Origin of the sequence: Streptomyces sp. NPDC091972 (genome assembly GCF_044756385.1) — a bacterium.
Classification (GTDB): domain Bacteria; phylum Actinomycetota; class Actinomycetes; order Streptomycetales; family Streptomycetaceae; genus Streptomyces.
In genome coordinates this window covers 340192-545454 of record NZ_JBIVSV010000006.1, presented here as the reverse complement: position 1 = coordinate 545454, position 205263 = coordinate 340192, and the positions used below count along the sequence as shown (strand labels likewise).

The window sequence follows — 205263 nt, the reverse complement described above, 5'->3', positions numbered from 1 at the left end:
GTGCGCTCGTCCTCGCGCAGGGCGGAGTCGGCGGCGAGACGCGCCGCTTCTCCCTGGAGGACCTCGATCTCCTTCCGAGTCAGTAGAGACTGCTCTGTGTGGTAGCCGAGCCGGTCAAATGCGTCCAATCGATCGGCTGACAGCGGGCCGTCCTCGGCCGTGCCCCAGGCCGTCGGATCCTCGCGTGCCATGGCGGGTGCGGGCGAGAGCAGACGAGTGGGGTAACGGTCGGTCAGAGTGGTGCTCATGATGCCGGTGCCTTTCGTCTAGAGGGGGTTCTGGTCGTGGCAGGCTGTGGTGCTGTCGCATCCGTTCGGCGCGGGCACGTCCAGGGGGGGATTGCCGTCGAAGAAGCCGTTGGGGCGTAGGGCGAATCCGGTACTCACCACGGGCATGGCGGGTCAGTCCTCGGGGCGCACGATGTGGTGCTCGCCGAACGTGTGCCACACCACCACGTCCGTGTCGGCCAGCGGCCGGTCCTGCTGTACGAAGGCGGGCAGTCCCTCGCCGCCGCGGCTTTGGTTGGGGTAGTCGCCGGCCGCGTAAAACTGTGTGGGGTCGTATGCGGTCACCCACAGGTGTCCGTAGCAGAAGCGTGCCCGCTCCCATGCCTGGCTGCCCTGGGGCTGCATCGGCAGAAGGCCCGAGTTGGGCACCAGTTTGTAGCCCACGGGCTCCCCCAGGCCGTTGCGCTGCCGGGGATTGACGATGCTCCAGAACCGGCCCGTGGCGGCGTGCGCGGTTCGTTGCTGTGCCTGCTGCTCGGATTCCAGTAGCCGGTGCTGAGTGCGCCAGGCGTTGGCGTGCGGATTGTGCACGGCGACAGGGAGCGCCACGGAGTCGACCTCGTGACCAGCGAGAAGCACCTCGCGCCGTCCACGATCCGCAGCTATCAGGGCAGCCTGCGCCTGTTCAGCGAGTTCTTGATCGACGGCCGATACGGCTGGTCGGTGGCCTGCGAGGACGCCTTCGGCACTCACCCCGTGGCCATCTGCCACGAGTGGAACACCATCGCCCACCTCAACGACTACGAGGGGCGCCCTGAGGCGAGGCCGTTCACCCGCGAGGAGATTCAACGCTTCCTCGACTACGCCGACGACCAGGTCGATCGAGCGGTAAGGGCCAAGCGCAGGGGAGCCCTCGCCGCCTACCGCGATGCCACCCTCTTCAAGGTCATCTATGGGTGGGGTCTGCGCCGGACGGAAACATCGAAGCTGGATGTGGTCGACTTCGGGCGGAACGCGAAGGCACCGCAGTTCGGCCGGTACGGCACCCTCAACGTCCGTTACGGCAAGGCGAAGAAGGGGCAGCCGCCGCGCCGTCGGAACGTGCTGTCGGTGATGGGCTGGGCGGTGGACGCCGTCGTCGATTACGTGGAGAACGTACGGCCGCGGTTCGGCTGCGAGGAACATCCCGCCTTGTGGGAGACCGAGCGGGGTGGCCGGGTCAAGCCGGCGGAGATCAACGCCCGGTTCGTCGCCTACCGCGACGCGCTGAGGCTCCCGAAGGCTCTGACTGTCCACTCCGCTCGCCACTCCTACGTCACCCACCTCACAGAGGACGGGGTTGACCGCCGGTTTCTCCAGCAGCAAGTCGGTCACGAGAATGACAGCTCCACCGCCATCTACACGCACGTCAGCGACGACTTCATGAACACCATGCTCCACAAGGCACTTGCTCCCCTACGTGACCCTCCCAGAAGGCCGCTGAAATGCGCTGGCAGGGAGAAAGAAGCCGCTGAGAAGCTGTCTTCATGATGGACAAAGCTGGCGGGGCTCAAGGTCAGACGGTTCACCCGGGAAAGTACGCGCACGTCGAGCGGGAGCGGCGGTTCTTGCTGGCTGAAGCGCCGGCGCTGTCAGCGGTGACGGTCACCCGGATGATCACCGACCGGTATCTGGTCGGGACGCGCCTGCGTCTGCGACGCGCAGAGCGGTCAGACGGCGGCTGCGAGCTCAAGCTCACCCAGAAGGTGCCGATCGCTCGGCCGGGTGCGGTTCAGGGACTGATCACGAATACGTACTTGTCGCCGGCCGAGTACGACCTCCTTGCTTCCCTGCCGGCCGCAGTGCTGTCCAAGACGCGTTTCAGCGTGCCCCCCTTTGGCGTTGACGTCTTCGACGGTCCTCTGCAGGGCCTGGTCCTGGCGGAGGCCGAGTTCACCACCGACGAGGAGGCCCAGTCCTTCGTGCCCCCTCCAAAGTGCGTGGCAGAGGTGACCGACGACGCCCGCTTCACCGGAGGCCGCCTTGTCGAGACCTCCCGCCCAGACCTGCTCCGATGGCTGGCTGAGTACGGGCTCCAGCCAGCGACTCCCTAGCAGCCGAAGCCTCTCGGGTCAGGCATTCGGACAGTTCCAATACCCGACGTCACCATTAGTGGGCCAGCAACGACGGCGGGAGGCAGTTGAGCGGGTCACGGCCATGCAGTTCGACCGGCGCGGCCGCCGGATGCGGCGCCAGGCCCAACTCGTCCTGGACTCCGAGCACGCACGCCGGGCAGTCGGCGAGGTCGCCGATCCCTACGGTTTGTGCGCCGAGCCGTCCAACGTCGCCGCCGGCGGCCACGACTGCCCCGTCCGTTTGCGCTGCGTGGGCTGCGGCCATTTCCGCACCGACGTCTCCCATCTACCCGACCTGGAGTCCTACCTCGCCGACTTGCTGCGCAGCCGCGAACGCCTGGCCGCCTTCAGCGCCGATGACTGGGCCAAGGGCGAGGCCATGCCGTCCGACGAGGAAATCACCCGCGTCCGTCGCCTCATCAGCCGCGTCCGAGCCGACCTAGTTGAGCTCACCGACGAGGACCGCGCTCAGATCCAGCAGGCCGTCCAGGTCGTCCGCCGCACCCGCCAGGTCGTCTCTCTCGGCCTGCCCAGAGTCCGCCTGCCCCTGCCCGACCTGCGTCCCGAAAGGCCCACCGCGTGACCAGCCCGATGATCGAGGGAAAACGAGCCGACTCCGCCCGCCGCCGCGAACGCGTCCTTCAGGCCCTGGATGCGGCCCTGCGCAGCGGTCAGGACATCACCGTGTCCCGGCTCGCCCGCACCGCCCGTGTCGACCGCACCTTCCTCTATCGCCGCCGCGACCTGCTCGAACGCGTCCACGCCGCGGCAATCACCCCTGCCGAGGCAGGCAGAACAGCGGCCGTGAGCAGAGCCTCGCTCCAGACCGACCTCGCCAACGCCCTGGAACGCAACACCCGGCTGACGGCACGCGTCCGGCAGCTGGAGAAGCGGCTGTCCGAGGAGCTGGGCAGGACTGTTTGGACCGAATCCGGCCTCGGTGCCTCAGCAGACCTCGACCAGCTTCAGCGCCGCATCACGGAACTGGAACAACAACTCACGGACGTGCAAGGACAGTTGGAGGAACGAACCGAGGAACTGGACGCGGCACGCGCCGCCAACCGTGAACTGACCCGGGCACTGAACCACACACCGGAGAGAAGCACGGACCTGATCCCTCAGCCCGAACCGGCGACCAGTGCCTCGCCGAGCGGGGTGCGCCGGTAGAGCACCGACCGTCCGGACCGGGCGCGGACGAGCAGGCCCGCGCCTCGCAGGATGGCGAGGTGGTCTCCTACCGCGCCAGGTGCCATGGCGAGGCTTCGGGCGAGGTGGCTGGTACTGGCCGGGGCGTCCAGCGCCACCAGCAGCCGGGCTCGAGCCCGGCCGACCAGAGCGGTCAGCGCGTCCGGTTGAGGGACAGTCTCCTGTTCGCCCCACAGGGCGGCGGTGCCACGGGCGGGGTAGACCAAGGTCCTGGGCCATGGGTCTTCCGTGTGGGCGGCGACATGCCCGACGACGGCCGAAGGGATCAGTAGGAGCCCGTCGCCGGCGAGGCGGACTGTTCCGCCTCGGAAGAAGCCGATCTCGATGCCACCGGCTTGCCAGGCGATGCCCGGGTGCAGGCTCTCGATGGTCGTGGCCCATCCGTGTTCGCCGATCACACCCACCCGGTGCACGACATCGCGCTCACAGATCGCGCGCAGTTGCGGCCAGTCCGTGGCGAGCAGCTCGTGCCACGCCCGGTCCATCGCCTCGGCGATCCTGGGGACGGCGTCCTCGGAGTCCAGCACTGCGCGTACGCGGGGATCGCGGGCGGACGGCCCGGTCGCGGTGTGCGTGAATTCGTGGCGGGCCGCTTCGAGCGGTGTGGCCCGGATCATTGCCAGGTCGTCTGCCCAGGTCTGGTTGAGGCCTCGTGGGGGCGGGGCAACGAAGTTCGGTCCGGATTGCGGGGCCTGCAGAGCGAGGACGGCGTCCAGTTCGGTGTCGCGGCGAAGCCGTTCAAAGGCTGGCATGAGCCGGGCGGCCCAAGCTCGCGGCAGCGGCTGGCCCTGGCCGATGAGCGAGCGAAGCAGTAAGCAGAGGTCCAGCGCGGGCGACAGCGCGAAGCGGCTGCGCAGCAGGTCCTCGACGGAGACTTCGAAGCGCAGCACCCTGTGATGTTATCGCCGGACGTCTGTTCCGATTCGTCCAGCGACGAATCATTGGTGAGTGGCGTGGGCGCACGGCGAGGCTGCGCGTCATGACCCCAACCGCCGAACCCGCACAGGTCAATCACCGTGCCACCTACCGGAAAGTGCTGGCCGAGCCACGATTCCGGCTGCTCTTCTCCGCCCGCGCCGTCTCGATCACTGCGGACGCGCTGCGGATCACCACGTTCTCGGTTCTGGTCTTCTCGGCCACCGGCTCCCCGCTACTGAGCGCAGTGGCCTTCGGCATCGGCTTCATCCCGCAGCTGTTCGGCTCTCTGCTGCTGGGCTCACTGGCCGACCGACTGCCGCCCCGCGCGCTCATCACCGGCGGCTACGCCCTGACGGGCGCCACCGCCCTGCTGCTCGCCCTGGTGCGGATGCCGGTCGCGGCAAGCCTCGGTGTCGTGGCGCTGGTCGCCCTCGCCACACCGGTGTTTCACGGCACGTCGAGTCGGCTGGTCGCGCAGTCGCTGGAGGGCGACGCCTATGTACTGGGCCGTTCACTGAACAACATCGCCGGCGCCGGCGCCCAATTGTTCGGCCTGGCGCTGGGAGGTACGGCCGTCGCGGCACTCGGCCCTCGCCGGGCGCTCGTGGTCAGCGCCGTCCTCTACCTCGGCTGCGCGCTTGCTATCCGCATCCGGCTACCCCGGCTGCAGCCGGGAGAGTTCGGCGGCACACCCGGCAGCGATGGGGGCGATAGCGGGGCCGTCCGTGCAAGCCTGCAGGGTGCAGGCCTGTTGCTGCGCGGACGCACAGTGCGACGACTGATGCTGGCCCAGTGGCTACCTGTCGCGTTCGTAGCGGGCGCGGAAGGCCTCATCGTCGCCTACGCGGGAGAACGCCACTTCGCGCCCGGCTGGTACGCGGTGCTGATGGGCTGTCTGCCGGTCGGCATGCTGGTCGGTGACCTGCTGGTGGGCCGACTGCTACGGCCACCCACCCGGGAGCGACTGGTAGTCCCGTTGATTGCGCTGGCGGGGCTGCCGCTGATCGGCTTTGCTGCCGAGCCCGGAGTGGGCGTCTCGTCCTGTCTGCTGCTGCTCAGCGGCCTCGGATACGCCTACGGTCTCGGACTGCAACGCCCGTTCCTGGACGCCCTGCCGCAGGATGGCCAGGGCCAGGCCTTCGGCTTGCTCGGCTCCGGCAGCATGACGCTGCAGGGCGTCGGGCCGGTTTGCTTGGGCTCGGTGGCCGCAGGCGTGGGAACAGGCGGCGCAATCGCCCTGGCAGGCGGCGCGGCGGTGCTGACCGCCGGCTGGATTCTCACCTGGCACCCGTCCACCTTCCCGGTTCCCGTCCCGAACTCCTCGACCGGATCAGCGAACGGCACCGAACACTATGCGTGTAGTTCTCCTGCGCAGTAACCGTCGCAGGCCAGGCCAGCCGCGGTCGGCATTGACGGGTTCGTCTCCCCGGACGCGTGATCTGTACTTGGTCCTCGTCGTCGGCGTCGTACTCGACGGCGTCCGGGTCCCAGAAGGGGCGCCGGGGCCGCTGGCGGTGATGTTGAACAGGTAGCGGCCCTAAGAAGTTAAAGTGCCGGTCCTTGAGCGGGGAGAGCGGGCCGACGTCCTCGTCCTTGATGTCTTGGCCCTCGGCGCGCGCAGTCGACGCCCAGGTTCGCTGACGGTTGTCCCTCTCGAATTCGACTGCCCAGCGACGGTACCCGGCGCACGACCCCACAGTGCTCCGGACTCCCAAAGAGCCTCGTCAACGAGAGGGCCGCCCAACAGCCCATTCAGGCGACAGCACCACACCTATCGCAGTGGCTAGACTCCGGATCAATGGCGCTGAGCTGCACCAACGTGAACCACTCACTATCGCCATAGGCCAGAACCCCAGAGAACGTGCAACTGCCCGACGCGACCGCGTTCGACGGCGAGCTGGTGGTGTGGGAGAACGGCCTCGCGTTCGAGCGCTCCAGGAGCGGCTGCATCTCCGCGGCGCTGGCGCGGCCCGGGCGGCGGAATTGTGGCCGGCGCACTTCGTCGCCTTCGACCTGCTGCGGCTGTCGGGCACTGGCCATTCGTGGACTGGTTGGTCATTCTCCGCCGGGTGGGGCAGCCGCCAGACGCTGAACGTCACGCTGGTGGAACCCGAGCTGGTGGTGGAAGTCAGCGTCGACGTCGACCGCGACGCCTCCGGTCGGTGGCGTCACCCCGCACGCTGGCACCGGGCCCGCCCCGACCTCTCCCCCGCCGACGCCTCCACCGTCACGCCGCCGTAGCCCGACCACCCGTGCAGCACGGTGAAACGGCGCTGACCTGCCATGGTCTGCGTCTTGGTCGGTGTGTCCTCCGCCGTGGTTGGGTCTCGACCGGTTTTCCTCCCCGGACGGGTGAAGCCCGCCCCATTGCCAGAACCTTCACCGGCACCGACACGTCATGCCGGGCATGAGACCGATCCATGACACGCACATCGAAGAGCCGCGGCTGGCCGTCGCCGAGGTCGCGGCCGCCGACGACACCACCGCCTTCGCCGTCCAGGAGCTGCTCGCCGCGCACTGCACGATCGCACCGGCCGACCACACCGTGTGTGAGCCCGGCGAACCTGGCGTCCGGCCGCGATCCGCGTCGCCGACCCGGCCAGCTTGCGATTGGCCAGGCCCAGCCGCACCGGGCTCGGGGCGCGGATGTGCGGGCGGCCGCTGGTGCTGCACGAGCAGTTCATGAACGGCTACATAGCCCCCGGTCGCCAGCACCACGTCCGGACGGAATGCCGCGATCGCCTTGCGTGCCTGCGCCACGCCCAACGGCACTCGAGCCATGTCCCGCACCTTGGCGGCCGACAGCATCTTCAACGGATTCGACGACCGGCGGATCTTGCCCGTGGCGACCGGGGTGAACGGAATCCCTTCGGCGGGAGCAACCCGGGCCTCCAGCCCGCTCTTTGCACCGATCCACAGCACCTCCAGCACCCGCCCGGACCCCGCGAGCCGGTCCCGAAGCGCCCGGATGGCGGTCAGCGCCGGGTAGGTGTGCCCACCGGTCCCACCACCGGTCCCAGTCAACCGGAAAGCAGACAGCGCACCGTCATGAGTCCTGTTCACCAACGGAGCTGTGTGGAGACGCGCTCGTACCGGTGCGGGACCCCCAGCGCACGTGCTGATGATCAATACGGCTGCCGTAGAGGTCACTGCGATCGCCGACGGGCCACACAGCGCCCGTCTTCGGCCGGTGGGCGGCCGCTGCGGGCGCGTACCTGTAGGGGCTCCGTGACAGCGATTTCAGGACCTTAGTCACCGCAATGAGTGACAGGTCGAACGTGATTGCCCGGAAGGGCCCGAAATCTGCGCCAGAGATCGGTGGCCGGCATGCCGGACTCCCGGCGGCCGGGAGTCGAACTAATATCTCGTCGTGGCAAACGACGACGTATGACTATCCCCGATGATCCCTGACCGCCCAGCGCGACCTCCTGGTGGTGCGCGCCGAACCCGCTGCTCTCCTCGAGGCGCTGCCGTACAGCGTGAAGCCGACTAACCAGCACGAAGCCGCCAGCGACCGGAAACTGCAGTTGCCGGGGGGCCGTAGCACGTTGAAACAGCCCTGGTATACGGTGGCACCATGAGCGAACGTATCGGTGTGCGGCGTAGCATAAAGAGCTTTATCTCGAATGTGTTTAATCGCCCTTTCCTTGGGCTTCTGTTTACTCTTGTGCTGATTGTCGCAATTTGGGTTGGCCTTCAACTGGTACTACCCGCCCTGACCTGAAATGCCTTACAGAAATACTTCCGGCCGCCCCAATGATGCAACGCCGGGGCGGCCGGAAACATTATTTAATCAGCAGTTTGATGAGGCTTTATACCAGGGATAGTGGTTCGAGGGTGCGAACTTCTTATGTCCCTTGGTCTTCGGGTTGACCGTCATAGTGCAGTAGGATCCCGTTTTGGGCTCACCGCCGGGCTCCTGGCCGCTGTAGTAGGTCCGTACACTGCGCTTCTGACTGCAGTGATTGTTGAAGTAGATCGTCTGGCTCAACGGCCCCCGGTACCCGATGGATATGTTGAACTTCGCGCCCGCTGGTGAACTGCACTTCCAGCTATAGCGCTTCCACACCCCGTCGTCATCGGACTTCGCGGCAGAAACTGCGACCTCGGCGCCGAAGTGCGCGAACATGTCGGCGTCGAATTCCTTGAACAAAGTGGGGTTGGTAATCTCCCCATCCACGCCGCTGAGTTCTGCGGACATCGCGGCAGGAACTCCGGAGTCGGCCTCCTCGAATGCCTCGATCAAGGGCGGCGCGGTGAGCTCTCCATCGACGGCACTCGGCGCGAGAGCTTCCTCATTAGCGTGCGCCGCGACGGGGCTCCCCGCCGTAAGCGCCACTGCGGTCAGCGACCCCAATGCAGCCGTCAATGCCCGCATCCGGATCCCCTGCCTAATTCGCATAGACACGCATATCCCCCTGTGACTCTGTGTAATTGTGTGGTCGTGGATCACGATATGGCTTTCGGCATCGGAGGGCGATACCCGTGTCCGAAATGGCACCAGATATCCGCTGGAATTTGAGTTAGATCTGAGGTTTCTGATGGCCTGTGGCGCGTGGCGGTAGGGCAGGCCCGCTGGACCATACGCTGCCCATTGAGGGCCTCCAGCAGAGCAACTCCAGAGTGAGGACAGCCTTGGTGATAGTCGTCACGCGGTTCGGACTCCACCGGGCGCAACGGAAAATTCGCCAGGATTTCAAGCGGGCAACCGCTCGTTCGACGGGGACGCGAGCAGTGGGCAAGGCCGGTTGACCGTCTGCTCGGTCGTAGGGAGTTCGCCTTGGAGTGGGCGGCGTTTGGGGGTGGTGCCCCACTCGCCTGCACCGATGCAGGCCATGTCGGCGAGGACAGGGACGCCCTGGCGCTCGCAGATCCTGATGTCTGCCCTTCTTGGCGTGAAGCTCGACGATGTCCCTGCCCCGCGTGCCCTCCGCCCTCGACACCGCTGCGGCCGGTCTGGCAGCGACGGGGGATGCCCCGCTGCGGCTGGCGCTCGCTTTCGTGCTGCCCGGCCTGCTGTCGGTCGTGGTCCAAGCCGTCAGAGAGACGCTCACCGGCATCTCCCGCTCCCGCACGCAGGCGATGCGCCGCCGTCACGAGGACCGGCTCCTTGGCACGCTCACCGATGCCGGGGCGGGCCTGGCACATCTCGAGCGGGTGCAGCAAAGGCTGCCCCCGGCTGCCGGGACGGCCGGCACCGAGTCGACTCCGCCCGCCGGTGTGGAAAACAATGACCCACCGTCCGGATCGCCCCCGTGAGGCCGCGAGACGTCGGCCCGCCCGGGGTGGGTGCCGGCGGGGACGCACCGAGGGGGCTGGCGCTACCGGCCGGCGCTGGCACACGTTGTCTGTGTAGCGGACGCGTTGCCCGCTGGCTGGCGCCGCCGCACCCGGCTGCCTGACCGACCTTTGTTGAGGGCCATGACCGACGGCCAGGGGCGGCGTGTAGGACGTGCGGCATCCTCACCCAGGCGCTGCTTGTACTGCGGCCTGCGGCTGCACCGACCGGGCGGTCGTGATGGCGTCATCCGGGTGAGCAAGCGCCACGACTGCGGTGTCCGCAGCCGCGGCGCCTCTAGCGTGCGGCCATGGAAGACACTCCGATGCCCGAACCGCTGCGCCGCGCGGTTCACCAGCTCGTCTCTGAAGTCGTCCTGAACTGCCAGGAGGTGCTGCGCTACACCGAGCCGGCTGTTGCGCACGACTGGCAGCGGATGACGCTGTACCGGGCCACGGATGCCTCGGACACGATGGACCTGGCGTCCCTGCTGATCGCCGCGTACTGCCAGCGCACCGGCATGTCCATGAACACCCTGGCGTCGTACATGCAGGTCCGACAGCAGCGCAGCCGGGCCACCGGCCCGCAGGATCGCGACCGCCACGAGGTCGCCGGGATGCTCGGCACGCCGCTTCCACCCGAGGACGATCACGAGGCGCGGCGGTGGTTCTCGTGGGGCGAGGGGTACGCCGAAGACGGATTGATGACCGAGGTGGATGAGCAGCGGTTGTTCACCGAGGCGTGCCTGCACGGCCTGCGTGCCAGGCTGTGTGACGACGTCGACTCCCTCGACAGTTGCTTCCCGCCGCACGTCGCGGCGCTTGCCCGGAAGGTCGCAGGGGTGCTTCAGGTGCCGCAGCCGGCACCCGCGTGACCGACCAATCCCACCGTCGTTGGACGGTACGCCGCTCGATATGGGCCCCGGGGCCGTTCCTCCGGGGCCCTCGGTGTATCCGGGGCGGTATGACCGACAGCGGCACGTGGCGGTCGACCTCTTCGTACCGCGCGAGGCTGACGGATCAGGCCTGAGGTGGGTGGAAGACCCAGCCCATGGCTTCCATGGTCTCCGTTTCCCACATCGCGAAGAGCAGGGGCAGGTCGATGGCGCGCCGGGCGGGATCGCGTTTCCAGCGGATCAGGTTGGCCGCGGCCGGGCGGCCGCTGTCGCAGTGCTCTCACAGCTCCAGCATCACCTCCGGTGCGGGCGCCCTCCAGTGCAGCACCACTTCGCGGCCGCACCGCGAACAGGCCACGGGTGCTTTGTCCTCGCGATGCTGGTCCACCAGAGGCCACATGCCCTGGAGCTGCTCATCGGTCACCGCGTCGAGGGCCCCGTCAACGTTGCGGGTGCGCCAGAAGGAACCGTCGGGACGGACGACGTAACGCCACTCGAACGACATGACAGCCCCCTCTTGGGACGAATGTGGTGCGATGCGCGGTGCCCGTACGGCCTTGACCCCGACGGTATCCCCAGCGCTCCATGGCAAGCGCCACTGCCCGCCTGACTAGCCTGGACAAGGCGCTGGCACACCGCCGTCGCCAGTAAGATTTCAGTCATGTCGCCACTTGGCGGCGGAGGCTGACGCTGTGAGGGCCAGTCTCCCACCGGATGCCTAACGCGGCGGGCCATGCCCCCTGTCCGGCCAGCTACTCGACGTTGGGCTTGACGCCGGGTTCATCAGCACCTGCACCAAGCCGCGTCAGCCTGGTGACAACTCCCCGGGTGCAGCCCAGGGCCAGAGCCAGGTGAGAGCGTACAGCGCCAGCGCAGGGCGCGGTGCGAGTCGCGTGTGCCAGCTGTGGCCTGACGCGTCCGAGGGTGGCGGTGTGCGCGATGTCGGCCGAGCACGGTAGAAACATTGCATGTGGTGGAAAAGAGCACGGTGGACTGCCGTGGCGGTCGTCAGTGTGGCGCTGCTGGCCGGAGTGTTGGCTGTTGTCTTCACTCCGCTCACGCGGCGTCTGACCCGCTGGGTAACGAACGGCGATTGGTCCCATCTGGACGCTGCTGCTCGGGCAGCGGCAGTCGGCCAGCTCCGTCTTGCCGTCGTGCAGGTGGTCGCTGCCGTCGGGGCTGCCATCGCCCTGACCTATACGGTCCGTACCTTCCGGCTCAGTCGCCGGGGCCAGGTCACCGACCGCTTCACCAAGGCGCTGGAGCGGCTGAGTTCGGGCGAGGCGTATGTGCGCATCGGAGGCGTCCTGGCGATGGAGCAGATCGTGCAGGACGCCCCGGATCAGGGCGATCACGCGGCGCGGGTGCTGAATGCGTTCGTACGCCGTCATGCACCAGCCGCCGAGTCGGTTGCGCTGGAGGCGGGGAAGTTGCCGAAGGAGCCGGAGGAGCAGGTCCAGGAGGCGCTGCGCGCGCTGACGGTGAAGCGACCCTGGCACCGTGGCCCACGCAGGCCGGTGGACCTGGCCGGCCTCCACTTGAAGGGGGCTCGGCTCCGGGACGCGCAGCTGGGCGGGGCCCTGCTGAAGGGGGCCACACTTACCGGAGTGGACCTGCGGGGCGCCGTCCTCAAGGACGCCGACCTGTCGGATGCCGATCTGACCCGGGCCGATCTGTCCACCGCACGAGGGCTGAGCGAGGCGCAGCTCCTTGCGGCCGGTAGCCTGCGCGGATGTCGTCTGCCGTCGGCGCTTGCCTCCCGGGCTGCGGTCGCCGGCCGCGTCGGCGCGGGCGAGTAGGACGCTGTGGAGTTCGGGTGCCGCGGCCGCGAGTGGCGGGTACGGGCCAGTTTGGGGTCAAGCTTCCAAAGCCCAGTCGGCGATGGGTTCCGGCAGGCGGTCCAGCACCTGCGTGCGGGTGGTCAGTTCCCGCAGGTTCTGCCAGAAGCGGCGTCTGATCAGCTGGGGGGTCGTGTCGTGGAGCTGGGCCAGCCGCTGTTCCAGCGGGTCGACGACTCCCGGGCGGGTCGCGCCGGTGGCGCGTCTGCTGGCGGGAAAGTCGGTCTCGGGCAGCAGGCGGTGCAAAGGCGTTGCGGAGAGGGTGTCGTCGGGCATAGCGGCGTTCACCGAGAAGTATGCGCCCAGGCTGATGGCCTGTTTCCGCTCGGCCGCGCTGCCCAGGAACCAGTGCAGGATGATGCCCGGGTGCGGACGGCTGGTGAGCAGGTCCAGCAGGGGGCCGGTACGTCCGCTGCTGTGCAGGGAGAGGATGACCGGCTCGTCGCGTGCGGCGTCGAGAATCTGGGTGAGCACCGCGCGTTGTGTCTGGAGGCTGCCGCGGCGGTCGAGTCCGACTTCCCCGATGAGGCAGGTCCGCTTCAGCGTGGTGGCGAACTGCCGTGGCTGGAAGGCCTTGAGGGCGGCGGGGACCGCGGGGTGGGCGCCGCTGCCCCAGACCAGCGTGGTGTCCTGGCGCCGCAGGGCGTGGGTGGTCTCGGCCGGTGTGCGGGTCATGGCGAATACGACGGCCCCCTTGAGCGCGCCGATCTGGGTGTCTGTCACGTCGGCGGCGATGTGGGCGTGGCAGTCCAGCGCGGGCAGTTCGTCAGGGAAGAGGGACACGGCTCAGTTCCTGGAGGCCGCGCTGGCACAGGTCCACGACGGCGTCGAAGTCGGTCTGGGGGGGCAGATCGCCGACGGCGAGGATATCGGTGTCGTCGATGCCGCTGAGGATGGCCTGTTGGACATCGCGAACGTCTTTGCGGCGGTTGCTGAGCAGACGCCGGTGGCTGGTGCCCTTCAGGCGGTGAACGAGGTAGACGGTGGAATCGTGGCACGGACCGGTGGTGAAGGATCCGCGGCGCACCAGACAGGCCACGCACAGACCGCAGTTGAGGTTGGCGTCGCCGCCTGGGTAGAAGCCTCCGTCGAGCTTGCCGCAGGACAGCGTGTCGGCGGCCGCGGCGAGCAGCGCGTCTCCGGCCTGCTCGTGGGCCCGTGCCAGCAATTCACCCTTGGTGCAGTTCAGGTAGGGGTTGGTGATCTGGACGGAGAGGCCTGCATCGGTTAGCAGGACGTTGAGGCGGCTGAAGGTTCCGGGGTGCGTGGACCGGGTGGACAGGGCGCCGCCGCGGGCTGCGGTGAGTGGCGGGTTGATACTGGTGAAGCCGTTCTCGGGCACCGTGACCTGTGGGCTTGAGGCGCTGGCCGCGGTCGCGGCTGCGAGGGCGGCGAACAGCAGGCTCCGGCTGCGCGAGGAGGGTTCCGGAGACGGGCCGACCTGGCAGATCTTGATGCTGAGGTGCCGCAGAGGGTGGGCGGCGCGGCTCTGCAGCCAGGTGCCGGCCTTGGTCTGTGCGCCGCGCACTGCGGTGCTGCCGTCGTAGTGGCTCAGGTGGATTCGTTCCCTGCCGTCCGCCAGGTGGTCGACGGCACCGCACAGGGAGTCGAGGCCACCACTGAGGAGCATGACGTCGTCGGCCGGTACCAGGGGGGTCAGCGTGCGGTCCGTGGGCGTGGCCGGCACGGCGTGCAGGTGCCACACGTCGCCGGTGAGCCAGTGCAGCAGCTCTTCGACGCGTTGCCCGCACGTGCTGTTCCAGGGTTCGGGGTTCACCGTGTGGACGGTGAGTTCGATCGTCCTGACGAACGTGAGGGGGCGGCGGACGGTGCGGTCGGCGAGGTAGGCGGAGGCGGCGATGCGGGCCAGGTCGGCGGCCGCGGTGGGGGCGGGCCCGATCAGGTCCAGGTCCCATCCCAGGGTGCCGGTCACCTTCGGTGGGGCGTCGTCGGCGCGGGTGCGGGCCCAGTGCAGGGGTGTGGCGGAGGGGTTGTGCTGCTGGGCATCGTGCGGCAGCACTTCGATGGCGGTGGTCATGAGCGTCGGGCGCGCAACATGCGCAGTGCCTCCCCGGTCACCTTGGCTGCTGTAGCGGAGAACTCCCCCACGGTCATGCGTCGCATGTCGGGGATGACGAGACGCTTGAGTCGGCGCTCCAACCAGGAACGGAGCCATCGCTGTTTGCGGATCGCCCCCTGAGCGCTCAAGTTCCCCTGCGCCTTTTGGGATCCCAGTTCGACCAGGGACAGCTCGTAGATCCATTCGATGACGAGTCCTCGCAGCCCCTCTTGCATGGCAGGCGGCTCGGCATCGAGGAGCACGGCCTTGACCCATCTGGTGGCGGCCTTCCGCAGGGCCGCTTCGTCCGGGTGGCCCGCGTCGCCGAGCACCGCCTGCAGGATACGGGCGATCTGCGCCCGTGGTCCCAGACGGCGCAGTTCCGCGAGATCAAGGCCGAGTTCCTGTAGGCGGGCTGCATCACCCCTGCGCAGCGCGTAGGCGCCGGCGATCGCGGCCGCCCCGCGGGCGGAGCCTTTGAGGACCTGCCGTCGTGAACCTGCGCCGGCTCTTCCGGTAGGTGTCTGTGTCCCCCCGCCGCCTCCTCCCCCGCCGCCGCCTCCGGGAGAGGCGAGTAGCGCGGAAAGTGGATACCCGGCGGCCGGTGGTCTCCCACGGTCCGCGTCGTCCTTCTGCAGGGCCGTGGACAGAGCGTCGAGCAGATGGTCGAGCAGATGCTGCTGGCCCTCCGCAGGGTCGGGTAGGTCTCCTGGACCGGTGTCGGATGGCGTGGAGGCGGGCAGAGCGTCGAAGGCCTCGTGGGCTTCTTGCCAGTCCGCTGTGCCGCTGCCTCCGTAGGAGCCCGAGGTGCCCATCAGGCCTCCCGTGCCATCTGTGCTGCTTCTTGCACCGCCGGCTCGATGTCGGTTGCCTCAGCCAGCCGGGGGATCAGCGCCCGCAGCTCGTCCACATCGCTGGCGTCCAGGTCGACCACGGCACCGGGCAGTAGGTATTTGCGCACCTCCCACAGGCCCTGCGCGATGTCGGCCCGCAGCTCGGGTGTGTGTATCGCTATATAAGCGAGGGATTCGACCAGCGGGTCGGTTTCCGTCTCCCGGCGTGCCCGCTGAATCAGCGCATGAACGACGGCCTGCTGGTCGGCTACGGGCGCGGCCACGATCTCTGCCTGGGCGCCGCTACGGTGCGTGTCTGAGGCACTGGCCAGGTCGCTCGTCCAGGAGAGCTGCTGCTGTGTCAGAGAGGCTGCGGCAGTGAGGCTCACGAGGGACGCGGCCAGGCTCAGGTACGGGCCGATCGGGGCGTCGACGAGGTCGGGGTCGGATGCGGCCCACTCCCTGCTCATCTCGCTGACCTCGTCGGGCTTGTCGTGCTGCTCGCTGCGTCCCCAGGCCTGCCAGCGTTCCAGGAGTTTGCTGCGCTGGGTCTCCTGGAGGCCGGCGAGGGTCTCGAAGTCCTTGCTGTGGCTGTCCTCCAGCAGCATGAGCTTGGCGATCACCGAGGCATCGATATCGATGCCGTGTCGTTCGGCAATCCGGGTACGCAGCGCGAACGCGTTCAGGAACCGCTTGATGCTGCGGGGACTGCCCGACCGGTGGGTTGACAGGCCGGTGGCGAGCCGGCTGGCCAACCCCACGGTGGCGGCATCGGGTTCCCACGGCAGGCCCTGCATGTCGGCCAGGACGGGTGACAGGCCCTGAGCGCGCCGCTGTTGGGCGTGCCCGATCAGCTGCGTGTAGTGGTCTGCCTCGGGGCAGCGCCGTTCGGACAGCAGGAGCGTGATGTAGGCGGCGGCCTCGTCCGTGCTGATGCGTGGCAGCGACAGCGGCAGTTGGACGATCTTTTCCAGGTAGCGGAGCGCGAACTGTTCGCCGCGGCCGGTGGCGTCGAGGCTGACGGCGATGGACTCCCGCACCATCTCCTGGTCGGCTGCCAGAACGAAGGCAACCTTCTCCACGGACAGGAACAGCTTGATGGCCTCCAGGGTGGCCATCACTGCATCCGGCAGACACCGGTCGAGGTCGTCCACCAACACAACGAGCCGCTGCAGCGGCGCCAGGCCCTTCAGCAGCTTGGCGAACTCACTGCGGAAACCTGCCAGGCTCCGGGCGTTCTCCTTCGACCGGGGTGTGAGCGCTTCGACGAGCTCAGCTGTCTGCGCCACCAGTCTGCCGCGGGCCATGCTGGAGGCGACCCGTGACCAACTGATGCGTTGAAGCAGGTCGTTGACGGAGTCACTGAGCTCTTCGTCCGGGTAGGCCGTAAGCAGGTCCTGTAGGACTTCGCCGATGACAGCGCCGCGCACATCGAACTGGTCGTCGAACTCCCAGGGATCGAGGCGAATGACACGGTATCCGGGCTGCTGGCCCAGCTCACGCTGCAGGAGACCCAGGACGGTGGATTTCCCTCCACCCCAGGGAGCGTTGATCCCGATGGTCACAGGGTCCAAAGACGGAGACTGCAAGGCCGCCACGACGGTCTCGACGATCGAGGTGAACCCCAGAAGGTCAACCTTCGTCGGGTTGTCGTCCCACAACTGCAGCTCGCTCATCATTGCCCCCGACAAGCTCGTCCCTCTTCGCCACCGTCCGGCCGTGCCGTCGAAGAGCGTCCACCCGGGAGCGGCCTCGGGTGATCGAGCACGTCCATAAGAGTTCAGCGCCCCACCACCGCACCGTTCTCGTCAGCACCATGCATATCACAGCACTGCCGCACCCCCAGGAAGCGACACACTGCCCGAAATGCCGCAGGCAGCAGCCCGTAACTCCCGTCGCACGCGGGCGATACGGTCGCACTCACCCGCCGTGAAGAGGACGAGCAGCTTTGGGTGCCGTGGTGTCCGGCTGGAACGCGCCTCAGAAACACGCAACCGGGTCGCAACAGCCATCACCAAACGGACACCGATACCTGAACGGCGCGCGCGCCTCTGGCCCCGAACGTCACGCACAACCTGCACAGCGGCTGCACCGGCAACAAGCCCTTCTGGTGCCCCAACGCCGTGCATGACTTCGCCACCATCACGAACGTCCCCCGTCCCCGGCCCTCCTACCACGCACCCGGCAGTCGGGAACCGGGACATTGACGTGGCATCCGCCCCCACGCCCCTCCGTCGCCGCACCCTCTGCAACGCTCTGACCTGCGCAAGTAGCGCGAAATTTATAAGGATTCCCGAGGTATTCATGACTTTCCAGCTTTATCACGGGATTACAAGACCCCAGCACCGCATACCTCTAGTCAAAGAAGCACGATTTGCAGCTCTCGCTGGTCAGACAGCACACCCCTGCACGCTGAGAAAGCGTGACTCAGAGACGGGTTTCCAGGCCACAAGCCTGTAGGAGGCGCACAGAAGCCGGGAACTCACACCGGCTGCCAGGGGCCGCGAGTTCGTCGGGCTTTTGGCGTCGTAGATGTAGCGGCGCACACCGCCTGCGCTGGTAGAACTGCTGACATCGGCATCAAGCCCGCGCTCGCCGGTGCTACTACCGACATCAAGCGGCCGTCCAGCCATGAAGATCATCATCTACGGCTGGAATATTCCATACGATTATGGCTTAAGGGCCTTAGCCGCCAGAAACTCCAGGAATTTTTGGTCCTCAGACACCAATTCCGCGGTTTCATGGTCGAGGAGGGTCACCCGATCCAGACAGACGCCATCCTCAACCATGAATCCCCAAAGATCCCCAGTGCCGACTGGAGAAAATGCGAGGAAATTATCATCCCACCAGCGCTCACTGTTAACAGACTGGAAATCCTCTACACTCCCCTGACGCTGACTCAGTGGGAATATGTCGAGGAATCCGAATTCCCCGCCACCCACGGTTGCCATGAAGCGTCTATAGGCGACAGGGAAGACTACTCGGAAGTTGGCCTCAATTTCGACGATTTCCTCTTCGGAGGCTCGCCACCCTTTAAAGTTCCCGAACCAGAACGGATGATCCGATCTGACCTGCTCAAGCAAGGTCGCAAACTCTGAGTAGTCCACTTTGCCTTCAATCCCTCTAGCAGCATCAGGGGCCTTCTAGATCCCCTGTTGGCCAGTTATCGAACCATGCCTCCGGACCGTAGGCGCTTCCCCAGCCTTGCTCCATCGAACGATACCACCAGTGCATCTGGGTATCTTGGCGCCGCATCAGGCTATCTACTCCCCATTGTGATGCGCCGGCCTCGAAAGGAGCACCTCGACCGTCATCAGTGGTGCTGAGCACGACCGGATCCTTGCCATGCTCTCGTCGATACCGCGCCGCTACACGATGCTGCATCACTCACCCCCCATACGTCTCCGACGCCTAACCTCCTCTCCCGTCAAGAATGCCCAACACGCTCCGCACGACATGATTCCATCAACTCTCGTAGTGTGAGGTCACGAAAGCCTCTGCAGTAGCTATGACATAATCACGTCATGATTGACCCAATGAGTATCGACCTGCCCAACACCCTCAGCACTTGGTACGGGCCACCGTCTCGACCGGCAACCCCCTTGCCAGACACATGCGCCTGGCTACCTGAACCCCTAAGGTCATGGTACGAGCTATCTTCCCAGTGGACGACACCGCTCATGACACTCAAGAGGATGCGTAAACCTGAAAATATTGCAGTCCAGGAAGGCAGGGCTATCTTCATGGCGGACGCCGGGGATGCAATTTGGTCTTTCGATGCCAATGACCCTTCCAAGGTGTACGAGGGACAACTCCATGAGCGCTGGACAGAATCGGCCGAAAATTTGTCAGAGTTCCTCATTCACAACGCCATGAATGAGGCCGCATTCAACGCTAAATTCGGGCGATCTTGTGAGCAAGTGGAGGAGTCGCACCTGGATCAGATCATTGCCCCGTTGACTGAAGTTTCCTTCGGCGGATGGCAGTGGCCTCGCCCCGGCCACCGAATCTTCATGGGTGTTGGGTTGATCGCTGATGTTGGACCAGCCATGGAAGATCATGCGCCTTGGGGAAACAGGCCGGGATTCGTAGAGATTCAGATTGGAAGCAACGACCCGGATCTCCTTTGCTATGTGGACAAGATGCGAGGTATTGACTGGTTCAAGTCTGGCCCCTTCTGAGCAGAAGCAGCCACACTCGGGATAAAAATTAAAGGAGCGGCCCCAGTATCAAACGCTGGGGCCGCCTCCTTTAGGTACTAGCCGGCGGAACCGGTGAAGAGTCGCGACTGAATATCACCGTCACCATCCCGGTAGGTAACTCTCAGATTTGCTCCATCCGGCAACATCTGAGAAAGTTTATCTGCACACGCCCCACAGATATAGTCTCCACTAATAAACAGATGGCCATCCATTATTCCAGTGCTGCGCATTTTCGCTGCCGCTTGAGCCTCAAGGTGATGGAAATTCGACGTGCTGGCTCCTGGGGGACGAGCATATCCCTCGGACAGATTAGCAGACCCAGACGAAAGTGCAATCGGGTCATCATGCCCCTCAAGATAGAGGGCACCGTTCATATTGCCAGGCTTAGCAAATTCCGCCCCGGCCGCATCTGCAGCAGCTAGCCCCTGGCTATTAGTTAGCACGCAGCGGTCTGAATTGTGTACCAGTATCGAGACGCCGCCCGCCACCACATAGTACGTATGGAGTTGTTGGACGGTGAGGTTCCACCGGTCTGCGGTACCAGGCGTGAGGCTCGTGGTGATGACGTGAACGTGTTTGTTACTGGCCGTGTTGAGGGAATCGCCGTTGCGGAGACTGCCAGCCGGGACCCAGGTGTGGGTGGCGTCGTCCCAGAAGGGGTGGTTGGCGGTGGTGTGGAGGGTGGCGGTTTGGCCGGTCTTGGTGCGGATAGTGAGATCGAGTAGGTCGTGGTCGTGGTTGATCCACACGTGCTGGACGGTGCGGGTGCCCTGGTTCTTTCCGGTCTTCGGGTTAGCGGCCTGGACTTTGTCGCCCACTTTGATCTTGCTGATGGGTTTTGTTTTGCCGTGAGCCATCAGGACCGCGGTGGAGGGTGCGAAACTGCACCCGATGCCTTCTTCTCCGAAGAGCCCCCCTTCCTCCCCGAAGAGCTCTCCACCAGCTAGCAGGTTTCCGGCTTCTTCACCGGTTTTCTTAGAAGCCTGATAGTCAAGCGAGTCAGTGTCTGCGCCAAGATCCTGCATCCAGCCGTCAACGGCACTGGCGTCTGGCCCACACCCGATCGAAAGAATTGAGCACCATGGATGCGTCGCATCGCTTACGTGCGTGAGTACGTCAAGCATGCCGGCGACTTGGCCGAGTGCGATCGACTCGCCGTTTCCTTTGGGTCGCGTGATGGTTCGGCTTCCGCTACCGGAGGTCGAGTCTGAAGTCTTGGTCGTCGTGCCCCAGTGGTTGTAGTGGATTGGGCCGCAGGTGGGGTGGCAGGTTCCTCTGCTGATGTTTTCAGGGTCGATGGGGGCGTTGCGGATGATGCCGCTTCTGCCGCCTACGACGTTGCCCTTGGGTACGCCGTAGCCGCAGATGTCGGCCTTGCACAGTCCGGTGGGGTCGCTTTGGGTGACGGGGTTGTCGCCGGCGTAGGTGTAGCCGCCGAGCTCTTGGGGGCTGGTGGCTTCGAAGACGGGGTCGAGGCTGATGAAGCGGCCGAGCGTGGGGTCGTACTCGCGGGCTCCGACATTGGTGAGGCCGGTGGTGGTGTCTGTGGTTTTGTTGAGGAAGGTGCGGTTGTCGGCCCAGGTGGTGGGGGTGCCGCGGGGGTTGCCATAGGGGTCGAATTGGCGCCAGGTGGGGGTTTGGGCGGTGTTGTCGAGGTAGAGGCTGTTGGTGCCGTGCTGGTCGGCGGCGAGTTCGAAGCCGTAGGCGGTGCCGGTGCCGGTACGGACGATGGTGGCGCCCCCGGGAGCGCTGTAGTAGCGCACGCCGGTGGCAGTGCCTGCGGCATCGTTGAGGGTGATCTGCTCGCTGCCGAGATACAGCGTGGTGGTAGTCGGGTCGATCTGGAGGAGCAGGTTACCGGCAGCGTCGTAGATGTAGCTGGTGGTGGTGCCGGTGGTGCTGTTGGAGACGCTGGTGAGCTGTTCGGCGTTGTTCCAGACGAGGGTTTGGTCACCGGTGCCGGTGTGACGGGTCTGGGTGTTGCCGGCGTCGTCGTATGTGTAGCTGGTCGAGCCGGTGGTACCGCCGGTGGTGGTCGTGCCGGTCAGGGTGTTGGGCTGGCTGCTGGAGTAGGCGCTGCTTGTGAGGGTGTCACTGGCCGTTGCGGAGAGGGCGTGCTGGGTCTGGGTGAGACGGTTGCCGATGGCGTCGTAGGCCCAGCTGGTCCAGTACGAGCCGCCGGTGATGCCGTCGCCGACGGTGCCGTGGCTGCTGCTGGTGGGGGTGGTGGCGCAGTTGTCGGTGGCGGTCCAGGCATCGGTGAGCCGGTCGAGGGTGTCGTAGGTGTAGCACTGGGTCTCGGCTGTAGTGCTGGAGCCGGAGCGGGTTTCGGTCTGGTGGGTGATGTTGCCGGCGAGGTCGTAGCTGTAGGCGGTCTCGTCCACGCTGGCCGGGGTGGTGGTGGAGCGGGTGACGAGCTGGTCGGTCAGGTTCCCGGTATGTGGGTCGTAGGTGTCGGTGGCGGTGGCGTAAGAGGTGGAGGAGCCGAGCTGGACCTGGGCGACCTGGTTGTAGGCGCTGTAGGTGACGCCTTGCAGGTAGCTGTAGGAGGTGGAGGCCAGACCGGTGAGTTCGTCCGCGTCGTTGTAGGCGTAGCCGACCGTCTCGGCAGGCAGGCCGCCGCCGAGGGTGTAACTGTCGGAGCGCAGCAGGCCCAGGACGCTGGTGTAGCCGTGGGTGATCTTCCATGTCTTGCCGAGGACGGTGCCCTGGGCGGCGGAGGGAATGATGGTTTCTTCGCCGAGGGATTCGCCGAAGACGTTGAAGTTCACCGCCTGTTGGATGTAGGCGTAGCCGCCGCTGTACGAGGTGGCGGTGGTGACGTGGCCGACCGGGTAGGTCATGCCGGAGATCGCCGTGTTGGCGTTGTCGTACACCCAGGCTGCGGTCTGGTTGCCGGGCGAGCTGGTGGAGCTGAAGGCGACCTGGTTGGCGGCGGCTGCAGCATACTGGCCGGTCTTGCGGTCGAGGGCGTCGTAGGTGTACGAGACGTAGTCGCCGCGGGCGTCCTTGGCCTGCAGCAGGTTTCCGTCCGGGTCGTAGCCCATGGTGGAGGTGCCGGCGGTGGGGTCGGTCTTGGAAGTCACCTCCCCGGCCAGGTCGTAGGCGCTGGTCCATACCTGGTTTTTGGCGTCGGTGGTGGTGGCTTGGTGGCCGTGGCCGTCGTAGCCGTAGGTGGTGGCGCTGGTGGTGCCGCCGGTGAGGTAGAAGATGCCGGTGGCGCTGTTCAGTGGTGTGGTCAGCGTGGGTGCGACGGTGTATTCGTCGAGTTCGGTGGTGCGACCGAGGGGATCGGTGTGGGTGCTCTTGGTGACGCCGCCGGTGGGCGGGATGACAGTAGTGGCGTCGCCGTTGTAGACCGTCGTAGCGGTGGAGACGATGGCGCCGTTTTTCTCGGAGGTGTCGTAGATCTGCCGGCCCAGTCCGTCGTATGTGTAGACGTCCTGGTCGGCGACCTGGTTGTCGGCCACCGATTTCAGCGACAGGGTCGGTGTGGTGGAGGAGTCCCAGTAGCCGCTGTTCTTCTTCGCCGCCCAGCCGCGTGAGTCGTAGAGGGTGTCGTCGATGAGACGGCCGCCCTGCGGAGTGTGGGTCTGGCTCTGGCGGGCGCGGCCCAGGGAGTCGACGATGCTGACCGAGGTGAGGTAGCCGTTGTTGTCGTTGAGGGTGTTGGTCACCACGCCCGAGATGGCGCTGTTGGTCAGGGTGTAGGCGTAGGTGATGTTCGCGAGCGAGGTGGTGGCGCGGGAGTCCTTCCACACCGAGGTTGCCCGGCCCAGTGCGTCGTACTGGACGGTGGTCACTACATGGTTGACGTCGGTGCTGGTCAGAGTGAGGCCACGCTCGGGATCCAGTGTCGAGCTGCTGGTGTGGGCGACTCCGCCGACGGTCGGCTGGGTGACGCTCTGTCCGGTGGTCAGATAGGCGGAGTTGACCGTGTAACTGGTCGTGGTGGTGTTGCCGTTGCCATTGGTGGTGCCGGACAAACGGTGGTACGTGCTGTCGTAGGTGTTCTTCGCGGTGGTGCGCCAGGTGAACGCGCCCGCACCGTAGTCGGTGGCGGTGCGGGTCATGGTGACCAGGCCCATGGTCGGGGCGCTGGACTGCGGGAAGGTCGTGGAGAAGGCAGGGTCGTCGTAGAAGGTTCGGGTGGCGGAGACGACCTGGTCTGGGCGGTTGACGTTGGTCGGGGCGGCGAGGGTGTTCAGCCCGTCGGGTACGGAGGTGACGGAGCCTTCGGTGAAGCCGGAGCAGGCGACCGAGTCCTCTTCCGTGGACGAGACGAGGCCGACCAGGTTGGCGCTGGTGTTAGCCGGGGCGTAGGTGGTGGCGGTGCACCGGTCGTATGCAGTGTCGGCTGGCACGGTGTGCTTGTAGATGTAGGTCGCCAGGCCGAAGTCGTCGTCGGAACGGGTGGCGTCGTAGGTGGTGTCGGCCTCGGTGTAGCGCCAGCTCGTGGTGCCACCGTCGGTCAGGCGCTGGCGGCTCCACACTTCGGCGGTGCCCATCGCGTTAGCGGTCAGGTCCGGGAGCCCGGAGCGGGTGCGGGTGGCGGTGGCCGCGGAGATCCAGTACGAGGTGATGGTGGAGTGGTCGACGCCGCCGCCGTTGCCCAGGTAGGACGTGGACTCCAGTACCTGGCCGGCGAGTTGGGCGGAGTCGGTGTGGTGGCCGCCCTGTGAGTCGGTTAGCGAAATGCTGCGGGTCGAGGTGGACGAGAGCCAGTCGCCGTCCATGCCCTGGTAGTAGGAGTCGACCTGCTTCGTTTGGGCGTCACCGGATCCGTTGCCGGTGGTGGTGGTCACCTGCTGGTAGCCGCGCCACTGCCCATAGGTGCGGTACTTCGGCTTGGTGTTCTCGTCGTCGTCGTAATGCCAGGCCGCGCCGCTGTAGGCGTAGTTGGATTCCTTCGTGGCCGAGCCGCCGTAGGTGTCGGTCTCCAGGACCTCTTGCACGGCGTACTTGTTGAACCAGTCCAGCATCGGGCTGATGTAGCCGCTGGGCGTCCAGTACTCCGGAAAGCACGACGCGGTGTTCGATGACGGTGTGGCGGAGGTCGAGCAGGCGGTCGGCAGGGTGTAGGAGACGCCGGTGACCCCGCCCATCTCGTTGGTGATCGCCGTGATGCGGTAGCGGAACAGGCCCGGGTAGGTGGCCGTGCTGACGCGGTTCTCCAGCGCCGAACCCGCGAACTTGATCGGCGGCATGGTGATGGAGGAGGTGGAGCCGCCGGCGGTGGTGTCCGAACCGGTGCTCTGGACGGAAGCCAGCCACAAGGTCGCGCTGGTCGCATCCCCCGTATTGGGCTCGGTCTGCGTCAAGGCGTAGGAGTCGACCGTCACATACCCGCTGGCCGTGACTGAGTACTGCTGGGTGGTGATCGAGCTCAGGCGGACGGTCGAGAAGAACGACGGCCCGTACGCGTTGCAGGCCGCCCCGCTGGCGCAGACCAGGTCGTAGGGGACGTCGGGGTAGTAGGCGGCATTGGTCGAGGTTTCCGCGCTGCCGCAGTTGGTGCTGGTGGAGGTGCAGCGCAGCGACGTGCCGTAGACGATCTTGTCGGGGACGGTGCCGTAGGGGCCGGTGGTGGTGGTGAAGCCGTAGTCTATGTGCGCGAGGTAGGAGTCGCGCACGTACTTGACCTGGGAAGATCCGTTGTAGGCGCCGTAGTAGTTGGTGTCTTGCTTGTAGTAGTACGCCATCGCCGCGCCTGTTGCGGTGGTGACGTAGTCCAGGTGCCACTTGTAGGCCATGGTGCAGTAGCTGCTGGTGGCCGTGGAGTTGTAGCAGGGGTCACCGGAGTGGGCGGCGTACACCCGCTCGGAGTCCACCGAGTTCGTCGTGGCGTTCCCGGAGATCCACCCTGGGAGCTGGTTGCGGCCGAAGTAGTACTTGGTGCCGTCCCGCTCCGTGATCACCCAGTACGACGTGTCGTACGTGCCGGATCCGTTCGATGAGCCGGTCACCTTGCTGACCGTCGCGCCGTCGTCGTCGGCCAGCTTGTAGGTGGAGGTGCTCTTGTCGTACACGATCGAGGTCGACGAGCCGTTCAGTGACATCGTCAGGACTGGGCCGTCGTAGCACTCGTCGGTGGTCGTCACCGAGCCGGCGCTGCCTTCCGGGGAGTCGGAGCAGGGCGCGAACTCCTGGGCGACGAAAGAGTCCTGCGTGGTCCACCCGTCGCCCACCCAGGACGACTGGGCCTGGGTGTTGGCCGTTTTCCCGTCGACGCTGCCGGAGTCGTAGGACAGTGACGCATCCGGCGCCAGCGACGTCGAGGCGGCCGGCGCTTCCACTTTGTAGGTGTAGGTGAAGTCACCGGACGATCCGGACTGGCCCCAGGAGCCGGCCGACGACAGCGTCGAGGCGTAGTTGCCGCCCGCCCCGCCCTCCTGGCCGGTCGAGTCGGTGGCCGCGATCACCGTGGCTGCGCCCGAGGTCGAGGCCATTTGTGCGGAGGCGGCCACGGATGTCGAGCCGCTGTAGACGGCCGAGACCGCCGCCCCGGCCTTGGGTCCGCGTGTTCCCGTCGAGGCGGGCTTCACCGTGGATGCCGCAGGAAGCGTGATCGCTGCTGATACGGCCGCGGTCTTGGCGTCGTTGTGGGACGTCAGGGGCGTCTGCTTGCGGCACTTGGCCAGTTGCGGTGTCGTCAGCGCGCAGGCAGGCAGTTGCACCAGGCGCAGCCGGGAGGCGTAGTTGCCGCCGATCGCCTGGCGGAACGCGCCGTAGTCCAGGCCGACCTTCACGTGGGCCAAGTCTGAGGATGCACCCCCGGCATCCTTCCCGGGGGTGAGCGACCATACCGGCCCGGACACGCCCAACCGGGCTGATACGGACCGAGGCTTGAGCGACACTCCCAGCTTGCTGGGGCCCGTGTAGTGGCCCCTTGTGGGGGTGAGGGCCTGGGCCCATACCGGGGTCCCCACCGCAGGGGATTTGGCACCCGAAGTCGCTGTAGGCGTAGGCGCCTTGAGCTGAAGGGTTGCTGTACGACCTGTCGGCCATGCGGTCTTGGTTGGTGTCGTGGTGTGCCGAGTGGCGTCCGAGATGCGCACGTGCTTGGGCGGGACGGATTTCAGGCCCGTCACCGAGTGGCCGAGGTCTGCCTTCGGTTGGGCGGTCGGCGTGTGTTGGGCCGCTGGCAGCGCGCTTGCTGTGGATCCGAAGGCGAGGCTGAGGCTCAGGGACCAGGCCAGGACTGCCGCTGGCCCGACGAGCAGCCGCCTGATGGTGCGGCGATGCCGTGCCACACCCGTTGTGCTGTTTCTGCGCGCGCCTCTATCTGACACGACCCACCCCTTGCCACGACGACATGCCGAAATGCCAGACGCTCGTATGGGGCTCACGCACCTATTGCCGTGCCGCGTGATCGCTCGTCCGCGGACACAGAATTACCTGAACGTGCCAACTACAAGAATAAGGAGCCGGTAAAAAAGAACTGTGAAGAGCCGATTAAGCGGCACAGAAACGACTGCACCGGACATTTCCATAACGTGACCTAGGTCACATCACCCGCACGACCAGGTACAACTACTCATACGGTGACGCCCGTTCCCACCACCCAGTGCCACGCCAGCCGATCCCGCAGACCCCAGGAAGCCACCCCACTAGAACGTCAAGGCAAGCTCAAAATTGTTTTGCGAATACATGGCCCATCGCTGGCAGTTCAATGATTGCCGCCGAAAAACCTCGCCGGATTTTTCATCAGTCTAAAGATTCGAGGAAAGAAAGTGCAAAATAATAGGCGGACCCGTTTGCCCCTGTCGTGGGCACGATGGCTGGTCGTAGGCACTGCCACTCTCGCGGTCAGCGGGGTGGGCAGCATTCCCGCTCTCGCCAACCCGGCAGGTTCAGCGATGCGCGCTGTCGCGCCGCATGCATCAGCCAAGTCATCTACCTGGCTGACCGAAGACCAGGCGCTGGCCAAGGCGCGAGCTACAGGCAAGCCGGTCCAGGCGACGGCCGCCACGACGGACTCCTCCACGCTGACCGCCAACCCGAACGGCACGCTGACGCTTAGACAGACCGTGGCTCCGGTACGCCGGTTGGTGCACGGCAAGTGGAAGAGTCTGGATCCCACCCTGGTGCGACACGCGGACGGTACGGTCTCCCCCAGAGTCACCACAGGCGTGCTGGCCCTCTCCGGCGGCGGCACGGGTGCACCGCTGGCGAGCATGCGGGCCGGCAGTGGCTCCCTGGCTGTCTCGCTCCCTGCAGCGTTCGCCCTGCGCACGCCTACCCTGTCCGGTGCGACAGCCACCTACCCGGACGTACTGCCCGATGTGAACCTCGCTGTGACCGCACAGGACACCGGCGGGTTCAGCGAAGTCCTCATCGTCAAGAACGCCGCGGCCGCCGCGAACCCCGCGCTGACCGGCCTGAACCTGTCCACCAAGGCAACCGGGGTCACCCTGACCAGTGACCCGGCCGGTGACATCACCGCCAAGGACCGCACCGGGCGCACCCTGTTCTCCGCCACCGCCCCCACTATGTGGGACTCCGCCCGACCCGGTGCCAACGTCCCCAAGGCGACTGACCCGCATACCGGTCAGACCGTGGACCGGCGCAACGGCGCCCCCCTCTCCTCCAGTCCCGCATCACCAGGTGACGCCGCCCACAAGGCGAGCCTGAAGGCCGCCTATCACGCGGGCCGCATCAGCCTGTCCCCCGACCGCAGCCTGCTGACGGGCAGGCACACCGTCTACCCGGTCTACATCGACCCCACCTTCACACCTTCTGGGCAGACCGACACCGTCCAGGCCTGGGCGTTCGTCGACAGTGAGTGGCCCGACACGGCCTTCTGGAAGCCCGCTGCCTCTACCCCCGGACCACTCCACGTCGGTTACACCGACTGGACCTCCGACGTCTCCACCAACCGCGCCTTCTACCAGACCAGCATCCACAGCAGTATCTGGGGCGCGCAGGACGTGATCGACTCTCATATCTCCTTCTACGAGAACTGGTCCGCTTCCTGCACCGCCGAAGCCGTCGACCTGTACTGGACGGGATCGATCACCTCCAGCACGACCTGGAATCACCAGCCTGCGCGGCTGAGGTCCCTGGGCTCCCAGTCCGTCGCCCACGGCTGGTCCACCTCCTGCGGCCCCGCGGACGTCACCTTCGACATCCGCAGCTTCATGGCCCAGGCCGCAGGCAGCAAGTACTCAAAGGCCACCTTCGAACTGAAGGCCGCCGACGAGGGCAATGACCTGGCGTGGAAGCAGTTCAGCAAGCAGGCCACCATCACCACCACCTATGACCACAAGCCCAACACTCCGACCTCGCTGACCACGAGCCCGGCTACCAGTTGCACCGCCGCCACTCCCACCACGCTGGGGCTGGGTGACGTCACCTTGCGCGCCGGGGTGTCCGACTCGGACGGCACCACCAGCGGCCTCACCGCGAACTTCACGCTGAAGAACATGGCCAGCGGCAGCACCTACACGCGCGCGATCGACGCCACCAGCGGCACCACTGCCAGTACCGCCTTCTCCCACACCAGCACCTCAGGTCCCTTCCAGGCACTTACAGCGAAGACCGAATTCGCCTGGTACCTCACCGTCACCGACCGCGATCTGACCAGCGACCAGTCAAAGACCTGCCACTTCTACTACGACCCCACCGCCCCAGGCGCCCCCGACATCAGCCCTGCCACGTCGTCTACGAGCCAGTGCCCGGAACTCACGGACAGCCCCTCGGGCGACAGCCTGTGCACCGTGGGCACCGCCGCAAGCTTCACGATCACAGACACCAACACCACCTCGGCTCCCGGCAGTTACCGCTACCAGCTCAACGGCGGCAACCCCATCAGCATCAGCGCTTCAGGGTCCAGCCCCTACAGCGCGAACATCTCGCTCAAGCCGACCACTCAGACCAACGTCCTGACCGTCACCGCCGTCGGCGCCAGCGGCAACGTGGGCGATACCTACAACTACCTGTTCATCGCCCAGGCCCCCGCCACCGCCACCAGCGACGACCTCAACGGCGACGCCAACGCTGACCTGCTGACCGTCGGCGGCAAGAACTCCTTGCCCGCTGGCCTCTGGCAGGCCACCGGCAACGGCAGTGGACAGCTCAACCCCGCCTCCCGCAATATCGGCATCGACGGCAACGGCGTCTCCACCACCCAGACCGCCACCTCCTTCACCGGCACCCAGGCCATCACCGGCCACTTCTTCACCGGGACCGGCTTCAACGACGTCCTCGACTACCGCTATGACACCTCCACCGGCGCCATCAGCGGCGAAATCCTGCGCGGACAGGGCGATGGCACCGACCTCCAGACACGAGCGGACGGCAGCGACCACACCCAGATAACCGATGCCACCGCCACCTTCGGCATCACCGACACGACCTTCAACGACGACGGCACCACCACCGACACCACCACCCCGGCTACCTCCATAGCCAGCGGCGGCAGCCTGTACAACACCGTCAACGGCAATGCCGCCACCGGCTACCCAGACCTGCTCCTCCTGATCAACGGCTCGCTCTACGACGAGCCGTCCTTCGACGGGAAGGGCAGCTACGTCGGCACGGACCAGGCCACCGATCTGGCCGACTACAACCCCTATTGCCTGGCCCAGAACACCAGCACCACCACCAATTGCAGCATCGGCTGGAGCGGCTGGACGATCACCAGCACCCTCGACGCAAGCGGACTGCCGGCGCTGTTCGCCCGAGACACCAGCACCGACACCAGCGACCCCTCCCACGGCCAGCTCTGGTACCTCAGCCCCGCCAACCTGCAGTCCCTGACATACGACACCCTCTACAACGGCGCCACCGACAGCACCCTCACCTCCGTCGAGGCCGCCACCAGCGGCTGGGACTCCGTCAGCCAGCCCACCCTCCAGGCCGCCGACATCAACAACGACCACATCCCCGACCTGTGGACCATCAGCAGCACCGGTATCGCCACCGCCCATGAGATGACCCTCACCGGCACCGCCGCCAGCTTCACCACCCCCACCGGTCAGGCCCTGAGCACCGACACGCACGACTGGCCGCTGAACGACTACGACACCACCGCGCACACCGCCGACGACACCGCCACCAGCGCGATCACCCTCACCGGCACCAGCGGCATCAGCGCCCCGACCGGCGGCCTGTTCGACCCCGACGTCCAGCTCGATGCCACTAACCACGACTACCTGCAGGGCAGCAAAGCCCTGGACCTGACCAAGTCGTTCACCGTGTCCGTCTGGGCCGACCCCACCGCCTACGGCGGCGCCGTGCTCTCGCAGAGCGGCAGCGCCGACTCCGGCATCCTGCTCCTGCCCACCACCAGCGGCTGGCAGTTCAGCCTCAACACCGGCTCCGGCACCGCCTGGACCTTCGACACCATCACCGGCGGCACCGTCCACCTCGGCACCTGGGCACACCTGACCGCCACCTACGACAAGACCACCGGCGTGATGAACCTCTACGTCGACGACGTCTTCGTCGCCACCGGAAGCCACACCGCCCCCACCACCGGTGCCAGCGGCAACTTCCAGCTCGGCGACGCCCTGAACGCCTCCGCACGTACCGACTACTTCACCGGTGAACTCGCCCGCGTCCGCACCTGGACCGGCTCAGCCGTCCCACCGGCCCAGCCCTACACCCCGGCCGGCTACCACCAGGCCGTCACACCCACCCGCATCCTCGACACCCGCAGCAGCAGCGGCCTGACCTACACCAGCGGTATCACCACCGGCGCCAGCACTGTCACCAACGGCTCCGTCACCAGCCTGAAAATCGCCGGCGACAGCGTCACCTCACCCGTCAGCGGCGCCCCGACCACCGTGCCCGCCTCGGTCACCGCGGTCGCCGTCGACGTCACCGCCACCGGCGAGAGCGACAGCGGCTTCGTCACCACCTACGCCGACGGAACCCAACGCCCCATCACCTCATCCACCAACTTCGCCGCCAACACCACCGCCACCGGCTACCAGATCGTCCCGGTCGGCAACGACGGCAAGATCGACCTCTACACCCACGTCGACAGCACCAGCGGCACCACCGCCCTCATCGTCGACCTCACCGGCTACTTCACCAGCAACGCCACCTTGACCGGAGACCAGACCTACACACCACTCGCCAACGCGGTGCGTGCCCTGGACACCCGCTCCAGCATCGCCCACACCAACCTCACCAGCACCGGCACCGTGGCCGCCGGCACCAACTTCACCCTCCAGATCACCGGCCTCAACGGCATCCCCGCCACGGCCACCGCCGTCGCCGTCAACCTCGCCGCCGCCAACGCTGCAGGCGCCGGCTTCCTCCAGGCCTACGCCACCGGCTACGCCCCCACCGCCGACACCAGCCTCAGCTTCAACAGCGGCAACAGCATCGCCTCCCTGTCAGGCGACGTCCCCATCGGCACTTCCGGAACCATCACCATCTCCGTCCACGGCAACGCCACCGCTGTCGTGGCCGACATTTCCGGCTACTACACCACCACAACCACCGGCCAGAAATTCCACACCCTCAACCCCACCCGTCTCGTCGACACCCGCAGCGGCATCGGCGGCACCAAGGGGGCCGTCGCCGCCAACACCGCTTACATCCTCACCACCGCCACCACCCAGCAAGTCACCATGGCCACCACCCCCACCCTCGCCGCCATGCTCACCGTCACCAACACCGCCGCTGGCGGCTACGCCACCGCCTACCCCACCGCTTCCGGCGAACCGGCCACCAGCAACATCAACTGGGGAACTGGCGACACCCTCGCCAACCTCACCCTCACTCCCACCGACACCAACGGACAGATCAGCATCTACAACAACAGCTCTGGAAGTACCGACTTCGTCGTCGACTGCAGCGGCTACTACACCTGACACAGCACGGACACCGAAGGGCCGAAGGGCCGGCCTGCAAACCAGCGGTCGGCCCTTCGGCACATACCGCGACGTCCGCTTCAGCCTCGGCCGCGAACGCATACCCGAAACCAGACTTCCCGCGTCGGAGGCCGCTTGACCTACTCGGCATCGCCTGACCTGCAAGATCACCCGCAACCCGGACTTTGAAACGACCTTGCCTCATGCCTCCCTTGCCGGGCACGAGAAGACCTTGCGGGAGAGGCAGTACCTGTGTGTACTGCTTCGCCCGCAAGACCCACAGCTATCTCGACCTGGACACCGGTCTCGGCTTCGACTCCCAGATCGTGGTCAAGGTGAACGCGCCCGAGCTGCTGCGCCGCCAGCTGGCCTCGCACCGCTGGACCGGCGACCACATAGCGATGGGCACCAACGTCGACTGCTACCAGCGCGCGGAGGGGCGCTACCGGCTGATGCCGGGCATCCTCGCCGCCCTGCGCGACCACGCCAACCCCTTCTCGATCCTGACCAAGGGCACGCTGATCCTGCGCGACCTCGACCTGCTCCGGCAGGCCGCCGCGGTGACGGACATCGGCATCTCGGTCTCGGTCGGCTTCACCGACCCCGAGCTGTGGCGCACCGTGGAGCCGGGCACACCCGCTCCGGAGCGGCGCCTGGACGTCGTACGGACCCTGGGCGAGCACGGCATCGGGTGCGGGGTGCTGATGGCCCCGGTGATCCCGTTCCTGAGCGACAGCCCCGCGCAGTTGCGGGCGACCGTGCGCGCGATCGCCGCCGCCGGGGCCACCTCGGTCACCCCGCTGGTGCTGCACCTGCGGCCGGGCGCCCGCGAGTGGTTCATGGCCTGGCTGAACCGGGAGCACCCGTATCTGGTACGCCGTTACGAGCGGCTCTACGCGGACGGCGCCTACGCCCCGAAGTGGTACCAGCGCCGGATCACCCGTCAGGTCCATGAGCTGGCACAGGAGTACGGCATCGGTCCCGCGGGCGCGGGGATGCCGCGACGGATCCGGGAGCCGGAGCCCGAGGTCGCGCCGGTGTCCGAGCCGGTACAACTCACGTTGATCTGAGAGCGTTCGAGCGCATCGGACTGACCAATCGGGTCAAGTTCTGTCAGAACACGTTCTTCCGGGCGTACTTTCCGGGACGATGCCGCGTGGACCGTGAGCCTCGCGGTCCGCCACCTCCGTCCTGGGAGGACCCCATGAGAAAACGCGCAGCCGTGCTGTGCGGTGCCGCGGTCGTCGTGGCCGGGACCTTCACCGCCGTCCCCGCCGACGCCAGCGCCCCGCAGAACACACCGACCTCTCCGACCGTTCGAGCCGCCCCTGCCGCGAAGCCCGCCTGGAAGAAGTGCGGCACCGCCGACTACCCGACGCTCCAGTGCGCGTCCCTCAAGGTGCCGCTCGACCACGCGAACCCGCGCGGGCGGCAGATCACCCTCGCGCTGTCCCGGGTCCCGCACACCGCGAAGAAGTACCAGGGCCCGCTGCTGGTCAACCCCGGCGGCCCCGGCGGCAGCGGTCTCACCTTCGCCGGGTTCATCGCCTCCGGCCTGCCCAAGGCGGTCGCGGCCCAGTACGACGTCATCGGCTTCGACCCGCGCGGGGTGGGCGCGAGCAAGCCCGCCCTCGACTGCAAGCCGGGCTACTTCCACCCGGTGCGCCCGGACTCGGTGCCGAGCACGGCCGCGATCGAGCGGGCCAACCTCCAGCGCGTCAGGTCCTTCGCCGCCGCCTGCGGCCGTAAGTACGCCGACGTGCTGCCGTACATCGACACCGTCAGCGCCGTGCGCGACATGGACGCGATCCGCCGGGCCCTCGGCGCGCAGCGGATCAACTACTTCGGCTACTCGTACGGCACGTACCTGGGCGCGGTCTACGCGAAGCTGTTCCCGCACCAGGTGCGCCGCCTGGTCCTGGACTCGATCGTGGACCCGACCGGCGTCTGGTACGACGACAACCTCGCCCAGGACCACGCCTTCAACGACCGGCACCGGGCCCTGATGGCCTGGATCGCCAAGTACGACTCGACGTACCGGCTCGGCACCGACCCGGAGCAGATCGAGGCCAAGTGGTACGCGATGCGCGCGGCCCTCGCCAAGAAGCCCGCGGAGGGCAAGGTCGGCGCCTCGGAGCTGGAGGACACCTTCATCCCGGGCGGCTACTACAACGGCTACTGGCCCTACCTGGCCGAGGCGTTCGCGGCGTACGTGAACAAGAAGAACGCCGACCCGCTCGTCGAGGCGTACGAGAACTTCGGTGCCGTCGACGCGTCCGGGGACAACGGCTACAGCGTCTACACGTCCGTGCAGTGCCGTGACGCCTCCTGGCCGCGCGACTGGCGCCAGTGGCGGAAGGACAACTGGTACGTGTACGAGCAGGCGCCGTTCATGACCTGGAACAACGCCTGGTACAACGCGCCCTGCGCGTTCTGGCCCACGACCTCGCTCTCGCCGGTGAACGTCGCCAACGGCAAGCTGCCGCCGGCGCTGCTCTTCCAGGCGACGAACGACGCGGCCACCCCGTACCAGGGCGGTGTCACGGTCCACCGGCTGCTGGCGGACTCCGCTCTCGTGGTCGAGCAGGGCGGCGGGAACCACGGCATCACGCTGAGCGGGAACACGTGCCTGGACAAGCACCTGACCGCGTACCTGACCAACGGCACGGTGCCGCGCGGCGGTGGCGAGGCCGACGCGGTGTGCAAGGCACTGCCCGATCCGAAGCCGCCGGCCTCCAAGGCGGCGTCGACGTCCTCGCGCGGCGCGGCCCTGCACGGACTGCTCGGCGTCCGCCGCTGAGCCCCTGACGCTCCGTCGGGGACGGGCGTTGTCAGTGCCGTGGTCCACCATGGACGCATGAGTGAGCTGACCAGGATCCCCGCCCCCGACGGTGTCGCCCCCGCGGCCCAGTACTCCCACGTGGTGCTGGGCCACGGCCGTTTCGTGGCGGTCTCGGGCCAGGTCCCCCTCGACGAGGACGGCGAGCTCGTCGGGGGCGGCGACGCCGCCGCCCAGGCCCGCCAGGTCTTCGAGAACCTCCGCCGCTGTCTGGCGGCCGCCGGAGCGGGCTTCGACGAGGTCGTCAAACTTACCTATTTCGTGACGGACATGGCCCACATGCCGGCGATCCGCGAGGCGCGCGCCGCCCACATACCCGACGACCGGCTGCCGGCGGCCTCGGCCGTGCAGGTGGTGGCGCTGGTGCGGCCGGAGTTCCTGATGGAGATCGAGGCGTTCGCGGTGCTGGACCGGTAAACGGCGAGCCGGTGAGGCCGGAGGCTGCCTAGGGTGCCGTCATGGACGACGACCGCCTTCTCATCCGCCCGATGACCCTCGCCGACTGCGACCGCGTGGCCGAGATCCGGGTCCGCGGCTGGCAGAGCGCCTACCAGGACCTGATCCCGCGGTCTTACCTCGACGCGATGAGCGTGACCCGGGACGCCGAGCGGCACCGCACCCGCTTCGTCCAGGGGGACGGCAGCGTGGTGAACCTCGTGGCCGAGTGGGACGGCGAGGTCAGGGGCTGGGCCTGCCACGGCCCGTACCGGGACGGCGAGGTCCGCACCGCGGACGCCGAGTTGTACGCCGTCTACGTGGACCCCCGGCACTACGGCAGGGGCATCGGAAACGCCCTGCTGCTGGAGGCCCTGTGGAACCGCACGGCCCTGGGCCACGACCGCATGTACCTGTGGGTCCTCCGGGACAACAGCCGTGCCCGCCGCTTCTACGAGAGGGCGGGCTTCGCGGCCGACGGCACCGAGGAGCCCTTCGAGGCGGACGGCGTGCCGGTGCCGGAGGGGCGGTACGTGCGGGCGCTCGGTACCTGACGGCTCACCGCTGCTTCGGGATCCGCGCCAGCGCGTGCACCGCCGCCTCCGCGAGCGCCGGATGCGCGAGGGCCTCGCTCAGCACGGGTCTGGCGCGGGCGTCGGCCAGCGTGCCGAGGCCCTCCACGCAGGCGAGGGCCACGCGCCGGTAGGGGTCGTGCGGGCGCAGCCTGCGTTCCAGCGTGGTGATGAGGGCGGGTACGGACTCGGGGGCGCGCAGCTCGGCCAGCAGCCTGACCGGGTGCAGGGCGTAGGCGACCCGCAGTTCGTTGGTGGCGAGGGCGGCGGCCGCGCGGGCCGTGCGCGGATCGTCCAGCCGGGCGAGCGCGTACGCGGCGGCGGCGCAGCGCGGCGGATCGCGGTGGTTGAGCAGCAGGACGAGCGACTCGAAGGCCCGGCGGTCGCCGGCCAGGCCGAGGCGGAACGCGGCCAGTTCGCGGGCCCACAGCGGCTGTCCGGGCTCGGTGAGCACCGCGGCCAGTTCGTCCGGGTCCTCGGTCGCCGTCAGGCGGTCGAAGGCGGCCGACGCCCCCGACTCCTGCCGTAAGCGCTCCGTGAGCGATCGCAACTCTTCGTCCATGAACCCGAGGTTAGGCGGCCCGCCCGGCGTGCGGGACGTACATCACAAATCCGGGGGCTGGCGCGCTCGTTACCCACCGGTTAAGCTCAGACGAGCGAGTTACCCACTCGTGGAACTCCTCGCGGTGGCCTGGTGACGCAGTCGCCGTGAGAGCTGTCGGTTCGGTACCTCGGGTACCACCAGTACGACCCGGCTTGGGACAGGGCCGGTCGGTTCCACCGTTCTCCGGGCATGTGCGATGCCCGCGACGACGGTCCGGGCGTGTGCGCTCGCAGCCCGGCAACACCCGCATCCAGCAGTTCTTCTCCGCTCCCGGTGCGCCTGTCGGCGTACCGGGTCGCGCTCCCAGTCGTCACCCTCATTCCTGGAGTTCCGCGATGGCCACTCCCCTGTCCGACCCCTCCCCGTCCCCGCTCCGGAAGATCGCCGTCGTCGGCCTCGGCACCATGGGCACCGGCATCGCCGAGGTCCTCGCCCGGGCCGGCCGCGAGGTCGTCGGCATCGACATCAGCGAGGCACAGGCCGCCCAGGCCGTCGCCGTCCTGGAGACCGCGACCGCCCGTGCCGTGGAACGCGGCCGGCTCACCGGGCAGGAGCGCGCGGACGTCCTCGCCCGCGTCCGCACCTCCACCGACCTGCGGGCGGCGGCCGACGCCGACCTCGTCATCGAGGTGGCCCCGGAGTCGTACGAGATCAAGCACCAGATCTTCCGCGAGCTCGACGGGATCGTGCGCCCGGAGACGATCCTCGCGACCGGCACCAACGCCCTGTCCGTGACCCGTCTGGCGGCCGACTCGGCGCGCCCGGAGCGGGTCCTGGGCCTGCACTTCTTCAACCCGGCACCCGCGATGAAGCTGGTCGAGGTCGTCTCCTCGGTGCTCACCGCCCCGGCCGCCGTCACCGCGGTCACCGACCTCGCCCTCGACCTCGGCAAGGAGCCCGTCGCGGTCGGCGACCGGCCCGGATTCGTCGCCGACGGGCTGCTGTTCGGCTACCTCAACCAGGCGGCCGCGATGTACGAGGCGAAGTACGCCTCCCGCGAGGACATCGACGCGGCGATGCGGCTCGGCTGCGGCCTGCCCATGGGTCCCCTCGCCCTGCTCGACCTGATCGGCGTCGACACCGCGCGCACGGTCCTGGAGGCCATGTACTCCGAGTCCCACGACCGGCTGCACGCCCCCGCCCCGATCCTCAAGCAGCTCAGCGAGGCGGGTCTGACGGGCCGTAAGTCGGGGCGCGGCTTCTACACCTACGAGGCGCCGGGCAGCGCGACGGTCGTGCCGGACGCGCTGACGCCCTCGGGGAGCTCCGCGCAGGTCCCCGGCCGCGAGGTCCGCTCGGTCGGCGTCGCGGGCTCGGGGACCATGGCGTCCGGTATCGCCGAGGTCTTCGCCAAGGCCGGGTACGAGGTCGTGCTCGCCGCCCGCAGCGAGGAGAAGGCGCAGACGGCGAAGGCCCGTATCGGCAAGTCGCTTTCCCGCTCTGTCGGCAAGGGCCGCATGACCGCCGAGGCGGCCGCGCAGACCCTGGACCGGATCACCGCCGCGGGGTCGTACGAGGCGTTCGCGGACGTCGACCTCGCCGTCGAGGCCGTCGCCGAGGACCTGGAGATCAAGCGGCAGCTCTTCCAGGCGCTGGACAAGGTCTGCAAGCCGGGCGCGGTCCTGGCGACCACGACCTCCTCGCTGCCCGTCGTCGCCTGCGCCCGCGCCACCTCCCGTCCGCAGGACGTGATCGGCATGCACTTCTTCAACCCGGCGCCGGCGATGAAGCTGGTCGAGGTCGTCCGCACGGTCCTGACGGCCGAGGACGTGCACGCCACGGTCCGCGAGGTCTGCGGCCGGATCAAGAAGCACGCGGTCGACTGCGGCGACCGCGCGGGCTTCATCGTGAACGCCCTGCTCTTCCCGTACCTCAACAACGCGATCAAGATGGTGCAGGAGCACTACGCGTCCCTGGACGACATCGACGCGGCGATGAAGCTGGGCGGCGGCTACCCGATGGGCCCCTTCGAGCTCCTCGACGTCGTCGGCCTGGACGTCTCGCTCGCGATCGAGAAGGTCCTGCACCGCGAGTTCCGCGACCCGGGTCTGGCTCCGGCCCCGCTCCTGGAGCACCTGGTGGCCGCGGGCTGCCTCGGCCGCAAGACCGGCCGTGGCTTCCGCGAATATGCCCGCCGCTGACCACGTCGGCGACTGGTTCACCGGCGGCGAGGACTGGGGCGGGCTGCTCGATCCGGGCGGTCCTCCCCCGCCCGCGCGGCCCGGCGGCTCCCCGCCGGTCCGGGGCGGGACAAACCCCGGACACGCGCACCAACCTGCGCACATGCAGTACGTTCGGGTCATGTCCCAGCCCGCCAAGTCGTCCCGTACACCAGCCGCGACCGACGCGCCGGAGAGTGCCGCAGGCAGCCGCGCGGCCGCCCAGCGGCTCAAGATGCGCCGAGAACTGGCCGCCGCCGCGATGGAGTTGTTCTCCACCAAGGGGTACGAGGCGACGACCGTCGACGAGATCGCGGCCGCGGCCGGTGTCGCCCGCCGCACCTTCTTCCGCCACTTCCGCTCCAAGGAAGAGGCGATCTTCCCCGACCACGACGACACCCTGATCCGGGCGGAGGCCGTGCTGAACGCGGCCCCCGCGCACGAGCACCCGCTCGACACGGTGTGCCGCGGCATCAAGGAAGTCATGAAGATGTACGCGGCGCGGCCGGAGATCTCGGTCGCCCGCTACAAGCTGACGCGCGAGGTGCCGACGCTGCGGGAGGCCGAGATCGCCTCGGTGGCCCGCTACGAGCGGCTGTTCACGCGGTACCTGCTCGGACACTTCGACGAGCACGCGCACGACGACGACGCGAACGACGATCCGCTGCTGGCGGAGGTCGCCGCGTCGGCCGTGGTCACCGCGCACAACCACGTGCTGCGGCGGTGGCTGCGGGCCGGCGGGCAGGGGGACGTGGAGGCGCAGCTGGACCATGCCTTCGCGATCGTGCGGAAGACCTTCGGGACCGGGATCGGGGCGGGCCGCACCGCGGTCCCCCAGCCGCCGACGGAGGCGACGGTCTCCACGCAGGGCGAGGTCCTGGTCGCGGTCGCCCGCACCGACGCGCCCCTGGACGAGGTGATGCGCACCATCGAGCAGGCACTCAAGGAGCACTCCTGACGCAGGCGTCAAGGGGCCGGCACCGGGAAATCCGGTACCGGCCCCTTTTTCGTGTTCGAAGAAATGTTTCTCTTCGAACTCTCCGCCAAGGATGAACCAGCTCCTCCGCGATCTTCACCGAAAATCCCTCTCGCACCTTGTCGGCATGGCAGGCTTTCGAATCGTCGGAAAGACAATCCGCGGCCTGGGGAGGCCGGCGGTCCCGGCGTGAACACCGGAACAGAGCCTCGGGGGAACAGGGGAATGGGGCCCGGTGCACGCCTTCGCACCATCCTTTTCCGCCGCCTGCCCGCGGCATTTTTCAGGGGGGATTTCCTTGTCCTTTTCCACTCCGCCCGTCGTCGGCATCATCGGACTCGGTTATGTCGGTCTGCCGACGGCTCTCGCCCTGCTGGAGTCGGGGCTGACGGTCATAGGCGTCGACGTGGACGCCGCCCGGCTGGACGCCATCCGCGCCCACCGCGTCGACCTGGTCCCCGACGACCACCGGCGGCTGCGCCTGCACACCGGTGACGGCCCGGGCGCCGAGCGCCTCGTCCTGACCACGGACCCCACGGCCCTGCGCACCGCCGAGACGGTCCTGATCTGCGTCCCGACCCCGGTCGACGACCACCTGGTGCCCGACCTGCGGGCCCTGTCGGGCGCCTGTGCCACCGCCGCGGCCCAGGCGGTGCCCGGCCAGACCCTCGTCCTGACCTCGACCAGCTACGTCGGCACCACCCGGGACCTGCTGCTGGGCCCGCTGGCCGAGCGCGGGCTGCGGGTGCCCGAGGACGTGAGCGTGGCCTACGCCCCGGAGCGCATCGACCCGGGCAGCACCGAGCACACCCAGAGCACGACCCCGCGGGTGGTCGGCGGGGTGAGTCCCGAGTGCACCCGGCGCGCCGCCGACGTGCTGCGGCGCACCGGCGCCGAGGTGCACGAGGTGCTCTCGCCCGAGGCGGCCGAGATGACCAAGCTGCTGGAGAACACCTTCCGCGCGGTCAACATCGCCCTGGCCAACGAGTTCGCGACCATCTGCGGAGAGCTGGGCCTGGAGGCCCTGGAGGTCATCGAGGCGGCGGCCACCAAGCCGTACGGGTTCATGCCGTTCTTCCCCGGCCCCGGTGTGGGCGGGCACTGCATCCCCTGCGATCCGCACTACCTCCTTTGGCAACTGCGCGAGAAGCGGGTCGCCTCGCCGCTGATCGACACGGCGATGACCGCGATCGCCACCCGGCCGCACGCGGTCGTGCAGCGCGCCCGGGAGGTCCTCGCCGACGGGGGTGTGCCGCTGCGCGCGGCGCGGGTGCTGGTGGTCGGGGTGACGTACAAGCCGGGAGTGGCCGACCTACGGGAGTCGCCGTCCCTGGAGATCATGGCCGCCCTCGGCGAGGCCGGCGCCGAGGTGGCGTACACCGATCCGCTCGTCCCGTCGGTTTCCGTGGGCGGGCGACGGCTGCGGTCCGAGACCCAGCCCGGCGAGCGGGACTGGGACCTGGTGCTGGTCCACTGCGTGCACCCGCGCCAGGACCTGTCCTGGATCGGGGACGACCTCCCGGTGCTGGACACCACCTACCGGCTGCAGGACCTCAAGCAGCGGGTGGTGGTATGAGCGTCCAGGCAGAGCGGCCCGCCCCTCCCGGCTCCTCCCGGTTCGTGCCCGGGCAGCGGGGCGCGCCGCGGCCCGGCCGGGCCCGCCTCACCGCGCTGACCGACCGCATGGACCCGGGGGTACGGCACGCCGCGCGCCGCCTGCTGGTGGTGATCGTGCTGCTGCCGCTGCTGCTGATCCTGGCCCGCGAGGCGCCCCGGCTGGTCCAGGCCCCCCTGGTGCTCGGGTACGGCTTCCTGGTCCTGACGGTGACCGTCTCCATGCTGTTCATCGCCTACAGCCGCTACGACGACCCGTCCCGGCGGACACTGCGCGGGCGCCCGCGCCGCCTGGACCGCTTCCCCGAGCTGCCCGCGCGGCCCCGGGTGAGCTTCCTGGTGGCGGTCAAGGACGAGGAGGACGGCATCGAGGCGTGTGTGCGCTCGATGGCCGGCAGCGACTACCCGGACCTGCAGATCGTGGTGGTCGACGACGCCTCCACCGACGGCACCCGCGCGGTGCTGCGGCGCCTGGCGCGCGAGCTTCCCCTGCGGGTGCTCTGCCTGGACCGCAACGTCGGCAAGAAGCACGCCCTGGTCCGGGCCGCCGAGGTCGCGGACGGGGACGTGATCGCCTTCACCGACTCCGACTGCGTGCTCGCCCCCGACGCGCTGCGGCGGTGCGTGACCGCGCTGCGGCGGCACCGGGAGCTGGGTGCGGTCAGCGGCCACGCGCGGGCGCTGAACGCCGACGAGAGCGTGCTGTCCAGGGCGCAGGACGTCTGGTACGAGGGCCAGTTCCGGGTCGCCAAGGCCGCGGAGGCCACCTTCGGGTCCGTCTCGTGCGTGTCCGGGCCGCTCGCCGTGTTCCGCAGGGACGCGATCCTGAACTACCTGCCCGCCTGGGCCGGCGACCGTTTCCTCGGCGGTGAATTCCGGTTCGCCACGGACCGGCAGCTCACCGGATACGTGCTGGGCCAGAAATGGAAGGGGCGGAAGTTGAAGGCGCAGTACGCCGATTCCCCTTTCGTCACCGAACGGGATTACGCGGAACTGCCGTGGCGTATCGGCTATGTGCAGTCCGCGAAGGTCTGGACGACCGTGCCGGCCCGGTTCCGGCCTTTCATGCGGCAGCAGGTGCGCTGGAAGAAGAGCTTCATCCGCAATCTCTTCTTCACCGGCACCTTCATGTGGCGCCGCGGACTCGGCCCGGCGGTGCTCTTCTACGGGCACGTCCTGTGGGTGCTGTGCGCCCCGCTGATGGCCGTGCGCCACCTGGTGTGGGCCCCGTACCACGGGCTGTGGTTCCTGACAGGGCTGTACCTGGGGGGTGTCCTGCTCAAGGGCGTGGTGTGGGGACTGGCCTTCAAGGCGGACAACCCCCGCTCCACCCGGTGGCGGTACCGGCCGCTGATGAGCCTGTTGTCGTCGGTGGTGCTGTCCTGGCTGCTGCCGTACTCGCTGCTGACCATCCGGCGCGGCGTCTGGTCGAGGAGGCTGTCATGAAGGCCGTACGGGCCGTCGGACGGGGGCTGGCCGCGCTGCTGGCCGCGGGCGTCGTCATCGCCCTGTATCTGCTGGTGCTGACCCGGGGGAGCTGGCAGCCGTGGACCGCCCTGTGACCGGGAGGCGGTCCGGCCTCACCGCCCGTTTGCGCCGCGGCACCGTGCGCGCCACCCTCGCCGCCCTGACCGCCCTGGTGCTCACCGTGCCCTTCGTGGTCGCCTGGCGGGTCTACGTCGACCAGCGCAACGTCACCCGGCAGGTGAGCGTGCCGGCCGCGCGGGTCGACGCGGCGACCGCCGCCCGCTGGAAGGCCGTCGGAGCCGGACTGCCGGAGCGTGCGGCGCCGGTGATCCTCACCTACCACGACCTCAAACCGCACAGCGGCAGCCGCTACATCGTGGACCCCGCGGTGTTCGAACGGCAGCTCAGCGCCCTGCGGGCGGCGGGCTACCGCACCCTGGGCACCGACGAGTTCGTCGCCTACCTGCTCGGCGGCCCGGTGCCGCCGCGCTCGGTGATGCTGACCTTCGACGACGGCACCCACGGCCTGTGGACCTACGGGGACCGCATCCTCGCGCGGCACCGCATGAACGCCGTCTCGTTCCTGATCACCGGCAGGGTGGGCCGGCACCGGCCCTACTACCTGTCCTGGCAGGAGATCGCCCGGATGGCCCGCTCGGGCCGCTGGGACTTCGAGGACCACACCCACGACCTGCACAGCCGCACCCGTATCGGGCCGCGGGGCGAACTGGGCTCCCTGCTGGCCCACCGCAGATACCTCGCCTCCACCGGAGGGCTGGAGAGCACCGGCCACTACCAGCGCCGGGTCAGGGCGGACTTCACCCGTTCCCTGGCGGACTTCGAACGGCACGGCCTGCCCCGGCCCAGTCTGTTCGCCTACCCCTTCTCGGAGTCGGCGGACCCGCAGCACACGTCGTACGTGCGCGACCTGATCGAGCGGACCTTCGTCGCGGCCATGACGGACAAGACGTACACCCCCGAGCCCGCGGCCCGCAGATCGGCGGTCCACCAGGAGTACCAGCGTCTCGAGGTGTTCGCGGACACCACCGCCGACGCCCTGCTCGCGCAGGTGGCGGCCCGTACGCCGGTGCCCCCGTCGGGCGACCCGCTGCGCTTCCCGGAACGCTGGACGGGCATCAGCTGGAAGCCGCTCGGCGACACCGGCGTCCTGACCGGCAACGGCGCCCGCCCCGGCGCCGGCCGTTACGTGTACGGCGCCTACGCCCCCTACGGCGCCGCCGACTGGGACCACTACGCGGTCTCGGCCCGCCTGACCGGCCTGCACGCGCGAGGCGGCAGCGCCTCGGTGTTCGCGCGGGTCGGCGGGGACGCCACGGTCGGCGTGCGGGTCTCCCACGGCACCGCCCAGGTGGTCGGCGGCCGGGACCGGAACCGTGTCCTGGCCGAGCACGCCCTGACCCCCGGCCCCTCCCACGAGGTCCGGCTGACGGTGGACGGCTCCCGGACCGAGGCGGTGGTGGACGGCCGGCACCGGTTCGCCGTGCCGAACAGCAGCGGAGTGCGCGGCACCGGCGGGATCGCGCTGGCCCTGTCCCGCGGGGACACCGGCTCCTCCTGGCCCGCGTTCGGCCGTGTGGAGACCGCCCCGCTCCCCGGCCCTCCCGCCCCCGCGGCGCCCTTCGACGACCCCTCCGGCTGGACCGACGGGGACGGCCGCGGGGCGCGGGCGGTGATCGGCGCCGGTGGTGTGCAGCCGGTGGGTCCGCGCGGCTGGACCTTCGCCGCCTACCGGCCCGGCAGCAGCGCGCACTGGTCCGGCTACACGCTGGCCACCAGGCTGACGGGCCTGACGGAGGAGGGGCTGCACAGTTCGGTCGTGGTGCGCCGGGGTGCGCCGGACGAGATCACGGTCCGCCTGTCCCGCGGCTGGATCACGCTGCTGTCCGGGCCCGGCGCCCACCCGCGCACCGTGCTCTCCCGCAAACTGCCGGAGGCCGCGGAGAGGGACGTGCGGGTGACGGTCGGGGCGCGAACCACGGAGGTCACCGTCGGTGCCGGGCTGGTGCGCGCGTCCGTCCCCGCCGCCGGCGGCACCGGTGGCATCGGGCTCGGCGTCTACCGGCGCTCGCCGGCCCAGCCGTGGCCCGGGTTCGAGGGCTGCGCGGTCTCCGGCGGACGTACGGCATGATCCGGCGGCTCGGCCGGCGCCGGCGGGCGGGGTTCCTCACCGGGGTCCTGCTCGCCGTGCTGCTGGCGTCGGCGTTCGCGGGCGGGCTGACCCTGCGCGCCGCCGGCCGGACCGGTCCGGTGCCGGAGTTCCGGCCCGAGTTTCCCGAACGGGGTCTGGTCACCAACGAGTTCGCGTACTGGCACCCCGACGCCCCCGGCGCTCGCCACTCCCCCGACTGGACCATGACCAGCGGATCGCTGTTCGGGCTCGGCGGGGCGGGCTGGTCGGGGCGCCCGGACGGCGAGCGGCCCGACGCCGGGTCCGTGCGGGCCACGGACTCGGCGGTCTTCCGGCTGGCCTCGCGGCGGCGGGACTTCGGTGACACCCGCCTCTTCCTGCGGCTGCGCGTGACGGACCTGGTGACGACACCGCGCACCCCGGCGCAGCCGTACGACGGTGTTCATCTGTGGCTGCGGTTCCACAGCGAGCAGGAGTGCTACGCGGTCAGTGTGGTCCGGCGGGACGGGCAGGTCGTGGTGAAGCGCAAGACGCCGGGCGGCCCGGCCAACGGGGGCACCTACGTGACCCTCGCCACGGCGTCGGCCACGCTGCCGCCGGACGGGTGGACCCCTGTCGTTGCCACCGCCACCGATCTCCCGGACCGCAGGGTGCGCATCACCTTGGACATTGCGGGCCGCCGGGTGCTGGACGTGACCGACGCCTCACCGGGAGGTCTGTACGAGCCCGGCGGGGTCGGCGTGCGCGGCGACAACACGGAGTTCATGTTCCGTGACCTCACCGCGCAGCCGGAATGACGCAAACGGGACGAAGTCCCTACTCGCCGGTAGCTTTGATCGATCATCGCTCATCTGTTACGTAAAGATTTCATCTGAGAGCAATTTATGGCACTCAGTGCCTTGCACGGTGGCACGCGGTGTCTTACGTTGAGGGAAGTCCGGGCGGCCGGCGTGCAGAGACCATGCGCACGCCGGCTGTCCCAGCAAGTCATCGACCTGCCCCGCCCGGACGCCTGCGTCACAGGCAACCTCCCGCGCCACAAAGCGCTGCCGAACAGCACCACCGCCGAACCGACGGCACCGACGTAACCCTCAGCGTCTCCCCTCAAGACGCCATTCGCCGGAGGCAACACCGTGACCGTGAAGGACATCCTGGACGCGATCCAGTCGCCGGACTCGACGCCGGCCGACTTCGCCGCCCTGCCGCTCCCCGAGTCGTACCGCGCCATCACCGTGCACAAGGACGAGACGGAGATGTTCGCGGGCCTGGAGACCCGCGACAAGGACCCGCGCAAGTCGATCCACCTCGACGAGGTGGCCCTGCCCGAACTGGGCCCGGGCGAGGCGCTCGTCGCCGTCATGGCATCGAGTGTCAACTACAACTCGGTGTGGACCTCCATCTTCGAGCCGCTGTCGACCTTCGGCTTCCTGGAGCGCTACGGCCGCACCAACGAGCTGGCCAAGCGGCACGACCTGCCGTACCACATCATCGGCTCCGACCTCGCGGGCGTCGTCCTGCGGACCGGCCCCGGCGTCAACGCCTGGAAGCCCGGTGACGAGGTCGTCGCGCACTGCCTGAGCGTGGAGCTGGAGTCCTCCGACGGCCACAACGACACCATGCTCGACCCGGAGCAGCGCATCTGGGGCTTCGAGACCAACTTCGGCGGCCTCGCCGAGATCGCGCTGGTCAAGTCCAACCAGCTGATGCCCAAGCCGGACCACCTCAGCTGGGAGGAGGCCGCCGCCCCCGGGCTCGTCAACTCCACCGCCTACCGGCAGCTGGTCTCCCGCAACGGCGCCGGGATGAAGCAGGGCGACAACGTCCTGATCTGGGGCGCGAGCGGCGGACTCGGCTCGTACGCCACGCAGTTCGCGCTGGCCGGCGGCGCCAACCCGATCTGTGTCGTCTCCAGCCCCCAGAAGGCGGACATCTGCCGCTCGATGGGCGCCGAGGCGATCATCGACCGCAACGCCGAGGGCTACAAGTTCTGGAAGGACGAGAACACCCAGGACCCGAAGGAGTGGAAGCGCTTCGGCAAGCGCATCCGCGAGCTCACCGGCGGCGAGGACATCGACATCGTCTTCGAGCACCCCGGCCGCGAGACCTTCGGCGCGAGCGTCTTCGTCACCCGCAAGGGCGGCACCATCACCACCTGCGCCTCGACCTCGGGCTACATGCACGAGTACGACAACCGCTACCTGTGGATGTCGCTGAAGCGGATCATCGGCTCGCACTTCGCCAACTACCGCGAGGCCTGGGAGGCCAACCGCCTCATCGCCAAGGGCAAGATCCACCCGACCCTCTCCAAGGTGTACTCCCTGGAGGAGACCGGGCAGGCCGCCTACGACGTGCACCGCAACCTCCACCAGGGCAAGGTCGGCGTTCTGTGCATGGCCCCCGAGGAGGGGCTGGGCGTGCGCGACGAGGAGAAGCGCGCGCGGCACATCGACGCCATCAACCGCTTCCGGAACATCTGAGGACCGCGGAGGCCATAGATGACAGAGCGTCAGAAGGACCGGCCGTGGCTCATGCGCACGTATGCCGGCCACTCCACGGCCGAGGCGTCCAACGAGCTGTACCGGCGCAACCTCGCCAAGGGCCAGACCGGCCTGTCGGTGGCGTTCGACCTGCCGACGCAGACCGGCTACGACTCCGACCACATCCTCGCCCGCGGCGAGGTGGGCCGGGTCGGCGTGCCGATCGCGCACCTCGGTGACATGCGCCGGCTGTTCCAGGACATTCCCCTGGAGCAGATGAACACCTCGATGACGATCAACGCCACCGCCATGTGGCTGCTGGCGCTCTACCAGGTCGTCGCCGAGGAGCAGGGTGCGGACGTCACCCGGCTCCAGGGCACGACCCAGAACGACATCGTCAAGGAGTACCTGTCCCGGGGGACGCACGTCTTCCCGCCGGGGCCGAGCCTCCGTCTGACGACCGACATGATCGCGTACACGGTCTCCCACATCCCCAAGTGGAACCCGATCAACATCTGCAGCTACCACCTGCAGGAGGCGGGCGCCACGCCGGTCCAGGAGATCGCGTACGCGATGTCGACGGCCATCGCGGTCCTGGACGCCGTCCGGGACTCCGGTCAGGTGCCGCAGGAGCGCATGGGCGACGTCGTGGGCCGGATCTCCTTCTTCGTGAACGCGGGCGTCCGGTTCATCGAGGAGATGTGCAAGATGCGCGCCTTCGGCCGCATCTGGGACCAGGTCACGCGGGAGCGCTACGGCATCGAGAACCCCAAGCACCGGCGCTTCCGGTACGGCGTCCAGGTCAACTCCCTCGGGCTGACCGAGGCGCAGCCGGAGAACAACGTCCAGCGGATCGTGCTGGAGATGCTGGCCGTGACCCTCTCCAAGGACGCACGCGCGCGTGCCGTCCAGCTGCCGGCCTGGAACGAGGCCCTCGGTCTGCCCCGCCCCTGGGACCAGCAGTGGTCGCTGCGGATGCAGCAGGTGCTGGCGTACGAGAGCGACCTGCTGGAGTACGAGGACATCTTCGAGGGCTCGCACGTCGTCGAGGCCAAGGTCGCGCAGCTGGTCGAGAAGTCCTTCGCGGAGATCGAGCGGATCCAGGAGATGGGCGGTGCGATGGCCGCCGTCGAGTCGGGCTACCTGAAGTCGCAGCTCGTCTCCTCGCACGCCGAGCGCCGGGCCCGGATCGAGTCCGGGCAGGAGAAGATCGTCGGCGTCAACGTCTTCGAGACGACCGAGCCGAACCCGCTCACCGCCGACCTGGACACCGCTATCCAGACGGTGGACCCGGCCGTCGAGGCCCGGGTGATCGCGGGGCTCCGGCACTGGCGCGACACCCGCTACCAGCCGCCCTTCAACCACCCGCGCCCCTGCAAGGCGCTGGAGCGGCTGAAGGAGGCCGCGAAGGGCACCGACAACCTCATGGAGGCCACCCTGGAGTGCGCCCGCGCCGGCGTGACGACCGGCGAGTGGGCGGGGGCCCTGCGGGAGGTGTTCGGCGAGTTCCGGGCGCCCACGGGCGTCTCCTCGGCGCCGGTGGCGGTCCCCGCGGAGGAGGGCTCGGCCATGGCCGACGTCCGCCGCCGGGTCGAGGTGACCGCCAAGGACCTCGGGGTCGGCAAGCTGCGCTTCCTGGTCGGCAAGCCGGGCCTGGACGGGCACTCCAACGGCGCCGAGCAGATCGCCGTCCGCGCGCGCGACGCCGGCTTCGAGGTGGTCTACCAGGGCATCCGGCTCACCCCGGAGCAGATCGTGGACGCGGCCCTCGCCGAGGACGTGCACGCGGTCGGCCTGTCCATCCTGTCCGGCTCGCACGCCCAGCTGGTGCCTGACGTGCTGGAACGGCTCCGTGTGGCCGGTGCCACAGACATCCCGGTGATCGCCGGTGGCATCATCCCGAATGGTGACGCCGAGCAGCTGCGGGCAGCCGGAGTGGCCGCGGTCTTCACCCCGAAGGACTTCGACATCACCGGAATCATCGGCCGCATCGTCGACGAGATCCGCAACGCGAACAAGCTCGACCCCCTGGAGGTCCCCGCATGACCGTCAACCGTCTCCGTCCGCGGCGCTCCTGCCTGGCGGTACCGGGCTCGAACCCGCGCTTCCTGGAGAAGGCGCAGGGCCTCCCGGCGGACCAGGTCTTCCTCGACCTGGAGGACGCGTGCGCCCCGCTCGCCAAGCCCGAGGCGCGGCACACCATCGTCAAGTTCCTCAACGAGGGCGACTGGACCGGCAAGACGAGGGTCGTGCGCGTCAACGACTGGACGACCGAGTGGACGTACCGCGATGTCGTCACGGTCGTCGAGGGGGCAGGGCAGAACCTCGACTGCATCATGCTGCCGAAGGTGCAGAGCGCCGAGCAGATCGTCGCGCTCGACCTCCTGCTCACCCAGATCGAGAAGACGATGGGCTTCGAGGTCGGCAAGATCGGCATCGAGGCGCAGATCGAGAACGCCCAGGGCCTCAACAACGTCAACGAGATCGCGACCGCCTCCCAGCGCGTCGAGACCATCATCTTCGGCCCGGCCGACTTCATGGCGTCGATCAACATGAAGTCGCTGGTCGTGGGCGAGCAGCCGCCCGGCTACCCGGCGGACGCCTACCACTACATCCTGATGAAGATCCTGATGGCGGCCCGCGCCAACAACCTCCAGGCGATCGACGGCCCCTACCTCCAGATCCGCAACATCGACGGCTACCGCGAGGTCGCCCGGCGTGCCGCGGCCCTCGGCTTCGACGGCAAGTGGGTGCTGCACCCGGGCCAGGTCGAGGCGTCCAACGAGATCTTCTCGCCCTCCCAGGAGGACTACGACCACGCCGAGCTGATCCTGGACGCGTACGACTACTACACGTCCGAGGCGGGCGGCAAGAAGGGCTCGGCGATGCTCGGCGACGAGATGATCGACGAGGCCAGCCGCAAGATGGCGCTGGTCATCTCCGGCAAGGGACGCGCGGCCGGCATGCAGCGCACCTCGAAGTTCGAGATCCCGGAGGCCTGAGCATGCAGTTCGGACGCACCTACGAGGAGTTCGAGGTCGGGGCGGTCTACAAGCACTGGCCCGGGAAGACGGTCACGGAGTACGACGACCACCTCTTCTGCCTCCTCACCATGAACCACCACCCGCTCCACATGGACGTCAACTACGCCGAGCAGACGACGGACTTCGGCAAGAACGTGGTGGTGGGGAACTACATCTACTCCCTGCTGCTCGGCATGTCGGTGCCGGACGTCTCCGGCAAGGCGATCGCCAACCTGGAGATCGAGTCGCTGAAGCACGTGGCGCCGACCTTCCACGGCGACACGATCTACGGCCAGACGACCGTGCTCGACAAGTGGCCCTCCAAGTCGAAGAACGACCGCGGGATCGTCTACGTCGAGACCAAGGGCTACAAGCAGGACGGCACGCTGGTGTGCGTGTTCCGCCGCAAGGTCATGGTGCCCACCGAGACCTACATCAAGGAGCGCGGCGGCGAGCAGCCCGGCCGCCCGGAACTTCAGGAGGGCTGACCGACATGGCACGCCTCGCCCGGACCCACGGCCTCACGGACGTCCAGCAGGAGATCCTGTCCACCGTCCGGGACTTCGTGGACAAGGAGATCATCCCGGTCGCGACCGAGCTGGAGCACCGCGACGAGTACCCGCAGCAGATCGTCGACGGGCTCAAGGAGTTGGGCCTGTTCGGCCTGATGATCCCCGAGGAGTACGGCGGTCTGGGCGAGTCCCTCCTGACGTACGCGCTGTGCGTCGAGGAGATCGCCCGGGGCTGGATGTCGGTGTCCGGCATCATCAACACCCACTTCATCGTGGCGTACATGCTCAAGCAGCACGGCACGCAGGAGCAGAAGGACCACTTCCTGCCGCGCATGGCGGCCGGCGACGTCCGGGGCGCCTTCTCGATGTCGGAGCCGGGTCTCGGCTCGGACGTGTCCGCCATCACGTCCAAGGCGGTCAAGGACGGTGACGAGTACGTCCTCAACGGCCAGAAGATGTGGCTGACGAACGGCGGAACGTCAACTCTGGTCGCCGTTCTCGTCCGAAGTGACGAAGGACACTCCCCCGAGGAAGCGGCCGCCAAACCGCACAAGTCGATGACGACCTTCCTGATCGAGAAGGAGGCCGGCTTCGGAGAGGTCCGTCCCGGCCTCACCATCCCCGGGAAGATCGACAAAATGGGGTACAAGGGCGTCGACACCACCGAGTTGATCATGGATGGCCTGCGACTTCCGGCCAACCGTGTGCTCGGCGGGGTCACCGGCCGAGGTTTTTACCAAATGATGGACGGGGTGGAAGTCGGGCGCGTCAATGTGGCGGCGCGTGGCTGCGGAGTCGCTCAGCGTGCCTTCGAACTCGGCGTCCGGTACGCCCAGCAGCGTCACACTTTCGGCAAGCCGATCGCCCAGCACCAGGCGATTCAGTTCAAGCTGGCCGAGATGGCTACCAAGGTCGAGGCGGCGCATGCGATGATGGTCAACGCGGCTCGCAAAAAGGACTCCGGGGAGCGAAACGACCTTGAGGCAGGGATGGCGAAGTACCTCGCCTCCGAATACTGCAAGGAGGTCGTGGAAGACGCCTTCCGGATCCACGGCGGCTACGGCTTCTCCAAGGAGTACGAGATCGAGCGCCTCTACCGTGAGGCTCCGATGCTGCTGATCGGTGAAGGTACCGCCGAGATCCAAAAAATGATCATCGGTCGCAGGCTGCTCGAAGAGTATCGGTTCCAGGGCTAGATGTCCGGTTACGGGGTGTTTTCTTGGAGAAGAAGATCACACCCCGTCAACACGGTTCGGCCGCCGACTCGGCTTCCTGGCTTGCCCAGTTGTGGCCCGCGACCGGTACGATCCCGGAAAGCCGCCGTCCCCCGTCTAGTGCGCGGCATCATCCGCTACGAAGGTCATCCATGCCCCACAGCCAAACCTCTGCACCTCGCGACAGCCTGGCAGGCGTACGCCTCGCGCGCGGAGCATCGCCGTGGCTCCTCCCGACCGTCGCCACCGCAGCACTGAGCCTGGTACGCGCGCGCAAGTCGGGCGCCGCCAAGGCCGTCGCCGTGCCCGCCACCGCGCTGGCGGCGGGCATGCTGTGGTTCTTCCGCGACCCCGAGCGCGAGATCGCCCCGGGCCGGGTCATCTCGCCCGCCGACGGTGTGGTGCAGAGCATCATGCCGTGGAAGGACGGCCGCACCCGCGTCGCGATCTTCATGAGCCCGCTCAACGTCCACGTCAACCGCGCGCCGCTCTCCGGCACGGTGACCTCGGTCGAGCACATCCCCGGCGGGTTCGTTCCGGCGTTCAACAAGGAGAGCGAGAACAACGAGCGCGTCGTCTGGCACTTCGACACCGAACTCGGTGACATCGAGATGATCCAGATCGCCGGCGCGGTGGCCCGCCGCATCGTGCCCTACATCCCGCAGGGCACGAAAGTCGAGCAGGGTGACCGCATCGGTCTGATCCGGTTCGGCTCGCGCGTCGACATCTACCTGCCGGAGGGCGTGGAGGTCGCGGTCGAGGTCGGCCAGAAGACGACGGCTGGGGTGACTCGCATTGACCGTGATTGATCCTGAGACCCAGGCGGGCTGGGTGCCCGAGGCCGACGAGGTCGACGACGAGGAGGAGATGCCTCTTTCTCTCCGCCTCTCGATAGCGGACACCCTCACCCTCGGCAACGCCACGTGCGGCTTCATGGCGGTGTACTTCACCACCACCGGCATCCTGATCCCGCACCTGACCGACAGCCAGGAATCCGGCATGGCGCGCAACAGCGCGGCCACGGCGGTCATCCTCATACTGTGCGCGGCGGTCTTCGACCTCTTCGACGGCCTGGTGGCGCGCAAGCTGCGCTCCTCGCCGATGGGCGCCGAGCTGGACAACCTCTCGGACCTGATCAGCTTCGGCCTCGCGCCGGCGTACTTCGTGCTCGTCTACGGCATGGTCGCCGACGACGCCTCGCAGCGGGTGGCGGCGGTGGGTGCCGTGGTGGTGCTGCTGGCGGTGGTCCTCCGGCTGGCCAGATTCTCCTGCGTGACGGTGGCGAACGGCATGTTCCAGGGCATGCCGTCCCCGTTCGGCGCGCTGACGGTGGTCGCGATCGTGCTCCTCGAGCTGCCCTTCGTGGCGACGCTCCTGGCGATCCTGGGCACCGCGTGGCTGATGGTGAGCCGGGTGGAGTACCCGAAGCCGCGGGGGCGGCTCGCGGTGGCGATGCTCTCCTGGATCGTGCTGGCGATGGGGCTGCTCGCGGCCTGGGCGTTCGGCGCCCCGAGCGGCCAGCTCCTGCTCCAGACCGGCTGCGCCCTCCAGCTCGTCATGGGCGCCGTGATCCCGCTGTTCGCCACGGCCCGCCGGGTGAACAACTTCCGCGGCAACCGGCGTGAGGCGCGGGCGGCCCAGCTGCCGTAGCGCTCCGCCGCCGTACCGCAGAGGGGCCCGAACCGATGACGGTTCGGGCCCCTCCGGTGTGTCCGCCGGACGCTCAGGCCCCCGGTGCGTACCCTTCAGCGGCCTGCGAGGCCCCCGCCTCGCGTACGACCTTCATGCCGCCCGTGACGCTCTTGTCGGGCTGGAGGATCACGCTCTCGCGGGAGGACGGGGCCTTCGGGTCGCTGAAGTCCTGGGTGACGCCGAAGCCGACGTCGTAGGCGTCGAGCGACAGCAGTGCCTTGTCCACGCCTTCCCTGGTGAGGTCCTTGTTCGAGCAGGCCTTCTTCAGGGCCTCGCCGAAGGCCGACGCGGCGGTCCAGCCGGCGACGATGCCGTTGTCCAGGGTGTCCTTCGGGTAGGCCGCCCGGTAGTCGGCGACCAGTTTCTTCGCCTGCGGGGTGTCCGCGCCGATGGGCAGCGAGGGCGAGGCCACGTAGTAGTTCTTCATCAGGGCCGGGCCCGCCTGGGTGGCGAGGAGCTGCGGCGCGAAGGCCGAGTTGTTGCCGATGACCGGTACGGCGAAGCCGCTCGCCGCCGCCACCCCGACCAGCGAGGCCGCCTGCCGCGGGCCCGCGCTGATCACGACGGCCTTGACGCCGGCTTTCTTGAGGGCGGTGACCTGGGCGGTCATGTCGTTGTCGGTGGGCTTGATCTTCTGTTCGACGACGGTCAGCCCGGCCTCCCTCGCGATGTGCTTCGAGCCGGCCAGCGCGCTCTCGCCGTAGTCGCCCTCGAAGTAGACGTGGCCGATCCTGTCGCCCTTCTTCACCCCCTTCTCCTTGATCAGGAAGTCGACCGCGTTCATCGTCTCGATGTCGTAGGTGGACCCGATGACCCGGATGTAGGGGCTGCCGAGCAGTGCCGACGACCAGGCCTGCGGGAGCACCAGCGCCTTGTCCTGGCCGTCTATGCGCTGCTTGACCGCGGCGACGAACGGCGAGCCGATGAACTGCGTGAAGCCCAGCACCTTCGGTTCCAGCTCGGTGTAGCCGGAGACGGCCTTCTGCGGGTCGTAGCCGTGGTCGCGGACCGCGAGGTCCACCGTGTGGCCGCAGACCCCGCCGGCGGCGTTGAGCTGCTTCACGTAGAGCTGCTGGGCCTGGGTGACGCTCTTGCCGAGGGTCGCGTAGACCCCGGTCATGTCGGTGAGCGCGCCGAGCGTGATGGTCTTCCCGGAGACGCCGTCCCCGGTCTTCACGCCGCCCGCGGCGGCCTTGTCGCCGTCGTCGGAGTCCTTGGCCTTGGAGCTGCATCCGGCCAGCACCAGCAGCGCGGCGAGCGCGCCCGCGGCGGCCCTGGCGCCGTATGTCCTGTTCATCGTTCCTCCCCTGGTTGGGTTGTGACTCGACGCCGTGCGGCCGTCCCGACCAGGCCGCCGGGCAGGAACAGCACCACCAGCACGACCGCGGCGCCGTAGAGGTACCGGGATGCCTCGCCCGGTGCGATCCCGCCCGTGCCGGGGGCGGAGACCAGCGGCAGCGCGTCGCTGTAGCGGGTCAGGAGCTGCGGCAGCAGGGACACGAACACGGCCCCTGCCACGGCCCCCGAGACCGAGCCGAGCCCTCCGATGACGATCATCGCGAGGTACTCGAGCGAGAGCGTGATGCCGAAGTAGTCGGGGACCGTCCGCTGGAAGACCAGGGCGAGCAGGACGCCCGCGAGGCCCGCGTACATCGACGACAGCACGAAGACCGCGGCGCGGTGCCGGGCGACCGGCACGCCCAGCACGCCGGCGGCGATGCGGTGGTCGCGGATCGCGTTCATGGCCCGGCCCGGACGGCCGCGCAGGACGCCCCGCGCGAAGAGGGCGCCCGCCGCCAGCAGGACCAGACCGGCGTACCAGAGCTTCTCCGCCGATCCGAACGGCACGGCGGCGACGAGGAGTTCCCGGTCGTCGAAGGTGAGGCCGAACAGGCTGAGCGGCGGCACGTCCCGGCCGTTGGCGCCGCCGGTCAGGTCGTGGGCGTTGAACATCACGTGCTGGCCGATGAAGACGAGCGCGAGCGTGGCGATGCCCAGGTAGGCGCCGCTGAGCCGCCCGGAGATGGGGCTGAACAGGCCGCCCGCGGCGCCCGCGACGAGCACCGCGAGCACGGCGGCGAGCCAGGTGGGCAGCCCGAGACCGGTCAGCCCGTCGCCGCCGTCCGCCGCGAAGACGCAGTAGGCGTAGGCGCCGACGGCGAGGAAGAAGGCGTGCCCCATGGAGAGCTGGCCGGTGGCTCCGGTGAGGAGGTTGATGCCGATCGCGCCGATGGCGGCCGCCATCGCGAACAGGCCGGCCTGGAGCCAGAAGCGGTCCAGGTAGAAGGGCAGGGCCAGCAGGACGACGGCCCCTGCGCCCCACAGCCAGGTGCGCGTCCGGACCGTCCGCAACGGCTTCACCAGTACTTCAGACACGGGCGAGCTCCTTCGTGCCGAACAGACCGGCGGGCCTCACGAGCAGGATCGCGACCATCACGAGGTAGGGGGCGAGGTCGCCCAGACCCCGGCCCAGGAAGGTGAGGTCGCTCTGGTAGCCGGTCGCGAGGGACTCCGTGACGCCGACCAGCAGGCCGCCCACCAGGGCGCCCGTCGTCGAGTCCAGTCCGCCGAGGATGGCGGCCGGGAACGCCTTGAGCGCGGCCAGCGAGGTGGCCCGCTCCAACCCCGGCGTCGGGAAGACGGTGAGGAACAGGGCGGCCACGGCGGCGAGGCCGCCCGCCACCGCCCAGGCGCCCAGCGAGACCCGGCCCAGCCGCACCCCCATCAGCGCGGCCGTCTCCGAGCTCTCCGCCGCCGCCCGCATCGCCACACCCCACGACGTGTACCGGAACGCCAGCAGGAACGCGGTGATGAGCAGCGCGGCGGCCACGAACGCGGCGATCCGGGTGTGGGCGAGGGAGATCGGCCCGATCCTCAGCACGGCGTCCCCCCACGGGTCGCCGAGCGCGAGGACGTCCGTGCCGATACGGCGGGTCAGTTCGGTGGTGAGCAGGATGTCGACGCCGATGGTGACGATGGCGAGGACGCTGTGGTCGCTGCCCCGGTAGCGCCGCATCACCAGGAACTCCACGGCCGCCCCGACGAGCGCGGCACCCGCGATCCCGACGAGCAGGGCGGGCCAGAACCCGAGGTCGTCGTGGAGGGTCGCGGTGACGTACCCGCCGGCGAGCAGCAGGGACGCGTGGGCGAAGTTGACGACCTCGGTGGCCCGGAAGATCACCACGAAGCCGAGCGCGATGAGCGCGTACACCGACCCGAGCGAGAGGCCGTTCAGCAGGATCTCGGCGAAGGTGCTCATGACGCGGCTCCCAGGTACGCCTCTACGACGGCCGGATCGTTCTGTACGTCGGCGGGGGCGCCGTCGGCGATCCGGCGCCCGAAGTCCAGTACGGTCACCGCGTCCGCGAGCCGCATCACCACCCCCATGTCGTGTTCCACCAGGACGATCGAGATGCCGAGGGAGTCGCGGACACCCGCGATCACGGCGGCCGTCCGGCGTCGTTCGTCGGCGGTCATGCCCGCGACGGGCTCGTCGAGGAGCAGCAGCCGGGGTTCCATGCACAGCGCGCGGGCGAGTTCGGCGAGCTTCTGCTGCCCGTACGGCAGGGAGCCCGCGGGCCGTGCCAGGCAGTCCGCGATGCCGACGAACTCGGCGATCTCCCGGACGCGTTCGCGGTGGAGCCGGTCCTCGCGGGCCGCCGACGGCAGCCGGAGTCCCGCGGCGAGGAAGCCGGTGCGGGTGAGCCGGTACCGGCCGAGGAGCAGACAGTCCTCCACGGAGGCCCGGGGCGGCAGCGCGAGGTTCTGGAAGATGCGGGCGACACCGAGGGCGGCGATGCGGTGTGCGGGCATGCCGGTCAGCTCGTGGGCGCCGAAGCGGACGCTGCCGGCGGTGGCCCGGTAGACCCCGGACAGGACGTTGAAGCAGGTGGACTTGCCGGCGCCGTTGGGCCCGATGAGGGCGTGCACGGTGCCGGGGCGCACGGTGAAGCCGACGTCGTCGAGCGCGGTGAGTCCGGCGAAGCGGACGGTCAGCCCGCGCACCTCCAGAGAGTCCATCGCGGTCACCCCTTCCATCTCGTGAGCGTCCGGCCCGTCACCCGGTCCGCGTCGGCCGCCGCGTCCTCGTCGACCACGCCCAGGTAGCGGCGGCGGACCTCGTCGGAGGCGGCCAGTTCGGCGGCCGGACCGGACAGGGTGACCTCGCCGACCTCCAGGACGTACGCGCGCGTGGCGAGCCGCAGGGCGAGGGCCGCGTTCTGCTCGACGAGGAGGACGGACGTGCCCTGGGCGTTGATCTCGCGGACGGTGTCGGCGATCCGCTGGGCCATGAGCGGGGCGAGGCCCAGGGAGGGTTCGTCGAGCAGCAGCACGCGCGGGGCGGCCATCAGGGCGCGGCCCACGGCGAGCATCTGCTGCTCGCCCCCGGACAGGAGCCCGGCGCGCTGCGCGGCGCGTTCGGCGAGCACGGGGAAGAGTTCGTGGACGCGTTCGAGGGCCGCGGAGCGTCCCGTCCTGCTGCCGCCGAGGGCGCCCGCGCGCAGGTTGTCGGCGACCGTCATGCGGGCGAACACCTGCCTCCCCTCCGGTACCTGGCAGACCCCGGCGGCGACCACCCGGTCCGGCGCGAGGCCGTCGAGGCGGTGGCCGTCCAGGGTGACCGTGCCCTCGGTGACCGCGCCGCCGTGGAAGGCGAGGGTCCGGCTGATCGCGCGCAGCAGAGTGGACTTGCCCGCGCCGTTGCCGCCCAGGACCGTCACCACGGTGCCCTCGGGCACCTCCAGGGACACCCGGCGCAGGGCGCGCACGGGGCCGTATCCGACCGACAGGTCTCGGACGACCAGTCCGGCTCCGGTCATGGACTCCCCCCTTGTCCGACTCGATGTGGCGCTCACCCCAGCACCGGCCGGGGGCGTGCGTCCACGGCCCGCGGCACAAACGCTGCGGGTGCCCAGCGGGCCGGTGCCACGGTTGTGCGCGCGCACAACACCGCGTGTCAGGGGCCTGTGCGCGGGGTTGTCCTGATGGCATCCTCCGGTCATGGGTGGGCGAAGGCTGCGGACCGGGCACGACTGGAAACTGCTCGCGGAGTCCTGCACGGCTCTGCTGGAGGGGGTGCCCGAGCTCGTCGACGAGCACCTGCGGCAGCTCGCCGAGCACTCCCCCGTGTACGCGGGGGTGCTGCCCGCCGACCTCCAGTGGCGGGAGGCGGAGGAGGCGATCCGGATCGGTATCGAGACCCTGTCGGCGCCGCGGGAGTCGCCCCGCCGCGACCTGGAGCACGCCGAGGACCTGGGCCGGCGCCGGGCGCAGCAGGGGCTGCCGCTGGATCTGCTGGTGCACGCCTACCGCAACGCCGGCTATCTGGTGTGGGACGCGCTGGTGGAACGCGCCGCCGGGCGGGAACCGGAGCGGCTCTCGGCGTTGATGCGGTCGGCGACGGTGGTGTGGTCGGCGGTGGACGCGCAGACCCAGGCGGCGTCGGAGGCGTACCGGGCGACCGAGGCCGAGCTGCGGCGGCGGACCGACGAGCAGTTGCAGGCGCTGCTCGACGCACTGCTCGAGGGGCAGGCGACGCCGGGGCTGGCGGCGCGGGCGGCCGCGGGACTCGATCTGCCGGAGCACGGCCCCTACGCGGTGGTGGTGCTGCGGGCGGTACGGCGGGACGCACACGGGCAGCCGCTGCGGGGAGCCGGGTTCCGGTTCATCTGGCGGATGCGCGCGGACTGCGAGATCGGGGTCGTCGCCCTCTCGCCGGGTCAGGGGCTGGACGGGGTGGCCCGGGCGCTCGACGGGCGCTGCTCGGGCCCGGGCGGGATCAGTCCGGTGGTGCCGGGCCTCGCCGAGCTGGGGCGGGCCCGGCGCCTGGCCGAGCTGGCGCTGCGCACCTGTCCGCCGGACGCCACCGCGGTCGTGCGCCTCGACCAGCGGATGCCGACCGCGCTGGTGGTGAGCCAGCCGGAGCTGGCCGACCGGCTGGTGAAGGACGTGTTCGGCGCGCTCCTGGAGCTGGAGCCCGCCGACCGGGCCGTGCTCCTGGAGACGCTCGACGTGTGGCTGGTCTGCGAGGGCTCGGCGGGGCGCGCCGCCGGACGCCTGTACTGCCACCGCAACACGGTCTTCAACCGCCTGCGCCGCCTGGAGCAGCTCACGTCCCGCTCACTGGCCCGGCCCCGGGACCTGATCGAGATGACGCTGGCGCTGGACGCGTACCGGTTGTCGGGGGTGCGGGGGTGAGGGGCGCTCCGGCACCCCTCGACATCCGGTTCAGACCAGGAAGTCCCGGCCGATCCGTTCCGCCACGTCCTCCAGGATCGGCCCCGCCTCGGCGATGCACTTCCGGAGGTCGGGCTCGGCGTCGGTGAGGGGGTAGGCGCGGCGGATGCCCGCGCGGCCGAGGGCCTCCGGGGGCAGGGCGAGGCGGCCGCAGACGGCGACGACCTCCTTGTCCCTGGCCCGGGCGGCCGCGGCGACGCCGGCCGGGGCCTTGCCGTGCAGGGTCTGCTCGTCGAGGGAACCCTCGCCGGTGATCACCAGGTCCGCCCACTCCAGCGCGGGGGCGAAGCCCAGGACGTCGAGCATGACGTCGATCCCGGGGCGGAACCGGGCACCGAGCAGGAGGGCGCCGTAGCCGATGCCGCCGGCCGCGCCCGCACCCGGCGAGGCGGCGTACTCGGCGGCCTTCGCGCCGACGGCGTCCTCCAGCACCTTCGCGTAGTGGGCGAGGGCGCTGTCGAGGGCCTCCACGTCGTCCGGGGAGGCGCCCTTCTGCGGGCCGTAGACCGCGGGGGCGCCCTTGGGCCCGGTCAGCGGGTTGTCGACGTCGCTGGCCAGGATGAACTCGACGGACGCGAACCGCGGGTCCAGGCCGGACAGGTCGGCGGAGGCCAGGTGGGCGAGGCCGCCGCCGCCGGGGGCCACCGGCTCGCCGTCGGCGTCCAGGAAACGGGCGCCGAGCGCGGAGAGCATGCCGGCACCGCCGTCGGTGGTGGCGCTGCCGCCGACGCCGAACACGATCGTGCGGGCGCCCGCGTCCAGAGCGGCGCGCAGCAGTTCGCCGGAGCCGTAGGTGGACGCGGTGAGCGGGGCGAAGACACCCGCGGGCAACCGCTGGAGGCCGCTGGCCTCGGCCATCTCGACGACGGCGGTGTCCCCGCGGACCGCGAAGGCGGCGGTGGTCTCCTGTCCGAGGGGACCCGCGACCGCCACCTCCCGGCGCTCGAAGCCGGCCGCGATCGCCGCGGCGACGGTGCCGTCCCCGCCGTCGGCGACGGGCAGCGCCTCGACCTCCAGGTCCGGCACGACCCGGCGCAGCCCGGCCGTCACCCGCTCGGCGACCTGCACGGCCGTGAGCGAGCCCTTGAACTTGTCCGCGGCGATGAGCACGCGCTGTGTCACGTTTTCCCCTTGCTCTCCGGGCCTCGCGCACGTCAAGGCCAGTCGCGCCGCTGCGACCTTAACCGCAGAGGCACCCCGGCGTCATGCGCGGCCCAGACCCTGAGAAGGCCCCGCGAACCCTCTGTGCGGTGCTCCGGAATGGGGTAAACCGGAGCTATGACCCTTGTGGGCACTGAGCCAGAGCTCGCCGACCGCATCCACGGGGGCTGGCTCGGCCGGATCGCGGGCAACATGCTCGGCAAGCCGGTCGAGGAGGGCGACCTGTGGACGCGGGACCGGATCGACCGCTATCTGCGGCAGGCGGCCGCGCTGCCCCTGACCGACTACCTTCCCGAGCCCGTCGGCGAGAGCGACGGCTTCGAGCTGCGGCCCGAGTGGCGCGAGTGCGTGCGCGGCCGCATCCACGGCAGCTGCCGCGACGACGACGTCGACTACGCCATCCTCGGCCTCGACCTGCTGGAGACCCACGGCTTCGGCTTCAGCACCGAGCAGGTGGGGGACCTGTGGCTGCTGAGGCTGCCGTACCTCCAGACGTTCACCGCGGAGCGGGCCGCCTACCGCAACCTCGCCAACGGGCTGAAACCGCCGCTGACGGCGACGTACGACAACCCCTGCCAGGAGTGGATCGGGGCGCTGATCCGCGCCGACATCTACGGCTGGACCTGCCCGGGTGTCCCGCGTCGCGCCGCCCTGCTCGCCCGGCGTGACGCGGTGCTCTCGCACACCGGCAACGGCGTGTACGGGGCGATGTGGGCGGCGGCGCTGATCTCGGCGGCCTTCACCGCCGGGACCGTGCGCCAGGCGGTGGACCAGGCGCTCGCGGTGATCCCGGCGAGCAGTCGCCTCGCCCGCACGGTACGCCGGGTGGCGTCCCTGCACGACACCCGGATGACCTGGGAGGACACCCTGACCACGGTCGCGGAGGAGACCGCCGGGCTCGGCTGGATCCACAGCGTCCCGAACGTGGCCGTCCTGACCGCGGGGCTGCTGTACGGCGACGGCGACTTCACCCGCACCATCACGCTCACCGTGCGGGGCGGTCTGGACACCGACTCCAACGGGGCGACCGCGGGCTCGGTGGCCGGGGTGCTCACCGGGGCGGACGCCATCCCGGACCAGTGGAAGGAGCCGCTGGAGGACAGGGTGCGCAGCGCGGTGTTCGGCTTCGACGGGGTCCACATCACCGAACTGGCCGAGCGCACGATCAGGTTGGCGGAGACGGAGACCTGAGCGCCGGATGCGCCCTGCGCTCCGGAAGCGGATCGGCCGACGCGCTCGGCCCCGACGCGGCTTCCCGTGGCCACGTGCTGTCCGGTCTCCGTCGACGTGCTCGTGCGCGGCACCTCGTGAGCCGCCCAGTGCCACCGGTGCGTCGCTCCCCCAGACACCGGTACGTCCTTCCCCTGGACCCCGGTGCCGACCGGTCACGGGTGGCCGCCGTGCCCGTACCGGCCCGCTGAGCGGTGCCCGGGCGGCCCCGGGGGCTGGTTACCCTTCCAGGATGACCACCACCCAGGACTTCGCCGCCTACATCGCCGGTCTCCCCCGCGTCATCGCCGGAGCCGCCGCGCTCTTCCGGGACGCGGACGGCCGGGTCCTCCTGGTCGAGCCCAACTACCGTGAGGGCTGGGCGCTCCCGGGCGGCACCATCGAGTCCGACGACGGCGAGACCCCGCGTCAGGGCGCCCGTCGCGAGACCGCCGAGGAGATCGGCCTGGACCGCGAGCTCGGACGGCTCCTCGCGGTGGACTGGGTGCACGGGACGGCACGTCCACCGCTGGTCGCCTACCTCTACGACGGCGGTGTGCTCACCGAGGACGACTTCCGGGCGATCCGCCTCCAGGAGGAGGAACTGCTGTCCTGGCGCCTCGTGCCCCGCGAGGAACTCCTCGACCACCTGCCGGGAGCCCTCGGCCGCCGCGTCCTGGCCGCGCTGGACGCGCTTGCGGAAGGTTCGGGCACGGTGGAGCTGGAGAACGGGCACCGGGTGGGCTGACCGGGCGGGTTCGGCGGCCGGGGCAGGGGCGGGCGGATATCCGTTCGCCCGCTCCGGATCACCCGTCCTACCCTCGATGCCATGACCAAGCCCCTCGTCGCCCTCCTCAGCGGCGCCGGCATCTCCACCGACTCCGGGATCCCCGACTACCGCGGCCCGAACGGCCTGTGGCGCAAGGATCCCGAGGCGGAGAAGCTCGTCACGTACGACTACTACATGGCCGATCCGGAGATCCGCCGCCGCTCGTGGCAGATGCGGCGGGCGACCGGCGCGCTGGAGGCCGAACCCAACGCGGCGCACAGGGCGGTGGCCGAGCTGGAGAGGTCCGGGGTACCGGTGCGGGTGATCACGCAGAACGTGGACGGACTGCACCAGCTCGCCGGGATGCCCGCCCGCAAGGTCCTCGAACTGCACGGCACCGCACGGCAGGTGGTGTGCACGGAGTGCCACGCCCGCGGCCCCATGGAGGACGCGCTCGCCCGGGTCGAGGCCGGCGAGGCCGACCCGCCGTGTGCGGAGTGCGGCGGCATCCTCAAGCCGGCGACCGTGATGTTCGGCGAGCGCCTGGACCCCGTGGTGCTCGGCGAGGCGGTCGCCGTCAGCAAGGCGTGCCAGGTCTTCGTCGCGGTCGGCAGCACACTCCAGGTCCAGCCGGCGGCGGGCCTCGCGGGCGTCGCCGCCGACCACGGCGCCCGGCTCGTCGTCGTCAACGCCGAGCCGACCCCGTACGACGACCGCGCCGACAAGGTGATCCGCGAGCCGATCGGCACGGCGCTGCCCGAACTCCTGCACAGGATCGGGTCGTTCGGGGAGCTGTGACTACCCGATGGCGCGCAGGACGGAGTCACCCACCGGCCCCAGCCAGCCCGCCAGGGAGGACAGCGCTCCCGCGAGGGTTCCGCCGGCGGTGACGGCCGCTCCCGCGGCGGTCACCAGCCTGGTGATGCGCACCAGGCGCTCGGCCATGGTGGTGCGGTCCGGAGAAGGGGAGGCGAGTTCGGCGTCGAGGGACGCGACCTCGGTGTGCACCTGGCTCGCCACCTCGGGCGGGAGGGCCAGGCGGTCGAGCTCCGCCCGCAGCAGACCGAGCATGGCACGCGGATCCGTGGCCGTCGCGAACTGTCCGTGCTGGCCGCCGTGAATGGTCTGGTCGCCGGCGACGTTGTTGATGTTGCCCTGTTGGCTGCCGATGTTGAAGCTCACTGGACGACCTCTCGTCTGCGTCACTGGCGGCGCGCGGCCGCGTCGAACGAGCGTTGCCGGGATGCGGCGATGACGTGCATCACCAGCCCGGCCGTCATCAGGACCGTGCCGACGCCGGCGGCCGCCCAGCCGAGAAGGAAGACCGGAAATCCACCGATCTCCGTGCCGAACATGTCTCCCGGGGCGGGCCATTCATTGGGGTCGTCGGACACCGGCTCCCCGATACGGCCCATGAATCGCAGAATTCCGTAGGCGAACACGGCGAAGCCGCCCAGGAAGAGCAGGAAACCGAACAGAATGATTCTTCGGGCCCGTGTGCGAGCCGCCGCGACCTGCCGGAGAAAGCTCTCCTGTCTTTGATCGACATATTGGTGCCCGCCCACATTGTTGATGTTGGCGCCGTACTGGTGCCCCACATCGAATCGCGGGGCACCGCTCACCGTCGGCATCACGACGGTGCCCAGCGCGGCTTCCCGCTCCCGCTCGGCACTGCCGGGCCATTCGTAGCGGATGCTCACGCTTCCCAGGGTGAGCACATCACCGTCGTGCAGCGTCTGCGGGGCGGCGAGACGACGGTCGTTCACCGAGGTGCCGTTGGCGGAACCGAGGTCCTCCAGGACCACGCGCGCGCCCGAACGACTCAGGAGCGCGTGCCTGCCGCTCACGTACGGATCGTCTATCCGGATGTCACAGCCGGGATCCCGGCCGAGGACCGACCTCGCGGCGGACAGCCGCAGCGGGGACCCGTACAGGTGTGATGGATGAATGAAAGTGAGCTGGGGACCGGAGCGATCTGGATGACTCGCCATGATCCCACCCCCGTGAGAGTGGACGGAGGAATCATTTTATCCGTGGCGGTTTATTCGTGACCCGCGCAGAACCTGCCATTCATCACCACAATACACCGCACTACAGGAGAGCGCCCCGGTGTTCAGAACAGCGCCGCGCCCCGCTCGAAATCCAGCAGACGCTGCTTGCGCTCCAGACCGCCGCCGTATCCCGTGAGGCTGCCGTCGGCGCCGACCACGCGGTGGCAGGGGACGATGATGCCGATCGGGTTCCGTCCGTTGGCGAGGCCGACCGCGCGGGAGGCCTTGGGGTTGCCGAGGGCGTCGGCGAGTTCGCCGTAGGTGCGGGTCTCGCCGTGCGGGATCCTGCGGAGCTGTTCCCAGACCGCGCGCTGGAACGGGGTTCCGTGCAGGCGCAGTTGCAGGGTGAACTCCTGCAACTCGCCCTGGAAGTAGGCCCGCAACTGCTCCTCGGCCTCCCCGGACCATCCGTCGTCCGGCGTGCCGAAGGTCTCCTGCGCGGGGCGGTGGCGCTGGTCGGTCATGTAGAGGCCGCACAGGACGCCGTCGTCGGCGACGAGCGTCAGGGGGCCGTAGGGGCTGTCGATCACGGTGTGCTGTCTCACGGAACGTCCTCACACGGGAAGGAAGTTGATCGGGTGGCTGTCGGTCGCCCACAGGTACTGGACGGCGTAGGCCCGCCAGGGCCGCCAGGCCGCCGCGCGGGCCGTCAGCGCGGCCGGGGTCGAGGGCAGGCCCAGTTCCTGGGCGGCGCGGCGGATCCCGAGGTCGGTCGGGAGGAAGGCGTCCGGGTCGCCGAGGCCGCGCATGGCGATGACGTCGACCGTCCAGGGCCCGAAGCCGGGCAGGGCGAGGAGACGGGCACGGGTCTCGGACCAGTCCTGCTCGATTCCCAACCGGAGTGACCCGTCGGCGAGTTGGCCGACCAGGGTGGTGAAGGTCGTACGACGGGTTCGGGGCATCGCGAGCGAGGCCGGGTCGAGCGCGGCCAGTGCCGCGGGGGTCGGGAAGAGGTGTGTCAGGCCGCCCTCGGGGTCGTCGACGGGTTCGCCGTGGGCGGTGACCAGGCGGGCCGCGTGGGTGCGGGCGGCCGCCGTGGAGACCTGCTGGCCCAGCACGGCCCGTACGGCGAACTCCTCCTCGTCGACGGTGCGCGGGACGCGTCGGCCGGGCGCCTTGTCCACCAGGGGCGCCAGCAGCGGGTCCGTGCGCAGCTGGTCGTCGATCGCGACCGGGTCGGCGTCCAGGTCGAGCATCCGGCGGCAGCGGCTGATGGCGACGGTCAGGTCGCGCAGGTCGCTCAGCGTCAGCCGGCAGGCGATGTGGTCGGGCCGTGGCGTCAGGGCCACGACACCGTGCCCGTACGGCAGTCGCAGCGTGCGCCGGTACGCGCCGTCCCGCCACTCCTCCACACCGGGGACGGCGGTGGCCGCGAGGTGGCCGAAGAGGTTGTCGGGGTTGAGGGGGGCGCGGAACGGCAGACGCAGGGACAGGAAGCCGGGGGTGTCCGGCGCGGTCCTCCTCGCGGCGCGGGTGCGCAGCTCGCTCGGGGCGAGCGCGAAGACCTCGCGGACGGTGTCGTTGAAGGTGCGGATCGCGGAGAATCCGGCCGCGAAGGCGATGTCCGCCATGGGGAGCGCGGTCGTCTCGATGAGGATTCTCGCGGTCTGGGCGCGCTGGGCGCGGGCGAGGGCGAGCGGGCCGGCGCCGAGTTCGGCGAGGAGCTGGCGTTCGATCTGCCGGGTGCTGTAGCCGAGGCGGGCGGCGAGGCCGGGCACGCCCTCCCGGTCGACCACCCCGTCGGCGATCAGGCGCATCGCGCGGGCCACGAGGTCGGCGCGCTGGTTCCACTCCGGCGAGCCCGGGCTGGTGTCGGGCCGGCACCGCTTGCAGGCGCGGAAGCCCGCCTGCTGGCAGGCCGCCGCGCTCGGGTAGAAGGTCATGTTCTCGGGTTTGGGCGGGACGACCGGGCAGCTCGGCCGGCAGTAGATGCGGGTCGTCAGTACGGCCGTGAAGAACCATCCGTCGAACCGCGCGTCCTTGGACTGCACGGCGCGCACACAGCGCTCGGTCTCGGTGTACATCCCCGTCTGCATGCGTCCAGCATCGGGCACCCGGCCGGCCCGGGCTGGCGGGAATCCGACATCAGCCTCGCGTGCCCTGGGGCGCGGTGCGGCCCGGCCGCCACGCGGACTCGCGCAGGAGCCGCAGTCCGTTGAGACCGACGAGGACCGTGGAGCCCTCGTGCCCGGCGACCCCGAGCGGCAGCGGGAGCCGGCCGAGGAGGTCCCACAGGACGAGTCCGGTGATGAAGGCACCCGCGATCAGGAGGTTCTGCAGGACGAGTCGGCGGGCGGTCCGGGACAGCCGTACGACCGCCGGTACGGTCGCCAGCTCGTCGCGGACGACGACCGCGTCCGCGGTCTCCAGCGCGAGGTCGGAGCCCGCGCGGCCCATCGCGATGCCGGAGTGGGCGGCGGCGAGGGCGGGTGCGTCGTTGACGCCGTCCCCGACGAACAGCACCTTGCGGCCGGCGTCCTGGAGCTCCCGTACGGCGTCCACCTTGCCCTCGGGCAGCAGGTCGGCGCGGACGTCCGTCAGGCCGGTGGCCTCGGCGACCTTCGCGGCGGCCCGGGCGTTGTCGCCGGTGAGCAGGACGGGGGCGGTGCCGGTGAGGGCGGTGAGCGCGGCGGTGGCGGCGGGGGCGTGCGGGCGGAGGCGGTCGGTGAGGGCGAGGGTCCCGAGGGGGACGCCGTCGCGGGTCACGAGGACGACGGTGGCGCCGGCCTCGGGGCGGTCCGCCCCGGCGTCCGGCAGGGCGGGGCCCGGGGGGTCACCCGCCCGCCCGGCCTCGATGAGCCGCCCCTCGACCACCTCGAGGACCCCACTGGCACCAGCCTCGGGGCGAGCCGCACCGGTACCCGGCGGGACCGGGCCCGCGGAGCCACCCGCCCGCCCCACCTCGACCAACCGCCCTTCGACCACCGCCGTCACGCCGCTGCCGGGTACGGCGGCGAAGTCCCGTGCCTCCGCGAGGCGCAGCCCCCGTTCCCTGGCCGCCCGCACCACCGCCCGCCCGAGCGGATGCTCGCTGGGGAGTTCGGCCGCGGCGGCCAGGGCGAGGAGCTCGTCGGGCGTCAGCCCCGAGTCCGGCAGCGGCCGGACCCGCGAGACCTCCGGTGCCCCCTCGGTCAGCGTCCCCGTCTTGTCGAGGGCCACGGCGTCCACCTCGCCGAGCCGCTCCATCGCCACGGCCGACTTCACCAGGACGCCGTGCCGCCCGGCGTTGGCGATGGCGGACAGCAGCGGTGGCATGGTCGCGAGGACGACCGCGCACGGCGAGGCGACGATCATGAAGGTCATCGCGCGCAGCAACGCGTCCGCGAGGTCGGCGCCGAACAGCAGGGGCACGCCGAACACGGCCAGGGTGGCGGCCACGACGCCCACCGCGTACCGCTGCTCGATCTTCTCGATGAAGAGCTGCGTCGGCGCCTTGGTCCGCGAGGCCTCCTCGACCAGGGTCACGATGCGGGCGATCACGGAGTCGGCGGGGTCGCGCTCGACGCGGACGCGCAGCGCGCCGGTGCCGTTGAGGGTGCCGGCGAAGACCTCGTCGCCGGCACCCTTGGCGACCGGGAGGGGTTCGCCGGTGATGGTGGCCTGGTCGGCCTCGCTCGTGCCGTCCAGGACCCGGCCGTCGGCGCCGATGCGTTCGCCGGGACGGATCAACAGGACGTCGCCGACGGCGAGTTCGACCGTCGGGACGGTCTCCTCGCCGCTCTCGGTGACCCGGGTCGCCGACGTGGGCGCGAGGTCGAGCAGACCGCGCACCGAGTCGGCGGTGCGGGCGGTGGCCAGGGCCTCCAGGGCGCCGGACGTGGCGAAGATGACGATCAGCAGGGCGCCGTCCAGGACCTGGCCGATCGCGGCCGCGCCGAGCGCCGCGACGATCATCAGCAGGTCGACGTCCAGGGTCCTCTCGCGCAGCGCCCTGAGCCCTTCGAGGGCCGGTTCCCAGCCGCCTGCGACGTAGGCGAAGGCGTACAGGGGGCCGTGGGCCCACCACGGCAGGCCGCCGAGGTCCAGTGTGAGTGCGAGCAGGAACGCGAGGGTCGACGCCAGCGCCCAGCGGGCCTCGGGCAGGGCGAGCACCCGGGTGCGGCGGGGCGCCGGGCGGGCGGACGGGGGGACACGAACGGGGGCGAGAGTCGTGGACACCCGAGCCACCATACAGGAACACATGAAGACTCATTCATCTGTTCATGTGCGACGGGTAAGATACCGCCCATGGGTCATGGAGCCGTCACCACCGCGCAGGAAGCCGCCGAGCGCGTACGCCTGGACGCGGCGAACGTGGCCAAGGTGGCCACCACCCTCCAGGCCCTGTCCACCCCCTCCCGCCTGCTGATCCTCGCCCGGCTGCGCGAGGGCCCGCTGCCGGCCACGGAGTTGGCGGCGGAGGTCGGCATGGAGCAGTCGGCGTGCTCGCACCAGCTGCGGCTGCTGCGCAACCTGGGCCTGGTCATGGGCGAGCGCCGCGGCCGGTCGGTGGTGTACGCGCTGCACGACCACCACGTGGCCGAGCTGCTGGACCAGGCCGTGTACCACGTGGAGCACCTGCGGCTCGGGCTCAGTGACGCCACCGAGTGAGCCGTCCCGGCGCGTGACGGCCCCGCTGTACGCGGCCGGCTTCACCACCGCCTTCGGCGCGCACGGCATCGCCGCCAACCTCGGCGCGGGCTCCGGGGACGCGGTCACCTCCCTGCTCGTGCTGGGCGGTCTGCTCGCGCTGTACGACGGTGCCGAGGTCGTCCTCAAGCCGCTGTTCGGCACGGTCGCCGACCGGATCGGGGCCCGCCCGGTGCTCCTGGGCGGACTGGCGGCCTTCGCCGTCGCGTCCGCGCTCTACGCCCTTGCCGACAGCCCCGGATGGCTGTGGGCCGCGCGGCTGGGACAGGGTGCGGCGGCCTCCGCCTTCTCCCCCGCCGCCTCCGCGCTGGTGGCCCGGCTGAGTCCGGCCGCCGGGCACGGGCGGGCCTTCGGGAGCTACGGCTTCCACAAGTCCGTCGGCTACACCCTGGGCCCGCTGCTGGGCGGCGTGCTGGTGTGGGCGGGCGGGCTCCGGCTGCTGTTCACGGTGCTCGCGGTGCTGGGCGTGGCCGTGGCGGTGTGGGCGCTGGTCGTCGTCCCCGTGGTGCCGCCGCTCCCCCGGGCCCGGCAGACGCTTCTCGATCTGGCGCGGCGGCTGGCCGACCCGGTGTTCCTGGTCCCTGCGGCCGCGCTCGCCGGGGCGACGGCCGCGCTCTCGGTGGGCGTGGGCTTCCTGCCCGTGTCGGGGGCCGCGGCGGGGCTCGGCACGGTGGCGACGGGTGCCGCGGTGTCGGTGCTCGCGGCCTGCGCGGCGGTCGTGCAGCCGCGCGCGGGGCGGGCGTTGGACGCGGGGCGGCTGACGGTGCGGGGCGGGCTGACCGCCGGGTTGCTGCTGGCGGCGGCCGGTCTGGGCGGTGCGATGCTGCCGGGGCTCGCCGGTGTGCTGCTGGGGGCCGCGCTGATCGGCGTCGGGACGGGGCTGGTCACCCCCCTGGGCTTCGCCGCGCTCGCGGCGTCGACTCCGCGGGAACGGCTGGGGCAGACGATGGGGGCTGCCGAGCTCGGGCGTGAACTCGGCGACGCGGGCGGGCCGTTGCTGGTCGCGGGAGTGGCCGCGGCGGCGACCCTGACGTACGGCTACGGGGTGCTGGCGGTGCTGCTGGCGTGCGGGCCGGTGCTGGCCGCGGGGCTCCTTCGCAGGCGCGGGTAGGACTTCGCCCGCACCCGGGGGCGCGCGACCGGCCACGGGCCGGGCCGCCGGGTGCCCGACGGCCCGGCCCGTCCGGAGCACTGCTAGGCCGTGCCGGTCGGCCTCCGCGAAGCCGCCGTGGCCCCGCTCACGTCCTTCAGCGGCCGCAGCCGGTACGTGTACGCGTAGTCCCGGTCGGCGAACAGCTTGTACTCGTCGTGGGTGTGCGCGCCCCAGCTGTTGTCGCCGCCGACGCCCATCTGCCGGTGGTTCACCCTGAGGACGACCGCGTCGCGCGGGGTGAGCTGGTAGTCGTGGCGCACCCCGTTGGACAGGTCCTCCGGGGTGAAGTGCGAGGCGTTGACCTCCAGGAGGGGCTCGCCGGAGACCAGCAGGCCGACGCCGTCGGGACCGGTCAGGGCAGCCCAGCGGACATCGGTCTTGTTTCCGTTCTCCTGCGGCCGGATGTAGGGGGTCCACTGCTCGGCGACGGTCCCGGACCAGAGGCCCACGTCGGTGCCGTCGTTGCGGTCCCAGTGGTTCTCCTCGGGCCCGCGGCCGTAGTAGTGCAGCCGGTCCAGGCGGCGCGGCAGGAACAGGATCGTGCCGACCTCCGGGATGTACGGCAGTGAACTCGCCCCGGGGTGCAGGGTGTTGTCCACCTTGATCTCGCCGTTGCCGAAGACGGTGTAGGTCGTGCCGTACGCCGACTCGGTCGTCGTCGGCAGGGTGCCGCTCACCTTGATCTCGACGGCCCGGTCCCCGAGCGCCCGCACGCTCACGTCGGTCACCTCGCGGTTCGTGCCCGCGTCGCGCCAGGTCTGGTTGCGGGTGTGCTGCCCGTTGCCGTGGTCGTTGTCGGTGGGCGCCCGCCAGAAGTTGGGGACGGGGCCCGAGGTGAGCAGACGGGTGCCGTGGGCACGGTACGACGTGATGGTGCCGCTGCCCTTGTCGACGGTGACGGAGAAGTCCCTGCCGGTGACGGTGACCCGGTCGGCGGCGTCCCGGTACGTCAGTGCCGGGACCTTCGCGAGCGGTACCGGCGTCACCGCCGGGCTGTCCGCGTCGACGGCGAGCTGCTGCTTGGCCACCTCGAAGCCGGCCTTCGCCCAGGGCGTGGACTCCCTGGTGGTGAAGGAGAGCCGCAGGAAGTACTCGGTGCCGGGAGCGGGGGTGCCCGGGACCTCGTACGGGACGGTGATGTTCTTGCTCGACAGCGGTGCCAGCTTCATCTGCTCCCGGGTCAGCCTGCCGCGCTGCACCACCTTGCCGTCGGCGGACAGGGTCCAGGTGCCGTCGAACTCCCTCAGGTCGGTGAAGAGGTGTTCGTTGGTCAGCCTGACCGAACCGTCCGCCGCCCAGGACGCGTTGACCGCCTGGTAGATCTGCTTGACCTCGGCGGCCTTGCCGGTGTGGCCGCGGTCGGCGGTGACGATGCCGTCCGCGACGAAGGCGCCGTCGTTGGGGTTGTCGCCCCAGTCGCCGCCGAAGGCGAAGAAGGTCTTCTGCGCGGGCTTCTTCTCGGCGAGTTGCACGGTCGCCGCGTCGAACCAGAACCGCACGCCCTCGTCGCCGGGCCCGCGGCCGTCGGAGGCCAGTTCGGCGGCGGACAGGGCACGGGCGTACACCCGTGCCTTCCTGATCGTGCCGCTGAACTCCCTGGTGGGGTTGTCGACATCGACGGCCAGCGCGAGCGGGGCGGTGTTGCTGCTGGGCCGCTGTGCCGTCGTCCTGGTCGCCCTGGCCTGACCGTCGACATGCAGGGTCAGCGTGCCCGCGGCCGCGTCGAGGACACCGGCGACATGGTGCTCCCGGCCCGTCCAGTCGTCCGGGAGCGCCCAGCTGACCGCGATCCACTGCCCGCCGCCGTAGATGAAGAACTCCAGTGTCCTGCCGGACTGCTTGAGCGCGTACTGGGTGTCGCCCTTGGCGATGACCGGCTGGTGGCTGCCCGTCACCTTCGGGGTGAACCAGGCCTCCAGGGTCAGTGAGCCGGTGAGGTCGAGACGGGCGTCACGGGCGAAGACGGTGCCGCCCGAGACGCCCTTGTCGCGGTCGAACCCGGCCCGCGCGGGCAGGACTTCGCCCGTCAGCGCACCGGGTCCGCTCTCCGTCAGCAACTGGCGCACCGGGACCGGCTCGCTGAGGGACTGGTCGACGAAGTCCCAGATCCAGCCGCCCTGGAGGACGGGGTAGCGGCGGACGACGTCCCAGTACTTCTTGAAGTTGCCGTTGGAGTTCCCCATCGCGTGGCAGTACTCGATCATCACGTACGGCCGGGTGTCGGAGGTGTCCTTGGCGCGCTGCTCCACGCGGGCGGGGCTCTCGTACATCGCCGAGCGGATGTCGCTGACGGCGGGCCGGTCGTCGCCCTCGTACTGCACGACGCGGGTGGGGTCGTACGACTTGATCCAGTCGCGCATGTTCACGAACGTGCTGCCGCCGCCCGCCTCGTTGCCGAGGGACCAGATGACCACGGAGGCGTGGTTCTTGTCGCGGTGCACCATGTTCTGGGCGCGCGCCACGCAGGCCGCGCTCCAGTCGGGGTGGTCGCCGGGGTACTCGTCGCGGATGCCGTGGGTCTCCAGGTTGGTCTCGTCGACGAGGTACAGGCCGTACTCGTCGGCGAGTTCGAGCCAGAGCGGGTTGTTGGGGTAGTGCGAGGTGCGGACCGAGTTGATGTTCATCCGCTTGATGATCGTGATGTCCTTCACGAGGTCCGCGCGGGTGAGTGCGGTGCCGCGGTCGGGGTGCATCTCGTGGCGGTTGGTGCCGCGGAAGGAGACCGGCTTGCCGTTGATGCGCATCAGCCCGTCCTTCAGGGCGAACTCGCGCAGGCCGACGCGGTGCGAGAGCGTCTCGATCACCTGGCCGGCGGGGCCGCGCAGCCGCAGCACGGCGGTGTAGAGGTTCGGGTGCTCGGCCGACCACAGCTTCGGCGCGGGCACGGCCTTCGCCGCCTGTACGGTCGTCTCGGCGCCGGCGTCGAGGGCGACGGTCTGCTGGAGCGGCCGGGACCAGACCGCGTGGCCGCCCGCGTCGTAGAGCTGCGTCTCCACCGTGTAGCGGCCCTGGTTGCCGCCGCCGTAGTCGCGCACGCTCGCGGTGACCGAGAGTTCGGCGGAGGTGTGGTCGTCGCCGAGCGGGGTGTCCAGCTTGAAGTCGCGCAGGTGGACGGCCGGGGTGGAGTAGAGGTAGACCGAGCGGAAGATGCCGCTCAGCCGGATCATGTCCTGGTCCTCCAGCCAGTCCCCGTCGGAGTAGCGGTAGACCTCGACCGCGATCTGGTTGGTGCCCGGCCTCAGGTGGGCGGTGATGTCGTACTCGGCGGGCGTGTACGAGTCCTCGTGGTAGCCGACGAGTTCGCCGTTGATCCACACGTAGTGGGCCGACTTGACGCCCTCGAAGTGCAGGAAGGTCCGCCGCCCCGACCAGTCCTTCGGGACGGTGAAGGTGCGCCGGTACTGGCCGACGGGGTTGTAGCGGGTGGGGGCGGCGGGTGGCTGCGCCTCCTCGCCCAGGCCGTTGGGGCCCCACCACGGGTAGGTGATGTTGACGTAGATCGGGAAGTCGTAGCCATGCACCTGCCATACCGAGGGAACAGGGATGGAGTCCCAGTCCTTGTCGTCCACGTCGGTGCGGTAGAAGTCGGTGTCGCGGTCGCCGGGGCGGTCGGCGTAGGCGAACTTCCACGTGCCGTCGAGGCTCACGCGGTACGGCGAGCGGGTGCGGTCGGCGGCGAGGGCCTGGCCGACGGTGGCGTACGGCATGAGGGTGGTGTGCGGGGGCTCGGTGCCGACCCGGAAGAGGTCGATGGCGCCGTTCCACTCCGGGGCGCCCTCCGCGGCCTGGCCGCGGCCGGCCAGGGGGGCCGAGGAGAGGGCGAGGGCACCGAGGACGGCGGCCCCCGACTCCAGCAGACGCCTGCGGCTGATGGGGGCAGGCAGGTACGGATGGGGCATCGGGGGAACCTTCCTCGGGACGACAGTGCGGTGTACGTACTGAGGGAGCGTCAATTCCTGTGCGCTATTGGTGACTTTGAGGCACAGGATGCGACTCAACCTAGATCCCGAAGCCGGGTGAGGCAATGACCCTGTCGGACTTTGTGTGGTCCTGGGGACATGACGACGTGCGGCACCCCCGCGTGCGCTCACGCGGGGGTGCCGTGGGGGTTCTCGGGAGTTCTGGCTGGGGGACGGGCGCCGCCGGGTCAGCCGGTCGCCGACGAGGTGGGCAGCCCGCCGCCGAGGAGTCCGGTGACGGTTCCGACCACGGACCCCAAAAGGCCGGTGACCGCGCCCAGGACACCGCCGACGTCCAGCGAGGTCAGCGACTCGAGCAGGTCGTCGATGGTGGACTGGAGCGAGTCCAGGAGGTCGGAGACCGGGTCGGCCGCCGCGAGCGACCGGTCGCTGCCGTTGCGGTGCGCCAGCTTCTCCCGGACCTCGGTGTTGGCCGCTTCCACGGCCTTCGCCCGGGCGTCCGCCTCGCTCGCGTCGAGGCTCCTGCCGCGCAGGGAGACGAGGTCGGTGACGGCGTCGAGGAGGGGCCGCAGGGGCTGGAGGAGGCTGCCGTGCTCGGGCCGGTCCAGGACGTCGAGGCGGTTCAGGGTGTCGAGCTGGTCCAGCGCGTTGAGCCCGTCCAGCGCGTCGAGGCGGTCCGTCAGGATGTCCGTGTCGTCGGTGGTGTGCGTGGCGGCCGCACGGGGTTCCGAGGCGCCGCGGCCTGCGTCGACGGCGGCGGCCGCGGTGCCGACCGGGCCGAGGATCAGCGCGGCGCAGACCAGGGACGGCAGGAGGAGGCCGCGGGGGACGAGGGGGCGCATGCGGGGGTCCTTTCGAAGTGCTTGGTAGGGCCACCGTGAGAAGCCGCGAGGTGTCCCGCAACCGCTTGCGGGGCCCGCTTCCCGCCCGCCACCGCCTCGGGGCAGCTCTGAACAGGCCCTTTCCCCTCGCGCTCCCCCGTTTGCCGCGTTCGGGGGGCGTTCGGCCGTCAGGGTACGAACCCTCCGGCGTCAGGCGACCTGCCCCGCGAACGCGTCGTACGCCTTCTCGTCGAACAGCACGAACCTGACCTCCTCGACCGCGGTCTCCGTATTCCGTACGGTCTCCACCGCGATCCGCGCGGCGTCGTCCATCGGCCAGCCGTAGATGCCCGCCGAGACGGCCGGGAACGCGACGGTCCGGGCGCCCAGTTCGTCGGCGACGCGCAGGGACTCGCGGTAGCAGGAGGCCAGCAGCTCCGAGCGGTCCTCCTCGTGGCTGTACCGGGGGCCGACGGTGTGGATCACCCAGCGCGCGTCCAGCTCGCCCGCGGTGGTGGCCACGGCTTTTCCGGTCGGCAGGCCCTTGCCGTAGTGCGAGGCGCGCAGCCTGCGGCAGTCCGCCAGGATCGCGGGGCCGCCCCGGCGGTGGATGGCGCCGTCGACGCCTCCCCCGCCGAGGAGGGAGGAGTTCGCGGCGTTGACGATCGCGTCGGCGCTCTCTCGGGTGATGTCGCCCTGGACGAGCCTGATGGTGGTCATGAGCACCACTCTTCCAGCTCGGCCCACCGGGCGCGGCCCGGCCCCGGTCCCGGTCCTGGTCCCCTCAGGTCTGCTGCCGCAGCCTGCGCCATACGGCCTTCGCGGCGTTGTGGCCCGACATGCCGTGCACTCCCGGCCCGGGCGGGGTCGCCGACGAGCAGATGAACACGGCCGGGTGCGGGGTGCCGTACGGCGACAGGGACAGTCTGGGGCGCAGCATGATCTGGAGCCCGGTGACCGCGCCGGACCCGATGTCGCCGCCGACGTAGTTGGCGTTGCGGGCGGCCAGTTCGGGTGGGCCCGCGGTGGCGCGGGCGAGCACCCGGTCACGGAACCCCGGGGCGAAACGCTCCAGTTGGCGCTCCATGGCGTCGGTGAGGTCACCGGTCCAGCCGCTGGGGACATGGCCGTAGGCCCAGAAGACGTGCTTTCCCGCGGGGGCCCGGCCCGGGTCGACGACACTCGGCTGCACGGTGATCATGAACGGCCGGTCGGGTGCGCGGTTTTCCCGGGACGCGGCGCGCAGGGCGGTGCCGATCTCCGTGCTGTCTGCGCCGATCTGCACGGTGCCCGCGCTCCTCGCCTCCTTCGCGGTCCACGGCACGGGACCGTCGAGGGCGTAGTCCACCTTGAAGACACCCGGGCCGTAGCGGTAGCCCTCGTAGTGGTTGCCGAAGCCGGCGATGCGCGCCAGGGCGGTCGGCGAGGTGTCGAAGACGTAGGCGCGGGCGGGCGGCAGGTCGTCGAGCCGCTTGACCTCGTAGTCGGTGTGGACGCTGCCGCCGAGGTCCTTGAGGTAGGCGGCGAGCGCGTCGGAGATGGACTGGGAGCCGCCGCGGGCGACGGGCCAGCCGCGCGCGTGCGCCGCCAGGGCGAAGACCAGGCCGATGGCTCCGGTGGCGAAGCCGCTGAGCGGGGCCATCACATGCGCGACGAGTCCCGCGAACAGCGTCTTCGCGCGCTCGTCACGGAAGCGGCGCATCAGCCAGGTCGAGGGGGGAAGACCGGCGAGACCGAAGCGGGCCAGGGTGACCGGGTCGCGGGGCAGCGCGGTCGCGGGCAGGGACATGAAGTCGCGGGCCAGGGTGTCCCACTGGGGCAGGAACGGTTCGACGAGCCTTCGGTACGTCCCCGCGTCCCGCGGTCCGAACGAGGCCGCCGTCTCGGCGACCGACCTCGACAGCACGGCGGCGGTGCCGTCGGCGAAGGGGTGCGCCATGGGCAGTTCGGCGTGCAGCCACTCCAGGCCGTAGCGCTCCAGGGGCAGGGCGCGGAACGCCGGTGAGTTGATGCCGAGGGGGTGGGCGGCGGAGCACGGGTCGTGCAGGAAGCCGGGGAGGGTGAGCTCCTCGGTGCGGGCTCCCCCGCCCACGGTGCCGCGCGCCTCGAAGACGGCGACGGAGAAGCCGCGGCGGGCCAGCTCCACGGCAGCCGTCAGTCCGTTCGGCCCCGCACCCACCACGACCGCATCGAGCATCGACGGCACCTTCGGACTCCTTCGTCAGCCGATGGCCAGAGGATCAGGATATGCCGGGGGACCGACGGTCCCGGGGCGCGGGGGCAAGTCGGCGGGCGGGGTTGGGGGAAGGGGTGGCGCGGACGGCGAGGGCGAGGACTGCGCCGGTGCGCCTCTGGGCCCGTGCACCCCGGCCGGCCGTCGTGTCACGCCCCGCCCGCCAGCAGTCCCCGCACCCTCCGGGCCGTCGCCGCGTCCCGGGCCGCGGTGAAGGGAAGGGTGTTGCCGCCCGTGACGCGGAACGGTTCGCCGGTGCGGGTCAGATGGGCGCCGCCCGCCTCCTCGACCAGCAGCAGCCCCGCCGCGTGGTCCCAGGCCGCCTCCCAGGAGAACGCCACGGCGTCCGACTCGCCCCGGGCGACGGCGAGGTACTCCAGGCCGGCCGAGCCGCACGGGCGCGGTGCGACGCCGTCCGTCCACAGCCCCAGCAGGCCGCGCTTCTGCTCCTGCGTCGTGTAGTCCGGGTGGGAGGTGGCCACTCGGAGGTCGCGTCCCGGGTCCGGGGCACCGGAGTGCAGCCGCTCGCCGTCGAGGAACGCCCCTCGGCCGCGTATCGCCGTGGCCAGTTGGTCCCGGGCCGGTGCGTAGGTCCAGGAGGCGAGCAGGACACCGCTCCGCGCGAGCGCGACCAGCATGCAGAAGCCGGGGTCGCCGTGCACGAACTGGCGGGTGCCGTCGACGGGGTCGACGATCCAGACCGGCGTGTCGCCCTGAAGCGCCTCGTACGACGCCGGATTCGCGTGGACCGCCTCCTCGCCGACCACGACGGAGCCGGGCAGCAGGGCGCCGAGCACTTCGGTGAGGTACTGCTCCGCCAGCCGGTCGGCGTCCGTGACCAGGTCGTGCGGGCCGGCCTTCTGGTCGACCTCGTGCGCGGCGAGCCGCCGGAAGCGCGGCATGACCTCGGCCGCGGCGGCCTTGCGCACCGCCTCCTCCACGTCGCCCGCGTGCCTGCCGAGAAACTCGTCGATGGTTTCCGTGTCTTCGATCATGACTCCATGAGAGCACGCGGGTCTGACAAACCCCACCGGCCCGGTGACGCGCGGCTGGAATCGGCGTGAACACCGGGGTGCGGGAGCGCCGGTGACCCGATCCGGGACGGACCACGTGAAGTCGGCAAGCCGGCACTGCGCGTCGCCGGACGCCCTGCGCGCCTCGCCCGGTGTCTGACGCGCCTTGCCCGGTGCCTCGTGGCGCCGCTCCCGTCACCGCCCCACCGCGTACCCCTGCATCCCCCGGGGATTGGCCGCCGCCGACAGCACCCCCGTCTCCGGATCGCGCGCCACCGCGCACAGCCGGCCCTCGGACCAGGGCTCCCCCACCGTCACGTCGTGCCCCCGCCGCCGCAGCTCCTCGACCACCGCGGGGTCCGTCCGCGCCTCCACCGTGAGGCTGCCCGGCCGCATCCCCCGCGGGTAGAACGACCCGGGGAAGCTGTCGTTGTGCCAGTTCGGGGCGTCGATCGCGCCCTGGAGGTCGAGGCCGCCGCGGACCGGGGAGCGCAGGGCGACGGCGAGGAAGAAGTGGAGCTGCCACTGGTCCTGCTGGTCCCCGCCGGGCGTGCCGAAGGCCAGGCCGGGCACCCCGCCGCGCAGGGCGATCGAGGGCGTGAGGGTGGTGCGGGGGCGCCGGCCGGGGGTGAGGGAGTTCGGCAGGCCCTCCTCCAGCCAGGTCATCTGGAGCCGGGTGCCGAGCGGGAAGCCCAGTTCGGGCACGACCGGGTTGGACTGGAGCCAGCCGCCGCTGGGGGTCGCGGCGACCATGTTGCCCCAGCGGTCGACGACGTCGAGGTGGCAGGTGTCGCCCCGGGTGGTGCCGTCGGGACCGGTCCCGGGCTCACCCGGCACCGGGGACGTGGGGTTCTTCGCGACCGTCGGCTCCCCGACCCCCATCGGGCTGAACCCGGGTTCGTCCGTGACGACCACGCGCGCGTGTGCGCTGAGCCGTGGCTCACGCCCGCCGGGGCTGCCCGGCCGCAGTTCGTACGAGGCCTTGTCGCCGACGAGTCCACGCCGCTGCCCGTTGTACCGCGCCGACAGCAGTTCACCCAGCGGCACCTCGGCCGCGTCCCCGTACCAGGCCTCCCGGTCGGCCATGGCCAGCTTGCAGCCCTCGACCAGCAGATGGACGTACTCGGCGGACCCGTACCGCGGCAACTCGGGCGGCAGCAGGGCGAGTTGCTGGAGGAGGACCGGGCCCTGGCTCCAGGGGCCGGCCTTGCACAGGGTCCAGCCGTTCCAGTCGTACGTGGCCGGCGCCTCGTAGGTGGCGGACCAGCCGGCGAGGTCGGCGGCCGTGAGGGTGCCGGTGTGCCGCGAGCCGCTGGTGTCCATGGTGGGGCGCCGCGCCTGCCGGACGAGGGCCTCGGCGATGAATCCGGTACGCCACACCTCGCGCGCCGCCTCGATCTGCGCGACGCGGTCTCCCGCGCCCGCAACCTCCCTGATCAGCCGCTTCCAGGTGGCGGCGAGAGCGGGGTTGCGGAACAGCGCGCCGGGCCGGGGAGCCCGTCCGTCCGGGAGGTAGACCTCCGCCGACGAGGTCCACTCCGTCTCGAACAGCTCCCGGACGCTCTCGACGGTCGCGCCGACGTTCTCCACGGGCGCGTGCCCGTCCTCGGCGTACCCGATGGCGTACGCGAGGACGTCGGCGAGGGACTTGGTGCCGTGGTCGCGGAGCAGGAGCATCCAGGCGTCGAAGGCGCCGGGGACCGCGGCGGCGAGGGGCCCGGTGCCGGGGACGAGGTCCAGGCCCAGGCCCTTGTAGTGGGGGACGGTCGCCCCGGCCGGTGCGACGCCCTGGCCGCACAGCACCCGCACCTCTCCCCCGGCGGGCGCGAGCAGGATCGGCACCTCGCCGGCGGGCCCGTTGAGGTGCGGCTCGACGACGTGCAGGACGAACGCACCGGCCACCGCCGCGTCGTACGCGTTGCCGCCGTCCTCCAGGACCGCCATCGCCGACTGCGAGGCCAGCCAGTGGGTGGAGGACACCATGCCGAAGGTGCCCTGGAGGGTCGGCCGGGTGGTGAACGACATCTCTCACCTCACTGGTCGGGCGCGCCTCGGCCGGTCCGAGACGGTCACGTCCCCGGATCCTTTCATCCCCCACCTACCGCCCGGGGAAGCCCGCACGGCGGCCGGCCGTCCCCGGGCGGCCGGTCGCACCCCGGCAGCCGGTCCCCCCGGGCAGCCGACCGCGCCGGGGGCCGTGTGCCCACCGTGAGCGGACGCCCGCCACGGGACATCAGGCGCCGCGTGCCGTCACCAGGCCCGACTCGTAGGCGAACACGACCAGTTGGGCCCGGTCCCGGGCGCCCAGCTTCGTCATCGCGCGGCTGATGTGGGTCTTGGCCGTGAGGGGGCTGATCACCATGTGCTCGGCGATCTCCTCGTTGGTCAGGCCGCGCGCCGCCAGGGCCGTGACCTCGCGCTCGCGGCGGGTGAGGCACTCCAGGCCGGGGGCGGTGGACCGGTCCGGGGGACGGGAGACGAACTCGCCGATCAGGGTGCGGGTGACCGCGGGCGACAGCAGCGCCTCGCCCCGGGCCACCACCTCGATGGCCTGGAGGAGGTCGGCCGGTTCGGTGTCCTTCAGCAGGAAGCCGCTCGCGCCCGCCCGCAGCGCCTCGAAGACGTACTCGTCGACGCCGTAGTTGGTGAGGATCACCACGCGGACCCCGGCCAGCTCGGGATCCGCGGCGATCCGCCGGGTCGCCTCGATGCCCGTCATCACCGGCATCTGCACGTCGATCAGCGCGATGTCGGGCACCTGGGCCCGCACCAGCTCCACACCCCGCTCCCCGTCGGCCGCCTCCCCGACCACCTCGATACCGTCCTCGGCGTCGAGCAGGGCCCGGAACCCGGCCCGCATCAACGCCTGGTCGTCGACGAGCGCCACCCTGATCACGCCCCCACCTCCGCGCGTACCGACTCACCTGCGCCCAAGGGCAGTTGCGCCCGCACCGCGAACCCGCCCTCCTCGCGCGGGCCCGTGCGCAGGGTCCCGCCGAGTGCCGTGACGCGTTCGCGCATGCCGGTGAGGCCGTGGCCGGGCCGGGGTGGGCGGTCCGCACGGGCGGCCCCGTCGTCCTCCACCCGCACCGTCAACTCGTCCTTGCCGTAAGCGAGTTCGACCCGGACCTTTGCCGGTCCGGCGTGGCGGGCCGCGTTCGTCAGGGACTCCTGGACGATCCGGTACACGGCCCGGTCCAGGGGAGCGGGCAGCGCGCGCTCCTCGCCGGTCACGCTCAGTTCGACGGCGAGGCCCGCCGCCCGCGCCCGCTCCACGAGCAGCGCCGGGGTGCCGGTCGGCTCGTCGGTGCGCAGGACCTCCAGCGTGGCACGCAGCTCGCGCATGGCCTCGCCGCCGGCCTCCTGGATGGCGAGCAGGGCGGGCGGCACCTCCTCGCCCCGCTTGCGCGCCAGATGGACGGCCACGCCCGCCTGGAGCTTGACGATGGAGATGCTGTGGGTGAGGGAGTCGTGCAACTCCCGCGCTATGCGCAGGCGTTCCTCGCCGGCCCGGCGCAGCGCGGCCTCCTCCCGGGTGCGCTCGGCCTCCAGGGCACGCTGTTCGGTCTGCCGCAGATAGGCCTGCCAGTTGCGTCCGGCGAGCCCTGTCACCACCGCGCACACGAACCAGCCCGCGAGCAGCGCGGTCTTCTCGACGGCCTCGTGGACCGTCGGCCCCGTCGCCGCGTAGGCCCCCAGGAAGATCCCGCTCGCGGCCGCCGCCCAGCTCCGTCGCCCCAGTTGGGACGCCAGGTGCACGGCGGCGAACACGGTCAGCGCGCCGAGGGGGCCCGGGTGGGCGTGCAGGACGTACGCCACCCCGCTCGCCGTGGCCAGGGCCAGCACCACCAGCGGGGCCGCGCGGTAGAACGCGAGAGCGGCCGCGCCCACCACGAGGAGCCCGTGGTCGAGGGCGGTGGTGTCCGCGTCCTGAGCCGCCACGGCCACGGCGAGGGCGCCGACCACGACCGCGAGGGCCAGGTCGGCGAGCCGCTGGGAGATGGCCGCATCGACCCGGTGCCCACTCATGCCCACACGCTAGACCGCCGCACCGACACCGGCGTCAGCCCTGTGGACAACTCCCGCGCTACTCCCCCCGTAGTACTCCCGGCCCGGGTCCGCGCTCCCGGACGCAGCGCCGAGTCCCTTCGGCGGTACGACGACCGCGGCCGGGGCCGGGGCGCACGCTGCTGTGCATGTCCACACCCTTCCGCTACACCGAGCCCCTGCCGCCCAAGGCCGCCACCGGCCGTGTCGCCGAGGTCTACGAGCAGTTGTCCCGTGACTTCGGCATCGACGAACCCGTGACCTTCGTGGTCCTCTCCTCCGCGCCCGACCTCCTCGCCCCCGCGTGGGCGCTGATGCGCGAGTCGCTGATCGCCGGCCCCGGCAGCCGCACCGGCAAGGAACTGGCAGCGCTCGGGGTGTCGCTGGCCAACCGGTGCCCGTTCTGCGTGGACGCGCACACCGTGCTGCTGCACGCCACCGGCGACCACGCCCTCGCCGAACGCGTCGCCCGGGGCGAACGCCCGCAGAACGAGGCACACGCGCGCGTACTGGAGTGGGGCAGGCACACGCGCGTGCCGGGCGGCCTCGGCGCGGGGCCGTACCCGTTCCCGCGCGAGCACGCCCCGGGCTACCTCGGCACCGCGTTCGCCTTCCACTTCATCAACCGGATCGTGTCCGCCCTGCTCGCCGAGAACCTGCTGCCGGGCAACGCCCAGCGTTTCCGGGCCGTCCGCAGCCTCGCGGGCCGTGCGCTGTCCCGGACCGTACGCCGACCCGTCCGGCCCGGCGCGTCCCTCGCGCTGCTCGACCTGCCCGACCCCGGCGAGGCCCCGGCGTGGGCGGCCGGTACGCCCGTCGGGCTCGCCTACGCGGCGCTGCTCCGGGCGGCCATGACCGGCGCCGGCCTCCTCGGCACCGACGACCAGGACCTCGTGGAGGAGACGCTGCTGGACTGGGACGGGTCGCACCCGCCGCTCGACCTGAGCGGCTTCCCGGACCGGCGGGAGCGTCCCGGCGCGCGTCTGGTGCTGCTGGCCGCGCTCGCGCCGTACCGGATCACCGACGAGGACGTGGCGGCCTGGCGTCGGCCGGAGCACACCGACGAAGCTCTGGTGCACCTCGTGGCCTACGGGGCGTTCCTGGCCGTGGACCGCGTCGAGTCGGCCCTCCACCGGCCCGTCGCCCGCACGTGAAGCAGCCCATCGCCGGGACATAAACGGACACATGACGCATCGACGGCGGGGCGCAGTGACGGCGCAGGCACGGAGCGAGTTCACGCTTCCACCCCACAGGCAGACGTGTGAAACTGGCGTCCGTCCGCAGTGCGGACCCGTCCGCACCGTCCGTCCCCCACGAAAAGTGCGCCGTGCGAACTCTTTCCCTGCCGCTCGCGCTCACCGCGCGCATCTCCCCCGTCGTCGTGCTCGCCGCGGCGGGCTGGGCACTGACGTCGGGACCGGCCACGACGCCGGCCGCCGAGAAGGAGTCGGCGCCCCCGTCCGCCGAGGAGTCCCCCTCGGGCGCGGCCACGGCGGCCGTCTCGAAGCAGTACGCCGCCGCGCCCGCGCCCTGCAGCAGCATCGGCGCCGCGACGATCAAGTCGCTGGTGCCGGGCGCCAAGACGGCCGGCAAGGAGATCCCCTCCACGGACGCGGCCCTGCGCCGCACGTGCTCCTGGAACGCGCTCAAGGGCTACGACTACCGCTGGCTCGACGTGTCCTTCGAGATCACGGCGTCCGAGGCGGCGGCCGCCGAGTCGTACAAGGAGAACGTCTCCGAGAAGAGCGGCGGCGGGAGCGTGCCCGGGGTCGGTGACGCCGGGTACTCGGTGGTGAACCTCACCACCGAGAACAAGCAGCAGACCCGTGAGGGCGTGGTCATGATCCGGGCGTCCAACGCGCTGGTGACCGTGACGTACAACGGCAGCGACTTCGAGTCGAAGAAGGCGCCCAGCACGGACGAGATCAACAAGGGCGCCATCAAGGCGGCCAGGGAGGCGGTCGCGGCGCTGGAGAGCGGCCGGAAGGCCTGAGCCGGCGGAACCGGCCCGGACCCCGACCGCCCTCCACGCGCGCGTGACCCGGCCGTCAGGCCGCGATGCCCTCCTGTTCCCTGCCCTTGGGCAGCATCAGCGCGATGTACAGCAGGAGGGACGCGCCGAGTCCCACCGCCCAGCCGTAGTCGGCCAGTGGCTTGAGGAACGGGATCAGTCCGTCGGTCGGGAACGGCCCGGTCTTCCTGCCGTCCGCACCCACCCCCGAGTACGAGCCGCCGACCGCGAGCAGTCCGCCGACGACGAAGGCGACGATCGCCCGCCAGTTCCAGCCGTTCACGTACCAGTAGCGCCCGCCGGGCGTGTAGAGGTCCGCGAGGTGCAGGACCGTGCGCCGGACGATCCAGTAGTCGGCGATGAGGATGCCCGCGACCGTGCCGAGCAGTCCGCCGACGACTCCGAGCCAGGTGAAGATGTAGAACTCCGGCGTGGAGATCAGCTTCCACGGGAAGATCAGGATGCCGACGACACCCGTGATCAGCGCGCCCGTACGGAAGTTGACGAACTTCGGGGCGAGGTTGGACAGGTCGTACGCCGGTGAGACCACGTTGGCCGCGATGTTCACGGAGATCGTGGCGACCAGCACCACGACGAGTGCGAAGAGCAGCCCGAAGGCGTTGTCGGTCTTGGCGGCCAGCGCGACCGGGTCCCAGATGGCCTCGCCGTAGACGACCTCGGAGCCGGAGGTGACCAGCACGGCGAGGACGGCGAACAGCGTCATGGTGGTGGGGAGTCCCAGGGACTGGCCCCAGGTCTGCGCCTTCTGACTGGCGCCGAACCGGGTGAAGTCGGGGATGTTCAGCGACAGGGTGGCCCAGAAGCCGATCATGCCCATGAGGGAGGGGAAGAAGACCGGCCAGAAGTCGGCGCCCCAGCCGAGCTTGGACGGCTGGTCGAGCAGCGCGCCGAAGCCGTCGGCCTTGACCGCGATCCAGACCAGCAGGACGAGGGCGCCGGCGATCACGAAGGGCGCGGCCCAGTTCTCGAAGTGCCGCAGGAAGTCCATGCCGCGGTAGATGATCGCGATCTGGAGGGCCCAGAACAGCAGGAAGCACAGCCACAGCGGCCAGGGGTTGCCCGCGATCTTGCCGGCGTCCTCCCAGTGGCCGCCGGTGAGCCTGGAGCCCAGCGCGAAGATGCCGCTGCCGCCGATCCAGGTCTGGATGCCGAACCAGCCGCAGGCCACGGCCGCCCGGATGAGCGCCGGGACGTTGGCGCCGCGCAGCCCGAAGGAGGCGCGGGCGAGGACCGGGAAGGGGATGCCGTACTTGGGTCCTGCGTGCCCGGTGGCCAGCATCGGCAGCAGCACGATGACATTGGCCAGGGCGATGGTGAAGACGGCCTGCTTCCAGTCCATGCCGAGCGCGACCAGTCCGGAGGCCAGGGTCCAGCTGGGAATGCAGTGCGCCATGGAGATCCACAGGGCCGCGAAGTTGTACGTCGTCCACTTGCGTTCGGAGACCGGTACGGGACGCAGGTCCTCGTTGGCGAAGGGGCTGTCGGCGGGGAACGCCTCGGGGGCGAGCTCGACGCGGCCGCCGGGGGACGGCGGTATCGGCGACCCCGTGGGAACTGTTTCGGTCATGGGCAGGCCAATCGATCAGGACGGAACGGGATGGGCCGTGCGGGGGCCTCGGGCGGAGCCGGGACGGCGGGGAGGCCTGTCCCGGCCCCGCCACCCCTCCCCCGGACGACGGGGAGGGGGGACAAGGAGTGGGGGGTCGGTCGAGCGGCAGGGCGGTCCGGGTCAGGCGTTGACGGCGGGGATGACCCGGGAGCCGTAGGCGTCGATGGTCGCTTCCTGGGCGTCGTGCATGTCGTAGACGGCGAACTGGTCGACGCCCAGCTCACGCAGTGCGTTCAGCTTCTCGATGTGCTTCTCGACCGGTCCGATGACGCAGAACCGGTCGACGATCTCGTCGGGCACGAAGGCGGTGTCGGGGTTGTCGGCGCGGCCGTGGTGCGAGTAGTCGTACCCCTCTCGTGCCTTGATGTAGTCGGTGAGCTCCTGGGGGACCAGCCCACCGCCGGAGCCGTACTTCGACACCAGGTCGGCCACGTGGTTGCCGACCATCCCGCCGAACCACCGGCACTGCTCGCGCGCGTGGGCGAGCGCCTCAGGTGAGTCGTCCTCGGTGACGTAGGCGGGGGCGGCCACGCAGATCTTCACGTCCGCCGGGTCACGGCCGACGGCCACCGCCGCGTCCTTGACCGCCTTCACCATGTACTCGGTGAGGTAGAGGTCGGCGAGCTGGAGGATGAACCCGTCGGCCTCCTCGCCGGTCATCTTCAGCGCCTTGGGGCCGTAGGCCGCCATCCACACGGGGAGTTCGGCGTCGTCCCTGATCCAGGGGAACTTGACGACCGTGCCGCCGAGGTCGGCCTCCTGGCCGGAGCCGAGGGCCCTGATGACCTTCATGGCCTGGCTGATGCGGGCCAGTGTGTTGGGTGTACGGCCCGCGACGCGCATTGCCGAGTCGCCGCGGCCGATGCCGCAGATCGTGCGGTTGCCGAACATGTCGTTGAGGGTGGCGAAGGTGGAGGCGGTGACCTCCCAGGTGCGGGTGCCCGGGTTGGTGACCATCGGGCCGACCTTCAACTTCGTTGTGTTGGCCAGGATCTGACTGTAGATCACGAACGGCTCCTGCCAGAGCACGGCGGAGTCGAACGTCCACCCGTGGGTGAAGCCGTTGCGTTCGGCCCGCTTCATCAGGCTGATCACCTTCGAGGCGGGCGGGTCCGTCTGCAGGACGAGTCCGAAGTCCATGGGCGCCACTCCTAGTTGAGGTACTGACAGGTGGAGCGGGGGGTGTACGTGCCGTGCCCGGCGTGCCCGGTGTACTCCCGCTCGGTGATGACGGGTTCGCCGCGCGAGAGGACCGTCTCGACCCGGCCGGTGAGGCGCTTGCCCTCGTAGGCCGAGTAGTCGACGTTCATGTGGTGGGTCTCGGCGGAGACGGTCTGCTCGGCGTGCGGGTCGTAGATGACGACGTCGGCGTCGGCGCCCGGGGCGATGGTGCCCTTCTTCGGGTACATGCCGAACATCCGGGCCGGGGTGGCGCAGGCGATCTCGATCCAGCGGCGGCGCGAGATGTGCCCGTCGACGACGGCCTGGTGGAGCAGGTCCATGCGGTTCTCGACGCCGGGAAGGCCGTTGGGGATCTTCGAGAAGTCGCCGCGGCCGAGCTCCTTCTGGCCGACGAAGCAGAAGGGGCAGTGGTCGGTGGAGACGACCTGGAGGTCGTTGGTCCTCAGCCCCTGCCACAGCTTGGCCTGGTGCTCGCGCGGCCGCAGAGGCGTGCTGCACACGTACTTCGCGCCCTCGAAGTCCGGTTCCGCGAGGTTGTCCGTCGACAGGAACAGGTACTGCGGGCAGGTCTCGCCGAAGACGTTGAGCCCCTCGTCGCGCGCGCGTGCCAGCTCGGCCACCGCCTCCATGGCCGAGACGTGGACGACGTACAGCGGGGCGCCGGCGACCTGCGCGAGCCTGATGGCGCGGTGGGTGGCCTCGGCCTCCAGGAGCGCCTTGCGGACCTCCCCGTGGTAGCGGGGGTCGGTCTCGCCGCGGGCCAGCGCCTGCTCGACCAGGACGTCGATGGCGATGCCGTTCTCGGCGTGCATCATGATCAGGCCGCCGTTCTCGGCGGAGCGCTGCATGGCGCGCAGGATCTGGCCGTCGTCGGAGTAGAAGACGCCGGGGTAGGCCATGAACTGCTTGAAGGAGGTGACCCCCTCCTCCACCAGCAGGTCCATCTCCTTGAGCGTCTCCTGGTTCACATCGGAGACGATCATGTGGAAGCCGTAGTCGATGGCGCAGTTGCCCTCGGCCTTGGCGTGCCAGGCGTCCAGGCCCTCGCGCAGGGAGTGGCCGACGCTCTGCACCGCGAAGTCGACGATGGTCGTCGTACCTCCCCAGGCGGCGGCCCGGGTGCCGGTCTCGAAGGTGTCGGAGGCGAAGGTGCCGCCGAAAGGCAGCTCCATGTGGGTGTGGGCGTCGACGCCACCGGGGATGACGTACTTCCCGGTGGCATCGATCGTGCGGTCCGCGGTCCAGCTCTGGGCGCCGGGCACGGCGAGGGCGGCGATGCGGCCGTCCTCGATCAGCACGTCTGCGTGGATCTCGTCGGACGCGGTGATGACGAGGCCACCGCGGATGACGGTACGGCTGCTCATGTTCCCTCTCCTGCCAGGGTGGACGGTTCGGTCAGGGTGCGGTCAGCGGGGGGTAGGCGTCCGGACGGCGGTCGCGGTAGAACTGCCAGCGGTCGCGCACCTCCCGCAGCGTGGCCATGTCCAGGTCGCGGACGACGAGTTCGGTCTCCTTGTCCGAGGCGACCTCGCCGACGAACCGGGCCTCCGGGTCGACGAAGTACGTCGTCCCGTAGAAGTCGTTGTCGCCCAGCTCCTCCACGCCCACCCGGTTGATCGCGCCCACGAAGTACTCGTTGGCGACGGCCGCCGCGGGCTGCTCCAACTGCCACAGGTACGCGGACAGTCCGCGCGAGGTCGCCGAGGGGTTGAAGACGATCTCGGCGCCCGCGAGGCCCAACGCCCGCCAGCCCTCCGGGAAGTGGCGGTCGTAGCAGATGTAGACGCCGATCCTGCCGACCTTCGTGTCGAAGACCGGCCACCCCAGATTGCCGGGGCGGAAGTAGAACTTCTCCCAGAATCCCGTGACTTGGGGGATGTGGTGTTTGCGGTACTTGCCGAGGTAGGAGCCGTCCGCGTCGATCACCGCGGCGGTGTTGTAGAGGACGCCGGGCTGCTCCTCCTCGTACATCGGCAGGATCAGGACGATGCCCAGCTCCGCGGCGAGCGCCTGGAAGCGCTTGACGATCGGCCCGTCCGGGATCTGCTCGGCGTACTCGTAGAACGCCTTGTCCTGGACCTGGCAGAAGTAGGGCCCGTAGAACAGCTCCTGGAAGCACAGGACCTGAGCACCCTGTGCGGCCGCGTCCCGGGCCGCCTGCTCGTGTACCTGGATCATCGACTCCTTGTCGCCCGTCCACGCGGTCTGGAAGAGGGCGGCACGGATCACTCTGCTCATCGGGACCTCCGGTCGCTCGGTGTGCGAGAAGGCTAGGAAGTCCGAAAGCGCGCTTTGAGTTGCAGCGTGTCACGTCTGCGAGGCCCGGGCGTGCCACGGTGTCACTCTGTCGTGCGCCCATGTTTCACCGCCGTTTTCCCAGGTCGTAGCGTGTTTCAGCGTTGTTGCGCGTCGTGCGCGAGAAGTGCGATGTGCACCGAGGCGGCCTGCTCGAAGTCGTCGAGGTCGACGCCGAGCCGGCCCTGTATGGCCTCCAGCCGCCGGTAGAGCGCGGGGCGGGAGACGTGGTGGAGCTGGGCGGTGCGGGACTTGTTGCGGCCGGTGGCGAGATAGGTGCGCAGCACCGCCAGCAGGTCCTTGTCCGTCCCGCACAGCAGTCCGTCCAGCTCGCGCTCGGCGAAGGACTGCACGTGCGGGTCGTCCCGCAGCAGCCTGATCAGGCCGCGCAGATGGACGTCCCTGAGGCGCACCACGGGAGGCAGCTCGCGGGCGGGTGCCGAGTCCGCGACCGCGTCGGCGACGTGCTGGGCCTCCCGCAGCCCCGCCGGGACGTCGTCCCACGAGGTCCTCGGGTCGGCGGCGGCCACGACCGTCCGCGTCAGCCGGGCCGCGAAGTTGGCCGTGAGCACGGCGGCTTCCTGGTCCCGGGCCAGGCTCAGGAGGACGGCGGTGGCCCCGTCGGAGAGCTCGGCGGCGATGCCGGACAGCCCCAGCAGCCGCAGCACCCGGTCGAGTTCGGCGGGATCGCCGTCGCGCACGACGAGCGGCACGAAGGTCCGCCGGTTGACGGGCAGCCCGGCCGCCCGCGCCCGGGGCAGCAGTTGGCGGGCCGGTACGACCCCGCTGGCCAGGTCGGTGAGCAGGCTCTGCGCGGACTGCTCCTCCCAGGTGTGGGCGGAGGTGCCGCCGAGCATGCGGTGCAGGACCAGGGACTCGGCGGCCCGGTCGGCGAGGAGCCGGCCGGTCGCGGTGTCACCGCGGTAGCCGCACAGCATGATCTGGCCCCAGCGCTCCCCGCGCCCGCCCAGTTCGGCGCGGATCCAGCCGTCGGCCGCGCCGCCTCCCCCGGTGCCCGAGCGGCCCGGGCGGTGCCCCCATGCCTGGCGGGCGATGCGCTCCCAGTCGCGCAGCACGTCGTCGACGGCGGACCGCTCCCCCGCGGTGGCGAGGACGCGGTGCGCGAGGTTGGTGACGACGACGGGGCAGCCGCTGTGGTGGGCGATCTCGTCCAGCAGGTGCTGGAGCGGGGCGCCCGCGGTGATCAGGCCGGTGAGGGCGGTGCGGACGGCCTCGGACATGCTGACCGCGGCGAACTTCCGCCGCACCAGCCGGGCCTGGACCTCCTCCGTCAACTCCGCGAAGGGGAACGGCCGGTGCAGGACGACCATGGGCAGCCCGCAGCGCTCGGCGGCCCGGCGCATCACGTCCGGCGCGGACGGGAAGGCGCGGCCGAGTCCGAGGACCACGGCCGCGGCCTCCGCGCGGTGCAGGGACTGGATGTAGTCGGCCTGCTTGCCGTCGTCGCCGGCGAGCAGCACACCGGTGGTGAGGACCATCTCGCCGCCGCTGAGCATCACACCGACGTCGGCGGCCTCGGCCACGTGCACCCAGCGCACCGCCCGGTCGAGCTGGCCGGCACCGGCCACCACCTCGGGCTCCCCGGCCAGGACCCGCTCCAGCATGAGGACCTGACGGACCGACAGGGCCGGCTCCGCGGACTCCAGGGGTTCCAGGGGCTCCAAGGTGGCGCTCATGACGGTGTTCCCTTGCTGTGGGCCTACTGGATGGTGCTCCTCAGAGCGTGTTCGAGGATCGCGGCGCCCTCCTCGGCCTCCGCGACGGTCAGGGACAGGGGCGGGGCGATCCGGAGGGCGCTGGTGTTGTGCCCGCCGCCCTTGCCGAGCAGCAGCCCCTCGGCGCGGGCGGCCTCCAGCACGGCGGCCGCGGCCTGCGGGTCGGCCTCGTCGGTGCCGGGTCTGACCAGCTCGACGCCGAGCATCAGCCCGCGCCCGCGCACCTCCCGTACGCCGGGAACCTGTGCGGCGACGGCCCGCAGCCGCTCGATCAGCAGTCCGCCGACCCGCCGGGCGTTGCCCTGGAGGTCGTGTTCCAGGAGGTAGGACAGGTTCGCGAGGCCGGCCGCCATGGTGATCTGGGTGCCGCCGAAGGTCGAGATGCTGTTGGAGTCCAGGCAGTTCATGATCTCGGCGCGGGCCACGACCCCGCCGATGGACATGCCGTTGCCGATGCCCTTGGCGAAGGTGAGGATGTCCGGCGGACCCGACTGCGCGTGCGCCTGCCAGCCCCAGAAGTGGTCGCCGGTGCGGCCCCAGCCGGTCTGCACCTCGTCGGCGATCCACAGGATGCCCCGCTCGTGCAGCACCTCGCGGAAGGCGGCGTAGAGGCCGTCGGGCGGGGAGGTGAAGCCGCCGACGCCCTGGATCGGCTCGGCGATCAGCGCGGCGGGCGGGCGGGTGTGGCCGAGCAGGTCCTTGAGGTCGTCGACGCAGGCCGCGATGAAGTCGTCGTCGCCGAGGGAGGCGTACGGGCCGCGGGTGCGCACGCCGCCGTGGACGTACAGCGTCTGGAGCGGGGACAGCGAGGTGGGTGACCAGCCGCGGTTGCCGGTGATGCCGACCGCGCTGAAGGAGCGGCCGTGGTAGCTGTTGCGCATCGCCAGGATCGTGTTGCTGCGCCGGTAGGTGGTGGCGAGCAGCAGGGCGGTGTCGTTGGCCTCGGTGCCGGAGGTGGTGAAGAAGACCCGGGCGTCCGGGATGCCGGACAACTGGGCGATGCGCTCGGCGAGTTCGACCATCGGCCGGTTCAGGTACAGGGTCGAGGAGTGGATGATCCGCCCGGCCTGTTCGCTCACCGCCTTGGTGATCTCGGGCAGGGCGTGCGCGGTCATCGTGGTCAGGATGCCGCCGAAGAAGTCGAGGTACTTGTTGCCCTCGGAGTCCCACACGTACCGGCCCTCGCCGTGCGTGATCTCCAGCGGCTGCTCGTAGTAGAGGGCGAGCCAGTCGGGAAGGACGGCCCGGTGGCGTCCCAGCAGGTCCTCGGTCACGGCTGCACCAGCCCTTCGTAGGCGTCGGGGCGGCGGTCGCGGTAGAAGGCCCACTGCTGCCGCACTTCCTCGATGAGGTCGAAGTCCAGGTCGCGGACGACCAGTTCCTCCTCCTTGTCGCTCGCCGTGTCCCCCACGAACTGGCCGCGCGGGTCGACGAAGTACGACGTCCCGTAGAAGTCGTTGTCGCCGTACTCCTCGACGCCGACCCGGTTGATGGCGGCGACGAAGTACTCGTTGGCGACGGCGGCCGCGGGCTGTTCCAGGCGCCACAGGTAGGAGGACAGGCCCCGGTGGGTGGCGGACGGGTTGTAGACGAGCTGGGCGCCGTTGAGGCCCAACTGCCGCCAGCCCTCCGGGAAGTGGCGGTCGTAGCAGATGTAGACGCCGACCTTGCCGACGGCGGTGTCGAACACCGGCCAGCCGAGGTTGCCCGGCTTGAAGTAGTACTTCTCCCAGAAGCCCTTGACCTGCGGGATGTGGTGCTTGCGGTACTTGCCGAGGACGGTGCCGTCGGCGTCGATCACGACCGCGGTGTTGTAGTAGAACCCGGACTGCTCCACCTCGAACACCGGCACGACGACCACCATGCCGGTCTCGCGGGCGAGTTCCTGCATACGGCTCGTGGTCGGGCCGTCGGGCACCGGCTCGGCCCAGCGGTAGTGCTCGGGTTCCTGGACCTGGCAGAAGTAGGGGGCGTTGAACACTTCCTGGAACCCGATGATCTTCGCGCCCTGTCGGGCCGCCTCGCGGGCGTGCTCCTCGTGTTTCGCCACCATGGACTCGGTGTCGCCGGTCCAGGTGGCCTGGACCAGAGCGGCACGTACGACGTTGGCCATGAGCTGCTCCTTCGGCGGGGACGTCAGAGCCTCTACGCCCGTAGACACGGCCGTAGAGGGACGAACGTAAGCCCCCTGGAGAGGCTTGCCAAGACCATCGTCGTTAACCGGCGAAGTCGATCTCGTTTCACACTCCAGTGGAGGAGTGACATGCCCGGTCAGCGGGGTGGTGGAGGACCTGTCAGGCGGGGAATCCCGCGACCCGCAGGGCGTGCACCAGGTCCCAGTGCCGCTCCTCCGAGACCCCTCGCGCGGCGGCCAGGAGCAGCGGTACGAGGGTCGCCGGGCCGCGTCCTGCGCTGCGGGCGGCCTCCTCGGGGGTGCGGACGCGGACGTAGGCGTCGAGGAGCGCGGCGACCTCACGGTGGCGGTCCTCGGCGACCAGCGCGAGCACCGCCTCGCCGATCTCACCGGCGGGACGCGCGACACCCTGTCTGAGCACCTGCTCCCCGTCCGCGCTCCGCCCGGCCGCGGCCAGGGCGTCCGCGGCGGCCACCAGCCGGTCGGCGGGCAGCGACGCGGCCTCCCACAGCAGCGTCGCCCAGTCGGCGCCCAGCCCGGCGCGCTGGAGCTCGGCGGCGAGCAGCGGGAAACGGTCGGCGGGCCAGTGGGCGACCTCGACGAGCAGGGCGTGCGCCTCGCCGGTACGCCCCTCCGAACGCAGCCGCACCAGCCTCGCGACCACCTCGGCGGTCTCCCGCCGCGCCACCGCGTCCGACGGTTCCGCCCGCTGCCCCGCATCTGCCTCCGGACGCGCCTCGGGCATCTGCGCGACCCCCGCGAAACGGGCCCCGCGCGGAGCCCGCCCCTTCGCCACGGGCGCGTCGGGCGGATCGGTCACGGCGGCCGGGGGTACGACGACGGGGGCGCCGCCCTCCTCGGCCGCACCGGCGAAACGGGCACCGCCGCGTCGGCGCTTGCGTTTCGCCTCGGGCGGCGGCGGGGTGGCGGGGGCGGGCTGCTGCGGGGTGTGTCCGGAGCGGGGTCCTTCAGCCGGGCCCGGCCGGTCGGGTGCGGCTCCGACGGGGTCCGCCCAGGTGGCCGTCGGGGCGTTGCGCTGCTGCGGCATGTCCGGGAGCTCGGCGCTGCGGCCGCCGGCGTCGCTCCGGTACGGCGCCCCCCTCGGACGCCGGTCCAACTCGGCCATCCGGGACCGGAGTTCGGCGCAGCGGCGCACCGCGCGTTCATGGTCGTCGCGGGCCCAGGCGAGGTCCAGGCGGACGGCGTCGGCCTCCTCCTGGGTGGTGGCGGCGGCGAGCCGGCGGCCCAGCTCGGCCTGCCGTTCCGCCGCGTAGCGCTGTTCGCGGAGCATGACGTCGAAGCGGTCGCCGAGGGCGTCCCGGCCGCCGGGGCGGGCGTCGTGGGCGGCCTGCGCGGCGGCGTGCAGGGGGCGGGCCCGTTCCGCCTCGGCGTGGGCCACCTCGGGGCCGTATCCCGCGGCGAGGTCCTGGAGGAGCGACTCGACCACGTCCCAGGGGGGCACCTCACGCCCGTCGAGGCAGGCCCGCATCCCGTCGGGGTCGCGCTGCCAGAACACCGCGCACCAGCCGGAGCCCTGGTCCAGGCGCGCCAGAACACCCTTCAGGTAGGTCACGAACTCCCGCACCCGACCCGGGAGTTGATCCACTGCCATCGCTCAACTCCCGTTAGACCGGAGCACTCCGGTCCGTAAGGCAACACCAGCAGTGTTACGAACGGGCTACAGACAGTTTTCAAGAGCGCGGCAGGAGCCTCCCGGCGCACCCCGATCGTCGGGCGAACTCCCGTCACACGCCCGCGAGCTCACACAGTCCGGCCAGCTCGTCCATGGACAGCCCGAGCGCCCGGGCGAGCGCGGCCACCGTGAAGAACGCCGGGGTCGGGGCCCGCCCGGTCTCGATCTTCCGGAGGGTCTCCGCGGAGATCCCGGCGCTCGCCGCGACCTCCGTCATGCTGCGGCCGCCGCGGGCCTCGCGCAGCAGTCTGCCGAGCCGCTCGCCGCGTTCGCGTTCTTCGGGAGTGAGAGGGGTACGCACCATGACCCCATTCTAATACCGGTATAGTAATTGGCATGGTGGAGCTGAAGACAGATACCTCGATGGACGCCATGTACGAGGCGGGGCAGGTGGTCGGGCGCGCCCTGACCGCCGTACGGCAAGCCGCTGACGTGGGAGTTTCCCTGCTGGAGCTGGACGAGGTGGCGCGTGGGGTGCTGCGGGAGGCCGGGGCCTCCTCACCCTTCCTCGGCTACCGCCCCACCTTCGCCACCACCCCGTTCCCCGCCGTCATCTGCGCCTCCGTGAACGACGCGATCGTGCACGGCATCCCGACCGGCTACCGGCTGCGCGACGGCGACCTCGTCTCGATCGACTGCGGTGCCCAACTGGGCGGCTGGGCCGGTGACTCGGCGATCAGCTTCACAGTGGGCGGGCCGCGCCCCGACGACGTACGGCTGATCGAGACGGCCGAGCGGGCCCTGGCGGCCGGTATCGCGGCGGCGGTCGTGGGCAACCGCATCGGGGACATCGCGCACGCGATAGGCACGGTGTGCCGGGCCGGTGGCTACGGCATCATGGACGACTTCGGCGGCCACGGCATCGGCCGCCGCATGCACGAGGACCCGCCGGTGCCGAACGAGGGGCGCCCGGGGCGCGGGCTCGCGCTGCGGCACGGCATGGTGCTCGCGATCGAGCCGATGCTCATCGCCGGCGGCACGGACGCGTACCACACGGCACCGGACGGCTGGACGCTGAAGACGAACGACGGTTCGCGCGCGGCGCACGTCGAGCACACCGTGGCGATCACGGACGAGGGCCCCCGCGTCCTGACGGCACGCTGAGCCACCCCGCTCGCCCCTTCCTCCCCGGTCGTCGCGGGCCCGGGGAGGGGGCACGCGGGGTTCAGGCGGCGGTCCGGGAACACACCGGAGACCGCCCTGCGGACGAACGCCGTCGGCGACCCTGCCCACGTCCGGCTGGTCGCCCCGGCCGGCACCGCCGGGAGGACCAAGGGACCAAGCCGACCGCCCGCCGGTGCCCCTGCGCGCACCACGTGCTCGCACCGTCGACCGGCGTCCGCAGGTCCGCAGGTCCGCGAGTCCCGAGCCGGACCGCCGTCGCCGGACGGCCGCTGGAAGTGCCCCGCTCCCCCATCCGTGCGAAGGTGTAACCGGCTGACACCCGGGTTACCCGGCCCCGGCACGTCGATCAGCGAGGGTGTCCCCGGCCCTCCCCCAGACCTCGAACGGGCTCGGCCCGGGGGGACCCCCATGGGGATGCCGGATGGGAACGACATGACCAGCGGATTCAGCGGACCGGAAGGCTATGACGCCTTCGGAGAGTTCCTCGCCCGTTTCTTCGGCGGGCCGCGTCCCGGCCCCCGGCAGATCAACATCGGCCAGTTGCTGAGCCGGCCCGCCAGGGAGCTGGTGCGGGGCGCCGCGCAGTACGCCGCCGAGCACGGCAGCCGGGATCTGGACACCCAGCACCTGCTGCGGGCCGCCCTCGCCGCCGAGCCGACCCGGACCCTGCTGAGCCGGGCCGGTGCCGATCCCGACTCGCTCGCCTCGGAGATCGACGAACGCTCCGGCCCCGTCCAGCACCAGCCGGAGGAGGCCCCTCCGCCCACCTCGCTGTCCCTGACCCCGGCCGCCAAGCGCGCGCTGCTGGACGCGCACGAGCTGGCCCGGGCCCGGGGCGCCGGCTACATCGGCCCGGAGCACGTGCTCAGCGCCCTGGCCGCGAACCCGGACTCGGCCGCCGGGCACATCCTCAGCTCGGCCCGGTTCGCCCCGACCGGCCTGCCTCCCGAGACGGCCCCCGAGACCGGCCCGTCCGGCGCCGAGGCACCGCGCGGCACGGGCACGCCGACCCTCGACAAGTACGGCCGCGATCTCACCGACCTGGCCCGCCAGGGCCGTATCGACCCGGTGATCGGCCGGGACGAGGAGATCGAGCAGACCATCGAGGTGCTGTCCCGCCGCGGCAAGAACAACCCGGTGCTCATCGGTGACGCGGGCGTCGGAAAGACCGCTGTCGTGGAGGGTCTGGCCCAGCGGATCGCCGACGGGGACGCGCCCGACGTGCTGATCGGCCGCCGGGTCTTCGCCCTCGACCTGACCGGGGTGGTGGCGGGCACCCGCTACCGGGGCGACTTCGAGGAGCGCCTGACGAACATCGTGGGCGAGATCCGCGACAACTCCGACCGGCTGATCGTCTTCATCGACGAGCTGCACACGGTCGTCGGCGCGGGTGGGGGCGGCGAGGGCGGCTCCCTGGACGCCGGCAACATCCTCAAGCCCGCCCTGGCCCGCGGCGAGCTGCACATCGTGGGCGCGACCACGCTGGAGGAGTACCGCAGGATCGAGAAGGACGCGGCCCTGGCCCGCCGCTTCCAGCCGATCCTGGTCCCGGAGCCCACCCCGGCGGACGCGATCGAGATCCTGCGCGGACTGCGGGACCGCTACGAGGCCCACCACCAGGTGCGGTACACCGACGAGGCGCTGGTGGCCGCCGTGGAGCTGTCCGACCGCTACCTCACCGACCGCCGCCTGCCGGACAAGGCGATCGACCTCATCGACCAGGCGGGGGCCCGGGTGCGCCTGCGCGCGCGGACCAAGGGCACCGACGTACGGGCCCTGGAGCGCGAGGTGGAGCAACTGACGCTGGACAAGGACCAGGCGGTCGCCGACGAGCAGTACGAGCGGGCCACCCAACTGCGGGACCGCATCGCCGAGTTGAAGCAGCGCATCGCCGAGTCCGCCGGGGGCGACGCGGCCGACGAGGGCCAGCACCTGGAGGTCACCACGGAGGCCGTCGCCCAGGTGGTGTCCCGGCTGACCGGCATCCCGGTGAGCAGCCTCACCCAGGAGGAGAAGGACCGCCTGCTCGGCCTGGAGAACCATCTGCACGAGCGGGTCGTCGGCCAGGACGAGGCCGTACGCGTGGTCTCGGACGCCGTCCTGCGCTCCCGTGCCGGCCTCGCGAGCCCGGACCGCCCGATCGGCAGCTTCCTCTTCCTCGGCCCCACCGGTGTGGGCAAGACCGAACTGGCCCGCGCCCTCGCCGAGTCGCTGTTCGGCAGCGAGGAGCGCATGGTCCGCCTGGACATGAGCGAGTACCAGGAGCGCCACACGGTCAGCCGCCTGGTCGGTGCCCCGCCCGGGTACGTCGGCCACGAGGAGGCGGGCCAGCTCACCGAGGTGGTCCGCAGGCACCCGTACTCGCTGCTCCTGCTGGACGAGGTGGAGAAGGCCCACCCGGACGTCTTCAACATCCTCCTCCAGGTCCTCGACGACGGACGGCTCACCGACTCCCAGGGCCGCACGGTCGACTTCACCAACACGGTGATCGTCATGACCAGCAACCTGGGCTCGGAGGCGATCACCCGGGGGAACACGGGCATCGGCTTCGGGCCGCAGTCCGACGAGGAAGCCCGGCGCGAACAGATCCTGCGTCCGCTGCGCGAGCACTTCCGCCCGGAGTTCCTGAACCGCATCGATGAGATCGTCGTCTTCCGCCGGCTCACGGGAGATCAACTACGGGAGATCACCCGGCTGTTGCTGGAGAGCACCCGCCGCCTGCTGCACGCCCAGGGCGTCACGGTCACCTTCGCGGACAGCGCGGTGGACTGGCTGGCGGAACGCGGCTACCAGCCGGAGTACGGTGCCCGACCGCTGCGCCGCACCATCCAGCGGGAGGTGGACAACCAACTGTCCCGGCTCCTGCTGGACGGCACGATCACCGAGGGCGACACGGTGGCGGTGGACACGGAGGAAGGCGGTCTGACGTTCACGCCGACTCCCCGGGGGCACGGGGAACCGCGCGACGAGCCCGCACCCGCCTGAGGACGGCTACGGCGCGGGGTACACCACTTGCGCGGACCCCCCGCCCCGCCGAACGGTCTCCGCGGCGGCGAGCCACTTCCCGCCCGGCAACCGCTGAACACCAGTGGCCGCACCGATCTCGGGATTGAGCTTGAACGAGTGCCCGATGGCCTCCAGTTGAGACCGTTCCCCGCTGCTGTACAACGGCGGCTCCAGCTCGGTCTGCGCGGCGTTCCGCTGGCTGGCCCGGGGCGCGGCGATCGCGTCCACCAGCGGCAGCCCGCGGTCGACGAACTCGGTCAGCACCTGGAGCACGGTCGTGATGATGGTCGCCCCGCCGGGTGAACCCAGCGCCACCACCGGCTTGTTGTGCTTGTCGAGCACGATCGTCGGCGAGATCGAGGACCGCGGCCGCTTGCCGGGCCCCGGCAGGTTCGGGTCGTGGACGGCCGGGTTCGCCGGGGCGAAGGAGAAGTCCGTCAGCTCGTTGTTGAGGATGAACCCGCGCCCGGGAACGGTGATCCCGCTGCCGCCCGTCTGCTCGATGGTCAGGGTGTAGGCGACGACGTTGCCCCACTTGTCCGCCACCGTCAGATGGGTGGTGTTCTCGCCCTCGTACGTCGTCGGCGCCGCGGTGCCCCGGTCCGTGCACGCTCCGGGATGCCGCGGGTCCCCCGGCGCCACCGGGCTCTTGAGCACCGTGTCGTCCTTGATCAGGCAGGCGCGCGAGTCGGCGAACCGCTGCGACAGCAGCCCCTTCGTCGGTACGTCCTCGAAGGCGGGATCGCCGACCCAGCGCCCGCGGTCCGCGAACGCGATCCGGCTCGCCTCGATGAAGTGGTGCAGGTACTGCACCTCGCTCGCCTTGGAGAGGTCGGTGTGCTCCAGGATGTTGAGGGCCTCGGCGACCGTCGTGCCGCCGGAGGAGGAGGGCGCGATGGAGTAGACGCCGAGCCCGCGGTAGGAGGTCTTGGTGGGCTTCTGGAGCTTGGCGCGATAGGCGGCGAGGTCCTTCTCGGACAGGTCCCCCGGGCGGGCGTTCCAGCCCGAACCCGGGTCCACCGGCGGGTGGTTCACGGTGTCGACGATGTCGTCGCCGAGGTCGCCGCGGTAGATCGCGTCGACGCCCTGGCGGCCCAGCTCCCGGTAGGTGCGGGCGAGATCGGGGTTCTTGAAGGTGGATCCGACGACCGGCAACTGCCCGCCGGGCAGGAACAGCTTCGCGGTGTCGGGGAAGTACCGGAACCGCGTCTCGTTGGCCGCGGTCTGCGAGCGGAAGGTGTCGTCGACGGTGAACCCGTCCCGGGCGATCCGCTCGGCCGGCTTCAGGACGCTGCCCAGCGATCTGCTGCCCCACTCGTCCAGCGCCGTGGCCCATGTGGCCGGTGTGCCCGGGGTGCCGACGCTCAGCCCGCTGCTGACGGCGTCGGCGAAGGCGAGCGGCTTGCCGTTCTCCACGAACAGGTCGGAGTCCGCGGTGAGCGGTGCCGTCTCGCGGCCGTCGATCGTGTGGACCGTACGGGACTTGGCGTCGTAGTAGACGAAGTAGCCGCCCCCGCCGATGCCGGAGGAGTACGGCTCGGTGACGCCGAGCGCGGCGGCGGTGGCGACGGCCGCGTCGACCGCGTTGCCGCCCTTCCTCAACACCTCGACGCCGGCGGCGGAGGCGTCCGCATCCACGCTGGAGACGGCGCCGCCGTAGCCGACGGCGACGGGTGACTTCTCGGGTGCCGAGGTGGCCTGCGGCGGCGCTGCCGCCCCCACCGACACCACGGCGGCCGAGACCGCCAGGACCGACAGTTTCCGTGCGACAGGGCGACGCATCCGTACCTCCAGTCCAGGACCGTCCGCGCAGCGTAACCACATCGCCGGTGCCCCGACAGCCCTTCTCGGGTCAGGTGTCATACGAATGCCGCACTTCGAACACCGGTACGTACCAACCGTGCAGGCCCGCTAGCATGCGCGCACATGACTGACGACGTGCGCAACATCGTCCTGGGCGTGGTGGCGGCGGGCATCAGCGCCGCGCTCGGCTGGATCGCCCGGACGTACCTGTGGAGGCGGAAACTCCGCCGCAAGCAGGCGTTCTTCGGGCTGCCGGACAACTCCGAGTCCCTGCTGGTCGTGAACCGCGGCGCGAGCGGCCCGGACCTCGCGGTGATGCGCTACGACGTGTTCGCCCTCCTCGAACTCGCCGCGCTCATCAAGGACTGCAACGCCCACGCACAGGTCCTCCCGCACGACGCGGCACGCCAGGGCTTCGGCGAGCGCACCGAGTTCTGCGTCGGCGGCCCGGCCTCCAACCGCCGCATGGCGGCCCACCTCTCCTCCCTGCTGCCCGGAGTCCGGATCAACGTGGACGCCGAACCGAGCCCGGACCGCGGCGCCTTCCAGGTGGGCACAGAGCGCTACCGGGTGGAGGTCGGCACGGCCGAGTACGCCCTCCTGGCCCGGCTCACGGTCGAGCAGAGCAACGGCGCCCGGCCCGTCTTCCTCTTCTGCGGCCAGACCGCGATCAGCAACCAGGCCGCGACCCGCTATCTGGCCCGCAACCAGGAGCGGTTGACCCGCAAGTACGGCGACAGCACCTTCGTACTGCTGCTGAAGGTGATCAACTCCGGTGCGTACGGCCCGGATGTGGTGGAGCTGGTCGCGGACGTGACCCGGGAGGCCAAGACCCCCTTGCCGACGGCCGCGGCTCCACGGAACTCCCACCGCGCCTCCTGAACTGATTCACACCACAACAATCGTTACTCCCACGTAACTTACCGACGGGTTACCTCCGGTAAGGCGCCGCGGTTACCGTCTGGTCACTTTGCATTGACACGAGTAGGGAGTGACCCGTGGGACACCCTCGCAAGGCCCTGCGTACGACCACCGTGGGCGCCGTCTCCGCGACTCTGATCGCCGGTAGCGCCCTCGGACTCGCCCCCACCGCCCAGGCGGCGGACGCCGTGCGCTTCGTCGACATCGCCGGTGACGGCGGCACCGTCCTCAAGGCGAACGTCATCACGCCCGCCGGAGCCGACGGCGCACGGCGCTACCCGCTGCTCGTCCTGCCCACGAGCTGGGGCCTGCCCCAGGTCGAGTACCTCGCCCAGGCCCAGAAGCTCGCGAACTCCGGTTACATCGTCGTCAGTTACAACGTCCGCGGGTTCTGGCAGTCGGGCGGGGAGATAGAAGTGGCGGGCCCTCCCGACACGGCCGACGCCTCGAAGGTCATCGACTGGGCGCTCGCCAACACCCCGGCCGACTCCGCGCACATCGGCATGGCGGGCGTCTCCTACGGCGCCGGCATCAGCCTGCTCACCGCCGCCAGGGACAAGCGCGTCAAGGCGGTGGCGGCCCTCAGCGGCTGGGCCGACCTGATCGACTCGATCTACTCCGGCCGCACCCAGCACGTCCAGGCCGGGGCCCTGCTGGACGGGGCGAGCCTGGTCACCGGCCGCCAGAGCGCCGAACTCCGGCAGATCTTCGACAACTTCTACGCGTCGAACCTGTCGAAGGAACAGGACATGATCGACTGGGGGAAGAAACGTTCGGCCGCCACATACGTGGACCAACTCAACAAGAACGGCGCGGCGGTCATGATGGCCAACGCCTGGGGCGACTCGGTCTTCCCGCCCAACCAGTACGCGGACTTCTACGAGAAGCTGACCGGCCCCAAGAGACTCGAGTTCCGCCCCGGCGACCACGCCACGGCCGAACTGACCGGACTGTTCGGTCTCCCCAACGACGTCTGGTCCGACACCGAGCGCTGGTTCGACCACTACCTCAAGGGCGCGGACAACGGCGTCGACCGTGAGCAGCCGGTCCGTCTCAAGTCCCGCACCACGGGCGGGTACGAGGGCTATCCGGACTGGAAGTCGGTCGGTGCGACCCGCAAGAAGATCGCCCTCTCGGGCACCACCACGATCCACACCAACGTCGACTCGGGCGCGGACGGCGGGATCGTCTTCCTGTCCAGCATCCTCGACCAGCTGGCCCAGGCTCCCCCGGTCGCCTCGATCCCCCTGCTCCCCCGCCACTGGGCGGCGGTGTGGCAGTCGGAGAAGTACGCCGGTGCCCAGCAGGTGCGCGGCACCGCGCGGTTGCACACCACGCTCACCCCCACCAAGGAGAGCGGCACCCTCGTCGCCTACCTGTACGACGTGGGGCCGCTCGGCCTCGGCAAGCTGGTCTCCCACGCGCCGTACACCTTCCACGGGCGGACACCCGGGAAGCCGTTCGGCGTCGACCTGGAGCTGTTCTCCACGGCCTACGACGTGCCGGCAGGGCACCGTCTGGCCCTGGTGGTGGACACGGTCGACCCGCTCTACATCGAGCACAACCCGTCCGGCGCTCGGCTGACCTTCTCCTCACCGGCGAACGACCCGTCGTACGTGTCGATTCCGCTGCGCGAGCAGTGATCTCCGGCCGACGCCGGGCGGGTATGGCTCTGTGACTGCTGCCCCCTACGGCTGACGGGCCGTGGGGGGACCCCCACCCGGCAGCAGGGTCCCTGGAGAAGCGGCCGCCGTCACCGTGGGGGTGAGCGGACCATCGTAGTCGAGGCTCGAGGACATGGCCGTCGCCCCTCTCAGTGCTTGAGGATCTTGGAGAGGAAGTCCCTGGCGCGCTCGCTGTCCGGGTCGGTGAAGAAGTCGTCGGGGGCGCGGTCCTCGACGATGCGGCCGTCGGCCATGAACACCACGCGGTTGGCGGCCGAGCGGGCGAAGCCCATCTCGTGGGTGACGACGACCATGGTCATGCCCTCCTGGGCCAGTTGACGCATGACTTCCAGCACCTCGTTGATCATCTCCGGGTCGAGGGCGGAGGTCGGCTCGTCGAAGAGCAGGGCCTTGGGCTCCATGGCCAGGGCGCGGGCGATGGCCACGCGCTGCTGCTGGCCGCCGGAGAGCTGGGCCGGGTACTTGTCGGCCTGGTCGGCGAGGCCCACCCGGTCCAGGAGTTGGCGGGAGCGCCGGTCCGCCTCGTCCTTCTTGCGTCCGCGGACCTTGATCTGGGCCAGCGAGACGTTCTGCAGGACCGTCTTGTGGGCGAACAGGTTGAAGGACTGGAAGACCATGCCGACCTCGGCACGGAGCTTCGCGAGGGCCTTGCCCTCCTCGGGCAGCGGCTGCCCGTCGAGCGTGATGGAACCGGACTTGATGGTCTCCAGGCGGTTGATCGTCCTGCAGAGCGTGGACTTGCCCGACCCCGAAGGGCCGATGACCACGACCACCTCCCCCTTGCCGACGGTGAGGTTGATGTCCTGCAGGACATGCAGCTCCCCGTAGTACTTGTTGACGTCACGCAGTTCGATCAACGGATCGACGACGGCCATGCCCAGCCCTACTCACTCTCAGAACTGTGTCGTGGTTGCCGCAACTTATCGAGGCGGGATTACGCATAAGGAACGACACGCACTTTTCGATCATTAGCCGTATTTACGCCGTTCTTACGGCCATGGATTCACTCCTCGGCGACCTCCGCGTAGAGCTGGGACAGCTCGGGCACCCCGCTCGCGGCCCACTCGTGCCCGGAGGCCACGACGTCGAACTCGCGGCCGGACTCCAGCCGGATCACGGGCTGCCCGTCCGAACGCAGATCCCAGGCCGCCCCGGGCACGGTCCGCACGATGACCGTGCCCAGATAGAGTCCCGCGTCATTGCCCAGCCAGAGCAGGATCTCCTCGTCGTCCCGCCAGCCGGGCACCACCTGGTCGAGTGCCTCCAACGAGGCCGCCGTGTCGTCCAGTCGGACGCCCGAACGAGCGGCGTGGGAGCGCAGGAGCTCGCACTCGGAGAGGAGTTCAGCGATTCCCTCGGGGTCGCGGGTCCCCGGTTTCTCGCTCCGGCCGCCCAGAAAAGGGATCTTCATACACCCAGCGTGTCACTCACCCGGCCGCGGGCACCACAGGCGCGCGGGCTGTCGTTTCCGGCCGGGGCCTAGACGTCCAGGTCGACCACGACCGGGGCGTGATCGGACGCGCCCTTGCCCTTGCGCTCCTCACGGTCGACGTAGGCGTCCGTGACGGCCTTCGCGAAGGAGTCGTTGCCGTACACCAGGTCGATGCGCATGCCGCGGTTCTTGGGGAAGCAGAGCTGGCGGTAGTCCCAGTACGTGAACGGGTGGTCGTACTTGAGGGGCCGCGGGACCACGTCCGACAGGCCCGCCCCGCGCAGGGAGGCGAGGGCGGCGCGCTCGGCCGGGGTGACGTGGGTGAGACCCTCGAAGGCGGCCACGTCGTAGACGTCGTCGTCGGTCGGCGCCACGTTGTAGTCGCCCAGGACCGCGAAGGGACGGCTGCCCGCCGCGTCACCGGCGACGGCGGCCGTCAGGGCCTCGAACCACTGGAGCTTGTAGGCGTAGTGCGGGTGGTCGACCTCGCGGCCGTTGGGCACGTAGACCGACCAGACGCGGACCGGGCCGCAGGTGGCGGAGATGGCGCGCGGCTCCGGGGCGCCGTCGTAGCCGGGGTCGCCGGGCAGGCCCTTGACGACGTCCTCGATGCCCACCCGGGAGATCACCGCCACGCCGTTCCACCGGCCGGTCGCGTGCACCGCCGCCTCGTAGCCCGCCTCGCGGAGCTGGTCGAACGGGAACTGCTCCTCGGCGACCTTGGCCTCCTGGAGGCACAGCACGTCGGTGCCGGTGCTCTCCAGCCAGGCCAGCAGCCTCGGGAGACGGGCGGTGATCGAGTTGACGTTCCAGGTCGCGATGCGCATGCCCCACAACCTACCGGGCGGCACCGACACTCAGAGAGCCGCGCTCTCCCGCGGCTTCAGCCGCAGGTGCTCCGCGCCGCCGAGGGCACCGATCTGGTTGTCGTAGACCGGGCGGGCGAGGTCCGTGAGGAGGGCGTCGTGGATGTCGTAGGCGCGCTGCGGCTTGACCTCACGGACGTAGTCGATGACCTCGGAGATCTTGCTCCAGGGGGCCATGACGGGCAGCATCAGCGTCTCGACGGCGTGGTCCGGGACGGTGAGCGCGTCGCCGGGGTGGAAGACCGTGCCGCCGTCGATCAGGTAGCCGACGTTGGTGATGCGCGGGATGTCCGGGTGGATCACGGCGTGCAGTTCGCCGTGGACCTGGACGTCGAAACCGGCGGCGGTGAAGGTGTCGCCGTGGCCGACGGTGTGCACGCGGCCCGGGAAGGCCGCCCCGATCTTCTCGGCGACCGACTTCAGCGTCCAGATCTCGGCGGCCGGGTTGGCGTCCAGGGCCGCCCGCAGCCGTTCCTCGCTGAAGTGGTCGGGGTGTTCGTGGGTGACGAGGATCGCGTCGGCGCCGAGGGCGGCGTCCTCCTCGCTGAAGGCCCCGGGGTCGAGGACGAGCGTCTGCCCGTCCTTCTCGAGCCGGACACAGGCGTGCGACATCTTCGTGAGCTTCATGGGTCCATCCTGCCGCGCGTCCCGCGCGAACGGGCAGCGCAGGCAGGTGCTCTCACCACCGGTCTCGGACGATCACTCGCTGGGCGTGGTCTCCTCGCGGATGACCTGCTGGGCCACCTTGAAGGCGCTGCCTGCCGCCGGGACCCCGCAGTACACGGCCGCCTGGAGCAGCACTTCCTTGATCTCGGAGGGGGTGAGGCCGTTGCGCAGGGCGGCCCGGGTGTGCGAGGCGAGCTCGTCCAGGTGCCCGCCCGCGACCAGCGCGGTGAGGGTGGCGATGCTGCGGGACCGGCGGTCGAGCCCGGGCCGGTCCCAGATCTCGCCCCAGGCGTAGCGGGTCAGGAGTTCCTGGAAGTCGCCCGAGAAGTCGTCGGCCTGCGCCAGGACCCGGTCGACATGTGCGTCGCCGAGCACCTCGCGGCGCACCTTGACGCCGGCGTCGTACGGATCGACGCGGCCCGCCGACTGCGGGTCCGGGGCGGCCGGGGCGATCTCGGCGATCGGCACGGGGTGCGGCGGCGCGGACGTCGGGACCGGCGCGACCGGGGCCGTGGGGATCGCCGTCTGCGCGGTGGTGGAGTCGAAGGCGGGCTGCCAGGCGGTGGAGAAGTGCCGGACCAGGAGGTCGGTGACGGCGGCGGGCTGCTCGACCGGCACCAGGTGGGAGGCGCCGGGCACGACGGCGAGCCGGGCGTCCGGGATGCCCGCGACCAGGGTGCGGGCCTCGGCGGGACCGGTGACCTGGTCGTCGGAACCGACCAGGACCAGGGTCGGCACCCCGACGCTCGCGAGGTCGGCCCGCACGTCGAACGCGGCGAGCGCCTCGCAGGCCGCGATGTAGCAGCCGGGGTCGGTGGTGCGCACCATCTGCACGGCCCACTCGGTGATCGCGGGCTGGGCGGCGGCGAACCCGGAGGTGAACCAGCGGTCGGGCGAGGTACGGGCGATGGGGTCGAGCCCGTTCGTCCGTACGATCACCCCGCGCTGCCGGAACTCGTCGGCCGTGCCGAAGCGGGGCGAGGCGGCGATCAGGGCGAGCGAGGCGAGCCGTTCCGGGTGGCGCAGCGCCAGCTCGATGCCGACCGCGCCGCCGAGCGCGCAGCCCGCGTAGCCGAAGCGCTGCACGCCGAACCGGTCGAGGGTGGCGAGCAGCCGGTCGGTGAGGTCGCCGACCGAACCGGCGGGGTAGGCGGGTGCGCCGCCGTGCCCTGGCAGGTCGAACCGGAAGACGTGCCACTGCTTGACCAGTTCGGGGACCTGGCGGTCCCACATGTGCCAGGTGGTCCCCAGTGAGGGACCCAGGATCAGGACCGGAGCGTCCTCCGGCCCGTCGAAGCGGAATTGCAGGGTGTTCGGTGGTGCACTCACGCCACAGACCCTCTCACGCAGCACGCGGGCCCCGGCAACGGGGGGACTTCGCGGCGGCGGCCTCGGGGACTCCGGCGCCGTCCGGACCCCACCCGTACGGGCGGCCTGCGGGCCTCGCGTTCGACGAGTGGAGCCGGGAGCTGTGCGAACGCACCGAGCCGGTCATGCCACAGTGCTCCGCCGTTGTCATCCGGGCTGACCCGGCGGGGGGAATCGCACGCTCCCCGGGCGTGAGCGGTGGCTGAAAGCCGGTGCCGACGGTGAGACTCGCAGATGGACCCGTGCTCGTCGTCCGCGGCGGGACACCCGCCGGCGCGAGTCGCCGCCCCGCCCCAGGAGGCACCCCATGACCTTCAATCCCCTCGAGCAGCGGGGCATCCCGCTGGACCGGCAGTTGCGCAACTGGCGTGAGCTGAACGTGCAGCCGATCGACCCCGACCGGTGCGACCCCTACACCAGGTGCCGGATCATCACGATGAACGGCATCGAGGTGGAGGCGATCCTCTTCAGCCACCAGCTCGCCCGGAACACGGTCGACCCGGAGGTCAAACGGCAGCTCGCCCGCACCCGCTACATCGAGGCCCAGCAGCAGAAGGTCGTCAACTGGCTGCTGCCGGGCGTCTCGTCGGTGCTGGAGACGACCATCGCCTACGAGCAGGTCGCCGTGGACCTCACGGCATGGATCGCCCGGATGGAGCCCGACCCCTACCTGAAGCAGGCGTACCAGTTCGGTGTCCTGGAGGACTTCGACCACCTGTACCGGTACGCCAACCTGTACGAGATGATCGAGCACCGCAAGGCGGAGTCGATCGTCGACGGCCTCACCGAGGTCATGCCGGGCCGGCCCACGCGGTTCCACCACCGCGATCCGGTCGACAACGTCCGCGACCCCTACGACAAGGACGCCACGGACCCGCTGTCGAAACTGCACGCGCTGACGGTGATGTCGGCCGAGCAGCAGACCATGAACTTCTACATGAACACCGGTCCCACCTACATGGAGCCGATCGCCCGCCGGCTCTACCAGGAGATCGGGCTGATCGAGGAGGAGCACGTCACCCACTACGAGTCCCTCGTCGACCCGGGCGAGTCGTGGTGGGAGCAGCTCGTCACCCACGAGTACAACGAGTGCTACCTCTACTACTCCTTCATGGAGCAGGAGAGCGACCCCAGGGTGAAGTCGATCTGGGAGCTGCACCTGAACATGGAGCTGGAGCACCTGCACACCGCATGTGACCTGATGCGCCGCCACGACGGCCGCGACCCCGCCTCCGTGCTGGCCCCGGAACTGCCGAACGTGCTCACCTTCGAGCCCAACAAGCAGTACCTGCGCGAACTCCTCGACACCCAGATGGACCTGACCACCCTCGGAGCCGGCTACGTGCGCGAGGCCCACGAACGCTTCGAGAAGATGCAGGAGCAGATCCACGGGGGCGAGGCTCCGCCCAGCGACCAGGTCATGGCCGAACACGACGCCATGTTCGGCCGCGAGTACCGCGTCCAGACCGAGGGCGAGCACCCCGACCCGTCCCAGCGCGAGAAGTGAGGCGGCCCCAGATGTCCGAGCTCCGCACGCCCCACGCCGGCGACGACAACCTGCCCGACATCGACGTGGTGGCCCTCCTCATGCGCCAGCACGGCGACATCCGCAACCTCTTCGACGAGGTCGAGCGGAGCGAGGGCGAGGAACGCCGGGACGCCTTCCGCCGCCTCGTACGCCTGCTCGCCGTGCACGAGACCGCCGAGGAAGAGGTCGTCCACCCCTTCGTCCGCGCGGCGGTCGACGGGGGCGCGCAGGTCGTCGACGAGCGCCTCGCCGAGGAGAAGTCGGCGAAGGAGACCCTCGCGTCCCTGGAGGACATGGACACCGACGACCCCGGGTTCATGCCCCGCCTCACGGAGCTGCGCACCGAGGTGCAGGAGCACGCGCGGGCGGAGGAACGCTACGAGTTCTCCCACATCCGCCGCAGCACCGACGTCACCAACCTCGCCGCCATGGCCAAGGCCGTCAAAGCCGCCGAAGCCATGGCGCCCACTCACCCGCACCCCGGTGTCGAGTCCGCCACCGCCAACGTGACCCTCGGTCCGGTGACCGCCCTCGTGGACCGCACCAAGGACGCCGTCCGCAAGGCCATGGGCAAGAGCTGACATACCGGGGAGCCGTCGCGCACGAGCTCTCCGGGTGCCCGTCGGCGGCGAGTGGTTTGCCGCGGGGCGGGTGCGGCACTCGGGCTGCGCGAGCGGCTCTTCCCACGAGTCCTCGCCGTGCGGTGCACGGCCGGACGCATCGGGAGCCAGTCCGGCGGCACGGCCGGGCGGAACAGAAGGCCATCGATGACGACGATCGGTGTCGAAGAGGAGTACCTGCTGCTCGACCCGGTCACGGGTCTGCCGGTACCCCTGGCGGACACGGTGCGGACCGCGGCCGGCCTCGGGCGACTCGTGGCCGAGGAGGAAGTGCACTGCGAGCTCTTGCAGGCGCAGGTCGAGGCGGCCACGCCGGTGTGCGGCACGCTGGAGGAGGTGGGTGGGCACCTCCTCCGGCTGAGGCACGCGCTCGGGGTGGCCGCCGAGGCGCACGGCTGCCGGATCGCGGCGTCCGCGACACCCCCGCTGCGGCACGGCCGCCCCGTGGCCGTCACCGACCAGGCCCGGTACCGTGCCATGCTCACGCAGGCGCCCCAACTCGTGGCGGAGCAGCTCGTCAACGGCATGCACGTCCACGTCGGCGTCCCCAGCCGGGAGACCGGCGTGCAGGTCCTGAACCGGATCAGGGTGTGGCTGCCGACCCTTACCGCCCTGTCCGCGAACTCCCCGCTGTGGGACGGGCACGACACCGGCTTCGCCAGTTGGCGCACCGTGATCTTCAGCCGCTGGCCGGTCAGCGGCATGCCCCCGCGCTTCGCCGACATCGCCGACCACGACCGGCGCGTGCAGCGGCTGCTGGACTGCGGTCTGATCTCGGACACCGGTCAGCTCTACTGGCAGGCCCGGCTCTCGGCGCGGTACCCCACCATCGAGGTGCGGTGCCTGGACGTGCAGGTGCGCGCGGACGACGCGGTGATGCTCGCCGGCCTGGTCCGGGCCCTGGTGGAGACCGCGATCACGGAGGTGGGCGCCGGCGCTCCCGCGCTCGACTGCGACCAGGAGCTGTTGCAGGCGAGCATGTGGCACGCGGCCCGCCACGGACTCAGCGGCACCCTGGTCGATCCGGCCGGCCGGCAGCGCCGGGCCGGGGAGATGCTGTACGAGCTGCTGCGCCACGTCGCTCCCGCGCTGGAGGCGTCCGGCGACAGCCGGCAGGTGACGGCCCTGGTCCACCGGCTGCTCCAGGCGGGCACCGGCGCCGACCGGCAGCGCGCCGCGCTGGCACGCGGCGGCCTGCCCGCCGTCACCGATCTGATCATCGGCAGCAGCGCCGTGTCCTGACCAGGACAGTCAGCTTCGGCCCTGTGGTCCGTAGGCGTCCTTGCGGGGCAGGGGGCCGAAGTCGGCGTGGCGGCCGGGGCGGGCGGCAGCGTGGCGCTGCCCGGGGCCGGGTCCACCGCGGGCGGCGAGGGCGTCGGCGACGGCGCCGGTGGTGAAGGCGTAGACAGCCTTGTGGAGAAGGTCCACGGCGAGCTCCTGGCGCGGCCAGGTGCCGGGTGGGGCGCCGACGCCTGTGGCGTTCTCGAGGATCTGGTCGTTGGTGAGCCGGACGACCGCGAACTTGGCGGAGGCGACCGGGCCGCGCAGCCCGGCCTGGGCCATGATCGACCGCAGCACTCCGAGCAGGGCGGCCTGGCCGAAGTGCATGGCCCAGTTGACCGCCAGCGGCTGTTCCCCGGGGTGTTCGGGCAGGCCGGTCAACCGCTCAAGAACCCGTGCGGGCACATGGGAGTCGGGCCGGCCGGTGACGGCCTGTTCGACCTTCTCGCCGAGAGTCATCACGACTCCTCCGGCGGCGCCGGCGAGCAGTCCCTGCCACAGTGCGCGCTTGATCATGCCCCGGCGGGTACCCCGGGCCACCGCCTTCACCCGCGCGGGCGCCGGTGCCCCTCGCCTCAGGCGCTGGGCAGCGCCTCTGTCGGAACCGTTGCCGACGCGCCACTGTCGGCGGGGCGATTCGCACAACCGTCCCAGCCCGCACGTGCCGCGTGGGCGGCGGATGCGGCCGGTGCCCGGGCCACGGCGGTCCGGCGGTCGCGGGACGGGACTCCGCCGCATCTGCCGGCGGCCGGCCGTGCCGCTCAAGGTGGGCCGGGCCCCCGCCTGCGGGCAGGGCGGACGGAGCAGGGGGCGCCGGGGGCCACCTCACAGCGAGCGGTCAGCCGCCCGGCCGGATCACCGCGCGCACACAGCCGTCCGTCTTCTCCTTGAACATCTCGTAGGCCCGGGGCGCCTCGTCCAGGGACACGGTGTGGGTCGCCAGGTGGCCCGTGCTCAGCTCTCCGGACGCCAGCCGGTCCAGCAGCATCGGGATGTAACGCTGACCGTGTTGCTGGGCGCCCCGCACGGTCAGGCCCTTGTTGATCACCGCGCCCAGCGGGAACTTGTCGACGGCGCCGGCGAACACCCCCAGGACGAAGACCGTGCCGCCCTTGCGGCAGGCGTGAATGGCCTGCCGGACGGCGGTCGGACGGTCCGTCTGGAGCCGGAGCTGCTGCTTGACCTGGTCGTAGAGGTGCACCGGACTGTCGCTGTGGGCCTCCATGCCCACGGCCTCGATGCATACGTCGGGGCCGCGCCCGCCGGTGCGCTCGCGCAGTTCGGCCCCCACGTCGGTGCCGGTGTAGTCGATGACCTCGCTGCCGATGTGCCGTTCGGTCATCTCCAGGCGTTCGGGGATCCGGTCGATGGAGATCACACGTTCCGCGCCCAGCAGGATCGCGGCGCGCGCCGCCATCTGCCCGACGGCCCCACAGCCCCATACGGCGACCACGTCGCCGGGCTTCACTCCCGCCAGGTCGGCCCCCATCCATCCGGTGGGCACCGAGTCCGACACGAACAGGGCGCTGGTGTCGTCGACGCCCGGCGGAACGGCGAAGGCCCCGTAGTCGGCGAACGGGACGCGCACGTACTCGGCGTGGCTGCCGCGCAGCCCGCCCATGGCGTGCGAGTAGCCGAAGATACCGCCGGTGTCGGCACCGAACAGGGCCTGACCGATGCCGGGGTTGGTGTTGGTGTTGTCGCACAGGGACCACAGGTCATGGGTGCAGTACCAGCAGCGGCCGCACCCGACGAACGAGCAGACCACCACCCGGTCGCCCGCCTTGTGCCGACGCACTTGCGGGCCCACCTCGACGACCTCGCCGAGGAACTCGTGGCCGATCACGTCCCCGGAACGCATGAACGGGATGTACCCCCCGATCAGATGGAGGTCCGAACCGCAGGTCGTACCCGCGATCAGCCGTACGATCATGTCCTGGTCGTTGCGCAGGACCGGATCGGGCACCTGCTCGACGGACAGCTTGTTGACGCCTTCCCAGCACAGAGCCTTCACAGCACGCCCTCCCCACCGGCCCGGCGGCTCAGCAGACCGACCAGCTTTCCGCCCAAGGTGTCGTGCGTGGTCGGCGGTGCGTCGGGTTCCAGCACCTCTCCCGCCTCCAGCAGCGCCTTCGCCGCGCGCAGGGCACGGCGCAGATCCTGGCGCGGGTCGGCACCGGTCAGCCGCGCCGGGACCGAGTGGGCGACGTCCGGTGCGGTCTCCCGCAGCCGCACCCCCAGCTCCGTGCCCCGGTCGCCGGGCGCCTGACGGATACGCGTCTCGATCCGGTCGCCGTACTCCTGGAGCGGCACCGGCAGCTTCTCGGCCTGCACATCGTGTGGCGCGCAGTTGATCGTCACCGACAGCCAGCGGTCCCCGGCATCCGTACGGGACGGGCCTGCCCTCCGGCGACGTACGGCGACGAAGGCCCCGGCGGCGAGCCCCGTGCCAGCCACCGTCAGCGATTTCCCAACAGCACTCATGTGCGGTTCACATCCTCGGGAAGCGGGAGTCGTACGGGTGAGCGCGCACCACGGGGGACGGTGAGCGCCTGTGCGCGGTGAGTACCCCGCCACCGTCGGCCTATCTGTCCGGCGTCCGTGCACGGCTCGGCCGGGCGCCTGGCACAGCGCGGTGTCACGGTCCGTGCGCGCTCCGGCGGTCTCGCCGAGGCTCGTTACAGGCCAGGGCAGGGGGAACCCGGTACGTCCCAGTGGAGCCCCCAGGGAGGCAGCCATGAGCGGTTCAGGAGACGAGAAGCGCGAGCCCGCTTCGCCTCTGGAGCAGGAGACGGACGAACGGGACGTCCACCCGGAGGAGGAAGGACACCCCGAGCCCGACACGTCCGGCGAGGCCACCGACACGGCCCTGAAGGGACGAGCGGAGACGGAGGAGGGCGCCGGCTGACACGCAGGGAGTGAGGCGGCGCCTGGACCAGCGGCGGGGGTCCGCCGGTGTCCGTCTCACCCGCGGTCGCCGTCGCACCGTCCACCGGCGTCGATGCGCGTTGTACCGGGCCGCCGCCGGGTACTCGGGCCGGCACGGAGATCCAGTGGGCCAGGCAGGCGCGCGACAAGGCTCCGGAGAGCGCACCGGGAGCGGCCATGTCGAGGACCATCAAGGACCAGACCGTCGAGGAGCTCGGAGGAGACCGCAGCATCCTGGTGCGGCAGCGCCGCGAGCACGAGGAGATGGACCGGCTGATGGACCGGTACCTGACCCTGGATGACCTCCGGCAGCGGGAGGAGATCCTCAAGCAGGTGGTGCAGCTGGTCTTCAGCCACGCCTTCGCGGAGGAGACGGTGCTGTGGCCCGTGGTACGGGCCTCGGTCCCGGACGGCGAGGATCTGACGGCCCGGGTCGAGGAAGAGCATCAGCAGATCAACGATCTCGTGGCGGACATCGAACGCCTTCCCGCCGGCGATCCCGGTCGTGAGGACAAGGTGCAGCGGGCCTTCGCGCTGATACGGCAGGACATCCGGGATGAGGAGGACCTGCTCCTCCCCCGGTTGCAGGAGGCGGTGCACACCGCCCGGCTGCGCACACTCGGCACCACCTGGGCGGCGGTACGGCAGACGGCCCCGACCCGTCCGCATCCCGTCGTCCCCCGGCGACCGCCCGGGAACGCCCTGCTGGGCGTACCGCTGAGCGTCTACGACCGCGTACGGGACGCCCTCGGCAGGGGCGGCTCCGCAGCACGACGCGAAAGGTGACCGCCGACGCCGGATCTCAGCTCCCGTGTCAGAGGTCGGTCGGGGTGCCCAGTCCTGTGAGGGCGCCGACCGGGTCCAGGTCGGGGGTGCCGCGGGGCCACCAGTCGTCGTGGCCCGGTTCGGACTCGTAGGCGTACCAGAGGCCGTCGCGGCCGAGGCGGAGCTGGATGTGGCCGCGGGGGTGGGTGAGGCGGTTGCGCCACGGACGGAAGGCGGGGAGGTCGGCGGCGAGGAGCAGCGGGCGGGCGCGGTCGAAGCGGCCGGCCGGGGGGTCCCAGGGTTCTTCGAGGACGGCGAGTCCTTCGAGGCCGCCCTGCCTCCAGGCGGCGACCGCGCGGGCCAGGTCCGCCGGGGTGCGGTCGGTGGCGGCGGCGAGGGACGCGTAGAGGGCGCGGGTGCCGGCGGTGAGGCCGGAACCGGGGCGGGCGGCGGCGAGGCGGACCGCGTCCTGCCACAGGGTGAGCTCGCCGACCGGGTCTCGGCCGGTGCCGAGCAGGGCGTGAGCGCGGGCGGCGGCGTCGGTGGCGAGCTGGTCCAGGGCGAAGGGGTCGGGGCCGCCCGGGGAGGCGGGGTAGGCGGGGGGCTGCTCGGGGTGCGGGGGGACGGGCAACGGGGCCGGAAGAGGCGGGAGCCGGCGGGGCGCGAGGGCTTCGGCCGCCCGTACGCCGGGCAGCGGCGCCGGCTCCTGTTCCTGGGCGGCACGGGCCGCGCGGGCGGCGCTGAGGCGGGACAGGGCGTCGAGCAGTTCGCGTTCGCCCCGGCCGCGCAGCAGGAGCAGGACGAAGGGATCGGCGTCCAGCAGGCGTGCCGTCTGGTAGCACAGGGCGGCGGCGTGTTTGCAGGGGTGGCCGCGGTCGGGGCAGCTGCACTGCGGTTCGAGATCGCCGGGGCCCGGCAGCAACGGCACCCCGCACTCCGCCAGCGCCTGGGGCATCTCCCTGTCGAGCAGCGCGGCGATGTGTCCGGTCCGGTCGGCGGCACGGTCCAGGAAGCGGTCCCAGTCGGCGTCCCCCAGCGTCCGCAACCGCACCTGCACGCGGTACGGCCGGGCGCGGCTGCCCTGGACGTAGGCGAGCACGAGGCCGGGCGTCACGGTGATCGCGTCCACGTGCCCCTGCTCGGCGTAACCTCGGCCCCGCGCGAGCCGCTTGGCGTCCAGCGCGCCCTCCTCCAGCGCGGTGACCCAGGCGTTGCCCCACCAGGTCGCGGCGAACCGGGCGTCCTCGGAAGCGCGGGGAGGGAACGCCGGGAAGGTGCGACGCAGGTCGTTGTCGCGGGCGGGGGCGGCCATGGAGTGGGGGCGGCGGGGGGCGGCCGGGACCGGGAGAAGGGGGTGCTCGTCGGAGGCGGTTGCCGCGGAGGGTTCGGCGGCCGGGAGGCTTGCGTCGGGTGCGGGAGGGTGGTCCTCCCCCGGCTGGGCCGCGTGGTCGGGCATCCGGAAGGCGTCGGCCAGCAGCTCCCGTACGTCACGCGCCCGGACGCCGGAGGCTGTGCTCGGCGTCCGGCTCCGCTCCCGGGACGCGGCCGGGGCGGCCCTGCGGGAGCGACGTGCGTGGGCGGCTTCCGCTTCCGCCGCCTCGGCGTCCGCCCGCCTCTTGCGTGCGGCGCGCAGCGCTTCGCGGGCGGCATCGGCGGGGCGTGCGCCGGGCTGCTCCGCGGGCAGGTCGTCGCGGGGGGCCGCGGCCGACTGGGCTTCCGTGTACTCGGCGGTGGGGGTGGTGGCGGGGAGGGCGCCCGCGCCGGACGGACCTGGGGCACCGGTCGTGCCGAGGTCCGAAGCGGGCCGTGCCGTGGCGGTTTCCGGTCGGGCTGCGCCGGGCTGCGGGGGCCCGGCGGAACCGGACTCCGCATCCCCTGTGCTGCCGGGCCCTGTCTCGTACCGGCCCGCCGGCGCAGCTCGCCGCGCCGCGACAGCTGCGCGCAGGGCCGCGCGAGCCGCGTCCCCCGGCCGGGGCCCGGCCGGGGACGGGTTGGCTTCGGAGTCCTCCGTCAGCGTGCCGTCCGCGTCCTGCCCGCCGCCGGTACGTGACCGGTCCCCGCTCCCCCGGTGCGCCGCGCCGTCGTCGGCTTCGTGGTCCGCGTCCGTGGCCGCGGTCCGGGCCGCGGAGTCAGCCGCTTCCTTCCCGGCGAGGGCGCTGCCCACCTCGTCGGCAAGGAGCTTGTTGCCGTGCGTGGCGGAGCTTCCGGACTCCCCGACTGCGCGGCTCTCCGTGTCGGGCGCCCCGTGTGCCGGGTTCCCGATCGCCGCCCCCGCACGGCTTCCCGTGGCCGACGCCGCCTCGTCGCCCACCGCCGGGCCACCGATCCGCCCGGTCGCAGGGGTTTCGGCGGCCCGCACCACACCGCCGTCCGCGGCCCGTGACGCGGCACCACCGGCTCCCTCGGCCCCGTGGTTCTCCGCACCCCGCACCACACCGCCGTCCGCGCCCCGCGCCGGCGAACTCCCAGCCCCGTCGCCCCCGCGGCTCTCCCCAGCAGGCGCAGCCTCGTGTCCCGTGTGCTTCCCGCCCTCGATTCCGCCGTCCCCGGTCGCGAGACCTCCGGCGTCGGACGCGGCAGAGCCCTCGGCCTCCCCAGCCGACCCTCCACTTCCCTGGCCCGTCGAGTCCTGCCCTCGCGCCGCCCGCTCCCGGGCCTCCCGCAGGGCTCGGCGGATCTCGTCGGCCGGGCCCGGGGTCATGACTGCCTCCGGAGGGAGACGAGGTCGGTCAGTTCGCGGTCGGTGAGTTCGGTGAGCGCGGACTCGCCGGAGCCGAGGATCGCGTCGGCGAGGGCGCGCTTCGCTTCGAGCATCTCGGCGATGCGGTCCTCCACGGTGCCCTCGGTGATGAGGCGGTGGACCTGGACGGGCTGGGTCTGGCCGATGCGGTAGGCGCGGTCGGTGGCCTGTTCCTCCACGGCCGGGTTCCACCAGCGGTCGAAGTGGATGACGTGACCCGCGCGGGTGAGGTTGAGGCCGGTGCCCGCCGCCTTCAACGACAGCACGAGCACCGGGATCGCGCCGCTCTGGAAGCGGTCCACCATGCGCTCGCGCTCCGGCACCGGCGTCCCGCCGTGCAGCAGGTCCACCGGGACCGCGCGGGCGGCGAGGTGGGCGGTGATCAGGCGGGCCATCCCCACGTACTGGGTGAAGACGAGGGCCGAGCCGTCCTCCGCGAGCAGGGTGTCCAGCAGCTCGTCCAGCAGGGCCAGTTTGCCGGAGCGGGCGACCAGGCGCTCACCGGCCGTCGGCGGCACCTCCTCCTTCAGGTACAGCGCGGGATGGTCGCAGATCTGCTTCAGCGCGCCCAGCAGCTTCAGCACCAGGCCCCGGCGCGCGATGCCCTTGGCCGTCTCGATCGCCAGCAGCGACTCGCGCACCACCGCCTCGTACAGCGAGGCCTGTTCACGCGTGAGCGGGACCGGGTGGTCCGTCTCCGTCTTGGGCGGCAGCTCGGGGACGATGCCCGGGTCCGACTTCTTGCGGCGCAGGAGGAAGGGCCGCACCAGCTTCGCCAGCCTGGTCACCGCCTCCTCGTCCTCGCCGTTCTCCACCGCGCGCGCGTGGCGGGCGCGGAAGGACTTCAGGGGGCCGAGGAGCCCCGGGGTGGTCCAGTCGAGCAGGGCCCACAGCTCCGAGAGGTTGTTCTCGACCGGGGTTCCGGTCAGGGCCACGCGCGCGGGCGACGGGATGGTGCGCAGGGCCTTGGCGGTGGCCGAGTACGGGTTCTTCACGTGCTGGGCCTCGTCCGCGACGACCATGCCCCAGTGCTGTTCGGCCAGCCTCGCCGCCGCTGCCCGCATGGTGCCGTAGGTGGTGAGGACGAAGCCGCCGTCGAGGTCGTCCAGGCTGCGGTCCGTGCCGTGGAAGCGGCGGACGGGGACGCCGGGCGCGAACCGGGTGATCTCCCGCTGCCAGTTGCCCAGGAGAGAGGCGGGGCAGACGACGAGGGTCGGCTCGCGGCGGGCCCGGCGCAGGTGCAGGGCGATGACGGTGATGGTCTTGCCGAGTCCCATGTCGTCGGCGAGGCAGCCGCCGAGGCCGAGGGAGGTCATGAGGTCCAGCCAGGCCAGACCGCGCAGTTGGTAGTCGCGGAGGGTGGCGTGCAGGCCCGCGGGCGGTTCGGCGGGGCGCACCCCGGCCGTCAGGCGGTCGCGCAGGGCGGCGAGCGCTCCGACCGGCACCGCCTCCACCGTCTCGCCGTCGACCTCCGCGCTGCCGGAGAGGGCCACGGAAAGCGCGTCGACCGGGTCCAGCAGGCCCAGTTCGCGTTTGCGGGCCTTGCGCACGAGGGCGGGGTCGACCAGCACCCACTGGTCCCTGAGACGCACGACGGGGCGGTGGGCCTCGGCCAGCTCGTCCATCTCGGCCTCGCTGAGCGGGTCGCCGCCGAGCGCCAACTGCCAGCGGAACTGGAGGAGTTCCTCGCTCTCGAAGAAGCCGGTGCCGTCGGTCGCCGAGCCCGGGGCGGGGCGTACGACCGCCGCGGCGGTGAGGTCCTGCGCCAGGTCGCGCGGCCAGTGGACCGCCACCCCGGCCGCCGCGAGCCGGGTCGCGGCCACGCCGAGCAGGTCGCCCAACTCCTCGTCGGACAGGGCCAGTACGTCGGGTACGTCCTGCTCGGAGAGCCGGTCCAGGGGCGGCCAGACCCGTGCGGCGCGGCGCACGGCGAGGGCCGCGTCCACGCGGGCGCGCGGCCCGAAGACGGCGTCGGCGTCCCCCGCCCACAGGGCCGCCGCGTCGGTCACCAGGGTCGGGTCGGCGAGGCTGTGCACCTGGACGATCGCGGCGCCGGCGCTGCGCACACCGTCGGCCTCGGCGTTGAACAGGTTGTACGCCGACAGGTCCAGGCGGAGCGAGATGCGCACGCCCGCGTCCATGCCGGCGGCGACTTCCGCGGCCCAGTCCTGGGCGTGGGGCAGCCGCTGCGGTGCGCGGGCCGCGAAGGGCCTGCCGGAGGCGTGGGGGGCGGCGGGGGTGCGGGGCAGGGTGTCGGCGACCGCGTCCAGGAAGGAGCGCATCAGGGCTTCCGGCTCCGGCAGCCGGAGCGGGCCGGCACCCCCGGGCAGCGGCACCGCGTGGCCCTCGGGGGGCAGGGCGGCCGCGACCGCGCGGAGGTGGGCGATGTCGTCGGGGTCGAGGGGGCCGGCCCGCCAGGCGTCGTGGCCGGTGGCGGTGAGTCCGGGCAGCAGGCGGCCGCGGGCGGTGAGCCGCAGCGCGTGCAGGGCGGCGGCGCCCCAGCAGGCGGTGGCGGGATGGGCGGCGGGATCGCGCCGGGCCCTGACGAGCAGCGGCAGGGCCTCGCCGACCGGGAGCGAGAGGGCGGGAGCGGTCCGGCGCCGGACTCCGGCTCCGTGCGGCCGTACGACGGTGAGCTCGGTGTGTTCAGCGCCCTCGGGAGTCGTCTCGGCCGGGAGGGGCGCGCCTTCGGGGTCCCAGAACGCGATCCGGCCGTCTCGGGGAAGGGGCGCGGGCAGGAAGACGGCGGCGAGCCGGAGGGGGACGTCCGCCGCCCGCTGCCCGGCGCCGCGCTCGGCCACCATGGTCCTGTCGCTCATACGTCCTGTCACCTCCCGCCCGCGTGTCGGATCACTCGTCTTCGACTCTACGGGCGGGGTCTGACAATCGGCTCCGGCGACCGGCCGGTCAGGGAACCGTGCGCGAGACGACGTACACCTTCGGGGCGTTCGGCACGGTCAGGTTGACCATGACGTCCTGGGTGGGCGCCGGGTCCTTCTGCGCGTGGGTGAGGCCCCACCAGGAGCGCGGGCCGTCGAACTTCCAGCCGCTGACCTTCTGGTCGCGCTCGCTGATGGTGATGTCGTTCTTCCTGAGGTCGGCTCGGCTGACGCCCATGCCGGTGAGGAAGGCGGCGAGGCCCGCGTCGGTCGTCCGGAACTGGACGTAGAGGCGGCTGGTCTTCCAGTTGTTGGTCTCGTAGGAGGCGACCAGGTCCGCGGGGTGCGGGACCGGCACCTGGTAGAGGCGGCGCTGCACCTTGGACGGCCAGCCGGGTGTCAGGCCCGTCGCCGAGTACTTCGCCTCCTTGTCCTTGCCGCTGTCGCGGCTCTGGTTGGCGGAGATCACCAGGTAGCCGGCCGGGACGCCGATGAGCAGACCGATGATCAGCAGGGTGATCGCCCTGCGGCGGATCATGTGGCGGCGGTCCTCGGTGGGCCCCTCCGGTCCGTCCGGAGGGGCCGCGGCCTGGCGGGGCAGGGACGCCGTCATGCGGTGTCCCGGGACGTACGGCGGGCCTCCACGTACCGTTCGTAGCGCTCGTGCCGCTCCACCCGGCGCCGGTTGGCGCGCCGGAAGCGGCGGGCGACCAGGCGGGCGAGGTCGGCGGCGCCGACCATGCCGGCCTCGGGTCCGAGCTGGGCGCGGGCGATGCGGGCCTCGGGGCGGTAGCCGCGGCCGGTGAGCTGGCGCTTGAAGGCGTCCCGCGCGGGACCGATCAGCAGGTCGTCGGCCGCGCTGACGCCGCCGCCGATGACGAAGCAGGACGGGTCGAGGGCGGCGGCGAGGTTGGCGATGCCGACGCCGAGCCACTGGCCGATGTCCTGGAGCAGCTCGATGCACATGGCGTCGCCGTCGCGGGCCAGCTCGGTGATCATGGGGCCGGTGATGTCGCCGATGTTGCCCTTGACGTGCTCGATGATCCCGTAGGCGACGGGCGAGTCGGCCGCCGCGAGTTCACGGGCCTCGCGGACCAGGGCGTTGCCCGAGCTGTACTGCTCCCAGCAGCCGCGGTTGCCGCACGGGCAGCGGTGGCCGCCGGGGACGACCTGCATGTGGCCGAACTCGCCGGCGACGCCGTACTTGCCGCGCTTGACCTGCCCGTCCTCCAGGATCGCGCCGCCGATGCCGGTGCCGAGCGTGATCATGACGAGGTGGTCCTCGCCGCGGCCCGCGCCGAAGCGCCACTCGGCCCAGGCGGCGGTGTTCGCGTCGTTGTCGACGAGGACGGGGACCGCGAGGCGCCCGGCGATGCGGTCGCGCAGCGGCTCGTTGCGCCAGGAGAGGTGGGGGGCGAACAGCACACGGTTGCGGTCGGCGTCGACCCAGCCCGCCGCGCCGATGCCGACGGCGTGGACGTCGTGGCGGTCGGACAGGTCCAGGACCAGTTCGACGATGGTGTCCTCGACGACCTTGGGGCTCTTCGACTTGTCCGGGGTCTCGGTGCGGACCTTCTCCAGGATGTTGCCGTCGGCGTCGACGACACCCGCCATGACCTTGGTGCCGCCGATGTCGATGCCCACCGTCGGCACGCGCGGTGCGGTCAGGTGTGAGCGGCGTTCCCTCGTGCCGACGGTCCGCAGGGCGGGGGCGCGGCGGGAGCCTATGGGGGCGCTGAAGTTGCCGTAGGTGCTCATCGGCCCTGATTCTGCCTCACCCTGTGCGGGGGTGCGGTGCGGGGGAGCAGAGGGGACAGCGCGTCGTCGGCGGGTGCGCCTGGGTCATGGCTGGTCGCGCAGTCCCCCGCGGCCTTTCAGGGGCGCACCAGGAGCTGGAATTCGAATGAATAACGCGTCGGGCGATAGGTGTGCGTGCCGTACTCGACCGCTCGCCCTGTGTCGTCGAAGGTGACGCGCTGCATGGTGAGGAGGGGGGCGCCCGTCTCCTCCGCCAGGCGGTCCGCCTCCTCCGTCGTGGCCGCTCTCGCGCCGATCGTCTGGCGGGCGCTGTGGAGGGTGATGCCGGCCGCTCGCATCATGCGGTAGAGGCCCGTGGTCTCCAGTTGCGCGGTGTCCAGGTCGAGGAGGGCCGGGGGGAGGAAGTTGCACAGGTGGGCCATGGGCTCGCCGTGGGCGAGGCGCAGGCGTTCCACCCGGTGCACGTCGCTGCCCTCGGCGACGCCGAGCGCGGCGGCGATCTCGGCGGTGGCGGGGACGACGGAGTTGACGAGGACCTTCGTCGCGGGGCGCTGGCCGGCCGCCTCCAGGTCGTCGTAGAGGCTGCTGAGCTCCAGCGGGCGCTTGACCTGGCTGTGCACGACCTGGGTGCCGACGCCGCGGCGGCGCACGAGCAGGCCCTTGTCGACGAGCGACTGGATGGCCTGGCGGACGGTGGGCCGGGACAGGCCGAGCCGGGCGGCGAGCTCGATCTCGTTGCCCAGCAGGCTGCCGGGGGTGAGCGTCCCGTGCTCGATCGCGGCCTCCAGCTGCTGGGCGAGCTGGAAGTACAACGGCACCGGACTGCTGCGGTCCACACTGAGCTCGAGCGTCACGGTCGGGTCCACTCCTGGTTTCGGCACGGGCCCGAGCGTAGCTCCGTGCGCTGTTGACGGGAAGTCGTGTAGTCACATTGTCCGGACATACGGATTGACAGCACGGGGTGCGCGACCACATTTTGTTCACATGCGCATCGGGGTCATAGGGACGGGCCGCATCGGCACCATTCATGCGAACACGCTCAGCCGCCATCGGGAGGTCGGTTCCCTGATCCTCACGGACGCGGACGGCGCGCGGGCCCAGGAGCTCGCGCACCGCCTCGGGGAGACCGCGGCCCCGGGCGTCGACGAGATCTTCAAATGGGGTGTCGACGCCGTCGTCATCACCACGGCGACCTCCGCCCACGCCGAGCTGATCGGCCGAGCGGCGCGCTCGGGACTGCCGGTGTTCTGCGAGAAGCCCATCGCGCTCGACCTGCCGGGCACGATGCAGGCGATCGCCGAGGTGGAGACCGCCGGGACGGTTCTCCAGATGGGTTTCCAGCGCCGCTTCGACGCGGGCTACACCGGCGCGCGCGAGGCCGTGCGCTCGGGGCGGCTCGGACGGCTGCACACCGTGCGGGCCCTCACCTCCGACCAGGCGCCGCCGCCGGCGGAGTGGCTGCCGCTGTCCGGGGGGCTGTACCGGGACACCCTGATCCACGACTTCGACGTCCTGCGCTGGGTGACCGGGCGCGAGATCGTCGACGTGTACGCGGCCGGGTCCGACGCCGGTCCGCCGATGTTCCGGGCCGCGGGGGACGTCGACACCGCGGCGGCCGTGCTCACCCTCGACGACGGGACCCTCGCCACCGCCACGGCCACGCGTCTGAACGGCGCCGGTTACGACGTGCGCATGGAGCTCGCCGGGGAGCTGGACCAGATCGTGGTGGGGCTGGACGACCGCACGCCGATCGCGTCCACGGAGCCCACCGGGCCGCCCGCGGCGGACAAGCCGTGGACGGGGTTCCTGGAGCGGTTCGGACCGGCCTACGAGGCCGAGCTGGCGGCGTTCGTCGAAGTGGTCCGGGGCGAGCGGGCGAACCCCTGCGACGGCCGGGAGGCCTTGCAGGCGCTGCGGGTCGCCGAGGCGTGCGAGGTGTCCCGGCGCGAGCGCAGGGCGGTACGGCTGGCTGAGCTGCCGGGCGGCACGAGCGCGACCGCGTTCTGACCGTCACGTCAGCACGTCAGGGCGTCCCCGCGTCAGCACGCCTGGCCGCCCGGCCGGGCGCCACGGCCCCCTGCGCAGCTCATCCCGCGGCTTGCGACCACCGCACCGGCAGACTCCGCACCCCCCTGATCAGCATTCCCGGCAGCCACTCCCCCGTGGGGCCGTCGAGGGCGAGGCCGGGGGCGCGCTCCAGCAGGGTACGGATCGCCGTGCCGGCCTCCAGTCGGGCCAGTGGGGCGCCCAGGCAGTAGTGGATGCCGTGGCCGAACGCCAGGTGGCCGCGGGGGTCGCGGCGGATGTCGAAGCGGTCCGGGGCCGGGTAGCGGGAGTCGTCGCGGTCGGCCGCGCTCAGGCAGATCATCACCGGGTCGCCCACGGCTATGGTCCGTCCCGCTATCTCCAGGGGCTCCACGGCGTACCGGAAGGTCGCGTTCTCCACCGGGCCCTCGTAGCGCAGGGTCTCCTCGACCGCGCCGTCGACGAGGCTCATGTCGGCGCGCAGGGCGGCGAGTTGGTCCGGGTGGGTGAGCAGGGCGTGCACGCCGTTGGTGATGAGGTTGACCGTGGTCTCGTGGCCCGCGATCAGCAGCAGGAAGGCCATGCCGCGCAGTTCCGACGGGGAGAGCCGGTCGCCGTCGGAGGCGGTGGTGCGGATGAGGTCGCCGAGCAGGTCGTCGCTCGGTCCGGCGCACCGCTTGTCCTCGATGAGCTCCGTCAGGTATTCGCCGAGACGCAGGACGGCGTCGTACGAGCTCTCCTCGCTGGTGGGGGCCACGACTTCCGTGGACAGCTTGCGGAACTCGGTGCGGTCCATCTCGGGCACACCGAGGAGTTCGCAGATCACGGTGATCGGCAGCGGGTAGGCGAGGGACTGCACCAGGTCGGCGCGGCCGTGCGGCAGCATCGTGTCGAGGAGGTCGTCGGTGATCTCCTGGACGCGGGGCCGCAGCCGCTCGACCCGGCGCATGGTGAAGGCCCGGGAGACCAGGGCGCGCAGCCGGGTGTGCTCGGGCGGGTCGCTGCCCAGCAGATGGCGGCCGATGAGCTCCTCGTCGTGGAACACCGCGCCGATCCTGCGGCCGTCCTTGGACAGTCTCGGATCGGCGAGTGCCGCGCGCGCCTCCTCGTGCCCGACGACGAGCCAGGTCGCGTAGTCGGCGTGGGAGCCGGGCGGCCGCACCCGGTGCACGGGGCCGAGGGCGCGCAACTCGGCGTACACGGGGTGCGGGTCGGCACGGAACGCGTCGCCGTACTCCCCGAGGTCGATCACTGCTTCGGTCATGAGCTCCCCCTTCACCCCGTCAACGTCCGGCGACCGCGACTAGTGCCCGTCCGGCTCGGGTGCCTCGGACGGCTCCAGCAGTCCCGCGTCGTACGCCAACAAGGCGATCTGCACCCGGTTGTTGAGGTCGAGCTTGGCCAGGACGCGGGAGACGTGGGCCTTGACGGTCGCGACGCTCATGTAGAGGGCGGCGGCGATCTCGGCGTTGGACAGGCCCCGGCCGACGGCGACGGCGACCTCGCGTTCGCGGTCGTTGAGGGCGGCGATGCGCTCACGCGCGCGTGCCCGTCGGCTGTCGGCGGCGCTGCCGGCCGCGTGGTCCATGAGCTGACGGGTGACGGTGGGCGACAGGACGGGGTCGCCGGCCGCGACCCGGCGGACGGCGGCGAGGATCTCGGCCGGCGGGGTGTCCTTGAGGACGAATCCGGCGGCGCCCGCGCGCAGGGCGCGCAGCACCTGCTCGTCGGCGTGGAAGGTGGTCAGGACGACGACCTGCGGGGCGTCGGGGCGGCCGCGCAGCCGCTCCGTGGCCGTGAGGCCGTCCACGGCCGGCATCCTGATGTCCATGAGGACGACGTCCGGCCGGGTCCGGTCGACGGCGGCCTCGACCTCGGTGCCGTCCGCCGCCTCTCCGACGATCTCGATGTCCTCGGCCCCGCCCATCATCAGCGACAGACCGGCCCGCACCAGGGGGTCGTCGTCGACGAGGAGCACTCTGATCACAGTCATGGGGCCTACGTAATCACGCGGGAACGACACGCGATCACCCTCCCGGCCGGGTGAGTTGGACCGCCGGCGACAGCGGGGCCGTCAGCCCCACGGCAGCCACGCCCGCACCGCGAACGCCCCGTCCTCCTCCACCCCGTGCTCCAGCCGGCCCCCGGCGAGCGTGGCGCGCTCGGTGAGGCCGATCAGTCCCTGGCCGGAGCCGGGGACGGGCGGCACCTCGCCCTCGGGCGGCCGGTTGCGGACGGTCACGGCGAGGCCCTCGCCCGGGCCGCCCGCGACGGTAACGGCGACCTCCGTGCCGGGGGCGTGCTTGCGGGCGTTGGTGAGGCTCTCCTGGGCGATGCGGTAGGCGGTGCGGCCGACGGAGGCGGGCACGGCGGCGGGGTCGGTGACCCGGCTGTCGAGGACGACCTTCATGCCGGCCTCACGGGACTCGGCGACCAGGGTGTCGAGCGCGCCGAGGGTCGGCTGGGGACGGCCCGTGTCGTCGTGGTCCGCGGCCCGCAGGACGCCGATGATCTCCCGCAGGTCCTGGAGGGCCTCGTGGGCGCTCTCCCGGATGACGCCGGCCGCCCGGGCGACCTCCTCCCGGGGTGCGTCCGGCCGGAACTCCAGGGCGCCCGCGTGCACGCTGAGCAGGGTCAGCCGGTGCGCGAGGACGTCGTGCATCTCGCGTGCGATGGCCTCGCGGGCGAGCCGCTGGGCCTGCTCGGCCCGCAGCCGTGCCTCGGTCTCCGCGCGCCGGGCGCGGTCCCGCAGGCTGAACATGAGCTGCCGTCTGGCCCGCACCAGCAGGCCCCAACCGACGACCGCGACGACCAGCACCACGGTGAGGACCACCGAGACGACGTAGGGCAGGTCCGCGTCGGGCCGCAGCCGGAACGTGACGGGGACGACGGCGATGTTGAGGCCCGCCACCCAGGCGACGTAACGGAAGGGCCGGTGCACGGCCAGGGTGAAGACGGCGATCGCGCAGGCGCCGCCGGCGCTGTCCGAGAGCACCCCGAGCGGGATCGTGGCCAGGGCGAGGCCGACCGGCCAGCGCCTGCGCAGCCACACGGCCGCGCAGGCCAGCGCGCCCAGCAACTGGTCGAGGACGGCCGCGGTGTGCGACACGTGCGGGTTGTCGCCGACCGCGTCCGCCGCGATCAGGCCGATCAGGACGGCCAGGAGGAAGCAGGAGAAGTCGACGAGCCAGTCGCGCGCGGTGCGCCGGGGACGCCGTCCGGGCCGTACGCCGTCCGGTTCGAACTCGTGGATCACGGCGGACGGCAGCAACCAGCGCCGGCCGGGGAAGGCCGGAGGCTCGGGGACCGTCTCGTCAGCACTCACGGTCGACAAATCTACGCAGCGGGGTGCGGGAGCACCTCCCCATGACCGTGATGGGCGACCAAAGTCGCGGCACCGCAGACTTTCGGCGCGGCCGGCCGCGCGGATCGGATGCTTCGGTGGCACGGGGCTCGCCCCGCGGCCGATGTCCGTGGGGGAGGCCGCGGGGCGAGGGTGCACCCATGAAGCAACTGCTCGAACTGTTCGGTTTCCTCGCCCTGGTGCAGGGCGGAATGGGTCTGCTGCACGAGTTCACCGACTGGCACATCGGGCTCGTGCAGCGGATCGGCTTCCTCGACGGCTACGAGATCTACGTGAGCGTGGCGCTGATCGTGCTGGCGTTCGCGCTGTTCGCCGCCGCGGAGAGCCGCGGGCCCGGCTGACGAGCCGCTGTCAGCAGCCGTAGTCGACCAGGTTGAACGTGGCGTAGTGGTCCGCCGTGTAGTAGTCCTCCTGACTTCTCTCTCCGGTGACGATGCGGCGAGCGCCGCGCGTGGAGGAGCCCGGCGTGATCACCGTGTACTCGTGGTAGTAGCCGGTCGACCGGCTGGGCAGGACGCCTTCCCGGTTCTGGAAGACGCTCCCGTCCTGGGAGTAGGGGTACGGGCCGCCCTGTTCGATCAGGTCCAGGGTGTCGTACGCCTGGGACGGCAGCCTGGTGTAGCAGATGCTGCCCACCGCGGCGGCCGCCGGGGTCGCGGTGGTGACGGTGCCGCCGACGAGGAGGGCGGACAGGACGGCGGCCGTGGCGCCGACGCGAGTGATCCGTGGGGGGAATCTCATGTGCTCCATGATGACGCGCGTAGAGCATGGCATGTCAATGACAACTTCGGAAGTTTTCCCGTCACGTCCGGTGAGTTAACAGGGAGTTGACCTTCTCGAGCTTCGTGTCCGTAGGCCGCCAGCGGTCCGGGGAGCCGGCCGGTGGGATGGATGCCATGACAACGACTGACGGAACCCTGAACGGCAAGGTCGCGCTCGTCACCGGCGGCAGCCGCGGCATCGGTGCGGCCACGGCGGTACGACTGGCGCGGGAGGGAGCGGACGTGGCCGTGACGTACCTGGGCGGCAAGGAGGCGGCCTCGGACGTGGTACGGCGCGTCGAGGCGCTGGGACGGCGGGGAGTCGCCCTGCGGGCGGACTCCGCGGACCCCGATGAGGCGGCCGGGGCGGTCACGCGTACGGCGGAGGCGCTCGGCGGGCTGGACGTCCTGGTGAACAACGCGGGCGTGGGGGTGCTGGGCCCGTTGGGCGAGCTGTCCCTTGCGGAGGTCGACCGGGTCCTGGCCGTCAACGTGCGCGGGGTGTTCCTGGCCTCTCAGGCGGCGGCGGCGCGGATGCGGGACGGCGGACGGATCATCACGATCGGGAGCTGTATGACCCAGCGCGTGCCCGGGCCCGGCGGGACCCTGTACACGACGAGCAAGTCGGCGCTGATCGGGCTGACGAAGGCCCTCGCGCGCGAGCTGGGGCCGCGGGGGATCACGGCGAACATCGTGCATCCCGGGCCGATCGACACGGACATGAATCCGGGGGACGGGCCGTTCGCCGCGGGGCAGGCCGCGATGACCGCGGCGGGACGGTTCGGCACGGCGGAGGAAGTGGCGTCGACGGTGGCGTACCTGGCGGGGGCGGAGTACGTCACCGGTGCGGAGTTCTCGGTGGACGGGGGGCATGCGGCCTGAGACGGCAGCCGCCGTGCGAGGACCTGAGAACGCCCCGAGGTCCCACCGCCTGTGTGCCGGGAGGCGTTTGACAGCCTCCCGGCACACAGGTGCCAAGTACGCCCGCCTCGGTCAGCCGACGCCGGGGGGTGAGGCACGCCGCCTTGGGCGCCCTGCTCGGGGGTGAGACACGCCCGCCTTAGGCACCCGGCGCACGGATGTGGAGTACGCCCGCCTCAACCACCCAACGTGCGGGTGCCAAGTACGCCCGCATCAACCACCAGCGCCGCGGGGCCAGTTACGCCCGTCCGGCCAGCCGGTGCGGGGGCGAGGCACGCCCGCCTTGGGCTCCCGGCGCGGGGGGGGGGAGGCACGCCCGCCTTCGGCTCCCGGCGCACGGGTGCCAAGTACCCCCAGCCTCAACCCCCCAGCGCGAGGCGGCCAGTTACACCCCTCCCGGCCACCCGGCACGAGGGCAAGGAACACCCACCTCAACCACCCGGCGCGAGGGGGCCAAGTACACCCGCCCCGTCTCAGCCACCCAACTCCTGGTGCCGCGCCGACAGGGCCGCTGAACCGGACTCCGTCAGGGAGCCGAACAGGCGCAGGCGCGAGATCCCTCCGTCCGGGAAGATGTCCACGCGCGCGTGCGTGCCCACCGCCGGGGCCGGCAGGACGAAGCGGTGGTTGGTGTCGGGCTGGAGGCGGGTGCGCGGGAGGATCTCCCGCCAGTCGCCGTCGTCGCCGTCGCGGACCGACACCGAAGCCCAGCCCGCGCTGTTCCCCTTCAGATACGCCGTGTCGATCTCGATCGCGCGGATCTGCGACTGGGCCACGAGCCGGTAGCGGATCCAGTCGTTGCCCCGGTCACGGCGGCGGCGGGTCTCCCAGCCGTCGTCCATCTTGCGGGAGCGGCCCGGCTGGATGGTGTTCGAGGCCGGCGAGTAGAAGAGGTTGGAGGCGTCCTCCGCCCGGCCGCCGTTCTCCAGGGCGACCACGTCGAAGGTGCCGAGGGCCGTCAGCCACGCCGGGTCCGGCACGACCTCGCCGTACACACGCAGGCGGGCGATGCCGCCGTCGGGGTGCTGGTTGACCCGCAGGTGGGTGAAGCACTGCTCCACGGACACCTCGAAGCCGTTCGCCGCGTGGCCGCCGACGGACGTCCGCGGGACGAGCGTCGTCCACTTCACGTCGTCGCCCAGCAGTTCCTCCGGGGACGGGCTGCCCGCGACCGAGGTGCCCTCCACCGACACCGCCTGCGGGTAGTTCCCGCGGAAGTGGGCCGTGTCGACCACGATCCCCCGGATCACCCCGGGCGCGCCCAGCCTCACCAGCGCCCAGTCGTGGTCCTCCGCCGTCGGCCAGGGGTGCTCGGCCGAGGCGCCCCGGCGGCGCCGGGTCTCCCAGCCGTCCATGATCTTGCCCTTGTGCCCGAAGTGCTCGGGGTCGAACTCGGCCCGCCCGGGCAGCAGCAGGTTCTCGCGCTGGGCGAAGAACTCGTCGTTGGCGGCGATCACCGAGCCGCCGAGTGTCCGCGCGGCGAGGTCGGCGTACTGGGTGAAGGGGAAGTCGGCGGTGCGGTAGTCGGCGTACGGGTCACCGCCGCCGTACGGGTGCGCGTCGCCGGTGAAGCTGGGAATCGCCGTCACGTACATGTGCCTTTCTCGGAGTTGCCGGTGCGGGTGGATCAGGGCGTACGGGTGAGCAGCCGGCCCCTCGGAGCGGTGAACTCGCCGTTCGCCACGATGCGTTCACCGCGCAGCCAGGTCGACCGCACCACCCCGTACAGGGTCTTGCCCGCGTACGCCGTGACGCGGTTGCGGTGCTGGAGGGCCGCCGGGTCCACGGTGAAGGTGGCGTCCGGTGCGAGGACCGCGAAGTCGGCGTCACGGCCGGCCTCGATGGCGCCCTTGCGGTCGAGGCCCACCAGTCGGGAGGTCCGCTCGGACATCCAGCGGACCACGTCGTCCATCGAGTGGCCGCGCCTGCGGGCCTCCGTCCAGACCGCCGCCAGGCTCAGTTGCAGGCCCGAGATGCCGCCCCACGCGGTGGCGAAGTCGTCCGTCTTGAGGTCGGCCGTGGACGGGGAGTGGTCGGTGACCACGCAGTCGATGGTGCCGTCGGCCAGCGCCTGCCACAGCAGGTCCTGGTTGGCGGCTTCGCGGATGGGCGGGCAGCACTTGAACTCGCTCGCCCCGTCCGGGACTTCCTCGGCGGTGAGGGTGAGGTAGTGCGGGCAGGTCTCCACGGTGAGGCGGACCCCGTCCGCCTTCGCCCGGGCGATCAGCGGGAGCGCGTCGCTCGACGACAGGTGCAGCACGTGCACGCGGGCGTCCAACCGCTTGGCCTGGTCGATGAGTCGGGCGATCGCCGTGTCCTCGGCGTCGCGCGGCCGGGAGGCCAGGAAGTCCGCGTACCGGGGGCCGGCCTGCTGCGGGGCGGCCTCCAGGTGGTGCGGGTCCTCGGCGTGCACGATCAGCAGCCCGCCGAAGGAGGCGATCTCGGCCAGCGAGCGGGCGAGTCCGTCCTGGTCGAGGTGCGGGAACTCGTCCACGCCGGACGGCGACAGGAACGCCTTGAACCCGAAGACCCCCGCCTCGTGCAGCGGACGCAGGTCCTTGGCGTTGTCGGGCAGGGCGCCGCCCCAGAATCCGACGTCGATGTGCGCCTTGTCGGCGGCGACCGCCTGCTTCGTACGGAGGTGCTCGACCGTCGTCGTGGGCGGGAGGGAGTTGAGCGGCATGTCGACGAGGGTGGTGATGCCGCCGGCCGCCGCCGCGCGCGTGGCGGTCCAGAAGCCCTCCCATTCGGTGCGGCCGGGGTCGTTGACGTGCACGTGGGTGTCGACCAGGCCGGGCAGCAGGACGTCGTCCCCGAGGTCCTCCACGCGGGCACCCCGGGGCACGGGGGCGTCGTACGACGACACGGCCGTGATCGTGCCGTCGGCGACCGCGACGGACGCGGGCCGCGTCCCCTCGGGCGTGATGACGCGCGTCGAGCGCAGCACCAGTTCTGTGTCGGACACCCGGACCCCTCTCTGCCGCCGTTAACTTCCGCGTAACGGAATTCAACTTTCTGTTGAAGGAGTCTTCACTCCCGGCCGAACGCCGTCAAGGGCACACTTCCCCACAGTGCACCTCGGGTCGACAGTCTGGACGTTTCCACAAGGCGGAATTACTATTCCGGCAAGCAGAACGTAGCTATGCACCAGCGGGGAGTCAACCGACTGCCGGGTAGGCTTCTGCCTCCTGCCCAGACCCGAAAGGCAGCCCCGAAAGGAACGCGCCGTGCCGACGTCCAGCGCCAGCACCACCGACTCCGCCAAGTCCGCCGGCGGCGGGGTCCAGTCCCTCGAGCGCGCCTTCGATCTGCTGGAACGGATGGCGGACGCGGGCGGAGAGGTCGGACTGAGCGAACTGTCCGCGAGCAGCGGGCTGCCGCTGCCCACCATCCACCGCCTGATGCGGACCCTGGTGTCCTGCGGTTACGTCCGCCAGCAGCCCAACCGGCGCTACGCCCTCGGCCCGCGCCTGATCCGCCTCGGCGAGTCGGCCGCCCGGCTGCTCGGCACCTGGGCCCGCCCCTACCTCGCCCGCCTGGTCGAGGAGACCGGCGAGACCGCCAACATGGCCCTGCTCGACGGGGACGAGATCGTCTACGTCGCCCAGGTGCCGTCGAAGCACTCCATGCGGATGTTCACCGAGGTCGGCCGGCGCGTCCTGCCGCACTCGACGGGCGTCGGCAAGGCCCTGCTCGCCAACACCCCCGACGACGAGGTGCGCGCCCTGCTCGCCCGGACCGGCATGCCGGCCGCGACGGAGAAGACGATCACCACACCGGACGGGTTCCTCGCGGCCCTGAAGGAGGTGCGCGGCCAGGGGTACGCGGTCGACGACAACGAGCAGGAGATCGGCGTCCGCTGCCTCGCGGTGTCGGTGCCCGACTCCCCCACCGCGGCGGCCATCTCGATCTCCGGCCCGGCGGGGCGGGTCACCGAGGCGGCCACCGAACGGATCGTGCCGGTGCTCCAGCAGGTGGCGGCGGAACTCTCGGAGGCACTGGCCACGCAGAGCCCGGCGTGACGGCCTTACAGCGCTGGCCGGGGCGGTACACCGACCGGCACGGCACCGAGGACGTCGTCTTCGAGTCGGACGGCCGGAGGATGATCCGTACGACGATCAGGGGTGTCCGCTTCGAGAGCGACTCCATGGAGGACCTCGGTGCGGTGGGCGGCGATCCGCCCGAGCAGATGTTCTCGTTCTTCGACGGGGGGCTGTGCTCCTGCCTCCTGGAGTGGGAGGTGCCGATCCCCGTCGAGGTCCGGGGGAGCGGTGTCCGGCCGGGGGTGCTGCGCTGTGCGCTCCGGCTCGGGGACCCGGCGGGCCCGCGCCGCGGCCTGGACGCGGAGACCCTGACCACCACACTGCTCCTCGACGGGCACGAGTTCCGCAACACCGAGGGGCAGGACGACTTCGAGACAGCGTTGCGGGACATCCAGCGCCAACTGCCACGGGCGGCCCGGATGAAGGCCTGCATCGCGTGCGCGTGGTCCGACTACAGCCCCTACGGCAACGGGCTGATGGCCGGGCTGGCCTGTTTCCGGGACATCAAGGACCGCTATCTGCGGGTCGAGGGCAAGCGGGGACCAGGGAACATCTTCGACGTCTGGGACGACCTCACCGAGTTCGTCCAGGAGACCTGGCTCTGTCCGGAGTTCGAGCACCGCACGCACGGGGGGTACCGGGGTTCGTTCCCCTAGCGCCGCGGCTCCCCGAACAGCTCCACCGCGTCCCGCACCTCCGCCAGGCCCCTGGACAGCGCGCTCACCGACCCGATCGCACCCGCGATCAGCAGTAACGACCTTCGCAGGCGCCGGACTTCGGGTGTGCCGTCGATCGCCATGGCGGCCAGCGCGGCGAGTTCGTCCTCGGCGATGCACCGGTCGGGGAACTCCGCGGGGTGCGCGGCGAGTTCGCGGCGCAGCCGGGACACCGCGGCCCGCAGTTCCGCCACTCTCGGATCCTTGTCGCTGCCGGTCACTGGCCTCTGCCCCAAGCTCCGCAACACAGCTCTCCCCCTCGCACTCCTTCGTGCGCCCCGGCGTCAGACCCCGAGGGACGCGGGTCAGTAAACGCCACACGGGGCGCCAGGCGCCACCGTACGGACCGAAATTCAGCCCGCGGAAACCCGGCGCACGCCGGCGCGTCAGGTATGCAGGACACATGACGGAGAACGAACAGCAGGTCGCCGGACTGCTTCTGGCGGCAGGCGGTGGGCGGCGGCTCGGCGGGCGGCCCAAGGCGCTGCTCGAACACCGGGGCCGCCCGCTCGTCGAACACGCGGTCGGTGTCCTGCGCGCGGCCGGCTGCGCCCGGGTGCACGTGGTGCTGGGGGCGGCCGCGGCGACCGTACGGGAGCGGGCCGAGCTCGGCGGGTGTGTGCTGGTGGAGAACCCGGAGTGGGCCGACGGGATGGGGTCCTCGCTGCGGGCCGGGCTCGACTCGCTCGCCGGGACGGGGGCGCGGGCCGCACTGGTCTCGCTCGTCGACCAGCCCGGCATCGGGGCGGAGGCGGTGCGCCGGGTGCTCGCCGCCCACGCGGACGAGACGTCGCTCGTCTCGGCCGCCTACGACGGCGTCCGCGGCCATCCCGTCCTCTTCGGTGCCGGGCACTGGGCCGGGATCGCGGCGACTGCGACCGGCGACCGGGGGGCACGCGCCTATCTGGAGGAGCACCGGCACGCCCTCACCCTCGTCGAGTGCGGGGACGTGGCCGAGCCGTACGACATCGACACCCCGGAGGATCTGGCGCACCTTGAGTGAACGGGGTGGCACGCGGAGCCACCCTTGCTCGACGCGGAGAATCTCGACATCAACAAACCATTGAACTTCCACAATGAGGAAACTAGTATCCACTGTTCAGAAGCGCCCTGCCGTTGCGAGGGGCGCCGCTCGCGTACCCGGTTCGACTGGCACCCGGTGCCACCGCTGAAGGAAGTGACCGCTCATGTCCGCACCAGCGCCGTCCCCGCTGGCCATCGTCGACGCCGAGCCCCTGCCGCGGCAGGAGGAGGTCCTGACCGAGGCGGCCCTCGCCTTCGTGGCCGAGCTGCACCGCCGGTTCACGCCCCGGCGTGACGAACTGCTCGCCCGCCGCGCCGAGCGCCGCGCCGAGATCGCCCGCACCTGCACGCTCGACTTCCTCCCGGAGACCGCCGCGATCCGCGCGGACGACTCCTGGAAGGTGGCCCCCTCCCCCGCGGCCCTGGACGACCGCCGGGTCGAGATCACCGGTCCCACCGACCGCAAGATGACGGTCAACGCCCTGAACTCCGGTGCCCGGGTGTGGCTCGCGGACTTCGAGGACGCCTCCGCGCCCACGTGGGAGAACGTCGTCGGGGGTCAGATCAACCTTGCCGACGCGTACACCCGCAGCATCGACTTCACCGACGAGAAGTCCGGCAAGTCGTACGCCCTGCGCCCGAACGAGGAACTCGCCACCGTCGTCATGCGCCCGCGCGGCTGGCACCTCAACGAGCGGCACCTGGTCGACGCGAACGGCACCCAGGTTCCCGGCGCCCTCGTCGACTTCGGCCTGTACTTCTTCCACAACGCCCAGCGGCTGCTCGACCTCGGCAAGGGCCCGTACTTCTACCTCCCGAAGACCGAGTCGCACCTCGAGGCGCGCCTGTGGAACGACGTGTTCGTCTTCGCGCAGGAGTACTGCGGCATCCCGCAGGGCACCGTCCGGGCAACCGTCCTGATCGAGACGATCACGGCGGCGTACGAGATGGAGGAGATCCTCTACGAGCTCCGCGACCACGCCTCGGGGCTGAACGCGGGCCGCTGGGACTACCTGTTCTCCATCGTGAAGAACTTCCGTGACGGCGGCGCCAGGTTCGTCCTGCCGGACCGCAACGCGGTCACGATGACGGCCCCGTTCATGCGCGCGTACACCGAACTCCTCGTCCGCACCTGCCACAAGCGCGGAGCGCACGCGATCGGCGGCATGGCGGCCTTCATCCCCTCGCGCCGGGACGCCGAGGTCAACAAGGTCGCCTTCGAGAAGGTCCGCGCCGACAAGGACCGCGAGGCGAACGACGGTTTCGACGGCTCCTGGGTCGCCCACCCCGACCTGGTCCCGATCGCCATGGAGTCCTTCGACAAGGTCCTCGGCGACAAGCCCCACCAGAAGGACCGGCTGCGCGAGGACGTCCACGTCGAGGCGGCCGACCTCATCGCGATCGACTCGCTGGAGGCGAAGCCGACGTACAACGGCCTGGTCAACGCCGTCCAGGTCGGCATCCGGTACATCGAGGCGTGGCTGCGCGGGCTCGGCGCGGTCGCCATCTTCAACCTCATGGAGGACGCGGCCACCGCCGAGATCTCCCGCTCGCAGATCTGGCAGTGGATCAACGCGGGCGTCGAGTTCGAGAACGGCGAGAAGGCCACCCCGGAGCTGGCCCGCAAGGTCGCCGCCGAGGAGCTCGACAGCATCCGCGCGGAGATCGGCGAGGAGGCGTTCGCGGCAGGCCACTGGCAGCAGGCCCACGACCTGCTGCTCCAGGTCTCCCTCGACGACGACTACGCGGACTTCCTGACGCTGCCGGCGTACGAGCAGCTCAAGGGCTGAGGCCGCCCCCGCTCAGGAGGCGTCCTCCCGAGCGGCCTTGTCCGAGTGGCCCAGGGGCTTCCCCGGGGCCACTCGGTCGCGTACGGCCTGCTTCACCGCCGTGGGCTCCGGGAAGCCCTGCTCCCGCCGGTCCCAGACGACCTCGTCGTCGACGCGCACGACGAAGATCCCGCCCGTCCCCGGCTTGAGGGACAGCTCCCCCAGCTCCGCCTCGAAGGTGGTGAGCAGCTCCTGCGCCAGCCAGGCCGCGCGGGGCAGCCAGCGGCACTGGGTGCAGTACTCGATCTGTACGACGGGACTCATCCGAGGTGCACCGACCAATCCTGTTGTGCGGCCGGTTTGCCGTGCAGGTCGGGGACCCGCTTGAGCCAGTTCGGCCGTCCTTGTTCCGTCCGCGCCGCCCGCAGGGCCTCCTCGGCGGCGAGTTCCTCCGGGCTGGGGAAGTCGGTGGGGAGCCAGTCGGCGGAGGCCCGCACGCGCGCGTGCAAGTAGTCGACGTACGCCTCGCGCATCTCGGCGGGTGTGGTGAACTCCGTCAGCCAGCCGTCCGGCACCTCCGCGACGATCTCCCGCAGCAGCTCGCGCGTCACCTTCGGCGCCAGTTCGGCGTCGGCGGTCCGTACGTCGGGGCCGTACCGGCCGAGGGCGTGGTGGCGGAAGTCGTAGCGCCTGGCGGGCTCGGAACCGTCCCAGCGGTGATGGAAGACGAGGGCCGCGCCGTGGTCGATGAGCCACAGGCGCGGGGGTGCGACGCCGAGCGTCGGCCAGACCATCAGGTTGGAGCTGTGCACCGTGCGGTCGACGTTCACGGTCAGCGCGTCGAGCCAGACCACCCGGCCCGCCTCCAGCGGATCGACACGGCAGTGCCGGGCGAGCTCGGGGGTGAAGTCCCTGGCACCCGGCAGATGGTCCATGCCGAGGTTCACCCCGGCGCTCGCCGCGTGCAGGTCCCGCACCTCCTGGTGCGGCTCGCTGTCGGCGATTGCCGGGTCGAAGCGCACGAGGACCAGCTCGGGGAAACGCAGTCCCAGCGCCCGCGCCAGCTCACCGACGATCACCTCGGCGACCAGCGCCTTGCGCCCCTGGGCGGAGCCGGTGAACTTCACGACGTACGTCCCCAGGTCGTCGGCCTCGACGACGGCGGGCACCGAGCCGCCGGACCGCAGCGGGGTCACGTATCGAACAGCTGTCACTTCGCGGAGCACACCGGTCAGGGTAGTTCAGCTCCCGCCGCCGCCAGCGGGTTGGGCAGCGGCAGGTAGCGGGCGGCCGCCCCGTCCGCCCCCGTCCACCTCAGCAGCAGGTTCGTCTTGCCGGGGAGGGTGGGCGCGGTGAGGAGGGCGGCGGCCTCGGGGAGGTCGTGGCGGGACAGTTCGCGGCGGGCGGCGGGCCAGGGGTCGAAGCCGGGCCGGCGTTCGGCGAGGGCCGCGGCGACCTCGCACAGGTGGTTCACGACCAGGCAGTACACCAGCCGTTCCCATCCTGCCGCCCGCGGCACGTCCGACAGCAGCTTCACGCCCTCCGCGTCCCGGAACAGCGCCTGCACCGGCATGCCGTCGGCGTCCACGGCGACCAGGGTGTTCTGCAGATGCGCCTCCAGTACGACACCGTGGTCGGCGAAGGCCGCGAGGGCGGGCGGGACGACCGCGCCCAGGTACGCCTCCCACCAGGCCGCGGGGTCCTCGGTGCCGTCGAGCGGGCTGCCCTCGAAGCCCTCCACGAGGCCGGCGGCGAGCAGCGGGGTCGCGCCCGGCCGCACATGCCCCCGCAGGCCGTCGCGGACCAGCACGGCGAGTTCCTCGAAGGCGAAGTCGGCGGTGCGGTAGCCGCGGTCGCTCAGCCAGGCGGCGCGGCCGGGGCTCGCGGCGAAGGCCCTCGCGACCGCTTCATCCGTGCGGCGGAGTTCGAGCAGGTCGTGGCGCCAGAGCCGGCGGATGTCGTTCGTGATGCGGACGTCGAGGCTGAACTTGAGGAAGAGGTCGCGGGAGGGGGCGTACACCGTGCGGATCGCGGCCGTGGGCCAGGTGTCGAACCCGGTCGTGCCGAGCCGGACCAGGCGGCCGTCCGCGAAGGCGTCCGCGCAGTCCACCAGGGCGAGCTGCCAGGGGTGGGCGGGCAGCAGCCGGTATCCGGGCGGGGCCTCGCCGAGCGTGTCGAGGGCGGTGGTGTCGCCCTCCTCGACGACGGCGTCCTCGCGCACCCCGAGCAGGACCAGCGGGAAGCGGGCGTGGGCCTCGGGGGCGTACGGCAGCCAGGCGGCGGCCGGGCCGCCGCCGCGGGCCTTGGGCGCGGGGTGGTGGGGATGGCCGGTGACGAGGGACTGCTCGGAGCGCAGGTACGGGTCGTCGGGTGCCGTGGCCCGGTCCCGGGCCGTGAGGAGGGCGGCCACCGCGTCCCGGCTGTCGATCATCTCGGCGGGCAGTTCGTGGTTGGACACGCCGGTGTGCCGGATCAGCTCCTCGGCGACGAGCTTCACGAGCTCGGGGTGCCCGATGCGCCGCCACCCGGCCGACGTGCGCACCTCGGGCTCGGCGGGCCGCCGCCCGCCCCGCACCCTGAGCAGGCGCCCGCCGGGCAGCCGGTACACCGGGCGCTCGCCGGGTTCCGGGAGCGGCACGGCCGCTTCGCGCAGCAGGCAGTTCAGCAGGGGCGCCGCCGCGTACGCGTCGGCGCGGGGTGCGACGGCGGTGCCGGCCGGCGGGGGCAGGAGATCCACGCGGTTCACTCGTTCTCTACGGTTCATCTGGGGCGATGACGATCAGTATGTCTGCCGTGACCGACCCGCCGTGACACCAGTCGTACCCGAGGGAGTCCACCCGTGCACCGTCCCCGCGCCACCGAGGCCCGGTTCGCCGAGGAGCTGGCCGTCCTGCGCCCCGACCTGGTGGCGCGGTACGCCGCCGAGCTGCCCGGCGCCCGCGCGGCCGTCCTGTCCCGGCTGTGGCGGGGCCTCACGCACGAGCCGCTGCCCTGGGTCGCGGCGCGGGAGACCGGCCGGGAGGGGCTCACCCTGCGCCTCTCGGACGGCCGCAGACTGCACGGCCCCCACCCGGACCCCTTCGCCACCGCCGCCCGGGTCGCCGTCGTACGGCTCGACGAGGTCGCCCATGACGATCCGGCGCGTCTGATGACCGCCCTGGGCGTACCGCACGGCACGGACTTCGCGGCCGAACTCGCCGACAGCGTGGCGTCGTTGGCGCTGTCGAGGGCAGGGCAGCCACCCCGCTCGCCTGAGTGGCCGGCGCACGACTGGGAGTGGGAGCAGCGGATCGTGGACGGGCACCCCTACCACCCCAACTGCCGTTCCCGGCCCGGCTTCTCGGTGGCCGAGCAACTGGCCTACGCGCCCGAGCACCGGCCGCTGGTCCCCCTGGGACCGGTCCCCGTACCGGTCGACGAGTGCCTGGTGACGGGCGCGTGGCCGGCGGAGCTGCGGGACGGGGGGCGACTGTTGCTGCCCGTGCACCCGTGGCAGGCGGAGCATGTGCTGAAGCGGGCCGTCCCGGAAGGCACCGGGGCCCACCCGCTGATGTCCCTGCGCACCCTCGCCCTGCCCGGCGGACCGCATGTGAAAACCGCGCTCAGCGCACGGCTGACGTCGTCGGTGCGGGACATCTCCGTCTACTCGATCAGCATGTCGGCGACCCTGTCGGAGTTCGCGGAGACGCTGGCGGAGCGCATGGACGGGCTCCTGCACTTCACCCGCACGCTGGGGGCGGCGACGGCCAACTCCCCCGACCTGGCGGCCGTGTTGCGTGAGTCCCCTCAGGTGTACGGCGACCGGGTCCTGCCCGTGGCGGCCCTCGCCACCACCGGCCTGCCCGAATCCCCGGTGTGGCTGGCCGAGTTCGCCCGGCTCGCCCTCACGGCCGGGCTGCGGCTCCTGGAGCTCGGCGTCGCCCTGGAGGCCCACGGGCAGAACCTCCTCGTGGTCCTGTCCGAGTCGGGCGCGCCGCTCCGGCTGGTCTACCGGGACCTCGCCGACATCCGGGTCAGCCCGGCCAGGCTGGCCCGGCACGGCATCCCGGTCCCGGCACTGTCCGGGCGGGTCGTCACGGACGACGAGACGGCTCTGCGGCGCAAGCTGTTCGGCTCCCTGGTGGCCGGGGCCCTCGCGGCCACGGCGGGTTCGGCGGCGGCGTTGCGGGGGGCACTGGAGTCGGCCGTACGAGAGCTGCCGCGCACCCCCGATCTGGCGGCTCTGCTCGAACAGCCGCTGCCGACGAAGGCGTTGACGCTGATGCGGCTGTCGCCGGGCATTCCGGGCGACCAGTGGACGGAACTGCCCAACCCCCTCCGGTGAGCGGCTGCTTCGGAGCCGGGCGCGCGGCCGTTCCGGAGTCCGGTGAGCGGCCGTTTTGGAGCCTGGCGCACCTGATCAATAGGATCCGGCGATGATCACAAGAAAACGGCCGGCGGCAGGAGTGTGCGCCCTGCTCGCCGCCCTGACGGCCGGGATCGTCTTCCCGGTCGCGGCGGTCGCCGGTGAACCCACGAGCGGCACCGCCCCGCAGGTCGATCTCGTCCTCGACGTGAGCGGCTCGATGCGGACGGCGGACATCGACGGCGGCACCAGGATGGCGGCGGCGAAGCGGGCCTTCAACGAGGTGCTGGACGCGACGCCCGAGGAGGTCCAGCTCGGCATCCGGACCCTCGGCGCCAACTACCCGGGCGACAACCAGAAGACGGGCTGCAAGGACACCGCGCAGCTCTACCCGGTCAGCACGCTGGACCGCACCGAGGCCAAGACGCAGGTGGCGACCCTCTCGCCCACCGGGTGGACGCCGATCGGGCCCGCGCTGCTGAAGTCCGCCGGCGACTTCACGGACAGCGCCTCCTCCAAGCGGATCGTGCTGATCAGCGACGGCGAGGACACCTGTGCCCCGCTGGACCCGTGCGAGGTGGCCCGCGAGATCGCCGCCAAGGGCATCGGGCTGACCATCGACACCCTCGGCCTGGTACCGAACACCAAGATGCGGCAGCAGTTGAGCTGCATCGCGGAGGCGACCGGCGGGACCTACACCTCGGTCGAGCACGCCGACGAACTCACCGACAAGGTGAACCAGTTGGTGGACCGCGCGGCCGACCCGGTGGTGACCCCGGTGGCCACCGAGGGCGCCGGCACCTGCGCCACGGCGCCCACGCTGAAGTCCGGGCTGTACACCGACCGCGAGGAGTTCGCCCGGCAGCGCTGGTACCGGGTGGACGTCGATCCGGGCCAGGAGCTGCGGGCCTCGGTGAGCGTGGGGGCCGACCGGGCCGTGAACCCCTCGTACGGGGTGCTGCTGCGGGCGGTCACCGTGCACGGCCGGGAGATCGTGCGCGGCGAGGCGGCGGGCAACGGCCGGACGGACGTGATCTCCACGGGGCTCAGGTACCCGAAGGCGGAGAGCGACGACGAGGACGCCCCGGCCGAGACCGTGTGCCTCCAGGTCACCAACTCCTTCTCGGCGGCCGCCGGGGTGAAGACCACCCCGGGTCTGCCTCTCGAGCTGACGGTCGACGTCGTGGACGGGCCGTCGCACGCGAGCGACGTGGCCTCCTTCGGCCTCGGGCGCGGCTGGTGGCTGCTCGGCGTGCTGATCCTCGCCGGTTTCGTCGCCGGTCTGCTGTGGGGCTGGCTGTCACGCTGGCGGGTCGCGGTCTGGAGGACCAACTGATGAGGTTCACACGCGCGTTGAGCGCTTCCCTGCTGCTGCTCGCGCTGGCCGCCGCACCGGCCGCGGCCGACTCCTCGCCGACGCCGACGGCCTCGGCGGACGGTGACGCGCCCACGCAGGCGGGCACGTCCTTCCGCACGGCGACCGAGATCGAGCAGGGCCGGACCGCCACGGCGAGCGGCTCCACGGGCGACTACCTGTACTGGTCGTTCCCCGCCGACGCCGGCCTGCGTCCCACCGTCGAGGCGACGGTGAAGCTGCCCGAGACCCACGCCTCGCAGACCTGGCAGATCGACGTGTACGACGGACTGCGCCGCCGCCAGTCCTGCCAGTACGGCGCCCAGACCCGCACCGCGGCCGCGGACGCCTCCTCGGTGGAGCTGGCCTGCACCCTGCGCACGGTTCGCGCCTGGTCGGAGGCGTGGGCCAACGATCCGCTGCCGGGCACCTACTACGTCCGGCTGACGGCCGTCGGTCTCACCACGGCCGACCTGGGCCTGCCGGTCGGCACCGAGGTCCGGGTCGACTCCAAGGACATCGGGGGTTCGGCCGCGGTGGACGGTTCACTGGCCGAGCCGCTGGTGCCGGGCATCGCGATGAAGTCCGAGGCGGACGAGGACGGCTCGGAGGACTCCTCCGCCGTGCTGTCCGCCATCGAGCCCGAGGACGGCTGGTCCTCGGGCTGGTGGTCCGACCGGTGGGTGTGGACCGCGATCGGCGGTGCGCTCGCCGCACTGGCCGGGGTCGGCGGGTACGCGCTGACCCGCGGCTCGGGGCGGCCCTCCCGGGTGCCGCCGGGGGCCTGACAGCCCGTCCGGACAGCTGATGGTTCATCAAGAAGGCCCGCTCCGGCGGGCCTTCTTCGTTTCATCCCGCCCTCTCACCCCGCCCGCAGTGCCTTGGCGATCGTGCCGTCCCCGGTCACCCGGACCCGCCCGTCCCGCACCGCCTCCGCCAGGCTCGACTCCCCCCGGCTGAGCGCCTCGCAGGTCCCGGCGTCCATGACCAGCCGGGCGTCGGGCTCCCCGGGGGCCGGCCCGTCGCCGTACGCGGGACCGTCCTGGAACCCGCCGACGTACAGATGGAACCGCCCTTCCTCCAGTTGCACTTCGACGAGCCCCTCGCCCTCCAGCGTGCGCAGCAGGGGCAGCGCAAACCAGTGCGCGCGTACCGCGTCGGTGGGCCGCCGTTCGCCGAGTTCGGGTCCGCCCCAGGCGCCGAGGGCCTGGAGCACGGGCAACAACTCGCGTCCGCGCGGGGTGAGTTCGTAGACGTAGGCCGCGCCGGGCGGGGGCAGCCGGCGACGGCCGGCGAGGCCGTCGCGTTCCATGTCCTTCAGCCGTGAGGCGAGTACGTCCGTGCTCACGCCGGGCAGGTCGGCGTGCAGGTCCGTGTAGCGGCGCGGGCCGGACAGCAGTTCCCGGACGATCAGCAGGGTCCAGCGGTCGCCGACGAGGTCGAGGGCGCGGGCCGCGGAGCAGTACTGGTCGTAGCTTCGGCGAGGTGACATGCGACGCAGTCTAGACAAGTCGTTGGACTTTCCAAGCTCCTACTTGGTAAAACCAAGCAACACAGGTAACCGGAGAGGCAGCAGCGCATGGAGTTCCGGCAGTCGAGCAAGCTCAGCGAGGTCTGTTACGAGATCCGCGGCCCGGTGATCGAGCACGCCGACGCACTGGAGGAGGCGGGCCACAGCGTGCTGCGCCTCAACACGGGCAACCCCGCGCTGTTCGGCTTCGAGGCGCCGGAGGAGATCCTCCAGGACATGATCCGCATGCTCCCCAAGGCGCACGGCTACACGGACTCCCGGGGCGTCCTCTCCGCCCGCCGCGCGGTCGCCCAGCGCTACCAGACCCTGGGTCTGGAGGTCGACGTCGACGACGTCTACCTCGGCAACGGCATCTCCGAACTGATCTCGATGGCCGTACAGGCGCTGGTCGAGGACGGCGACGAAATCCTCATCCCCGCCCCCGACTTCCCCCTCTGGACGGCGGTCACCACGCTCGCCGGCGGCAAGGCGGTCCACTACCTCTGCGACGAACAGGCCGACTGGTACCCGGACCTGGACGACATGGCGTCGAAGATCACCGACCGCACCAAGGCCGTCGTCATCATCAATCCGAACAACCCCACCGGCGCGGTCTACCCCAAGGAGATCATCGAGGGCATCCTCGACCTCGCCCGCAGGCACGGCCTGATGGTCTTCGCCGACGAGATCTACGACCAGATCCTCTACGACGACGCCGTGCACCACTCGGTCGCCGCGCTCGCCCCCGACCTGGTCGTGCTGACCTTCTGCGGCCTGTCCAAGACGTACCGGGTGGCCGGCTTCCGCTCGGGCTGGCTGGTGGTCACCGGCCCCAGGCAGCACGCGAAGAACTATCTGGAGGGCCTGACCATGCTCGCCTCCATGCGGCTGTGCGCCAACGCCCCCGCGCAGTACGCCATCCAGGCCGCGCTCGGCGGCCGCCAGTCCATCCACGAACTGACCGCGCCCGGCGGCCGGTTGTACGAGCAGCGCACGGTGGCCTGGGAGAAGCTCAACGAGATCCCCGGCGTCTCCTGCGTGAAGCCGAAGGGCTCGCTGTACGCCTTCCCGCGCCTCGACCCCAAGGTCCACAAAATCCACGACGACGAGAAGTTCGTCCTGGACCTGCTGCTGCGGGAGAAGATCCAGGTCGTCCAGGGCACCGGCTTCAACTGGCCGGCCCCCGACCACTTCCGCATCCTGACACTGCCCCACGCGCAGGACCTGGAGGCGGCGATCGGCCGGATCGGCCGGTTCCTGAGCGGATACCGGCAGTAGCCCGAGGGGTTGGCGGGATTCACGTTCGAGGAGAGCGGGGATGCCATAGAGTGCGGCCACTGATCCGCAGGGCCGGGGGATGGGGGGATCCCGGGTGTTCTCGTCTCGTCGCCGTGCCGCGAAGGCGCCCTCGGGCTTACGGGCCCGGCTCGCGCTGCTGGCCCTGAGCGTCGGCCTGCTCGGCAGCCCCTGGGCGCAGGGTCCGGTGCGCGACCTCTACGAGCGGAAGTTCTCCATCGAGGGGTCCGACAGCGAAACCCTGCGCCGACTCCTCGAAGCCGCGTCCGTCCCCGCCTGGGACACCTCGGACGCGCGGTACGGCACCACGGCCGGACTGGTCGTGAACGACCTCGCCGTCCTGTTCCTGCTCGCGGGCCTCGCCTTCTTCGTATGGCGGATGCCGGCCCGCGGGAGGACGGGCCCGCTGCGCTGTCTCGTCGCAGGCGGGAGCGTCTCGGTGGCGTCCAACCTCGTGTGGTGGGGCCTGCACACGGCCTTCGTCCCCGAGTCGCGGCTGCCCCCGGCCGACATGATGCTGGACTACCTGCTGCCCAGCGGCCTGCTGTTCGGCCTGGTGGCGGGCGCACTGCTCGTGCTCCTGACCGGCGGGCCGCGACGGGCCCGGGCCGGAAGCTCCGTCGGCGCCCGCACGGCGCCGCTCCGCCGCTGGAGAGAGGGAGGGCCCGGCATGACGACGGCGCCGGTCCACATGCCGGTCGGGAGCACACCCGGTGACGTCACCCGGTATCTGTGCGCCGCGGCCTACACGGACGAGGGCTTCGCCGAGCGGGTGGTGGAGGACCTCCTGGCCGACGAGGCCGGCGCTGTGGCGACCTCGCCCGGCGTCGACCTGGTGACGGTCGCACGGCACTGCCTGACCGCCCAGGACCTTCGCCGGCGCCGCGATCTGCGGCTGACCGCGGCCTTCACCGTCCTGGCGGTGTTCGCGCCCCTGTGGCTGCTGTTCGTCACGGTGTTCCTGTCGGCGAGCCAGTGGGCCGGCGGGCGGCCGAGCCGGGCCACCCGGGGCAGCCACCAGCCCGAGAACAGGGTGCTGGTGGGCACCGCGATCACCGCGGGCATCACGGTGCTCGTCGCCTTCGCCTTCGGCGTCCTCGTCGCCATGCTGCCCGCCCCCGGCTTCGTGAGCTGGCTGCTGGGCTCCTATCTGGCCGGGGTGCCGGCCGTGCTGCTGTCCCTCGCGACGGTGGCGTCCGCCTACGTCACCGTCGTACGCCATGACCTCGCCGTCGACCGGCTGCTGCGCACGACCATGACGCGCGAGGCCTTCGCCCGGCAGCCCCGGCCGACCGTGCCGCGGCGCAAGTGGATGGCGGAGCGGCTGGCCGCCATCAGGGAGGCGCAGGAGGGGAACGTCACGGTGTACAGCGGGTACACGCCCTTCATCGGTTACGCGGAGGCCGCCGCGCAGTGGTCGATCGCCGTGCCGCTGCTGCCCGCCGGGGACCCGATGGGCAGGGTCGCGCACCCCGCGGGGCCGCAGGCGTTCACCGTCACCGAGCTGGTCGACCACGTCCGCGCGCGGCTGCGGGCCACCGCCGCACGCGGCTCGCAGGACGGGACGGCGGCGGACCTCGCCGAGTCCCTCGCCTCTCTCGTCGTCGAGGACCGCGTCTTCGTGAGCGGCACCAGCATCGGGGACGACGAGCGGTTCATCAGGGTCAAGAGCCTCGCCCCGGCCGCACGGCTGTCGGCCGAGGAGGTCGAGCGGATCACGGAGCGTCCCACCGGGACGGTCCGCCACTATCTGGCGGTCCACGTGCCGCTGTGGGGCGGGGACGTCGTGCCGAGCGTGTTCCTGCACTTCTCGACCACGGGACGGACGCTCCACCTGCACTCCAGCAACCACGTGCTCGGTCCGGTGCGCGCCGACTACCACGTCGTGGACCGGCTGCGCGGCCCCCTCTCCCCCGCCGCGCGACGCGGACTGCTGCTGGACGCGGTCCCCCGCACCGGGAAGGCCTTCTACGCGGCGCCGGCGCGGGCCCTGCGGCAGGCGTACTTCGACGAGCGGCACAGCAGACGGATGGTGGACGAGCTCAAGGCCCTGGAGGAGGACCCGGTCTACGACTTCGGCGCGCGGGTGAGCGTGCGGGAGCTGGCGCTGAGCCCGAACTACCACAACTACTTCCAGGTCGTGGACGCCACACGGGTCACGGCCCTGGTGGAGCGCCACACCCTCGCCGCGATCCGCGAGTTCCTCGACGCGCGCGGCTACGACATCACCGACTTCCGCGCCCAGCAGCAGACCATCCTGAACCAGGGGCTCATCCAGCAGGGCGGCACGAGCATCATCGGCAACCAGGCGATCGGTTCCGGCGCGACCGCCACACAGCACGTTTCCGAGCAGCCCGGGGCGGCGGCCACGGGTGCCGTCGGTGGCTCCGGCACGTAGTCCGGGCAGTCAGTTTCGGCGAGTGGGAGATCCTCATCATGGGCAACGACGACGGACGTCAGGACCCTCCGGTCAACAACGGCGTCATGATCAACGGTGGCACCCACCACGTCGGCAACCAGGCCGTGGGGCACCGCGCGCAGGCCTTCTCCGGCTCGGTTTCCTTCCAGCCGCAGGACGCCGAGCGCACGGCCGAGCTCCTCGCGTACGTCGAACGGCTGCTGGAGGAGCACCGGGCGGCCCTGGCCGACCCCGACGCCACCACCAGGGAGCTGCGCCGGCTCCGCGAGGAACTCGAGGAGCCCGAGCCCCAGCCGACGGTCCTGCGCCGCGCCCTCGACCGCCTCAACGAGTTCGTGCAGCCGGTGACCCCGCTGGTGGTGGCGGTGGGGCAACTCGCGCAGTCGGTGCAGGGGTTGCCGGGGGTCTGAGGGAGGGGCACCGGACGACCGGCCCGGCACGGGAGGCCGGCCCCCGGGCTGACGGGCCTTTCCGCCGCACGTCTCCCGTGGCCGTCCGGCCCAGTCCGTCCTGCGCGGCACCGGGGCCCTGTGGGACCGTGCTGGAAGGCGAGCGGGAAAGGTCGGGCGTGTGGGTGATCTCTTTCTGGTGCGGCACGGCGAGACCGAGTGGTCGCGCTCCGGGCGGCACACCGGCTCGACGGACGTACCGCTGACCGAGCGCGGCCGGGAGGAGGCGCGCCGCCTGGTGCCGCTGATCCGCTCCCACCGCATCGGCGCCGCCTTCGTCAGCCCCCTTCAGCGGGCCCGGGAGACCGCGGAGCTCATCGGGCTGCACGACCTGCGGGTCGACGTGGATCTGCGCGAGTGGGACTACGGCGGCTACGAGGGCGTCACCACCGTCGAGATCCAGCGGGAGCGTCCGGGCTGGTTCCTGTTCACGGACGGGGTGGCGCCCGGTCCGCCCGAGCACCCCGGGGAGAGTCCGGAGCAGGTCGGCGAGCGGGCCGACCGCGTGCTGGCCAAGGTGGACGCGGCCCACGCGAACACCGAGGGGTGCGTGGTGCTGGTGGCGCACGGCCATTTCCTTCGGGTGCTCACCGCCCGGCGGCTCGGTCTGCCCGCCTCGGCCGGGGCGCTGTTCCAGCTCGCGACGGGGACGCTGTGCCGGCTGGGGACCGAGCACGGGCGGCCGGTGATCGCCGGGTGGAATGTCAGACCGCCGTCGTAGCCTCGAAGCGGAGGGGGCCGGTGATCCGTACGGCCGTCGTGCGGTCCCTCGCCCGGAAGGAGCACGCCGTGTCGCGACCGCCCACCGCCGCACAGCGGCGTGTCATCGACGCCGCCGACCCCGTCACCGGGCGGCTGCGGGGCACCGGGGCCCAGTTGGAAGCGCTGGTCAAGCGCGGGCTGGCCTTCCGGCATCCGAGGCCGCCCCACGACCACTTCCTGACCCCGGCCGGACACCATGTGCGCGAGACGGTCGAGGAGGCGCCCGCACCGGCCGACGCCCCCGCCGCCGACGTGTTCTCCGCGCACATCGGCGGCACGGAGGAGCCCGCCGACACCGGCCCCGCCCGGACCCGCGAGGTGCACAGCGCCTGGCAGGGGCTGCTGGAGCTGCGCCGGATGACGAACCCCGACGGGGCGACGGACCGGCCCTGCGGCTGGGAGCGCGCTCACCTGGTGCAGGCGGCCGCGCTGGCACTGGAGGCGGCCGGTCACGCGCCGGAGGCGGGGGGCTCGCCCGGGTACCGGGTGCGGGCGACACCGCAGCCCGAGGCGGTCGCCGTGCACGCGCCGGACGCCGAGACACTGCGGGCCTGCGCGACCACCCTGGAGCGGGCCGGCTGGCAGGCCGGCGAGTACACGCAGCCGCGGACCAGGGCCCGGTACCTGCTGGCCTCACCGCGCCGGGTGTAGGGGGCACATGTCAGGATCGGGTGCAGCAACTGCCGTGGTGTGAGAGGGGATCGACGTGAGCGAGCCGTTTTCCGTGCCGGTGACCGTCCGCGGGTACGAGACGGACGTACAGGGCCACCTCAACCAGAGCGTGTACCTCAACTACGCGGAACACGCCCGCTGGTCGCTGCTCAGGGCCGCCGGGATCACCCAGTCCGGGCTCATCGGCAGCGGGGTGGGACCGGTGGCGCTGGAGACCACCATCCGCTATCTGCGGGAGCTCCTGGCCGGCGACGAGGTGGAGGTGACCTGCGCCTTCGAGTGGGGCGAGGGCAAGACCTTCCGCATCCGGCAGACGATCCGCAAGCAGGACGGCACCGTGGCCGCCGAGATCACCGCCGTCGGCGGTCTGATGGACCTCAAGGAGCGGCGCCTGGTCCCGCACGCGGGCGAGGTGCTCAAGGGCCTGGCCACCGATCCGAGCCTGCTCTAGGTCAGGACACCGGCTCCGGTTCCCGCTCGGCGTCGTAGTGCGCCCGGGCCTCGGCGATGTAGACCCTGTTGCGCTCGGCCCAGTCGGTCAGGCGTTGCAGGGTCTCGTGCAACTCGCGGGCCACCGGGGTGAGTTCGTACTCCACCCGGGGCGGCACCGTCGGGTGGACGGTGCGGGTGACGAGGCCGTCGCGCTCCAGGTTGCGCAGGGTCAGGGTCAGCATGCGGCGGCTGATGCCCTCGATGCTGCGCTCCAGCTCGGTGAAGCGGATGGGCCCGTGGGCGGCCGCGACGAGGATCTGCACGCTCCATTTGCCGGAGACCCTGTCAAGAACTTCCCGCACCGGGCAGGCGTGCGCGTTCACGACCTGGACGGTTACACCGGTGTTCCTCTGGGACATCGAACTGCCTCCTTATGCCGCGCTCCATGGTCACTGACGATGTTCCCCGTTACAAGTCGTGCACCAAGGCCGCTTGTCACCACCATGGAGAACCCGGAGGCCACGCCGCCATGACAGCCGTCGCCGAAACCCCGACGCGCACACCGCGCCGAACGTACTCCCGCTGGACGGCCCTTGCCGTCCTGTGCGCGGGGACGCTCATGACGATCCTGGACGGCAACATCGTCACGGTCGCCATGCCGGCCGTCCAGAGCGACCTCGGTTTCTCGGCGCCGGGCCTGGCGTGGGTGGTCAACGCCTATCTGATCCCGTTCGGCGGGCTGCTGTTGCTGGTGGGCCGGCTCGGTGACCTGGTCGGCCGCAAGCGCATGTTCACGGCGGGGCTCGCCGTGTTCACGGCGGCGTCCGTGCTGTGCGGGGTGGCCACCGGCCAGGGCGCGCTGATCGCGGCACGTGCCTTGCAGGGCGTGGGCGGGGCGATGACCTCGGCCGTGGTGCTCGGCATGCTGGTCTCGCTGTTCCCCGAGCCACGTGAACAGGCCCGCGCCATCGCGGTGTTCAGCGCGGTGGGTGCGGCGGGCGGGGCACTGGGCACCTTCCTCGGCGGGGCGCTGACGCAGGCACTGAACTGGCACTGGATCTTCCTGATCAACCTGCCGATCGGGATCGTCGCCCTCGTCGCGGCCGTGCGGGTGCTCGCCCCCGAGGACGGTGACGGACTCGGCCGGGGCGCGGACTATCCGGGGGCCGCGCTGGTGACGGGGGCGCTGATGCTGACGGTGTACGTGATCGTCGGGTCCGGTGACCGCGCTCCGGCCGGCACGCTCGTCCTGGCCCTGGCCGCCGTCGTCCTGTTCACGGCGTTCACCCTGCGCCAGGCCCGTGCCGCCCGCCCGCTGCTGCGGCTCCGGCTGTTCGGCTCCCGGCTGCTGTCCGGCGCGAACGCGGTGCAGATCCTGATGATCGCCACGATGTACGGCTTCCAGTTCCTGGGCGCGCTGTACGTCCAACGGGTCCTGGGGTTCGGCGAGTTGCTCACGGGTACGGCGTTCCTCCCGGCGCCGGTCGCGATCGGGGTGCTGATGCTGGGGCTGTCGGCCCGGACCGTCGGACGGTTCGGCGCGTACCGGGTCCTGCTCGCGGGGCTCGTCCTCATCGTCGCCGGGATGGCCCTGCTGAGCCGTGCGCCCGCCGACGGCTCGTACGCCGCGGACGTCCTCCCACCGCTGATGCTGCTGTCCGTCGGATTCGCGGCGGCGATGCCCGCGCTGACCGGACTCGCCATGTCGGGTGCCCGGGCGGAGGACGCCGGGCTGGCGTCGGGGCTGTTCAACACCACGCAGGTGGTGGGGGGTTCGCTCGGGCTGGCCGTGCTGTCGGTGCTGGCGGCCAGTCGTACGGAGGGCTTGCTGGCGGGCGGGGCCGAGGTGGTCTCGGCGACGGCCGAGGGGTACCGGACGGCGTTCCGGGTGGGGACGGCGATCGCGGCGGGGGCTCTGGCACTGGCCGCGGTGGTGCTGCGGCCGCGCGCGGGTGCGCGGGGCTGAGGGCCCGAGGAGGCGCCTCGGCCTGCCGTCGGGCGGGCGCGTCACGCGGTTCCCCGCGCCCTTGCGGGGCCCGGTCGCGGCCATCGTGACCGAACCCACCCAGGGGCGCGGGGAACTGCGCGGCCGGTCCCCACCCACCCGCGGTCAAAGCGCTCCCCGGAACACCCCCTCGTGATCCTCCACCCACTCCCGGTACGTCCGCGCCGGGCGCCCCAGCACCTCCGCCACATCCCCGGTGACCACGGCGTTCCCGCCCTCGGCCACGAAGCGGACGCTCCGCAGCATCCCCTGCGCCGACTCCTCGCTCCAGCCGGAGGCCACCAGCAGCTCACGCGTCTGGGCCGGGGTCAGGTCCCGGAGTTCCACCCGGCGGCCGAGCACCTCCCCCAGCACGGCCGCCTGGTCCTGGGGACTGAGCGTCTCGGGTCCGGTCAGGGTGTACGTCCGCCCCGCGTGACCCGGACCGACCAGCGCCGCGACCGCGATCTCGGCGACGTCCCGCGGGTCGACGCCCCCCTGCCGGCCCGAGCCCAGCATGTTCGGCACCGGCTCACCCGCACGGAGCGCCCCCGCCCAGCTCGACGTGTTGGACGCGAAGGCCGACGGCCGCAGGATCACCCACTCCAGACCGCTCTCCCGGACCGCCTCCTCGCCGTGGCCGTGCGCGATGCCGCCCAGGCCCGTCCTGGGGTCCCCCGCGCTGATCGCGGACAGCTTCACCACGCGCCGCACTCCCGCCGCCCGGGCCGCCTCCACCATTGCCCGGTCGCTGCCGGCGTCCTCCGGTCCGAAGACACCCACGAGGAAGGCGGCGTCCGCGCCCGCCATGGCCGACGCCACCGAGTCGGGGTCGCGATGGTGCCCCCGGGCCGCCTCCACTTGCGGGGGCAGCTCGGCCCGCCCCGGGTCCCGCGTGAGGGCGCGCACCTTCTCGCCGCGTGCCACCAGCCGTCGTACGACATCTCTTCCGATGGTGCCCGTGGCACCCGTGACCAGGATCATGGGCTCCACGGTGGGCGCGGCACCGCCCCGGCCGATAGGAAATTCCGGCACGTTTCGCGCGTCCCGACTCCGACGTCCCGCGCTTACGGTGGAGGCGTGACCGACTCCGTTTCCGAGCGTGCCCCGCGCGCTCCCGAGCCGCCGGGTCCGTGGATCGCCGGGATCGGGCCCCTGGCCGTGGCGGCGGATCCCCGGGAGCCGTTCGTCCGGCTGCCGGACCCCACGACCAAGGTGATCGTCCGCAGGGAGGCGCACGGCCGGCCCACCCTGCTGGTGGCGGGGCCCCGCGCCCGGGCCACGTACCACGAGGGCAAGCGGGACGTGTCCTGCCTTGAGGTACGGCTCGCGCCCGGCACGACCCGTCCGCTGCTGGGCGTCCCCGCGGTGGAACTCGTCGGACGGATCGTGCCGCTGGGCGCGCTGCCGAGCCCGGGCGCACGGCGGCTGGCGTACGAACTCGGGCGGCTGGAGCCCGAGGACGTGGCCGCGCGGCTCCCGGACCTCCTCCCCGACCGGCTGCCCGACGCCGCCGACGGGGCGCGCGCCGAACTGCTGCGGGCCGCGGTCGCCGCACTGTCGGTCCGCTCGGGCCGCGCACCCCGTCCGGTCGGCGAGGTGGCCCGTGAACTGGCTGTCAGTGAGCGCCAGTTGCGCAACCTGTTCAGTGAGGGCGTCGGGCTCTCGCCCAAGCACTACGCCCGCGTCGACCGGGTGCGCGCCGTGCTCGACCGTGCCACCGAGCTCGCCGCGGCCGAACTGGCCGCGGTCACCGGCTACTACGACCAGTCCCACATGACGTCCGACTTCCGCGCCCTGATGGGCGTGCCGCCGCGCTCCTACTTCTCCGGACGGCTTCCCGTTCCCCGCGCCTGCCAGGTGATCGACAGACCGTGAGCCGACTCCCCAGCGACCTGCCATCGCCTTCTCACGGCATTCCCAAGTCGCCGCGCGACCCTCAACACCCCTTCACAGCGCCCCGCTTGGAGACGACGTGGCCTTCCTGTCCAGATCTGCCGCCCGCCGCACCCTGCTGGCCGCCCTCGGAGCCGGCGTGCTGAGCTCCCGGTGGGCGTCCGCCGGGGCCGCGGGCCGGGCCGGGCTCGACGACCCGGTCAAGAAGGACCTCGCGATGCGGCTGGTGTCCAGCGCGGAGAACTCCTCGCTGGACTGGGAGGCGCAGTACGCCTACATCGAGGACATCGGGGACGGCCGCGGCTACACCGCGGGCATCATCGGTTTCTGCTCCGGTACGAGCGACATGCTGGCGCTGGTCGAGCTCTACACGCGGCGGGTACCCGGCAACCCGCTGGCCCCGTACCTGTCCGCGCTGCGGGCGGTGGACGGCACCGACTCGCACGACGGGCTGGACCCCGGCTTCCCCGCGGCCTGGCGGGAGGCGTCCGGGACCGCCGCCTTCCGCCGGGCGCAGCGGGACGAGCGGGACCGCGGCTACTTCGACCCGGCGGTCGCACGCGCCAAGCAGGACGGCCTCGGCACGCTCGGTCAGTTCATCCACTACGACGCGATGGTCATGCACGGCCCCGGCTCCGACGCCCTGAGCTTCGGCGGCATCCGGGACCGGGCCCGCGAGGGGGCCGACACGCCTGCCGACGGCGGTGGCGAGACGAGGTATCTGCACGCCTTCCTGGACGCCCGGGTGCGGGCGATGCGGCAGGAGGCGGCGCACCATGACGTGAGCCGGGTCGAGACCGCCCAGCGGATCTTCCTGGAGCAGGGCAATCTCGACCTGGACCCACCGCTCAGGTGGAGGGTGTACGGGGACAGTTACGAGATCGGCTGAGCGGGGACGGCCTCCATCGGGTGGGTGACCTCCTGGGCGTCCCGGCCCCGGCCGAGATGGTTGAAGACCAGGTTCAGCGCCACCGCGGCGACGCACCCGGTCGAGATCCCCGAGTCCAGGACGATCCGCGCGGTCTCGGGGAAGGCGTGGTAGAACTCCGGCGCGGTGATCGGGATGATGCCCACGGCCAGCGACACGGCGACGACCAGGACGTTGTTGTCCTTCTCCAGGCCCGCCTTGACCAGGGTCTGGATGCCGCTGGCGGCCACCGAGCCGAACAGCACCACTCCGGCACCGCCGAGCACCGGGCGGGGCACGACGGCGATGAGCGAGGCGGCCATGGGGCACAGGCCCATCAGGACCAGGAAGGCGCCGCCGGTGGCGACGACGTAGCGGCTGCGGATCCTCGTCATCGCCACCAGGCCGATGTTCTGGGCGAAGGCGCTGCACATGAAGCCGTTGAAGAGGGGGCTGAGCGCGGAGCCGAGGGTGTCGGCGCGCAGGCCCGCCGCGATGGTCCGCTCGTCGGCCGGCCGCTCGACGATCTCGCCCAACGCCAGCATGTCGGCGGTCGATTCGGTCATCGAGACCACCATCACCACGCACATCGAGACGATCGCCGCGACCTGGAACTGCGGTGCGCCGAAGTGGAACGGCGTCGGGAAGCCGACGACCGCGGCGTCCGTGACCGGACCGAAGTCCGTGGCGCCGAAGGGGATCGCGAGCACGGTGCCGACCACGAGGCCCAGCAGCACCGCGACCTGCTTCACGAAGCCCCGGGTGAAGCGGCGCAGGAGCAGCACGATCAGGAGCGTCGCCGCGGCCAGGCCCAGGTTGGTCGTCGAACCGTAGTCCCCCGCCGTGGGGTCGGGCCCCTGCGCCCAGCCGAAGGCGACCGGCAGGAGCGAGACGCCTATCAGGGTGATGACGGTCCCGGTGACGACCGGCGGGAAGAAGCGGATGGCCTTGCTGAAGAAGGGGGCGGCGAGGAAGCCGAGGAGTCCGGCGACGATCACGGCGCCGAAGACGACCGGCAGGGCGTCGGACTTGTCGTCGGTGGAGGCGACGACCGCGGTCATGGGGGCGACGCCGGCGAAGGTGACGCCGTTGACGAAGGGCAGCCGGGCGCCGATCCGCCAGATGCCGAGGGTCTGGAGGAACGTGGCGAGGCCCGCGGTGAACAGGCAGGCGCCGGTGAGGAAGGTGAGGTCGGCGGGGGAAAGGCCGATGGCCGCGCCGACGATCAGCGGCGGGGCGACGACTCCGGCGTACATGGCGGCCACGTGCTGGAGGCCGGTGGTCGCCATCTTCAGGGCGGGGAGCTTCTCGTCGACGGGGTGGACTGACACTGCGGCTCGCCTCCGGGCGGTTACACGGCTGCCGCAAGGCGGTGCCGTGGGTTTCATGGAGGTGGTGCGAGTGGTCGTGCGGGACCGGGAACGGAGACCGTTCCGGGGCGCGTGCGTCCAACACGCGCCCCGGGCACGGCCGCCGTGGACACCACGGGGCGTCCACGGCTGCCGGCCGGGAGCCGTCCCTCCCGGCCGGAGATCGATGCCGTACGGGACTCAGTGACCGGCGATCCGGGCCAGGCGCTGCGCCTGCTCCCGCGTCGAGCGGGCGATCTCGTCCTCGTCGACGTGCAGCAGGCGGCCGTCCTCCACGATCTGGCGGCCGTTGACGAACGAAGCGGTGACCGGGGCCGCCGCGCCGAGGACCAGTGCGGAGACCGGGTCGGCGATGGAGGCGTGGGCGAGGGTGTCGAGCTTCCAGAGCACCAGGTCGGCGAGCTTGCCCGCCTCCAGGGAGCCCGTCTCGGCCGCGCGGCCCAGGACCTGGGCGCCGCCGTAGGTGCCGAGGCGCAGGGCCTGGCGGGCGTTCAGGGCCGCTTCCCGGTGTGCGCCGAGGCGGTTGATGAGCAGGGCGTTGCGCAGTTCGGTGTGGAGTTCGCCGGACTCGTTGGACGCGGTGCCGTCGACGCCGAGGCCGACCGGGACACCGGCCGCGAGCATGTCCGGGACCCGCGCGATACCGGCGGCCAGCCGGGCGTTGGACGAGGGGCAGTGGGCGACGCCCGTCCTCGTACGGGCGAAGGCGGCGATGTCGGAGTCGTTCATGTGGACGCAGTGCGCCATCCACACGTCCTCGCCGAGCCAGCCGGTGGACTCGAAGTAGTCGGTGGGGCCCATACCGAACAGTTCCTTGCAGAACTGCTCCTCCTCGACGGTCTCCGAGCCGTGGGTGTGCAGCCGTACCCCCAGACGGCGGGCCAACTCGGCGCCCTGCCGCAGGAGTTCGGTGGAGACGGAGAAGGGTGAGCAGGGCGCGACGGCGACCTGGGTCATCGCGTCGAAGGAGGAGTCGTGATGCTCCTTGACGGTCGCCTCGGTCGCGGCGAGGGCGCCTTCGAGGGTCTCCACGGCGAAGTCCGGGGGCAGGCCGCCGTCCTTCTCGCTGCGGTCCATGGAGCCGCGGGCGAGGGTGAAGCGGACGCCGGTCTCGCGGGCGGCGCGGATGATCGCGCCGGACAGGTCGCCCGAGCCGGCGGGGAAGACGTAGTGGTGGTCCATGGCGGTGGTGACGCCGCCGCGGGCCATCATCGCGAGCGACCCCTGGGCGGCCGCGTGGACCATCTGCTCGTCGATGCGCGCCCAGGTCGGGTACAGCGCGACGAGCCAGTCGAAGAGGTTGTGGTCGGTGGCGAGGCCCCGGGTGATCCACTGGTAGAAGTGGTGGTGGGTGTTGACCAGGCCCGGGGTCACCAGGTGGCCGGTGGCGTCGATACGGCGGTCGACGTTCTCCAGGCCCTCGGGGGCCCTGCCCGCGCCGAGCGACTCGATGCGGTTGCCGGCGATGACGACGTGTCCGCTCGGGTACTCGGTGTCGTGCGCGTCCACGGTCGCGATCGAACAGTTCTCGATGACGATGCGCCGGTCTGCTGCCATGGTTCGTCCTTTGCACTGGGGTGGAGAGGGCACGGCAGGACCCCGGGAGTTTGAGTGCCGCGGCCGGTGGGCCCTTCCAGGCCCTTGCCGGCCGCGGGTGCCGCGACGGAGTTGCTAGAGGTTGGTGAGGTCCACCGGGATCCTCGGCTCGACGCCGTCCCGCAGGACGGTCGCCTCGATCAGGCCGTAGGGCCGGTCGGCGGCGAAGTACACCTCGTTGTCGTTCTTCAGGCCGAAGGGCTCCAGGTCGACCAGGAAGTGGTGCTTGTTGGGCAGCGAGAAGCGGACCTCGTCGATCTCGCTGCGGTTCTCGATGATCCGCGCCCCCATCTGGTACAGGGTCTGCTGGAGCGAGAGCGAGTACGTCTCGGCGAAGGCCTGGAGCATGTGCTTGCGCACCTGCTCGTAGGACTTCTCCCAGTGGGGCGCCTTCTGCTCGTCGTCGGTCCAGTTGAAGCGCCAGCGGGCGGAGACCTCGGTGGCCAGGATGCGGTCGTACGCCTCGGTCAGGGTCGTGTACTTGTCCTTGACGTAGCCCCAGAACTCGGAGTTGGTCGAGTTCATCACCGTGAGGTCCTTGAGGCCCGAGACGACCTCCCACGACGAACCGTCGTAGGTGATCTGCGTCAGCCGGGTCTCCTGGCCCTTGCGCACGAAGGAGTGCTTGACCTCGTCGGCGCCGATGAACCGGGAGTTGGCGTCGGAGGCGGCGATGCGCTCCCAGGCGTACTCCTCGATGCGGATACGGGCCTTCTTGATCGGTTCCTGCGAGGTCACGAAGTGGCGGGCCAGGTGGATGCCGAACTGTTCGGCGGACTCGATGCCGTGCTCCTTGGCGAACGCGTACACCGTGTTCTTGGTGGTGTCGGTCGGCAGCACGTTGGCGTTGGAGCCGGAGTAGTGGACGTCGTCCATGTCGCCGCTCAGCGCCACCGAGACGTTGAGGTCCTTGATGTGGTGGGTGGCGCCGTCCCGCGTGATCCTGACGACGCGGTTCTCGGCCTTGCCGTACTGGTTCTGTCCCAGGATCACAGGGCGCCCGGGGCGGGAATTGACGGTCATGTAGCTAGCTCCCTCGGTAAACGGAGTAGCCGAACGGGTTGAGCAGCAGCGGTACGTGGTAGTGCTCGCCCGGCACGACGGCGAACGTGATCGCCACCTCCGGGAAGAACGCACCGGCACCGCTGTCCCGATTCGCGGGGGCGTCCTGCTGCGCATCGGCTTGCTTCTTCAAGAAGTACGGCTCCACGGCGAAGTCGAGCCGTACGTGGGTGGTGTCCTCCGGCAGCGCCGGCAGGTCCTTGCACCGTCCGTCCGCGTCGGTGGCGGAGCCGCCGAGCGCCTGCCAGTCCGCCTGACGGCCGGCGCGGGCCGCGAGCTGGACGGGGACGCCCTCGGCGGGGCGGCCGACGCTGGTGTCCAGGATGTGCGTGGACACGGATGCGGTGGCGCTGGTGCTCATGGTCGGGCGTCCTCTTCGACGATGCGGGCGAGCCGGATGCGGTTGATCCTGCCCAGCTCGGTGCGGACGATCTCGCGTTCCCGATCCGGCGTGTTGCCGATCCGCTCCTCGAGCGCGTCGCGCATCTGCTCGGCGCTGCGGCCGGTCGCGCAGATCAGGAAGACGTGGCCGAACCTCTCCTGGTACGCCAGGTTCAGCTCCAGCATCTGGGCCCTGAGCTCGTCGGAGGCGCCGGCCATGCCGCGCTGTTCGCGGGCGGAGGTCGGGTCCCCGGGCTTGGGGCGGCCGATCGGCGGGTGGCCGGCCATGGCCTCGGCGAGGTCGTCGGCGGTCAGCTCGCCCATGGCGGCGTCGCTGGTGCCGTAGAGGTCCTCGGCACTCGCGTAGGGGCGGGCGGCGAGCAGACGCCGAACCCACGCCGTCGAGGCGCACGCCTCCAGGAGGACGGCGTGGGCCGCGTGCTCCTCCAGGACGTTGAACCGGGCCAGGCCGGGGGACGTGGAAGTCGAAGTCACGGAGTCAGCTAACGCCCCCGCGCGACATCGCGTCAACACTTTGTTGAAAATTCGGGGTTACGAAACCCGATGGAGGCCAGAGCCTACGCTTTGTCCCGGTTCAGGTAGTTGTAGACCGTGAAGCGACTCACCCCGAGGGCGCTCGCCACGGTCTCCACGCCGTGCCGTACGGAGAAGGCGCCGCGCGCCTCCAGTATCCGGACGACCTCCTGCTTGGCCTTGCGGTCCAGGTCGGCGAGCGGCTTGCCCTGCTTGCGCTCCATGGCGGCCAGGATGTGGTCGAGGGAGTCCGCGAGCTGCGGCAGCCGTACGGCGACCACGTCGGCGCCCGCCCAGGAGAGCACGACGTCGTCGGGTCCGGCCTCGTCCGGCGGGAGCATCTCCCCGCCCATGGCGTCGACCAGCGGCTTGACCGCCGCGACGAACGGCTCGTCGGCGCTCACGCGTCGGCCTCCCCGAGGACGTTCACCTGGAGGGAGATGCGGGTGGCGCCGGAGGCGAGGGTCCGACGCAGCAGGGCGTCCACGGCGATGAGCACCTCGTCGGCGCCGCCTTCGGCCGAGTTGCCGAACGGGCCGACGTCCACCGCGTCCAGCTCGGCCGCCTCGATCACCTCCCGGGCCACGAGCGCGTGCGCCGGGGCCTCGTCGAGGTCGAAGGGCTCGGTCGTGAACTCCACTCTCAATCGCACGCGCACAACCTAACCCGCGGTGCCGTTTTCCGTCGGGCCCTCTTGACAACGCCTCCGACCCGACGGCAATCTTCCAATAAGCAGAAACTAACTTCCACAATGCGGAACTAATCGCTGATGAAACCACTCGACACGGAAGGGAGCGCCGACCCGATGGGATTCGCCGACCAGCGCTTCAACGTCAACCTGTCGATCCTCTTCACGGAACTCCCGCTCCTGGAGCGCCCCGCGGCGGCGGCCGCGGCCGGCTTCACGGCGGTCGAGCTGTGGTGGCCCTGGATCGACACCCCGACCCCCGAGCGGTCCGAGCTCGACGCCCTGAAGAAGGCGATCGAGGACGCGGGCGTCCAGCTCACGGGACTGAACTTCTACGCCGGCGAGCTGCCGGGCCCCGACCGCGGCGCCCTGTCGATCCCCGGCGAGGAGTCGGAGCGTTTCCGCGCCAACATCGACGTGGCCGCCGACTTCGCCGCATCGCTGGGAACGAAGGCGCTCAACGCCCTGTACGGCAACCGTGTCGAGGGCGTGGACCCGGCCGAGCAGGACGCGCTCGCGCTGGAGAACCTGGTCCTCGCGGCCCGCGCGGCCGACCGGATCGGCGCGATCCTCCTGATCGAGGCCCTCAACAAGCCCGAGTCCCCGCTGTACCCGCTGGTGAGCGCGCCCGCGGCGGTCGGGATCGTCGACAAGGTCAACGACGCGACCGGCCTCGGCAACGCGAAGTTTTTGATGGACCTCTACCACCTGTCCATGAACGGCGAGGACCTGCCGGCGGTGATCGAGGAGTTCACCGCGAGGACCGGCCATGTACAGATCGCCGACAACCCGGGCCGCGGCGCTCCGGGGACCGGATCGCTGCCCCTCGACGACCTCCTCGACCGACTGCGGAAGGCGGGCTACGACGGCTGGGTCGGTCTCGAGTACAAGCCGGGCGACCGCCCGAGCGCCGAGGCCTTCGACTGGCTGCCCCGCTGACCCCCTTTTTTTCCTGAGAGGCACCCCATCATGAGCAACCTCGCGCATTCCTCCCACCCGACCCGCCCGGCGATTGCCTGGATAGGCCTCGGCATCATGGGCTCCCCCATGTCCGAGAACCTGGTCAAGGCGGGTTACGACGTCACCGGCTTCACCCTCGAACAGGACAAGCTGGACCGGCTGGCCGCCGCCGGCGGCACCGCCGCCGCCTCGATCGCCGAGGCCGTGCGGGACGCCGACGTGATCATCACGATGGTGCCCGCCTCCCCGCAGGTGGAGGCCATCGCCTACGGCCCCGAGGGCATCCTGGAGAACGCCCGCTCCGGCGCCCTGCTGATCGACATGTCCTCGATCACCCCGCAGACGTCCGTCGACCTGGCGAAGGCGGCGAAGGACAAGGGCATCCGCGTTCTGGACGCGCCCGTGTCCGGCGGTGAGGCCGGCGCGATCGAGGCCGTGCTGTCCATCATGGTCGGCGGTGAGCAGGCCGACTTCGACGAGGCCCGGCCGATCTTCGAGGCGCTCGGCAAGACCATCGTGCTGTGCGGTCCGCACGGCTCGGGCCAGACCGTGAAGGCCGCGAACCAGCTCATCGTCGCCGTCAACATCCAGGCGTGCGCCGAAGCCGTGGTCTTCCTGGAGAAGTCGGGCGTGGACCTCAAGGCCGCGCTGGACGTCCTGAACGGCGGCCTCGCCGGCTCGACCGTGCTGACGCGCAAGAAGGACAACTTCCTCCAGCGGGACTTCAAGCCGGGCTTCCGCATCGACCTGCACCACAAGGACATGGGCATCGTGACCGACGCCGCCCGCAACGTCGGCGCGGCCCTGCCCGTCGGCGCCGTGGTCGCCCAGCTCGTCGCCAGCCTGCGCGCGCAGGGCGACGGGGGCCTGGACCACTCGGCGCTGCTGCGGGCCGTGGAGCGCCTGTCCGGCGCCCAGGTCTGACCTGCCCCAAGACTCCGGGCGGCGCCACCGCTGACATCTGTCCTGTCGCGCCCAGGCGGTGGCGCCGCCCGGAACCATGCCCACCCGTTCAACACTTTGCCGAGGACTGCCCACCATGTCGCAGCGCGTGCTCACCACCGAGTCCGGCGCCCCGGTCGCCGACAACCAGAACTCCGCCTCCGCCGGCGTCGGCGGCCCGCTCCTCCTCCAGGACCAGCACCTGCTGGAGAAGCTGGCCCGCTTCAACCGTGAGCGGATCCCGGAGCGAGTGGTGCACGCCCGCGGCTCCGGCGCGTACGGCCACTTCGAGGTGACGGACGACGTCACGGGGTTCACCTGCGCCGACTTCCTGAGCTCGGTCGGCCGCCGCACCGAGGTCTTCGTGCGCTTCTCGACCGTCGCCGACTCGCTCGGGGGCGCGGACGCGGTCCGTGACCCGCGCGGCTTCGCGGTCAAGTTCTACACCGCCGAGGGCAATTACGACCTCGTCGGCAACAACACCCCGGTGTTCTTCGTCAAGGACCCCGTCAAGTTCCCGGACTTCATCCACTCGCAGAAGCGGGACCCCTTCACGGGCCGTCAGGAGCCGGACAACGTCTGGGACTTCTGGGCGCACTCCCCCGAGGCCACGCACCAGGTGACCTGACTGATGGGCGACCGCGGCATCCCGGCGTCGTACCGCCACATGAACGGCTACGGCTCGCACACCTACCAGTGGACGAACGCCGAGGGCGAGGCCTTCTTCGTCAAGTACCACTTCAAGACCAACCAGGGCATCCGGTCGCTGTCGTCGGAGCAGGCCGCGGAGATCGCGGGCCGGGATCCGAACTCGCACCAGACGGACCTGCTCCAGGCGATCGAGCGGGGCGTGCACCCGTCCTGGACGCTGTACGTGCAGCTCATGCCGGCGGCGGAGGCGGCGGACTACCACTTCAACCCCTTCGACCTCACCAAGGTGTGGCCGCACGCCGACTACCCGCTCCGGCGGGTGGGCCGCCTGGTCCTGGACCGGAACCCGGACAACGTCTTCGCGGAGGTCGAGCAGGCCGCGTTCTCCCCGAACAACTTCGTGCCGGGCATCGGTCCTTCGCCGGACAAGATGCTCCAGGGCCGGCTGTTCGCGTACGCCGACGCGCACCGCTACCGCCTGGGCGTCAACCACACCCTGCTGGCGGTGAACGCCCCGAGGGCGACGACCGCGCAGAACTACGGCCGGGACGGGTTCATGGCCACCAACCCGCAGGGCCGCTACGCCAGGAACTACGAGCCCAACTCCTACGGCGGCCCGTCGGAGACCGGCCGCGCGCTGTCCGCGCCCCTGGCGGTCAGCGGCTGGACCGGCACCCACGAGGCGGCCCGGCACACCAAGGACGACGACTTCTTCCAGGCGGGCGAGCTGTACCGCCTGATGTCCGCCGACGAGAGGTCCCGCCTGGTCGCGAACATCGCCGGGGGCCTGTCCCGGGTCTCCCGCGACGACGTGATCGAGAAGAACCTGGCGCACTTCCACGCGGCCGACCCGGAGTACGGCCGGCGCGTGGAGGAGGCGGTTCACGCCCTGCGCGAGGACTGAGACTCCCTGGCCGCACCCGAGGTGCCCGCGACCCGGATGAGGGGTGGTCGCCCGGTACCGGGTGCGGTCAGGGGAGGACCGCGGCGGCAGGCGAGCCAGTGCGGTGGTGAAGGTCCCGGGCCCTCCTTCTTCGACCTGAGGGAAGGAGCGCGTACCCGGTTCCGTCGCGGCCGCCGCGGTCCCGGCAGGACCCCCGGGGGGGATGCAGAGCGCCGGACACGGACGGTCCCGTGTCCGGCGCTCCGTCGTGTCCGGGGTGCGGAATCCGGCGGGGCGCAGGACGCTGAAGGCATGGCAGCACAATCGGCACACCAACCGCATGTCGTGGTGCACGCTCCCGGCCTGGACGGGTCCCGGCGGGTCACCGCGGACGACGAGAACCTGGGCGTCGCCTCGCACCTGGACGACGTCGTCGAGCTGCTCCGGCTCGCCGACCTGGACCGGATCGAGGTCGAGGACGACGACATCGTGGAGTGGCAGGGCGGCGGTCCGGACGACTGGCCGGGCCTGTCCGGGCCCCACGACGGGTGAGCGGGCGTACGGCAGCGGTCGTACGCCCGCTACGGAATGCTCAAATCAACCTCTGAACATGGGTCGGGGGGCTTCAACGGGCCCCGGCCCCGGGCACATTCTCTACACGTGAGGGCCCGCCGGCACGGGGGCGGCGGGCCGCACGACGGGGGACGGCCTCGGGGGAGCCGGGCACGGAAAAGGGCGGTCCCACCATCGCGGTGGGACCGCCCTTCGCCGTGCGGGGTGTCAGACCTTCAGCGGCTTGACCGACGTCGGCGCGTGGCCCGGTTCCGTCGCGATCTCCTCGAACTCGACCACGTTGCCGATGTCGTTCGTCGTCGACATCGAGATGTTGGTGACCCGCTCCAGGATGGCCTCGACGACGACCGGCACCTGGAACTCGGCGGCGAGCTTCTTGGCCTGCTCCAGGGCGGCGCCCAGTTCCGCCGGGTCGGTCACCCGGATCGCCTTGCAGCCGAGGCCCTCGGCGACCTTGACGTGGTCGACGCCGTAGACGCCCAGCTCCGGCGAGTTGATGTTCTCGAACTCCAGGTTCACCTGGAAGTCGATGTCGAAGGCGCGCTGGGCCTGGCGGATGAGGCCCAGGTAGGAGTTGTTCACCAGGACGTGGATGTACGGGATCCTGTGCTGGGCGCCGACCGCCAGCTCCTCGATCATGAACTGGAAGTCGTAGTCGCCGGAGAGGGCGACGACCTGCGCCTCCGGGTCGGCCTTGGCGACGCCCAGCGCGGCGGGGATCGTCCAGCCGAGAGGGCCAGCCTGACCGCAGTTGATCCAGTGCCGGGGCCGGAAGACGTGCAGCATCTGGGCGCCGGCGATCTGGGAGAGGCCGATCGTGGAGACGTACCGGGTCTCCGGGCCGAAGGCCCTGTTCATCTCCTCGTAGACGCGCTGCGGCTTGATCGGGATGTCGTCGAAGTGCGTACGGCGCTGGAGGGTCGCCCTCTTCTCCTGCGCCGAGGCCGCCCACGCCGAGCGGTCGGGCAGCCGGCCCGCCGCCTGCAACTCCCGCGCCACCTCGACGAAGAGCTCCAGGGCGGCCTTCGCGTCGGACGCGATGCCGTAGTCCGGCGCGAAGATCCTGCCGATCTGGGTGGGCTCGACGTCGACGTGCACGAACTTCCGGCCGGCCGTGTAGACGTCCAGCTTGCCGGTGTGGCGGTTGGCCCAGCGGTTGCCGATGCCGAGGACGAAGTCGGACTCCAGGAAGGTGGCGTTGCCGTAGCGGTGCGAGGTCTGAAGGCCCACCATGCCGGCGTTCAGCTCGTGGTCGTCGGGCAGGACCCCCCAGCTCATGAGGGTCGGGACGACCGGGACGCCGGTCAACTCGGCGAATTCGACCAGGAGTTCGGCGGCGTCGGCGTTGATGACACCGCCGCCGGCGACGATCAGCGGGCGCTCGGACTCGTTGAGGAGCGTGAGCGCCTTCTCGATCTGGGCGCGGCTCGCGGCCGGCTTGTAGACCGGGAGCGGCTGGTACGTCTCCGGGTCGAACTCGATCTCGGTGAGCTGGACGTCGATCGGCAGGTCGATGAGGACCGGGCCCGGGCGGCCGGAGCGCATGAGATGGAAGGCCTGCTGGAAGACGCCGGGGACCTGGGCCGCCTCCAGGACGGTGACCGCCATCTTCGTCACCGGCCCCGCGATGGAGGCGATGTCGACGGCCTGGAAGTCCTCTTTGTGGATCACTGCGGTCGGGGCCTGGCCGGTGATGCACAGGATCGGGATCGAGTCGCCGGTGGCGGAGTACAGCCCGGTGATCATGTCGGTGCCGGCCGGGCCGGAGGTCCCGATGCAGACACCGATGTTGCCCGGGTGGGTCCTCGTGTACCCCTCGGCCATGTGCGAGGCGCCCTCCACGTGGCGGGCGAGGGTGTGGTGGATGCCCCCGGAGGCCTTGAGCGCGGCATAGAAGGGATTGATCGCCGCGCCGGGGACACCGAACGCGTCCGTGACACCTTCGCGCTTGAGGATCTCAACTGCCGCGCGGGCAGCGGTCATTCGAGCCATCGAGTACTCCTGCTTCGACTGCTTCTGATGCTTTGGCTGTCGGATGCGTACTCCCGTCGCGCCCCGCGGCGAGCACTTCCGTATTATGGAATATGTTTTCTACTATCTGGAAGCAATGTAGGTGGAGGGGGCGAGGCCGTCAAGAGACGAAGGTGGTCAAGAGACGGACAGGCGGCGGCTTCCTGGAGGACGATGAGGCCATGTCCGAGAGCGTGTCGGTGCGCTGTCCGGTCTGCCGGCGCGAGCACCTCTACGCGGCGCCGTCGTACCCGTGCGAGTGCGGCGCCCCGGTCTGTCCGCCGCTGGACCGGCACAGCGCGCCCACGGCCGTCGCCCACCAGGTGTGGGAGGAGGCGTGGGTCGCCGTGGAGTGCGCGGTCTGCGGCCGCGAGGCCGAGTGGCCGCAGCCGGAGCTGGGCTGTGGCTGCGGCACTGTCCTGCGGATCGCGGTCGCCGGGGGCACCTGCCCCGAGCCGCGGCCCGAGCCGGAGGTGGTGGCCCCCGCTCCCCCGCGCCGCGCCTTCCAGCCCATCACGATCCGCACCGCGCGCGACGCGGTCACCGTCGCCGCGCTCTATCTGCGCTGGCTCGGCTACCAGGACATCCGGCGCGCGGACCAGCGGCCGCCGTCCGGCATCGGTCTGGCCGCCCGGGGACTGCTGGCCCAGGTGGATCCGACCGTACGGCCGGCCTCGCCGCGGGACGTGGAGTGCCTGTGGCTGACGGCCATGACGGAGTCCGCGCACTGCGTGTACTTCTCCCTGGCCGGCTACACCAGCGAGGCCCGCACCCGCGCCGACACCCTGGGCGTCCCCCTGTTCGTCCTCGACCTGACGGGCACACCACAGCCGGTGAACACCCTGGCGGACGAACTGAACGGTCCGTAGCGCCGGGCGTGACGGGGCGGCCCACACGGGCCCGGGGGCCGGCCGGGACGGTGGCCCGCCCCGAGCGCCGGACAGCACGGAGGCCGGGGCAGCGCTGACCAACCGCTTGGGTCGGCCCGATCTCGGCTCCCGTGACGGCCCGAGGGCGGAGGCCGGGCGCGCAGTTCCCCGCACCCCTGGGCAGCTTGCAGTGGCCCGGCTCCACGGACGATCAGGGGCCGCCGCAGGCACTCAGGGGCGCGGGGAACCGCGCAGAACGCCCGCCCCCGCCGGACCCGCAGACAAACACGAGCCGCCACACACCCCACGTCCCCATCGCCGCGGCCGCGAGACGCCACTGCCGAAACCGATCGCCGCACGCCGCCCCGACAGCTCACGCTCACCCCGGGACCGCGCCCGGCACCGGCCCAGGCCACACGACCACCAGGGCCTCAACCCCCGACGCCGGCCCGGAGACGGGGAGTGCGTACGCCCCGAGCCGGCCACGCCCTCAGCCCCGCGCGTAGGTCTCCCGCAGTTCCACCTTGCGGACCTTGCCCGACACCGTCATCGGGAAGGCGTCGAGGATCTTCAGGCGGGTCGGGATCTTGTAGTGGGCCAGCCTGCCGTCGCAGAACGCGCGCAGTTCCTCCAGGCTCGGCGGTGCGGCCGGGTCGCGGGGAATCACGCAGGCCAGCACCTCCTCGCCGTAGCGCTCGTGAGGAACGCCGACCACCTGGACGTCCGCGACCTTCGGGTGGCCGTAGAGGAACTCCTCGATCTCGCGCGGGTAGATGTTCTCGCCACCCCGGATGATCATGTCCTTGATGCGGCCGACGATCTCGACGTACCCGTCCTCGCGCATCACCGCCAGGTCACCGGTGTGCATCCAGCGACCGGGGTCGACAGCCTCCGCGGTCTTCTCGGGCTCGTTCCAGTAGCCGAGCATCACGCTGTAGCCACGGGTGCACAACTCCCCCGCGGTTCCCCTGGGTTGGGTGACCCCGGTCGCCGGGTCGACGACCTTGACCTCGATGTGCGGCAGGACCCGGCCGACCGTGCCGGTGCGGTGCTCCAGGTCGTCGTCCCTGCGGGTCTGGAGGGACACCGGGCTCGTCTCCGTCATGCCGTAGCAGATGGACACCTCCGCCATGTGCATCTCCGCGACCACCCGCTTCATCACCTCCACCGGGCACGGCGAGCCCGCCATGATGCCGGTGCGCAGCGAGGAGAGGTCGTACGTCGCGAAGTCGGGGAGGTTCAACTCCGCGATGAACATGGTCGGTACGCCGTACAGCGAGGTGCAGCGCTCCTGCTGGACGGCCCGCAGCGTCGCCGCCGGGTCGAAGGACGGGGCCGGGATGACCATGCAGGCGCCGTGCGAGGTGGCCGCCAGATTGCCCATCACCATGCCGAAGCAGTGGTAGAAGGGCACCGGGATGCACACCCGGTCCTCCTCCGTGTAGGAGATCGACTCGCCCACGAAATAACCGTTGTTGAGGATGTTGTGGTGGGAGAGCGTGGCCCCCTTGGGGAAGCCCGTGGTGCCCGAGGTGTACTGGATGTTGATCGGGTCGTCGCAGGACAGGTCCGGGTACGCCGGGTCCGGCACGGCCCGCCCCAGCAGCTCCTCCCAGCTCGGGTCGCCGATGTAGACGACCTCCCGCAACTCCCGGCACCTGCCCCGCACTTCGTTCACCATCGCCCGGTAGTCACTGCTCTTGTGGCTGAGCGAGGCGAAGAGGAGGGAGATCCCCGCCTGGCCCAGCACGTACTCGACCTCGTGGGTGCGGTACGCCGGGTTGATGTTCACCATGATCGCGCCGATGCGGGCGGTGGCGTACTGGACGAGCACCCACTCGGGGCAGTTGACCGCCCAGATCCCCACCCGGTCGCCCTTGGCCACCCCGGAGGCGAGCAGCGCGGACGCCAACTCGTCGACGTCGGCGCCGAACTGGGCGTAGGTCCAGCGCCGCCCGGACGGCAGGTCGACGAGCGCCTCCCGGTCGGGCCAGGTCGCCACCGCCCGGTCCAGGTTGGCCCCGATGGTGTCGCCGATCAGTTCCGTCGTGCCGGTGCCGTGCGCGTACGAGTTCACCGGAAGTCCTCCTCGCGGTACTCCGCGTCCGAGCCCGCCGCGGTCGCCTCCCGCAGCTCGATCCGCCGGATCTTCCCCGACACCGTCTTCGGCAGCTCCCCGAACTCCAGCCGCCGGATCCGCTTGTAGGGCGCCAGCGTCTGCCGGGAGTGCTCGAACAGCACCTTGGCCGTGTCGGGCCCGGGCTCCCAGCCCTCCGCCAGCACGATGTACGCCTTCGGGACGGCGAGCCGCAGCTCGTCGGGGGCGGGCACGACGGCCGCCTCGGCGACCGCCTCGTGCTCCAGGAGCGCGCTCTCCAGCTCGAAGGGGCTGATCTTGTAGTCGGAGGCCTTGAAGACGTCGTCGCTGCGGCCGATGTAGGTCAGGTAGCCGTCGGCGTCCCGCGAGGCCACGTCCCCGGTCCGGTAGTAGCCGCCGGCCATCGCCTCCGCCGTGCGGTCCGGGTCGCCGTGGTAGCCGGTCATCAGGCCGACCGGCCGGGCCGACAGGTCCAGCGCGATCTCGCCCTCGTCCGCGCCGGGCGCGCCGGACACCGGGTCGAGGAGTTCCACCTTGTACCCGGGGCTCGGGCGGCCCATGGAACCGGTCTTGAGCACCTGCCCGGGGCTGTTGGAGACCTGCACGGCCGTCTCGGTCTGGCCGAAGCCGTCCCGGATGGTGACGCCCCAGGCCCGCCGGACCTGTTCGATGACCTCGGGGTTCAGCGGTTCTCCGGCCGCGACCGCCTCCCGGGGCGGGGTGCGCAACTGGGTCAGGTCGGCCTGGATGAGCATGCGCCACACGGTCGGCGGGGCGCAGAAGGTGGTGACCTGGGCCCGGTCCATCTCGGACATGAGGCGTGCGGCGTCGAAGCGCGTGTAGTTGTGGATGAAGACGGTCGCCTCGGCGTTCCACGGCGCGAAGAGGTTGGACCAGGCGTGCTTGGCCCAGCCGGGCGAGGAGATGTTGAGGTGGACGTCACCGGGCCGGAGGCCGATCCAGTACATGGTCGCCAGGTGCCCGATCGGGTACGAGGTGTGGGTGTGCTCGACGAGCTTGGGGCGGGCCGTCGTACCGGAGGTGAAGTACAGCATCAGCGGGTCGTCGGCGAGGGTGGGCCCGTCGGGCAGGAACTCCTCGGGGGCGGCGTAGGCGTCCTCGTACGGCTGCCAGCCCTCCGGTACGCCGCCGACCGCGATGCGCGTGTAGTCGCCGGGCACCTCGTCGAACTTGCCGGTGTCCTCCGCCCGCACCAGGACGTGCCGCACCCGGCCGCGCTCGACGCGGTCGCGCAGGTCGGCGGGGCCGAGCAGCGGGGTCGCCGGGATGACGACGGCCCGCAGCTTCATGGCGGCGAGGGCCGTCTCCCACAGCTCGGTCTGGTTGCCCAGCATGACGAGGATCCGGTCCTCGGCCTCCACCCCGCGCTCGCGCAGCAGGTTGGCGACCCGGTTGGAGCGCTCGGCCATCTCGGCGAAGGACAGCCGGACCTCGCCGCCGTCCTCCTCGACGATGTGCAGGGCGGTGCGGTCGTTGTCCTGCGCGATGACGTCGAACCAGTCGAGCGCCCAGTTGAAGTGTCGCGGGCGGGGCCAGGTGAAGCCCTCGTACGCCGTGGCGTAGTCCTCGCGGTGGTGCAGCAGGAAGTCCCGCGCCTCGCGGAAATCCTCCGTGGCCGTCATCTTGCGTCCTCCTCGTACCGGACCATTGCCGGGCGGCTCTCTGCCATCGTGTAATCCGTGATGCAGGTCTCACTACCCCCGAACGGGGGTGTGTGCGGCGGTGAAGGGACGAACAGGTGACAGTGGACGCGGCCGGCGCGGTGGAGATCCGGCGTGCACTGGTGCGGCTGCGGCGCTCTACGGGCCTCCCGGTGGCGTTCGGCGGCCTGGTGGAGTCCGGGCACCCGCGGATACGCATCAGCGAACTGAGCGGTACGGCCACCACCTCGCTGCTCGCGCTCGCGGTGACCTCGGGCAACGGCCTCGGCGGCAAGACCGTCGCACTGGCCCGCCCGTGCGCCGTGGCCGACTACTCGCTCTCCCGCCAGATCAGCCACGAGTACGACGCCGCGGTCGCCGCGGAGGGCCTGCGCTCGGTGCTGGCCGTGCCCGTGGTCGTACGGCGCCGGGTGCGGGGCGTGCTGTACGGCGCCCTGCGCGACGCCCGTCCGCTCGGTGACCGGATCCTGACGGCGGCGGTGGACGCGGCGCGGGACGTGGAGCAGGCGCTGGTCGTGGCCGACGAGGCCCGGGACGTGCTGGCGGCGGCGCGGGCCGAGCCAGGTCGCGGTGACGCCTCCGCGTGGGAGCAGGTCCGGGAGGCGCACGCGGCGCTGCGGGCACTGGCCCCGCGGATCGGCGACCCGGCGCTGCGGGCCGAGCTGCTCGACGCGTGCGCGCTGCTGACCCCGGATTCCGCGCCCTCCGAGGCGGTCGCTCTGGCACCTCGTGAGCTGGACGTACTGGCCTGTGTGGCGGCCGGGGCGACGAACGCGGTGGCCGCGCAGCGGCTGGGCGTGAGCGCCGAGACGGTCAAGGCGTACCTGCGGTCGGCCATGCGCAGGCTGGGTGCCAGGACGCGGGGCGAGGCGGTGGTCGCCGCTCGCCGGGCGGGACTGCTCCCGTGAGGACCGGCCGCTCGCGTACCATTTGCAGACAACTCATTCATTCGCGGGCGCTTTGAATTTCTTCATGCGGAACCGGTTGTTATTTCCCTCACCGCATCTTCCCGTCGAATTTCAAAGCACCTTGCCTAATATTGGCCAGGACACGACACAGGGAGGGGAGCGGTGACCGTGCCACGCGACTTCCAGGAGCCTGCGAGATGCCGCCCCGACCTGGTCATCGGACGGGACGAGCTGTTCGGCCAGGCCCGTGAGCAGCTCGCCCGCGGCGGCAGCGTGCTCCTGCACGGTCCGGCCGGAATAGGAAAGTCGACCGTGCTGCGGGCCCTGGCCGCGGAATACGGCGAGACGGCCCGCACCGTGTTGCGCTGCTCGGCCACCGAGTCCGAATCCCACCTCCCCTTCCTGGCCCTCGCCGACCTCTTCGGCCTGGTCCTCGACGACATCTCCGACCACCTGCCCGCGGCCCAGCGCACCGCGCTGGAATCGGCGCTGACCGGGCGGGGCGAGTCCACCCTCCAGCGCGACGGCCTCGCCCTGCGCCTGGCGGTGCTGTCGGCCCTGCGCGCCCTCGCCGCCGAGGGGCCGGTTCTGGTCGTCGCCGACGACGTGCAGTGGCTGGATCCGGCCAGTCTGGAGCTGCTCGGCTTCGCCGCCCGCCGGCTCGGCGACATCCCCGTGCGGATGCTGTGCGCGGTCCGGACCGACGGCCCCGGGTACGACCGCCATCTACGCGCGTTGCCACCGGACAGCCTCGCCGTCCGCTGCAACCCCCTCACCCGCGCCCAGGTGGCGGAACTGCTCGACCACCGCGGCTACACCGGCCTCCAGCGCTCCACCGTCCGGGACATCCACCGCACCAGCGGCGGCAACCCGTTCTACGCCCTGGAACTCGGCCGGGCCCTCACCGAGAACCCGACCCCGCCCCGCCCCGGCGAGCCCCTGCCGGTGCCCACCTCGCTCAGGGCGCTGGTGCTCAGCCGGCTGGAGATGCTGTCCGAGGAGGCCCGGCACACCCTGCTGGTGGCGAGCGCGGGCGCCCGCCCCACCCCGGCCCTGCTGCACGCGGCCGGGCGCGTGCACGCCGAGGCCGAGATGGCCCAGGCGGCCGCGCTGGGCCTGCTCGCCACAGAGGCCGAGGGGCCCGCCGTACGCTTCGCGCATCCGCTGATCTCGGCCGCGCTGTACGCGGAGGCGCCCGCGCAGGAACGGCGGGACGCGCACCGGGCGCTGTCCACGGCCGCCTCCGACCCGATCGAACGGGCCCGCCACCTGGCCCTCGCGACCATCGGCACCGACCCGGAGGTGGCCGCCCGGCTCGCCGAGGCCGCGGCCCTGGCCCGGGACCGGGGCGCCCCCTCGATGGCGGCCTCCCTCGGGCTGCTGTCGGCCCGGCACACCCCTGCCGACTCCGTGCCCGCCCCGGACGTGCGGCGGCTCACCGCGGCCGAGGACGCGATCACCGCCGGGGAGCTGGACCTCGCCCGGGACATCGCCCGGGACGTGCTGACCCGGGCCACCGTGCCCGCGGACCGGGTGCGGGCCTGGATCATCGTGATCGACACCGCGGGCCACGCCATGACGGAGGTCGACGAAGTCTTCCCGCAGGCGCTGGCCGACGCCGGCGAGGACCCCGAGCTGCTCGCCCTGGTCCGCTACCAGCTGGCCTGGCGGGCGCTGCTCGTCGAGGGCGACTTCGACGAGGCGCGCGGGGAGGCGGCGCGCTCGGCGGCGCTGGCCGCGCGGGCCGGCGACCGCTACAACGAGCTCATGGCGCTGGCCTTCCAGGCCCAGCTCGAGACCCTGATGGGCCATCCCGACGCCCCCGCCACCATCAAGCGCGCCCTGAAGGAGCCCCAGGACCCGCGGGTGGCCGTCCACCACAACGGAGCCGGGTACTCCCGCTTCCGCTGGCTCATCATGAGCGACCAGTTGCCCGAGGCCCGCGCGACCGTCACCGCGCTGCTGCGCGAGGTGCGGCGGCGCGGGTCGGTCGAGAGCGAGGTGCACTTCCTGCGCGGGGTGGCCGAGACCGAGCTGCGCTCGGGGCACTGCGGGCGGGCGCTCGACGTGGCCCGGGAGAGCCTGCTGATGGCCCGGGACACCGGGATCGGCGAGGTGGCCTCGGCCGTGCTCGCCTCCATCGCGGAAGCCTCGGGCGGACAGGTCGAGCGGGCGCTGGAGCTGGCCCGCGAGGCGGTCGACCACTCCGAGGAGAACGGCGACCAGATGTACGAGTCCCGGGGCCTGGCCGCCCTCGGGTACGCCCAGCTCGTCGCCGGGGACGCGCAGGGGGCGGTCCGGTCGCTGCGCCGGGTGCGCGAGCTGGAGCACGGGCTCGGCATCACCGACCCGGCGCGCGGCCGCTGGCAGGGCGACCTCGCCGAGGCCCTCGTACGGATCGGGGAGACCGGTGAGGCGCAGGACGTCATCGACGTGACGCGGGTGAACGCGCTCCGGCTGGGCCGGGAGAGCGTGCTCGCCGTACTGGACCGGGCCGAGGCACTGGTGCGGGCGGCACGGGGTGAACACGACGCTGCGCTGGTGCAGTTGACCTCGGTGCAGGATCGTCTCGCCAAGCTGGGCTACGGCCTGGAGGAGGCCCGCACCGCCTTCGCCCTGGCCCAGCTGCGCACCCGGCGGCCCGGTCCGACCTCGTACGACGAGGCGGCCCGGCTGTTCAGGCGGTGCCGGGCGCTGCCGTGGCTGCGCCAGGTGGAGGCGGCCGCGCTGGCCCGGCCCGCGGAGCCGGAGCCCGCGCACACCGTGGCGCCGGACGGACTGGAGAGCCTCGAAGGGCTCGCCTCGATGGAGCGCCAGGTGGCCGCGCTCGTGATGGAGGGCGCCACCAACCGGGAGATAGCCGCACGGCTGTTCATCAGCGTGAAGACGGTCGAGGCGACGCTCACCCGGGTCTACCGCAAACTCGGGATCCGCTCCCGGGTGGACATCGTCCGGCTCGCGGCGGGCCGCAGGCCGTAACCGAGGGGCCGTCAGAACGGCTTCCACCACAGCCGACCGAGGGTTTTCCCTGCCCAACTCCCTTAGGGGCTTCCCTCATTGGGACGGGGAACTCCCGCGTTCTAGCTTATGAACGTGCCGCTCGCCCGGGCATACGGGGGTCGGTCCCGCGACCCCCCGTGCACCCCCACACCCGCGCGACCCCCACCGGCAACCCTGAGGAGACTCACCGATGTTCGGTCTCACCCGTGCGAAGAAGGCAGGCGCGGCCGGCCTGGCCGCCGCCGCTGCCGCCGCCACCGCGTTGCTCGGCGCCCCCACCGCCGTCGCCGCCCCCCAGCCCATCGTCGGCGGTACCACGACGACCACGACCGCGTACCCGTTCATGATGCAGATCACGGACGCCTCGCAGAACCAGTTCTGCGGCGGCACCCTGGTCTCCGCGACCAAGGTCGTCACCGCGGCCCACTGCATGGTCGGCGAGACCACCAGCAGTGTGAGAGTCGTCGGCGGCCGCACCTACCTCAACGGCACCAACGGCACGGTCAGCCGGGTCAGCAGGATCTGGATCAACCCCGGCTACACGGACGCCACCAACGGCGACGACGTGGCCGTGCTGACCCTGTCGACGTCGATGCCCTACACGACGGCGTCGTACGTCTCCTCCTCCCAGACGAGCGTGTACGCGGCGGGCACCACCGCCCGCATCCTCGGCTGGGGCACCACCTCGTCCAACGGCAGCTCCTCCAACCAGCTGCGGACCGCGACCGTCCCGATCGTGTCCGACACCAGCTGCCGGAGCTCCTACGGGTCGGACTTCGTCCAGACCGACATGGTTTGCGCCGGATACACCTCCGGCGGCACAGACACCTGCCAGGGCGACAGCGGCGGTCCCCTGCTCATCGGGGGCGTCCTGGCAGGGATCACTTCATGGGGAGAGGGCTGCGCGCAGGCCGGTTACCCGGGTGTCTACACCCGGCTGACCACCTTCTCCAGCCTGGTGACCGCACAGGTCAACTCGTAGGTCCCCAGCGGTTCTCCTGAGCGTCCCTCAGGTGCGAGACCGGGGGCGCTGCGGGCCACCACGAGCGGCCCGCAGCGCCCCCATCCATGTTTGAATGACCGCCATGGTGTCCACGGACCGTGTTCTCGCCTTCGCCGCGATGTCCCTGCTCGTGATCGTCATTCCGGGGCCCAGCGTCCTGTTCGTGATCGGCCGGGCCCTCGCCCACGGCCGGCGCACCGCGGTGGCCACGGCGGTCGGCAACGTCTTCGGTTCCTATCTGCTCGTCGTGGCGGTGGCGGTCGGGATCGGCTCCCTGGTGGAGCGGTCGGTGGCCGTCTACCTGGCGGTGAAACTGGCGGGCGCCGCCTATCTGGTCTTCCTCGGCGTCCAGGCGTTCCGGCACCGCAAGGAGCTGACGGCGGCGGCGATCACCCGGCGGCCGGCCGGACCGGCGCGCGGCGATCTGCGGACCGTCCTCGACGGAGCCCTGGTCGGGGTCACCAACCCGAAGGGCGTCGTCTTCTTCGCGGCCGTGCTCCCCCAGTTCGTGGACCACGCGGCGGGGCACGTCCCGGCGCAGATGCTGCTGCTCGGCCTGGTCCCCATCGCCATCGGCCTGGTCACGGACACCCTGTGGGGCCTGACCGCGTCGGCCGCCCGCACCTGGTTCGCCCGCTCGGACCGCCGCCTGTCGCTCATCGGCGGCGCGGGCGGCTTCACGATGATCGGACTCGGCCTGACGGTGGCGGTGACGGGCCGGGCGGACTGAGCCGTTCGGTTCAGACCGGCTGCTGCCGCACGACGGTCCCGAACCGGATGTCGTACGGCGTCCCCGGGTGCAGCGTGGCGAGCATCCGCTCCCCCTCGGCGGTGACGTCCTCCCGCTGCGCCTTGGTCAGCCGGTCGAAGGGCTCGACGACGAGAGCGTCCGGGGTGAGCTTCCAGACGCCCGCGAGGAAGCCGTCGACGAGGAGCGTGCAGTAGGCCTGGTTGCCCTGCCAGCTGCGGCCCCAGTACTCCTTGGGCACCACGCGGGTGCGGTCGGCGTGCGAGAGCAGCAGGTTGTCGAACTCCGGCAGGAAGCGGGGCGGGGCCGGGGTGTCCTCGGCGGGGCGCGGGGCGTCGGGAAGATCGAAGAGCTCGACGCCGTTCTCGTCGCGGAAGGTCCGCAGTCGGGGGCGGAGCCGCTCGAAGGCGTCGCGGAGGCGGGTGAGTCCGGCCCAGGTCTGCATGTCCTTGACGGAGGCGGGGCCGAAGGCGGCGAGGTAGCGCAGGACGGTGGCGTCGGGTGCGGGCGCGGGCTCTGCGGGGCGGCCGAGCCAGTGCTCGGCCGTGGTGAGCGCGACCTGGCCGCTCCTGCCCCACAGCCCGCGCGGGGTGACCTGGACGAGGGGGAGCTTGCAGCGGGCGGCGACGGCGAGGGCCTGCGGGTCGGCGTCCGGCCACTCGACGAGAAGGGCCTCGCGCAGCTCCTTCATGGTGCGCGGCTCGGTCTCGACGAGTTCGCGGGCGAGGACGGCGAGGCGGTCGAGGTCGACGCCGGCGAGTCCCTTGCGGAACTGGGTGAGTTCGCGGTCGCGGGCGGCCTGCACGAGGGGCCGCAGGGTGAGGCAGTCCTCGGCGGTGTGGGTGTGGATGGTCGAGCGCATGGTGACGATCCGGACCACCTCCCGCTCCTCCATCAGCTCCGACAGCGCCTGCGGTGTGAACCCGTCGAGGCGGGCGGCGAGCGCGTAGTACGGCGGCCTGACGTTCTGGGCCTGGAGCCCGAGCAGATGCCCGACGGCGGCCTTCGCGGACAGGCCGGACCGGTTCAGGAGCAATTGCCGGTCCAGGGTCGCGCGGTTCAGGGCGCGGATGCCGAGCACGGGGGCCGAGGCGGTCGTCTTCGTCATGGGGAACACGCTAGACGGGCTTGCGGACGGGTTCTGTCCGCAGCTCTCACCGGGTCCTCGCACGGCTCTCCCCAGGATGCGATTCGTCCCGTATACCCTGCTCCGTGATCACGCCTACGTCGGCTCCACCCGAGAGCGAGAGGCTGCCACGATGTCCGAGCGACGCGCCCGCCCCGCCGCGAAGAACCCAGCCGCCAAGAAGGCCAGGAGGTCCGCCTGGCGCCGCGCCCTGACCCCGCCCGCCGCGTCGCCGCAGCCTCCGGCACCCGCCGCCGGGCCGCCCGACGCGGAGACGCCGGAGCCGCCGAGCATCGTCCAGGCGGTCCTGTACCGGGACGGGGTGCGCGTGTCCTCCCCCGCCTCCCTCGCGGACACCTTCCGAGAACTGCGCGAACAGCCCTCCGGCATGGCCTGGATCGGTCTGGCCCGGCCGCCGGAGAGCGAACTCCTCTCCCTGGCCGAGGAGTTCGACCTGCACCCGCTGTCCGTCGAGGACGCGCTGGAGGCCCACCAGCGCCCCAAGCTGGAGCGCTACGGCGACACCCTCTTCGTGGTCCTGCGGGCGGCCCGCTACCTGGACGCCCCCGAGGAGGTCGACTTCGGCGAGCTGCACGTCTTCGTGGGCCCGGACTTCGTGATCACGGTCCGGCACGGGGCGGCCCCCGACCTCTCGGCCGTCCGCCACCGCATGGAACAGACACCGGAGTTGCTGAGGCTGGGCCCCGAGGCCGTCCTCTACGCGATCCTGGACGCGGTGGTCGACGGCTACGCGCCGGTGGTCGCGGGCGTCCAGAACGACATCGACGAGATCGAGACGGAGGTCTTCCGCGGCGACCCGGAGGTCTCCCGCCGCATCTACGAACTCTCCCGGGAGATGGTCGAGTTCCAGCGCGCCACCCGCCCCCTCGTCGGCATGCTGCACGCCCTGATGGCCGGCTTCGCCAAGTACGGCACGGACGAGGAACTCCAGCGCTACCTCCGGGACGTCGCCGACCACGTCACGCACACCAGCGAACGCGTCGACGGCTTCCGCCAGGCCCTCACCGACATCCTCACGGTCAACGCGACCCTGGTCACCCAGCAGCAGAACGCGGAGATGAGGGCGTTGGCGGAGGCGGGGTTCGAACAGAACGAGGAGATCAAGAAGATCTCGTCGTGGGCGGCGATCCTGTTCGCGCCGACGCTGGTGGGGACGATCTACGGGATGAACTTCACGCACATGCCGGAACTGAGCTGGAGGTTCGGGTACCCGTTCGCGATCGGGCTGATGGGCGTGGTCTGTGTGAGCCTGTACGTGATCTTCAAACGACGCGACTGGCTCTGAACGGGCGACCGACGCAGGGCGCGGGGCCCCGGTGAGGCTGCCGCCGGCGTGGCCGCGCACTCCTCCAGCGGGGCCGGCGCAAGGAGCCCCCCGGACGCTCGGCGGCGGGCCGGCCGGGAGCCGCTGACGGAGGTGCGCGTGTCACGCGGCTGTCCCGGAGCGCCCGCCCGTCGCCGCCCAGGGCACTGCTCCGTGCGGCCCCCGGCGGGCGCGCGGGGCTTCAGAGCCAGCCGTTGCGGCGGAAGGCCCGGTACAGCAGTCCCGATCCGAGGGCCATGACGGCCAGGGCGCCCGGATAGCCGTACCGCCAGTCCAGCTCGGGCATGTGGGCGAAGTTCATGCCGTAGATGCCGGCGACCATGGTGGGGATGGCGAGGATGGCCGCCCAGGCGCTGATGCGGCGCATGTCGTCGTTCTGCCACGTGCCCACCTTCGCCAGATGGGCGTCGAGGACGGAGCCGAGGAGGTCGTCCAGGGCGCGCACCTCGGTGTCGGTGCGGGTCAGGTGGTCGGCGACGTCGCGGAAGTACGGCACCGCTTCCCGGGGCCAGTCCTCACGGGGCGCGGTGAACGGCTGCATGACCGGGACCAGCGGCTGGACGGCGTCGCGGAACTCCACCACCTCCCGCTTGAGCGAGTAGATGCGTTCCGTCAGATCGTCGCGCACGGGTGAGAAGACGCAGCGTTCGAGCTCGGTGAGGTCCGCCCGGACCTGCGCCGCGGCCCGGGCGTAGGCGTCGACGATCACGTCCGTGACCGCGTGCAGGACGGCGACCGGCCCGAAGCGGGTCATCCGCGGCTCGGCCGCCAGCCGTCCGGCGGCCTCGGCCGTGGGGTCGAGGGCACCGTGCCGCACGGTCAGCGCGAACGACGGGCCGAGGAAGACCATGATCTCGCCGGTCTCCACGTCGGCGGACCGTTCGACGAACCACAGCGTCTTCACGGCGACCGCCAGCAGGTCGCCGTAGCGCTCCTGTTTCGGCCTCTGATGGGCCTGGACGGCGTCCTCGATCGCCAGTGGATGCAGGTCCAGGTACTTGCCCAGCCTGTGCAGCTCGTCCGGCCGGGGCTCGTCCATCCGGATCCAGGCGAACTCGTCGGGCTCGAGGACGGCCAGGCGGTCGAGGGTGGCCTGGCAGCCGCCGTCCTCCTGCCCGCAGTCGATCTCTTCGCTCTCGCCCGTCGGCTGTCGGTAGATCACACAGTGCATGCCTTTGCGGATGCTTCCGCCGCGGCATTCCATGCATGTCCCGGTGCGGGAGAAGGGAAAGGGGGCCGGTACCGAGAGCGGTACCGGCCCCCTGGGGCAGGTCGGATCAGCCGGGCCAGGCGCCGGTCAGCCTCCGCGTGGCGGTGGCGCCCCCGCGGTCCACGACGGCCTTGACCGCGGCGAAGATCGCACCCTGCAACGTGGCGGCCAGCACCACCTCGCCCCAGTTGCGCTCCTCGTCGGTGGCGTCGGGGGCGTCCTGGTCGTGGCCGAGCATCTTCCACGCCTGCTTGAACACGGCACCGGCGACGACACCGCTGACGGCGCCGATGGCCAGGCCGACCGGCTTGTAGGCGATCTTCGACGCTTTCATGGGTTCATCCCTTGCGGCGGCAGGCCAGCCAGACCACCGCGGCCACGCCGGCGGCCGCCAGCAGCAGGTTGCGGTTGTCGCGTGCCAGCTCCGCACCCCGCGCGGTCTTGTTCTGCACGGGTTCCGGAGCCTTGTCGTGCCAGAGCTGGGTTGCCTGCGCTGTCTTCGTGCGGGCCTGCTCGGCGGCCTGGGCGGCCTTGTCCTTGACCGGGTCGGGCAGCTTGTCCTGCGCCTGATGGGCCAGGTCGGCGGCCTTGGTCTTCAGCTGGCCGGCCTTGACGTGGGCCTGTTCCCTGGCCTGGGCGGCCTTCTGCTGGGCGCGCGCCTTGACGTCGGTCTTGGCGGCGAGTGCCTCGACGGTGTCGCCGAGTTCGTTCCGGGTCTGCTCGACCTGCTCGCGCAGTTCCTCGGGGCTCGAGGCGGTCGGCTCGTCGTGGGGGGGCTGGGTCATCGCTGTGCGCTCTCCTTGATCTCGGCCACGTCGGCCTTCACGTTCTCGATCGTCTGCTCAGGTGTGGGCGGCGCGGCCTTGCTGACCTGCTTCTTTCCGCTCAGGGCCATCACCGCGGCGATCACTCCCAGCACGGCGGTCACGATCAGCGCCGCGGCCCACACGGGAAGCGGCACGGCCAGTGCCGCGATGGCGGTGGCCACCAGGGCCTGGAGCATCAGGAAGCCGACCAGTCCGGCACCGCCGAACAGTCCGCCGCCCTTGCCGTAGCGCTTGCCCTTCTCCTTCATCTCCGCCTGTGCCAGGCGCATCTCACCGCGCACCAGCTCCGTGAGCTGCTGCGAGGCCCGTTGCACCAGCTCGCCCACCGGCTCCTGGCCGGAAGGACGCGTGCTGTGGTCGGTCCCGGACGAGTACGGCTGCGTGCTCGACACGGCCATCACCTCCCATCCCTCTGCCTTTCGTACGGCCGGCTGGTCCGGCCCGTTCCGCCGGCGAGTACCCCGCGGCGCCCGGCTCAGGGCACTCCTGTCGATAAATCTGAACCGGGTCGGCGACGGCCGGCGCGGCCCGCCCGACCCGGCGAACCTCCCTGCTTCTTCCAGGTCAGCGCCTCATCGCGGGCGCGACGGCGCTCACGGCGGCCGCCTATTCGAGCCGGCGGCGGTCTTCCTCGTCCCACTTGCGGGTGTCGCGCGGCTCGACGTACGGCTCCTCGGTCGGCGGGTGGCCGCCGGCGACCGCGCGCTGGCGGATGCCCTCGGCGTCGAACTCCAGGCCGAGCAGGATCGCGATGTTGGTGATCCACAGCCAGATCAGGAAGACGATCACTCCGGCGAAGGTGCCGTAGGTCTTGTTGTAGGAGGCGAAGTTCGCCACGTAGAGCGCGAACCCGGCGGAGGCGATCATCCAGATGACCACCGCGAGGAAGCTGCCCGGGGTGATCCACTTGAAGCCGCGGACCTTCGCGTTGGGGCTGGCCCAGTACAGGATCGCGATCATGAGCGTGACCAGGACGACGAGGACCGGCCACTTCGCGATCGCCCACACGGTCAGGGCCGTGTCACCGACTCCGAGCACGTCCCCCGCCCGCTGGGCCAGGGGGCCGGTGAAGACCACGATCAGGGCACTGACCACGGCGAGGATCATCAGCACGACGGTCAGGGCCAGCCGCAGCGGCAGCACCTTCCACACCGGCCGGCCCTCGGGCACGTCGTACACGGCGTTGGAGGTGCGGATGAACGCCGCCACATAGCCGGACGCCGACCACACGGCGAGGACCAGGCCGACGATCGCCATGACGGAGCCGACGCCGGCGCTGCCCTGCAACTGCTGCACCGCGTTGCGGAGCACGTCGCTGGCGGCGCCCGGCGCCAGCTGCTGGACGTTGTCCAGCACCTTGTCGGTGGTCGACTTCCCGGCGATGCCCAGCAGGGACACCAGCACCAGCAGTGCGGGGAACAGCGACAGGATGCCGTAGTAGGTCAGGCCCGCCGCACGATCGGTGAGCTCGTCCCGCTTGAACTCCTTCAGCGTGCCGCGCAGTGCCGCGGTCCACGACTGCCTCGACATCCCGGTGGGGCTGCTCGGCGCGTTGCGCTCCACGTCCGGCCCCGGCCCGTACCTCGCCGGCTCGTCCTGGCGACCGCGGGAATCGAAGCGGTCGTCGTAGGAGCGGGCGCGGTCGTCGTAGGAGCGGGCGCGGTCGTCGGGGGCAGGGGCGCGGTCGTCGTAGGGATCGGTGCGGCTTTCCTGCCGGGTGCCGTCCTGCTGTTCCTCGTCCTGGGGGGCGGGGCCCTGGGGAACGTTCTGATGCCTGTGTCCGATTCTCATAAGTTTCGACATATCGGGCGGGTAACCACAAATGCCGCAATCACGCGACCGGAAAAGTGGACCCACACTGGCCCCGCAGTACGGATCACCAGGCGACCGCTCCGTGGCGGTCACGGAAGACCCCGGTCGGGCCGTCCGCCCCGATGGTGGCGAGGGCGACGATCGCGTCGGTTCCCTCGGTCACCGTCTGCGGGCCGCTGTGCCCGTTGAAGTCGGTCGCGGTGTAGCCCGGGTCGGCCGCGTTGACCTTCACGTCCGGCAGGGACTTCGCGTACTGCGTGGTCAGCATGGTCACCGCCGCCTTGGACGCCGTGTAGAGGGGTACGACGACCCGGCCCTCGGCGCGCGAGGTGTCATGGGTCAGCTGGAACGACCCCATGCCGCTGGACACGTTGACGACGACCGGGTTCGAGGACCTGCGCAGCAGGGGCAGGAAGGCGTGCGTCACCCGGACGATCCCCACCACGTTGACGTCGAACACCGCCTTCGCGTCGGCGGCCGTGAGTTCGTCGGCGGGAACGTGCGGCCCGGGGACACCCGCGTTGTTGATCAGTACGTCGATGCCGCCCTCGTACGCCGCGACGTCGGCGGCGGCCGCGGCCACCGACGCGTCGTCGGTCACGTCGATCTGCACGAAGCGGGCGCCGAGCGCGTCGGCGGCGGCCCGGCCGCGCTCGGGGTCGCGGGCGCCGACGAGGACGGTGTGCCCGGCCTCGATCAGGCGGCGGGCGGTCTCGTACCCGAGGGACTTGTTGGCTCCTGTGATGAATGTCGTGGTCATGCGTTCACTGTCGGCCCGCGGAGTGCGGACAACCAGTGCCCCGCGCGACGGTAGGACTGCCGGTACCAGGCACGTCGGCCGTGCGGCGGACACAATGGCCGGGTGGACGAGACTCTTGGCACGGCACTGCGCCGCTGGCGCGACCGGCTTTCCCCCACCGACGTCGGGCGGCCCTCCCTCCCCGGACGGCGAGCGGCGGGGCTGCGCCGCGAGGAACTCGCCGATCTCGCGGGGCTTTCGGTCGACTACGTGGTGCGGCTGGAGCAGGGGCGTGCCACGAGCCCTTCGGCGCAGGTCGTCGCGAGCCTGGCCAGGGCCCTGCAACTGCGGCCCGTGGAGCGTGACCACGCCTACCGGCTGGCCGGCCTCCTCCCGCCCCAGGAGGGGACGATCTCCACGCATGTCCCTGCGGGGGTCCAGCGCATGCTGGCCCGCCTCGGCGAGTTCCCCGTGGGGGTGTTCAGCGCCGACTGGACACTGCTGTCCTGGTCCCCCGCGTGGGCGGCGCTCCTGGGCGACCCCGGCGGACGGACACCGCGGGAGCGGAACCTGGTGCGGGCGGTCTTCGCCACGGGGCCCTCGGGGCTCGCGGCCTGGCCGGTGCTCCAGGACGACGAGGCCCTCCTGAGCCCCGCCCTCGTCGCCGATCTGCGCACGGCCCTCGTCGCCTACCCCCGTGACCGCGGACTGATCGACCTCGTCGAGGAGCTGCGCTCCACCAGCACGGAGTTCGCCCGGCTGTGGAACGAGGGCGCGGTCGGACCGCACGTGTCGTCCCGCAAGACCGTCGTGCACCCGCAGGTCGGCGAGGTGAGCTGCGACTGCGACGTGCTCACCGTCCCGGGCTGCGACCTCCGCCTCGTCGTCTACACGGTGGCCGCGGACTCCGCCGACGCGGAGAAACTGGAGTTCCTCCGCGTCACGGGCGGCGTACCCGCCGACGGCCCTCCGCCCCAGGGGCCCGGCCTGTTCTCCACACCCTGACGCCCATCCGGCCGACCTCACGAAACCGTGGGAGACCGGGGTCACAGTGTCGTTGCGGGCAAGGTCACAGCCGTGCCCCCTGCTGCTCCTTTGGTGCTCTGGCCTAGCATCCGAGCATGACGGTCCTGCCTGACGACGGGCTCTCGCTGGCCGCCGAGTTCCCTGACGCGAACCTTGATCAGTGGCACAGCCTGGTGGCGGGTGTCCTGCGCAAGTCGGGCAAGGAAGTCTCCGGCGCGGCAGCGGAGGACGCCCTGTCCACCGCGCTCGAGGACGGGTTGCGCACCCGCCCCCTGTACACCGCGCACGATGCCGCACCCGACCCCGGTCTCCCCGGCTTCGCCCCCTTCGTGCGCGGCGCCCGCCCGGAGGGGAACACCGCCGGCGGCTGGGACGTACGGCAGCGGCACGCGGTCGCCGACAACGGCGCGGTGCTCACGGACCTGGAGAACGGTGTCACCTCGCTGTGGCTGGTCGCCGGAGAGGGCGGCATCCCGGTCGCCTCGCTCGGCCGGCTCCTCGACGGCGTCTACCTCGACCTCGCGCCGGTCGTCCTCGACGCGGGCGGTGAATTCGGTCCGGCGGCAGAGGAGTTGCTGCGGATCCACGACGAGCGCGGCACCGCCGCCGAGGCCGTGCGGGGCAGTCTCGGCGGCGATCCGCTCGGCCACGAGGCGCGCACGGGCGAGGCGTCGGACCTCGCCGCGGTGGTCCCGCTCGCGCGCCGGTGCGCCGAGGAGTACCCGGGGCTGCGGGCACTGACCGTGGACGCGCTGCCGTACCACGAGGCCGGCGGTTCGGCCGCGCAGGAGCTGGGCGCCTCGATCGCCACCGGCGTCGCCTATCTGCGCGGGCTGACCGAGGCCGGGCTGAGCGTCGAACAGGCCTGCGCGCAGCTGGAGTTCCGGTACGCGGCGACGGCCGACCAGTTCCTCACGATCGCCAAGCTGCGCGCCGCGCGCCGGCTGTGGGCGCGGGTCGCCGAGGTGTGCGGGGCGCCCGGTGCCGGGGCGCAGGCGCAGCACGCGGTGGTGTCGCCGGTGATGATGAGCCGCCGCGACCCGTGGGTGAACATGCTGCGGGCGACGATCGCCACCCTGGCCGCCGGGGTCGGCGGCGCGCAGGCCGTCACCGTGCTCCCCTTCGACCACGCGCTCGGCGTGCCGGACGCGTTCGCACGCCGCATCGCCCGCAACACCTCGACGATCCTGGTCGAGGAGTCGCACCTGTCCCGGGTGATCGACCCGGCGGGCGGCTCCTGGTACGTGGAGCGGCTGACCGACGAACTCGCCGAGGCCGCCTGGCGGTTCTTCCGGACCATCGAACGCGACGGCGGCCAGGCGGCCGTCCTGCGCTCCGGCAGGCTCCGCACGGACCTGGCGACGACGTGGGCGCAGCGCTCCAAGCGGCTCGCCACCCGCCGCGAACCCATCACCGGCGTCAGCGAGTTCCCGCACCTCGGCGAGAAGCCCGTGGAGCGCGCCCCCGCGCCCGAGCCCCGGACCGGCGGCCTGCCCCGCGTGCGGCGCGACGAGGCGTACGAGGAGCTGCGCGCCCGCTCCGACGCCCACCTCGCCGCGACCGGCTCCCGGCCCCGCGTCTTCCTGGCCGCGATCGGCCCGGCCGCAGCCCACACCGCGCGCCTGACCTTCGCCGCCAACCTCTTCCAGGCCGGCGGCATCGAGCCCGTCACCGAGGGCACCTTCGAGGAGAGCGGCGCCACCGAGGCCTGTCTGTGCTCCAGCGACGCGCTGTACGAGGAGCAGGCCGAGAGCGTCGCGGAGACCCTCAGGTCGGCAGGTGCCCGGCACGTGTTCCTCGCCGGGCGTCCCGGGCAGTACTCCGGCGTGGACTCCTACGTCTTCGCGGGCTGCGACGCAGTAGCCGTGCTCACCGCCACCCTCGACCGCATGGGAGTGTCCTGATGTCCAGCATCCCCGACTTCACCGGGATCGAGCTGGGGATCCCGGCCGCCGAGGGCGGCGCCGACGAGTGGCGTACGGCCGTCAAGAACGCCACCGAGGGCTCCGATCCGGTGTGGGAGACCCCGGAGGGCATCGAGGTCAAGCCGCTCTACACCGGCGCCGACCTGGAGGGCCTGGACTTCCTCGACACGTACCCGGGTCTGGCCCCGTACCTGCGCGGCCCGTACCCGACGATGTACGTCAACCAGCCCTGGACGATCCGCCAGTACGCGGGCTTCTCCACGGCCGAGGAGTCCAACGCCTTCTATCGGCGCAACCTCGCCGCCGGACAGAAGGGCCTGTCGGTCGCCTTCGACCTGCCCACGCACCGCGGCTACGACAGCGACCACCCGCGCGTGACCGGTGACGTCGGCATGGCGGGCGTGGCGATCGACTCGATCTACGACATGCGGCAGCTGTTCGACGGCATCCCGCTGGACAAGATGTCCGTGTCGATGACGATGAACGGTGCCGTCCTGCCCGTGCTGGCGCTGTACATCGTGGCGGCGGAGGAACAGGGCGTACCGCCCGAGAAGTTGGCCGGGACCATCCAGAACGACATCCTCAAGGAGTTCATGGTCCGCAACACCTACATCTATCCGCCGAAGCCGTCGATGCGGATCATCTCCGACATCTTCGCCTTCACCTCGCAGCGGATGCCCCGCTACAACTCCATCTCCATCTCCGGCTACCACATCCAGGAGGCGGGCGCGACGGCCGACCTGGAGCTGGCGTACACCCTCGCGGACGGCGTCGAGTACATCCGTGCGGGCCGCGAAGCCGGCCTGGACGTGGACGCGTTCGCGCCCCGGCTGTCGTTCTTCTGGGCGATCGGCATGAACTTCTTCATGGAGATCGCCAAGCTGCGCGCGGCGCGGCTGCTGTGGGCGAAGCTGGTCAAGCAGTTCGACCCGCAGAACGCCAAGTCGCTTTCCCTGCGCACCCATTCGCAGACCTCGGGCTGGTCGCTGACCGCGCAGGACGTGTTCAACAACGTCACGCGCACCTGCGTCGAGGCGATGGCGGCCACCCAGGGCCACACCCAGTCGCTGCACACCAACGCCCTCGACGAGGCACTGGCGCTGCCCACCGACTTCTCCGCGCGCATCGCCCGCAACACCCAGCTCCTGATCCAGCAGGAGTCGGGCACGACCCGGGTCATCGACCCGTGGGGCGGCAGCGCGTACGTGGAGCGGCTGACGTACGACCTAGCCCGCAGGGCCTGGCAGCACATCCAGGAGGTGGAGGCGGCGGGCGGCATGGCCAGGGCGATCGACGCCGGCATCCCCAAGCTGCGCATCGAGGAGGCCGCGGCCCGCACCCAGGCCCGCATCGACTCCGGCCGGCAGCCGGTGATCGGCGTCAACAAGTACCGCGTCGAGACCGACGAGGCCATCGAGGTCCTCAAGGTCGACAACTCCTCCGTGCGGGCCCAGCAGATCGAGAAGCTGCGGCGGCTGCGTGCCGAGCGGGACGAGACGGCCTGCCGGGACGCCCTGGACGCGCTGACCCGGGCGGCCGACGGCGACGGCAACCTCCTGGAGCTGGCCGTGCACGCGGCCCGCGCGAAGGCCACCGTCGGTGAGATCTCCGACGCCCTGGAGAAGGTGTACGGCCGGCACGCGAGCCAGATCCGTACGATCTCCGGCGTGTACCGCAACGAAGCAGGGGAGTCCCCGTCCGTGGACCGCACCCGCACCCTGGTGGACGCCTTCGAGGAGGCCGAGGGCCGCCGGCCGCGCATCCTGGTCGCCAAGATGGGTCAGGACGGCCACGACCGCGGCCAGAAGGTCATCGCCACCGCCTTCGCCGACCTGGGCTTCGACGTCGACGTCGGCCCGCTGTTCCAGACCCCGGGCGAGGTGGCCCGCCAGGCGGTGGAGGCGGACGTGCACATCGTCGGCGTCTCGTCGCTGGCGGCCGGTCACCTCACCCTCGTACCGGCGCTGAAGGAGGCGCTGGCCGAGGAGGGCCGGGAGGACATCATGATCGTGGTGGGCGGGGTGATCCCGCCGCAGGACGTGCCGACCCTGCTGGAGATGGGCGCGGCGGCCGTGTTCCCGCCGGGGACGGTGATCCCGGACGCGGCGTACGACCTGGTGGAGCGTCTGTCGGCCGACCTCGGGCACGGGCAGTGATCGATCTCGACGCGTATGTGAAGGGTGTCCTCGACGGGAAGCGGGCGATCGTCGCCCGGGCGATCACGCTCGTCGAGTCCACCCATCCCCGACACCGGTCGCTGGCCCAGGAGTTGCTGACCGAACTGCTCCCGCACAGCGGCCGGGCGCGGCGGATCGGGGTCAGCGGGGTGCCGGGTGTCGGGAAGTCGACGTTCATCGACGCGTTCGGCACGATGCTGACCTCACTGGGGCACCGGGTGGCCGTGCTCGCGGTGGACCCGTCCTCCAGCCGCACCGGCGGTTCGATCCTGGGCGACAAGACCCGCATGGAACGCCTGGCCGTCGACCCGAACGCCTTCGTACGGCCCTCCCCCAGCGCGGGCACGCTCGGCGGGGTGGCGAAGGCGACCCGGGAGTCGATCGTGGTGATGGAGGCGGCGGGCTACGACGTGATCCTGGTCGAGACGGTCGGTGTCGGGCAGTCGGAGACCGCGGTGGCCGACATGGTCGACTCCTTCCTGCTGCTGAGCCTGGCCCGCACCGGCGACCAGCTCCAGGGCATCAAGAAGGGCGTCCTGGAACTCGCCGACGTGATCGCGGTCAACAAGGCGGACGGCCCGCACGAGCGCGACGCCCGCGCGGCCGCGCGTGAACTGGCGGGCGCGCTGCGGCTGATGCACGGCAAGGACGCCTTCTGGACTCCCCCGGTGCTCAGTTGCAGCGCCCGCGAGTCGACGGGCCTGGACGAGGTGTGGGAGCGCCTCGAACAGCACCGCACGCTCCTCGACTCCACCGGGCGGCTCACCGCCAAGCGGCGGGACCAGCAGGTCGGCTGGGCCTGGGCGATGGTCCGGGACGAACTCCTCGGCCGTCTGCACGCCGACCCGAACGTGCAGTCACTCGCCCCGGTTCTCGAACAGCAGGTCAGGGAAGGCCGTTTGACGGCCACGCTGGCCGCGGAGCGCATCCTCGAGGCGTTCGGCGGCACGGCGGGCGACTGACCGCCCGGCTTCGGCGGTACGGGGCGCTGCGGCGGGGAGCCACAGAGGCTCCGAGGGGAGCCACGGAGGCTGCGGCGGGGAGTCACGGGGGCTGCCCGGTGATCGTCTCCCCGCTGCGCCCGCCGACCGCCGACGACCAAGCCGTCGTACGGCACCCTCGGCGGCATCGCCCACATGCCCGAGCCGCGCCGCGGGAGTCGGCCCGGCGGCCCGCGCCCGCTACCGCGGTCCCGCCTCCCCCTGCCCGGTCTGCCGCACCCTGGCGACGGCCGCCGCCATCTGCTGCTGCACCGGTGCGGGCACCGGTTCGCCGTGGACGGCGCCCACCAGACCCTGGGCGAGGTTGTGCATCTTGGTGTTGGTGTTCTGGGAGGCGGTGACGAGCACCGTCCAGGCGTCCTCGGCGTTCAGCCCGAAGGAGGCCATGACGATCCCGCGGGCGACGTCGATGGCCGGCCGGGTCTGCATCGCCCGGCGCAACTGGCCGACCTCCAGGCGCAGTTCCTGGTCGACGTCCATGGACCGGGGCTGTTCCTCCGAGTCGGGTACGGGTCCGGCGGCCGGGGCGGAGCCGTCGGGCGTGCCGGCTTGTTCCGTCACGAACAGCTCCCGGGCACCGGTCAGGTCGAGCAGGCGTCCGACGGTCGGACTGTACGCCCGGACCGTGACCGTCTTGCCCTGGTCGAGGGCCTCCCGGCGCAGGCTCAGCAGGACGTTGAGGCCACCGCAGTCGCAGAACCCGACCTCGCTGAGGTCGAGGTCCACGCCGGTGGCCGAGCGGTCGAGGACGGCGTACAGCTCGGGCTCGAGCTCCTCGGCGCCGACGTCGAACTCGCCACGGCAGGTGACAATCGTCCGCTCCCCGGCCACCACGGCCTCGATCGAGGCCAGACACGGCGGGCGCACGTCCAGCGTGGCGAGGGGCTGCGCCAGGCGCGCAGGTTCCGGCATGGCCCTCTCCCTCATGTGCTCACTGCCTCTGCCCCTCAGATTCCCCTCTGCCGTCAACATACGTCAACTAATACACGAAATAAAGTTCAGGTTTTTGAATGCGTGAATGTCTGGTCGCTAGACTGCTGCCATGGATGGAGTGCCCGAGCCTCACACCGGATGGACGTTCGTCACCAACCACGCGCGCGTGCTGGCCGCGATCGCCGACAACCCCAGCACCAGGATCCGCGACATCGCCGCGCACTGCCGACTGACCGAACGCGCCGTACAGAAGATCATTTCCGATCTGGAGCAGGACGGATACCTCTCGCACGTGCGGGAGGGGCGTACCAACACCTACCGAATCGACCCCGGCAAGGTGCTGCGCCATCCCGCCGAGGCGGGCCTGACGGTGGCCTCGCTGCTCTCGCTGCTCGTCCAGGACGAGGCCGACCGCAGCCCGTTCGGCGACCACGGCCCGCTCACCGACAGCCGACGGCCCACCCTGGCCTGACACCCGCGGCGCACGGCACCTGCCCCGGCCCGGGCCCCGGCAGGCACGTCGGCTTGGACAGGCACGCGAGGGCGGCCTCGTACCGGCCCGTCGACGGTTCGCTCCCCCCACTCCATCGAGGGGCGAACCGGCCTCGCACCCGGCGGCGCCGCCCCGCCGGCACCGCGGCGCACGGCGACTCGCCCATCGGCGGCGGTGAGGTTCCGGCAACGTCGCGTTCATGACACCCGGCGACGTCGGCAACAACCGCTCCCTAGCGTGACGGACCGTGGGACCGAGTCGTACAGAGGGCGAGGACCGCTCGTCCCGGCCCGTCGACTCCCCGGCCTGCCGACGACGCCACGCGGGGCTCCCACGCATCCCCCACCGCCCGCTCCACCTGGGAGGCGTGACATGAGCACCACAGAGTCACGGCCGGCAACGGCAGCCCCGTCGACATCCGCCGACCAGGCGGTCAAGGAGACCCTGGAGGACTACACCCTCCGCTTCGCGCCCCGCAGTTACCGCCGCTGGACCCCCATGGTCGTGGCCACCACCGCCCTCGGCGGCATCGCCTACATGGCCGACTTCTCCATCGGCGCGGGCATCGGCCTGGCCCACGGCACCGGCAACGCGCTCGTGGCGATCGCCGTCGCCGCCGTCGTCATCTTCGTCACCGGCTTCCCCCTCGCCTACTACGGCGCTCGCTACAACATCGACCTCGACCTGATCACCCGCGGCTCCGGCTTCGGCTACTACGGCTCGGTCCTCACCAGCGTCATCTTCGCGAGCTTCACCTTCATCTTCTTCGCCCTCGAAGGCTCGATCATGGCCCAGGGCCTCAAGCTCGGCCTCGGACTCCCGCTGTGGCTGGGCTACCTGGTCTCCACGCTCATGGTCATCCCCCTGGTGATCTACGGCATGAAGGCGCTGAGCAAGCTCCAGGTGTGGACGACCCCGGTCTGGCTGCTGCTGATGATCGGCCCGCTGGTCTACCTGGTCGCCACCGACCCGGGCACCGTCGACCGCTTCCTGGCCTACGCGGGCACCGACGGCGACGGCGGGGTCGACACCGCGTCCGTGCTGCTCGGCGCGGGCGTGTGCCTCTCGCTCATCGCGCAGATCGGTGAGCAGATCGACTACCTGCGCTTCATGCCGCCCAAGACCGAGGCGAACAAGCGCACCTGGTGGACCGCGGTCGTCATGGCCGGCCCGGGCTGGGTGGTGCTCGGCGCGCTCAAGCAGGCCATCGGCGTCTTCCTCGCGGTGTACATCCTGGCCGCGGTGGGGCCGGGCGCGGCCCCCGAGCCGATCCAGCAGTTCAAGGGCGCCTTCGACGCGATGATGCCGTCCTGGATGGTGATTCCGCTGGCCGTGGTCCTCGTGGTGATCAGCCAGATCAAGATCAACGTGACGAACGCCTACTCCGGCTCGCTCGCCTGGACCAACTCCTTCACCCGGCTCACCGGGCACTACCCGGGCCGCATGGTCTTCGTCCTGGTCAACCTGGGCGTCGCCCTGGCCCTGATGGAGGCCGACATGTTCAGCTTCCTCAACGACATCCTGGGCTTCTACTCGAACTGCGCGATCGCCTGGGTCGTCACCGTCGCCACCGACATCGGCATCAACAAGTACGTGCTCGAACTCTCCCCGCGCGCCCCCGAGTTCCGCCGGGGCATGCTCCACGCGGTCAACCCCGTGGGCGTGGTGTCCTTCGTCGCCGCGTCCGGCCTGTCCATCGCGATGTACTTCCACGCCCTGGGCGACACGCTCCAGCCGTACTCCCCGGTCGCCGCCGCCGTGATCGCGTTCGTCCTCACCCCGCTGATGGCGGTCGTCACCAAGGGCAGGTACTACCTGCGCCGCACCGGCGACGGCATCGACGAGCCGATGCTGGACGCGGACGGCAACCCGAGCGCCGTCACCTACGACTGCCACGTCTGCCGGCAGCCCTACGAGCGCCCCGACCTGGCCGCCTGCGCCACCCACGACGCGGTGGTCTGCTCCCTGTGCCTGAGCACGGACAAGGCCGGCGACCACGTGCTGCCCGCCACGGCCTGATCCGGACGGCGGCGGGCGCCGGTCCCTCCGCACGCCGGTCCTTCCGCACGCCGGGACAGCCGGCCTCGCCGAGCCGCCGCGGCCTCCCCGGTCGCGGCCGCTCGGCTTCCGACCGCCGCTCGGGGACCGCCGACCTGTCCCCGCATCGCCGCACCACCCCTCCGGTACGACCCGGGCGCGTGCCCCTGCCGGGCCCGCCGCGGCCGTACCGTGCAGGACGCCTGGGCCTCGTACGTCAGGCCGCCGTCCCGAACCACCTCGCCAGATGAACCCGCAGTTCGCGCTGGTCCTCGCCGGCCCACGCCACATGACCGTCCGGACGGAGCAGGACGGCGGGGGCGTCCAGTCCCTCGGCCGTGTCGACGACGTGGTCCACGCGGTCCGCCCAGCCCTCGACCGACAGGCGCCCGGTGCGGTCGAGCAGCAGTCCGCGGCCGTCGTGCGTCAGCTCGTAGAGGCGGCCGCGGCCGAGGGTGAGGTCCCGCAGGCGCCGGCCTGCCAGTGCGTGGCCGGCACCGAAGTCGTAGCGGACGCCGATCGCGGTGATCTGCTCGATCAGGTACCGGTTCACCTCGTCGAAGTCCATCAGGCGGGACAGCAGCCGGCGCACCGCCTGCGGCCCGGGCTCGGTGGACAGCAGCTCCATCTGCGCACGGGTGTTGTCGAGCACCTCGGCGGCTACCGGATGCCGTTCGGCGTGGTAGCTGTCCAGCAGGTCCGCGGGTGCCCAGCCGGCCACCTCGGCGGCCAGTTTCCAGCCCAGGTTGAACGCGTCCTGCACACCGAGGTTGAGGCCCTGTCCGCCCACCGGCGGGTGGACGTGGGCCGCGTCTCCGGCCAGCAGCACCCGGCCGACCCGGTAGCGGTCGGCCTGCCGCGTGGCGTCGCCGAAGCGGGAGAGCCAGCGCGGTGAGTGCACACCGAAGTCGGTGCCCGCGACCGCCCGGAGCTGTCGCTTGAACTCCTCCAGGGTCGGCGCGACCGAGCGGTCCCCGCTCACCTCCGCGGCGGGCACCACGACCCGGTACACACCGTCCCCGACCGGCCCGAGCCCGAACACCTTCCGGGTCCGCCGGATCTCGGACACCACGGCGGTCACCTCCTCCGGCTCCACCCCCACCTCCATCGCGCCGAGCAGCGTCTCGGTCCTGGCGGGTGCGCCGGGGAAGCCCACGCCGAGCAGCTTGCGCACGGTACTGCGGCCGCCGTCGCAGCCCACGAGGTAGCGCGAGCGCAGCCGCGTACCGTCGGCGAACTCGGCGCTCACCCCGTCCCCGTCCTGGCTCAGCCCCACGACTTCGCAGCCGCGCCGGATCTCGGCGCCCAGTTCGACGGCACGCTCGGCCAGCAGGCGGTCGGTGACGGTCTGCGGGATGGCGAGGATGTACGCGTGCGCGGTGTCGAGCCCGTCCGGCCAGGGCCGGTCGATGCCGGCGAAGTAGCCGCCCGCCGTGAACCGCCTGCCGTGCGCGAGGAACCGCTCCAGCAGCCCCCGCTGGTCCATCACCTCGATGCTGCGCACGTGCAGGCCGAGCGAGCGGACGACCTCCGTGGGCTCGGGCGCCTTCTCCAGCACGACCACCCGCACACCGTGCAGCCGCAGTTCGGCCGCCAGCATCAGTCCGGTCGGTCCGCCGCCGACGACGATCACGTCGATCATCGGATCCCCCTCCGTGGTTCGGACGGCGATTGTGCGGCACGACGGGGATCTTGCCGCAAGGCCCCCCAGGAGCTGTACGTTGAAGAGGGCGAGGAGAGCGGTGTTCTCCTCGCCCTCGGTCATGTGCGTCCTGGTTCAGGACGGCTGGAGATAGCGCGCCAGCAGGTCGTCCAGCGTGACCATTCCCGTGAGCCCGCCGGCCGCGTCCCGTACGACCGCCAGGGACGCCCGGTTGCGGCGCAGGAGGTCGATGGCGTCGGCGACCTTGGTGTCCTCGGTCAGCTCCGGGACCGGGCGGGCCAGCGTGCGGGCGGTGCCGGTGCGGCCCTGGGCCCGGGCCACCAGGGCGTCGCGGGCGTGCAGCGAACCGAGCACGACGTCGCCCTCGCGGACCAGCATGCGGGTGCGGTCGTGGTCGGCGGCCGTGCGCAGGACGGCGTCGAGGTCGGCGGTGCCCGGTACCGAGGTGATCCCGGCGGCCGGGACACGGAGCTCGCCGACCGGGGTCTCGGGCTCGGTGAGCGACCGGGTGAGCAGGTCCGAGTCGGCCGTGCTGATCAGTCCGAGGCGCTCCGACTCCTCGACGAGGTGGGTGAGTTGCTCGCGGTTGTGCACGGCGGCCAGCTCGTCGCGCGGGGTGACCCGGCACAGCCGTACCAGTGCGTTGCTCATCCTGTTCAGCAGCGAGATCAGCGGCCGGACCGCTTTGACCACACCCCGGAAGGGCGGCGAGAGCAGCATCGCGGAGCGCTCGGGGTGGGCGATCGCCCAGGACTTGGGGGCCATCTCGCCGACCACCATGTGCAGGAACACCACGACGACCATGGCGAACACGAAGGCCACGCCGTAGCTGAGGGCACTGGGCAGACCCAGGCCGTGCAACAGCGGGTCCAGTGCGTGGGAGATGGCGGGCTTGGAGACCGAGCCGAGGCCCAGTGTGCAGACGGTGATGCCGAGTTGGGCGCCGGCGAGCATCAGCGACAGCTCGCGCATTCCGGCCAGGGCCGCCTTCGCCCCGCGCCGCCCCTCGGCCGCTGCCCGCTCCATGCGGTGCCGCTTGGCGGCGACCAGCGCGAACTCTGCGGCCACGAAGAAGCCGCTGCCGATCAGCAGCAGGACGGTGACGAAGAGTGCCGTCGGGAAGCTCATGCCGCATCCGTCCTCTCCAGGCGGACGCGCTCCGGCACGTGCCGGTCCAGCGTCCGTACGTCGATCACCGCGCGTCCGCCGCCGGACAGGTCGACGGTGATCCGGTCGCCGATCGCCGGGAAGCGGCCCAGCCGGTCGACGATCAGTCCGGCCACCGTGTCGTAGTCCTCCTCCTCGGGCAGTGCGACACCGGTGGCCTCGGCGACCTCGTCGAGCCGGCGGCCGGCGTCCACCAGCCAGCCGGGGCCGTCCGCCACCGCGATCTCGGTGACGGTGTCGGTCTCGTCGGCGATGTCGCCGACCAGTTCCTCGGCGATGTCCTCGTAGGTGACGATGCCGGCGACGCCGCCGTGCTCGTCCAGGACGACCGCGAACTCTTCGTCCCGCTCCCGCATCTGCTCGACCGCCTCCGGGAGCGGGAGGGTGTCGGGCAGCAGCAGCGGGGTGCGGGCGAGGGCGCCCGCGGTGGCACTGCTCAGCCGGCCGGCCGGCAGGCGCATCAGCTCCCGTACGCCCAGGACGCCCGGGACGTCGTCGGGATGGTCGCCGAGGACGGGGTAGGTGGAGTGGCCGTGCTCGGCGATCAGGTCGACGGCCTCGGCGGCCGTGGCGTCCTTGCGCACGAAGACGGCGTCGACGCGCGGGACCATCACCTCGTCGAGCGTGCGCTCGGAGAACTCCAGGGCGTGGTCGAGGAGTTCGGCGGTGTCCCGGGGCAGTTCGCCCTGTTCGTGGGACTCGCCGATGAGATGGCCGAGCTCCTCCAGGGTGGCGCCGTGGTGGAGTTCCTCGACCGGTTCGATGCCGGCCGTGCGGAGCAGGCGGTCGGCCGCCCCGTCGAAAACGCGCACCAGGGGGCCGACGACCTTGAGGTAGCCGAGCGTGGAGGGGGCGAGGGCCTTGGCGAGCCGTTCCGGGACGGCGAGCGCGAGGTTCTTCGGGGCCAGCTCGCCGAGGACCATCTGGACGACGGTGGCCAGGACGAAGGCCAGCACGACGGAGATCCCGCCGACAGCCCCCTCGGGGACGCCCAGGCCGGTGAGGGCCGGCTCCAGCAGGGCGGAGACCGAGGGTTCGGCGATGAAGCCGACGACCAGACCGGTGACGGTGATGCCGAGCTGGGCGCCGGACAGCATGAAGGACAGCCGCTCCAGCACCTTCAGCGCGCGGGCGGCCCTGCGGTCGCCGGCCTCCGCCTCCCGGGACAGGGCGAGCCGGTCCGCGGAGACGTACGCGAACTCCTGGGCGACGAAGTATCCGGTGCCGGCGGTCAGCAGGAACACGGCCAGCAGGCCGAGAAGAGCACTCGTGGTACTCAACGGCGGGTCGATCGGGTCGGGCGGGAGTCCGTCGGTGTGGCGGACACGGGCTTGCTCCTTCAGTAGTGATGTGCGCTGTGTGAACGGCCGGGACGAAGGCGGCGTTCCCCGGATCTGCCAGCCGGGCGGCGCGGCCGCCCGGCGGTCGGGCGGTCAGGCGGTGGCCGGCGCCGGGCCCACCAGCTCGGTGAGGACGTCCTCCATGGTCACGAACCCGAGGACGGCCCCCGTCTGTCCCGTCACCGCCGCCAGATGGCTCCCGTCGGCGCGCAGCGCGGTGAGGGTGTCGTCCAGCGGGGTGTCGATGCGGACCCGGGTGACGGGGTGCAGGGCGGAGCGCGGGAAGGGCCGGTCGCGGTCGGTGACGCCGAGGGTGTCCTTGATGTGCAGATAGCCCAGCAGGGTGCCGTCCGGGCCGGTGACCGGGAAGCGGGAGTACCCCGCCTCGGCGGCGACCCGCTCCAGGCGGGCCGGGGTGACCGAGGCGTCGACGGTCCGCATCCTCGGGACCGGCACGAGGATCTCCCCGACGGGCCGGGTGCCCAGCTCCAGGGCGTCCCGCAGCCGTTCGCCGTCGGCGGGCGAGAGCAGTCCGGCCTCGCCGGCCTCGACGACCATCCGGGCGAGCTGGTCGTCGGTGAACACCGACTCGACCTCGTCCCGGGGTTCGACGCGCAGCAGTTTCAGCAGGGCGTTGGCGAAGGCGTTGATGCCGAAGACGAAGGGCCGCAGCGCGCGCGTGAGGGCCACCAGCGGAGGTCCGAGCAGCAGCGCGGTCGGCACGGGGGCCGCGAGGGCGATGTTCTTCGGGACCATCTCACCGATCAGCATGTGCAGATAGGTGGCGAGCGACAGGGCGATCACGAAGGCGACCGGGTGGACCAGGCCGTCCGGGACGTGGGCCGCCTCGAACCCGGGCTCCAGCAGGTGCGCGATGGCCGGTTCGGCGACCGCGCCGAGCACCAGGGAGGAGACGGTGATGCCGAGCTGGGCGGTGGCCATCATCGCGGAGAGGTGTTCGAGACCCCACAGGGTCATCCGGGCCCGCTTGTGGCCGTCACGCGCGCGTGGCTCGATCTGGCTGCGGCGCACGGAGATCAGGGCGAACTCGCCGCCCACGAAGAAGGCGTTGGTCAGCAGCGTCAGGGCGCCGACGAGCAGCTGGACGGTGGTCATCGGGTCTCCTCCCCGGCCTGGGCGGGCACCCGCGCGGGACCGGTGATCCGGATCAGGCCGGCGCGGTGGTGGTCGACGTCCAGGACCTCCAGGCGCCAGCCGTCGAGGTCCAGGTCGTCGCCCTTGGCGGGGATGCGCGCGAGACGGGTGGCGACCAGTCCGGCCACGGTCTCGTACGGCCCCTCGGGCGCGGTGAGGCCTATCCGGGCGAGCTGGTCCACGCGGACGGACCCCTCCGCCTCCCAGGCCCGCTCACCGGCGGGCCGCAGGTCGGGCATCTCCACGGGGTCGTGCTCGTCGCGGACCTCGCCGACGACCTCCTCGACGATGTCCTCGACCGTGGCCACGCCCGCGGTGCCGCCGTACTCGTCGATGACGACGGCCATGGTGCGGGCGGCCCGCAGCCGCTCCAGGAGCCGGTCGGCGGGGAGGCTGTCCGGGACCAGCAGGGGCGCGGTGGCCAGGTCGGTGACCGGGGTCGCGGCCCGCTTCCCCGGTTCCAGGGCGAGCACGTCACGGATGTGCACGGTGCCGATGACCTCGTCCAGGCTGTCCCGGTAGACGGGGAAGCGGGACAGGCCGGTGGCGTGGGTGAGGTTGGCGGCGTCGGCGGCGGTCGCGTGGGCTTCGAGGGCCTTGACGTCGACGCGCGGGGTCATGACGTTCTCCGCGGTCAGCTCGCCCAGGTGCAGGGTGCGCACGAACAGTTCGGCGGAGTCGGCCTCCAGGGCGCCCTCGGCGGCCGAGCGTTCGGCGAGCGCGACGAGCTCCTCGGGCCCGCGGGCGGAGGCGAGCTCCTCGGCCGGCTCCAGGCCGAAGCGTCGTACGAAACGGTTCGCGGTGTCGTTGAGGTGGCGGATGAACGGGCCGAAGAGGGCGGTGAAGGCGCTCTGCGGTCCGGCGACCACCTTGGCGACGGCCAGCGGGCGGGAGATCGCCCAGTTCTTGGGCACCAGCTCCCCGGCCACCATCAGTACGACGGTGGACAGGGCCACGCCCAGCGCGGTCGCCACCGGAGCGGCGGCCGCGCCCAGGCCGACGGCCCTGAGCGGTCCCCTGAGGAGCGCGGCCAGGGAGGGTTCGGCGAGCATGCCGATCACCAGCGAGGTGACCGTGATGCCGAGCTGGGCACCGGAGAGCTGGAAGGTCAGCTTGCGTACGGCCTTCAGGGCGCCCTCGGCGCCGCGCTCGCCCGCCTCGGCGGCCCGCTCCAGGTCACCGCGCTCGACGGTGGTCAGGGAGAACTCGGCCGCGACGAACACGGCGCAGGCCAGGGTGAGGAGCAGGGCCAGCGCCAGCAGAAGGATCTCGGTCACCGGGTCACCCCCGCTTCCCCGGTCGGGCAAGGTGGGGCAGGGCTGGTACTGGGAGGCTCACCCATTGCGGGACTGTGGCTCCTTCTGTCGGGGCGGGTCGCACCCAATAGTAAAGGACGAGCAAAGTGATGGACAGTGGTGCGGTCGCCCGCCGCATGTCACGGGTGGTCCGTGGTACGGACACCGGGCTCGGGACGCGGGGTACGCTGCCGGTCCGGCGGACATCTCGTCCGACTCCGGCGTCACCCTGACGGAGGCCTTCTCCATGTTCGGACTCAGCGAGCTCGCGATCATCCTGATCGTCGTCATCGCGGTCATCGCCGCCAAGAAGGGCCCGGAACTCGCCCGTACGGCGGGCAGGTCGGCGCGCATCCTCAAGGCGGAGGCCCGTGCGGCGCGGGAGGGCGGCACGGAGCCGCGGGTCATCCAGGGAGAGGTCCTGCGGCCCGGGAACACCGAGCAGGAGCGCGGCACCCGCTGAGAACACCGGCGGGAGGACGCGCTCGACGGTTTCCCTGCCGTCCGGCCCCGCGATGATCCATGATGAGCGGGCCATGCAGCCGCCGGTCACCGTCACGCGCGCCCCGCTGCCCGTTCTGCGGGCCGCGGTCTTCGCCGTCGTCGGCGCGTTCCTCGGGGCGAGCGCCCATCACCTGCTCGCCGAGGGGCCGGTGCCCTGGACGCGCACCGCCGCCGCGACGGCCGTGCTCTTCGCGGTGGGCCTCATCGGCGTGCAGCGGCCCCGCAGCCTGACGACGGTCGTCGCGTGCAGTGTCGCGGGCCAGTCGGGCCTGCATCTGTGGCTGGCGGTCACGGCGGCCGCCCAGCACCCGCGCGGACATCGGCACGGCACCGGACCGGCGTGGCACGACCAGCTCCACGGCTCCCTCGCCATGGCGGCGGCCCACGCGTCGGTCGCCGCGCTGGTCGCGGTCCTGCTGCACCGCGCGGACGCGGTCTGCTGGTCGCTGGCGCGCGGGGTGACGGCGGCGGTGGACGGGGTGCGGGCCCGGCTGGGTGCCGCCCGGCTGCTGTTCGCCCGGCCCGCGACACCCGGGCCGGCGGCGGCCGTGGCCCTCGTGCCGGCGCACGACGAACGGCCGCTCACCGTACGGCCGTTGCTGGCGCACGCAGTGGTGCGGCGGGGTCCTCCGGCGGCGGGCGCAGTGCTCGCCTCCTGACCTCACGGGGACGCCGTCCCCGTCCTGCTCGTACCGGACGGCCGCCCCGCCGTACCCGCCTGCCTGGAGAACCGTATGTCCCGTTTCCCCCTGTCCCGTCTGTCCGTCGCCGCCGCCACGGCCGCGACCGCCGTGCTCCTGACCGCCGTTCCGGCCGCCGCCCACACCGAGGTCGAGGCCGACAAGGCCCAGGCCCTCGCCGAGAACGTCACCGTCTCCTTCCACGCCGAGGCCGAGTCCGACACCTCCGGGATCAAGGAGGTACGGGTCGTCCTGCCCGAGGGCATCGCCCCGGCCGACGTCACGTACGGCGAGGGCCCCGAGGGCTGGAAGTTCACCGCGGTCAAGGACGGTTACCGCGTCGGGGGCAAGGAGCTCAGGACCGGCGAGAGCGCCGAGTACTCCGTGGTCGTACGCCAGTTGCCCGACGCCGACGAAGTGGCCTTCAAGACGCTCCAGACGTACGGCGACGGGCATGTGGACCGCTGGATCGAGCTGGACCAGAACGGTGACAACCCCGCGCCGACCCTGAAGCTGAAGGCGGCGGCACCGGGCGCGAAGCCGGTGGCGCCCTCCGCGAGCGTCGAGGAGAGCCCCTCCCCCGTGGACCCGACCCCGGCCACCGGCGCCTCCCCGTCCACGTCCCCGCAGGCCGCCGACACCGCGAAGGACGACGACGGCGGGCTGTCCGCGGCCGCCTGGACCGGCATCGGCGCGGGAATCGTGGTGGCCGCGGCCGCCGTGGTCCTCGCGGTGCGGCGGCGGGGCGGGGCTGAGGGGTAGGGGGATCGGACGCCCCCAAGGCGTCTCGCGCGCCCCCGTCCCAGGGATTTCCGGCGTGTCCTGGATGAATCCGTCGCCTCCGGGTAGGCCAGCCACACGGCGTACCCGGAGATGGAGTGCCATGACCTGCGCGAACTCCCCTGCACGGCGCGGAGCCTGGGCGGTGGCCCTGACGGTCGCCGCCCTCGTCCTCACCGGGGCCTGCGACGACGGCGACGGCGGTGACGAGGGGGCCTCCCGCACGGGCCGGCCCTCCGCCACCGGCTCGCCGGGCCCGACCACGCCCGGCAGCTCCCCCTCGCTGTCCGCCTCCCCGACACCGCCCGCGACCGCGCCCTCGGACCCGGAGCGGGCCGGGCAGGACATCCGGGCGGCGTGGACCGTCCTCTTCGACCCGAAGTCCTCCCTCGACCAGCGCAGTGACGTGGTCGAGGACGGCGACGAGAACGCCCTGATGATCGACAACCTCTTCCGCGACCCGAGCGGCGGCCGGCTGCGCGCCGAGGTGACCTCCGTGACGTACACCTCGGACGTGCACGCCGAGGTGGCCTACGACCTCACGCGCGAGGGCCGCCGGCTGGACACCGGCGGCCCGGGGGCGGCCGTACTCCAGGACGGCAGTTGGAAGGTCGCCCTGCGCACGGTCTGCGCGCTGACGCGGCACGCCGAGGACGCGCCCGAGGCGCCGAGCTGTGTGGTGGCGTCGTCTGGTCCCGCCGGAACAGGTCGTTGAGTCGGACGGTGCGTCCGCGCGGGAATCGCCCGGCCGTACCGCGCGCCCCTCGCGACCGCCCGGGTTCCCTGAATACGCGGCCGCAGCACAGCCCGCCCTTAGGATGTGCCCGATGACCCGCTCCGAGCAGCCCACCGCGCGTCCGCCCCTGTGGCGGGCGCTGCTCCTGCTCGGACTGCTCATCGGCGTGCTCGGCATGCACGCCCTGGCCCCCGGTGGCGGTACGGGCGGGCACGAGGACGGGTCGGCGCACATGACGGCGGCCGTCGCCGTCGCCGACACGGTCTGCCACGACGGCTGCGGGTCGGGCCACCTGCACCACGCCGATGCGACCTGTGCGTCGGGGGCCGTGAGCGGTGGGCCCGTGTTGCCGGCGCTCGTGCCCGACCCCTCGGGGGACTCCCCCAGCACCGTCGACCTGTCCTGCCGGACGGCGGGGCCCCCGGATGGTGCCCGCGCGCCGCCCTCCCTCGCGGAACTCCAGCTCCTGCGGATCTAGACACGACGTGCTCCGCCACGTCCAGATCCCTTTTCACAGCACTGGAGTTCCAGCATGCGCACCACTCGTACCCTGATCCGCCGTGCCTGTCTCGCGGCGGTCGCCGTGAGCGCCGCCCTCACCCTCACGGCGTGCGGCGGCGACAGCGAGGCCGGTGACTCGTCCGCCCCGTCCCCCTCGGTGTCCGCCGGGACGTCGGCCGGGTCCTCGGCCGGCGCCCACAACGCCCAGGACGTCGCCTTCGCCCAGGGCATGATCCCGCACCACCGGCAGGCCGTGGAGATGGCCGGACTGGCCGACGGACGGGCCTCCTCCCCCGAGGTCAAGGACCTCGCCGCCCGGATCGAGAAGGCGCAGGGCCCGGAGATCACGACCATGACCGGCTGGCTGAAGACGTGGGGCGAGCAGGTCCCCGAGGCGATGCCCGGCATGGACCACTCGGCGCACTCCGGCATGGCCGGGATGATGGACGGCGCCGACATGGAGGAACTGGGGAAGGCGTCCGGCAAGGACTTCGACTCCATGTTCCTGACCATGATGGTCGAGCACCACGAGGGCGCCGTCGAGATGGCCACCACCGAGAAGGCGAAGGGTGAGCACCCGGCAGCCAAGGCCATGTCCGGCGACATCATCACCGCGCAGAACGCCGAGATCAGCGAGATGAAGAAGCTCCTCGGCGAGGACTGACACCTCTCCTCCCGTCACGGTGCCCGTGCCACCCGGTGCGGGCACCGTGGCCTCCGGCACGGGACCGCCCTCGGGTCGGCTGTCGAAAGCGTTGAC

Annotated in this window: 175 protein-coding genes and 6 pseudogenes; 88 read left to right on the top strand and 93 right to left on the bottom strand. The window is 71.3% G+C overall.

Features of this window, described 5'->3' with window-relative positions; genetic code table 11:
* From ACIQJT_RS21405 to ACIQJT_RS21395, 3 genes and pseudogenes are all read right to left on the bottom strand, one after another.
* Positions 1-248: pseudogene (locus ACIQJT_RS21405) on the bottom strand (ectoine hydroxylase); the annotation flags it as partial.
* A gap of 18 nt (positions 249-266) precedes the next feature.
* On the bottom strand, positions 267-395 hold the full coding sequence (locus tag ACIQJT_RS21400; protein ID WP_402645682.1) for a hypothetical protein: 129 nt from the start codon (positions 393-395) through the stop codon (positions 267-269).
* A gap of 6 nt (positions 396-401) precedes the next feature.
* On the bottom strand, positions 402-836 hold the full coding sequence (locus ACIQJT_RS21395) for a hypothetical protein (RefSeq protein ID WP_402645679.1): 435 nt from the start codon (positions 834-836) through the stop codon (positions 402-404).
* Between the two features lie 12 nt (positions 837-848).
* On the opposite strand from ACIQJT_RS21395, the gene ACIQJT_RS21390 reads away from it, so the two are divergent.
* From ACIQJT_RS21390 to ACIQJT_RS21375, 4 genes are all read left to right on the top strand, one after another.
* Positions 849-1757 (top strand): tyrosine-type recombinase/integrase, encoded by a 909-nt coding sequence (locus tag ACIQJT_RS21390; RefSeq protein WP_402645677.1) that lies wholly within the window; start codon positions 849-851, stop codon positions 1755-1757.
* Positions 1754-2320, top strand: a complete 567-nt coding sequence (locus ACIQJT_RS21385) for a hypothetical protein (RefSeq protein WP_402645674.1) — start codon at positions 1754-1756, stop codon at positions 2318-2320. Before ACIQJT_RS21390 ends, ACIQJT_RS21385 begins: the two co-directional genes overlap by 4 nt.
* Before the next feature lie 103 nt (positions 2321-2423).
* Positions 2424-2924: a hypothetical protein gene (locus ACIQJT_RS21380; RefSeq protein ID WP_402645672.1), complete on the top strand. Its 501-nt coding sequence runs from the start codon at positions 2424-2426 to the stop codon at positions 2922-2924.
* The gene (locus ACIQJT_RS21375; RefSeq protein ID WP_402645669.1) at positions 2921-3508 is read left to right on the top strand and encodes a DUF6262 family protein; all 588 of its coding nucleotides are present in this window, start codon (positions 2921-2923) and stop codon (positions 3506-3508) included. Before ACIQJT_RS21380 ends, ACIQJT_RS21375 begins: the two co-directional genes overlap by 4 nt.
* Here the strand turns inward: ACIQJT_RS21375 and ACIQJT_RS21370 are convergent.
* Positions 3460-4437 (bottom strand): ArsR/SmtB family transcription factor, encoded by a 978-nt coding sequence (locus tag ACIQJT_RS21370; RefSeq protein WP_402645667.1) that lies wholly within the window; start codon positions 4435-4437, stop codon positions 3460-3462. The genes ACIQJT_RS21375 and ACIQJT_RS21370 overlap by 49 nt on opposite strands.
* 89 nt (positions 4438-4526) lie before the next feature.
* On the opposite strand from ACIQJT_RS21370, the gene ACIQJT_RS21365 reads away from it, so the two are divergent.
* The 3 genes and pseudogenes from ACIQJT_RS21365 to ACIQJT_RS21355 form a co-directional block, all read left to right on the top strand.
* Positions 4527-5843 carry an MFS transporter gene (locus ACIQJT_RS21365; RefSeq protein WP_402645664.1) on the top strand — a complete coding sequence of 439 codons (1317 nt, stop codon included), beginning with the start codon at positions 4527-4529 and terminating at the stop codon, positions 5841-5843.
* Between the two features lie 725 nt (positions 5844-6568).
* Positions 6569-6706 (top strand): ATP-dependent DNA ligase, encoded by a 138-nt coding sequence (locus ACIQJT_RS21360; protein WP_402645661.1) that lies wholly within the window; start codon positions 6569-6571, stop codon positions 6704-6706.
* A 157-nt stretch (positions 6707-6863) separates the two neighbouring features.
* Positions 6864-6992, top strand: a pseudogene (locus ACIQJT_RS21355) (DUF6207 family protein); the annotation flags it as partial.
* Here the strand turns inward: ACIQJT_RS21355 and ACIQJT_RS21350 are convergent.
* A pseudogene (locus ACIQJT_RS21350) lies at positions 6991-7531 on the bottom strand (glycosyltransferase); the annotation flags it as partial. The pseudogenes ACIQJT_RS21355 and ACIQJT_RS21350 sit on opposite strands and share 2 nt — an antisense overlap.
* Positions 7532-8042: 511 nt before the next feature.
* Between ACIQJT_RS21350 and ACIQJT_RS21345 the strand changes: the two are divergent.
* A complete protein-coding gene (locus ACIQJT_RS21345; RefSeq protein ID WP_402645659.1) occupies positions 8043-8189 on the top strand; it encodes a hypothetical protein in 147 nt (48 codons plus the stop codon).
* 69 nt (positions 8190-8258) lie between these two features.
* Here the strand turns inward: ACIQJT_RS21345 and ACIQJT_RS21340 are convergent, their stop codons facing one another.
* Entirely contained in the window at positions 8259-8843 is a 585-nt protein-coding gene (locus ACIQJT_RS21340) for a hypothetical protein (protein WP_402645656.1), read from the bottom strand.
* A 238-nt stretch (positions 8844-9081) separates the two neighbouring features.
* Positions 9082-9344 (bottom strand): annotated as a pseudogene (locus tag ACIQJT_RS21335) (transposase family protein); the annotation flags it as partial.
* A gap of 29 nt (positions 9345-9373) precedes the next feature.
* Between ACIQJT_RS21335 and ACIQJT_RS21330 the strand changes: the two are divergent.
* Together ACIQJT_RS21330 and ACIQJT_RS21325 are read left to right on the top strand one after the other, a co-directional pair.
* Positions 9374-9724, top strand: coding sequence for a hypothetical protein (locus ACIQJT_RS21330; RefSeq protein WP_402645654.1), 351 nt, complete (start codon positions 9374-9376; stop codon positions 9722-9724).
* Between the two features lie 329 nt (positions 9725-10053).
* Positions 10054-10617: a hypothetical protein gene (locus tag ACIQJT_RS21325; RefSeq protein ID WP_402645651.1), complete on the top strand. Its 564-nt coding sequence runs from the start codon at positions 10054-10056 to the stop codon at positions 10615-10617.
* A 301-nt stretch (positions 10618-10918) separates the two neighbouring features.
* Here ACIQJT_RS21325 and ACIQJT_RS21320 read toward each other — a convergent pair whose 3' ends face one another.
* Positions 10919-11143, bottom strand: a complete 225-nt coding sequence (locus ACIQJT_RS21320; protein ID WP_402645648.1) for a hypothetical protein — start codon at positions 11141-11143, stop codon at positions 10919-10921.
* 493 nt (positions 11144-11636) lie between these two features.
* Here ACIQJT_RS21320 and ACIQJT_RS21315 point away from each other — a divergent pair, with 493 nt between their 5' ends.
* Positions 11637-12437, top strand: coding sequence for a pentapeptide repeat-containing protein (locus ACIQJT_RS21315; RefSeq protein ID WP_402645645.1), 801 nt, complete (start codon positions 11637-11639; stop codon positions 12435-12437).
* Between the two features lie 57 nt (positions 12438-12494).
* Here the strand turns inward: ACIQJT_RS21315 and ACIQJT_RS21310 are convergent, their stop codons facing one another.
* The 5 genes from ACIQJT_RS21310 to ACIQJT_RS21290 form a co-directional block, all read right to left on the bottom strand.
* The gene (locus ACIQJT_RS21310; RefSeq protein ID WP_402645642.1) at positions 12495-13259 is read right to left on the bottom strand and encodes a TatD family hydrolase; all 765 of its coding nucleotides are present in this window, start codon (positions 13257-13259) and stop codon (positions 12495-12497) included.
* Positions 13243-14514, bottom strand: a complete 1272-nt coding sequence (locus ACIQJT_RS21305) for a hypothetical protein (RefSeq protein ID WP_402645639.1) — start codon at positions 14512-14514, stop codon at positions 13243-13245. Before ACIQJT_RS21305 ends, ACIQJT_RS21310 begins: the two co-directional genes overlap by 17 nt.
* A complete protein-coding gene (locus ACIQJT_RS21300; RefSeq protein WP_402645637.1) occupies positions 14511-15350 on the bottom strand; it encodes a hypothetical protein in 840 nt (279 codons plus the stop codon). Before ACIQJT_RS21300 ends, ACIQJT_RS21305 begins: the two co-directional genes overlap by 4 nt.
* Positions 15350-17044, bottom strand: a complete 1695-nt coding sequence (locus ACIQJT_RS21295; RefSeq protein WP_402645634.1) for a P-loop NTPase fold protein — start codon at positions 17042-17044, stop codon at positions 15350-15352. Before ACIQJT_RS21295 ends, ACIQJT_RS21300 begins: the two co-directional genes overlap by 1 nt.
* A 993-nt stretch (positions 17045-18037) precedes the next feature.
* Positions 18038-18475 (bottom strand): SMI1/KNR4 family protein, encoded by a 438-nt coding sequence (locus ACIQJT_RS21290; RefSeq protein WP_402645632.1) that lies wholly within the window; start codon positions 18473-18475, stop codon positions 18038-18040.
* A 588-nt stretch (positions 18476-19063) separates the two neighbouring features.
* Here ACIQJT_RS21290 and ACIQJT_RS21285 point away from each other — a divergent pair.
* A complete protein-coding gene (locus ACIQJT_RS21285) occupies positions 19064-19549 on the top strand; it encodes a hypothetical protein (protein WP_402645630.1) in 486 nt (161 codons plus the stop codon).
* A 77-nt stretch (positions 19550-19626) separates the two neighbouring features.
* Here the strand turns inward: ACIQJT_RS21285 and ACIQJT_RS21280 are convergent, their stop codons facing one another.
* Positions 19627-26319 (bottom strand): polymorphic toxin-type HINT domain-containing protein, encoded by a 6693-nt coding sequence (locus ACIQJT_RS21280; RefSeq protein ID WP_402645627.1) that lies wholly within the window; start codon positions 26317-26319, stop codon positions 19627-19629.
* Between the two features lie 1110 nt (positions 26320-27429).
* Between ACIQJT_RS21280 and ACIQJT_RS21275 the strand changes: the two genes are divergently transcribed.
* The 5 genes and pseudogenes from ACIQJT_RS21275 (at position 27430) to ACIQJT_RS21255 (ending at position 36225) form a co-directional block, all read left to right on the top strand.
* Positions 27430-32397 carry a LamG-like jellyroll fold domain-containing protein gene (locus ACIQJT_RS21275; protein WP_402645624.1) on the top strand — a complete coding sequence of 1656 codons (4968 nt, stop codon included), beginning with the start codon at positions 27430-27432 and terminating at the stop codon, positions 32395-32397.
* 236 nt (positions 32398-32633) lie between these two features.
* Positions 32634-33467 (top strand): annotated as a pseudogene (locus ACIQJT_RS21270) (radical SAM protein); the annotation flags it as partial.
* 134 nt (positions 33468-33601) lie between these two features.
* Positions 33602-35197, top strand: coding sequence for an alpha/beta hydrolase (locus ACIQJT_RS21265; RefSeq protein ID WP_402645621.1), 1596 nt, complete (start codon positions 33602-33604; stop codon positions 35195-35197).
* A 57-nt stretch (positions 35198-35254) separates the two neighbouring features.
* Positions 35255-35653, top strand: a complete 399-nt coding sequence (locus tag ACIQJT_RS21260) for a RidA family protein (protein WP_402645618.1) — start codon at positions 35255-35257, stop codon at positions 35651-35653.
* A gap of 41 nt (positions 35654-35694) precedes the next feature.
* Positions 35695-36225 carry a GNAT family N-acetyltransferase gene (locus ACIQJT_RS21255; protein ID WP_402645615.1) on the top strand — a complete coding sequence of 177 codons (531 nt, stop codon included), beginning with the start codon at positions 35695-35697 and terminating at the stop codon, positions 36223-36225.
* 4 nt (positions 36226-36229) lie between these two features.
* On the opposite strand, the gene ACIQJT_RS21250 is transcribed toward ACIQJT_RS21255, so the two are convergent.
* The gene (locus ACIQJT_RS21250) at positions 36230-36805 is read right to left on the bottom strand and encodes an adenylosuccinate lyase (RefSeq protein WP_365458548.1); all 576 of its coding nucleotides are present in this window, start codon (positions 36803-36805) and stop codon (positions 36230-36232) included.
* A gap of 377 nt (positions 36806-37182) precedes the next feature.
* Between ACIQJT_RS21250 and ACIQJT_RS21245 the strand changes: the two genes are divergently transcribed.
* From ACIQJT_RS21245 to pssA, 13 genes are all read left to right on the top strand, one after another.
* On the top strand, positions 37183-38988 hold the full coding sequence (locus ACIQJT_RS21245) for a 3-hydroxyacyl-CoA dehydrogenase family protein (protein WP_402645611.1): 1806 nt from the start codon (positions 37183-37185) through the stop codon (positions 38986-38988).
* 160 nt (positions 38989-39148) lie between these two features.
* Positions 39149-39964, top strand: coding sequence for a TetR family transcriptional regulator (locus ACIQJT_RS21240; RefSeq protein WP_365458542.1), 816 nt, complete (start codon positions 39149-39151; stop codon positions 39962-39964).
* A 316-nt stretch (positions 39965-40280) separates the two neighbouring features.
* Complete coding sequence (locus tag ACIQJT_RS21235) at positions 40281-41558, top strand: nucleotide sugar dehydrogenase (RefSeq protein WP_402645608.1); 1278 nt, start codon at positions 40281-40283, stop codon at positions 41556-41558.
* Positions 41555-43042, top strand: coding sequence for a glycosyltransferase (locus ACIQJT_RS21230; protein ID WP_402645605.1), 1488 nt, complete (start codon positions 41555-41557; stop codon positions 43040-43042). Before ACIQJT_RS21235 ends, ACIQJT_RS21230 begins: the two co-directional genes overlap by 4 nt.
* Before the next feature lie 100 nt (positions 43043-43142).
* Entirely contained in the window at positions 43143-45212 is a 2070-nt protein-coding gene (locus ACIQJT_RS21225) for a polysaccharide deacetylase family protein (protein WP_402645602.1), read from the top strand.
* Entirely contained in the window at positions 45209-46009 is an 801-nt protein-coding gene (locus ACIQJT_RS21220; RefSeq protein WP_402645599.1) for a hypothetical protein, read from the top strand. Before ACIQJT_RS21225 ends, ACIQJT_RS21220 begins: the two co-directional genes overlap by 4 nt.
* 336 nt (positions 46010-46345) lie before the next feature.
* The gene (gene ccrA, locus ACIQJT_RS21215; protein WP_365458539.1) at positions 46346-47689 is read left to right on the top strand and encodes a crotonyl-CoA carboxylase/reductase; all 1344 of its coding nucleotides are present in this window, start codon (positions 46346-46348) and stop codon (positions 47687-47689) included.
* Between the two features lie 18 nt (positions 47690-47707).
* Positions 47708-49735 carry a protein meaA gene (locus ACIQJT_RS21210; RefSeq protein WP_402645596.1) on the top strand — a complete coding sequence of 676 codons (2028 nt, stop codon included), beginning with the start codon at positions 47708-47710 and terminating at the stop codon, positions 49733-49735.
* The gene (locus tag ACIQJT_RS21205) at positions 49732-50691 is read left to right on the top strand and encodes a CoA ester lyase (RefSeq protein WP_365458533.1); all 960 of its coding nucleotides are present in this window, start codon (positions 49732-49734) and stop codon (positions 50689-50691) included. The genes ACIQJT_RS21210 and ACIQJT_RS21205 overlap by 4 nt, the downstream gene beginning before the upstream one ends.
* Positions 50692-50693: 2 nt before the next feature.
* Positions 50694-51200 carry a MaoC family dehydratase gene (locus ACIQJT_RS21200; RefSeq protein WP_053848017.1) on the top strand — a complete coding sequence of 169 codons (507 nt, stop codon included), beginning with the start codon at positions 50694-50696 and terminating at the stop codon, positions 51198-51200.
* A gap of 5 nt (positions 51201-51205) precedes the next feature.
* Positions 51206-52420, top strand: a complete 1215-nt coding sequence (locus tag ACIQJT_RS21195; protein WP_053848016.1) for an acyl-CoA dehydrogenase family protein — start codon at positions 51206-51208, stop codon at positions 52418-52420.
* 170 nt (positions 52421-52590) lie between these two features.
* Positions 52591-53247 (top strand): phosphatidylserine decarboxylase, encoded by a 657-nt coding sequence (locus tag ACIQJT_RS21190; RefSeq protein WP_053848015.1) that lies wholly within the window; start codon positions 52591-52593, stop codon positions 53245-53247.
* Between the two features lie 22 nt (positions 53248-53269).
* Positions 53270-54088 carry a CDP-diacylglycerol--serine O-phosphatidyltransferase gene (gene pssA, locus ACIQJT_RS21185; RefSeq protein ID WP_402645723.1) on the top strand — a complete coding sequence of 273 codons (819 nt, stop codon included), beginning with the start codon at positions 53270-53272 and terminating at the stop codon, positions 54086-54088.
* Between the two features lie 73 nt (positions 54089-54161).
* Here pssA and ACIQJT_RS21180 read toward each other — a convergent pair whose 3' ends face one another.
* From ACIQJT_RS21180 to ACIQJT_RS21160, 5 genes are read right to left on the bottom strand one after another with little or no spacing between them, the layout of a single operon-like run.
* Positions 54162-55427: an ABC transporter substrate-binding protein gene (locus ACIQJT_RS21180; protein ID WP_365458527.1), complete on the bottom strand. Its 1266-nt coding sequence runs from the start codon at positions 55425-55427 to the stop codon at positions 54162-54164.
* The gene (locus ACIQJT_RS21175; RefSeq protein WP_402645590.1) at positions 55424-56506 is read right to left on the bottom strand and encodes a branched-chain amino acid ABC transporter permease; all 1083 of its coding nucleotides are present in this window, start codon (positions 56504-56506) and stop codon (positions 55424-55426) included. Before ACIQJT_RS21175 ends, ACIQJT_RS21180 begins: the two co-directional genes overlap by 4 nt.
* A complete protein-coding gene (locus tag ACIQJT_RS21170; protein ID WP_365458521.1) occupies positions 56499-57389 on the bottom strand; it encodes a branched-chain amino acid ABC transporter permease in 891 nt (296 codons plus the stop codon). The genes ACIQJT_RS21175 and ACIQJT_RS21170 overlap by 8 nt, the downstream gene beginning before the upstream one ends.
* Positions 57386-58150: an ABC transporter ATP-binding protein gene (locus ACIQJT_RS21165; protein ID WP_086724395.1), complete on the bottom strand. Its 765-nt coding sequence runs from the start codon at positions 58148-58150 to the stop codon at positions 57386-57388. Before ACIQJT_RS21165 ends, ACIQJT_RS21170 begins: the two co-directional genes overlap by 4 nt.
* A 5-nt stretch (positions 58151-58155) precedes the next feature.
* Positions 58156-58950 (bottom strand): ABC transporter ATP-binding protein, encoded by a 795-nt coding sequence (locus ACIQJT_RS21160; protein WP_053848009.1) that lies wholly within the window; start codon positions 58948-58950, stop codon positions 58156-58158.
* Positions 58951-59131: 181 nt separating this feature from the next.
* On the opposite strand from ACIQJT_RS21160, the gene ACIQJT_RS21155 reads away from it, so the two are divergent.
* Positions 59132-60328, top strand: a complete 1197-nt coding sequence (locus ACIQJT_RS21155; protein WP_365458517.1) for a helix-turn-helix domain-containing protein — start codon at positions 59132-59134, stop codon at positions 60326-60328.
* Positions 60329-60358: 30 nt separating this feature from the next.
* Here the strand turns inward: ACIQJT_RS21155 and ACIQJT_RS21150 are convergent, their stop codons facing one another.
* On the bottom strand, positions 60359-61477 hold the full coding sequence (locus tag ACIQJT_RS21150) for a glycerate kinase (RefSeq protein WP_402645720.1): 1119 nt from the start codon (positions 61475-61477) through the stop codon (positions 60359-60361).
* Positions 61478-61645: 168 nt separating this feature from the next.
* Here ACIQJT_RS21150 and ACIQJT_RS21145 point away from each other — a divergent pair, with 168 nt between their 5' ends.
* From ACIQJT_RS21145 to ACIQJT_RS21135, 3 genes are all read left to right on the top strand, one after another.
* On the top strand, positions 61646-62719 hold the full coding sequence (locus ACIQJT_RS21145) for an ADP-ribosylglycohydrolase family protein (protein ID WP_402645585.1): 1074 nt from the start codon (positions 61646-61648) through the stop codon (positions 62717-62719).
* Between the two features lie 271 nt (positions 62720-62990).
* Complete coding sequence (locus ACIQJT_RS21140) at positions 62991-63485, top strand: NUDIX domain-containing protein (protein ID WP_402645582.1); 495 nt, start codon at positions 62991-62993, stop codon at positions 63483-63485.
* An 81-nt stretch (positions 63486-63566) separates the two neighbouring features.
* Positions 63567-64304, top strand: a complete 738-nt coding sequence (locus ACIQJT_RS21135) for an SIR2 family NAD-dependent protein deacylase (protein WP_402645579.1) — start codon at positions 63567-63569, stop codon at positions 64302-64304.
* Here the strand turns inward: ACIQJT_RS21135 and ACIQJT_RS21130 are convergent, their stop codons facing one another.
* The 5 genes from ACIQJT_RS21130 to ACIQJT_RS21110 all read right to left on the bottom strand — a co-directional run bounded on the left by ACIQJT_RS21130 (position 64305) and on the right by ACIQJT_RS21110 (position 69727).
* On the bottom strand, positions 64305-64688 hold the full coding sequence (locus tag ACIQJT_RS21130) for a hypothetical protein (RefSeq protein WP_365458508.1): 384 nt from the start codon (positions 64686-64688) through the stop codon (positions 64305-64307).
* Between the two features lie 20 nt (positions 64689-64708).
* Positions 64709-65497: an FHA domain-containing protein gene (locus ACIQJT_RS21125; RefSeq protein WP_365458504.1), complete on the bottom strand. Its 789-nt coding sequence runs from the start codon at positions 65495-65497 to the stop codon at positions 64709-64711.
* A gap of 122 nt (positions 65498-65619) precedes the next feature.
* Positions 65620-66102, bottom strand: coding sequence for a methylated-DNA--[protein]-cysteine S-methyltransferase (locus ACIQJT_RS21120; RefSeq protein ID WP_365458501.1), 483 nt, complete (start codon positions 66100-66102; stop codon positions 65620-65622).
* A 9-nt stretch (positions 66103-66111) separates the two neighbouring features.
* Positions 66112-67593, bottom strand: a complete 1482-nt coding sequence (locus ACIQJT_RS21115) for an AlkA N-terminal domain-containing protein (protein ID WP_365458498.1) — start codon at positions 67591-67593, stop codon at positions 66112-66114.
* A 49-nt stretch (positions 67594-67642) separates the two neighbouring features.
* Complete coding sequence (locus ACIQJT_RS21110; protein ID WP_402645575.1) at positions 67643-69727, bottom strand: heavy metal translocating P-type ATPase; 2085 nt, start codon at positions 69725-69727, stop codon at positions 67643-67645.
* Positions 69728-69784: 57 nt separating this feature from the next.
* On the opposite strand from ACIQJT_RS21110, the gene ACIQJT_RS21105 reads away from it, so the two are divergent.
* Together ACIQJT_RS21105 and ACIQJT_RS21100 are read left to right on the top strand one after the other, a co-directional pair.
* A complete protein-coding gene (locus ACIQJT_RS21105) occupies positions 69785-70147 on the top strand; it encodes an ArsR/SmtB family transcription factor (protein ID WP_402645572.1) in 363 nt (120 codons plus the stop codon).
* 13 nt (positions 70148-70160) lie between these two features.
* Positions 70161-71297, top strand: coding sequence for an MFS transporter (locus ACIQJT_RS21100; RefSeq protein WP_402645569.1), 1137 nt, complete (start codon positions 70161-70163; stop codon positions 71295-71297).
* A gap of 83 nt (positions 71298-71380) precedes the next feature.
* Here ACIQJT_RS21100 and ACIQJT_RS21095 read toward each other — a convergent pair whose 3' ends face one another.
* The 8 genes from ACIQJT_RS21095 to ACIQJT_RS21060 all read right to left on the bottom strand — a co-directional run bounded on the left by ACIQJT_RS21095 (position 71381) and on the right by ACIQJT_RS21060 (position 83355).
* Entirely contained in the window at positions 71381-75238 is a 3858-nt protein-coding gene (locus ACIQJT_RS21095; RefSeq protein WP_402645566.1) for a glycoside hydrolase family 2 TIM barrel-domain containing protein, read from the bottom strand.
* A 248-nt stretch (positions 75239-75486) separates the two neighbouring features.
* Entirely contained in the window at positions 75487-76101 is a 615-nt protein-coding gene (locus tag ACIQJT_RS21090) for a hypothetical protein (protein ID WP_402645564.1), read from the bottom strand.
* A gap of 189 nt (positions 76102-76290) precedes the next feature.
* Complete coding sequence (locus ACIQJT_RS21085) at positions 76291-76800, bottom strand: O-acetyl-ADP-ribose deacetylase (protein ID WP_402645561.1); 510 nt, start codon at positions 76798-76800, stop codon at positions 76291-76293.
* A gap of 64 nt (positions 76801-76864) precedes the next feature.
* The gene (locus ACIQJT_RS21080; protein ID WP_365458477.1) at positions 76865-78277 is read right to left on the bottom strand and encodes an NAD(P)/FAD-dependent oxidoreductase; all 1413 of its coding nucleotides are present in this window, start codon (positions 78275-78277) and stop codon (positions 76865-76867) included.
* Positions 78278-78462: 185 nt separating this feature from the next.
* Positions 78463-79308, bottom strand: a complete 846-nt coding sequence (locus ACIQJT_RS21075) for an inositol monophosphatase family protein (RefSeq protein WP_402645558.1) — start codon at positions 79306-79308, stop codon at positions 78463-78465.
* Between the two features lie 213 nt (positions 79309-79521).
* On the bottom strand, positions 79522-81351 hold the full coding sequence (locus ACIQJT_RS21070; RefSeq protein WP_402645555.1) for a gamma-glutamyltransferase family protein: 1830 nt from the start codon (positions 81349-81351) through the stop codon (positions 79522-79524).
* 208 nt (positions 81352-81559) lie between these two features.
* On the bottom strand, positions 81560-82222 hold the full coding sequence (locus ACIQJT_RS21065) for a response regulator transcription factor (protein ID WP_365458468.1): 663 nt from the start codon (positions 82220-82222) through the stop codon (positions 81560-81562).
* On the bottom strand, positions 82219-83355 hold the full coding sequence (locus tag ACIQJT_RS21060) for a sensor histidine kinase (protein WP_402645552.1): 1137 nt from the start codon (positions 83353-83355) through the stop codon (positions 82219-82221). The genes ACIQJT_RS21065 and ACIQJT_RS21060 overlap by 4 nt, the downstream gene beginning before the upstream one ends.
* A 167-nt stretch (positions 83356-83522) precedes the next feature.
* Between ACIQJT_RS21060 and ACIQJT_RS21055 the strand changes: the two genes are divergently transcribed.
* Positions 83523-84527, top strand: a complete 1005-nt coding sequence (locus tag ACIQJT_RS21055) for a carboxymuconolactone decarboxylase family protein (protein WP_402645549.1) — start codon at positions 83523-83525, stop codon at positions 84525-84527.
* A gap of 173 nt (positions 84528-84700) precedes the next feature.
* Positions 84701-85366, top strand: coding sequence for a hypothetical protein (locus ACIQJT_RS21050; protein WP_402645547.1), 666 nt, complete (start codon positions 84701-84703; stop codon positions 85364-85366).
* Positions 85367-85421: 55 nt separating this feature from the next.
* Here ACIQJT_RS21050 and ACIQJT_RS21045 read toward each other — a convergent pair whose 3' ends face one another.
* The 9 genes from ACIQJT_RS21045 to ACIQJT_RS21005 all read right to left on the bottom strand — a co-directional run bounded on the left by ACIQJT_RS21045 (position 85422) and on the right by ACIQJT_RS21005 (position 96358).
* Positions 85422-86972 carry an NCS1 family nucleobase:cation symporter-1 gene (locus tag ACIQJT_RS21045; RefSeq protein ID WP_365458456.1) on the bottom strand — a complete coding sequence of 517 codons (1551 nt, stop codon included), beginning with the start codon at positions 86970-86972 and terminating at the stop codon, positions 85422-85424.
* A gap of 162 nt (positions 86973-87134) precedes the next feature.
* Positions 87135-88154, bottom strand: coding sequence for a TIGR03842 family LLM class F420-dependent oxidoreductase (locus ACIQJT_RS21040; protein ID WP_402645545.1), 1020 nt, complete (start codon positions 88152-88154; stop codon positions 87135-87137).
* 11 nt (positions 88155-88165) lie between these two features.
* Entirely contained in the window at positions 88166-89560 is a 1395-nt protein-coding gene (gene hydA, locus ACIQJT_RS21035; RefSeq protein ID WP_402645543.1) for a dihydropyrimidinase, read from the bottom strand.
* Positions 89561-89591: 31 nt separating this feature from the next.
* On the bottom strand, positions 89592-90434 hold the full coding sequence (locus tag ACIQJT_RS21030) for a nitrilase-related carbon-nitrogen hydrolase (RefSeq protein WP_402645541.1): 843 nt from the start codon (positions 90432-90434) through the stop codon (positions 89592-89594).
* 155 nt (positions 90435-90589) lie between these two features.
* Entirely contained in the window at positions 90590-92188 is a 1599-nt protein-coding gene (locus ACIQJT_RS21025; protein ID WP_402645539.1) for a PucR family transcriptional regulator, read from the bottom strand.
* Between the two features lie 23 nt (positions 92189-92211).
* Positions 92212-93501, bottom strand: a complete 1290-nt coding sequence (locus ACIQJT_RS21020) for an aspartate aminotransferase family protein (RefSeq protein WP_402645536.1) — start codon at positions 93499-93501, stop codon at positions 92212-92214.
* Entirely contained in the window at positions 93498-94340 is an 843-nt protein-coding gene (locus ACIQJT_RS21015) for a nitrilase-related carbon-nitrogen hydrolase (protein ID WP_365458438.1), read from the bottom strand. The genes ACIQJT_RS21020 and ACIQJT_RS21015 overlap by 4 nt, the downstream gene beginning before the upstream one ends.
* A 181-nt stretch (positions 94341-94521) precedes the next feature.
* A complete protein-coding gene (locus tag ACIQJT_RS21010) occupies positions 94522-95973 on the bottom strand; it encodes a hypothetical protein (protein ID WP_402645532.1) in 1452 nt (483 codons plus the stop codon).
* A 133-nt stretch (positions 95974-96106) separates the two neighbouring features.
* On the bottom strand, positions 96107-96358 hold the full coding sequence (locus tag ACIQJT_RS21005; RefSeq protein ID WP_365458432.1) for a helix-turn-helix transcriptional regulator: 252 nt from the start codon (positions 96356-96358) through the stop codon (positions 96107-96109).
* A 32-nt stretch (positions 96359-96390) separates the two neighbouring features.
* Here ACIQJT_RS21005 and map point away from each other — a divergent pair, with 32 nt between their 5' ends.
* Both map and ACIQJT_RS20995 read left to right on the top strand, forming a co-directional pair.
* Entirely contained in the window at positions 96391-97158 is a 768-nt protein-coding gene (gene map, locus ACIQJT_RS21000) for a type I methionyl aminopeptidase (protein ID WP_365458429.1), read from the top strand.
* A gap of 453 nt (positions 97159-97611) precedes the next feature.
* A complete protein-coding gene (locus ACIQJT_RS20995) occupies positions 97612-100164 on the top strand; it encodes an ATP-dependent Clp protease ATP-binding subunit (RefSeq protein WP_402645529.1) in 2553 nt (850 codons plus the stop codon).
* Between the two features lie 6 nt (positions 100165-100170).
* Here the strand turns inward: ACIQJT_RS20995 and ggt are convergent, their stop codons facing one another.
* Entirely contained in the window at positions 100171-101967 is a 1797-nt protein-coding gene (gene ggt / locus ACIQJT_RS20990; protein ID WP_402645526.1) for a gamma-glutamyltransferase, read from the bottom strand.
* 144 nt (positions 101968-102111) lie between these two features.
* Between ggt and ACIQJT_RS20985 the strand changes: the two genes are divergently transcribed.
* Complete coding sequence (locus ACIQJT_RS20985; protein WP_402645523.1) at positions 102112-102870, top strand: hypothetical protein; 759 nt, start codon at positions 102112-102114, stop codon at positions 102868-102870.
* A gap of 116 nt (positions 102871-102986) precedes the next feature.
* Positions 102987-104552 carry a CocE/NonD family hydrolase gene (locus ACIQJT_RS20980; RefSeq protein WP_402645521.1) on the top strand — a complete coding sequence of 522 codons (1566 nt, stop codon included), beginning with the start codon at positions 102987-102989 and terminating at the stop codon, positions 104550-104552.
* Between the two features lie 170 nt (positions 104553-104722).
* Here the strand turns inward: ACIQJT_RS20980 and ACIQJT_RS20975 are convergent, their stop codons facing one another.
* The 5 genes from ACIQJT_RS20975 to ACIQJT_RS20955 form a co-directional block, all read right to left on the bottom strand.
* Positions 104723-105469: an amino acid ABC transporter ATP-binding protein gene (locus ACIQJT_RS20975; RefSeq protein WP_402645518.1), complete on the bottom strand. Its 747-nt coding sequence runs from the start codon at positions 105467-105469 to the stop codon at positions 104723-104725.
* A gap of 128 nt (positions 105470-105597) precedes the next feature.
* Positions 105598-106005: a DUF6278 family protein gene (locus ACIQJT_RS20970; protein WP_365458411.1), complete on the bottom strand. Its 408-nt coding sequence runs from the start codon at positions 106003-106005 to the stop codon at positions 105598-105600.
* A 68-nt stretch (positions 106006-106073) separates the two neighbouring features.
* Complete coding sequence (locus ACIQJT_RS20965; protein ID WP_365458408.1) at positions 106074-106853, bottom strand: exodeoxyribonuclease III; 780 nt, start codon at positions 106851-106853, stop codon at positions 106074-106076.
* A gap of 30 nt (positions 106854-106883) precedes the next feature.
* Complete coding sequence (locus tag ACIQJT_RS20960; protein ID WP_365458405.1) at positions 106884-107519, bottom strand: MBL fold metallo-hydrolase; 636 nt, start codon at positions 107517-107519, stop codon at positions 106884-106886.
* Positions 107520-107591: 72 nt separating this feature from the next.
* Entirely contained in the window at positions 107592-108791 is a 1200-nt protein-coding gene (locus ACIQJT_RS20955; RefSeq protein WP_402645717.1) for an alpha/beta fold hydrolase, read from the bottom strand.
* Positions 108792-109233: 442 nt separating this feature from the next.
* Between ACIQJT_RS20955 and ACIQJT_RS20950 the strand changes: the two genes are divergently transcribed.
* The 3 genes from ACIQJT_RS20950 (at position 109234) to ACIQJT_RS20940 (ending at position 112316) form a co-directional block, all read left to right on the top strand.
* A complete protein-coding gene (locus tag ACIQJT_RS20950; protein ID WP_365458399.1) occupies positions 109234-110433 on the top strand; it encodes a hypothetical protein in 1200 nt (399 codons plus the stop codon).
* Positions 110434-110444: 11 nt separating this feature from the next.
* Positions 110445-111035, top strand: a complete 591-nt coding sequence (locus ACIQJT_RS20945; protein ID WP_365458396.1) for a hemerythrin domain-containing protein — start codon at positions 110445-110447, stop codon at positions 111033-111035.
* Positions 111036-111221: 186 nt separating this feature from the next.
* Positions 111222-112316 carry a glutamate--cysteine ligase gene (locus ACIQJT_RS20940; protein WP_402645512.1) on the top strand — a complete coding sequence of 365 codons (1095 nt, stop codon included), beginning with the start codon at positions 111222-111224 and terminating at the stop codon, positions 112314-112316.
* A 9-nt stretch (positions 112317-112325) separates the two neighbouring features.
* On the opposite strand, the gene ACIQJT_RS20935 is transcribed toward ACIQJT_RS20940, so the two are convergent.
* The 3 genes from ACIQJT_RS20935 to ACIQJT_RS20925 all read right to left on the bottom strand — a co-directional run bounded on the left by ACIQJT_RS20935 (position 112326) and on the right by ACIQJT_RS20925 (position 114839).
* A complete protein-coding gene (locus ACIQJT_RS20935) occupies positions 112326-112871 on the bottom strand; it encodes a hypothetical protein (protein WP_402645510.1) in 546 nt (181 codons plus the stop codon).
* Between the two features lie 322 nt (positions 112872-113193).
* Positions 113194-114369, bottom strand: a complete 1176-nt coding sequence (locus tag ACIQJT_RS20930; protein WP_402645508.1) for a zinc-dependent alcohol dehydrogenase — start codon at positions 114367-114369, stop codon at positions 113194-113196.
* Positions 114366-114839, bottom strand: a complete 474-nt coding sequence (locus tag ACIQJT_RS20925) for a hypothetical protein (protein WP_402645506.1) — start codon at positions 114837-114839, stop codon at positions 114366-114368. Before ACIQJT_RS20925 ends, ACIQJT_RS20930 begins: the two co-directional genes overlap by 4 nt.
* Positions 114840-115092: 253 nt before the next feature.
* Here ACIQJT_RS20925 and ACIQJT_RS20920 point away from each other — a divergent pair, with 253 nt between their 5' ends.
* Positions 115093-115263 (top strand): hypothetical protein, encoded by a 171-nt coding sequence (locus tag ACIQJT_RS20920; RefSeq protein WP_365458381.1) that lies wholly within the window; start codon positions 115093-115095, stop codon positions 115261-115263.
* Between the two features lie 197 nt (positions 115264-115460).
* A complete protein-coding gene (locus ACIQJT_RS20915; protein ID WP_365458378.1) occupies positions 115461-116069 on the top strand; it encodes a hemerythrin domain-containing protein in 609 nt (202 codons plus the stop codon).
* A 28-nt stretch (positions 116070-116097) separates the two neighbouring features.
* Here the strand turns inward: ACIQJT_RS20915 and ACIQJT_RS20910 are convergent, their stop codons facing one another.
* The 5 genes from ACIQJT_RS20910 to ACIQJT_RS20890 form a co-directional block, all read right to left on the bottom strand.
* On the bottom strand, positions 116098-118062 hold the full coding sequence (locus tag ACIQJT_RS20910) for an SWIM zinc finger family protein (protein ID WP_402645715.1): 1965 nt from the start codon (positions 118060-118062) through the stop codon (positions 116098-116100).
* A gap of 683 nt (positions 118063-118745) precedes the next feature.
* Positions 118746-121607, bottom strand: coding sequence for an SNF2-related protein (locus ACIQJT_RS20905; RefSeq protein ID WP_402645503.1), 2862 nt, complete (start codon positions 121605-121607; stop codon positions 118746-118748).
* Positions 121608-121695: 88 nt separating this feature from the next.
* Entirely contained in the window at positions 121696-122280 is a 585-nt protein-coding gene (locus tag ACIQJT_RS20900) for a sugar kinase (protein ID WP_365458372.1), read from the bottom strand.
* Positions 122277-123425: an ROK family glucokinase gene (locus tag ACIQJT_RS20895; protein ID WP_037712265.1), complete on the bottom strand. Its 1149-nt coding sequence runs from the start codon at positions 123423-123425 to the stop codon at positions 122277-122279. The genes ACIQJT_RS20900 and ACIQJT_RS20895 overlap by 4 nt, the downstream gene beginning before the upstream one ends.
* Positions 123426-123541: 116 nt before the next feature.
* Positions 123542-124279 (bottom strand): GntR family transcriptional regulator, encoded by a 738-nt coding sequence (locus ACIQJT_RS20890; RefSeq protein ID WP_402645712.1) that lies wholly within the window; start codon positions 124277-124279, stop codon positions 123542-123544.
* 130 nt (positions 124280-124409) lie between these two features.
* Between ACIQJT_RS20890 and ACIQJT_RS20885 the strand changes: the two genes are divergently transcribed.
* Positions 124410-125432 carry a Gfo/Idh/MocA family oxidoreductase gene (locus ACIQJT_RS20885; protein WP_365458368.1) on the top strand — a complete coding sequence of 341 codons (1023 nt, stop codon included), beginning with the start codon at positions 124410-124412 and terminating at the stop codon, positions 125430-125432.
* Positions 125433-125511: 79 nt separating this feature from the next.
* On the opposite strand, the gene ACIQJT_RS20880 is transcribed toward ACIQJT_RS20885, so the two are convergent.
* The 3 genes from ACIQJT_RS20880 to ACIQJT_RS20870 all read right to left on the bottom strand — a co-directional run bounded on the left by ACIQJT_RS20880 (position 125512) and on the right by ACIQJT_RS20870 (position 128784).
* Positions 125512-126714 carry a cytochrome P450 gene (locus tag ACIQJT_RS20880; protein WP_402645498.1) on the bottom strand — a complete coding sequence of 401 codons (1203 nt, stop codon included), beginning with the start codon at positions 126712-126714 and terminating at the stop codon, positions 125512-125514.
* A 39-nt stretch (positions 126715-126753) separates the two neighbouring features.
* Positions 126754-127443, bottom strand: a complete 690-nt coding sequence (locus ACIQJT_RS20875; RefSeq protein WP_402645495.1) for a response regulator — start codon at positions 127441-127443, stop codon at positions 126754-126756.
* Positions 127444-127524: 81 nt separating this feature from the next.
* Positions 127525-128784 (bottom strand): histidine kinase, encoded by a 1260-nt coding sequence (locus ACIQJT_RS20870; RefSeq protein ID WP_365458359.1) that lies wholly within the window; start codon positions 128782-128784, stop codon positions 127525-127527.
* A gap of 170 nt (positions 128785-128954) precedes the next feature.
* On the opposite strand from ACIQJT_RS20870, the gene ACIQJT_RS20865 reads away from it, so the two are divergent.
* Positions 128955-129155: a hypothetical protein gene (locus tag ACIQJT_RS20865; RefSeq protein ID WP_365458356.1), complete on the top strand. Its 201-nt coding sequence runs from the start codon at positions 128955-128957 to the stop codon at positions 129153-129155.
* Positions 129156-129165: 10 nt separating this feature from the next.
* Here the strand turns inward: ACIQJT_RS20865 and ACIQJT_RS20860 are convergent, their stop codons facing one another.
* Positions 129166-129555, bottom strand: coding sequence for a ribonuclease domain-containing protein (locus tag ACIQJT_RS20860; protein ID WP_365458353.1), 390 nt, complete (start codon positions 129553-129555; stop codon positions 129166-129168).
* A 155-nt stretch (positions 129556-129710) separates the two neighbouring features.
* Here ACIQJT_RS20860 and ACIQJT_RS20855 point away from each other — a divergent pair, with 155 nt between their 5' ends.
* Positions 129711-130457 carry a 3-oxoacyl-ACP reductase family protein gene (locus ACIQJT_RS20855; protein ID WP_402645491.1) on the top strand — a complete coding sequence of 249 codons (747 nt, stop codon included), beginning with the start codon at positions 129711-129713 and terminating at the stop codon, positions 130455-130457.
* A 512-nt stretch (positions 130458-130969) separates the two neighbouring features.
* Here the strand turns inward: ACIQJT_RS20855 and alc are convergent.
* Entirely contained in the window at positions 130970-132085 is a 1116-nt protein-coding gene (gene alc / locus ACIQJT_RS20850; RefSeq protein WP_402645489.1) for an allantoicase, read from the bottom strand.
* Between the two features lie 38 nt (positions 132086-132123).
* The gene (allB, locus tag ACIQJT_RS20845; RefSeq protein WP_402645486.1) at positions 132124-133461 is read right to left on the bottom strand and encodes an allantoinase AllB; all 1338 of its coding nucleotides are present in this window, start codon (positions 133459-133461) and stop codon (positions 132124-132126) included.
* Positions 133462-133723: 262 nt separating this feature from the next.
* Between allB and ACIQJT_RS20840 the strand changes: the two genes are divergently transcribed.
* Both ACIQJT_RS20840 and ACIQJT_RS20835 read left to right on the top strand, forming a co-directional pair.
* Complete coding sequence (locus ACIQJT_RS20840) at positions 133724-134518, top strand: IclR family transcriptional regulator (RefSeq protein ID WP_402645483.1); 795 nt, start codon at positions 133724-133726, stop codon at positions 134516-134518.
* Entirely contained in the window at positions 134515-135195 is a 681-nt protein-coding gene (locus ACIQJT_RS20835; protein WP_402645481.1) for a DUF6304 family protein, read from the top strand. Before ACIQJT_RS20840 ends, ACIQJT_RS20835 begins: the two co-directional genes overlap by 4 nt.
* Here ACIQJT_RS20835 and ACIQJT_RS20830 read toward each other — a convergent pair.
* Complete coding sequence (locus ACIQJT_RS20830; RefSeq protein WP_365458335.1) at positions 135192-135476, bottom strand: DUF5955 family protein; 285 nt, start codon at positions 135474-135476, stop codon at positions 135192-135194. The genes ACIQJT_RS20835 and ACIQJT_RS20830 overlap by 4 nt on opposite strands.
* Positions 135477-135658: 182 nt before the next feature.
* Here ACIQJT_RS20830 and ACIQJT_RS20825 point away from each other — a divergent pair, with 182 nt between their 5' ends.
* Both ACIQJT_RS20825 and aceB read left to right on the top strand, forming a co-directional pair.
* Entirely contained in the window at positions 135659-136258 is a 600-nt protein-coding gene (locus ACIQJT_RS20825; protein ID WP_402645478.1) for an NTP transferase domain-containing protein, read from the top strand.
* 184 nt (positions 136259-136442) lie between these two features.
* Positions 136443-138068: a malate synthase A gene (gene aceB, locus ACIQJT_RS20820; RefSeq protein WP_402645476.1), complete on the top strand. Its 1626-nt coding sequence runs from the start codon at positions 136443-136445 to the stop codon at positions 138066-138068.
* 12 nt (positions 138069-138080) lie between these two features.
* Here aceB and ACIQJT_RS20815 read toward each other — a convergent pair whose 3' ends face one another.
* Genes ACIQJT_RS20815 through ACIQJT_RS20805 form a run of 3 tightly spaced genes read right to left on the bottom strand, consistent with a single transcriptional unit; the run spans position 138081 to position 140793 of the window.
* Positions 138081-138371 carry a SelT/SelW/SelH family protein gene (locus ACIQJT_RS20815; protein WP_365458326.1) on the bottom strand — a complete coding sequence of 97 codons (291 nt, stop codon included), beginning with the start codon at positions 138369-138371 and terminating at the stop codon, positions 138081-138083.
* Positions 138368-139273, bottom strand: coding sequence for a HipA family kinase (locus ACIQJT_RS20810; RefSeq protein ID WP_402645472.1), 906 nt, complete (start codon positions 139271-139273; stop codon positions 138368-138370). The genes ACIQJT_RS20815 and ACIQJT_RS20810 overlap by 4 nt, the downstream gene beginning before the upstream one ends.
* 5 nt (positions 139274-139278) lie before the next feature.
* Positions 139279-140793, bottom strand: coding sequence for an IucA/IucC family protein (locus tag ACIQJT_RS20805; RefSeq protein ID WP_402645469.1), 1515 nt, complete (start codon positions 140791-140793; stop codon positions 139279-139281).
* A 93-nt stretch (positions 140794-140886) separates the two neighbouring features.
* On the opposite strand from ACIQJT_RS20805, the gene ACIQJT_RS20800 reads away from it, so the two are divergent.
* The 3 genes from ACIQJT_RS20800 to ACIQJT_RS20790 all read left to right on the top strand — a co-directional run bounded on the left by ACIQJT_RS20800 (position 140887) and on the right by ACIQJT_RS20790 (position 144534).
* Positions 140887-142371: an IucA/IucC family protein gene (locus tag ACIQJT_RS20800; RefSeq protein WP_365458317.1), complete on the top strand. Its 1485-nt coding sequence runs from the start codon at positions 140887-140889 to the stop codon at positions 142369-142371.
* A gap of 91 nt (positions 142372-142462) precedes the next feature.
* Positions 142463-143728: a VWA domain-containing protein gene (locus tag ACIQJT_RS20795; RefSeq protein WP_402645466.1), complete on the top strand. Its 1266-nt coding sequence runs from the start codon at positions 142463-142465 to the stop codon at positions 143726-143728.
* On the top strand, positions 143728-144534 hold the full coding sequence (locus tag ACIQJT_RS20790; RefSeq protein WP_402645463.1) for a hypothetical protein: 807 nt from the start codon (positions 143728-143730) through the stop codon (positions 144532-144534). Before ACIQJT_RS20795 ends, ACIQJT_RS20790 begins: the two co-directional genes overlap by 1 nt.
* A gap of 74 nt (positions 144535-144608) precedes the next feature.
* On the opposite strand, the gene ACIQJT_RS20785 is transcribed toward ACIQJT_RS20790, so the two are convergent.
* A complete protein-coding gene (locus tag ACIQJT_RS20785; protein ID WP_402645461.1) occupies positions 144609-145238 on the bottom strand; it encodes a winged helix-turn-helix transcriptional regulator in 630 nt (209 codons plus the stop codon).
* Between the two features lie 87 nt (positions 145239-145325).
* Between ACIQJT_RS20785 and ACIQJT_RS20780 the strand changes: the two genes are divergently transcribed.
* The 6 genes from ACIQJT_RS20780 (at position 145326) to ACIQJT_RS20755 (ending at position 151305) form a co-directional block, all read left to right on the top strand.
* Positions 145326-146534 carry a pyridoxal phosphate-dependent aminotransferase gene (locus tag ACIQJT_RS20780; RefSeq protein WP_365458304.1) on the top strand — a complete coding sequence of 403 codons (1209 nt, stop codon included), beginning with the start codon at positions 145326-145328 and terminating at the stop codon, positions 146532-146534.
* Positions 146535-146628: 94 nt separating this feature from the next.
* Positions 146629-148950 (top strand): hypothetical protein, encoded by a 2322-nt coding sequence (locus ACIQJT_RS20775; RefSeq protein WP_402645458.1) that lies wholly within the window; start codon positions 146629-146631, stop codon positions 148948-148950.
* A gap of 38 nt (positions 148951-148988) precedes the next feature.
* Positions 148989-149381, top strand: a complete 393-nt coding sequence (locus ACIQJT_RS20770) for a hypothetical protein (RefSeq protein ID WP_402645456.1) — start codon at positions 148989-148991, stop codon at positions 149379-149381.
* 160 nt (positions 149382-149541) lie between these two features.
* Positions 149542-150141, top strand: coding sequence for a histidine phosphatase family protein (locus ACIQJT_RS20765; protein WP_365458295.1), 600 nt, complete (start codon positions 149542-149544; stop codon positions 150139-150141).
* 68 nt (positions 150142-150209) lie between these two features.
* Positions 150210-150833, top strand: coding sequence for a hypothetical protein (locus tag ACIQJT_RS20760; protein WP_402645454.1), 624 nt, complete (start codon positions 150210-150212; stop codon positions 150831-150833).
* A 55-nt stretch (positions 150834-150888) separates the two neighbouring features.
* On the top strand, positions 150889-151305 hold the full coding sequence (locus tag ACIQJT_RS20755; RefSeq protein ID WP_402645451.1) for an acyl-CoA thioesterase: 417 nt from the start codon (positions 150889-150891) through the stop codon (positions 151303-151305).
* Position 151306: 1 nt separating this feature from the next.
* Here ACIQJT_RS20755 and ACIQJT_RS20750 read toward each other — a convergent pair whose 3' ends face one another.
* Entirely contained in the window at positions 151307-151705 is a 399-nt protein-coding gene (locus ACIQJT_RS20750; RefSeq protein ID WP_365458286.1) for a helix-turn-helix domain-containing protein, read from the bottom strand.
* 110 nt (positions 151706-151815) lie between these two features.
* On the opposite strand from ACIQJT_RS20750, the gene ACIQJT_RS20745 reads away from it, so the two are divergent.
* Positions 151816-153252, top strand: a complete 1437-nt coding sequence (locus ACIQJT_RS20745; RefSeq protein WP_402645448.1) for an MFS transporter — start codon at positions 151816-151818, stop codon at positions 153250-153252.
* A 144-nt stretch (positions 153253-153396) separates the two neighbouring features.
* Here the strand turns inward: ACIQJT_RS20745 and ACIQJT_RS20740 are convergent, their stop codons facing one another.
* The gene (locus tag ACIQJT_RS20740; RefSeq protein ID WP_402645709.1) at positions 153397-154263 is read right to left on the bottom strand and encodes an NAD(P)H-binding protein; all 867 of its coding nucleotides are present in this window, start codon (positions 154261-154263) and stop codon (positions 153397-153399) included.
* An 87-nt stretch (positions 154264-154350) separates the two neighbouring features.
* Between ACIQJT_RS20740 and ACIQJT_RS20735 the strand changes: the two genes are divergently transcribed.
* Positions 154351-155148 (top strand): helix-turn-helix domain-containing protein, encoded by a 798-nt coding sequence (locus ACIQJT_RS20735; protein WP_402645445.1) that lies wholly within the window; start codon positions 154351-154353, stop codon positions 155146-155148.
* 97 nt (positions 155149-155245) lie between these two features.
* Complete coding sequence (locus ACIQJT_RS20730) at positions 155246-156055, top strand: chitosanase (RefSeq protein ID WP_402645442.1); 810 nt, start codon at positions 155246-155248, stop codon at positions 156053-156055.
* Here ACIQJT_RS20730 and ACIQJT_RS20725 read toward each other — a convergent pair.
* The 7 genes from ACIQJT_RS20725 to ACIQJT_RS20695 all read right to left on the bottom strand — a co-directional run bounded on the left by ACIQJT_RS20725 (position 156040) and on the right by ACIQJT_RS20695 (position 161668).
* Positions 156040-157404, bottom strand: a complete 1365-nt coding sequence (locus ACIQJT_RS20725) for a nucleobase:cation symporter-2 family protein (RefSeq protein WP_402645439.1) — start codon at positions 157402-157404, stop codon at positions 156040-156042. The genes ACIQJT_RS20730 and ACIQJT_RS20725 overlap by 16 nt on opposite strands.
* 219 nt (positions 157405-157623) lie before the next feature.
* The gene (locus ACIQJT_RS20720; protein WP_402645436.1) at positions 157624-159000 is read right to left on the bottom strand and encodes an 8-oxoguanine deaminase; all 1377 of its coding nucleotides are present in this window, start codon (positions 158998-159000) and stop codon (positions 157624-157626) included.
* Positions 159001-159114: 114 nt separating this feature from the next.
* Positions 159115-160062 carry a factor-independent urate hydroxylase gene (pucL, locus tag ACIQJT_RS20715; protein WP_402645434.1) on the bottom strand — a complete coding sequence of 316 codons (948 nt, stop codon included), beginning with the start codon at positions 160060-160062 and terminating at the stop codon, positions 159115-159117.
* A gap of 4 nt (positions 160063-160066) precedes the next feature.
* A complete protein-coding gene (gene uraH / locus ACIQJT_RS20710) occupies positions 160067-160462 on the bottom strand; it encodes a hydroxyisourate hydrolase (RefSeq protein ID WP_402645431.1) in 396 nt (131 codons plus the stop codon).
* A complete protein-coding gene (gene uraD / locus ACIQJT_RS20705; RefSeq protein WP_402645428.1) occupies positions 160459-160977 on the bottom strand; it encodes a 2-oxo-4-hydroxy-4-carboxy-5-ureidoimidazoline decarboxylase in 519 nt (172 codons plus the stop codon). Before uraD ends, uraH begins: the two co-directional genes overlap by 4 nt.
* Positions 160978-161060: 83 nt before the next feature.
* Complete coding sequence (locus ACIQJT_RS20700) at positions 161061-161369, bottom strand: helix-turn-helix domain-containing protein (protein ID WP_365458805.1); 309 nt, start codon at positions 161367-161369, stop codon at positions 161061-161063.
* A gap of 47 nt (positions 161370-161416) precedes the next feature.
* On the bottom strand, positions 161417-161668 hold the full coding sequence (locus ACIQJT_RS20695; RefSeq protein WP_402645425.1) for a hypothetical protein: 252 nt from the start codon (positions 161666-161668) through the stop codon (positions 161417-161419).
* A 153-nt stretch (positions 161669-161821) separates the two neighbouring features.
* Here ACIQJT_RS20695 and ACIQJT_RS20690 point away from each other — a divergent pair, with 153 nt between their 5' ends.
* The 4 genes and pseudogenes from ACIQJT_RS20690 (at position 161822) to ACIQJT_RS20675 (ending at position 165692) form a co-directional block, all read left to right on the top strand.
* A complete protein-coding gene (locus ACIQJT_RS20690) occupies positions 161822-162643 on the top strand; it encodes a TIM barrel protein (RefSeq protein ID WP_402645706.1) in 822 nt (273 codons plus the stop codon).
* A gap of 30 nt (positions 162644-162673) precedes the next feature.
* Entirely contained in the window at positions 162674-163588 is a 915-nt protein-coding gene (locus ACIQJT_RS20685; protein ID WP_402645422.1) for a 2-hydroxy-3-oxopropionate reductase, read from the top strand.
* A gap of 115 nt (positions 163589-163703) precedes the next feature.
* Positions 163704-165161: pseudogene (locus ACIQJT_RS20680) on the top strand (catalase).
* A 291-nt stretch (positions 165162-165452) separates the two neighbouring features.
* Positions 165453-165692 carry a hypothetical protein gene (locus ACIQJT_RS20675; RefSeq protein ID WP_365458253.1) on the top strand — a complete coding sequence of 80 codons (240 nt, stop codon included), beginning with the start codon at positions 165453-165455 and terminating at the stop codon, positions 165690-165692.
* A gap of 228 nt (positions 165693-165920) precedes the next feature.
* On the opposite strand, the gene gcl is transcribed toward ACIQJT_RS20675, so the two are convergent.
* Positions 165921-167705 carry a glyoxylate carboligase gene (gene gcl / locus ACIQJT_RS20670; protein ID WP_402645418.1) on the bottom strand — a complete coding sequence of 595 codons (1785 nt, stop codon included), beginning with the start codon at positions 167703-167705 and terminating at the stop codon, positions 165921-165923.
* Between the two features lie 200 nt (positions 167706-167905).
* Between gcl and ACIQJT_RS20665 the strand changes: the two genes are divergently transcribed.
* The gene (locus ACIQJT_RS20665) at positions 167906-168592 is read left to right on the top strand and encodes a hypothetical protein (RefSeq protein ID WP_365458247.1); all 687 of its coding nucleotides are present in this window, start codon (positions 167906-167908) and stop codon (positions 168590-168592) included.
* Positions 168593-169082: 490 nt separating this feature from the next.
* Here the strand turns inward: ACIQJT_RS20665 and ACIQJT_RS20660 are convergent, their stop codons facing one another.
* Both ACIQJT_RS20660 and ACIQJT_RS20655 read right to left on the bottom strand, forming a co-directional pair.
* Positions 169083-170669, bottom strand: coding sequence for an AMP-binding protein (locus tag ACIQJT_RS20660; RefSeq protein WP_402645414.1), 1587 nt, complete (start codon positions 170667-170669; stop codon positions 169083-169085).
* Positions 170666-172333, bottom strand: a complete 1668-nt coding sequence (locus tag ACIQJT_RS20655) for an AMP-binding protein (protein WP_402645411.1) — start codon at positions 172331-172333, stop codon at positions 170666-170668. The genes ACIQJT_RS20660 and ACIQJT_RS20655 overlap by 4 nt, the downstream gene beginning before the upstream one ends.
* Before the next feature lie 116 nt (positions 172334-172449).
* Here ACIQJT_RS20655 and ACIQJT_RS20650 point away from each other — a divergent pair, with 116 nt between their 5' ends.
* From ACIQJT_RS20650 to ACIQJT_RS20635, 4 genes are all read left to right on the top strand, one after another.
* Entirely contained in the window at positions 172450-173280 is an 831-nt protein-coding gene (locus ACIQJT_RS20650; protein ID WP_402645408.1) for a LuxR C-terminal-related transcriptional regulator, read from the top strand.
* Between the two features lie 162 nt (positions 173281-173442).
* Positions 173443-176259, top strand: a complete 2817-nt coding sequence (locus tag ACIQJT_RS20645; RefSeq protein WP_402645405.1) for an AAA family ATPase — start codon at positions 173443-173445, stop codon at positions 176257-176259.
* 211 nt (positions 176260-176470) lie between these two features.
* Positions 176471-177262, top strand: a complete 792-nt coding sequence (locus ACIQJT_RS20640) for a S1 family peptidase (RefSeq protein WP_402645402.1) — start codon at positions 176471-176473, stop codon at positions 177260-177262.
* A 103-nt stretch (positions 177263-177365) separates the two neighbouring features.
* A complete protein-coding gene (locus tag ACIQJT_RS20635; RefSeq protein WP_402645703.1) occupies positions 177366-178013 on the top strand; it encodes a LysE family translocator in 648 nt (215 codons plus the stop codon).
* A 10-nt stretch (positions 178014-178023) separates the two neighbouring features.
* On the opposite strand, the gene ACIQJT_RS20630 is transcribed toward ACIQJT_RS20635, so the two are convergent.
* Positions 178024-179139: a winged helix DNA-binding domain-containing protein gene (locus tag ACIQJT_RS20630; RefSeq protein ID WP_402645400.1), complete on the bottom strand. Its 1116-nt coding sequence runs from the start codon at positions 179137-179139 to the stop codon at positions 178024-178026.
* Between the two features lie 151 nt (positions 179140-179290).
* On the opposite strand from ACIQJT_RS20630, the gene ACIQJT_RS20625 reads away from it, so the two are divergent.
* The gene (locus ACIQJT_RS20625) at positions 179291-180463 is read left to right on the top strand and encodes a magnesium and cobalt transport protein CorA (RefSeq protein WP_402645397.1); all 1173 of its coding nucleotides are present in this window, start codon (positions 179291-179293) and stop codon (positions 180461-180463) included.
* A 220-nt stretch (positions 180464-180683) separates the two neighbouring features.
* Here the strand turns inward: ACIQJT_RS20625 and ACIQJT_RS20620 are convergent, their stop codons facing one another.
* From ACIQJT_RS20620 to ACIQJT_RS20595, 6 genes are all read right to left on the bottom strand, one after another.
* Positions 180684-181673 (bottom strand): magnesium and cobalt transport protein CorA, encoded by a 990-nt coding sequence (locus ACIQJT_RS20620; RefSeq protein ID WP_365458223.1) that lies wholly within the window; start codon positions 181671-181673, stop codon positions 180684-180686.
* A gap of 106 nt (positions 181674-181779) precedes the next feature.
* Complete coding sequence (locus ACIQJT_RS20615; protein ID WP_365458220.1) at positions 181780-182046, bottom strand: DUF4235 domain-containing protein; 267 nt, start codon at positions 182044-182046, stop codon at positions 181780-181782.
* Positions 182047-182050: 4 nt separating this feature from the next.
* Positions 182051-182497: a DUF3618 domain-containing protein gene (locus ACIQJT_RS20610; RefSeq protein WP_365458217.1), complete on the bottom strand. Its 447-nt coding sequence runs from the start codon at positions 182495-182497 to the stop codon at positions 182051-182053.
* Entirely contained in the window at positions 182494-182937 is a 444-nt protein-coding gene (locus tag ACIQJT_RS20605) for a phage holin family protein (RefSeq protein WP_373413186.1), read from the bottom strand. Before ACIQJT_RS20605 ends, ACIQJT_RS20610 begins: the two co-directional genes overlap by 4 nt.
* Before the next feature lie 208 nt (positions 182938-183145).
* Positions 183146-184330, bottom strand: a complete 1185-nt coding sequence (locus ACIQJT_RS20600; protein ID WP_402645393.1) for a YihY/virulence factor BrkB family protein — start codon at positions 184328-184330, stop codon at positions 183146-183148.
* 85 nt (positions 184331-184415) lie between these two features.
* A complete protein-coding gene (locus ACIQJT_RS20595) occupies positions 184416-185111 on the bottom strand; it encodes an SDR family NAD(P)-dependent oxidoreductase (protein ID WP_402645390.1) in 696 nt (231 codons plus the stop codon).
* A gap of 102 nt (positions 185112-185213) precedes the next feature.
* Here ACIQJT_RS20595 and ACIQJT_RS20590 point away from each other — a divergent pair, with 102 nt between their 5' ends.
* The 4 genes from ACIQJT_RS20590 to meaB all read left to right on the top strand — a co-directional run bounded on the left by ACIQJT_RS20590 (position 185214) and on the right by meaB (position 191180).
* Positions 185214-186095 carry a helix-turn-helix transcriptional regulator gene (locus ACIQJT_RS20590; protein WP_402645387.1) on the top strand — a complete coding sequence of 294 codons (882 nt, stop codon included), beginning with the start codon at positions 185214-185216 and terminating at the stop codon, positions 186093-186095.
* Between the two features lie 116 nt (positions 186096-186211).
* Positions 186212-188020: a methylmalonyl-CoA mutase family protein gene (locus ACIQJT_RS20585; protein ID WP_402645384.1), complete on the top strand. Its 1809-nt coding sequence runs from the start codon at positions 186212-186214 to the stop codon at positions 188018-188020.
* The gene (gene scpA / locus ACIQJT_RS20580; protein ID WP_402645382.1) at positions 188020-190197 is read left to right on the top strand and encodes a methylmalonyl-CoA mutase; all 2178 of its coding nucleotides are present in this window, start codon (positions 188020-188022) and stop codon (positions 190195-190197) included. Before ACIQJT_RS20585 ends, scpA begins: the two co-directional genes overlap by 1 nt.
* Complete coding sequence (meaB, locus tag ACIQJT_RS20575) at positions 190194-191180, top strand: methylmalonyl Co-A mutase-associated GTPase MeaB (protein WP_365458199.1); 987 nt, start codon at positions 190194-190196, stop codon at positions 191178-191180. The genes scpA and meaB overlap by 4 nt, the downstream gene beginning before the upstream one ends.
* A 219-nt stretch (positions 191181-191399) precedes the next feature.
* Here meaB and ACIQJT_RS20570 read toward each other — a convergent pair whose 3' ends face one another.
* Positions 191400-192131 (bottom strand): ANTAR domain-containing protein, encoded by a 732-nt coding sequence (locus tag ACIQJT_RS20570; protein WP_402645379.1) that lies wholly within the window; start codon positions 192129-192131, stop codon positions 191400-191402.
* A gap of 130 nt (positions 192132-192261) precedes the next feature.
* On the opposite strand from ACIQJT_RS20570, the gene ACIQJT_RS20565 reads away from it, so the two are divergent.
* On the top strand, positions 192262-192624 hold the full coding sequence (locus tag ACIQJT_RS20565; RefSeq protein WP_365458193.1) for a winged helix-turn-helix domain-containing protein: 363 nt from the start codon (positions 192262-192264) through the stop codon (positions 192622-192624).
* A 393-nt stretch (positions 192625-193017) separates the two neighbouring features.
* Positions 193018-194664, top strand: coding sequence for a purine-cytosine permease family protein (locus ACIQJT_RS20560; RefSeq protein ID WP_402645376.1), 1647 nt, complete (start codon positions 193018-193020; stop codon positions 194662-194664).
* A gap of 235 nt (positions 194665-194899) precedes the next feature.
* Here ACIQJT_RS20560 and rox read toward each other — a convergent pair whose 3' ends face one another.
* From rox to ACIQJT_RS20535, 5 genes are all read right to left on the bottom strand, one after another.
* Positions 194900-196324, bottom strand: coding sequence for a rifampin monooxygenase (rox, locus tag ACIQJT_RS20555; RefSeq protein WP_402645373.1), 1425 nt, complete (start codon positions 196322-196324; stop codon positions 194900-194902).
* 135 nt (positions 196325-196459) lie between these two features.
* Positions 196460-197473 (bottom strand): hemolysin family protein, encoded by a 1014-nt coding sequence (locus ACIQJT_RS20550; protein ID WP_402645371.1) that lies wholly within the window; start codon positions 197471-197473, stop codon positions 196460-196462.
* Positions 197470-198792, bottom strand: a complete 1323-nt coding sequence (locus tag ACIQJT_RS20545; RefSeq protein WP_402645368.1) for a hemolysin family protein — start codon at positions 198790-198792, stop codon at positions 197470-197472. Before ACIQJT_RS20545 ends, ACIQJT_RS20550 begins: the two co-directional genes overlap by 4 nt.
* 153 nt (positions 198793-198945) lie before the next feature.
* Positions 198946-199968, bottom strand: coding sequence for a hemolysin family protein (locus ACIQJT_RS20540; protein WP_402645366.1), 1023 nt, complete (start codon positions 199966-199968; stop codon positions 198946-198948).
* Positions 199965-201284, bottom strand: coding sequence for a hemolysin family protein (locus ACIQJT_RS20535; protein WP_402645363.1), 1320 nt, complete (start codon positions 201282-201284; stop codon positions 199965-199967). The genes ACIQJT_RS20540 and ACIQJT_RS20535 overlap by 4 nt, the downstream gene beginning before the upstream one ends.
* A 265-nt stretch (positions 201285-201549) precedes the next feature.
* On the opposite strand from ACIQJT_RS20535, the gene ACIQJT_RS20530 reads away from it, so the two are divergent.
* From ACIQJT_RS20530 to ACIQJT_RS20505, 6 genes are all read left to right on the top strand, one after another.
* Entirely contained in the window at positions 201550-201765 is a 216-nt protein-coding gene (locus ACIQJT_RS20530; protein WP_365458172.1) for a twin-arginine translocase TatA/TatE family subunit, read from the top strand.
* 52 nt (positions 201766-201817) lie between these two features.
* Complete coding sequence (locus ACIQJT_RS20525) at positions 201818-202465, top strand: hypothetical protein (protein WP_402645360.1); 648 nt, start codon at positions 201818-201820, stop codon at positions 202463-202465.
* A 75-nt stretch (positions 202466-202540) separates the two neighbouring features.
* The gene (locus ACIQJT_RS20520) at positions 202541-203248 is read left to right on the top strand and encodes a DUF1775 domain-containing protein (RefSeq protein WP_402645358.1); all 708 of its coding nucleotides are present in this window, start codon (positions 202541-202543) and stop codon (positions 203246-203248) included.
* A 121-nt stretch (positions 203249-203369) separates the two neighbouring features.
* The gene (locus ACIQJT_RS20515) at positions 203370-203981 is read left to right on the top strand and encodes a hypothetical protein (protein ID WP_402645355.1); all 612 of its coding nucleotides are present in this window, start codon (positions 203370-203372) and stop codon (positions 203979-203981) included.
* Between the two features lie 112 nt (positions 203982-204093).
* Complete coding sequence (locus ACIQJT_RS20510; RefSeq protein ID WP_402645354.1) at positions 204094-204480, top strand: DUF6153 family protein; 387 nt, start codon at positions 204094-204096, stop codon at positions 204478-204480.
* Positions 204481-204534: 54 nt separating this feature from the next.
* Positions 204535-205167, top strand: a complete 633-nt coding sequence (locus tag ACIQJT_RS20505) for a DUF305 domain-containing protein (RefSeq protein WP_402645351.1) — start codon at positions 204535-204537, stop codon at positions 205165-205167.
* Positions 205168-205263 lie beyond the last annotated feature (96 nt).

Bases quoted from the DNA above. Each gene is read 5' to 3' on its own strand.
- ACIQJT_RS20565 (WP_365458193.1), top strand. From the start codon at position 192,262: ATGGATGGAGTGCCCGAGCCTCACACCGGATGGACGTTCGTCACCAAC.
- ACIQJT_RS21340 (WP_402645656.1), bottom strand. From the start codon at position 8,843: ATGCGGGCATTGACGGCTGCATTGGGGTCGCTGACCGCAGTGGCGCTT.
- ACIQJT_RS20600 (WP_402645393.1), bottom strand. From the start codon at position 184,330: ATGAGAATCGGACACAGGCATCAGAACGTTCCCCAGGGCCCCGCCCCC.
- ACIQJT_RS20895 (WP_037712265.1), bottom strand. From the start codon at position 123,425: ATGAGCACCTACGGCAACTTCAGCGCCCCCATAGGCTCCCGCCGCGCC.
- ACIQJT_RS21095 (WP_402645566.1), bottom strand. From the start codon at position 75,238: ATGCCCCATCCGTACCTGCCTGCCCCCATCAGCCGCAGGCGTCTGCTG.
- ACIQJT_RS21245 (WP_402645611.1), top strand. From the start codon at position 37,183: ATGGCCACTCCCCTGTCCGACCCCTCCCCGTCCCCGCTCCGGAAGATC.
- ACIQJT_RS20880 (WP_402645498.1), bottom strand. From the start codon at position 126,714: ATGACCGAAGCAGTGATCGACCTCGGGGAGTACGGCGACGCGTTCCGT.
- ACIQJT_RS20635 (WP_402645703.1), top strand. From the start codon at position 177,366: ATGGTGTCCACGGACCGTGTTCTCGCCTTCGCCGCGATGTCCCTGCTC.
- ACIQJT_RS21200 (WP_053848017.1), top strand. From the start codon at position 50,694: ATGCAGTTCGGACGCACCTACGAGGAGTTCGAGGTCGGGGCGGTCTAC.
- aceB (WP_402645476.1), top strand. From the start codon at position 136,443: ATGTCCGCACCAGCGCCGTCCCCGCTGGCCATCGTCGACGCCGAGCCC.
- ACIQJT_RS21040 (WP_402645545.1), bottom strand. From the start codon at position 88,154: ATGGACTTCGGACTCGTCCTGCAGACGGACCCGCCCGCCTCGAAGGTG.
- ACIQJT_RS20750 (WP_365458286.1), bottom strand. From the start codon at position 151,705: ATGTCCCAGAGGAACACCGGTGTAACCGTCCAGGTCGTGAACGCGCAC.
- ACIQJT_RS21085 (WP_402645561.1), bottom strand. From the start codon at position 76,800: ATGACCACCATCAGGCTCGTCCAGGGCGACATCACCCGAGAGAGCGCC.
- ACIQJT_RS21260 (WP_402645618.1), top strand. From the start codon at position 35,255: ATGAGTGAGCTGACCAGGATCCCCGCCCCCGACGGTGTCGCCCCCGCG.
- ACIQJT_RS21110 (WP_402645575.1), bottom strand. From the start codon at position 69,727: ATGGTGGCTCGGGTGTCCACGACTCTCGCCCCCGTTCGTGTCCCCCCG.
- ACIQJT_RS21005 (WP_365458432.1), bottom strand. From the start codon at position 96,358: ATGGTGCGTACCCCTCTCACTCCCGAAGAACGCGAACGCGGCGAGCGG.
- ACIQJT_RS20550 (WP_402645371.1), bottom strand. From the start codon at position 197,473: ATGAGCTTCCCGACGGCACTCTTCGTCACCGTCCTGCTGCTGATCGGC.
- ACIQJT_RS21255 (WP_402645615.1), top strand. From the start codon at position 35,695: ATGGACGACGACCGCCTTCTCATCCGCCCGATGACCCTCGCCGACTGC.
- ACIQJT_RS20630 (WP_402645400.1), bottom strand. From the start codon at position 179,139: ATGACGAAGACGACCGCCTCGGCCCCCGTGCTCGGCATCCGCGCCCTG.
- ACIQJT_RS21010 (WP_402645532.1), bottom strand. From the start codon at position 95,973: ATGGCAGTGGATCAACTCCCGGGTCGGGTGCGGGAGTTCGTGACCTAC.
- ACIQJT_RS21115 (WP_365458498.1), bottom strand. From the start codon at position 67,593: ATGCAGACGGGGATGTACACCGAGACCGAGCGCTGTGTGCGCGCCGTG.
- ACIQJT_RS20585 (WP_402645384.1), top strand. From the start codon at position 186,212: ATGACGGTCCTGCCTGACGACGGGCTCTCGCTGGCCGCCGAGTTCCCT.
- ACIQJT_RS20965 (WP_365458408.1), bottom strand. From the start codon at position 106,853: ATGCGCATCGCGACCTGGAACGTCAACTCGATCACCGCCCGTCTCCCG.
- ACIQJT_RS20505 (WP_402645351.1), top strand. From the start codon at position 204,535: ATGCGCACCACTCGTACCCTGATCCGCCGTGCCTGTCTCGCGGCGGTC.
- ACIQJT_RS21205 (WP_365458533.1), top strand. From the start codon at position 49,732: ATGACCGTCAACCGTCTCCGTCCGCGGCGCTCCTGCCTGGCGGTACCG.
- ACIQJT_RS20815 (WP_365458326.1), bottom strand. From the start codon at position 138,371: ATGAGTCCCGTCGTACAGATCGAGTACTGCACCCAGTGCCGCTGGCTG.
- ACIQJT_RS20785 (WP_402645461.1), bottom strand. From the start codon at position 145,238: ATGTCACCTCGCCGAAGCTACGACCAGTACTGCTCCGCGGCCCGCGCC.
- ACIQJT_RS20540 (WP_402645366.1), bottom strand. From the start codon at position 199,968: ATGACCACCGTCCAGCTGCTCGTCGGCGCCCTGACGCTGCTGACCAAC.
- ACIQJT_RS21170 (WP_365458521.1), bottom strand. From the start codon at position 57,389: ATGAGCACCTTCGCCGAGATCCTGCTGAACGGCCTCTCGCTCGGGTCG.
- ACIQJT_RS21330 (WP_402645654.1), top strand. From the start codon at position 9,374: ATGTCCCTGCCCCGCGTGCCCTCCGCCCTCGACACCGCTGCGGCCGGT.
- ACIQJT_RS21250 (WP_365458548.1), bottom strand. From the start codon at position 36,805: ATGGACGAAGAGTTGCGATCGCTCACGGAGCGCTTACGGCAGGAGTCG.
- ACIQJT_RS20935 (WP_402645510.1), bottom strand. From the start codon at position 112,871: ATGATCAAGCGCGCACTGTGGCAGGGACTGCTCGCCGGCGCCGCCGGA.
- ACIQJT_RS20685 (WP_402645422.1), top strand. From the start codon at position 162,674: ATGAGCAACCTCGCGCATTCCTCCCACCCGACCCGCCCGGCGATTGCC.
- ACIQJT_RS20530 (WP_365458172.1), top strand. From the start codon at position 201,550: ATGTTCGGACTCAGCGAGCTCGCGATCATCCTGATCGTCGTCATCGCG.
- ACIQJT_RS21135 (WP_402645579.1), top strand. From the start codon at position 63,567: ATGACCAAGCCCCTCGTCGCCCTCCTCAGCGGCGCCGGCATCTCCACC.
- ACIQJT_RS21060 (WP_402645552.1), bottom strand. From the start codon at position 83,355: ATGAGTGGGCACCGGGTCGATGCGGCCATCTCCCAGCGGCTCGCCGAC.
- ACIQJT_RS20655 (WP_402645411.1), bottom strand. From the start codon at position 172,333: ATGACGGCCACGGAGGATTTCCGCGAGGCGCGGGACTTCCTGCTGCAC.
- ACIQJT_RS21385 (WP_402645674.1), top strand. From the start codon at position 1,754: ATGATGGACAAAGCTGGCGGGGCTCAAGGTCAGACGGTTCACCCGGGA.
- ACIQJT_RS21320 (WP_402645648.1), bottom strand. From the start codon at position 11,143: ATGTCGTTCGAGTGGCGTTACGTCGTCCGTCCCGACGGTTCCTTCTGG.
- ACIQJT_RS20915 (WP_365458378.1), top strand. From the start codon at position 115,461: ATGTCGAGGACCATCAAGGACCAGACCGTCGAGGAGCTCGGAGGAGAC.
- ACIQJT_RS20595 (WP_402645390.1), bottom strand. From the start codon at position 185,111: ATGACCACGACATTCATCACAGGAGCCAACAAGTCCCTCGGGTACGAG.
- ACIQJT_RS21345 (WP_402645659.1), top strand. From the start codon at position 8,043: ATGAGCGAACGTATCGGTGTGCGGCGTAGCATAAAGAGCTTTATCTCG.
- ACIQJT_RS21165 (WP_086724395.1), bottom strand. From the start codon at position 58,150: ATGGACTCTCTGGAGGTGCGCGGGCTGACCGTCCGCTTCGCCGGACTC.
- ACIQJT_RS21190 (WP_053848015.1), top strand. From the start codon at position 52,591: ATGCCCCACAGCCAAACCTCTGCACCTCGCGACAGCCTGGCAGGCGTA.
- ACIQJT_RS20855 (WP_402645491.1), top strand. From the start codon at position 129,711: ATGACAACGACTGACGGAACCCTGAACGGCAAGGTCGCGCTCGTCACC.
- ACIQJT_RS21240 (WP_365458542.1), top strand. From the start codon at position 39,149: ATGTCCCAGCCCGCCAAGTCGTCCCGTACACCAGCCGCGACCGACGCG.
- ACIQJT_RS21105 (WP_402645572.1), top strand. From the start codon at position 69,785: ATGGGTCATGGAGCCGTCACCACCGCGCAGGAAGCCGCCGAGCGCGTA.
- ACIQJT_RS20780 (WP_365458304.1), top strand. From the start codon at position 145,326: ATGGAGTTCCGGCAGTCGAGCAAGCTCAGCGAGGTCTGTTACGAGATC.
- ACIQJT_RS21265 (WP_402645621.1), top strand. From the start codon at position 33,602: ATGAGAAAACGCGCAGCCGTGCTGTGCGGTGCCGCGGTCGTCGTGGCC.
- ACIQJT_RS21155 (WP_365458517.1), top strand. From the start codon at position 59,132: ATGGGTGGGCGAAGGCTGCGGACCGGGCACGACTGGAAACTGCTCGCG.
- ACIQJT_RS20795 (WP_402645466.1), top strand. From the start codon at position 142,463: ATGATCACAAGAAAACGGCCGGCGGCAGGAGTGTGCGCCCTGCTCGCC.
- ACIQJT_RS21285 (WP_402645630.1), top strand. From the start codon at position 19,064: ATGCGTAAACCTGAAAATATTGCAGTCCAGGAAGGCAGGGCTATCTTC.
- ACIQJT_RS21090 (WP_402645564.1), bottom strand. From the start codon at position 76,101: ATGCGCCCCCTCGTCCCCCGCGGCCTCCTCCTGCCGTCCCTGGTCTGC.
- ACIQJT_RS20700 (WP_365458805.1), bottom strand. From the start codon at position 161,369: ATGGGCGGGGAGATGCTCCCGCCGGACGAGGCCGGACCCGACGACGTC.
- ACIQJT_RS20520 (WP_402645358.1), top strand. From the start codon at position 202,541: ATGTCCCGTTTCCCCCTGTCCCGTCTGTCCGTCGCCGCCGCCACGGCC.
- ACIQJT_RS21230 (WP_402645605.1), top strand. From the start codon at position 41,555: ATGAGCGTCCAGGCAGAGCGGCCCGCCCCTCCCGGCTCCTCCCGGTTC.
- ACIQJT_RS21400 (WP_402645682.1), bottom strand. From the start codon at position 395: ATGCCCGTGGTGAGTACCGGATTCGCCCTACGCCCCAACGGCTTCTTC.
- ACIQJT_RS21380 (WP_402645672.1), top strand. From the start codon at position 2,424: ATGCAGTTCGACCGGCGCGGCCGCCGGATGCGGCGCCAGGCCCAACTC.
- ACIQJT_RS20875 (WP_402645495.1), bottom strand. From the start codon at position 127,443: ATGACTGTGATCAGAGTGCTCCTCGTCGACGACGACCCCCTGGTGCGG.
- gcl (WP_402645418.1), bottom strand. From the start codon at position 167,705: ATGGCTCGAATGACCGCTGCCCGCGCGGCAGTTGAGATCCTCAAGCGC.
- ACIQJT_RS21195 (WP_053848016.1), top strand. From the start codon at position 51,206: ATGGCACGCCTCGCCCGGACCCACGGCCTCACGGACGTCCAGCAGGAG.
- ACIQJT_RS21220 (WP_402645599.1), top strand. From the start codon at position 45,209: ATGATCCGGCGGCTCGGCCGGCGCCGGCGGGCGGGGTTCCTCACCGGG.
- ACIQJT_RS20770 (WP_402645456.1), top strand. From the start codon at position 148,989: ATGGGCAACGACGACGGACGTCAGGACCCTCCGGTCAACAACGGCGTC.
- ACIQJT_RS20905 (WP_402645503.1), bottom strand. From the start codon at position 121,607: ATGAGCGACAGGACCATGGTGGCCGAGCGCGGCGCCGGGCAGCGGGCG.
- scpA (WP_402645382.1), top strand. From the start codon at position 188,020: ATGTCCAGCATCCCCGACTTCACCGGGATCGAGCTGGGGATCCCGGCC.
- ACIQJT_RS20970 (WP_365458411.1), bottom strand. From the start codon at position 106,005: ATGAAGATCCCTTTTCTGGGCGGCCGGAGCGAGAAACCGGGGACCCGC.
- ACIQJT_RS20995 (WP_402645529.1), top strand. From the start codon at position 97,612: ATGACCAGCGGATTCAGCGGACCGGAAGGCTATGACGCCTTCGGAGAG.
- ACIQJT_RS20825 (WP_402645478.1), top strand. From the start codon at position 135,659: ATGACGGAGAACGAACAGCAGGTCGCCGGACTGCTTCTGGCGGCAGGC.
- rox (WP_402645373.1), bottom strand. From the start codon at position 196,324: ATGATCGACGTGATCGTCGTCGGCGGCGGACCGACCGGACTGATGCTG.
- ACIQJT_RS20975 (WP_402645518.1), bottom strand. From the start codon at position 105,469: ATGGCCGTCGTCGATCCGTTGATCGAACTGCGTGACGTCAACAAGTAC.
- ACIQJT_RS21140 (WP_402645582.1), top strand. From the start codon at position 62,991: ATGACCACCACCCAGGACTTCGCCGCCTACATCGCCGGTCTCCCCCGC.
- ACIQJT_RS20625 (WP_402645397.1), top strand. From the start codon at position 179,291: ATGTCCGAGCGACGCGCCCGCCCCGCCGCGAAGAACCCAGCCGCCAAG.
- ACIQJT_RS20720 (WP_402645436.1), bottom strand. From the start codon at position 159,000: ATGGCAGCAGACCGGCGCATCGTCATCGAGAACTGTTCGATCGCGACC.
- ACIQJT_RS20950 (WP_365458399.1), top strand. From the start codon at position 109,234: ATGACCTTCAATCCCCTCGAGCAGCGGGGCATCCCGCTGGACCGGCAG.
- ggt (WP_402645526.1), bottom strand. From the start codon at position 101,967: ATGCGTCGCCCTGTCGCACGGAAACTGTCGGTCCTGGCGGTCTCGGCC.
- ACIQJT_RS20510 (WP_402645354.1), top strand. From the start codon at position 204,094: ATGACCCGCTCCGAGCAGCCCACCGCGCGTCCGCCCCTGTGGCGGGCG.
- pucL (WP_402645434.1), bottom strand. From the start codon at position 160,062: ATGACCGTCAATTCCCGCCCCGGGCGCCCTGTGATCCTGGGACAGAAC.
- ACIQJT_RS20745 (WP_402645448.1), top strand. From the start codon at position 151,816: ATGACAGCCGTCGCCGAAACCCCGACGCGCACACCGCGCCGAACGTAC.
- ACIQJT_RS20690 (WP_402645706.1), top strand. From the start codon at position 161,822: ATGGGATTCGCCGACCAGCGCTTCAACGTCAACCTGTCGATCCTCTTC.
- ACIQJT_RS20885 (WP_365458368.1), top strand. From the start codon at position 124,410: ATGCGCATCGGGGTCATAGGGACGGGCCGCATCGGCACCATTCATGCG.
- ACIQJT_RS21075 (WP_402645558.1), bottom strand. From the start codon at position 79,308: ATGATCGAAGACACGGAAACCATCGACGAGTTTCTCGGCAGGCACGCG.
- ACIQJT_RS21080 (WP_365458477.1), bottom strand. From the start codon at position 78,277: ATGCTCGATGCGGTCGTGGTGGGTGCGGGGCCGAACGGACTGACGGCT.
- ACIQJT_RS21275 (WP_402645624.1), top strand. From the start codon at position 27,430: ATGCGCGCTGTCGCGCCGCATGCATCAGCCAAGTCATCTACCTGGCTG.
- ACIQJT_RS21055 (WP_402645549.1), top strand. From the start codon at position 83,523: ATGTCCACACCCTTCCGCTACACCGAGCCCCTGCCGCCCAAGGCCGCC.
- ACIQJT_RS20960 (WP_365458405.1), bottom strand. From the start codon at position 107,519: ATGAAGCTCACGAAGATGTCGCACGCCTGTGTCCGGCTCGAGAAGGAC.
- ACIQJT_RS20920 (WP_365458381.1), top strand. From the start codon at position 115,093: ATGAGCGGTTCAGGAGACGAGAAGCGCGAGCCCGCTTCGCCTCTGGAG.
- ACIQJT_RS21295 (WP_402645634.1), bottom strand. From the start codon at position 17,044: ATGAGCGAGCTGCAGTTGTGGGACGACAACCCGACGAAGGTTGACCTT.
- ACIQJT_RS21210 (WP_402645596.1), top strand. From the start codon at position 47,708: ATGACAGAGCGTCAGAAGGACCGGCCGTGGCTCATGCGCACGTATGCC.
- ACIQJT_RS20900 (WP_365458372.1), bottom strand. From the start codon at position 122,280: ATGACGGCGTCCCTGCCCCGCCAGGCCGCGGCCCCTCCGGACGGACCG.
- ACIQJT_RS20665 (WP_365458247.1), top strand. From the start codon at position 167,906: ATGTCCGAGAGCGTGTCGGTGCGCTGTCCGGTCTGCCGGCGCGAGCAC.
- map (WP_365458429.1), top strand. From the start codon at position 96,391: ATGGTGGAGCTGAAGACAGATACCTCGATGGACGCCATGTACGAGGCG.
- ACIQJT_RS20985 (WP_402645523.1), top strand. From the start codon at position 102,112: ATGACTGACGACGTGCGCAACATCGTCCTGGGCGTGGTGGCGGCGGGC.
- uraH (WP_402645431.1), bottom strand. From the start codon at position 160,462: ATGAGCACCAGCGCCACCGCATCCGTGTCCACGCACATCCTGGACACC.
- hydA (WP_402645543.1), bottom strand. From the start codon at position 89,560: ATGAGCAGCCGTACCGTCATCCGCGGTGGCCTCGTCATCACCGCGTCC.
- ACIQJT_RS20605 (WP_373413186.1), bottom strand. From the start codon at position 182,937: ATGGCCGTGTCGAGCACGCAGCCGTACTCGTCCGGGACCGACCACAGC.
- ACIQJT_RS20610 (WP_365458217.1), bottom strand. From the start codon at position 182,497: ATGACCCAGCCCCCCCACGACGAGCCGACCGCCTCGAGCCCCGAGGAA.
- ACIQJT_RS21030 (WP_402645541.1), bottom strand. From the start codon at position 90,434: ATGAGCAGAGTGATCCGTGCCGCCCTCTTCCAGACCGCGTGGACGGGC.
- ACIQJT_RS20860 (WP_365458353.1), bottom strand. From the start codon at position 129,555: ATGAGATTCCCCCCACGGATCACTCGCGTCGGCGCCACGGCCGCCGTC.
- ACIQJT_RS21365 (WP_402645664.1), top strand. From the start codon at position 4,527: ATGACCCCAACCGCCGAACCCGCACAGGTCAATCACCGTGCCACCTAC.
- ACIQJT_RS21125 (WP_365458504.1), bottom strand. From the start codon at position 65,497: ATGGCGAGTCATCCAGATCGCTCCGGTCCCCAGCTCACTTTCATTCAT.
- ACIQJT_RS21145 (WP_402645585.1), top strand. From the start codon at position 61,646: ATGACCCTTGTGGGCACTGAGCCAGAGCTCGCCGACCGCATCCACGGG.
- ACIQJT_RS20940 (WP_402645512.1), top strand. From the start codon at position 111,222: ATGACGACGATCGGTGTCGAAGAGGAGTACCTGCTGCTCGACCCGGTC.
- ACIQJT_RS21180 (WP_365458527.1), bottom strand. From the start codon at position 55,427: ATGAACAGGACATACGGCGCCAGGGCCGCCGCGGGCGCGCTCGCCGCG.
- ACIQJT_RS21070 (WP_402645555.1), bottom strand. From the start codon at position 81,351: ATGTCGTTCACCACCCGGCCGACCCTCCAGGGCACCTTCGGCATGGTG.
- ACIQJT_RS20925 (WP_402645506.1), bottom strand. From the start codon at position 114,839: ATGAGTGCTGTTGGGAAATCGCTGACGGTGGCTGGCACGGGGCTCGCC.
- ACIQJT_RS21160 (WP_053848009.1), bottom strand. From the start codon at position 58,950: ATGACCGGAGCCGGACTGGTCGTCCGAGACCTGTCGGTCGGATACGGC.
- ACIQJT_RS20955 (WP_402645717.1), bottom strand. From the start codon at position 108,791: ATGTGGGACCGCCAGGTCCCCGAACTGGTCAAGCAGTGGCACGTCTTC.
- ACIQJT_RS20640 (WP_402645402.1), top strand. From the start codon at position 176,471: ATGTTCGGTCTCACCCGTGCGAAGAAGGCAGGCGCGGCCGGCCTGGCC.
- ACIQJT_RS20620 (WP_365458223.1), bottom strand. From the start codon at position 181,673: ATGCACTGTGTGATCTACCGACAGCCGACGGGCGAGAGCGAAGAGATC.
- ACIQJT_RS21015 (WP_365458438.1), bottom strand. From the start codon at position 94,340: ATGGCCAACGTCGTACGTGCCGCTCTGGTCCAGGCCACCTGGACCGGC.
- ACIQJT_RS20525 (WP_402645360.1), top strand. From the start codon at position 201,818: ATGATCCATGATGAGCGGGCCATGCAGCCGCCGGTCACCGTCACGCGC.
- ACIQJT_RS20675 (WP_365458253.1), top strand. From the start codon at position 165,453: ATGGCAGCACAATCGGCACACCAACCGCATGTCGTGGTGCACGCTCCC.
- ACIQJT_RS20945 (WP_365458396.1), top strand. From the start codon at position 110,445: ATGTCCGAGCTCCGCACGCCCCACGCCGGCGACGACAACCTGCCCGAC.
- ACIQJT_RS20790 (WP_402645463.1), top strand. From the start codon at position 143,728: ATGAGGTTCACACGCGCGTTGAGCGCTTCCCTGCTGCTGCTCGCGCTG.
- ACIQJT_RS21305 (WP_402645639.1), bottom strand. From the start codon at position 14,514: ATGACCACCGCCATCGAAGTGCTGCCGCACGATGCCCAGCAGCACAAC.
- ACIQJT_RS20615 (WP_365458220.1), bottom strand. From the start codon at position 182,046: ATGAAAGCGTCGAAGATCGCCTACAAGCCGGTCGGCCTGGCCATCGGC.
- ACIQJT_RS20865 (WP_365458356.1), top strand. From the start codon at position 128,955: ATGAAGCAACTGCTCGAACTGTTCGGTTTCCTCGCCCTGGTGCAGGGC.
- ACIQJT_RS21325 (WP_402645651.1), top strand. From the start codon at position 10,054: ATGGAAGACACTCCGATGCCCGAACCGCTGCGCCGCGCGGTTCACCAG.
- ACIQJT_RS20570 (WP_402645379.1), bottom strand. From the start codon at position 192,131: ATGCCGGAACCTGCGCGCCTGGCGCAGCCCCTCGCCACGCTGGACGTG.
- ACIQJT_RS21300 (WP_402645637.1), bottom strand. From the start codon at position 15,350: ATGGGCACCTCGGGCTCCTACGGAGGCAGCGGCACAGCGGACTGGCAA.
- ACIQJT_RS21045 (WP_365458456.1), bottom strand. From the start codon at position 86,972: ATGACCGAAACAGTTCCCACGGGGTCGCCGATACCGCCGTCCCCCGGC.
- ACIQJT_RS20560 (WP_402645376.1), top strand. From the start codon at position 193,018: ATGAGCACCACAGAGTCACGGCCGGCAACGGCAGCCCCGTCGACATCC.
- ACIQJT_RS20515 (WP_402645355.1), top strand. From the start codon at position 203,370: ATGACCTGCGCGAACTCCCCTGCACGGCGCGGAGCCTGGGCGGTGGCC.
- ACIQJT_RS21025 (WP_402645539.1), bottom strand. From the start codon at position 92,188: ATGAGCGCCACCTTGGAGCCCCTGGAACCCCTGGAGTCCGCGGAGCCG.